The sequence below is a fragment of the Vagococcus allomyrinae genome (assembly GCF_017829975.1).
Lineage (GTDB): Bacteria > Bacillota > Bacilli > Lactobacillales > Vagococcaceae > Vagococcus_D > Vagococcus_D allomyrinae.
In genome coordinates this window covers 48,357-279,042 of the sequence record NZ_JAEEGA010000002.1, presented here as the reverse complement: position 1 = coordinate 279,042, position 230,686 = coordinate 48,357, and the positions used below count along the sequence as shown (strand labels likewise).

The window sequence follows — 230,686 nt, the reverse complement described above, 5'->3', positions numbered from 1 at the left end:
AGGTCAGGAGCAAGTATTAGAAACCGAACTGACTAATTTGACAGATCAAGACTTAATCATTAATGTTAGCATCAACAATGCTACCACAACAGGAGCAGGAGTGATTGATTATGGACCGAGCGAGCATCCCAATACAGAAAATTTGACATACGGATTGACAGATATTCTCAAGGCACCCGCTAGTGTTAAGTTACCTAAAAATGGCAAAACAACCTTAAAGATGTCTCTTAAAATGCCAACTGACTCAATTCAAGGGGTGATTTTAGGTGGGGTACAGTTAGAACAAGAAGTTGATGAAACGAAGACGTTAAACGAGTCGGTTTCCATCAATAATCAATATGCTTATGTTTATTCAGTTTCGATAAGGGAAACTGAAGAGCTTCCCGCCTTTGCATTTGAATCGATGGATACAACAGTAGAGGCCAAAAGTAAGCCTATCGTGAGTTTGAATTTCAGTAACCAAGCGCCACGGATCATTAAAGAGATGACCGTTGAAACATTAGTCACGCCGAAAGACTCAGAGAAGGTTCTCGGAGAACAGCGATTGGAAAAAGTTAAGATGGCCCCTAATTCTGTGATGAGTATTCCGTTAGATGTTGAGTTGGACAGTGGTGAATATCAAACTAAAACCACGGTTAAGGTAGGAGATGAAAGTTGGCAGTGGGTGGAAGATTTTACAATTGAAGCAGAGAAAACTGACAAACCAGCAGTAGAAACTAGTCAAGATGCGACAAAACAAAATAGTAGTTGGTTAATCATTGTGGTTATTGTCGGTCTATTGATTGTTGGGACAGGCGTGTTATATATCGTGATTATCAAAAATTAATAGAGACGGACGGGAAAGGGCAACGTCTAAACAATAGATTTAACCAGAGGTCTAAGTACTCCTAGGTCTATATGGATCATATGTATTTGAGGAAAATTGTTTATGAAAAAAGTATTGGTTAGTGTCAGTTTAATTGTGGGATGGGTGTATTACCTACTAACGTGAAGGGAACGGTTAACATCGTTATACTCATCATTTTCTGTTCATTGGCGATACGTGTTATGGTATTATATTTGGTAATAACACAGAAAAATAAGACTACATTTACATATTAAGATCAAGAATAGTCCTAAATTTAAAAGGGAGATTACAATGAAAAACGATAAAATTGGTTCGCTGCTAACATTTGGTGGCTATGACTGGCGCATTTTAGATCAGCAAGCAGATGCGATATTGCTAATTACAGAAACGATTATAGATCAGCGAGCTTACCATGATGCCTATGAAGACATTACTTGGGCAGATTGCGCTTTGAGAAATTATTTAAATGGCGAGTTTTTACATGCATTCACAAACGAAGATCAAGCGAGAATTATACCAGTAACCAATCAAAATGAAGATAATCACTGGTATAAAACTAATGGTGGCGTTGAGACAGAAGATCGAATCTTTTTATTAAGTCTTCAGGAAGTCGCCTGTCTTTATTTTGGTGATAGCAGTTCAAAACTGAACAACCCAGGGAAAAACCAGCGATATTGGTTTGAACGAAAAGATGAAAATAATCATAAGCGACTAGCGAAACTTCACGGGAAAAACGGATGTTGGTGGTGGTGGCTACGCTCACCTGGTCGTGTGAATCTAAAGGCCGTGTATGTTCATGGAACGGATGGCAATATCGGCATACAAGGGAACAATGTTTTAAAAGGTAATATCAGTGATGGCAAATGTACAGGCGGTGTGCGGCCTGCTTTATGGCTTAAGCTCTAGGTTGCCCTTTAAGCGCTGTTAGAAAAAACGGAAATCGCCAGGGGATCATGTAACTAAATAAAGCTCTACGGATATCTGTTATACCCGATACTCTCAATTTACCTACGGTATTTGTTGTAGCTCTGATTACCCAAATACCAGTAAGCTAAGGCCCGATTCTTAAGTCAAGGCGGTTGCCCAAACGGCTGAGTAATTCATTCGTAATAGACTCCAGTTCAGTCGCTTTTTGCGGGAAATCAGAAATAACTGTTAGCTCGGTTTCAATGGCAATATCACGACTACGAGTTAGATCGACTAGCAACATATCCATGCAGATCTGCCCAACTTGAGGAAGGGGTTGACCTTCATGGCTGAGAGAAAAATCACCAGCTAAGCTTCGTGGAATCCCATCGCCATAGCCGATGCTTACGACGCCAATCATTCGCGTATCGGGAAAAACAGTCTCAATCCCATAACCGATAGGATCGCCAGCGACAATCTTCGCTTTATAGATCAATTGGGCGTTGATGGTAATCACAGGACACAACGCTAAACTAGCAGTCGACAGAGGTCTTTCCTTGCTCAACATCCCATAAAGGATAATTCCTGGACGGACATAGTCATAAGTCAATTTCGGATAATTTAAAATCCCATCACTGCTCTGTAAGTGAGTCAATCCAATCGCTACTCGATGTGCTCGCAGACTAGCAATGAGTTGGTCGTAAGTCCGAATTTGCTTTTCTGTTCGTTGAACAGACAGCTTATCCAGCTGGTCGGCCGAACCTAGATGAGAAAAAATACCTTGAATATCCAAATAAGGCAACTGATAGAGTGCGCGAATCAGCTGGCAATCTGCTTTCACTCCTAAGCGATGCATGCCAGTATCGACTTTTAAATGACAGGCAATCTTGATTTTTTGCTGATTCAACTTACGAGCGTGATCCTCACTGATAATGGCTTGAATCAGGGGATAGTCTGCGATTTCCTTAATTCGTTTTGGAGAGGTGTAACCTAAAATTAATATCTTGTTTTTGATGCCAGCCTTTCGCAAGGAAATTGCCTCATCGAGTGTCGCTACGGCAAAAAAATCGACACCATTTTGTTCCAAGATTTTCCCGTAAAGAAGAGAATCACACCCGTAGGCATTTGTTTTAATGACTGCCATGATCTTGGTGTTTTTGGGGACCAACTGTTGAACCTCACGCAAGTTGTGAAGAATTCCAGCAGTTGAAATGGTTTTAGACGCTCGTGATGATGGCAGCGCGTTTTTAGTAGACCTACTCAGGAGAACTTTTTCTCTTAAGAAAAGTAATCCGACAGTCCCCACAAATGTCAACACTGAGACAAGTAAAAAATTCAGCAAATTATCCTTAAGTAAGTGCCATTTTTTACTAATAAAGTGGGTGATGGCGATCGTATAGGGATGTAGTATATAAAGCCCAAGTGAGAGATCCGTTGCCTTACGACATTTGAGCTTTGGCTGCCACTGATAAATTATGGGGAAAAGGAAAACCATTACCAGCGGTAGCGTCAGGTACATACTGTCATGCCGGACCTGACTAAAACGATGCAGGAGATAACCTTCTAATAAAAGTGCTACTATAGCAAAAAATAGCAGCACTTTTTTTGGTTTAAGCTCGGCTTTTCGTCGATAAAGAAAAGCCCCTAAACATAAGAACAATGGAGCGAAAAATAGCCCATTACGAGTGCCACCGAAAAAATGAAAAAGTCGGGCATAAAAATCGTTTAACAGGGGAACTTGCTTGATGATCCCAAACCAACTATCGCCGCCTAAGCCAATTAGATATAAGCAGATAGCGATGACACTGATCATCGGAAAAGACAGTTTCTTCATCAAAAAAGTAAGCAGGATGACACCCGTGATAATGGCAGGAAAATACCATAGATGATAGAGGAACCCGTCAAAAAGACCGAGTTGTATCAATTTTGAGAAGGGCGTATTTCCCGAGAGTGAACCATTATAGAACGCCAAAGGTAGGAATAATAAATTCACCCCCATATAAAGCCCTAACTGTTTCTTCAAAAAAGAACGAAGTCGAAAACGTGCTGGATATGTATTTTCAAGCGCTGGGCCTAAAACGAAAAAGCCTGTTACCATAAAAAAGAACGGAACGGCTACCCGAAACAAGGTTAAGGTAATTAGTCCATCCATTTCAGGTGATAGCTGTTGAAAAGGTAAGCAATGAATGGCGATAACCATCACAGCGGCAATTAGTCGAAACTGCTGGATTCCTTGGTTTTCCTTAGTCATAGTCAAGTCCTTTCTGTTGCTGAAGGAAGCTGAGATATTCCTCTAGTGTCCAACCTTGATTTTCAATAATCTGACTATGAGGTAATCCGACATAGCGAAAGTGCCAAGGCTCATAACCGATCCCAGTAATCTCTTGTTTTTCTTGAGGGTAGCGCAAAATAAACCCATAATTCATCATCTGTTGTCGAAATTTTGTGACAATCGGGCTCTCTTGAAAGTTTGGGCAGATCAAATCGTGTTGTGCCCCTTTTAAGCCAATATCCAAGGCTAAGCCAGTCTGATGTTCACTGCAACCAGGAAGCGCCACAAATTCTTCCGTATATTCCCTCCCATTTTCCGCTAGAGAAAACTGCCAAAGTTTTTTTTGTTGATAAGCTGTGCGATAACCATCTAAGAGGACAATCTCATTTGCTAACTCTAAATCAACTACCAAGGACTGAAATTGTTTAGCTACTTCTGGCTGAAGGGAAACTTTTTTTTCTGAAAAAGGTGAGGTCACTAACTGATCAGGTTCATTCACCTTTTTCATAGGGTGCTTGCGATTAACTAACTGTAAGAAGATGTTTCTCATAGTGAGCCTCCTCAGCTAAGATTAGTAAGGTTTGGATGATTTGCTGATACGAAAATCCCACAGCAGCGAGCATGGCAGGAAAACGGGAATGGGCTGTAAAACCAGGCATCGTATTAACTTCATTCAGTAGAATCTCACCTTCATCAGTAAAAAAGAAATCAAGCCGGGCCAGTCCTTTGCAACCAAGTGACCGATAAAGTAGTTGAGCACGCTCTTTAATCTGTTGATTGATGACTACTGGTAGTGAAGCCGGCACTAAGATTTTAGCCGTCACTAGTTGATACTTTTCTGTGTAGTCAAAAAAGCCCTCAACCAAAGAAATTTCATCACATTCTCCCACGGTTAATTCTTCGTTTCCTAGAATGCCACAGCCAATCTCAATACCAGAGACGCTTTTTTGTAAAATGACTTCGGTGCAGTACTGAAAGGCATCAGCTAGAGCCGCTTGAAGGCCTGCTGAGTGAGTGACTTGACTAATGCCTTTTGAAGAGCCAGCTTCGTTAGGCTTCACAAAAAGCGGATAGCCCTGTTGCTCAATAAAAGCATCCACTTTAGTGGTGTCTTCATGGGCTGTTAGCATTAACGTCGGCGTGCTTTTGATGCCAATGCTTTCAGCGAATTGATGAAGCAACCATTTGTTCATACATAAGGCAGAGGCCGCAACACCACACCCAACATAAGGCACCCCCATCATTTCTAAAAGACCTTGAAGACACCCGTCTTCACCATACTTGCCATGAAGAACGGGAAACAAACTATCCGGTGTTAGCCATTTTTTTTCTTCCGACAACCAAAAGCCTTGGCCGCTAAAGTCCGGTAAAATTTTCTGACAAGTTTCTTGATTTAGCCAACGATCTTCGCGGATTGCTGTTAGATCACTTTTAACTAAATACCAAGTCCCATTTCGCGAAATGCCAATCTTACTGACATCATAAGCTTGTCCTTCCAAAACCTCTAAGACACTTGCCGCAGATTCTAAAGATACCTCATACTCTGGTGAAGCTCCTCCAAAAATGACACCTACCTGTTTCATAATTAATCGTCCTTTCTTTATCCTTAATGTCACTATAAGCATAACAACTTGCTAGGAGGACTTTTTATGTAATCTCATAGGATTCCCTTAAGTTTTTCACTCAAGTTTCTTACGAAATTATGAAGAGACGATCGGCGTTAGTCTAAATTGAAGACCAGAAAAGAGGGCATGCGTTAACATGTCCCTCATAGGAGTGTTGTTAAAGATGGTAACGAGTGTTACTTATCTGTATGGGCTCTATAATAGCTGTCACCAGTTTAACGTCAAAAATGAGAAAACAAGTTGACTTTCGTAGGCATCATAATCGAACCGTTTCACCTCCAACTCTCTAATTATGATGCGAAAAGAGAGGACAATATATTTTGTCGTGACTATAATGAAGTATATGACGAGCATTGGAGATGATTAAAAATGGACTGGATAGGCAGAATGAATGAGGCAATGCTTCATATAGAACACCATCTGGCAGAGTCGTTGAATACCGAGGACCTTGCTAAAATAGCAGGCTGCTCTACTTATCACCTTCAGAGAATGTTTGCCTATATGACCGGAATACCTTTATCAGAATACATCCGCCGTAGGAAAATGACGTTGGCGGTGACGGATTTGAAAAAAGCTGATCTAAAAATCATAGATGTGGCTTTAAAATATGGCTATAGCTCACCGACGGCATTTAATCGCGCCTTTCAGAGCGTGCATGGAGTGGCACCGTCACTTGTTAAATTAGATGGCGTATCAGTTAAATCTTATTCACCTCTTAACTTTCAGATAGTGATAAAAGGAATGGAGAGTCTGGAATTTAGGATTGAAACAAAAGAAGCCTTTCGTGTTGTAGGTATTTCTGTTCCCCTTTATGGCGATTTTGCAGATATGGCTGAGCCGGTTGAGCGAATTTGGGAAATTGCCGAGAGTAATGGTATCATTCAGAAGCTAAAGAGGTTAACCAGAGAAGACCCATCTAGATTATTAGAAATCATGATACCAGATGAAAATACTGAGAGCTGGCGATACTTGATTTCGGTTGCATCAGATGCGCCTATCGAGGAATCTTTGGAAGCATATCTGGTTGATGCCTACACTTGGGCCATTTTTTCATATGAGGGGAAAACCATTGAAGAAACGCAAGAGTTGGGGAAGCGTGTGATTTGAGAATGGCTACCAACAAGCGGTTACGAATATGACAATGGTCCGGATATTTCAGTCCATGCCATAGATGGCATAGAGAAAGCCATTCTTGAGTACTGGGTACCTATCAAAAAAGCGTGTAAAAGTGAGGATAAAATACGATGATAAATTTTAAAAAAGATCGACATATAGAGCCAACTGACGGAAATTTATGTCTTGTTTTAGGAGAGAGTTTTTCGGCGTATAAAATATTAGTAGAAAAATTATCAGATTTTGATGCTGGTTTGGAATGGCGTTGTTATAGAGATGGCGATTGGCTTGCGAAGGTTACCCGCAAGAAAAAAACGGTATTTTGGGGAAGCCCAGAGGATGGTCATTTCGTGATATATACATCCTGATAAATAATCAAACATATAGTTCCATTGGATAATGCGCATAATCATCCGCCAAGAGTGGTGCTTTCAGCTTTTTTCTGGCTGAAAGTTTAACGGTAAAGGATGATTATTTAATGGGAACTATATAGCAACTCATTTCAATGAAAAAAATAGACAGGGTGTTTTTGATCTTGACATTGCCGATGAATTAAAACAAGATTTTTCAAACACACCGGTCAACGGCAGTCAACAAACCACACTTAAAATCGATGTCTATAACGAAAGCCAATTATCTGATATTTATCAATCGATAGACTATAAGATAAAGGCCAAGTAAGAAAATATAAGCACTCATTCGTGCGATTTCTAGTTTATTCGGCAAGTGAATCATCAGATTCCCGTGATTGCATGATCGCTATCACGGGCATTTGCCTATGAAGTTCGCTGTCTGTGTCTACGAGAGTGGCTTCTTTTTTTGCGTTTACTCGCGAGTGACTGCCTTAACTGTCGATTATATTGCATCACATACCACAGGACAATCATAAAGATAATAAGAACACTGACTAAAATGATGGTTGACCAAGGTATGGCTGGTTTAGCGGCTTGAACGCTTACATCCTGTCTATTAAGTGACTGAGCTTCTTTGTTTTCAATCGTAAAACTAGGACTTCCCATCCATTGAGAATCTCCAGAGGTGATTTTTAGGTTGACGTCATAGGTTCCTCCTTCAAAAGAAGTCCCTGAGAGAGGGATGCGATAGTGAAACTGACTGGTAGGGGCTATCTTCATATTCTCTTTTTTATCTGTCAAAACCTCTTTCCCATCTTGCGTCACTTTTGCTTCAATAGTGACATCGGAAATGTAAGTGGCAGTTGTGTTCTCGACGACTGCTTCAATGACATTTCGCGAGTTTGCTTGTAAGGCCGAGGCACTGAGTATTTTAAGTTCTGGTTTGACAGCGGTTTTATCGGTTCGCACCAACACGGCAATTTCCCGTGATAGTAAGTTTGTCACATTGCCTTTTTGCTCATTTTGAGAGGCGGTTTGCTTAATATAAAGCCCTCCAGCCAATACGCCGCTAAAAGTTTCTTTTGGCATATTGATCTGTAATTGAATAGCTTTGGTCTCTTTAGGTTTTAAGGTAAGCGATGTTTCCTCTAATGTTACCAAATCCTCGATATTCGGAGTATCAGAGGTTGATGTATCTTGCAAATTTCCAGAATATTCTACTACTCCTGAGCCGTTTGTCAGAGCTTTATTAAAGGACAGTTCTAAAGGTATTGGCGTGTCTAAACGATTGGTTAGGCGCAAGTTTAGCGTTTGTTTTTCCTCTGGTTTCATCAACAAATCAAAATAAGTCACGGTTTTATCAAGTTGATTGTCTGGCAGGTCCCCTACAACATCAAAACTATCTAAAGAATCTGCTTGGGCAATGTTTGACAGATAAAAAAAGGAATACGCTGAAATAAGTAGTACTAGTATTCTGATGCTTTTCATGACAATAATCATTCCTTTCTTAAGTCGATTTGTAAGAAAAAGAGTAGAAAGAGAGACTGAAAATAGAGATCAGTCTCTTTTTCCAACTAACATCAAGCAGATTAAGGTGTTTCTGAGATGGTCCAAACGAGAGTAGTTTGATATTTTTCTTTTACTTTTTGATTATTTTTAGCTACATCTAATTGGAATTTTTCTAGATTTAAAGTAGATTCACCATTCCCATTCCCTGCTGAGGCGCTAAAGATGCTTTTTTCTTCATCTATCTCATCAAACACTAAATTTGTCTGAGCAGTCAGGCCAGTCGTTGTATTGAAGCTATTGCTAATAGTTGGATTTGTAGTAATGCTTAACTGAGCACCTGATAACAACTTCGCGCTATCGACACTGGTAAACTGAGTGGCTTGTTTTACTTTAATATTCCAACCAATAGGAGTTGTGTCACCTCGATTGTCTCTTACGCGTACGGCTCCTTTAGTTAATGCAGAAGTTTGATTTCCGTCAACTGTTGCAACTAAGGTTTCATCTTTTTTAGTTTGAATCTGGTGAGACCCAAAATTTAAGTCTGTCGGTAATGACACGCCAACTTCCCCAACTTCAGGATCAGGATCTAAAATGACGCCTCCTGTTTGATAGGTGACTTGACCAGTCGTATCCTTTGCAAAGCTGGTCTGAGCAAGTGCTAAGCTGGCTGTGATAATGACGCCTGTTCCTAAAATTAATGATGATTTTTTCATTGTAGATTCCTCCTAATTTCCTTTTATTTTTGAATTTTTTCGTAGGTCATAAACGGCAATTAAAATCAGTATCATGCCCATTAATGAAAATAAGTAGTTAACCGAGTCACTTGTTTGAAGTAAATTTTGTTTGGTAGGCGGTGTCGGTGTTACCGCGTGTTCATTGTGAGCCGTGGTGCTTGTTTCTGTGGATGATGCTTCCGTGGAACTTTCCTCTCCGTAATAACTGACTTGTCCAGTCGTAACAGCTGAAACTGTCTGAACCGTTATTAAGAATGAAGCTAACAAGCCAATTGTCAGTAACATTTTTTTTAACATGCCCATTACTCCTTTCATTAGGGGCTCTCAGTGACAGTCCAACGAATGATCGTCTGGTAATTTCCTTTGTATTTTGGGGTGTTTTTGGGAATAAATAATTCGAATTTTGATAAATCGAGTGAAACTTGTCCGGTTTCTGTCGTTTGTGCCAAACTTAAAACCTCTTTTTGCTCATTAGCTACCAACTCAACAGCACTTTGATTAATCCCTGTCACTAGTCCGGCAGAAAAGTTACTAGTTAAGGCTCCGCCGTATATCTTGAGCCGCGGAGTATTAAGTTGTTTGCCAGCATTCTGCCATGATTCCTGATTCACTTTGACTTGCCATTTTTTGGTACCTAACCGTGTTTCAGTTAATGAAACAATCCCTTTTGTATCAAAGGTGCCTTCTTTTGCTGTAAAAGTTTCATCTCTATTGGTTTGAATTAGATGGCTGCCAAAGTTTAAAGAATTAGGTAATAGGGACTCTTGAAATGTGAGCCGCTCTCCCGAAAAGTAAATAGACGTTTTACTTGCTGAGCTTGACAGTAGATTAATATCGATTAAAGATGCTTTAATTACTGTTCCGACAAATTGAGCTTGATAGTCATTTGTTAAGGTTGTTGGTCCGCTAACTAATGTGGGCATCTTAATAGTGGTATCGCCTAAAACGGCTGCATCCACCACTTGTTGGACAGTTGCCCCAAGGGGGTTGGCTAATTCCGTTACCAAGGTACTGATAGCTGAAGTTAATGGTGTTACCACCGTTTTTAATGTGGCATTGGCTATGACGTTAACTGGAGGCAAAGCACCAGTGACAGTTAACTCAGAGGCGGCTTTTGACAATGCGGATAGTCGTTTGGATAACTCATTAGCTAGAATTGGGCCTAAGCCTTTATCTAGAGGCATAGTCAGTGAACGACCGCCGTTGGAAAGGGTTAAATCTTCTGGAAAGCTAGCTGTCATAAAGTTTCTTAAATCGTAAACATCTGCCACGGCCTTATTAAATCCTGTTAGATTGACTGACAATAGAGGATTATCTCCGAGGATGGTGTCTACTGTATTAAGTAAGGTAGTGACCAGATTCAGGATATTGACTACGGCCGATATTTTGGTTAAATCCAACAAGACTCTAATATCAGCGGTCCCTTTAACACCAACTTGTGGTACAACACGATTTGCTAACTCAGCTGGAATAACCAAGACTGCTTGTCTTGATCCAACTAAGTTAACAGAGACAGTTGCCAAATTTTTACCAGTTATCGTAAAGGTAACTGGTTGGTTTACTGTTGAAGTGGGCCACCTAACGGTATTAGTAGTACCACTAGTATTGTTAACTGCTAAATTATCCAAAATTTCCACACTTAAAACGGCCCCTTCTGTTGTTAATGGATAAATCCAAGCCAGACTAGGGACAATTAAAACCAAACTAAAAAAAGCTGTTACAATTTTTGCTACAAGTTTCTTTTTTTTCTGTCCTCCTTCAATTCTCATCTGTCATTCGTCCTTTCTAAGTTGCCTTTAACAAACTTTATCAACACCTTCTTTCAAAGATTTATGTAAAAGAGTTAATTACATAAACTTAATTTGTACGTGGATCAAAATTACATGTTTATTATAAAATCAAGCAGTAATAAAATACAAATAAAACCAATTGATGAAATTAGTAATTTGTTTATATTGATTGAAAATAATTAGTTGTTATATTGTTATTTTAACTCTGTTTTAACCTTTATAAATATAACTGTTATCGAATATTCGCAATTAACATTATCTGTGTTATTAAAAGATTGACACAGAAATTGAATCTGTGTTAGTTGGATAGTGTGATAAAACTTTTTATTTAAAGTTCGTTTTAAAATCATGTTGGCCGTAGATAGTGAGAAAAGACTCAAGTGACCGTTTAAAAGTGTTTGTAAAAATTCTTTTAATGGGAGGATTAACTGATAGTAGGTTGAAATCGAAAATAGAAGGTTTGTGAAAAGAGGTGTTTTGACTGATTTTTTATTGAATAGTAAAAAAAATGTTATTTTTTGTTATTCTATTTATGTTTATAACAAAAAAATGATAGTTTGAGGTGTATCGTTATTTTTTAGCGTTCTGTTAAGCGAGTAGTCTGATCGTCATCTCATATATTTACTCAATATTTTACATTAATATTGCTAACAAACTTATGCTATACGTGTACGACGATGCTAGTTTTAGCGATAAAAATAGCAGTAAAAAGTAAGAAAAGGGAATGCAGCAAGCTATAATAAAATAAATTAGAATGATAAACGAGCATAGAAGCGGTCGACAGTCATTCAACTAGTTCTTTTCAGAGGTTTGCGTGGAGTGAACTCATCTAGGTCTAAAAAAAAGAAAGTTGTTCACATGGTGGATATACGAGTTGTAAAAACCTTTTGCTTATCGTTAGGCAATCAAAAGGTTGTTTCTTTACTTACAATCCTTCTTTTAGAAGGGAGCATATTTTTTGTTAAACATTAATTTTTTATTAGATCTAAAACGCATAAAAGTTGATGTTAATAGGTCGTTTTATTGATTTTTGTTCTGATTAAATATACAATATATTAATAGACATACGAGTCGATTTTTGAGTCGCAATGATTTATTATGTTAACTAAAACAACAATGGAATGGAGTTTGATTTTTTTTATGCAATTATTCGAAGTACTCTTATTTTTATTTGTCTGGCTAGTCTTGCTTTTATTCACATTCAAAAAGCTAGAATCACCTAGACAATTGATCCTAGTTTTATCTGGTGTCGTTATTATTACGAGTTTACATAGTATCTTTGAAGGGCTACGTTGGCAAATGCTGATCACCTACTTGATGGCAGTCGTCGTTTCGGAGGTAGCTATTTTTAGACTGATAACACGGCCACGAAAAAAAATATCAAAACGTTGGCTCAAACTGATTTTAAGTGGCTTGATTCTAGTGAGTGGTTGCCTAGCTTTAGCAGTTCCCTGGTTATTTCAACCCATAACATTTGCTGACTTAACAGGCACTTATCATGTAGGGACACTCAGTTATCAGTGGACAGATCCTAATCGCCTAGAAGACGCTCTCCCTGAAACGAAGGAACCAAGGACCATTATGGTTAAGGTCTGGTACCCAACAGATGAAACCGAAGGAGAGACTGCGCCTTATTTTGAAAAAAGCGAACCATTTTCGAAAAGCTTGAAAGAAGTGATGGGAGTGCCATCATTTTTGACAAATGATTTAAAACGAGTGAAAACGAGAAGTTTAGCATCCGTGTCATTGTCTGATGATAAGCAACAGTACCCTGTCTTAGTCTTTTCCCATGGTTTTATGGGATATGAGAATCAAAACACCTTTCAGTTAGAAGAGTTGGCAAGCCAAGGGTATGTCGTTGTTGCTATTAATCATACCTATCAAAGCGTGGCCTCGATTTTTCTGGACGGCAGCGTGCATTATTTTGACCAGCGTTACCAAGCAACGGATGTCACAAAGATGTTTGAAAAGATGGATGCGTTAAACGAAATTTGGTTGGCAGATAGCCGATTTGTCTTAGATAAAATTGAGGAGCTAAATCAACAAGATCCCCGTTTTTCTAACCACTTAGACCTGGCAAACATCGGCATGTTTGGCCATTCTTTTGGCGGCGCCACAACGCTTCAAGCCTTACTTGTTGACGATCGAGTTAAAGCGGGGATTAATATGGATGGGGCGCTATACGGAGAAGAGCGAATTCCTAGTACAGGCTTAACTAAACCATTTCTGCAGATAAGTGCGGATCAAAGTATCAAACCACTTGAGGAATATACAGATCAAGAACTAAAAGCGGCAGGGGCAAGCCGTTCAGAGCAAGCCGCTTTTTTAAACGAATTTCAGGCGCGAAATCAATCTGTTCCTAAAAATGGTAACTATTGGTTGGTGTTAAAAAATAGCAATCATCTGAGCTTTTCTGACTTCTATTTACTATCACCTCAGTTATTTGGCGTTGTCCTCAATAGTGATGTTCGCCAAACCCATCAATTAGTTAATCACTATACATTAGATTTTTTTGATCATTATTTAAAGAACAAACCCTTAACGTACTTAAATCAACCATCTGGAGAGTACGATTTGTATTCATTAAGAACAGAAAAAAAAGCTGGTAATTGATGGTGTTAAATAAGGAAGAACTGGTACATTAGCCGGTGCATCAAGGGTTTCAGGAGGCAAATAACTTCATTATTTTTTTATGACAGTTAAGTTTACAATAACATCTTCACCTTCAATCACATTCATGATGCCCACAACTAAATAGACATTATTTTTGAAGACAATTAATTCATCAATTCTGGGAATTAGCGGCAACTTGATTCTTTGAGCTAAGGATGTGATCATGGGCTGATCATCTTTGTCTGTCTGATTTAATAAAATATTGATCTCTATCATGTTATTTCTCCTCTCGTTAACAGTTAAATTAGGATACGCTCTGATATCAGCATTTACGTGTTGAATAGTTAGGGCGCATTCTAAATGAGCGACCCCTTTATTTGTTAATTTTGAATGATAACAAGTTCATTCTCATTTATGGGTTCTTCAAATCCTGAGTAAAAGCGTTTAAGGATATCTTCAGTAATTGGAAAAGCTGAATTAGCTGTCTGAGTTTGATTGCGAATCTCCAACCGTTTTTCAAGTGTGGCGTAATCGGCCTTCAGGTAAATTACTAGAATATCTACGTCATAGTCTGCTAGTAGTTCACGATAACTGTCTCGATGGCTTTTTGCCCAAAAACTAGAATCAACGATAACATTCTTTCCCTCCTGCACATACTTAACCGTCAGTTCTCTCATCTTTGCTGAGGATAAGGCCGATACTTTTTCATACTCTTCAGGCTTGTAGTCGATACCATAGACACCATAATCTTCCCAGATGAGTTCATCGATGGCTAATCTGATGTATCCTTCCTTTTCTTTTTCTTTCGAAAAAGTCGTCTTACCGGCACCACTAACCCCACACATTAACATGACAGTATTCATAAAGTTTCATCCTCTCTCTATTATCAAATAGTATACCAATAAAGAAAAAGGAAATCTAATGTTACAAAATATCAAACACTCACCATAACCCTTCATTTTAGAGAGCCTTGAGAAAAAGTTGAAAACTGGCAAGCTGTTTGGCTTTTCAGTCTATCTTGGTCTTCCAAGGTTGGCGGAGATTCCAGCATAAAAAGATATACCGCGAAAAATTCCTTTCAAACGATAGCCATGGAACAGAATAATGCAGGAATTTCCATAGGTATTTGCGCCAACAGACATTTCGAAAGGTTTTATCTACATTATTGCATTTTGTGTATCTTTAAAAGTATTTAACGTATCATCCTATTCTCTTTTTTGATATATGTTGGTAAAGTTAATTTATCAAAAGATGAAGGAGGGGTTACATGAATTCGTTTAAAAAAGGGGTGTTTGGGTGGCTACTATGGTGACAGTTGCCGCCACTACAGGAATTGCTTCTGTTGGGCAAGAGTGGATGGGAGCTGAACAAGTTTGCAACGTAGGCTCATAGAAACAACTGGTAAGACTATTTTTATTAGGTAACTTAAAACGTCGTTAAATACAAACTTTAAAGGAGAGATTTTCATGAATTATTTAAAAAAGATATTGATGGGCTTCGCTACTATTATGGTATTTGGTACTGTCACAGGTATCACGCCAATTGGACAAAAACTGATGGGGGCAGAAACTGCCGAAGCAGCTTATTATGCAGGTGTTAACGTAGTCGACATTCAAAGAGCAGTTAATATTTACCACTTGAATCGTACCCACAAACAAATCGGGTTAGATGGCATCAACGGGCGAGACACTAGAGCCGCTATTACAAACTTTCAAATGAGAAACGGATTGAACCCAGACGGTTTATGCGGAAAAACCACTTGGGGTAAACTAAAACTTTATAATGTTATGGGAGCGAATAATTATGGTGTCTATGCCATTCAAGGTGCTCTAAATTATTTTAGAAATTTTCAACCCAACATTGCTTATAGTAAGTATCTTGTTCGAGATGGGATAGCTGGTTATGAGACAACGCGTGCTTTAATATGTTTTCAAAGAGCTAAAGGGTTGCCACAAACTGGTTACCTTGATACCACCACATTTTCTAGATTGAGTCCTTACATACGTTGATAAGTGTTAAATAGATATTTAACTAAAAATAAGCAAAAGTACGTACTCCTAACGTTTGGAGACTGCCGAAAAACATTTTAGTTTCCACGTTTCGGCTAGAATGATAAAACTAATAGGGCCATGATCCGTAACTAACTGATCATGGCCCTATTCTAGTTTTAAAGTAGAATATATAAAGAACTTGATGGTACAATGCTTCAAGCAATACCCTACTTGCTGTTTTGCAAAAAAGCCAAAAATATCGAAAAGAACGAGATAAATCCATGTCCTATCCCTATGTTATAATGATATAGAGGTGAGCATATGAAAATAGACCGGCTAATCGGTATCATAACAATCCTTTTACAAAAGGAAAAAGTAACACTTTCACAACTAGCAGACCGATTTGAAGTTTCGTGTCGGACTATTCAACGCGACATTGATAGCCTATGCAATGCTGGCATTCCGATTGTATCCATGCGCGGTTATGAAGGTGGCCTTTCTATTGTAGAAGGGTATAAAATCGACAAAACAATCCTGACACAAAAAGAAATGAGTGCAATTTTTACGGGACTTAAGGGCCTAGATAGTGTTTCAAAGCAGTCTTATACCCAAAGCCTGAGGGAGAAATTCGCTCATGAAAAAAATACGGTCTTCTCCGATCAAAACAGCATTATTATTGATTTAGCGTCATTTTATCAAGAGAGTCTAACTGAAAAAATAGACTTGATAAAACTGGCTATTAATAATCGAGAACTGATTTTGTTCCAATACTATTCTGAAAAAGGCGAAAGTGAACGTACAATAGAACCCTATTTCATTATATTTAGGTGGTTTGGCTGGTATGTTTACGGATACTGCCATCATAAACAAGCTTATAGACTTTTCAAATTAAATCGTCTAAGCAAATTGCAAAAGCTAAAAATAAGCTATGAAGCAAGAGCTATTCCAGAAAATGAACTTAATTTTGACCAAGATATGTGGCATGATGATATCAAGTTAGTAGCTCTTTTTGACACGAGTGTCAAATATCGATTGATTGATGAATATGGCCCAGAATGTATAACCTTTGATAAACAGTCTGGTAAGTTATCATTTGAAAACGTCTTCACTAATGGTGGTTACTTACTTCAATGGGTACTAAGTTATGGAAATACTGTAAAGGTTTTAGAACCTCCTGAGTTAATCGATGAAATTTGCCTAAATGCCAAAAGTATATTGGCGCAATATAAGTAATACGACATACTGGTGTCGTATTATGTTTGTTACTATGGATAAAAAAGGAGGAATTCATTATGAAAAAGAAAATTGCTGTTTTTGATAGACCAGAGAAACTTGCCGGATATGAGATTGAGCAATACATGGCGTATTGTGGTAATTTATCATGGTATGATTTTGTGACAGGTATGCCATCAGTGGTGTTCGTCGTTACAGGCTGGAAATCGAATGGGAAAGAAAATGCTTGTTTGCACTCTTGGTCTAGCTTTATGGGAAGTGGCATTGACAACTTTATCTGTATCTTGGGGAAAGTCAATAAAGACGGACACATGTATCAATCACTGAAAGAAACAAAGGTCTGCGTTCTGAATTTCCCCTCAAACGATATTTATGACCGATGTGCAAAAACAATTGGTCATAATCAGTTTGAAACAGATGAAATCACCGCTTCTGGTTTAACGGTTGAAAAAGCAGAAAAAGTTAATGCACCCCAAATCAAAGAATGTTTTTTGAATATAGAATGTGACTATTTATGGGAACAAGAGCTTTTCGAAGGCAGCAAAGAAGTGGCGATTGGATTGAGAGCCGTCAATATTTCTATGGATAGTGAACACTACGACCAAACCAAACTGGGCAGATACGGAAAGGACGGTTATTTATTTTATGTAGATCAACCAACCAATCCGGAAACAGGAGAAATAACGCCTTTTGGACCAGGAATATTGGCGCAAGGCAATCCAATTCCTTGGATTACAGAATAGGCCTGAAAGTCGCCTTTGTTTTCAATTCGCCAAATGATGTGAGTGATTAATATTTATTCGGGTTTTTTTCCAAATAAAGCAGCTTTGTCAATCGGGACAGGGTGCTTTTTGGCGTTAAATTAAAGCTAAAATTAGAGTCGCTTAATAATATAGTATATTATACTTGCGTAGCGAAGAGTTAGACTCTGTATAGTTCATGCTTTTCAAAGACAAAAACCTACTGGCTGTGGATGACTTACCCACGACCATGACCAATAAGGATAAAAGACTTATTGACAGAAGCTCAAATAGTTATCATAAACTACGATTATTACAGTAAACAGCTTGATTTCAAACAACCTTAAGCATCTTATTGCATGCGGTTTGCGAAGAAGCTCTGAGCTGCTGCGAGATGAGTCACGACTTTATGGATCAACGGTTTGATTCAGCAGAGTGTTAGTTAAGCTCCTTAGTACCGATATGATCTGTTAAACTGTCATTATCGCATTTGGTTAAAGATTAAATGACTGATAAATTCTGGAAATCATCACTTGTCAGGTAAGTATTGACCATTTTGTCCGTCTTCTAGGGAGCGATAAATTAGAATATTCAGATATCAGATACGCAATACTGATTAAGAAATTTATTAAGAAAATATCGACGTGAATCCCATTTGACACAAGATGAGGTGGTGAGAAAAAAATTTCATTATCGCTTTTTGACTAAGAGTTTTCAATTATTGTTTCATCAATAGAAAAGACAACTTGATTGATATCAAGGGATTGGTATAATAAAGGAACTTCAATTAACAATTTCTGAGAATTAGGTGCTTTCGAACAACACTTATCATCAGTTTAACAGACAAGTGGTATTACAGCATTGTGAATTTTCTGGTGCCATCAACTAAATTGGAGAATTCTTTTAGTACTTTTGTTCATTTTTACCATAGTAAAAAAAGAAGGTGATCTATTTTTTTAAAATATAATCTGAAAGACGACAAGGGATAAAAAAGTTTATGGGTGGGTTTGAACGAAATTTAGAAATAACTGTATAAGATGGGGATGACATCTTAAAAGGGGGATAATTATGACGTTATGGGGAATTGCCATGTTGATTATCATGTTTACGTCGATATGGGGGTCTCAGTATGTGCTAATAATGAGTACAGAAGTGATGACCAGAAAGAAATCAAGTCGAAGGAATAAGCTAATTGGAGCCAGTTTAATGTGGGGGACTTATTTATTAATGGTTGCTGTTCCGTTGAATGGAGGGGTTATGTTTGTCTCTTCATTCTTAATAAATGGGCTAGGAATTGCCATTATTGCCTGGAGTTTTGGGAAGGGGCGTGGAGATAAGCAAGAACGGTTCCAGCTATGGCTTGCATCAAGCCTTAATATGATTGTGTATTATGGCTTAAGCTATCTTGGAGATCTCTTGTTGTTTATCGCTGACAGCGGTCTTGTATTTTATCTTTTTACGAGTTTCATGACATTGGTTTTACAACTAGTTATGTATTATGGGGTTTTAAAGCGGTACAATTTATATAAATTATTGCAAAAGATTGTCACGAATCAAGTAGTCGAAGGCCTGATTGCTATGGTGGTACTAGTTAACTTAGTGTTAATCTCACTCACACAGTACTTGCTAGCAAGTAATATGTTATTTACGAGTGAGGCTAAGTTTTACTCTCTAAAGGAGCAAGTGACCCTCTTTACCGTACTCTTTGTCATTGATGTGTTTGTTTCAGGACTACTTATAAGTATTTCTAGTTACATTCTATTTCAAGTGAAACAACGTCGCCTTCAGGAAAATATTGTGTTGCAACAAAACTATTACATTCAAAATCTGGAGAAGATGCAACGAGATATGCGGGTGATGCGCCATGATTACAAAAATATTTTATCGGGCTTGATTCTACAAGTTCAGGACGGAGACATTTCGGGAATTAAAGACTACCTTGAGAAGACTGTGAACCAGTTTGATAGCCAAATAGGGGAAAGTCTGAAGCAGTCGACCTATTTGAGTAAAATTCAAATAGTAGAATTGAAAGGATTACTGTTGATGAAATTAGTAGAAATGGAGAAGTTAACCATCAATTGTCAACTGGAAGTGGTGACACCAGTTACCGCAATCAATATGGAGACAACTGATTTGTTACGTTGTTTGGGAATACTCTTGGACAATGCGATGGAAGCAATATCTAGTAGCTTGCAGAAAGAGGTGACGGTGGTTATATCTCAAGAAGAGGACAATGTGTCAATCATTGTGAAAAACAAAGTACGGGAGCGGCCAGTGTTGCAGCAAATTTGGCAAGAAGGGTACTCAACAAAAGGAGAAGGACGAGGCCTCGGCTTGTATAGCTACCAACGAACGATAGAAAAGTATTCGAATGTATTAAAAGAGACACACTGTGATGAACACCAATTTACCCAGATTTTGAGAATTAACTCAGTTTAGAAAAGACGGTTCAGGTAGTGTATGAGACTGTTTAGGCTACTAAGACAAGATTCTCTCTGCCTTCTGTTACGCTAATGGTAAATTAGTGAGAAGAAAGGAACATGGTGAAGTAAATGACAGGTCTATTTATAGTTGGAGGTGTCTCAATAGGGTTAATGACAATGAGTTTTTTAGGAAGTCCTTGGAGTCTTTCAAAGGAATTAGCCTTTATTTTGACAATTACGTTGACCATTTGTTGGTTGTTGCTTATCGGAGGTTATTGTTTAATAGCTAGCCATCAGTTAACGAAATGGGGACTCTCGGAATGGTTTCTCAATTTTTCAGGAAGCTCATTTGTATATCATATCAGTTTGATTAGTATTAGTTATGACCATCAACGATCTATTAATCGTCAAATAGAAATGCATCAGAAACAAGCAATAAAAAATTTTTTTGATGAAAGTAGGCAAGAGAAGAAAAGGAAGTAGACTTTTTGCAAAGAAAAAACTAGTGACCATTATTACTATCTGAAAAATATTTTATTGCATAAAAATTTGAAACAGGACGAAAAAATAGCAAAAAAGGCGAGTCTACGCCTTAATGAAATGTGTTTTTTGATTTATGTTGAGTGCGGTTAGTCATTACCCAAATAATTACTAGGACAGCGATAGTTACGATTAGCCAAGTAATCATAAGAACTTTAACAGGTTGAGTAAAGAGACTCTTTTCTTTCATAAAATCACTCCTTTGCTTAATGGGCTAATTATAAGTCTTATTAATTATGAAAAGTGCGTCATCTCCTTAACAGTAAGAAAATTAGCTCAAACGGTAATTTGATGATTTCCTAAAATGGCTACAATATAGAGGCGTTTATTGGTTTTTTCCAAGATGTTAGAACGCATGGAAATAGCGTCAGGAGCTAAGGGATCATCTTAAAAGTTTTGGGGTGTGGGACATGATAAAGGCTCTATTAGCCTTTTTTAGGAACACAATAGGGGAAAACTTGAACTATATTATCTATCCTCTTCCTTTTCCCATAGAACTAAAGTAAACTATGAATACCAAAGTTTTTTTAAGGAGGTTTAAGTTGAGAATGAAACGAATATTGATCATTGAAGATGATGAAAACATTTGTCAGCTTTTAAGAGATTATTTTCAAGATCGCGTCCAGCTCACTATCGTTCACACGGGAACGGAAGGGGCCATATTAGGAAGCAATAGTTCTTATGATTTGATCTTATTAGATCTCATGTTACCAGGTAAAGATGGTGAGTTAGTTTTGAAAGAGATTCGTTCACAATCTCAAACACCTGTGATTATCATGACTGCTATTAGTGAAAAAGAAAGGACAGTGGCCTTGCTAAAAGCTGGTGCCAACGATTATGTTTCTAAACCGTTTAATTTTGATGAACTGGAAGCTCGAATTGAAGTACAGTTTCGTAATCAACCTGTCAATTCAAATGAAAAAAGGATGACTTATAAAAATTTAAGTTTGATTGAAGAGTTTTATGAGATTGAAGTGAACGGGAGAACTTTAGAAACATCTCGTAAAGAATACCAGTTGATTGATCTTTTACTCAGTCATCCCACAAAAATATTTTCAAAGGAAAATCTTTACACAAAGGTATGGGAAGAGCCTTATTTAGGTGGTGAAAACACATTAAATGTTCACCTCAGTAACTTAAGAAAAAAATTGAAGCAGGTCGACCCTGAAAATGAGTATATTGAAACCGTTTGGGGAATGGGGATTCGTTTAGCAAAGGAGAACATATGATACTACTTCTTTTATCATTAGTCTGTCTTCTACTAGGATACCTTGTTTTTTTGCTATTAGATCTCAACCAAATAATTAAGCAATTGCACTATATTAACCATCAGGATACCAATGCTGAGCTGGTGTCTACGTCTAAAAACCGCTTTATAAAGCGTCTCTTAGATTACAATAACCAGCTTATAATAAATAATAAAAAAGCCTATCGTGCCAGCTGGCAAAATGAAAAGCAGTTCCATCAATCTATTAGTAATCTCTCTCATGATTTAAAAACACCTTTAACGATCTCCTCTGGTTATATTCAATTGTTGCTTCGAGAGGCGCAGTCTGAAACAAAAGAAACGTTAAAAAAGATTGATACGAGCTTACTCACGATTGAAAATTATGTCAATTATTTGATGGAGTACAATTTGATCCATGAAAAAAAATTAGAACTTGAATTAGAAATGATTAACTTAACTCAACTTTTTCAAGAAGAAGCTTTTTTATATTATGAAAATTTTCAATCGAAAAAAATGAATTTGACTTTTGATTTGGAAGAGAATCTCCAAATAATTTCGGATGCCACAATTGTTAAGCGAATTTTTCAAAACCTGTTAGGAAATATTTTGAAGCACGGTTCTGGTTCTGCGTCTGTCAAGGGAGAAAAAGTTGGAAATACTATTCAACTACAAATAAAAAATGAAACCGAGCATGAACTACAAGACAAAGACCAACTTTTAAATCGGTTTGTCACCAATGATGCTTCCAGACAGAATAGAAGTACAGGGCTCGGTCTGACTATCATTAAGGAATTGGCGGAACTTCTTAATGGAGAAGTGTCTCTAGATGTAGAAAATCATATTTTTCAAGTTCAGCTCATTTTTCCAATTCGAGCAGAAAAATAAAAAAACAGAACCATTGTTTTGACTTAAAGTCGAACAAGGTTCTGTTTTTTTTTATAACTCTTTATTACGAATAATTAACGTGCTAGCAATCAGTGAGACGATGGTTACCGAAACACCAGTGACTACGTAAGGAATAAGTTGTTCTCCAGACAATTCTTGCCTTCCTAAAAGTTGGACAAAATTCAGAAAATCGAAATACTTTAAAAAATTCCATTTTGTAAGAACAGCAATAATTTGTAAAAGAATAGGGTAGATAACAATAAAAACAGTTGGAATAATAGTACTTCCTGTAGCAACCAATAAAACAGTGGCCATACAGAAAATTACACTGATAATTAATCCAATCGCAACTGCCAAAAGTAATGTTTCCAGTAAGAAGGAGGCCAAGTTATTTTGTGTCCCACCGAATTTGACAATTCCTGTAACCATAGCAGCTGTAAAATAAAGTAAGACAAACGTTGAAAGGTAAATAACTTCGCTAAGATACTTCGATAGAATAAACTGGAATCGGCTGACACCTGCAGTTAACGAATTTTTATAATTTTTTTGAGAAAACTCATACCCAATAATAATAACAAATACACCAATCAATAAATACAAAAGCATGCTACTGGAGAAAACGGCCAGAAAAATGGAATTTTTCAAACTTCCTCCCTGTAGATTAGGAAGAGCTGTGTCGACACCTATTCCTCCACTGGATTCTGTTGCCACAATCATTACAGCAAAGGCGATTACCAAACCGATGGTTGCTAAAAATCCTTTTGTATGCCACACTCGGTAAAAATCTGCTTTCATTAATCGAATCATTTTATTGTCCTCCTGCGTCTTTAATTAAATTTGTAAAGTAATTTTCTAGACTATTTTCTTGTTTTTGAATTTGATTTACCAAAATATCATTTTGTACCAGTAATTTATTAATATCTTTTACTGGAGTATGTTTGTCCAGTATCCGAATTTTATTTTCTCCTATCACTTCGATGTTTTTGAATTGATTTTCTTTTAACACAACGACAGCAGCCTTTGGATTTTCAACATCAACTACAATTGCCTCAGTTACTAATTCATCAAATTCTTCTTTTGAAAGTTCTTGAATCATTTGACCATCGTTGATAAAACCAAAACGATTGGAAACTTGGTACAATTCAGTTAAAATATGACTTGAAATAAAAATAGTTGTATTTCTTTCTCGATTAATTCTTTCCAAAATTTCGCGAAATTCAATAATGGCAATAGGGTCTAAACCATTTATGGGTTCATCTAAAATTAAGAAATCAGGATTATTTACCAATGCCATCGCAATTCCTAAGCGTTGTTTCATTCCTAAGGAAAAATTTTTGAATTTTTTCTTCCCTGTTTGAGCGAGATTAACAAATTCTAGTGTTTCTTCAATAACTGAAAAATTGTGAATCCCTTTTTGAATACAAATGATCTTCATATTTTGATATGCAGTCAATTTGTTAAAAGCAACTGGACTCTCAATTACTGCGCCTGTCCGCTGAAGACTTTTTTGATAACCGCTCGTCCCTTTTGTTGTTCCTAGTAGGCTAATCTCTCCGCCAGATGATTCCTTGGATAGATCCGTTATAAGTTTCATAATGGTTGTTTTCCCTGCACCATTTCGTCCAATAAGTCCATATATATCTCCCTTATGGACCGTTAATGAAATATTTTTTAATGCTTCTTCCTTACCAAATTTTTTTGCAACACTATTCATTACTAATATACTTTCATTCATCAGTTGTTCCTCCTCTTTCGATATACTTACTTTATCAATCAGTTCTTAAGTGTGCTATTAAGTAAATCTTAACTCTTTCTTAACTCAATAAATTATTGTCATGGATAGTTTTTCAAAGGAATCAGTTAATCATGTTTTGTCTGTCTACATCAATAATAGGTCATTTTGATTGATATAAAACAGCGTGTTAACAGCTAAGGTGATATTATTTTGCCTGAAACACTCACTTTTAGTCGTGCAACATATTAAGTTTAAGCAAACAATCTAGTTTTCAGACTATTGCTAATCAGTTTTTAGATGATGTGCAAAATCTGACATCACAATGAGAAGGAAAAATGAAGTAAGGTAATCTCAAAAAGACAATTGGTGGTTTCATCAGTAGGATTTAGCAAGATGAAATATATAGTTAAAGAGGTATTTTATGAACGGTGAATGATATGACTGAATTTTTTTTTCAGAAGCCTAAAATGTAGATGACAGATTGTTTGTTGTGAGAGAACTGGTTATAATAAATTACCTATAGAGAAAAAGGGAGGAGTTTATGAATGGTTCAATTAATAATTTGTGAAGACCAGACAATCTTTCGTCAACGATTAGTCTCAGAAATTGAGAAGTATATCATGATGTCTCAGTACGATATTGAAATAGAGTTAGCCACAGCGTATCCTAGTGAGGTTTTAAGTTTCATTTCGAAGAAACCCGCTCGTCGTATTTATTTTTTAGATATTGACTTACAAGATGATGATTATGATGGGTTTAGTTTGGGAAAGGTAATCAGGCAGTATGATCCACGTGGGTTCATCATTTATGTGACGACTCATGATGAATTGGCCTTTGAAACGTTTAAACATCGAGTTGAGGCTATGGATTACATTGTAAAGGATGAGGCTTTTTACTTTGTAAAGCAGATTAAAGAGTGCCTAGATAGCGTAGTGACTCGATTGTCATCTGAATTAACCGATGACCGTCATTATTATACGGTGGAGATTTTTTCAGCTGTCCACCATGTACCGGTAGACGACATCATTCTCGTTGAAACGGTTCATTCAACTCATCGTGTCTTGCTCCATACACATACTCAATCATTGGAATTTTTTGGTGGCATCGACAAAATTGGAGAAGAGCTAGGAAAGGGGTTCTTTCGCGCTCATCGTTCATATTTACTTCATCTAAAGAAAGTGAAGTCAGTTGATTTCAAGGAGAGACTAGTATTTTTACAGGGAGGGATCATATGCGAAGTAGCTAGGGCTAAAAAGAAAGAATTACGAGCCGCATTAAACAAATTGATGCACCAATCCAAAGAATTAGTAGATTAAAGAAGTATGTATGACACTATAAGAACTTAACGTCTGTTAGATGTAAGCCATATAATGAGCCAAATTGATACCATAAATCGAAATGATTGCTGTACTATTACAAGCTCTTAGACAATATTCGGATCTCGATATTTCATCTAAATAAACTCTCCCTTGTGTCTTTCAAAAATTTAATAATTATTACGAGTCTTGAAGGAGGAGTTTATTTAGACCTAGGCATAAAGAGTTTATCAAGGAACTAGCTAATCATTGATCTTCTTTGATGTGGCTGCTTTTTTGGTATGTTGTATTGTCGTAAGTAATTGTAAATAGTTGGGACCGAGATATTACATTGAATGGCGATTTCTGACACACTGAGCTCACTAGACTGATATAACTCAATGGCTTGTTCCCCTTGCTTTTCCATTGTAGGTCTCCCAAGAGGAGTTCCTTTGTGCCTAGCTGCCTCAAGACCAGCTTTGACTCGTTCCCGAATGATTTCCGTTTCCATTTCTGAAAAAGCTCCCATTACCGTGAAAAAGAAGCGCCCCATGGCGGTGGTAGTATCAATGTTGTTTTGAATGCTGACAAAATGAATCCCTTGCTCGTCAAAATGCTCCATTAAGGTCAGAAGGTGTTTCGTTCCTCGAGCTAAACGATCAAGCTTGAAAATGACAAAGGTATCTCCTGACCTTAAACTGGCTAAAGCTTTGTCTAACTCCCCTCGCTCGGTACTTAATCCGCTAATGTGTTCCTTATAAATGACGTCTACACCGTATTGATGTAGCGCTCGTTCTTGTGAATCAAATTTTTGTTGGGGTGTACTGACCCGCATATACCCAATAATTGCCACTGGTTAACCTCCAAAGTTAGATTATAATCTATTGTCTGTTTAGTGTCCCTTTTAAGAAAACCGTTTAAACAAATACAGTTAATAAAAGAGAAGTACGTATAATTAGGATGTTCATAAAAAGATGTGAAAATTTTTATTGACAACCCACTATCTTTATAATAAACTATAGTTTTTTTAAAACTTAAAAAAGAGAAATTTTAACGAAAATCTAAAAATAGAAACAGCGACATGACGCGATTTAGCGTCATGTCTTTTTTGATAAACACACAAATAGTTGCGTTTATATCTGACTATAGTTTTATTAAAACTTACGTAACGCTTACACGCTAAAGTGGGAGAATGACATTCTGTAAATTGAACTTGTAGTCATAAGGATGACTACAAGAAATGAGACAAGCGTGTCTTTTTTATAGAACAGAGTGACTCTAAGTGAACAGTAGGAAATGGCGCTGATAACATGTTATCAGATGATGAATAGATGATTGGAGGGAGTCAGACGTAGCAAGATCGTTTCTAGCTACATGAGAAGATGAAACCAGATAAAAGAAAACGAAGAACTTCTCATTATGAAAAAATGGCAGCCCGCCCCTATCAACGGGAAGTTCGAGAAACAGCGCATTATCGTGATGGCTCACGCCCCCGAAAGAGAAGGCGATCTGACTCTGCTAGAAGAGTCTCTCCTCCGCCACCAAAGAAATCGGTAGTGTTCACCATTGTAAAAGGAGGATTTAATCTCTTTTATTACATTATAGTGATCACGCTTATTGCAAGTGCGACCCTCTTTGCTCTCAATCGTGACTCAAATAAAAGTTATTTTGGTTATCGCTTTTATACGGTATTAACTGATTCAATGGTAGCCAAGAAAGACTCACCGCCAGGTGGGTTTCGTTCAGGAGACATGATAGTCGTGCAGTCCATCGAAGGCAAGCAAGCTCAAGTTGGTGACATTGTGACATTTTTGGTTGGAGATTCTGGTGACAAATTTTTAACCCATAGAGTGGTTGAGAAGATGAGCGAACTAAATGGTGAAGAAGGTGATTTCCTAGTAACGCGAGGGGATGCCAATAACGCCGATGATCCGCCGATTGCTAGTGAGCGTGTGGTCGGTAAAAAAGTATTTACCATTCCAAATGTAGGATTTATTGCAGACTTTGTGCGGGCCAACTTATGGATTTGCTTAACTTTTGTATTAGGGCTGATTGGTTTCTTATTAGTCTTAAGGTATTACTTGTTTGAGGATCGTTCGAAAGACTATCGTTAGACGGAATTAACTCAATATATACTTTTAATTCCTTGGATTAAAAGTTCATATATAAATAAAAACATAGGAGGTTTTTTTCCATGAAGAAGGTAAAAAACAAAAATAGGAAAAAGATGATGGGGTTAGCAGCCGCTTTTGGGCTGGTCACCTTGTTAGCAGGAACATTTGCATGGGTAACGTATAATGACGAACGGATTAACCGGGTAAAAACAGCTGTTGCGGGTGATACGGTACTGAATGAGAACTGGGATAACCCAGGGGAAATTACACCAGGCATGGTAGCGAAAAAGGAAGTCTCTGTAACCAATACTGGGACGGCCCCTGTTTTTGTGCGGGTATCTTATGAAGAAGTCTTGACACACTTGGTAAGTTTAGGTGTTGAAACAGCTACTGCGGCACCTTGGGCGGCGGCGGATGCGCCTGATGTCCCTGTAGACTTTGTTCCAAGTAAAGTGGCCACTGATATTGGGGTTGGGAAAGACGGTTATACTGCCATTCCAGCCGCACAAGTAACAGGCTTGCCAACAAATGTGACCTTATGGGCAAAAGGGTCAGCTAGAAAAGATCCAGCAACGAATATCGTGAATACGGCTCTTGATTACGCCATTGCTTTTGCTTATGACACAACAGATCCAACCAAATATAAATTCCAAAAAGTTGAGGGCACGGTCGAGGTTACTGGTGGGAATACAGATGGTACCGTTGCTGCAAACTGGACGTATACCGTCACAGCTCCTAAATACTTTGTTTATGTTGGAGGCTATACAACGGTTGGATTTGACTGGGCAGGCACTAATGTCTTGTTAGGGCAAGGACCGATCACGCGTTACGGTGTTGCTGCTGATTACACAGCTTTAGCTGGTACACCAATTACGCCTGCGACAACCACTGATTTGATTCCAGTTGCCAATGGTGATATTAAAGGGATTCAAGCAGATAAAGTGGCGTTAGGGAAAGATGCGCTTAAAATCGAGTATGGCGTGGACATGATTGACATTGCTGGCGCTTTAATTGGAGACAAATGGGTGTATAACTCAGAAGATGGGTTCTTCTACTGGACAAGCACCTTAGTTGGTGGAGCAACCACAGAAGATCTATTGAAAAATTTAAGTTATGGAACTGACGGTGGCGATCCATACAAAAACATCACCTATGATTTGATTGTGGCCATGGAAGCTATTCAAGTAACCAAAGAAGCGCTAACAGATGCAGCCGGTTGGGGCATGAATACAGCAGTGCCAGGTTCTCAAACAACTAAAGTTTATAACCAATTAGTTACAGCCGGTGGTTTATAAGCCAGTGTCAGTTGATTAAAACGAGGCAAACATTTCTAACCTTTAAAGGGCTAGAAATGTTTCCTTTAAACTGTAAAAGAAGGGGAATAACATGAAGAAAGAGAGACTGTTGTACCATCTATTGTTAGGACTCGTCTTAATGGCGGGAACGCTCTTTGTAGGCGTGACGTCCGTCAGCGCAGCAACTTTACCGCCGGGGTTGGTTATTGCCGATGATTCAGGGTTAACAGTATCTAAAGAAGGGGAATACTTTATAGATATGCCGAATGTGTTACCTGGAGACGTGTATACAAAAGAGATTACCATACGAAGCATGGATGAAAAGGACCCTTTTGATATAGGTCTACGGGTAAAGAAAATATCAAGCAACGGGGACATTGATTTTAATCAGCAGGTAACAGTTAAGCTGGAGCTTGAGGGGAAGGAAATTTACCAAGGGCCATTATTAGGGAACGGTTCCTTTGATTGGACGAAGACGTCTTTAGCACTGGGAACGTATCGTTTTGGCACGGATCGTGTGCTAAAAGCGACGTTTAAAGTGGCAAAAGACTTAAAGGCTGATAGTTATGAAAAAGAAAGTGAGCTCAAATACGAATGGCAATTTATTGCTACTAGAGACGACAAGCCCATAGAAAAACCAAAACCAGATAACAAAAAGCCTCCTCTTCTCAGGTTGCCACAAACAGGTGAGGAGTGGCGTAACTTAATTTATAAAGTGTTAGTCGGGTTCCTGTTGATTTTAATTGCTTTATTGTTGTGGAAGCAGAAAAGACGAGAGCAAGGTAGATAGGTGCAATGATAGGGAGGTGAAGAAGCCGTGAAGAAAAAGAGAAGAAGCAACCATAAGAAAGTAAAGAAAAAAACATTTAAAAAAAGTTTTTTGATCCTTACGATTTTTTATGCCTTTGTAGTTGTGATTGGAAGTACTTATGCTTGGATTACAATGGCTGATGAGCGAATTAATCGGGTGAAGACAAATAAAGTAGCCATAAAAGTAGAGGGAGATCAAACAACGACCCTCATTTCTCCTGCGACAGAGGCTGAAAAAAATATCACAGTTCGTAATGTGTCCACTAGCCCTGGCTTTGTCAGAGTTTCACTGGAAGAAGTCTTGCTAACTTTTCAAATAGATACTCGAGATAGAATTGGGAATGGCAATGTAAAAAAATTTAATACTGCAGAGGCTCCTGAAATAAAAAAAGATGAGATCGTGACATGGTTATCTGGAAAAACTTATAAAGTATCTTCAAATGTATTTTATAAGGGGGATATTAAACAGACGAATACATTTTTACTAAGTGATTTAGCAAGAGAAAATATGTTGTTTCAATACATAGAATTAACACAACCTAATGTGACAACTATTGTAGGAGGTGGAACAGGGTATTGGTTATATGAGGATGGTTATTTTTACTATTCGGATATTGTGAAACCAAATGAGAGCACAAGCATTCTAGTGGAGAATATAGTTTCAATACCTGATACTCCCAATTTAATGAAAAATGCATTTTATGGATTAGAAGTGAAAGCGGAGGGGTACTCCATAACAGAGACATCATTAGAATTGATGGGGCTTTCTCCAGCAGATTTGGCTTATCATTTATTTAATGATTACTTGATTTAAGCAGATGGGGAGGAATTTAAGAGTGAAAAAAAAACAACGTGTTCTATTATTATTTCTTTTAACCCTTATTTTGATGATGTCGACAAAGGCTGCTCATAGTTTAATTGCGTCTCCAATGTCAGTGAATCAGGATACATTTATAGAAGAAGTAGGAAATGTTGAAATCATGGTCGAAGATACTGGTGAAAACTTGTCTAATATTGTTACTGATACGGTAAATCCTTATGAAGTAAAAATAAAAAATATCACAACTGAGTCCGTTTTTTTGAGAGCCATGATTCAGCCGACAATTATTACTTCAAGAGGGGTTTATCTTGAGGCAAAGGTTGGTAAGCAATTAGTAGCTGATGGTGATTTGGCAGTTTCTTGGACTGAAGGAGAGGACGGCTATTTTTATCTAACTAACAAGGTGAAAGGTAATGAAACTCAAATTTTGTACAATAGTTGGAGGCTGAATAGTACCGAGATTGATGAAACTTATGAAGATGCCAAGCTTATATTAGTTGTGAAGGTTGAAGCGATTAATACCGTCGCAAATTCATATTTAGATGCATGGTGGCAAGGTATTCAACCAACAAACGCTCAACCAAATTTGCAATCAATTGATGGGATACTCACCTCTTTAATTGATCCATAAAGGAGAAGGGGGAAGAGAATGAAGAAAAAGAGAAAAGTTATTGGAATATTAACGACTAGTCTCATTATAGGACTAATTGGATGTCTGTTAATTCTCGGACAGTCGAAGACAAGTTTGGAAAAATTAGAAGCTAAGCCCGGAAGTGAGGGGGTCGACCCACCTATTGTAATAGATGAAAATGAGTCTTATTCATATTCAGTTCCATTTGATTCTACTAACAAGATAGAATCGCTACCCGCAACTTTTGATAATTATGTACAAAATACGAAACGATTGTTGTATGCTTCAAAATTGAATATTAACGGGTACAGCACAGCTTTTAATGATTCGGGAACAGAGATATTTAATTTGCCGAATAATCGCTATATTGCATTTTACGGAAGTCGAGATAGAGGGGTGGTTGGAGCTTCTTATATTGCGATATTAAATCTGAACGGTGATGTGTTAAAGAAATACGCGACTAATAATGCAACATTGACAACTGAGCTTGTTAGACCAGTTTTAACAAATAAAAATTATCAACAATACTCATTTGACACAATCCAATTGTCAGATACTATGTTCATGCAAGGATACGGATTCGCAATAAAAACAGTTGCTCCCAACTATGAGTATGGGGCACATTTTATTGAAGTAGCAAATGATAATACGGTCAGGATTAATAACAGGGAATTAACTAGTCTTGGTTTAACAGGAAAAGATTATGAAATGAAGAGCGTATTGGGAGATATTTATTCTAACAATCGCTTTACAAGTGGTTCTTCAATCTTAAATCCAACCAATATAACAGATCCTTCTAATCTTGGTCAAACTGTTACTAAAACGACTCGAAATATTACACAACCAACATTAGCTCAATTAGGGCTAGGCGGTAGAGGATGGGACGCTTGGCAAACTTCGACAAGCTATCAACCTGTAATTTTGCAAGAATTTGATGATGGCTCCTTATTGGTAAAGTCTTTATATGTAAATACTAATACGATTCAACCTCACATTGTCTCTACATATTTACTAGATTCAGCAGGTATATTTAAACCTAATTCCGCTATTTATACATGGGCTAACGGAAATGGTGAAGGAAGCATCACCCCATTGAAGTTAATTTCAGATAAGAGCAAGACAAGCGTAATTTCTATTAATAGACCAACAAATAGCCAAAATGAAAACACGCTTATTTATGAGTATAAAAGTGGTCAGGTTGGTGCTCCAACTGTTGTTAAGGAATATCCATACAACACTAGCATGATTATTAGTCAATTCATTGATGCCAGTGTTCCATCTGTTAAATATGTGGCTGCCGGGAACGTATCGACGATTAGTTCGGAATTTAGGCAAAAAGGGATGACCGTCCCTGGTGCTTTTGTGGCCTTTATGGATGATGATTTAAACATCGAAAGTATCGGTTCTATTTCTGATCCTAATGATGGTACCTTGCTATTTAACGATATGGCCATTAAAGGTGGCAAAGTTGGAGTATCTGGGACCTCTTTCTTTAACAGTAGTTTTGTCAGCAATGTTAATGCTGTTGCACCACAAGGGAAATATGCTACCAAAGATCCTTTGCATTTCACATCAGATGCATTTTTCGGAGGTCTAGATACGTATTACGATTATTCACCATTAATAAAAGCACCTGGCTATATTATGGTTGACATTGATGATCCTGGAATAAGCAGTGGTAATAATGCTGTAACTTCAAATTGGTTAATAACTGGGGAAAGAAATGGGAACTTTACACTAAATACAGCAATAAAGGTTCACGATAGCTTCGATTTAGATTTCGATTTGGGTAATAAAACGCAAGGCTGGTTAAACAAACGGATCAATGTTAATCCTTTAGATATAAATTACCCAACTAATACCGATCCAACGACTCCAATTGATTGGAAGGCTTTGGGGTTTGACAAAGAGAAACGTGGGCCACAGTTAGTGACTTATTTTATAACAGATACTAAATCGCAAGCAACTTCTACTTCACGAAATGTCAATAAGATAGATGAACACACAGAAGTTGATCCAGATGCTGCAATTGGTGCAGATAACGTAGTCATTCATATTAACGACGCCCCTGACTTTTGGTATGACCAAACAAAACCACGAAATTGGAAACCTTTTGGAGCTGCAGAAATGTCAGAAATGACTGCTTGGTTGCTTACAGGGTTAGATGAATCTTTAACTACGAAAATAGAGATCGATCAGACTGAATTAGCCGCCATCAATAATACTGATATAGCGAAGCCTTTTCCGCTAACTTATACTTACAAATATGCGAATGGGAAAGAAGTCGTGAAGAAGATTACGGTATTTGTTATCGATGATAAAACCGGTGTGGAGAATAAAATGGTTCTCTACGGGCAGGATTATCGTTTGAAAATCCCAAGTGAATCAACAGCTGAAGATAAAGGAAGAGTTATCAATCATTCAGATGTTGTTGTTTACAATCAGAAGAAAAATAGTCAAAATACTGGTGTCCCAGAATTGATTGCTGACAAGAACTCGCCATTAATCGATTACACTGTTAATGCTGGCAACTTATTAGCCATTAATAATGGAGAGTATCCACAAGTATTACCTCAGGGAATTACTTATACAAATTCAGCTGGAAAATCAGTTACTGGTCGGGTAGATGTGACCTTGTATTTGGACATTGTGTTAAATATTCGCCAAGTCGTATTGGAACCTAACGATGGCTTAGTTGTTCCAATCGAAGGGTTTACTACGATCACGTATGATTATACAGCGGAAAACTTACTAACCGAGTATAAAAATATTAATGCCAATGTTATTTCAACAGAAGATATCCCTACTCAAACATATACTACTGTTAAGTTGGAAGGATTCGAGGGATTTAATTACAATTCAGGTTCACTGATTGTTGACTATAAAATACCTGAGTATTATCAATACGACGGTTATATTTCAACCGCTAACTTAGTTTCTCATAATAGTCAGTCAAGTCAATTTATTTCAGAAACGGTTACGAAAGAAATAAAAATAGATTTTACTGAGAAAGTAAATGAGTTTTGGGTATCTATTTATATTAAGCCAACTAAAAACATGAAGGAAGAACTTCGACCATATAGTTGGAGTTACCAAGTAAATGAGTATGATGAGATAATTAATAATTAGTTAAGCATTGATCAAATTATTATTAGGAGGTTAACCATGTTAACTGTACAAGATATTACCTTCACTGATGACATGATTTTGAATGGTGGGAAATTCATTTTAGTGAAGTTAGTTCCTACGTATCAAGTAGATGATAATGAGACTGAACAACGGGTCGGTACCACTGCCACTGTGGCTTTAACAGGTCACCAACTAGAAAAGATTGACGTCTTGATTGACGAACAGCTCTCTTGCGCCTCCTTTAATGAATTGGAGTTACCAGAAGTTTACTTTATTGCGTTTAAAGGAGGCTTCTCCTTTGAAGAAGGAGAGCACGTCTTTCATGCCACTGCGGATCACCTACAGGTGATTACTTAGAACTAACAATGGTCCCCAAGGTGATTAATCTCTTGGGGGCATAATAAGAATGAGGAGAAAAGAGGAATAGAAATGGCGATCGTTGGATATACCACTCTAGTAGACGATGAGGCGGAAGTCAGTCGACTAACTCAAGCAGGCTGTCATGAGGTGAAGATTCTCCAAGATGACGAAGATAATTTTGATGTCTTTGAAGCCTTTGTTATGGCTCATCAGAAGGATGAGATCATCGTAGTCAGTTTGGAAAGTATTGGCTTACAAGTAACACAGCTTGCCACGGTATTAGGTTTCATTCAAGAGGAAGGTGTTCATGTTCACGTTATTGACAAACCGATGATGTCAGATGAAGCCTATCTCTCTTTATTGTTGGAAGTGGCACAGGGAGAGATTCGAATTATCAGTCGACGAACCCTTAAAGGGCTACGATTAGCTCATGCTAGAGGATCGGTGAGTGGTCGACCGAGTATTACCCCAGAAGTGGTCGATCGGATTCAACAGTTGCACCAAACCGAAAAACGAACACTAAGAGAAATAGCGGAGATATGCAATGTGTCGTTAGGCACTGTTCATAAATACATTAAATTAATGACAGGGAGTTAACAGATGGAAGTAGCGACTCAAGACGAAAGGATAACGAGGCGAGGGAGGATGAAAAAACAAACGATTACGTATGAGGAGTATGACCGTTTAAAGCAATGGGTGAATGAATTGCCTTGGGTTTGGCAAGAGTACCAACGGAAAGCCCCTGATGGTTGGTATGAGTTTAAGTATCAAGGCATCCTCCGTCAGTTTATCAGTGAAGAGGGTGGGGATCAGCTCTTTTCACAAGCACGCCGCCTTCGGTGGGGCAAACGAGTACGCCTACCTAAGTCGGTTTATCAGGACATGAAAGAGCTGGCAGACATATGTCTGGAGCTACAGGATGTTTTGGCTTACCCTCCATTTGGTTCTTTTTCATTGACGGATACTGAGAAACCACGTAAGGAGGGGACGCTATGAGAATAGGATACGGTCAACTCACTCAGCGTCAAGGAACAGATAGAACAGAACGAGACAGGTTGTTAGACGCTTCTTGCGACGATGTTTTTATCGAGCCTTACCAACACCGCAAGAAAGACTGGCAATCGAAAAAGGAACTCTTGTCCTTGTTGGATTATTCTCATCCTGGGGACACGGTGGTGGTGTTAGGCCTCAATCATGTCAGTCCCCATTATCAGGTGTGGTTGGAGCTGGTGGCAGAGTTGAAACGGTTAAGGTTGGAACTAGAAGTCTTGGACTACCCTCAGTTGCACCTTTCCGATTGGCGTCAGTTATTTCAGTGGATGCATCAACAAGAGAGTCAATCGAATGGCATACGCGTCACGAAGTTTACTAAAGAACGAAGCGCTGAAAAAAAACAATACAGCCCTCTGTCTCGTGATCCTTATTTCAGACGGGCGTATTGGGACTTGTTTCGCCAAGTCATGGCCAAACGTTCCCTGCGGCAGATCACTAAAGACAGTCAAGTGCCTTTGTCAACGGTGGTCCGCATCCGTAAGGAATACGTCAAGCTCAAACAGACCCTATTGTTAATCGGGACCTTCCTGTTGACGGTCATTAGTTTGAAACTGGCTCAAAGCTACTCTGCCAACGTCTTTTTACAGGTGTTGATTTGTGGGGTAATGACGGTGTTGATTATTTATTTCACGTATTCTGATACCTTATCAGACTAATAGATAGAAAGGAGCGGTAAGAATGGCAATTTATGGTTATGTACGAAAAGGATTCCCAATGAACGAATCGACTCAATTGGCTCATATCTTGACCTACAACTGTGATGAATTGTTTATTGAGGGAGCGCTGATTCAGGAGGAGACCGAATGGTCTCTCTTGGTAGACAAATTAGTAGAAGAAGACACGTTAGTCGTCATGAGTCTTAAAGCGTTTGGTAAAAATCTTGCCCAATTATCTGAAGTGGTGGCTCAGCTGAGGGAATTACGGATTCGCTTAATCAGCATTGAGGATCAGTTGGATACTCATGTAGACACGTCTTTTTATGAGACCCTTGGGCTAGTCGCCACAACGGTTTCGGAGTGCAAAAGTGTTCGCATTCGCCAACAAATTCGATTGGCACGAGAGATTGGGAAAAATATTGGTCGACCGACCTTGGATGAGGAGACGATCAAACAAATTGGCAGCTTGTATCACGATCAAAAGTGGTCCATGAGACGCATTGCCACAGAATGTGACGTCTCATTGGGGAGTGTTTACAAATACATTCATCAGTTTGATCCAGAAACCGTGTCTGTGTAAGGGGGAAGAAACATGGCCATCTATGGATATGTTCGGCGTCGGCAACCACTACCAACCAATGATCAATTGAAAATTGTCTCAGATTATCACTGTGAGGAGCTGTTTATTGAATCGGCAAACCTGAAGAAGCACGATGCGTTTGATCAGCTTCTGACCAAATTACAGCCGAAAGACAGGGTGATTATTGCCAGTCTTCAGGTGTTTGGGAACGATGCCGTGAGTACCTCAAGAGCACTCGCGCAATTGCGACAGAAAGAAGTACAAGTAATCAGTTGGAGCACACAATTACACTTGAATTATTACAAACGAACAGCCGGATTGCTTTAAGGGTAAGGGATGATAGCCAAAAGGGGAAAGCATAATCAGGAGGGAACACATGACAACAATGACATGGAAACTAATGGGAATTAGCCACTATTACCCCAAAGAGGAGACAGGGGCTCGTTTGACTGCCCTGGACCGTGTGACCTTTTCACAACCTTATGGCAAGATCGTGGGAATTATTGGAGGGAAAGGGGCAGGCAAAACCACCTTAGCTAAACTCTTATTAAACGAGCTGACACCAAGTGAAGGGCTGGTGTTAGGGCAGACGGAGCACCCTGGTCAATTTGAATTACCTCCCCGTAAAGCCAATGAGCGAACGGGAGAGGCCTATGTGAAACAGCAGCTAGTGCAATGGGGAATCGCTAAGAAAAAACTCCCAGAGTTGTTGGCAACGATTCAGTTGTTTTCTGAACTGGGGGATCGTTTTCAACAAAAACTGTCTCACTATAGTCAAGAAGAGAAGGCCCAGTTAGCCATCAGTCTCTTGTTGCATGTGGCCCCTTCAGTGATCTATTTGAATGAACCCTTATTGACTGTGAAAGAAGATTTCCACATCAAGGTTTTCTTGCGCCTGGAGCTGTTGAAAAACTTGGGCTCTAGTATTTGGATTGAAACGGACACCATTAAGCGAATTGATCGGTACTGTGACCAAGTGGTATGGTTGGAATTTGGCCAATTACAGAAACATGGAGATATCACCGAGGTCTTAATGTCATATTATGATTATTACTTTCAGATTCAGCGTTTGTCGATGCCTCAGCAACACCAATTTTGGCAAGAGGGGTATGAGACACAGGTAGAAGACATGGACGAGTCAGACGAGCTTGTCCAAGGAGAGGAATCAGTAATAAGTGAGATAGAACCGGCAACCTTATTGGTAAAGGAAGAGATACCAGAGGTGTCTGGCTCAGCCGACAGACCTGAGGAATCCGAAACTGTAAGTCGCCGACATCGTCAGGCAAGGCCCCTAACTTCTTCCTCCCCTTATTGGTTATTGGGAGTAGGAGGCGCGATCCTTGGGAGTCTTCTAATTTTAACGGTTATCTGGGGAGCGCTAAATGCAAAGGCTAGAACCCCTTTGCCACTCACAGGAGCTGCTTCAAGTGTTCAGCCGAAAGAGAGTCAGACGGTCTCATTTTCTTCGGCGGCACCGATGATGATCAGCCAGCCAGCTCATGAGGCGTCGGTGAGTGCTATTCCGCTCCCAGACGTGGCCAAGTCTGATCTAACCCATGTGGTGACGAGTGGAGAGACCCTCGAGCAGATCGCATCCGTTTATGGTGTGTCAGTGTCGGACTTACAAGCCGTGAATCAATCAACCGATCCCACTATTTACGCAGGTGAAACACTGGCATTGCCTCAGGGGGCACAGAAGCTAGTGAGCTCATCAGAGAGTGTGTCTGATGTCGCCCTCCCTAGTACCTCGGAAGTACCAGAAAATCAGCACATTGTCACCCAAGGTGACACCTTATACAGTATTGCCAGACGATACGGGGTGGACGTGATGGCGATTCAACAAGCCAATGCCCTTCAAACAGAGCAATTAACCATCGGGCAAACCTTAAGACTACCCTAAATAAAGGAAGACAAGAAATGAGAAATGAGAAGAATCAAAGCACAACGTTAGACATTGCCGAACAACTAGAAAACTTAAGATGTGAGGCAAGAGAGGCGATTGAGAAAGAAACGGATGCCACTTTAAAGCGAGTTAAACGATTATTGAGTCAAGATGCCCCTTCGTCTCCTTATAAGGAGGCCAAATGAATTCAGAAGAGATTGAGGTGAATGACTGGTATGTATGCCGCTCGGAATTATTTGAGTACGAATTTATTGGGCAGGCTAGCCAGAAGCTAGTAAACGCCTGTATAGTAGAAATCACCCATTGTGAACAAATAGATCAAGCGCAATCAGAAGAATATTTAAACCGAGTCGTGGTCAGTTACCGTCATATGAGTAATTAAAAGGAGGGGGATCAGTGAAAGAAGAGGTATTAGCAGAGATCACCCCTTTATTGTTGAGTGAGTTTCAAAAAGTGCGCCAGTTGAGCCAGCAAATACTCTTAGAAACAGCCAGTTCAGAAGAGATTCAGCAAATGCACCAACAATTTCTCGACAGTCTTACTCTTAGTGCTCTCCTAGAAGAAGCACTCCAAAGGTCTCGACCGGTGACGGATTTAATAGGCCTTTATTTATTGGCAGCCAAAGCAGAAGCAGATAGAATTAAAGAAAAGGCGGCGCGTGATTACCCAAGTGTTGAGGAAGAAGAGAACGAACTTCTGACAGTTGTCATTCCGGCAAGCAATCTTCCGGACCGACAGCTTAACTCTCGCCTGACCCAACTGACAGAGGCGTTAGACGTCCAGTACGCAGAGGCGATTGACTTAATTAATCGTGGTATGGATGCCAAAAAACATCGAAAAGAAACAGGAAAGGACTGAATAAAATGGAAGATGATCATCTTACCACAAGGGATATTTTATCAATCTTTAAAAATGATTTAAGGGAATCAGAACGCCTTCAAAATGAAGGCAAGAATGAGCAAGCCTACCAAGTGTTAGCTCAAGGAGCTACTTTCTTATTGACCAACTTGACTATCGATATGACAGAAAAAATGTGAGAAACCCTATCACATTTTTTTGTCAATTTACTTTATTTATCGTCTCAACTAAAAAGAGCTGTCAAGTCATATTGAAAGATGATCTAATGATAGCTACTGCATACCTCCTAATGAGAACAACCGGCTGCAAGATGGCTGAGGATTAGGTTTAAGTGGCCTATCAATTTTGTGGATTAAGCAAAATGAACTATATCAGAGGGGAACTGTATACTACAGGCGACATTTGATCAGTACAGGCCATCTCACTATCTTTTTGTTTAGTTCCCTAGCTGTTTAATTTATAGTGTATATAATGTTAGCGTTCTCTTATGTTGCGTAAAATGGTCTCAATCTTAATGAGATCTTCTGTCAAAAGATGACCAGAAAGAAAATAAATAAAATCGGCTTTAATTTCTTTCATAGGAACTAGCGACGTCGTCAAAACCAAATCAGCATGTTGTTGACTTAATTCTGTGCACTTTTTTACAATTTTTAATTTGAAGTAATGATGAAAACAATCATAAAAAATTTGAATTAAGTGGTTTTCAAGTATTTCAGGATAGTCAGTCTCAACATAAACTACAATAGTTTTTTCAAAAGAGCTGATATCGAGCAGCAAAGAGCAAAATAATGCATATCTTGGAATCAAAAAATCTCTATTTTCAAAAAGAGGATAATGGGTCTCCGCGGTTAATTTCTCTAGTAGATCAACTAATTTATTAGCGAGCACAGGAAATTGATTTGAGACTCCATAACTAGTTGAAAAGCCGCTCATTCCTATTGAAAAATGAGGGAAAATAAAACTAAAAAGATGGTTAGCGAAAATATAGGTATAGTGTTTTTCCTGATCTTCTTTGGATAATGTGACGATGTATTCTGAAAAGTAATGAAAAAAGAGTTCCGTTGCTTTAAATACATCACTGTTCGTGGTTTCATGAAAGCTAAGAACAGCTTTTTTGAATAACGAAAGAGACAAAACTTTTTCTTGGGTTTGCGTCAGCAAAAAAAAGAAGAGAATTTCTTTTTCAGGCAATTGAAATAGATTAAGCCAGGGCCTAGCCTCAGCTAAATAGTCCTGAGAAAAATATAGTTTTAGTTGATCATCTGTCCAGTTTAATTCAAAGCCTCTACGATAACGAGTGAGATTAATGGCTAATACGTACCATATTTGATGATTGTTAGTATCATTACGTTTATTGGAAACTTGATCTAATAAGTAGTTCGAAATTGCCGCTATTTTTTGTTCATTTATGACGGTGAAGGGCCATTTACAACCTTTATAGAGTTTCCAAAAAAAATTGTATGCGAATACTCTTATTTGATGTTCTTCACCTTGAAGGAAGAAAAAACCGTGATGACTTGATAAAGTTAATTCATATTCTATTAATGCCGCTTTTAGCGGGAGCAACCGTCGTTTAAACGTAGATTCGCTTACAAAATAGTGATTGACTGAATCGGTCAGAGAGACGGTTTCTCCAAGGAGTAATTTTCGAAGAACAGAAATCGCGATGCTGTTTTCGCAAATAGTCAATCGAAACAAATAGAAGGAGCGATAGTCTGTCCAGTTAAGAGTTATTTGATTATTTGTTCTAATAAGTGTCACCCCATCATAGTCGCCAGATGTCCAGTCTTTCCATAATAAATCCAGATATCTTTGTACCGTCTCTCGCCCCCAATTATTAAAATCAGCCAGTGTTTGAATGGAGACAGAGCCTTCAGCCTCTTTTATTTGTTCTAAAAGTGTTAGCTTCTTTTGAGTAATAGGATCTATCATTTTCCACAGCTCTAATTTGCGTTCCATCGTTTTTCCCTCCTAATACCTTAAGTATAGGGATAAGTGACAGAGAAATAAAGAAAAAAATGAAGATGGTTGTCTAAGGTCAAAAACAGATAAAAGAAAGCTTATTTTTGAATCGAGTGAAGGCGATAAGCTTGTTAAAATAAAAGAAGAAGTTAGAATGATGACTGTCGGTAAAGAGATCAGGATTTCTAAGAATAACAATCAGTTTATTCATGTCGCAAGCTATCTTCAGTTAAAAAACAGGACGAAAATATAACAAGGGAATGATTCATTATTACTCGCTACGGCTATTTACGCAAACAATTTCCAATGACCACAACAGAACAACTCAAACTTTTATTGCCTTATGATTGTGAAGCTATTTACATAGATAATCATGATTTATCTTGTGATAAAGAACTCTTTGTATTGTTAGAGACACTCAAATCAGGAGATATGTTGATCGCAATCTCCTTAAGCTCTTTTGGCAAACAATATAAATCCATGGCAAAGCTGTTAGAACAACTGGAAGAAAAAAAAGTGTCTCTCATCACTGTTTTAGAGAAAATTGACTCTAGAAAGCTTCCGTATTTTTATTCGATCTCGAAGTCAATATTAGATACGAGCCTCTGTTGTCATAAAGAAAAAACTCGCCAGTCTTTGACGCGTTTAAAAGACGAGGGGGCATTACTAGGACGTCCCAAAATTGATGAAGATACCATCAGAAAAATGCAGTTTTTATCTAATCAAAAATACACCTTAAGAGAAATAGCAGAAATGTGTCAGGTATCCCTTGGCAGTGTTCATAAGTATACAACACATTTTTTTAAAGGTTGAACAGAAATCGATAAATGAATATGCATATAAGTATATTTAAAGAGGTTTTCTTTAATTGATTATCCCTTAAAAATGATTTACGCTTAAAAAATGAACGGAAATGTAGGATCGGTATTAAAAGCTCTTCACTCGTTTATCATGTCGAGCTTTTGAGTGCCTGTTAGCTGTTCAATTATAGATACTTATAAAAAAGCGTGCGATATGTATATTAAAAGCAAAAGGAGACTATTAATTGATTTATTTTTGGGTGTTTATCTACTTTATTATGATGATTGTTTTAGCCTTGTTACTATCTGCTAGTGGGGGTGAAAAGGATGTTCTTAGTGAGAGGAGAACAGATGATTCAAAAATAACTTTCAAGCGGACCTTGTGGCATCGTGTAACACTATGCTCTTGTGTATTTTCTTTATTGGGGGTGCTGATCTATCATTATTACTCGCTTCAAACTATTTTATTTTGGACCATCCCCTTTGTGGTGATAGCTTTTTGTTGGAATTTATTCTTAACCCTATCATCTTATTTTAATCCAGTCTATGTCTTACCAGAAGGTCGAAGTGTTAAAGAGCTTAAGACAGCAGTGGTGATTCCTGTTTATAACGAAGATAAAGTTATTTTTGAAAAGGTACTGGCCAGTTTATCAGCCCAAACAGTTTTACCAGACTATGTTTACATCGTTGAGGATGGATCTTTAGAAGAAAATAAGTGCGAAGTTCTCTTTAAAAAATGGAGAGGAGCTTTTAAGAATGAGGCATTCTATTTTTATAAAAAAAATGAAGGTAAACGCGAAGCTCAAGCAATTGCTTTTCATGAATTAAGAACGAAAGTTGATATTTTCATCACGATAGACAGTGACACTATTTTAAATGAGGATGCAGTGGAACAAGGCCTATTGCCATTCTTTGATGAGAGGATCATGTCTGTTGGCGGAGCCTTATTAGACTATAATCATCAGGATAATTTGTTAACAAGAGCTGTAGGGATTTCGTTTGTCTCAGCTTTTTCAAATGGTCGCTCGGCCTATTCTCGATGGAAGGCCGTTGGAGTGAATCACGGCTGTTTAGCCTTCTATCGTGCTAGCGTGATAGAAGGTTACATTGATCATTATTTATCTCAAATCGTCTTTTCTCAAAAAGCTAAATTCGGAGATGATCGGATGCTAACGCAATATGCCTCGATAATGGGAGCGACTGTTTATCAAGAAACCTCCATTGGCTATACGCTAAATCCAGTCAAATTAAGTCACTTATTAAGACAACGAAGTCGCTGGTGGCGTAGTTTTTGGTGGGGAGGGGTATGGTTTTTAAAGTATCAAAGTCCTAAAAAAGCTTCTTGGTGGATTCAGTTAAGTCACTATATCTCATTTGGCGCTTATACACCGATTTTTATGGCAATTTATTTCTATTACCCCATAATCAATTGGCGTTTACCGCTGGCTGTCATTGCCTACATGATTTTTTTAGGCTACGTACGGAATCTCCGAACGTTGACTTTTGAACGACATGATATGACAAAAGGCTATCAGATCGTATCATATTTGTTGTTTTCACCTTTATCCACCTTACTGAATCTGTTGATATGTAGTTTGTTACAAATTTATGGACTGTTTACTGTTTGGAAAGTAGCCGATTGGGGAACAAGAAAAGAAGTGGAAGTTGGTATTGAAAAAGGTGATTGATGTTTAGATGTGCTGCCTGTGGTGATGAAAAAGCATCACAGAAGCAACGAGCATTGGTCATCGAACTGATTTTGGGAAAGGGTTATCCAATTTAGAAAAGAAGGTAGAAGCTGATGAAAAAAGTGTTGAATCAAAAATGGGTCAATGTAGTGGCGGTAGTATGTTTGTTACTCCCCATTTTCTTAAGTGTTTTAACGGTGTATGCACAAGAGGAGCCTCTCACATCAACTCAAGAAATTGAACAAACATCTGGGCCCCAGCCTGAAGGTACGAGTCAGACCGAGGGTAAGACAACTGAATCATTTAACAGTGATGATAACGGATATCCGTCATTGTCAACCAGTCAAACTACGAGTGAAATGGTTTCTTCTGAAACAATTCCTGTTGAAACAAGTAGTTCTAATGAAGTCACGACAAATCTTTCAATGTACTGGTTGAAAAATCAAGAGAAGTTTGAATCTCTTTCAGAGGAAGTTACCGAAGGAGATTGGCAAGGTACTTTAGTGGTTGAAGGAGTATTAGCTGATTCAGCTGCCAGTGTTATCTATGAGTTAAACATGGGGACAACCTTTTCAGGTGTGATCAAAAGCGATGATGATCTGATTGATGTGACTGATAAAGGTGAGGGGATATGGCAGGTGACGCAGTTATTTGAAGAGGAGAGTTCAAATAAAATTTCTGCCAGTTTAGTGGTGACAATTCCTGCAAAAGAACAAGTGGGTCTAGCAAAAGGCGAAAAATTTCAACTCAAAATCGATAATAATCACAGTGAGTCAGTCGCGGTGTCGTTATTCTTTAAGGCTCCTACAACTAAAAAAGAAGTAATACCAACGCCGTTACCTCGGCCATTATCGAATGTGGCTAATCTCTCTTTATCTGAAGTGTATTCCAACAGCAATCCACTTTCAGGTGAATACTTTGATATGACAGTCCGGGTCAATAGTGGAAGTGTTGGAGAATCTGAAGAAGCCATTAAGGGGTTGGAAGTAGCTGTGACACTTCCAGATGTTGTCGACATCATCTCACTACCATCCAGTAATAAATTTAATGTCACCACTAAACAAGAAGGAAAAGAGCTAAAGGTTGTCGTTCAAGTGCTGACAGATGTGGTACCTGGTCGAATGCTCTCCTTACCATTTGGTCTCAGCTTTAAGAAAGGGGTTAGTTTGCCTACTACTATCTTAGCTGGGAATATCACAGCTACCGCTCGTAATGCCAAATCTGCAGAAAAGCAGCTGGATGGGATTCATGCTAAAAATGTCGAGCCAGGCTCTAAATTATCTTTAAGATCAGATGAAGAAGCAGAACCAACGGAAGCCCACAGTTCTTTCTTAAAGATTACACCGGAGTCAGAAGTTGGAGGACTCAACATGACTGACGGAGAATTGACTATTGATTTTCCTGGAGCAATCGACTTGTTTAGTGTGGTTTATAAAGGACGTAACTATCCGGTTAAGTGTCTTCCAGATGCCTATACGGTGACCATTCCAGTCGGTGACTTAATCGTGACGAAAGGATCAACTGAAGTAGAAATGACCTATGAGTACCCATTCTCTACAACAGGCCAGCCAATTGACTATCACATTGAGGGCACTCTTAAGGGCAATCGCTTAGATGGAACAAAAGTTAATGAAACAGCGACCCTTACAGAAACGGTGCCACCAATAGAGGATATGGGAAATTACCCAGGGACTCGTTTTTTTACTAAAACGGCTCCTAAAAAAGTGTTGAGAAGTAATGGACAGTCTCTGAATTACACGCTCACATTTACACCAAGACTTGATATGCGAGATGTCTATTTAGTTGATGATCCAATTCGTGGATCCAGCGAAGTTGATTTTTTTGCCGGTTATCGATATACAAGTGTATCGTGGTCGGCTCAGCAAAGTAAAAATCCACAAATAACAGGCCTTGTGGCCACAGAAATTTTGTATCAGACAAATCTGACAAATAGTTGGCGTTCTATGGGAGGGGCCACAGTTTCAGGGATGATTGATGTGTCGCATTTAGAGTTATCGGAGAACGAATATCCGACCAATTTAAAGTATCAATTTTCTTTTGAAGGAAAGACAGAAATACCTCGAAATGCCGGCATGGTGTCAATTACAGCTTTTGGGAAAACTACCGAAGAAGTTCAAAATCCAGCGCTATCTCTAAGTGATGGTCTTACAAACACACTGCACATATATGGTGATCGCAAGTTTTCTGAACAGGCAGAAGGGGATTATGTCCCATTTATTGAAGGTGGATACGAAGAAAACAAGGATGATGGGACAAACACGCGGACAGCCACAACTCAATTTACCGGTTCAGGTGCTTATCCAGGTTATAATGGGTGGGAAAATCCATTTTCTCCTCAAACCAATGATATTGATAGTCCCTTTACCTACACAATAGGCGTAAACAATGTGGCAGGATCTGGCCCTCTCAAAGAGCCCGTACTTTATATCACAGTACCAAAATCTATTGAGATTGAGTCCGTCGCGTTAATGAACCCTCAAAATGACCCTGATGCACAAATTGAGATCCGTCAATTGGATCAAGAGTTACAATTAGTCGTCATTCGTTACAATAGTGATTGGCCAAATTATGAGTGGTGGAACTATAATCATGGAGTTAAAATTGTTGCAAAGGGGACTGACTCTGTCAAAGGTGAGGAGTACTTTAATAATTACCTAGTGTCGGCCGATTCAGAACAAAAGTATGAAAATGGTGTAGGGAATGATTATGTTCCAGGTGTAGGCTGGGTGACAGGGGCGATGTCTAAGTGGCGGGCAGTAAAATTTAATCGTTCAGTAGGACTAGATAGTCAGAAAGAAATTTCCTTAGATGGAACAACTTATTCTCGATTTGCCACTATTGATAACACCGCGACAGGTACAGATGTTTCTTTTCGTTTGACGGTTCCTAACAATGGGGAGGTTAAGCTCAATGAGCTTCATGTCCTTGATCAGCTACCTAATGCGAACGACACAATGGCCATTTCAGGTGAAGGACGTCATTCAACTATTCATGGTACGGTGACCAGTCTAACATTGGCAGATGGTTCTCCTTTAGGAAATAATTATCAGCTTTTTTATGCCACAAATGCAACGGCTGAAAGTAATTTAGCAGAGCTAAAGAGCTTGAGCAATGATCAAGCTGATTGGCAGGCTTGGGGTGGACAAACGGCTCTGGGTGATGATATCGTGGCCATAAAACTGATTAAAACAGATGGGTTAAATCCTAAGGAGACTGTCAGTTTCGATCTTAAGTATCACTTGCCAGAAGTATCAAGCCAAGTCGATACGGTTTGGAATAGCTTTGCAGTAGGTGGCAGTTATACGGATGGAGCCACGGAAGCCCATCTGGAAGTTGGTGAACCAATCAAATCAGGAGCCTATATTTCACAGGAAAAAGCTGATAAAAAACTAGCAGGCACGATTTGGCACGATCAAAATGGCAATGGCCTTCGAGAAAGTACCGAAGAGCGATTTTCAAATGTGGCTGTTAGTTTATACGACTGGCATAATGATATAATTGCCACCACCAAAACAGATAGTCAAGGCCATTATGAGTTTAATCAATTATTTAGTCAAAATTATCGAGTGACAGTTAAGCGTCCATCTACCTCATTCTTTTTGACCAATTACCACTCTGGAAGTGACCGACAAATTGACAATGATTTTTTCGATACAGCCGATGAAGCAATAGGTGAGGCGGAAGTTGATTTGGCTTCAGAAGAAGCGCCATTATTTATTGACGCTGGCTATGTAGAATCAGCGGCTATTGACGGCTATATCTGGCAAGATGATAATCACGATGGCAAGCAAACAACTGGCGAATTACCAGTAGCGAATAACTCTGTTACTTTATATAAGGTGTCGGATAAAGGCGAATTGAATTATGTCATGTCGACACAAACTCAAAGCAATGGGAGGTATTATTTTAATGACAACAAGATTCGACCAGGAAAATTTGTACTAAAAGCCACTATTCCATCGGGGTATCTTGTAACGGTTCTAGGTGATCTACAGGCAGAGGACACCTCTAAATTTGATGAAAAGGGTGAAACGGCTCCTTTTGTTGTAACGGGCGGACGAAATTCGCATTGGGATATGGGATTAATTCAAGATATTCCCAGCTATTTTTCAATAAAAGGTAAAAAAATCTGGAAAGACAACCAGGATGAAAATAAAAAAAGACCGACTCAAATATCTGTTCAGTTGTATAGAGATGGCACTCCTTATCGAGAACCTTTGGTAGTTTTGACAAATCAAACAGATCAATGGCCAATTGTCTTCGAAAACCTAATTAAATATCGCCCTCAAACAAATGAACAATATGATTACACTATTCAAGAAATAGGTACGCCTTCAGATTATGAAGTAACCGTTGATAATCAGCGATATCAAATTACTAATTCTTATATTGGTGATGTACCACCAACGACTGATACGAGCAGTACGAGCAGTACGAGCAGTACGAGCAGTACGAGCAGTACGAGCAGTACGAGCAGTACGAGCAGTACGAGCAGTACGAGCAGTACGAGCAGTACCAGTAGTACGAGCAGTACGAGCAGTACCAGTAGTACGAGCAGTACGAGCAGTACCAGTAGTACGAGCAGTACGAGCAGTACCAGTAGTACGAGCAGTACCAGTAGTACCAATAGTACGAATGACACAGGGATTAGCAAGAAAACCTCTCCATCAAGTAAAAAGAAATTACCTAGAACTAGTGAAAAGCTTCAAAGAAGTTTGAATGTCTATGTGGGGGTTCTACTTATCTTTTTGGGTATGTTAATTCTGTCTAGATCAATAAAGAAGAAGGAAAATTAAGGAGATAGAGGAATCAATCTATCTCAAGATGTAACTAATGCCGTTACGGTAAAAAAGAACTACTCATCAACATTTGGTGAGTAGCTTTTTGTATTCAATCGTCATACCTTTTTTAGCTGGTAATGATCGGGTGGCAGATGCGGATTATTTTAAGTACTATGCAAGATAATTTAATTGAGAAACCAGTATTTCTTGTTAGTTAAAAATTAGAGGAGGAGACTGTGTCTGGATGGTTGCCTTTAATCAACCATATTATAGTAGAAACAGCCAGAATAAGTTTAATTATCTTAGTAGAGTCAAAATGACTTGATCTAGATAAAAGTAAAACTAGGATTAAGTTATATGTTAATTATTATTTGTTAAGAGTTTAAATTGATGATTTAGTGAAGAATAGCCGATATTGAGAAATAATTATCTGAATAAATAGAATATAGAGATATTTAAATATCTAGTTAAAATTTGGATAGTAAAACGAAATAGTGAATCAGCAAAAGCTGATTGATAATTTAAAATTCAAGAGACATGAATGAAATTGAAATGTTTATATCTTAAACGTTAATAACTGGATAAATAGCAGCAAGTAGTCAAATTTATGCCCTTACTTCTTGTGTCATAGTGACGTACAATGGGTGTATATAAAGAGAGGAGACTGAACTCATGTCAATTACTGAAGAAAAAGCAAGAGTCTCTTTTAGAACGGACCAAAAGCTAAAAGATGATGCAATAAAAGTACTTTCAGACATGCAACTAGATTTAACAACAGCGTTCAATTTATTTTTAGATCAAGTGGTAAAGCAAAATAAATTACCATTCGAAGTGACCAATGAAACTGCTGAAGACAAAGAACTGAGAGAAATAAAAAAGCGAGTCACGCAAGGTGTTTTGGATGCTGAATTGAGTAAGGGGATGATTGCTGATGAGTATTTAAGACAACTTAAAAGTAAGAAAGCAGCATTGTAAAATGAGTAAATACCAAGTTTTTATTACAAATCAAGCTCAAAAAGATTTATCAGATATTTCTTTCTATATTACTGAAATCTTAAAGAGCCCTCTGGCGGCGATGGGCTTAGAAATAGAGCTATGCTATCATTAGGAAATAAGCCTCACAGAGTTCTTGGATCTAACGAAAGCATTTTATCGGGGATTATCTAATTCTTTTTTTATAGATGAAGAGCAGAGTGTGGTAAATATTGTAACAGTGTATAATCGGTTAATGGAGAACTAATTATCAACAACTTCGTCGTTAGTGGTGAAGTTGTTTTTTGTATGAGATAAAAGCAATTAAGAATGTGGTGTTCTAGGAACTAAATTCTTGATCTTAACCTTTTATTTCATCAGTTTTATTGGTATTTTCTGTGGTATCTCTGTTTCATATAACGTATAATAAAAACTATAAAAATTGGGAGAATGGCTTAAGTCAGCTGAGAAATGCCGTCAGGACCCACAAACGATGACCGAAGCACTCCAAATGTTGACGCAAGAACAAGAAATTAGTTGTCGTAATTGGGATAGGATAGAAATTGTCGAATAAATGGACCGAGATAGTACTGTACAAATCAGCAGCTAGCAGCAGAAAAAGGAGTTATTTGTCTTTTTTAGCGAAATCAAGGAGGTGAACACATGAGTAAAGTAGCATCTAACCTAGGCACAGCAACAAGTGCTATTTCTGGTATTAGTGGCGTCTCAGTTAACCAAGGACAACAAGTGTCTTTAGGTCAAAGTAATATTGATAGTATGACAAAAGGGACCGAGATTAATAATCAATTACTGTCGAATTTGTCGGAACTAGTGGCTTGTGTTCAGGTACAAAGTCAGAAATTCCCTAAAATAGCGGAGATCATGGCAATTGAAGACAATAAGATGAAGTTTTAGGGAGAAGGTTATGGGAAATAAAAATGAGCAAGAACGTTCAAGAAACAATCGTTTAATTTCTGAAAAAGAAAGAAATATAGACGAATTAAGTGACGACCGCAGAAAGCTGGAAGATAGTTTGCTTTTTTTGAATGATCATCTTCAGCGTGGCTATCGTAGCTTAACTAGTATAAATGAGGAAGACCTTCGAGATGGTGACCATGAAACGTTGCGACTTCAGCGAATGAATGAAGAACAAGAGCAGTTATTTCATCGTCACCTGCAAGAAACTGAAGAAGAGGTATTGGAAAGTTATCGGAGTCAGCGAAAAGTATTGGATGGTGAAATCGAAAAGTTGCATAAAAAAAGGAGTGAGATTCCTTGGGATTGATTTATGTTAGTGGCGAATCAAACAGTTTAATTAGTGCCCTAAAAGCCAATATAAATAGTGGAAAAGCAACATCAGAACAGTTAAAATCCGGAAGTCAGCAAATTATCTCGGCAGTAGATGGACAAGCATTGGCAGGGGCAGCATATACGGCGGCTAAAGGACTATTTAGCGAGTTGATCATTCCGACAGTTGGTAGAGTAACATCGGCGATTGAAGATCTGGAGACCGAATTGCAGTTATATATTAGCGCACATGATATGGTTTCAGGTGAAGGCAAACTGGATGAGGATAAATTAAATCAACAAATAAACACAAAAAAGGCCATGAAACTGGCGGTTGATAGAGCGATCGAGGTGACAAAGTCACTCGCTAAAAGTAATTCCGCTGTTAATGTGTTAGACTCATTATTGAATGTTCAATTTAGACTAGGGAGTATGTCTAATGAGTATGCAGAAAATATTAAGGAACTAGAAGAAAAGCTAGAGAAGTTGCACCAATTCTCTTCTTCAACAAGTGGGCTATTTAATGAGAGTTTAACTGCTATGAAAATTGCGATGCAAAGTGTGATAGTATTAAATAAGACTCTAGTCAAAAGTGACGGAAGTTATGTCTTACCAGTGGGAATCGATCGGAGTTGGTTTACAGAAACTAGAGAGGTCTCCAACACTGAGTTTGAAAAATTGAAAAAGAAAATAGCAGACGATGATTTACCAGCAACTAAGGCAGAAATATTAAGGGATTATTATTGGTCAACCAACAGCAATCAATACGTCAGTAGGAAAACAGGCAAGCCCTCAGTGGAAGTGACCGCCTTGTATAACAAACTTGTTATGGCGGAGCATCAACCGCAAAAAAATCCGGAACTTGAATTTTATAATGAAATGTTGAGAACAGGGAAACACCCAATCACGGGTGAGGATATATCTGATGCGGAGAGAGTGAACGCTAAGATAATGATGTATGGATTAGCGTTACAACCGTTTGTAGGCGCGTGGGCAATATCGCAAGTACCTAAGTCTTATGAAACAGGTGCTGAGAGGAAAGTTAGTGGGGCGAAACCTCCTAAAACAGATTTTGGGGCAGAAAACCCTGTAACTGGACAAGATTGGAATAATTATTTTAAAGAGAAATATGGTGCTGGAAATGTTCAATGGAAACCTAATTCTTTTGATGATATTATCTCTAGTCCGAGAAGACTATATGGAAGTACTAAAAATGAAATAAAATTAATATTAGGTGAAGGTTGGACAGAGGCAACATACGGGTCATCTGGTAATGGTTGGAAATTTACTAATGAAGGAGATGGGATGGTATTTTTCCATCCTGGAGACGGAATACATGGGGGCTCCTATTATGGATTTTCAACAGGTGATACTGGTAAAGTGAAAATTGTTGGGGAAGGTTATATAGACTTCTCAAATGATAAAGCAACAATTATAGAATGGGATGGTGAATAATAGTTGAAAAAACTAACTTTAGGTGGAAAGTTTGACTGGTTCATAGATACTTTAGAGAAAAGTGGGACGTTTATTTTGGAATTATCTGATGAAGAAATAGAAACATTCATTTTTGAAGATTTTATCGTCGGTGTTACTTCTTTTTTCAGTAAAAATAATTTAATTGAATTGAAAGAGAATGGACTAATTGATGAAGATATTGAAAAAGCCGCTTGTCTTATTAGAAAAAAAGTGTTAGATATAGATAATACAAGTTTATGGAGTATTGATAGCGTGAGACAAAGTTCTGAGTGGCTAGATATACTTAGTTTATCTGATGAGTTGAAGAATAGGCTTCATGAAAGATGGTCTAATGAAGAAATAGAATATTTGAAAACAATATAAAAAGACACTTTATCACAAGACTGGTGATCAAACAATAAAGCTTTAACTAATTCAGTTACCAAGGGTTGAACAAAATGACTATATTCATTGTATAGAATGTTGATACTAAAAAAGAAGCGATTTATCTTTATAGCTTCCTTTTTATGTATTTGACAATATTTATTTTCTGACTCGAGAAAATTATTGAGCTACAGATGCGGTCTGGGAAGATATTATAGGGACACAACCTCCAAGAGAAGGAACCACAAATCTTAAATCGTTTGAATCAAATCTTAACGGTGGGAAAATCAAATGGAGCCAAGCATCTGATGGAATAGTCAACTCGAAAGCTATCTCATGGATAAAAATTACTGAACAACAATTATTAAGGAGTTTTCAAGGCAGGCTAACTTTGCAGAAATAAAATTTGATACTAAAATAATGGTAAATAATTGAGACAAATTATGCTGGTTTAGCAGAAGTCACAGATTTAGGTAAAACTAAATTATATCAAATTAAGGGAAGTCAAAATGGTGTTATGGGGCGTTTTGATTGAATAATTCAGGACGGAAAAGTTACGCACAGAATGTTTGTTAGAAATCCAGAATTGAATGGAGTGCCTATAAAATAATGAAATATATAGATGGGTTTAAAAAGAATAATATTCCTTTTTCGTGGAATGAGCTTAAAATCGGTAGATTTGGTTATTCAGACAACGAATTTTATCTACAAGGTATACTTGATGATGAATTTGTAATGAAATATACCTTAGATTATCTGTCTAAAAATGAAAATGAAGTAAATTCGTATGTATGGGAGCTTGGAAGTCTATTTTCACCATATGATGAAAATGAAATATATAAGCTTCTAGATTTGATTGAGGATTCTAATGAAAAAAATTTGATGTCTTATCATAGATGGAGATGGATTTTAGTTAATAATCTATTGAAGAAAATCGTAGATAAAGACTATGTAAATGCTTTGTTAGAAATTAGCGAATTCTGGCTTGATTTGAAGTCTCCATTTGATATGCCTCATCAATATCAAGGTGTGGAAAATCAATTAACTCCACAAGAATTTTACACTGAGGAACACTTATCTAAAGTTATTTCTAACCATAAAAAATGGTTGGAAGATGAAAAAGAGAAATTAAATTAATAGTTATCAAAATAAAAAAGGCACTTTACAATTGATGTGGAGAGATTACCGCATTTCATGTTGAAAGTGGTAAAATTTTTTGGAAAAAGATGAATGACGGAAAGAGCATCTCAGTTATTAATCCAATTGAATAGAGATTAAATAATGAATAATACAGTTAAAGTAAGAAAAAATGATCCTCTTGTTGAAGAAGAGGTAGAGCTTTTAGTTAAAAAGAAAAAAATTGTTGCTTTTAATGTATCACCTCAGGAATTAGAGATCGGAAAAGAGTACGAGGGGGAAATAGATATATTCATTAATGATTTTTTAGAAATTGAAAAACAGGAAAATGAACAAGTAAAAAGAATTAGACATCTCCACAAGTTTAACTACAAGTTGTGGGGACAACTGTTAGAAGATAATGTTTTAGATGTGGGTTTTTTCATTACAAGTGACTTGTTCGAAGATTATGGATATTTAGTAGGACAATATATTTCTTTAGAAGTGGACAGACTTCAATTATATTGCGAATAAGACAATATAGTTGTAATCGTGATGATTAAGAGTTGAAAAGGTTTAAAAGAGCAAATTAAACTGTTAAGGCAGACGGTGGGCATGTTATGCTAAAAACGCTCGAGGAACCAGGCAAGCTAGTTCATGATTTTCTCGATTACTGAAAAAAGGTATGTCAATGAATAGCCTCACTAATCAAGTTTCCCATAGTTAGCAAAAACTAGCTGAATATATTATTGAAAAAGGAACGATTTAGTTTTGTCGTTTCTTTTTGTAGTGCTATAGTTAATCTCCCACCTTGAGAAAGTTAAGGGGGGGCTAAACCTCCTAAAATAGATTTTGGGGCAGAAAATCCAGTAACTGGGCAAGATTGGAGTAATTATTTAAAAGAGAAATATGGTGCTGGAAATGTTCAATGGAAGTCTAATTCTTTTGATGATATAATAGCTAATCCGCAAAGGTTATATGGCTACACGCCTAATGAAATTAAATTAATGTTAGGAGATAGTTGGTCAGTTAAATCTTATGGTTCAAATGGCTTGGGTTGGGAATTTTATAGTTCTGAAGGAAGATTTTTTATCATATAGGTGGAGGTATACCTGAAAGGTCATATTGCGGATATGCAAAAGCTCCTATAGGAAGAGTCAAAATAGTCGATGATAGGTATATATGCACACCAGATGACAAAGCAACTATCGTACCAAGAGACAAATGAGGTGAGATAAATGAAGAAATTGACAACAGAACAGTCTTTTGACTACTACCTTTCTTCTCTAAATAGGTTAGGTATGAATACAATTAATTTAGAAGATAAAGAAATTAAATATGAAATATTTGAAGAGTTAGCGATTAATTATCCAGCTTCTTTGAGTTCGTATACACGAGAAGTATTAGAAGATAATGACATAATTGATAGAAATATTTCTCTTCTAAGTAAACAGTTACAAACAAAGCTTTTAGAACTCGAAAGAGGAGAAGCTTTATGGAATGTAAAAGCAGTAAAAACGACATTAGAGTGGCAGGAAGTTTTACAATTATCTGATGAAATAAAGGAATTGATACATCAAAAATGGACAGACGAGGAGATAAATTTTTTATTAGGTAAATAATCCCCTTAACAATGAACGATCTTTTAATTACAATATTAAGTACTATTCAGCACTCTTTAAAAATTAGACAAAGAGGCACGTTACTATTTGATTGGCTCGATTAGTAAGATTTATAGTGTAGATAATAGTAGTGGTTACTTTAAACTGATTTTATTTTCTTTGAAGGGGAGGGAAGTCATTGATGTAAGTGCTAATACAAATGGTTGGTATGTTAGTCTAAATATATTTAAGGAACAAGCCAAGGTGCTAGCCATTTCGTGAGTTCCTCAGGCATTGACAACGGGTATGCCAACAAATAAAGTCAATAGTGATGTTAGGAGAGTCTAGCAGTCTATTGGCTTTATTTGTAGTGCGTAATGAACGAAAAGAGTCGTCGTTCTCATGTACTTTTGCATTTTTTAGAAATTGTTTTATGATAATTATGTTCACATCGTCCCTTTTGCCATCCGTCATAATTTAGTACCACTCAGTATTCTTGAAATATGATTCACATTAGTAAAGGCTTGACTAGAATGATGAGAACCCAAGAAGTAAGATGTAGAAGAAATGAAACGATACCCAATTCGAAAAATAAAGAGAATATCCATGGTCATATTTGATCTTTATGGAGCTTAGCACTGTGATGTCCCTGATAATGAATACGTATATCCTAATCAATCTGTCTTAAAAAATAAGTTCAACATCAAAGATTCTGAGAAATTAACTGAGGGATAGTATCAATTAATGAAAAGGGTTTTATTACTGAATTCTTGACGATTATCTAGTATAATAGATGTAATCTAGAGTCTAAAAAAAGGATGTGTAGCTAATGTCATTAGATATCGATAAAACAAAACAAACAATTATGGGAGTGAAATTCGACTCTCAAAAGGATTTTAAAGGTGTTTGGTATGCATTAAGCACAAATATGATTGAAGGATGGGAACCTAAGAAGCAAGATGTGGAAGAAATGAAACAATACATAATTAAAAAAAATAAAGAGAATACTCATGGTTAGATCTGAACTTTATGGAGCTTATCACTATGATGATCCTGATAATGAATATACTTATTCTAATTCATCAGTCTTAAGAAATAAGTTCAATATCAAGGATTCTGAGAAACTAACTGAGCGAGAGTACCAATTAGTGAAAATGAAATCATTGGATCTTTTTGTTTCACCCATTAAGGTATTTTCGATGTAAGATGTACCACCGATGATTGTAAAACTCAGTAAAAACGCGATAAATCAACAAAAATTCAGGAGAATAAGCCACCGTTTTTACTGCCAGTTTCCCAAAATTCTACCAAAAGCGACGAAAATGTTGCTTTTTTGGTGTTTTCTACCAGAGAATTCTACCAGAGATTTTTGGATGGAAAGCTTGATGTATGTAGGGGTGAGCACATACATTTTTTTAAGAGAAAAATCCTCATTTAAAAAGTATTATTTAAAATTACTTTTTTTAGCTAAGAAGGGGAGATAGAAACATCTACTGGAAAAAGACTGATTGTAACCTAGAGTTTATTCTATGATTAATTAGAATTATTTAATTCAAGTTTATAGATAAAATGTATAGATTGACTTTATGTTCTATGGAGAATACAATTAAAATAAGGCTTATTATAAGTACGAAGCGTGGGAGGTGTTTTTATGGCTACTGCAGCCCAAATAAAAAGTTTAATAAAAGCTCATCTAGATGGAAATGATGAAAAATTTAAAACGGTTGTATTACAAATAGCTGCATATGAAGCAAAGAAAAACCATGTGAATCTTGCTCAAGACCTAAAAAAGTTAATTGATAAACCACGTATTTCTAGAGCTAGTATTATACCAATAACTCAAAGTAATCCCATGTTACAAATGTCCTTGCCAAATCAAAAGCTACATGACTTAATTGTTTCTGATGAAATTCATGAAAGAATCCTGAGAATTCTATCTGAGTATAAAAATAGTAATAAGTTAAAGCAATTCGGAATGGACAATCGTAGAAAAATATTAATTGAGGGTCCTCCTGGAACAGGTAAGACATTCACTGCTTCCGTTATTGCATCTGAATTAAATCTTCCGTTATACTCTGTTCAAATTGATAAATTAGTTACAAAGTTCATGGGTGAAACGAGTACTAAATTACGCCAGATATTTGAATCGGTTGAGAATAATATTGGAGTTTATTTCTTTGACGAATTTGATGCAATTGGATCGGATAGAAGCCTTGATAATGAAGTTGGCGAAATGAGGAGAATATTGAACTCTTTTTTACAATTTATTGAACAAGATTCTTCTGACAGCATTATTATTGCTGCAACAAATAATCATCATTTATTAGACCAAGCCTTATTTAGAAGATTTGATGATGTGCTACATTATAAAACTCCTTCTGAAAGTGAAATAAGGAAAATATATGAGTATAAATTATCTGTTTTTCAAAAAGGATTTAAACCATCAGATGAATTGATAACTAAGTCTCTTTCATTAAGTCAAGCAGAATTAATCCGTGTTTGTGAAGATGCTATTAAAAGTTCCATTTTAAACGATAATATAATCACTCAATCTGATTTACTCAATTTAATTAAAGAACGCATGATTATCTATTCTGACAAGGAGGCGTAATTTTTGACTGTTGATAAACAAAATATTTTTTTACGTAATACTGAAACTTCTTTAGGCTATTCTGGACGTTCTATGCCAATCAAGCCTAACTATCCAGTAAGAAGAGATGTTAACGCACATGCAAACTTTATCCAAAGTAAGCTAAATGATAGTTATGAACGATCAAAAAATCAGAAGCAAGCTGCTGCAATAAGATATAAAAATGGCGTATATCTGGAATTTTCAGGTTCTCTTGGTCATGAAATGTCCGTAAAGAGTCTTGAAGATCGAAGACAAGGTATACGTCTTTTAAACGTGAAAGAAAATATGGGAACAAAACAAGTTAAAGCAACCGTTTATATACCTGATGGAAAAGAAGCACATTTTTTAAATAAAGTTAAGGCATATGCCACTGAAGTATCTAAGGAGAGTGGAAATCCAAAAAACAATGATTTAATAAGCAGTATTGAAGATATTTCTTTAGCCATGCTTGAATCATTTTGGACTGGAAAAATAGATGATATGCCTGGTGACGAATCAAGATGGTGTGAAGTGTGGATTAGATATGATGTTAAAAAGTCGAAAAAATCTCAAATAACGTCAAATGAAAATCAAGCGATGAACAGTTTGATTCAATGCTGTGAGACATTAAAAATTGGAGTTAATGAGCAAAGTTTAACTTTCCCAGAACGAATTGTGAAACTGATTTTTGCTAACAAATCACAATTAACGAATTTAATTAATATTTGCGAATATATAGCAGAATTTCGTAGAGCTCCTGAACAAACAAGTTTTTTTGATGATTTATCAGGGTCAGATCAACAAGAGTGGGTTGATGAATTATTAGCACGAACAGATTTTACAGATCAAAACATAACAGTTTGCTTACTGGACACAGGTCTAAATTCAGAGCATCCACTTTTATTTCCGGCAATTGTCGATCCTGCTTCAATTCAGGCTGTCAATAGTGCTTGGAACTCTGATGACCACGATGGCCATGGAACAGAAATGGCTGGAGTCGCTTTGTATTATAATCTTAAGGAAAAAATGAGTGGTAGTCATCAAGTTACAATTAATCATAAAATAGAATCAGTAAAAATTTTACCTCCTAGAGGAGAAAATTCTCCAGAATTATATGGTGCTATTACTGAACAGGCTGTTTTTCTTTCGGAAATCACAAATCCTAAGGCAATCAGAACATTATGCATGGCCGTGACAGCACCCAACTATAATACTGATGATGGTAGCCCTACGTCTTGGTCAGCTGCTATTGATAGTATAACATCTGGAGTGAATGGAGATGGAGAGAAACGTTTATTCTTCATTAGTGGTGGAAATGTACATCCGATAGAATTAAATAGCTCGTCATATCCAGATGTCAACATTCTTCATAGCATAGAAAATCCAGGTCAATCATGGAATGCTATCACTGTAGGTGCATATTCTAATGACGCTATAATATCTTCTTCTGACTATAATGGCTGTAAAGCAATTGCAGATGTGGGAGAATTATCCCCATACAGTTCTACATCTAAATTATGGAATGATAAATGGCCAATCAAACCAGAGATATTATTAGACGGTGGAAATATGGTAACTAATGGTGCTGATTTTTCAGAGTGTGAAGATTTATCACTTTTGACGACTAGTAAAGATTTTCTGACTAAACCGTTAACTACTACTTGGGGGACAAGTTCAGCTACTGCACAAGCTTCATGGATGGCAAGTCAAATTCATAATGAGTATCCTGATATTTGGCCAGAAACTACTCGGGCCTTACTAGTACATTCTGCAAATTGGACTAATAAAATGATTAATCAATTCCGAACTGATGATAAAAAGACAGTTGGAATAAAGCAGTTATTACGTACATGTGGGTATGGAATTCCTAATTTAGAAAAAGCAATTGAATGTGCTAATAATTCAGTAAATCTTGTCATTCAATCTGAACTACAGCCGTTTAAGTCTAGAAAAATGAATGATATGCATATTCATAAAATCCCTTGGCCTAAAGATGTTCTTCAATCATTAGGCGAAATCGATGCTAAGCTTAAAGTGACATTATCATATTTTATCGAACCTGGACCAGGTGAGATCGGCTGGAAAGATAAATATCGTTATCCATCTTGTGGATTAAGATTTGATGTTATTAATAGTGATGAAACATTAGAAGATTTCAAAAAAAGAGTGAATGTTAAAATGCGTGGAGATGATAGAAAAGATAGTGGTGATGGTACTAAAAGAAATTGGTATTTGGGACCTGGAAATAGAGATGTCGGATCAATTCATTCAGATTTTTGTGAAGATGTGGCGATAAATTTTTGTGATACTAATTATGTGGCTGTATATCCTGTAATTGGATGGTGGAGAGAGCGTGGCTATTTAGGAAAGTCCAATGAAAAAATAAGGTATTCACTTATAGTCTCAATAGAGACACCTGAGGTAGATACTGATCTTTATACACCAATCGTAACCCAAATAGAAATTGAACAATCTGTTGAAGTATCTATTGAGATTTAATTTATATAGATACAATCACTGGTGTTGCGTAGATGATGTCAGAATATTCTGATTTATTAGCTTTCTAAAAATTTGAAAAACGGTCAATGCTTACGCAGAGGATGACTATTTCCAGAAAATTTTTAGTCATTTAGTTTTAAAACAAAGGCGCCAGCGACTGTTTAAACGATTATGTCGGAATAAATGGGTTCAACCAGAGCTCTGCCGCATCAAACCGTTGATAATGAAAGGCTCGTTTGAGTTGAAACAGAGTCGCGCTCGTCCCTAAATCTAATTTAATCAGATACGTCAAGAGGGTTGCAATTAGTGTAAGAATGACTTGATTCATCGCCCCTTTCTCATCTTGTGAGTAACGTTTTTTGATCGTCAGATTTTGTTTCAAGTGTTTAAAAAACAACTCAATCTGCCACCTTGCTTGGTACGTATTCGCGATTTCCTGTACACTGACGTCTATACGATTCGTTACGAGACGCAGCAGTTTCTGCCCTTTTGTTAAAATGGTTACCAATCGAAAACGTGACGTGAGGTAGTTCTTTCCACCTCCTAAAGCAACATGCTGGTCACTAATAACTTGCCCGTCAGTTGTCTGATAGTCGTCGATTTCCATCTGATCAAGGACACTAACAAGTGTATTTTTCTTGATACGAGTCACGAAAAAGTAACCATCGTGATGCATCTTGTCCAGTAACATATAGTCGAAATAACCTCGATCTACGATATAAGTCGCTTCGGGTTTATTAACTAACACCTCAATTTGCGTCCGATCGTGGACTTTTGCGTTAGTAATCGTAAAGTCTTCCGGATACTGATTATTTTCGTCCATATAACACAGGTTAAGATGAAGTTTAATTCCCGACTTGGTGGAACGAAACTTCGCCCATGGAAACAAATGCCGATTCAAAGGAATGGTCGTAGAGTCAATTAATCGAAGGCTATTCCGTTTGGTTGTTTTTGTTGAATTTCCCCAACAAGGTTCCGGAAAATTTCCATAAGGACAGTGGAATCCATCTCAATCAAGCGACGAGATAAATTGCTGTGGTTAATCGAATCAATGCCAATTTCTCGGCAAAGTCGCTGATCAAGAAAAGCTCGACTCATCTCACGGTAGCTCGGGTATTCTTCGTAAACCACGTGAAATAAGATGTTTAGGGTTGTTTTGAAATCAAGTTTTTACTGTAATAATCGTAGGTTGTAATAACGGTTTGAGCATCTGTCGATAAGTCTTTTAACTTTATTGACGATACCCATTCCTGAAATGATGTTTTTGAGTTATACTTATCCATGTTTAGATCCTTTTTATTGGTCTTGGGTAAGTCATCCAAGGCCAGTATAAAGGATTTTTTTGTCTTTGAAAAGCGTGAATTCAAGGATAATCAAGTTTTAAATTCTTCGCAACACTAGTGGAATATTTTTAACAAAATTATTGGTACTTAGAAATATATTAGGTATTTAGATAGTTAGTTGCTATAATGAATTATAAGAAATTATCGGGAGGGGTCTCATGAAACTAGAAGAAATTAAACCGCTATTATCAGATATGAGAAAAAATAATGTTACAAAAGACAAGTTTACGTTTACTTATAATCAAGTAAATTTTGAAGTGATTGTATTAATTGATTGCAAACCTTTTGAGCTTCTTTTTGGTGTAGTTGGACATAACTTTAGTTTCATCCTAAATCTATATCCTGGTTTTCAACTTCAGAACCTTCCTGATTATGTATTTTTTAAGCTCTGTGAAATATTAAATCTAAAACCTGGAAAGGATACATTTACTTCCTTTGCATTTCTTAAATATATGGCTTCCAAGATTCCAAATCAATACAGCCGAGTTAATATTCAACCTCACGAAATTATTCCTTATAAAGTTAAGGATATTCCAGACGCGGAAAAGAAATACTTTTGTGGTTGGAAAATGTACAGAGAAGACAGTCCTTATAGTGCAAAGAATTTTGAAAAGACTAGGGAAATTTTGGGTGAATCAACTTTTATTTTTTGTAAAGAACATAATATCAGTTCTTGTTGGACAAACGAAGTAGAAAAAAGAAAAGATTATACCCCTCCTGAAATCATATAAAAAATATAGTCTCAACCATAAGTATACAAAATACTTATGGTTTTTCTTTTTTTCAAAGAAAGGAATGATGTAAGTGGAAATGAAAATTCATATTGCCAATCTTGGCAAATATAATGAGGGTGAGTTGGTCGGTGATTGGTTCACTCCTCCTATTGATTTTGACACCGTTAAAGAACGAATTGGATTAAATGATGAGTACACACTGATATCGGAAATTAATCGAAAATAAAAATGATATCATTTGTTATCCAGATTGTGATGATATGGAAGATGTGGCTCGCTACTATGTTGAAGAAACTGGAAGTTTTGGAGAAATACCTAATCATTTACAGAATTATATTGATTATCAATCGTTAGGAAGAGATATGGAAATTGAAGGTAATTTCTTGATTACCTCTCATGGGGTATTTGAATATCTACAATAAGGTTTAATCTGAAATCATTTTACAAACTACAATTTGTGTCTGATAATGAGTCTATACAATTGAAATTTATTTTAAGTACACTAATCTAAGGAATTAAGGAGGTATTTAATGACAATTAAATTGATGGATTATATTTTTGAGGAGAATGAAACGTTATATTTTGATCTTGTAGCATTGAAAGTTTATGAAGATATTGTGACTCAAATAGCAGAGGACAATAATGAAGTCGATTTTCAAGCAAAAAGAAAAGCACTTTATGAAGAGTTGGAGAAGCGATTTGATTCTTCAGAAGATGATTTTGTAAAACTTGTAATTGCTTATTCTTTAATATCGGGGACCTACTTTATGATAAATGGTTTAAATACAAGTGGAAAACTAGATAGGTATAGTGGAAAAAGGTATACAGAATTTGTTAATACAATTACTAATAATGCTATAGATATTGCTCAAACACTCGTAAAAAGTGAAATCCAATATAGGTTTGCAACTGATTTGATAGGTATTGCGTTAAAAGTAGTGAATAAACAAACTAAGAATGATATAGCAAATAAAGTTAATGAATTTGTAAAACAAACAATTCTTTCTAAAGACGAGGCTGAATTATCTGTAAAGAAAGTTCAATTTTTGATACCAGCTATAAATTTACTGTTAGAGTATAAGGGATTTAGAAATACAAGTTTATTACTTAAAATTGATGAGATACTTGATTTTGCAATCGAACAAGGAGATACTGCTGCATCTGAGCACTCAAAATTTAATGCTATGGGGTTTGATTGTCTTTTTCCAGGAGTGTTTGAACTCAAAATACAGTGCTGTCAAAAATCAAATAATACAGATAAAGAGAAAATAAATGAAGTAGTAAGATCATTTGCTGACACTTATTTAAACTTAGCTGAATCAAGAAGAGATTTGGGAGATGTTAACTTACAAATGGCAATACAACATTATGAAAATGCAGTTTCGCTTTATGTTAAATATGGCTTCAATGAAGATTTAAAAATAGTAAAGAGGCTTCTTGATGAAACCAAACAAGAATTGGAAAATTGGAATAATCCGCTTAGTATTTCCAGAAAACACAATTTAATGGATGATCTTACTATTACGCAATACGAGCAGTTAAATAAATGGTTGAAAGAACTTAAACAATTGGATATTAATGATAAAGTAAAAATGTTACTATTTGATGAGCAGATTGTGCCAAGTATAAGTAAAAAAGATATTTCGAAATTTAGGAATGAAAAAAAAAGTAATCAATTTTCAGAAATTTTTGCGGTAGATATTGTGAATGAAAAAGGCCATACCATATTCTATAGTGATACTGAGGAGAGTAAAGAAAGTTATGCTTTGTATAACTATATTCAAAAAATAGGTGCTGAATCCTGGAGTCATTTTCTAATTAATATTTTTGAGCAACATGGATATCTTGACTTTTCCAACCTGTTTAAATTTGATGAAATCCTATCTAAGCGCTCGTATCTATTTAGTAAAGCGTATGAGTTATTCTTTTCAGGTGACATTTATTCTGCGTTCTATATTTTAGTTCCTCAAATAGAATGGTGGTTTAGAGAAATTGCATATCAAGAAGGGGAACAAATTTCCAACTTGAACTACTTTCCAACAGAGCAAGCGAAAACTCTTACTCCTATTTTTGATACTGTTTCACTAAAAAAATGCTTAGGCGAAGATCAACACTGGTTATTTGAACAGTTAATGACTAAAGAACCAATGAACATCAGAAATAAGATTGCTCATGGAATTGACTTAAATGATAATGGTTTTTGTTCATATTTTGCTTTGTGCGTTCTTAAATTAGTTATTAAAAAGGGAGGATTTAATCGTGATGATATCTAATTACAATGATTTTGGTAATGAATTCATTGAAAGTATATCTGGAAATTGGTATAGCGATGGATTGCATGTAGAGGATTTAGTATGCGAAAATAGTAGTATTGAATTTTCTCTTAAATTTAATGGTGAGGAAATGCTAGAAACATTCAAAATTGCTTCATATGGTTATGTTACAAATTCAAAAGATCAAAAACATGATTACATTTTACCTTTTACAGAGTACAATCATTTTGGATTTAGTTGGTTAAGAATTAATCCACACTATAAAAATAAAGGAATATGTTCGTATGTAATGTTGAGAATAATTTCTGTTGTTATTTCTAAGTATCTAAACAGGAATTTTTTGTTTGATTTGAAAAATACATCTAAAGAAATTGAAGATCCCTTACGTTTATATTCATCAATACTAACTAATAGCAAAGCTGGTTTTCAATATCGTTACTTTGAAATAAAGGATAGAGAAGCTGATATTGAAAAAATAACAAAACAATTTATTGATAAAGAATCTAAGATTACTATGTTGCTATCAGAAGGTTTATAATTATATATATTGAAAAGAGTGTCCATTTTTTTGAATACTCTTTTTTCATTTTTAGGGATGTAATACTCTGAAAAAAATTAGAAGTTATACCAGCATCTGGAATGTTGAGAAAGTTATATACGCTATCAATGACTTACAGCTCCCATTTCCTATTACATTTACACAAATGACATGGTTTGTGGTATCTATTCTTTTTGTCATTCTATTTAGTCATATCCCACCTCTGAATACTGCGGACGAAATGGTTCTTCCGCAAATATAAGGGGAAAACCTTTTAAAAATGACAATAGAAGCGTACAATAAATGGAGATAAAAAAATGAGCGTGAGGGTGTGAGAGTGAATGAATAAGCAAACAAGACTACAGTTAAACCATTTTTTCCCAGAGACACTAGGCATTACAAGTATTGAAGAGACTGACAATCAGTTGACCATTCAAATGAAGTCGTTGACGAAAACTAGCCAATGTCCGAAGTGTTATGAGGTTTGCCACACTCACCACAATGCTTATGTCAGGAAAGCGCAAGATCTGCCTATTTTAGGTAAAACAGTTTTTCTGGAAATCACACTACCTACTCTTATGACTGACCTAATCCAGCTTGTCATGTTAAAACCGTCACAGAGAACTATACTCATTTTTTGAGCGCGTACAGTCGTATGACGGAACGCTGTATGGCTTTTATTTGTTTGCTAGCCTTAGAGACTAGTTGTGAAAGTTGTGCGAAAGTCTGTCGAAAAATTGGGATTCAGACAAGTGGGGATACAGTCATTCGTCTGCTTACAAAAAAATTCGAATAAACGTTAAATTAACTGAATAGGAAGCGAAAAAAATTGGAAAATATTATTGAAGATTTTAAAAAACAATCAGAAGTTGAAGATAGAATGATAAAAAAATATCAAAATAAAGTTCCTAAAGAAATTATTGAATTCTGGAAGGAATATGGTTTTGGGACTTTTTTGGGTGGTTATCTAAAATCTGTCAATCCAGAAAGTTTTGAAGAGACATTGAAATTAGGAAGTCAACGTTTTCATGATGGCATTGTGCTATTTGCCACAGGGATGGGTGATTTAATTATTTGGTCAGATAATTATGTTAGGATTTTAAATTTTAGACATGGAATCATCGATACTATAATGTCAGGATTTACTTTTTTCTTTGATGATATATTTGATATTGACTTTAGAGTGGAAGAGCTGAAATGGCTACCATATCCACAAGCTACAGAATTATTAGGATTTCCTGAATATGACGAATGTTTTGGATATGTTCCTATACTGGGGATTGGAGACGGGGAAGAGGTTGAGAACCTTGAAAAGGTTAAGCTAATGGAATATTTACAGATTATTATTGAATTTATGGGACCCATAGCTTAAAGAGTCTATTCCTGTTATAAATAATAAAATTTAGAAATAAAATTAAATAGTAAAGCCTCGACTACTAAGTGTGAATCCACTAATTAAGTTACCAATAGCTAAAAAAAAGCTAGCTGTATTTTTTATACTTCTCGCAGTCGGTCTCCGGCCCCGAGAAAGCGAGTGAGGCTAAATTTTCTAATATAGATTTTGGGGCAGAGAAACCAGTAACTGGACAAGATTGGAATAATTATTTTAAAAATAAAGATGGTGCTGGAAATGTTCAGTGTTATTTTGCAGGAGATCTTACTTATTTTATCAGTTGAATATCTAAGTTGTTGCGTGATTAGATGTTGTTTAGTAATATGGATTTAAGGAGGTGATACTATGCTTGTTACAAAATCTAGATTACAAGGTAGTTCTGTAGTTATTACTTTACCTTCAGATGATGGGAGAAAACCTCCAGAAAATCAAGAATACATAGTAGTTTATTCTGATAATGGGACTATTACGTTAGTTCCTAAGATTGAAGACCCTTTTGAAGGTGGAGAAGAAGCTGAGTACTATGAAAAGAATGAATGGGGAGATTTCTCTTTTGAAGGAAGAGAAATTTTGTAATGACTGAAGAGATGACTATCAACGGATTCTATAGCAGTGTAATTTTATACATCTTTTTCAGCTTCGATTAAACATGTTTTATTCTGGTTTAAATGTGGCTAGTGTTAATAATAAGGAGATATCCTGACTAAATAGCGAGAACTAAAATGGACTAAAACTGCTAGAATGTATATGTTATGTAGTTGAGGAAGAGTTATATATAAGACACCCTACCTAACAACCCGAACTAAAGGATGCGACTATTTTTTAGCATAGACAAAAAGAGCACGTTGCTAGCCAGTTCAGTCCGTAGCAAAGTACTCTTATTTCATGTTATTTTAGAAAAAACTATTGACACCGCTTACCAATCCCTATACAATGGCGGTGAAGTCACAACAACGACAATTAACTAAACTTTATGGCACTCCGCCTTGCGACTCGACATCACAAAACGGAGCCTCGATTAAACAGCTGAGAACTGTCAAATCAAGTTGGCCAATAGCTAGCAGTAAATCACTAGCTTTGTTTATTGTACCTAATTTAAGCGCTTTTTTCTAGAGCTTTTTCGGATTTTTTAGAAGGAGCTACGGCTTATTTGCGTATCAATAAAAGAAGTGAGACTGCTAGAGAGTTTTTAACTCTAACAACTATTGTAAAACGGCATTGGACAGTGAGTCTGATGCCGTTTTTGATTTGCCAATAGTTGGTTAGAGAGTCGTAGAAGGACTTCCAGATAGGGGGACTGAAAGGGAATGGCGGCATTAGTTACTTTTCGCGAAAGTAGCTGATGACCTTTCAATTCCCCACTATCTGACGGATAAGGCCTTTTCCTTGTTGATGCTGTCGGTAAGTAATTTAGCTTTAAATTCGCTAGCAACTAGTTGAACACAGGAGAAATTCTAGACTTGTTTGAATCATTTTTAGAAGAGGAGTGCATCTTGTGGAAAAAAAGAAGTTACAACTGGGTTTAATCATCTTGATCTTTGTGGCAAATATCGCCACTGGAATTACACCAGCATTGGCTAAAATCGGCAATGCCTTCCCAGAAGTCGGCCGATCTCAGCTACAATTGATTATTTCGATTGCGGCCTTGTTGAGTTTTTTAGCCTCACTTGCGGCAGGGAAATTACAATCTTTAGTCAGCCAAAAGACCGTCGTCTTAACCGGGGCCGCCTTTCTAGGGTTAGGCTGTTTGCCGTTAATTGTTCAGTCAAATTTTACCTTTTTGTTAATAGTTTCTGTCTTTCTTGGTGGTGGAAGTGGTTTGATGACCGCCACGATTCCCGCCTTAATTGCTCGTTATTTTGAGGGAGAAGCTCGGACCTCCATGTTAGGGAAGAAGACCGGCTATCAAGGGTTGGGTACGATGTTAATGACCTTTATCGGCGGTGTTTTAGCTGTTTATGGCTGGCAATACAACTACGCGATTTTTGTGATAGCGATTATTGCGTTTGTCTTAGGGTTGTTTTTACTGCCTAATGACCCCGTGTTGAAAACAGCCAAAGAAGGAGAGCGGACGGCTGTCGAGTCGGATGAGCAAAAATTTGCCGTGGGAAGTCTGACCGTGATCTTATTATTGACCTTAGCTGTCACGTTGACCATGTTGACGTCTGTCTTGTCCAATAATATGGCCTTACATGCCGATATTAATGACATTGGCGATTCCTCTGTCTCTGGTTTGGCTTTATCGGTCAATAGCCTAGGTACTATTTTAGCAGGCTTTGTGGCAAGCCAAGTAGTCAAAGTCTTAAAATCGAATACTCTTTGGATCAGTTATCTCTTGATGGCGGGGGGCTTGTTGATCATCGGCGTCCTTCATGCAAAAGTCGGCTTAGTCGGAGGTTCTTTCATTTTTGGCTTGGGCTATGGCACGGTCATGACCCGCTTGTTGTATTTGATCACGTCATTGCTGAAATCCACCTCAGTCCCGATGGGCATGAGTTTGTTTTCCGCCTTGACCAGTCTCGGCTTTGCTTTTGCGCCGATGCTGATGAATGGGATAGCAGGCTTGTTTTCAGACAATCTGGCAACGGCCTCTTTTATGGTGGCCTTAAGTTTTGCTTTGGGAATTGCGACGTTAATTTTAGTGACCGATGGTGAGAAAAAATTAGTTGGCAAGATCGTTTAGAAAGGAGTAACAAAATGACGTATAATGGTGAGTATTTTGATCAAGTAATTGATCGCAGAGGGACGATTGCTGGGAAATGGGACGGCTTGGAGTTTTTATATGGTGACAGTGACTTAATTCCGATGTGGGTGGCCGACACGGATTTTAGACCGCCAAGAGAAGTAGTAGACGCAGTGATTGAGCGGGCCAAACACGGTATTTTTGGCTACGGGTTTTATGGTTTTCCCTATAAAGACGCGGTCATTGACTGGCATCAACGGCGTAACAAGATCACCTATCAGAAGGACAGCGTCTTTTTCACCCCAAATGTCCTGGTCTCGTTAAACAATGTGGTGCGAGCCTTAACAGAGGAGGGGGATCAAGTCCTGTTGTTTAACCCGACCTATGGCCCGTTGGAAAAAGAACCTCTCTTTGCGAAGAGAGAAATTGTTCGGGCCAGACTGTTGAAGGAACAAGGGCATTATGAGATTGATTTTAGTGCTTTTGAACAATTGATTAAAGACAATCAGATCAAGCTTTTTATTCTCTGCAATCCACACAACCCAACAGGGCGAGTCTGGACCGAAGAAGAACTTGTTAAACTAGTCACGATTTGTCAGCGATACGGTATTCCAATCGTGTCAGATGAAATCCATTCTGATTTGATCATGCCGGGGCAAATCTTTACTCCGTTGATGAAAGTGACGCGAGCTCTAGCATATGATCAGGTGGTAATGTTGAGCGCACCGACTAAAACCTTTAACATGGCGGGCTTACAAGCTTCTTACTATATCACCGACAATCAGGACTTTGTTAAGAAAATTGACCAAGTCAAAGCCTACAGTCACACAGGTGATTTGTTAAACAGTTTTGCTTATCTGGCCTTAGCCAAGGCTTATGAACATGGTGAAGACTATGTGGACACCTTAAACGAGTATCTTTTTAGTAATTATGAATATTTGGTAGAAGAACTGGAGCCCTTTAGCTTTGTGGCAGTGACAAAACTAGAAGCGACCTACCTTGCGTGGATTGAGTTGTCATCTATAAACTTGACCGGGAAAGAACTACGAGCCAAGATGGTGGAAAGTGGTGTAGCGATTCAGTCAGGAGACGACTTTTTCGAGGAAGAGGGCTTATTCTTTAGAGTCAATATCGGTTGCCCTCGGGAGACCTTAAAAGCAGGGGTGAAGGCGATTATCACTTGTTTGAGTGAGCTGGCAAGGGCTGAAGGCATTGAGTAAGGTTTAAGTGGAAATAACTGGATAGTGTCTAGCAAAGGAGGGCTTGGTCCTTTTAAGGGGAGCGCCAGAAAAAGGTCAACTCTTAAACTGCTCCTTGGCTAGTTCTATAACAGACCAACTCTTGTTTAGTGAAGAGTTGGTTTGTTTGCATATGGGGATAATGAGTTTGGAAGGTTAGAGGAAGTGATAAGTGGTAGAGTGTTATTTTTAAAACTATCGATTTGTGGATCAAATCCGGAATTAGTTGGCGTTGATTCGGTGGTCTGGAAATCGTAATAATCGTTAGTGTGATCGTGTTTTCAGTTGTTTTTATTAGCTGTTTCTGAAGCTTGAAGAGTGTAAACTGTTGCCATACATTTTTTGAAAAAGTATAGTTGAATTGTTATATCGAGAAATAGAATATTGAACTAGAGTGGTTTGAATCAATATTATTCGTTAACTAATGGGATCACTGTTATTTTATAAAGAGTCAAATTGCGGATCAAATCCGTAATCAGTTGACGTTGGTTCGTCAGTCTGGAAATCGCTATAATCGTTAACATAATCGTGTTTTTAATTACTTTTACTGGCTGCTTTAGAAGTTTGAAATGTGTCAACTGTAGCAAAACAAAATGTTGGAAAAATCTAATTGAGCTGTTATATCGAACGTTTGAGTGATTGAACTAGAAGATCTTGAATCAATCTATTCGTTAACAAAAGAGTTTGTCGTTATTTTTTAATAGGTCAAATTGCAGATCAAATCCGTAATCAGTTGACGTTGATTCGTCCGTTTGAAAATCGCTATAACCGTTAATATAATCGTGTTTTTAATTGCTTTTACTGGCTGCTTTAGAAGTTTGAAAAGTGTCAACTGTAGCAATACAAAATGTTGGAAAAGTCTAATTGAGCTGTTATATTAAGCGTTTGAGTGATTGAACTAGAAGATCTTGAATCAATCTATTTGTTAACAAAAGAGTTTGTTGTTATTTTTTAATAGGTCAAATTGCAGATCAAATCCGTAATCAGTTGACATTGATTCGTCCGTTTGAAAATCGCTATGATCGTTAACATAATCATATTTTTGAGTATTTTTACTGGCCGTTTTAGACGTTTGAAAAGTGTCAACTGTAGCAATACAAAATGTTGGAAAAGTTTAACTGAACTGTTATATCAACAATTGAGTGAATGAACTAGTGTGTTTTGAATGAATTTATTTGTTAATAAATCCGATTGTTGTTATTTCCCAAAGAGTCAAATTGCGGATCAAATCCGTAATCAGTTGACGTTAGTTTGTCAGTCTGTAAATCGTGCTAACCGTTAGTATGATCGTGTTTCTCATTGTTTCTATTAGCTTCTTTAGAAGGTTGAAAAGTGTCAACTGTTGCCATACAAATTTTTAGAAAAGTTTAGTTGAACTGTTATATCGAGAAACAGATGATTGGACTAGAATACCTTGAATTAATTTATTAGTTAACTAATGAGATCACTGTTATTTTCCAAAGAGTCAAATTGCGGATTAAATCCGTAATCAGTTGACGTTGGTTCGTCGGTCTGCAAATCGTGCTAACCGTTAGTATGATCGTGTTTCTCATTGTTTTTGTTAGTTGCTTTAGAAAGTTGAAAAGTGTCAACCGTTGCCATACATTTTTCTTGAAAAGTTTATCTGGGCTGTTATATCGAGAATTAGAAGGTTGAACTAGAGTACCTTGAACTAATTTATTCGTTACCTTATGGAATCACTGTTATTTTCCAAAGAGTCAAATTGCGGATCAAATCCGGAATCAGTTGACGTTGGTTTGCCGGTCTGCAAATCGCGCTAATCTTTAGAATGATCATGTTTCTAGCTGTATTTATTAGCTGTTCTGAAGGTTGGAAAGTGTCAACTGTTGAGCTACATTTTTTTCGATAAACATTCATGAGTTGTTTTTTTAGAGAAAAGGAAGCAAGTTATTTTGATGCCTTCTAAATGGCTGTTTGTCTGATAGTTATCCCTTCTTTTCACGAATGTTTTCTATTAACTTTGTTTTAGTTGTTGTCACGTAACTGGCTTTGGCACAGTATCCAGCGCTTAGCTCTTTTGAGGTCAGTTGAGAATGTTGGAAATTTACCATTGGTATATCACTTAACTCCTCAAAAAAGGCTACTGGGTCAAGACCACTAACGAAACGAGAGACACTGGTTTTGAAATGGTGTCCGTGTTGATTTCTAAAAGTTAGGACTATTTTTTTACTATTCGTCATGGTGAAGACCTTCTTTCCATTTTACTATCTGCCAGAATAATCGACGTTTGGAGGGGGGAAGTAAGTCGATGTCCACCGGCCGGAGCACATGTTCATAATAGAGTGGCAGCAGATCGGTGAAAATCTGCATGGCATAGATGAACTGTTTCGGGCAGATGATAAGAGGGACTATTCCCGCCTGTTCGAACTTGTTTGTCATCAATGGGTTGGTTGGGTTCGCTAATCCTTTGGCTGCTAACTGAGGTTTCGCCCCAAAAATCTGGGATACTTGAATTGACCAAAATTCATGGGTATCTGTCCATAAGGTTTGGCGAACGCTCTTAATCCCTTTTGGCAGTTCGAAAGAACCGCCAAAGAAAAAGTCAATAATCGTATGACTGGTTTCAAAGCCCTCAACCTTTGAGGAATGATACTTGACGATTGCGCTAAGATTTACCCATGTGGTATCCGTCACTCGCGAAAAGCAAACATCTGGTGTTACATAAGCGGCATGTTTTGGCGATTTTCGGAAAAAGAAATTAAGTGATTGACGCCATTTTTCCTGGTCAAATCCCTGATGGATTAATAAAAATTGATCGAGTAACTGAAGAGGTGTTTGGGTTGATTTACCAAGACACCCAGAGCGATCAAATAGTAAGGTTTCCTCCTTTCCCGATGGGCCAATGCCCGTCATCATCGCGATCGTCTCTTTTGTCACTTGCTCATCTTTCATCACATCAACCACGTCTAAATAATCTTCCACACACTCTTCTCTAACAACACCAAGCTGCCAACTCAACTTATCGATTAACCATCGATCTTTCCATCGATCTTTCATTTTAGTTCCTCCTTCGTTTAATTCAAAGAAGGCATCAAAATATAGGTATATGTTATTTTTAACATATTTTTATTTTTTTGTAAAAGGGCCTAACTGACCCTTTTTGCTCATGTAAATTCTCAGAAAAATTACGTATAGACGCTATTTTCGCGAGATAACAACGTTCTTAAATTGAAATTAGACGCACTTACTCCAAAATAGCGGGAAAAACGGGTCAGTTAGCCCCTTTGAAAAATAAAAAATAATCCTTTATGCTAGTGGCAAGATCAGATCTGGTTCTTATTGGTAAGTCGCAAAAGTCAACTGTCGCTGGAAATAGGAGCAGAAAGGGGTGAACAATATGGCACAAACCGCATTTTTGAGTCATGCTGCAGAAATTGGGTATACCTCAATTGGTAAAAAAAGCAAACAGCAGCTGCCTAATCTGAAGGAAACAGTCGAGTCAGATACGATGGTGGCACTGGGGAATCTATTTGTAAAACTGATTCCTAAAGATGACGTCAAGTTGGAAGAAGTGGTCACGGTTAAACGCACACGCCATCAAATGGCGTAGAAAGGGTGAAAGCCTTATGGAAGAAGTGTTATCAAGACGTCTCCAATTAGCTTATTATAATGCTGATGGCAGTCAAAGTACTTTGAGTCCTAAGTATTTTGATGAAGGCTTTATTGGTGATAAGGAGAAGTTACGGGAATGGATGGCGGATTTTAGCAAGCTTGAGTTGTTTTATAATCAGGAAAAAGACATCCAGTTGTATACCGAAACAAAAGGTGCTCAGCTAATTGAAACCAAAAGAATTGACCTATTAGCTTAGAGCGTATTTTAGTTTGATCTATAGGGTGGTTACCACCCTATAGATTGATTAAGAAAGGAATGATTCACATGAGATTTTTAGGCATGACGCTTCCAGAGTTGGCAGCTCTTTTTGGGATGATCTCCCTAGTGGTTGGCGCTATGATGAAGTTTTATCACATGGTTCGTTTTCAGATTACAGCGCCTTTGATTGAAGCTTTGGATAAATTACGCATTGAGATTAGTCAGCTTGAAGAGTATTTAATCGGAGAGTATCGACAGTTAAAGGACAAGACGGAGCAATTGGAAAAGAGTATGAGCGTGTATGATCATCTGAAAGCAAAGGAGGGGTATCATGATTGTCCAGTGGCTGACAGAAGTTAATAATAGCTATTTAGTGGCCTTAGCAGTATTGATTGCATTGGTTGTCGAAGGCGTTAAGCTGGGGGAATGGATTGACAGAAAGTGGCTACCATTAGTTGCTAGCGTTATCGGCTTAGTTTTAGGATTAGTGATTGCCTTGATTTATCAAGAAGCCATCATCTTAACTTGTTTGAATGGTGTAATTGCAGGCTTAATGGCAGCCGGTGGTTTTGATGTGATGAAAGCTGTGTGGCAAGTGCCAGAGGAACTTTTATGACTCGACCAAGGCCAGTCATTTTGGATATAAGTGAACATCAACTGCCAAGTCAGCTGAACTACCCTCAGTTAGCTCAAGCGATTGATTGGGTGATCATTCGGGTCCAATATGGTAGTTTGTATCAGGATAAGCACTTTCAAACTCATCTGACATCATTTAAAAATTTAAATGTGCCGGTTAATGTTTATGCTTGGGTACGAGGGATTAATGGGGCGGATATGGAAAAAGAGGCTGAGGATTTTTATCGACGGGCTGTTGGTTTTCAACCAAGTTTTTGGTGGTTGGATATTGAGGAAGGCTCAATGGGGAATATGGTAAAAGGCTGTGAGCTATTCAGACGGCGTTTAAAGGAATTAGGGGCAAAAAAAGTTGGGGCTTATATTGCCAATCATCGCTATCGTGAGTTTGGCTTTACTTCAGAAAGTGTTCAGGCTTATGACGCCCTCTGGTTACCTACCTACGGGCAAAACGATGGAAGCTATCGTGGGGTTACTCCCACAGCAACAGCTAACTATGATTTACACCAATATACCAGTAATGGTCGTTTACCAGGCTATCCTGGTCCTTTGGATTTATCACGTCTAGTCCGAAAAACTTCGGCATTTTTTACGGAGACGGAGTCACTATCTTCATCAGGTTATCAAATAGGAGACCAAGTGACGATTAATGGAATCTTTGTTAGCTCAACTTCTACGGTTCAATTAAGACCTCTTAGAACTCAAGGAACCATTACCCGTGTTGTTAAGAATGCAGCTAATCCTTATTTACTTGATGACGGGATGGGATGGGTTAACGGGCGAGTCATCGTAAAAAAGGAACTTCGCCAATATCAGGTAAGCCAAGGAGAGACCTTATCAGGAATTGCTCAGAAGTTAGGCGTTAGCTGGCAGGAAATGGCTAGGCTTAATCAACTGGCTAACCCTCATTTAATTTACCCAGGACAATTATTGCGATATTAAAGTCAGAACCATACGAAAGGATTAGAGAGTATGAATGAGAAAATGGTTGTATCAAAATTGATAAAAAGTGAACCCCTCCACTTAAAGGTGGCTCAATTGATCAAGGAATTACGTCACTATAAAAATGTAACCCAAGAAGAGGTGTGTCAGCACGCCAAGATAACCCGGCAGTATTTATCGGAAATAGAAAATGGCCATCGCAAACAGTTGAATCTAGTCAAGATTCAAGAAATTGTTCAAGGCTGTGGTGAGCGGTTATATGTGACTACTAGCTATGATAATCCTTTGCAAATTTCAGACCAAACAGAAAAGGAAGACAAGGTGTTGAATTCTTTTGCTGAGGGACAGATCCAAGAAGCCGAGCGTTTATTAAGTGAAATTCGTCAATGGCGTTACCCAACGGAACACATTATGGCTAAGTGTAAACGTAAAACGGCTGTGGCTCTAAGTTATCATTTTCGCCAAATGCCACGTGAAAGTGAAGCGGCTCTCAATCGCTTAGTTATGGGATTAGCAATGATTGATTGTCGGGAGGAAGCTGATTATTTTATGGAAATGTATTATCGGATTATGAAGCTAGGCGAAAAAGAAGTGATGAAGCGTCGCCGTGTTCTACGTAAAGAGCAGAAAGGAGCATTATCATGATTATTTGGGAAGGAACCGATGTGGTCTGTTGTTACAATGTAGCAGGTGAAAGTAAGCTTAAGCGACTACGCTTCGTTCATTTGGCTAAAAATGTGGAGTCGGAAAAAGTATTGGCGTTTGCCGATTTATTATTAGAGGTCTTGCCGACCAGTTATTCCAAGGATTCGGCACAAATTCTGACGCGAACTAGGTATCTATAGGAGGGAAAAAGATGGCTAAAAAGTTGTATTTGTATTTTACCAATGAAGATGAGCAACCGACGACGATTATTGTCCAGCATCCTAACCAAAACTTGGATGGTGTGGCTGTCCGTAGCTTTATGGAAAAGGTAATGGCCTTAGAATTGTTTGAGCACAAGGGGCAACTAAAGTACGCCAATATTAAAGGGGCGAAGTACATGGATAAGAAGACTGATGTGTTGTTTTAGCCGAGAAAAGTGATGGAAATCAGAAAATTTGGCAATTTGAGCGGTGGCGGTAGTCAGAGTGATGAAGGAACAGGTCTTGTTTTTAAGGAGAAGCCGATTTTGTCAGTACTTGAGACGATTAATTTAATGTTAGGCTTTGGTATGTTTACCATTGCCTTAGTTAAATTGGTTGTGGAATTGCTAAAAAAGACAAAAAAATAACCAGTCATTAACTTTTGGCCAAGTTAACTGGTTATTTTTTTACTTGATAACAAAGCCACCATCTTAAATGGTGCTAGCTTTTTCCTAAAAGGGGAGTTGTTTGCGCAACTCCTCTTTTCTACTCTATTATACCAAAAGCCGGTATGAATTACCACAAATAGAGAGTTTGAGTTTACCCGAAATATCTTTAAAATCTGTGGAGAAAAATAGCCCCAAGTTATGTTAAAGTAAAGTCGCCTAAAACAAATACTTAATAACAAGAGCTGACTACATTTTATCATGAAATGGACAGAAATATACCAAGCCAAACAGGCTATTTACACAATTAGTCACCAGTTAACTGAAAATTTACCAAAACCACAACAAAAATTTGTTCATGACGTATTATTTGGCATTGGAAAACCCAAGTCGAATAGACAATAAGCATATGCTGTCAAAGAAACCCTCAGGCAAACTCGCCTGAGGGTTTCTTGTTTTGCCTTATATAGAAGAAAGTGTTACTTGCTCTGCCGCCATTTTAGTTAAAGTATCATAATAGTAATCATGTAGCATGGTCATTTCTTCTGCGCAGATATCAAAGGGAATACAGAAACAATCTGTTTCAATCTCAATATCGTTAATTTCGGTGATAACTAAATCATAAGAGTCATTCAACTCTTCTGGTGTATCTTCGAAAATACTGTCCACTAAGGTCACATCGAATTGATGTTCAAAGGCTGTTTTAAGAATATTAAAATTGTTGATGGTGATGAGATGATTGTAGTGACCATAAAGGGCTACTTTTAGTTTGGGCTGTGACGTACGAGCAATGGTATAAAAATCCTCAGTGGAACTTAAGGTATAATAGAGAAGAGACGCATAGCTAATCTGACAGATATCAGAAAATTCTTTTACTATCTTAGAAACAATCAGATAGACATATGGAATCGATTGTTTAATTTGGTTCAATAAAAACTTATTGTGATTTTCAATCATTGGCAGATTGTAGGCTTCTGTCAGGGAAATATTATACAATCTGAAGATAGCATCTTCTTTTGACGTGAAGTTAATGTTTAGCTCTTTTTCAATGCGATTCATCAGTTGACGGTAATTATCAAGATCCTGCTTTAAACGAGGTGAGGTTTCTGCCAGAGACAAAAGTTCTTCCAGTGAAAAGCAGAGAAAATGTTCTTCACTTGGCCGATAGATATCTGAGAAAAAATCGTAAGACTCTGATAACTCCGCAAGGGCGGAAAGCTTCCTATTAAATTCAAGGGCTGCAGGTTGGTCAGACAACTCTGAATGGTCATAGCGATTAGCATTATCTTGTTTTAATCGGTGTACTCGTACAGTTGAATATAGACTTAATATATTCCGATTCATCGGAGGGACAAAAGCGTCCAATGCTTTGTACATCTGTACCGATGCGCTATTAACGTTTCTAATTAATTCTTTATCAAGTGGCAAATTGTTCTCATATTTAGCTCGGAGGTAACTGATATAGAATATTGTGATATTTTTTTCATCACCGACTAGCTTAATTGGTGAAAGAGCAATCTGGAAATTCAGTTTTTTGATCACTTGATTAATGTGCTTGATCGCTTTGTTAACTACATGGGAACTAGAGTACAATTCATCAGCTAGTTCTTCACTAGAATCATAGGTATTAAAAAAAATTGCTTCCAAAATGGTAAACTCTATGCTTTCCGACATTAACATGGAATAAATATATTTTAAAGAATATTTAACAGGAATAAGTAAGCGAATACCTGTTTTTTTTGATGATTCAATGCAAATTGGCGCTAGATGAACGTTCAAATATTTAATATCTTCTCTTAGGGTGCGTTCGTTATAGTGGGTTGCTTTGCTTAGTTCTTGCAAGGTGACCCAGTCTTTATGGTAAAGATAGGTAATCATGTCAAGCATTCGTAACCCTCTTCTTCCTAATAGTTTTTTCATATTTTCCCCCATATGTTCATTTTTAGTTCGTTATTAACAATAATTGTGCATTGACATCATTAATTGCTGTCATAATCGTCGAATTAGCTACAATAAACAATCTTAAAGGCTGTAGTCAACAGGATAATACTAGTTTATTAAGCAAAATATCCTACATTATAGTCGATAAAATAACAACCTGTTAGTTATCTTTGATAATGTCATTATATACTATTTTTAGTTTAAGGGAAGTCAATTATTGAAGGTATATTCACTAAAAAATGACACGATTTAGCCTGGATTATTTGAAAAAAAGTTTATATAAAATAGAATTAAGCCATATCTGACAAGGTCTCAGAGCTAGTTCTTCCGATTGAACGGAAAAAACAATAATGATTCGAATTGTGAAACCCTGTAGTATGTGTGGTAGATCAGTTGAAGGGCATTTACATGAACCCCATCCGATAATTAAGTTATCTGATGGGTATCTTAAAGTTTATCTGTTCATTTATTTTTAGTTAATGGACGATGTGAACTGACTTATTTCAGAAATACAAGGTTGAAAGGAGGCGTAATGAAAGATGATTGGTTATTCCTATTATTTATCTTTGACAGACAAACGAAAATTAGAAGCGGCTGGCTGTGAGTTAATTGTTTCTGGAAAAAAAGAACTAACAGAATTTGAATCTTTCAAACATTTTTTGGCTGAGTACGGTCATGAAAATATTGTGTTGGTTAGTTTAGAGAGTATCGGAAAAAAATACACACTCCTCCAATTAGGCACAGTGATTACTGAGATTGTAGAAAGAGACATTTCTGTTCAATTTATCGATTTATGTTTATGGGACGAAACAGAAATTAATCATTATTACTCAGTCATTTTAGCTCTGGTTGAACGAGAACGGGCAGCTAGTAGACAGCGGGTGATAGATGGGTTGGATCGTGTTCGTAAGAAAGGCGTTCAGCAAGGTCGTCCACCAGTCGATCAAGGGATTATTACTTCTATTCGGCAATGCTATGAAAAAGAACGAATGTCCATGAGAGCCATTGCTGATAAATTTAATGTTTCGGTTGGGACTGTTCATAAGTATAGCAAGGAACTGTAAGTGAACAGAAGCCAACTCATTAGCATAAAGCTTCGAAGTAATAAAGAATAAAGGAGGTTAGAGATGGGAAGACGATAGAGATAGCGATAAATTGAGCCGCCTTCTAAAAAAGGACGGTAAAATAATGTGAAGTTGTTCGTTATTAGGTAGCTTATACACTAAATGCTGAGCAGTAGTGTTCGAGTGAATGCATGAACAACATGTCATTTGTGGCTATCAAAAATTCTTCCTATAAGATAAGTAAACCGTTAAAGAAGGAGGGAAGCAATGACTTATTTGAAAAAAATCTCACTCTCATTGGGAGTCGTCCTACTACTGTTAATTGGAGGTGGGACAAGCAGTTTGGCGTCAGATGTGACAGTTAAGGCAGGGATTGAATTTACTGAACTACCAACAGACAGTTCTGAGCCGGCGCCAAGTTCGACAGGTGCCACCAGCGAACCGCCTGCAAAAGTGTTATCCAAATTACCTCAAACAGGCAGCACCGTTTCCCGAGGGAGTATCGGCATAGGGGCAATCTTGTTGGTCGCCTGTTTGCTATTGGGACGTTATAAATGGTCAAGGAGGTCGCTATGAAAAAGATATTATTACTACTATCTCTTGTTTCTGTCTGGCCGCTAACTGGCCATGCCCAAGATGTCGACGGTAAAGCCGAGACGGAATTTCAAGCAAATGATGGCACAGTCTCACCGGTTGACCCAGACGAAGGTAATGAAGTGATCCCGATTTATCCGCCAACCAATGGTCCACTTAGTCTGAGTTATGCCGCAGATTTAGAATTTGGTAGTCATAAGTTTAATGGCAAAGAGACCACCTTTTTGGCTGAAAACTATACGGTCACCCAAGTGGCGACTAACAAGGCCAAACAATACCCACCCTTTGTGCAAATTAATGATTTAAGAGGGAGCGGGGCTGGTTGGACGTTAGCCGTCAAACAAAATAGCCCACTGGCAAAAGAGAACGGCGTGGAGATTGCTAACAGTCAGTTTAAGATTTCGGCAATTAGCGCTGACTCACCTCATGGTATGACCCAGAAACCAAGTACCTTGTATAGTAAAAACGTCTTAAATAATGGTGAAACAGTACCGATTATCACTGCAAAAGATGGGGAAGGCATGGGAACTTGGACGATCTTTTTAGGGGATATGGCCAGTAAGAACCCAGAACTATCAGTGCCACTGAAATCAGTGAAAGAAACAGGGCGCTACCAAACGTCGTTAACATGGATTTTGCAGGATGTTTTATAACATCCTATAAAAATAAATCAAAAAAAAAGGGGAAAACACTCATGATTAAATTAAGTAAATTAGCCTTAATCTCAGCCATTGTGCTTGGTGGGCTATATAGTACGACAGTTTCTGTGTCGGCAAACACGGTTGATGGAAAAGCTGATGTGGAGTTTCTGCCAGCAGACCCAACCAAACCAGTTGATCCGACGGATCCAGAAGATCCAGATCCAAAACCAGTGAAACCAGTGGATCCAGAAGATCCAAATCCACCGGTATACCCAGGTGGAGCCTTGCGTTTAAACCATATCCCAACCTTCCAGTTTGGTAAAAATAACATTGTCTCAGGTGATGGTAACTTTAAAGCTTACTTTGAAACGGTGATTGACGATGAAACCAATGTCAAAACCAAAAAAGCCAGCTATGTGGAAGTCGCAGACGAAACGGGGTCTTCAAAAGGCTGGACAGTGACGGTTAACAGTGACGGTGTTTTTAAATCAGCTAAAGGCAATATCAATGCTGGCATTACCTTAACGAATGCAAGCGTTCGTGGGATTTTGGGCATGGAAACCAAACCGGAAGTAGCACCAACCACACAAGAAACCATTCAAATTGGCTATGAATCACTTGGGAATGCGGAAGTCATGAAAGCAGACGCAGGCAAAGGCTATAATAAATGGCAAGTCCGTTGGGGCCACTCTGATACGGCGATTAAAGGGGACGGGGAAGAAAACCGTAATCCTGCTGTTTCATTGTTTGTACCAAAAGGGCAACAAGTCATGGCTGATGCTAAATACACGGCTAAAGTCGTGTGGACGTTACAACAAGGGTTATAAAAAGGGAAAAGGGGCTTATTACGATGAAAAAAAGGTTATTATTAGCAGGTTTGTCAATTTGTGCTGCAACTGTTTTAGGGGTGACTCAAGCAGACGCAACCAGTACTGAAGGGGTTATTAACTTTAAAACCAGTACTGACCAAACAGGGGAATTGATCAAGCCAGATACGGAAGACGAAGTGATTACGTCAGAGGACGGTAATTTTTCAACAGGTCTATTACGTTTACAATTTGTACCTAACTTTAACTTCTTGGAGCAAGAAATTAAAGTCGGACCAGCAACTTACAATCCGAAGATGACGACTTATCAATACGCGGATGTGGCGAAACCTGGCGATCAAGCGATCCCACAATTTGTACAAGTAACCGATAGCCGTGGGTTAAACGAAGGCTGGACATTAGACGTTCATGCCACAGAGTTTGCCTCTGCCACAAATTCATTGGAGTTTGCGCAAATCGAGTTTACTCAAAGCAAATTGTTTAACACGGTTTACGATAATGTTAACAGCCGCGTCTCAGCTTTTGATGGGGAAGCTACAGCTAAAGTATCATTGGATTCAGCTGCTAAAACGCGCGTATTAGCAACCAATGACAACACAAGTGCGTCAACAACAAACGGCTCACAAACGTCTCTAGTCTTTAATAATGACTATGACAAAGAGCAAACCTACGGTTTAACTGATACTAATCCAGGCGTTAAATTTATTAAAACAAACAAAGACACACCAGTTGCTGGGGAACAGTACAAGTCAACGATTACGTGGACATTAACAGCTGGTATCTAAAAACGAAAAAGGGGAAATTATGATGAAAAACAAACTATCAACATTACTAACATTAACGATCTGTGCAAGTATTTTAGGAGCGGCGACACCGGCTTTTGCTGGCGAAGTAGGCTCAGAAACAACAACGGGGAAAGTTGAATTTACAACAGATGATGATGAAACAGGAACAATTGTTAAGCCCGATGAAGAAGGTGAAGACGATGAAGTGATTACCATCCCAGAAGAAGAGGGAACAACTGGTTCTGGCCCGTTGCGTATTCAATTTGTGCCAGCCTTTAGTTTTGTAGCACCTGCAGGAATTTCAACCGAACTTAAAACCTATGATGCTAAGTTAACTAAGTATAATGCCGATGGAAAAATGCCAGCTTTCGTTCAGGTAACGAATAATTCTGGTGAAAACCCAACGTGGAATTTAAAAGCAAAAGCCTCTGTCTTTAAGAATGGAGATCATGAGTTAACGGGAGCTTCAATTAATTTTAATGGCTCAACTTTGACAACAACTGGGTTTAATACAGCAAATGCCAACACTAAGCTTAACAAGCAAAGTGCGACAACTTTAGTAGCAGGTGATGAAGATTCAACTGTCTCTGTTTTGTCTGCCAAAGCTGGAGCTGATACAAATGGTCAGCAATTATCCAATGTCTTCCAAGATGACTATAAAATTGCCGATGACTATGATGGTCAAACAACGACAACGGGTGTTCAACTGATTAAGCCAGCCGGGATTGCACCTAAAAAAGGGACTTACACGTCTACCATTACGTGGACATTAGAGGACGGCATTTAATCAGAGTTAACTGACTTAACGTTAAGTTAAGCGAATATTCCAGCGATACTTAGGTGGAAAATGGTTCAATAACAACTGTTTTCGAACTCTGTTTTTTCACCTAATGTCGATGGTCAGAGAAAACTAACATAAAAAAATAATTTATAAGGGGAAACATCACATGAAAAAATCAATTTTAGCAGCAGGAATTTGCGCCTTAGTCTTAGCAGGAGGTTACACTGCTAACGCTGCAGAAGAAACTACCTCACTTAATACCGAAGGTAAAGTTCAATTTAGCCCAGAAGGCGATGACTCAACTGGTGAAGTTCACACACCAAATGAAGATGGCGAAGAAGGGGAAGACCCAGAAGTGATTGAATTGCCTGGTCAAGGAAATGGTGGCACTGGAGCTCTTAGAATTCAGTTTGTCCCTAACTTATTCTTTAAAACCGAAGAATCAAAAGCAGCTCGCAGCGTGTCAAACGTTAACGTTTTGAAATACAACCTTAAAGGTGAAGCCGCTGAAAGTGATATCGCCCCATTTGTCCAAGTATCAGATGGTCGCGGGTTAACGGGGGAAGCTGCGAAATGGGATTTAACGGTTAAAGCAACACCGTTTACCGCAACAGGAGCTGATTTACCAGGTGGTACGCATGTTTTAACAAACAGCACAATCGTCTTTGGTGGGTCGACTTTAACGTCAGATTATATGACGTCTGCTAAAGCAGCCGAAAGAATTACGGGTCAAGAAGACTTAGCCAAAACAGGCTTAGCAACTAATGGCACAGCATCCGTTTCAGTAATGAAAACTCAAGCCGGTAAAGATACCAATGGTTATCAGGTATCAAACGTCTTCCATGATGGGTATGAAAAAGGTGCCACAACTTATGCAGACGGCAACACTGCCGGTGTTCAGTTTGTGAAACCTGCTGGAATCGCGCCATACACAGGTGTTGATTATACATCTACCTTAACTTGGACCTTAACGTCTGGGATTTAATAAAAAAGAAAAGAGGAGATCAATTATGAAAAAATTAGTGACAGGAATGTTGTTAACAACTGCTATATTAGGGGCTGCCTTTGAAGCCAGTGCCGCAACTGTCGAAACACAAGGTGATGTGATTTTTAAAACACAAGGGGATACGTCAACAGGAGAGGTTACCAAACCTGAAACAGAAGACGAGATCATTGTGCCAGAGATACCTAATGGTTCAAAAGGAACCCTAAGAGTCAATCACATTTCCGATTATCACTTTGGTGAAATCGAAATTAAATCTGATAGCTATACGGTTGACGCCTTGATGGATCGTTATGTTGATAAAGATGACGCAACCAATACAAAAAAAGACATCTCTCACTACATTCAAGTGGAAGACGTTCGTGGCGAACAAAAAGGCTGGACACTAAGTGTTAAAGCTAACCCGTTTACCCCAGAAGGTGGCGGTAAAGCTTTGGAGCAAACCTATATCGAGTTAACTCAAGCCAAGTTGTCCAACACACGAATGAGTGGAACGGATATTGCTGGTGCGGTTAACGTCTTTGACGGCGCAGCGTCTAAAAACCTGACACTAGGACAATCAGTTGAAATCATGAGCACAAAAGCCGGTAAAAATACCGACAGTTCTAAAACGTCATTGGTATTCAATGAGTCTTATACAGAAGCTAATCCAGCAGCTGGTGCCACTTCTCGTGAAGGTGAAACAGGTCAATATAACCCAGGAGTTAAATTACATGCTATTGGGACAGATGAAAAATTAGTAGGCAAAACCTATGTAGCAAAATTAGAGTGGACATTGGCTGACGGGATTTAATACTTTTAGTATAAGAGGGATGAAAGGTGAATGAAGCAACGGGATTCGGTTTGACTTTCCACTAAATCTTTTTGCCAAAAAATAGGTTAATTAGACTCAATTATTGAGTCAATTGGGTTGGTAATTGAGGGTATACTTATTTTATCAACTAAACAATATAAGAGGATGTGGAAGTGGAATGATGAGAAAAATGAAGTTAACGTTTCGATTAGTCGTCGTAATGATCGCGGTGATGGTGGTTGGGATGATGCCAAAAGTTGCCAAGGCAGATTCGTCGCCAATTGCCGTTAAGGCGATTTTACCCGAGAATCAGTTTAAAAAAGATGTGTCGTTTTATTACTTGAAGATGTCTCCAGGGGCGAAACAGGAAATTGAATTACAACTCTTTAACTCTTCTGATCAAGAAGTAACAGCAGAGGTAGGCTTATCTTCTGCTACGACGAACGATAATGGGTTAATTGACTATAATCTCATGGAGAAAGAGATCGATAAAAGTTTGCTGTTCCCTTTTCCTTCGATCGCGTCAACACCAAAAGAAGTAAAAGTGCCAGCTCAATCGGATGTTAAAACAAAAATCCAGATTGAGATGCCAGCAGAAGAATACGACGGTATGATTTTAGGCGGCGTTAATGTTAAAACAAAGAAAACTGAAGATAAACAAACCGAAGACAAAAGTTCTCAAGGTGGTATGAAAATTGAGAATGAAATGACTTACTCAATTGGCGTTGTTTTAATTGAAAACGAAGAATTTGTCAAAACGGATATGAAGTTAAACAAAGTCTTTGCCAGTCAGATTATGGGGAATAATACGACGAAAGCAACCTTACAAAATCCGACATCAGCTGTCATGGAAGATGTCTCAATTGAAGCCAAAGTCATGAAAAAAGGCAGTAGCGATGTCTTGTATGAAGTAAAAAGCGATGGCTACCGGATGGCGCCGAATTCAGCTTTTGACTTTGGGATTCCAATTGGAAAAGAACGTTACCGAGCTGGGGAATATACGTTGAAGTTAGTAGCGGTTTCTGATCCAAAGGATGAAAAAGATGGCGAACGCCAGGAATGGACCTTCGAAGAAGACTTTGTGATTAAACGTGAAGAAGCGGATAAATTGAATGCCAAAGCCGTTGATTTACCGACTGATTATACGAAGTGGTACATTATTGGTGGTGTAGCATTGCTTGCCTTGATTCTGATTATTATCATGATTGTGGTAATTGTGAAGAAGAAAAAGCAGGAGCAAAAAAGAAAAGTCAGCAAAAATAAAAGTAAAAGCAAAAGCAAGAAGCGTAAAAAATAAACTAGGGCATAAGTGTTGAATCTGGAGTTTCCAGATTCACCTTGTGCTATAAGCGTAGTGAGAGGTATCATGTTAACTTCTCATAGCTGCTGATAGTTAATAAACAGACTTACTTGAACATAAGGGAATAAATATGCAAGAAAGGAGAACTGATAAAATGAAGAAAACAACTAAGAAGTGGTTGTTTTTAACTTTAGCTTCCTCTGTCTTTTTGGCTTCTAGTCAACTAGTTAAGGCAGAAAATCTGGATGAGGTGGGGGTTTTACAAACTCAAAACTCAGAAAATCAAAGCGACAATTCATCACTAATGTCTGATCCGCTAGAAGAGTTGAAGCAAAGGAATACAAGAAATGTCAATAATGTACCTGAGTTGGGCTTGAGTATCACGGATCTTTTTTACCCAGCTATTTCTCATGCTAACTCAGGGATTGCTTATCTTGACGAAGGAAGAACCCTTCAAATCACTAGTACTAACGGAAGCGAGTCTGGGGCGATTTGGAGTAAAAACCGGGTTAGTATGAAGTATGATTTTGATTTGAAGTCATATTTATATTTAGGTAATAGTCAAAAAAACGCTGGAGATGGTATGACTTTTACCTTACAAAATGATCCAAGAATGTCAGTGATTGAAACTTCTGATGATCCAGCAGATAAAGTGATTGGTCATATCGGACAAGGATTAGGAATTTATTCAGGTGATGGAGTGAGTCACAATAAATATGGCTCTCGTTATGTTCAAAACGCCTTTAGTATGGAGTTCGATCTATTTTTAAATGCGCGACCTACTTATCAGGAACATATGGATATGGATATGTCCAAGCTGTCATATGATCAACCAGGGAACGATGCATATAATAAATACAGAGGTCATATGGGATTTGTTCGACCACAGGCCTACCCAGGTAATAATCAACCGACCGTTGGTCAAGTATATCCTGCGCATCATCTTAGTCCGCAATTGGCAACAGCTTTTTTAAGTAACGGTTATTGGAAAGAGTATGAAATGACCTGGGATGCGGCAACCTTTACGCTTTCTTATACAGTCAGAGATGTGTTAAAAAATGCTGCTGGAACAATTGTGCCGCAAGCAACGAATGTCTACAAAAATTCCTATAAATTTAACAGTATGGAAGATGTTGCTCAAACTTTTGGTTATTCTGCTGAGGATGTGCTGGATGAAGAAGAGTTACTTAAAGTTCATTGGGGCTTTTCAGGAAGTACTGGTGGCTCTGTTGCGCAACAGGCCTTATCTATGTCACGGATGCCGGGATTGGAAAATGTATCGGTGAAATACGTGGATACTAAAGGTAATGAGTTAGCTGAAAGCCAAGAAAATATTGGTGAATTAGGCGAAGACTATACAATCACGCCAGACACTGAAACAGTTAATGAGATTCAAAGTAATGGTTATACCTTACTTGGGGTAGATGGTCAGTTGACTGGTAAGTATAAATATCAGGAAGATAGTGTTGTTACGCTAGTATTTGCGGAAAGCAAAGACCTTTTTACAGCGGAGCAAACGGTTAAAAATACTGCTGATGTTTCCATTGATAACGGTGAAATTAGCCAAGGTAAAAAAGCTAGCTATCTGTTGGATTTAAAACCAAATGCGATTTTCACTAATTATACAGGTGTGTCGACCAAGTATAAATCATTTACGATTGAGGAAGCTATTGATGCCAATTTAGAGAACGTAACAGAGCTCAAATTGACTGATGCTTTAGAGAATGAAGTTGGTACTGCGACGGTTGATGGCACGACAATTAAAGGTGAATTAGCTGATTCGGCTACTCCACTGGCTTTAGGGAATTTACGTTTAAGTTACAAAGCAGTGGTGAAGAAAAGCGCAGCTATTGGTTCTTTTGTGAGAGCAAAAGGAACGGCAGCGATCAACCTTCAGTCAACCATAGATCAATCGACGGTGGATCCCTATGTTTCTAGCTCGTCTGTTGCTTCCAATGAAGTTTCGACTAAAGTTATCGCAGGCACTGGTGAAGTTGAGGTTCAATATGTGGATCAAACCAACCAACCAATTAAAGATCCTGCTACACTAGATGGTGATATTGGTAGTGGTTATGATGCTACGAGTGAACTAGTGGCGATTGCCGATTATACCTATGTAGGAGATTCAGGCAATGTCACTGGTACTTATACTGAGGAAATCCAAACCGTTTACTTTAAGTATGTGGCGAATGCGGATGTTTATGGATTAACTCAGAAAGTATTTAATAGTAAGAAAGAGTCAATTGACGGTGGCAGTGTCAAGCAAGGAGAATCAGTTAGCTATGAATTAACCCTTTCTCTTGCAGAGAGTGTCAGTGGCTTGGCTTATAACTATCAGTCAGCTGTCTTTAGCCAAGTGATTGATGATAATTTAATGGATATCAAAAATATCAAATTAACAGATACTTCAGGAACGATTAGTGAAGTTGGTAGTCAAGTAGGCAATACTATTTCAGTTAGTTTACCTGAAAATACGGATCTAGCTGTTGCCAATAACTTAGTGTTGAGCTTTGAGGCAACCGTTAAGGAAACAACACCAGTTGATGAAAAGATTTATGAAGAAGGTACGGCTGATGTGCTGATTGCCATAGATGGTTTGACATCAACAACTGAGCTAACGTCCAATAAAGTAGTTACAACTGTTAAAGCTGGTCGTTTGGAATTTATTTCAGCACCAGCAAGTGTGACGATGGCGGAGAAGTTGAACTTGTCAACTCGAGAAAAAATCTATGACTTTGGCCTCAATGGTGAGAGCCCATTAGTCGTTCAAGATTTTCGTGATGCAGGGTCTCAGTGGCGAATGGAAGCAAGTGTCGTTAAAGACATGACTCATAAGACGGACACTAGTTCTGTCTTAACAGGTGGACTGATGTATGGTGATCAGGAGCTAACGACTCAGTCTAAAACGATTAAAAGCATGACAACTGAAGATAACGATGCTGTTAAAATTTCAGATGAGTGGCAACAAGGGAAAGGCCTTAGATTGAAGGTTAAACCAGGTGCTGCTAAATCAGGTGTCTATGAAGGAACAATCAGATGGACATTGATTGATGCCATTTAAAAAAACTGATCTCTTTTAGCAATTAAGGTTAAGAGGGAATGGGGAAAAGGTGAGTTCAGTCTAACTGAGTCTCACCTTTTTTTCTGTTATTAAGCTAGGCATTTATTTAGAAAATCACCTAAATCATTTGATACTTAAGGTTCTTTCATTATTATAATTGAAAAAAATCCAGCTATGTGAAGGTCAGCCATTTGCCGACGATCTGTTGACGATTCTTGAATAGGATTTATTCATTAAAGTTAAAGGGTTCTGCTTCTCTAGGATTTAAAACTTTGTAATTATCATAGTTACTGATCTAAAGGTATTACATTTTTTTGTAACTATATACATCATGTTAAATAATCAAACATATTGTTCCGCTTAATAATTCGCATAATCATCCGCCAAGAGTGGTACTTTCAGCTTTTTTCTGGCTGAAAGTTTAACGGTAAAGGATGATTATTTAATGGGAACTATATAATTGCGTATTAAGACTATTAGATACCTTTTTGTTTGTGTAGCGCTTGTTTTTATTGTTAAAGTGGTATACCAATTATTCTAAACAATTTAACGGTTCTTGCCTTGTTAAGTGATAATAAAAATAATGTACCTTAGTCGTAAATAGAATGACGATCATTTTGGAAAGTATCTAATTGACTCCCCACTGTTCAAAATGACAGGAAAGAAGAAGCCGATTTTGTCAGCACTTGAGACAATTAATTTAATTTTAGGCTTTGGTATGTTTACCATCGCCTTAGTTAAATTGGTTGTGGAACTGCTAAAAAAAGACAAAAAATAACCAGTCTATAACTTTGGCTAGTTAACTGGTTATTTTTTACCATTTTACGAAGCTACCATCTTAAATGGTGCTAGTTTTTTCCTCAAGAGGAGTTGTTTACGCAACTCCTCTTTACTATTCCATTATAGCAAAATTTAGGGCGAAATACCATAAATAACGCGTACTGAATGAAAATTCCATAGCCAAGAGGAAGAAAAAAATCAAAAAGTACCATTAGAAAAGTAGTTTAGCTATTAGACACACTTTGAGAGGAAGCTTTTTCAGTTTTGCTATCGTAAGACATTTCTTCTGAGCGGCGTAAGTAGCCAGAGCGAGGAAGGAATAAGTCTTGTTTTTTAATGAAAAAAACACTGATATAACAGCGCTTACACGGTGTGATAGCGAGAGGGAATTGACTAGTAAAGTTTGTGACGGTGGCTTATCCAGATAGGAGTTGATGCGTATGAGAATACACTCAAAATCTAGGAAAGGAGAGGCCAATTTTGTCAGCACTTGAGACGATTAATTTAATGTTAGGCTTTGGTATGTTTACCATTGCCTTAGTTAAATTGGTTGTGGAATTGCTAAAAAAAGACAAAAAAAATAACCAGTCCATAACTTTGGCTAGTTAACTGGTTATTTTTTACTAATTAATAAAGCCACCATCTTAAATGGTGCTAGCTTTTCCTCAAGAGGAGTTGTTTGCGCAACTCCTCTTCACTATTCCATTATAGCAAAATTTAGCACGAAATACCATAAATAACGCGTGCTGAATGAAAATTCCATAGCCAAGAGGAAGAAAAAAATCAAAAAGTACCATTAGAAAAGTAGTTTAGCTATTAGACACACTTTGAGAGGGAGCTTTTTCAGTTTTGCTATCGTAAGACATTTCTTCTGAGCGGCGTAAGTAGCCAGAGCGATGAAGGAATAAGTCTTGTTTTTTTATGGAGAAACACTGATATAACAGCGTTCACATGGTATAATAGTGAGAGGGAATTGACTAGTAAAGTTTGTGACGGTGGCTTATCCAGATAGGAGTTGATGCGTATGAGAATACACTCAAAATCTAGGAAAGGAGAAGCCGATTTTGTCAGCACTTGAGACAATTAATTTAATTTTAGGCTTTGGTATGTTTACCATTGCCTTAGTTAAATTGGTTGTGGAATTGCTAAAAAAAGACAAAAAAAAATAACCAGTCCATAACTTTAGCGGTTAACTGGTTATTTTTTCCACTTAACAAAGCCACCATCTTAAATGGTGCTAGCTTTTCCTCAAGAGGAGTTGTTTGCGCAACTCCTCTTTGCTATTCTATTATAACAAAAATCAGCATGAATTACCATAAATACAGATGTGCTAGTTTTAACTTTTGGTTTATTAATTTGGTTGCCATTTTATTTGTTGCTAGTGCTTGTTTTATCGTTGAATGACAGTGTCAGACTGGCTTCATCATTCAATTTGATTGAAGCATTACCAGTTGCGTTAAAATGCCTAGTTCAAATAGGAGTAGTTGTTGTGTAATGGTTATAGGGAATCTCTCCCTGTGAGTACGTGTCTGTTAAGGGCCTAAATGTAACACATGGGGGACTCCTTTTTATATGGTTAGAAAACTCCTGTTGCATCAGTTAGCTGTAGTTATGAAATTAGTTCGTTTACACGTACTTCACATTGGAAAAATGAACGTTTACTTTTTTGATTTTTTAGGGGCATCTTTTGCGTGAGCATTGACATTATTATTAATTTTCTAGGAGAAGTAAAAACCAGCTGTTCTGAGAAAATTGAGAAAAGTAATGAATACTAAACAAATTGATCAAAGGATTATTATACGAGGGACTATATATATTAATAATATCTATTGTCTTGATAAAAGGGTTCACGCCAAAGTGCGTTTATAAAAAAACTCTGAACTCAATTAAGAAAGACCTTGCTTCGTTTCTTTGTATAAAAATAATGATTTTCATATAGGAAAATCTACACTAGTTGATCGTTTTGTATGCTATATTGAACTTGCTATCAATCACAACCTATTAAAAGTACACTCTATAATTGCATCTCCATAATTTGTTGGTAGCAAACAGGCAGGCGCTCCTCATGCTAGTCTGTTTGTTTCGTTTTTCGTTTAACGCCCTTTATTGTTTCGTGATGACTATTATAACTAACTGTCTTAAAGCTAGATACAGTAATCAACCAAATTCAATTGGAATCATGGTTGTTTACTAATCTCTTTATTTCAGAGTGAAACTGATTTTTCGGCAAAATAATCAGTAAGAGAATGATTTAAGGGGAGAAGGTTTGGTGAAAAAGGTGCGATATCTTAAGCTATTTCTAAGAAGCAGTCTTCCAGTGGAAAAAGCTCTTTTTTCGTTTTGAAAAACTATACTTAGATGATGAATAATGGAAAACAAGATTAGCCTAACGTGGAACTCTTTACAAAGACAATCAAATGAGTCTGGTGCTATAATATAACTGTGCTAATTAATACAAGGATACGACTAAAATGATAGGAGGAGCTGTAATGAAACACATAAAAAAAGAGTTTATGCTTAACTGCAAGCCAGATAAGGCTTGGCAACTGATTATTGATCGAAGTAAATACGATCAATGGGCGGCCGCCTTTCAAGAGGGTTCAACTTATACTGGTGAAATGGGATTGAATGAAACTGTTTCATTTGTCGACAAAACAGGGAACGGTTTGGTTTCTAAAGTCGTTGTTTTTGAACCAGAAAAAGAGATCAAGTTTTCATTCTTAGGTGAAATGACTGATGGTAAATACAGCGAAGTTCCTGAATTTACTAATTGGCTTGAACATTATCTATTTGAGCCAGTGGGCAATCAAACTAAGATGCTTGTGGATGTTGTCATGGATGATCAGTATTATGATATGATGAATAATTTGTGGGATATTGCAGGAATTGAACTTGTAAAAATAAGTAATTAATGTAAGTTAAAACAAAGATTAAACCATGAGTTTGACAAAAAATTAAATGTAAAGATTCCCGATTATCCAGCCCGTTTTTTGCGGACAATCGGGTGTTTTTGTCGTAAGGTTGTAGAGGGACTGTCGCTAGTCTCTTTTTTTTACCCACATACCAGTCATTAGCTAATAGTTAATTAACAAAAAGACATCATATAAAGGTAGGATGGATAAAATCGCCAGTAACGTTCTGCCCCACCTCTGTGAAGAATTTGATTCTTTTGCGGAGATGGGGCATTTAGAATTCGAAATGAGCAAACTAAACTTTTCTGTATCGTTTCAACCTAATAATATTCAAATTACAATTTCTATCATTCTAACTTGACAAAAGAGCCCATTTTTATGGTCATCTTAAACAAACGATGGTACTATTTTCCATTTGAGCTTCGCACCAAAATAATTTATCCTGATGTCAATTTTTAGTGAGCAGGCTAATTTGATTCTAAGAGTTTAGAGATAGAAAGTTCTTCAATTATGTTCTTAAGAGCACCGATGTCTCGATTACTTGGAGGATAATTTAAGACATATCTTTTTAGGGAGTTCGAGTAATTCGAAGCCAAATAATCCAAATCGGATATTATTAAATCATAGTGAGTTTTATGATCATAGTTTATTTTGCTAGTCTCAACGAATATTTTTTGCGGAAATATACTTTGTAACTCTCTAGAAAGTAATTCTTCTGCTAAATAACCAACTTCTAGGACAATTTTAACACTGATAGATGATTCAAAATATTTTAAATCTAGGTATTGACTAAAGATAGAATAAATAAAATAAAAGACATGACTAGGATTAATTAAAGGAAACGTGACACTTTCAGTAATGGCGGAAATAGCATCCCAAAGTATTTTTGTAAATTTAGGCTGATCAAGTGATGAAAATGATAATGTCCTAAGTCGTCGATCCCAACGGTCATTTAGAGCCAGTTCGACATATAAATGAGGAAATAACAAGCCATAATTTGCCACAGATATCAATTTATATAAAAACTCATTTGAAGTAAATAATGACTTTTCTTTCATTTCAGGGTAAGCGGTTTCTATGTGTTGGAGTAAAGTCGAAACTAAATAATAAGCATCGGAATTATTGTGTTTGTGCCAATTAACTATTGCTCTAATTTGGGAGGGATCCTCAAAAATTTCAGTACTTGGATAAGTGACATAAAGATAGGTTAGGTACTTTTTTTCCATCTCTTGATGCTTTGCTGGGATCCGAGCTAGCAAGTTCTTATCTACATTTGAAAAACCTTCTTTAATATTATCTGCTACATAAATATCAATAGGGAATTCTTGAACAAATCTTTGTTGTTGGTAACGAATAGTGTTGATAGCTGATCTGTAAATTAGCTGAAGTTTTTCAGTACTGGTTAGTTCTAGTTTAGACTCTAGTTGAAATGTCCCCAATCCATTTTTAAGGACTGACGAGCTGATAGTTTTAAAAGGCCAGATATTAGGATCAACAAGTGAGAAGTAAAAGACATAAAAGAATTCTCGAATAGCTGTTTCGTCGCCTTCAATTGTTAGGGTAGTCTTAGAGAGTGTGAGCTTGTTTTTAAGGAGTACCTGCTCAATTATCTCCAATTTTCTATATATGGTGCTTCTTGAGAGAAATAATTCTTCTTGTAATTGGTCGATGGTAACATTAGGAGATTGAAATATTTTGTCTAGCAATTGATAAGATGCGGTAGTTCTAACAAATAGAATTTTTAATAGATGTATCTCTGCGTAAGAGTCTGTTTGTAGATAAACGCCGCCTTTATCTTCTAAAAAAATGGAACAAGTAAGATTGTTTTCCTCAACTAAATTATTCAGTATGGAAATAGATTGACTAACGCTTTTTATTGAACAATGAATGGCAGATGCTATTTCTGGTAGAAACCATGTTTTATTTTCTGAGTACAGGTATTCGAGAATATCTAGGGTTCTTTTTTCTGACGTACTAAAGAATGAGTTCATAGTTAATCCACACCTTTCATATTTATGTCTCTAATTATTATCAGTATATCAGTAAACAATTTGAAATTGAAAGGAAACGCGTTGCCTACATCACACAAGGAGGCAGATTGTCAAAGAAGGTTGGACTTAGAAATAAATAAAATTAGTGACATTTTATAAGGTGTCAAACTAAAACCGACCCCTCAAAAGTCAGATGTTTAGTCTAGCTTTTGAGAGGTCGGTTCAATTCAAGTTGGAAGTATTATTTCATCTTCTCTATGGGCGGCATGTTTGGTTTAATGGGGGACTGTAACACTGATAACATTAACTAAAACTAATATAAGTCGCAAATTCAAGGAGACATTTACAATCTGCTGTGTTGCTAGTTGACTGTCACTTGGATAGTCAAAGTAGTCATATTATTATCAGAATCTGTCACAGTGTAAGTTACTGGGTAAACGCCATTTCTGTCAGCATTTACCAAACTGTCGTCGATAACAAGGACAGACATTAAGTCACCATCTTCAAAATCGTAAGCCTTAACGCCTTCAATTGGGTCAAACTGCTCCCCTTTTGAATGAACTCGATCCGATGCTTCAATAACTGGAAGATAACCAACTATTTGTGGACCAGCAACACCATTAATTTCATTGGCGGATGAAATGCGATCATCATACTGTGAATTACTTAACTGCAAGACAACTGAGCCTATATTACAAGTAGACAGATAGCCTGACATGTAGTCATTATTCATAATGAACTGTTTTAATGATGGAGAATGAGCCACTGAAATGGAACCAGCGCAACTTCCCCCAGTAAACGTTGAATCTTGCACAATAAAGCTCTCTAGTGCTTTATTGCTACTTAAAGAAACGTTGGCTGATGAGTGAGATAATTCTGAACCATGAATTTCAAAGGCTTTTAATGTTTGGCTACAAGCCACTTTAATGCTGCGGGTTCTACTGTTAACTATTTGCAGCTTTTCAAGTCTTAAGTATTTTTGTTGAAAAGCAAGGGGTGTTTGGATATCAACATTTCTGAAGTATAACTCTTTAACCCCATTTAAAACATGAGTTTGGCCATTACTCAATCTAATGGTCACACTATCTTTTACGTCTTTAACGGTTGTGATAGCCGTATAAGCTGGAATATCAACCGTGTTTACCACATTATCTGCCCCAGTGTATAAAATTTTTCCTGGAGTTGCTGCATTAAACCTGGAAGCACCAATAGCCGTGTTATCAGGGTTCATAAAGAAGATATCATCGGCACTTCTACCGCCTGAAGAAATGTCTCTTAAACATTTCGTTGGATCAAAACGAGTGTTAACAAAATTTGTCCGATAGCCTTTTTTATTACTAAATTGTTTGGCATCGCTTTTTAGGACAGAGTTTGAGACGGTTGCTTCAGTTAATGATTTATTTGAATAAATTCTCAAGTCATCTTTTAGGGTGGAATTATCAATCAATAATGTGTTTAATACAGGAGCCGAATAGACTGCAATGGAATACCCACATCCTCCAAATGTTGAGTTCTTTACAATCAGGCTCTGAAGGCTCTTCAAGCCGGAAAATTTAACGCCTCCTTGAAAATTTACACCATCCAATGTGATCTTTTTGACGGTATTTGCAGAAAAACACACAAGTTTTGAAACGTTAATTTTTTTAAAGGTTATTTCTTGAACGTTTTTCAAATTGTGTGTTTGACCGTTAGCCCTAATTGAAACAGTGGACGATGAAGCGCTTAGTGTGACGGCAGCCGATGAAGGGATGGTGATTTCTTTCACTTGTCCAGCCGCATCGATATATGAGACGCCTGACTCTAACCTAACCTGATCGTTTAATATTTGGCTGATTTCTGAACTTAGTTCTGTTGCTTGAGCGAATGTAGGATTAGCTAGAGACAGTGCCGTGTTTGCCATCAAGGCTAGCAACAAGAATCCTTTCAATTTTTTACTTTTCATTATTTAGTTACCTCCAATTGTTAGAATACTTAAATTATAGCAGAAACTGTTCATAAAACAAGTGTTTAATGGCTGTTAACTGAACGATATGAGTTGATGATTTTGTTATAATGAAAATTGTATATATTTATGAACGAACTTATAATTTTTGTATGAAGTGAATTAAATAACAAGTCAACCGTTGTTTTGTTCAATTGGTTTATTAAGAGAGGACTCTGTCATTGATCAGCAAGTTGGATTGCATTTATCTGGAGAATCGGTCCTGTTTTTCAGCAGTATTTATGAAAATTTTCAACATAGCGTCAGTTAAATTTAAGATGAAAACGATTGATAAAAAAAGTTGACTGTCGGTCAGTCAACCTGTAAACTAGAAAGTGGATAGGTCGAAAAAGGAGGTGAAATATGCGAATATCGAAGAACCCTCAAGTGAGAAAAGAGGAAATTATTAAGATTGCTGAAGAGCTGTTTTTAGCTCAGGGGATTGAAAAAACCTCCATTGCGCAAATTGCTCGCTCAGTAGGGGTAGCAAAAGGATTGGTTTATTATTATTTTAATACAAAGGAAGAAGTTCTAGAAGGTGTCATTAAGGACATTGCCATGCAACAGGTGGTTTTTTTAAAGGACCACTTAGCTTTAGAGAGTACGACTTTTTTTGAAAGATTGCTGATTCTGATTGATGCCTATTACAATATTTATCCTTGTAAAATTGCCGGGATTTCCAATATTTTTCAGTTGGAGCACCAATTAGTCTCCTTATTCCATCGACAGTTTGTGGAAGAGTGTGGTGAAATCTATGCAGAGATCATTCTGGAAGGACGGAAGTTGGGCTATTTAATGGGGGTGTATCCAGAAGAAACATTAATAATGACCTTAGAGGGGGTTTTTGGCTTGTCCAATTTACGTCAAGTAAGCAAAGAACAAATCGCCTTACTTGTCGAACAAGCATTAGATTTACCTGACAACAGTTTAGTTGCTATTAGCAACCGCTTACTAAATGAGGACTAAACCGAAAGGAGACTCGTTTTGGAAAAAGAAAAACAAAAAATTATCGACGTGACCAGCTTTCTTGCCACAAGTAGACAACAACTGGAGCAGCAGGAAAGCAATTTGTTAAAAAAAGCCAAGAACCAAGGGAATCAAAAGGTTCATGAACTTAATCTGGCTTTTGACCGTGAACAACAGGAGTGGGAGGCTCAGTCAAGAGAAAAAATGACCGCCTATGAACAACAATTCCAACAACAAGTTGAACAAGAGATGCTTGTGTTAATGAGGCGCTATGAAGAACGTAAAGAGGCCGCCTTTCAACAATTTGTAGAGGAGATCTTTGATTATGGCGATCGTTAAAATGAGTGAATTTAATTTATTGGTGATGAATGAACATGTCGATCAGCTGTTAAAGGAGCTACAATTGTATAAAAATGTTACCTTTAAAGACCTCAGTCAGGAAGCTGATCAATTTTATGGAACTTATGACAATGGTTATGATTTTGAGCGTAACCGCTTTATTCAAAGTCGTTTACAGGACGTCTTAAATTCGGTCACCGAATTTGAAAAGAAGCATCGAAAAAAGGGGAAACCGCTGGAAAAACTCAATGTGATGTCTCTTTCTTTTGAGGAACTGACAGAGCGCTGCCAACATATTGACATTGAGCGATTGCTTGATACCTATGATAAGTATTATGATGTGGCGAAGAAAGTCGTTGACGGTTTTACTTTGTATCGCCCTTGGGACCATCAAAAAATGAATCGTGAAGCTTTGCTCAAACTCAGCAAAGAAAAAGCGATCATTGGGACTGTTGAACAAAAGCATGTGAAGACACTTGAAAAAGAGTTACAAAAGATTGCCACAGTCTTTTTTATGCATCGTCCTCAAAATGACGAGCAAGAATTGTTTGTGCTGATTCCGCAAGAAGGCACTAGTACACAAATTGAGATCATCTTAGATAAACATCATTTCCAATTGCGAAGTGCTAGCTCTCTGGGAATTGATGGGGATGTTCAGGTCATGAAAGAGCAAGTGACACACTTGATCGAAAAGCATCAAAACATCGAAAAACGACTGAGTACCATTGGCAATTATCGTGAAGAATTGCAACTGTATTATGAGTATTTACAAAATGAAGAACTCCGTTACCGCACAAAACTTTCGTTTCTAAATTCAGAGCAAGTCACTCAGATGGCGGGCTGGATTTTTACCGAAGACATCAAACGCTTCAATCACCTTCTAGAACAAACAACACATGACACTTATTTCGTGGAAATCACTGATGTTCCACTTGAAGCAACCGACGTGCCGATCAAACTGAAGAACAATAAACTGGTTCGGGCATTTGAAGGGATTACCAATATGTATTCCCTACCTCGCTACAATGAATTAGATCCAACAGCTTTGTTTACGCCCTTTTATGCGATCTTTTTTGGCATGATGCTGGGAGATGTGGGCTACGGCTTGCTGATGGGAATTGGCACCTTTGCTTTGATTAAGCTGGGAAATTTAAAAGAGTCAACGGAAAATTTCTTACAGTTTTTACTGTTTTTAAGTTTACCAACGATTATCTGTGGCTGGATTTACGGCTCCTTTTTCGGTGGCTTGATACCGATTAACGGCTTGATCGACATTAACAAAGACTTTATGTTTGTTTTGGTTTTTGCCATTTGTTTTGGGATCTTCCACTTGTTTGTCGGTTTGGGAATCAAGGCCTACTTGTTTATTCGCATGGGGAAACCCCTTTATGCTTTATTCGATGTTGGTTTCTGGTATTTAACGTTATCAGGGGCGATCATCTTGATTTCGCAAATGTTTACACCGCTTTTGGCACCCTATACGACAATTGGTTGGGTGATCATGATCATCGGCATGGTCGGCATCGTGCTGACAAATGGCCGTGACGCCAAAACGATCTTTGGGAAATTTGCCAGTGGCCTGTACAGTTTATACGGTCTGAGTAATTATATTGGCGATGTGCTCTCTTATTCTCGTTTGATGGCTTTAGGCTTAGCAGGTGCTTCAATTGGTGTCGCCTTTAACATGATTGTCGAGATGTTAAGTGGCTTTGGCGTCTTTGGGATTATTGCTGGTTTTATCGTGTTTATTATTGGTCACACCTTTAATCTGGGAATCAGTGGTTTAAGTGCCTATGTCCATTCTGCCCGTCTGACTTATGTGGAATTTTTTGGTAAGTTCTACACTGGTGGCGGTAAACGGTTTGAAGAATTTCGCAGTAAAAACACCTACATTAACATTAATCAGGAGGACAACTAATGACTTTTACAGAATTTTTTATGAATAATGGTGGCTTAATTTTTGCTGCTTTAGGTATGGGGTTAGCGATTTTACTGCCAGGAATTGGCAGTGCCAAAGGGGTTGGGATGGTCGGTGAAGCGGCTTCTGGCTTAATGGCAGAGGAACCGGAAAAATTTGGTCAGACCTTAATCGTGCAACTTTTACCTGCGTCTCAAGGGTTATATGGGTTCGTTATTGCCATTATGACTTTGACTCGCTTAACACCAGCTATGACCTTGCAGGAAGGCTTGTTTATTTTAGTCGCCTGCCTGCCAATGGCGATTGTCGGTTATCCAAGTGCTATTGCCCAAGCGCGTATTTCAGTTAATGGGATTGCTTTAATTGCCAAAGATTCAGAGCAAATGACAAAGACGATCATCTATACGGTAATGGTGGAAACATACGCCTTACTGGCCTTTGTTAGCTCGTTGATTATTTTGAATGCGGTGAGCTTTTAATGAAATACGGCAACCTGGAAAAAATGATGTTGGTTCTGGAAGAACGGGAACAAGATCAACAGGATCAACAGCTGGCTAAAGCAAAGGCAGAGGCAAAAAAGGTGTCAGATAAGATCATTGCCGAGGGCACTGCCAGATTAGAACAGCGGAAAGCCCGTGTTAGAAAAGAGCTTGAAATTCGTGAAGAACAGGAAAAAACCCGAATTAAAATGCGGGAAAATCAAAAGGTTAATTTATTAAAGCAAGACTTAATTCAGCGGGAACTGGATCGCTGTAAAGAGCATTACAGCAATCTACCGACGGAGCAGTATTTGTCATTTTTGGCAGAAAGGTTACAGGCCACGGAACAAGATAGCAAGGTCTTAAAAATTTTGGTCGGAGTAAAGTCGTTCGAGGCGGTTGATCAGGTCTTTTCAGATCGTTACGTAGTCGAAGTCGATGAAAGGCTCCAATCGGGCTTTATCTTATCTTGTGAAAACTACAATATCAATCATGAAGTGGCGGAACTTTTTCAGTTTAGAAAACAAGAATTGAGTCGCACAATGATGACCTATTTGTTTGAGGATGAGTGAGATGAAAACACGTAAAACCTATGATCAACATTATATGGCAAATATTCAAGTTGTCTTGCAGCAAAAAAAAATATGGAAACAGGCACAGTTTGATCACTTAATGAGCTTGTCGTCGTGGACTGACAGTCAGCAATACTTAAAGAACCACGGCTATCTCTTAAATGGTGCACCGGTTTTAGTGGCGGATATTGATGCTCTGTATCGTCAGGGGCAAGCAGATCTGCGACAAATTATTACCGAGTTAGCCTTACCAACGAGCCTTTTTGATGTCTTGTTTGTTCAAGAGGACCTGGTTCAAGGGGCCTTCAAGATCGGCACTGCTGATGAGGAAATCTTAAAAAAATATCTGGCTTTTATTGAAGAGGCGCGTTATCCTCTGATGGTCGAGTACGCTAAAATGAGCTTGGATTGTTATTTTTTAACTCAAGCTTTTAGACATAAAAAGCAACCGGTTAAGTACCTTGACTATGCAAAGGGCTATTTAAGTGGTGAAACGATCAAAAAGGTCAAAGAGCTGGATAATTCCGCGGCTTGTAAGCTGTTAAAAAAGGGCCACTATTATCAGTTGTTTGATCAGCAGGTTGAATCGTCGCAACTGCTTCAGCTTTTTGATCAGGCGATCATCGCCAAGCTAAGGCCTTATCATCATCAGGTTATTGGCATTGAGGGGATTTTTGCCTATATTGTTGAAAAGCAAATGGAATTGTTTAATTTGCGCTTGATTTTAAAAGGCAAGCTTTACCATCTGCCATTAAATGACATCGAAGAAAGGATGCGGCTGACGTATGTCTAAAGTCATCTATTTAAGTTATCAACAAGAAGGGGTTATGACAAGTCTGGGAATGGAAGTTCGATTAGTGGAACGAGAGACTGATTTGTTAACCTTGTTTAGACAGTTAAAAAGGCAACACATTTCCTTGGTTTATGTCAGTGAACAGGTCTATCAGGAACATGTTGAGGTCATTCGTGGGTTTAACAAAGACTTTGACCTCACCATCAGTTTATTACCAAATCAACTGCACCATAAAAAATCAGGCGAAAAACGCCTTAATCAAATAATTGAAGAAGCCATTGGCTTAAAAGTCGGTTAGGAGGAATATTTTGAGAGAAGGAAAAATAGTAAAAGTATCAGGCCCCTTAGTTGTGGCTCAAGGAGTCGCCAATGCGAGACTGTATGATACAGTTTTAGTGTCTGACCGAGAACTTTTAGGTGAAATTATTGAAATGGACGGCGATCTTTCCTCCATTCAAGTCTATGAAGAAACCTCTGGCATTCGTCTTAATGAAAAAGTTGTCTCTAATCAACGACCCTTAAGCGTAGAGCTAGGGCCAGGGCTATTGTCCAGCATGTTGGACGGCATTGGCCGCGATCTCAAAGAGTTTGCTCGCACTCAAGGCTATTATCTAAATCGTGGGGCCAAGATTGCCACCTTGTCGAAAACTGCCGAATGGTATTTTTATCCAGAGGTTAAGGCTGGTCAACAGGTGGTGCCAGGGGATCGGATTGGTTATGTCTTAGAACAAACTTTTAAACATTATATTTTAGTGCCTCAAGGCGTAAGCGGTACGGTGGTGTCGATTCGCGAAGGGGCTTATACGATTGAAGAAACCGTGGCGGTAGTGGAAGACGAAAAAGACGATGAACGGCCGATTTGCATGTTAAGCCATTGGCCGATTCGTCAGCAGCGACCTTATACGGCAAAAGAACTGCCGACTACGCCTTTAGTAACAGGGCAACGGGTGATTGATACCTTTTTCCCAGTGGCTAAAGGTGGTACGGCCTGTATTCCTGGTCCCTTTGGTTCTGGGAAGACAGTAGTCCAACATCAGTTGGCTAAATGGTCTGACTGCGACGTGGTGGTTTATATTGGCTGCGGTGAGCGGGGCAATGAAATGACCGATGTGTTGCAGGAATTTCCTGAAATTGTCGATCCTAAAACCAAGTCGCCGTTAATGGATAAGACGGTTTTAATTGCCAATACCTCGAACATGCCAGTGGCCGCTCGGGAAGCTTCAATCTATACAGGAATTACGATTGCTGAGTATTTTAGAGACATGGGCTATGATGTGTCGCTAATGGCCGATTCCACCTCTCGTTGGGCGGAAGCTTTGCGTGAGATGAGTGGCCGTTTAGAAGAAATGCCGGGAGATGAAGGTTATCCAGCCTATCTGGCTTCCCGTCTGGCTCAAGTCTACGAGCGAGCGGGGATTGTCCGCTGTTTAGGACAATCTGAAAAAAGGGGCTCAGTGACGATGATTGGCGCTGTCTCACCAGCTGGTGGGGACTTGTCAGAACCGGTCACTCAAGCGACCTTACGAGTAGCGAAAGTCTTTTGGGCACTGGATGCCAATTTGGCTTATGCCCGTCATTTCCCAGCGATCAATTGGTTAAACAGTTATTCGCTGTATCAGGATGAGATGGATAAATACATGCGCAAAAACAGCCATCGTCAGTATTCTAAATATCGCAAGCGGGCCATGGGCTTGCTAAAGGAAGAGCAAAAACTTCAGGAAATTGTCCAGTTGATCGGGAAAGACAGTTTGTCAGACTTGGATTTATTGAAATTGGAAATTGCCCGAATGTTGCGGGAAGACTTTTTGCAACAAAATGCCTTTGTGGAAGAAGATACCTTTACCTCCCATAAAAAGCAAACCTTGATGTTAATTGCCATCATGGAATTTTTCGATGAAGCAAGAGATGTGCTGATGCATGACCATGTCTTTATTGCCGATATTTTAAATACACCGGGAATTAATGAAATTGCTCAGATGAAATACACGGCTGAAGATAATTTGGAGTCAATCAATCAGTTGATTGAAAAAAATCGGACGGATTTTGAGACCTTAAGTCAAAGTCTAAAGGAGGGGCTGACCATTGAAGGAATTTAAAAAGATCAAAAAAATCGCCGGCCCATTGATTATTGTGGAAGGCGTTAGCGGAGTCTCTTACGATGAAGAAGTTGAAATTTATCAAAGTGAAGACGATATTCGCGTCGGCAAAGTTCTGGAAATTGAAGGTGATCGGGCAGTGATTCAGATCTATGATTCCAATCAGGGATTAACGACGGATAATATTCGCCTGCGTTTTCAAAACCGCCCAGTGAGTTTAAATGCTTCTAGCGAAATGGTCGGTCGCATCTTTGATGGCCAGGGGCGCATTATCGATGACGGCTCTGAATTATTATCCTACGAGAAGATGGATATTAATGGCAGTGTCATGAACCCGGTTCTCCGTCAGTACCCTGATCAGTTTATCCAAACAGGTGTCAGTGCCATTGATGGCTTAAACACCTTAGTCGTTGGCCAAAAATTGCCAATCTTTTCTGGATCGGGTTTACCACATAATGAACTGGCGGCTCAAATAGCTCGTCAGGCAAAAGTGTTGGATGATTCCATCGAGTTTGCAGTGGTCTTTTGCGCCATGGGCATTACTTTTGAAGAGTCTCGTTTTTTTATCGATGAATTTCGACGGACCGGGGCGATTGAGCATTCGGTGATGTTTATTAATTTAGCTGATGACCCTGCGATTGAGCGGATTTCCACCCCGCGGATGGCGTTGACAGCGGCCGAGTATTTGGCCTTTGAGTTAGACATGCACGTCATGGTGATTATGACCGATATGTCCAATTACTGTGAAGCCTTAAGGGAAGTCTCGGCTTCTCGTCGGGAAGTTCCTTCAAGACGAGGGTACCCAGGTTATATGTATACCGATTTAGCTAGTCTTTATGAACGAGCTGGCAGGCTTCAAGGGAAACCCGGATCGATTACCTTAATGCCGATTCTGTCCATGCCAGAAGATGATAAGACCCATCCGATTCCCGATTTAACTGGCTATATTACTGAGGGCCAGATTATTTTATCTCATGATCTTAATAAGATGGAATACCGACCACCGATCAATGTCTTGCCTAGTTTATCGCGATTGAAAGACAAAGGTATCGGCGAAGGGAAAACCCGGGAGGATCATGCCGATACGATGAACCAATTGTTTGCGGCTTACGCTCAAGGCAAGGAAATTATCGAGCTGGCTACCATTTTGGGAGACAGTGCCTTATCAGAACTGGATCACCAATACGCCGCCTTTGCTCGGGCTTTTGAACGGGATTATATTGACCAAGGGTTTTATGAAAACCGCAGCATCGAGCAAACCTTGGATTTAGGCTGGAAATTATTGCGGATGTTGCCTAAAAATTCCTTAAAACGAATTCGCCAGAAACATCTTGAAACGTATTATTAAAGGAGGGAACAAAGATGGCTATATTGAACGTTAATCCAACTCGGATGGAACAAAAACGACTGTCCGAGCGTTTACAAGTTGCCACTCGTGGTCACACTCTTTTAAAAGAAAAACAGGATTCGTTGATTCGAAAATTTATGAGCTTGATCGATCAAGCCAAAAACAAGCGACGTGGGGTTGAAGATCGCATGGGGAAGCTGTTTGTCAGTTATCAAGAGGCCAGTATTATCAGCGATGATCAGGTGTTGCAACAGTCTTTAAATGCCACAGAGCAACGGATGGAAGTGGCGATTAAACTAACTTCGATCTTAGGGATTAAAGTACCAAAGATGAGTTTAGTGGAGAAAGCTGCAACGGAAGAGGCTCAAAGTTATTTTTTAACGCCTGGTGAATTAGACATTATTCAGGAAATGAGCAAAGAGGTCAGTCAAGAAGTGATTGAGCTGGCAGCGATTGAAAAGCAGTGTTTTCTCTTAGGTGAAGAAATCATTGCCACCAGGCGGCGGGTTAATTCGTTAGAGTTTAAGACGATTCCTGATTTAGAGGAAACGATTCACTATATTAAGATGAAAATCGAAGACACTGAAAGAAGTCAAATTGCTAAGATGATTAAATTGAAATAAGGAAGAAGCGGTTGAAGCTGGAAATTTTGCGGCTCAACCGCTTTTTAGTTTTCTACTTTGTGATTGGTAATGTAGGTGAGAAAAATATTCATGAGGAGATGTGTTTGAAAGTGAATGATGAAATTGATTTGTTACCATTCATCCCAAGAATTAATGGCAGATGACCGCTATTCATATAATTAACTTTCATATAAGTTGAACCCAGTTTTCTCACTGGTGTTTCAAAACAACTCCATACGATAGATTGCTTTTTGGAATTGTTTTTTTTAAGTAGCCAAGAATTTTTCTGATTTACCCATTCAAGGTGTGCTTTAAATAGACAATGCTAAACAGTTGATATTGTTGAATTTCACATGTATGTTTGAAGTGTTTGATAAGGCCAAGGTATGCTATAATCATAGGAGTAGAAAAGTTAAGTGACGGTGGCGGGATTCAATCGAAAGTGAGGTGGTGCGCATGAGTGTACAACCAAAATCTGGAGAAAGGAGCTAGCCTTTTGTTTGAGACTATTCTAGCAGTTACGGTGGCAATTGTAGGTTTAATTACCGCAGTTGTTAAACTTGTGACAGCTATTGTAGAAGCTAAAAAAGAGCAAAAAAAATAACCGTCAGCTTTTGCGAGTTTGCACGGTTATTTCTTAACTAAGTAAAATCTCGTTACCGTCTTTAACGGTACTACATTTGGGACATGTTAGCGCATGTCCTTTTATTATTCTCATTATAACATGGCCGTTCTAATATTCCAAACAAAACAAAAATTAGCAACAATCTAGTACCTCGATAATGCAAAATATCCTCTCTTGGAAACGTCATTCACTCATTATGCTATCTAACTTTTTCGTTTCCTTGGGAGTTGACTCATTACTCACCTTTTCTTCTAAAAAAAGAAAATTTGATAGATAATTGAAATTCGCCCTTAATTTCAAATTTTCAGTCAGCGATTAAAATGAATAAAACTCAACACATGAATATCAACTATTCTGTGAACAATTAAAACGAAGAATAAGAAGTTAAAAGGGGAACCTCTTCAACGGGAGGTTGTTTAGCCTTGCAACTAATATTTTAGACAGTTAACGGCATACGCATTATGTTAATTGTTTATCCAACCCTTTTCCATGCGTAGTGGCATTTACAAGATCCTCAATCAATGTATTTTAACATAGAACGAGCAAAATAATCGAAGAACCTCGTAAGTTGAAGAGGGTTCTTCGATTTTTTTGACGTCAGCCGAGCTTAGTTTAAGGTGATAATGTCAATCTGGCTGTTTTCAAATTTAGTTAACAAGGCGTCGTTTGTCGAATCAGTGACCAAGTAACTAATCCGGTCAATCGGGCAAGAGACATAGTGACTGACGGTCCCGATTTTTTCTTTTGTGGCAATTGCAATCACCTGTTCAGAATGCTCCGCCATTTTTAATTTTGTAAAAGATTCTTGTTGGGTGTTGACGGTTGCGCCGATCGTGGCATCTAAATTGTGAATGCCCATCAAGTAATAATCCGCTCTAATCGTGTCAATTTCTTTAATGGTCGTCTCCCCTAAGTAAACGGCTGACCGTTTAGCGAAATTGCCACCTAAACTGATGGTGACTAATTCTTTCTTTTGAATGGCGGCAATGGCGATATAAGGGCTGTTAGTAATCATCGTTCCTTTAAAGTTTGTTGGCAACGCTTCGACAAATTTTAAGTTAGTGGTGCTTCCATCAACAAAAAAAACGGAATGCTCCTCTAAAAGTGGCAATGCTAATTTGACCAATTTTTCTTTTTCTTCGTTTTTGATATTGCTGCGATATTCAAAATTTGTCACAGAAGGGCCGAGAATCGTTGCGCCGCTGTGAACTTTTTTTAATAAATCATTTTTAGCTAATTGATTGAGGTCTCTGCGAATCGTATCTTCAGACACGTTTAAGCGCTTACTCAGCTCGCTTGAAATAACTCGACCTTCAGAATTCAAAATATCTAAAATAATGGTTTGACGTTCTTTTTTAAGCATAGTCTTTCCTTTCAGCTTTAATTTATACCCTTATTATAACACTTTTTTTCTTACTTTGACATTCAAAAACGCAAAAAAATAATCAAAAACGCATAAAGGCGCAAAAAAAAAGCTTGTTTTTAATCGAGTAAGCGGTTAATATATAAGTTATAAAGCAGAAAGGTGTGAAGTAATGTGGAAAAATGGTTAGATTTAGCAGGTAAAGTGACAATTGTTACCGGTGGAAGTATGGGGTTAGGAGAAAAAATGTGTGCCAATCTTAGAGGGAATGGGGCGACGGTCATTTCATTAGATGTCGTCGAACCGGCACCTGAAAATGAGACGATTTTTATGAAGTGCGATATTTCCAATAAGGAAGATGTGGTAAGTTGTGTCAAGACGATCAAGGAGCAATACGGAAAAATCGACGCTTTGATCAATAATGCTGGCGTTAGTAGACCACGGATGTTAGTGGATCATCAAGGAGAACATCCTGAGTATGAATTAAGTGAAGCAGATTTTGATTTTATGGTTAATGTTAATCAAAAGGGCGTCTTTCTCTGCTCGCAAGCGGTTGCCAGAGAAATGATTAAACAGGAATTTGGCGTGATTATCAATATGTCATCTGATGCCGGGCTTCAAGGTTCAGAAGGTCAAAGTTGTTATTCGGCCAATAAAGCCGCCGTTCATGCGTTCACCATGTCATGGGCAAAAGAGTTAGGCCAGTTTAATATTCGGGTTGTGGGGGTGGCGCCAAGTATCAATGAGCGGACGCCGATGAACAACGAAGCAAACTTTAAGGCCTTGGCCTATGCAAGAGGAACCGATCCTTCAAAGGTTCACAGCGATTATAAGGGCATTATTCCTTTGGGACGACCGGGTAAAATGACGGAAATTGCCGATTTGATTTCCTACTTGGTGTCAGATAAATCGTCCTATATTTCAGGGACAACGATTAATATTTCGGGAGCTAAATCAACTAGATAGGGGGATTAACTAATGGAATCAGTCACTAGCAAAAAAAGTTCTTCTGGAAACGTTTTGTCAAAAATTCGTAAGTTTGGTGGGTACATGAGCGGCATGGTCATGCCGAATTTAGGGGCCTTTGTTGGTTGGGGATTAATGGCAGCGCTCTTTATTCCTAATGGGTGGTTGCCGAATGAAAATTTGGCCCAAATGGTCGGACCGATCTTAAATTATTTATTTCCTTTGTTAATAGGTTATACAGCTGGCTATAATATTCACGGCCAAAGAGGTGGTGTGATTGGGGCTTTTGCCACAATGGGCGTGATTGTTGGAGCGGACATTACGATGATTAGTGGGGCGATGATTATGGGGCCCTTGTCAGCTTGGGTCTTAAAGAAATTTGACACGTTAACTGAAGATAAAATTAAACCGGGATTTGAAATGTTTGTCAATAACTTTAGTTTGGGGATTTTGGGTGCCTTCTTTGCTATTTTTGCTTTTCTAACGATCGGTCCCTCTATTAGAGCGTTGATTGCGATCTTAACAGCTGGCGTTCAATGGGCGACGGATAATAATTTAATACCGGCCTTATCAATTTTTATGGCCCCTGCTCAGGTGTTGTTTTTAAACAATGTGGTTAACCATGGTATTTTAGCGCCGATTGGTTACGCACAGGCGGCAGAATTGGGCAAATCGATTATGTTTTTAGTGGATACCAATAACGGCCCATTACTGGGGACGCTGTTTTCAATTTGGCTATTTGGCAAAGGCAAGGCCAAATCAACGGCGCCGATGGCGATGTTTATTGCGGGAATTGCGGGTATTGGGGAAGTTTATTTTCCCTTTGTCTTAGCTAATCCGATTTTAGTTTTTGCCACAATGGGTGGTTTAGCTGTTTCCTTATTCCTCCAAGTTTTATTAGGCGGTGGCTTAATTGGGGTGGCGTCGCCAGGAAGTTTGATTAACATCGCTTTGATGACGCCTAAAGATGCGATATTTGCTAATTTTGTTTCGATTTTGGCTGGCTTTATCGTCTCAACTTTACTGGGCATGATCTTATTAAAATTCTTTGGGTCAGGGGAAGATGATGAGTTAGTTCAGGACTTTAATGTGGGCGGTCGAAAAGTTAAGACTGTGGACAGCTTTGCTGCTAAAAAGGTGAGTGCTAAGTCGGTTGATGAATTAGAAACATTGGCAGCGCCAGTCAAAAAGATCCAAGTGGCCTGTGATTCTGGCATGGGGTCAAGTGCCATGGGCGCCACTGTTTTGAAAAAGCGCTTAAAAAAACAAGGACTGGCTCATATTGAAGTGAAGAATTCTTCCGCTAATAAAATCGATATGGATACGGACATTGTGGTTACCTTGGATTCTTTAATCGAGCGGGCGCGAATCAGTGGCAAAAATCCAAATACGGCCTATATCCCGATTAATAATTTTTTGAAGGACGAAGACTACGATGAGGTGCTGCATTTTATTGAACACAGAGAACAATCCCTAGAAGACTCCTCAGTTTTATCCAAGGAGTTATTGAATGAAGCTAATATTATACTTGGGGCGGAATTTGCTAATGAGGAAGAAGCGATTAGAGCTTCAGGTAGAATTTTGGTGGAACAAGGCTATGTGACAGAAAAATATATTGCCGATATGATCGAAAGAAATCAGCATATCTCTGTCTATATTGGCAATCATGTGGCAATACCTCATGGATTAGAGGATTCACAAAAAAAAATCATTAAAACCGGCATTTCGATTATTCAAGTGCCAAAGGGTGTTGCTTTTGGGGATGGTAATGTGGCTAACATTATTGTCGGGATTGCTGGGAAAAATGATGATCATTTAGCGATTATCAGTCGTTTAGCAGAATTGTTTATTGATGAAAACAACGTGGAAAAGATTAGAAAAGCCACGACTAAAGAAGAAATATTAACCTTGATTTATCAAAACTAGAAGAGGACGTGGGCAGATGAAAAATGTCATGGTTATCGGAGCAGGCAGACTGGGAAAAGGCTTTGTTGGTGAAACCTTTTATAATGCGGGGTGGCAGATCTCGTTTTTAGATAAAGATCCTCAGGTGATTGCTGCATTAAAAAAAACAGGGAGCTACAACGTTAAGGTTCATACGACTGATCAGGTGTTTACCAATAAAATCACTGGTTATCAAGCGTTTGAGACCATTATCACGCCGGAATTAACTAGCTCATTCTTGGAAGCGGACTTATTGATGTGTCCCTTGTATCCGGAAGATTTTGCCGAAGCGGCGGCATTTTTAGGGCCTCTGTTTGAAAGACAGGCTCAAGAAAAACCGGAATCTAAAAAAACGATCATCTGCTTGACCAATAAAAATCATATTATTCCGGAAATCAGGGCTCATTTTAGAGCTAACTTGGCAACTGATGAAGTGAGAGCGTGGTTTGATCAGCAAGTCGTCATTCGTGATTCTATCGTTCGGCGATCGACAGATGCAGCGAGTAACGATGCGACAAGTTTAGTGACGACAGCCGTGGCCTCTTTGATTATTCAAGGGCCTGTCAATGTTGATTTTTCTGATGTTGATTGGTTGGACGTACGGGAAAACGTTGAAATGTTAAAAGACATTAAAGTCTTTACCATTAATGGCCCTCACGCTGCGACAGCCTACATGGGGTACTTAAAAAAATACGATGACATTCCTACTGCTCAAGCAGATCCAGAGGTGGCCGCATTAATCAAAGCGGTTCACGATGCCACCGTTCAAGCAGTTTTGTATGAATACCCTGTGACCAGAGAAGAGATTAAAGAACTGGAGTATTTACCAAAAGCCAAAAATGAAATGCCTGATGCGATTTTTAGGGTAGGCTTTGATCCGATTAGAAAAGTAGGGCCTCATGATCGTTTTATGGGTGTGATTGCCTTGTGCGAAAAATACGATATTAATTATGACGGAATTGCTCAGGCCTTGGCATGTGCCTTTCATTATTCAGAAGAAAGTGATCCAGCGGCTGTTCAGTTAACTAAAGAAATTAAGGCACATGGCTTGAGACCAACGGTGGCCAAATACATTGAGCGCCCAGTTGATGATGTGGTGGTTGATAAAATTGTCAAGGCCAGTGAAAAATTACAGCAAATGGGGTTAATCTAAATGCCAACAGGGATTATTTTTGACATGGATGGTGTGATCGTTGACACAGAGCCGCTGCAACTTGCAAGGCAAAGGGCTTTTTTAGAACACTTGAAGGTGACGATTCCTGAGGAACAGTTATTGAGCTTTGTGGGGGCTGATAAGCGGATGACTTGGAAAATTATTTCCAATTATGTCGATGCTAACGAATTCCCCACTCACGCTTCGTATTTGTTGGCTTTAAATGAGTTTCATCAAGCCCATGAGCTTGATTATTCCTTATTGTTAAATCAGGGAGTCGTGGACTTGTTACACTGGTTAAAAGCTGACACGACGTTGAAAGTGGGCTTGGCCTCATCGGGAAGTCGCGAAAAAATCGCTACCGTCTTGGAGCAGTGTGGTATTTCAGCGTATTTTGATGTGTCAATTAGTGGCGATATGTTTGAAAAATCTAAACCTGATCCTGAAATATATCTTAAAACTGCTGAAAAGTTGCAGGTGCTGCCTAAAGACTGTCTGGTGATTGAAGATTCTCATTACGGGATTCAAGCTGGCAAGGGGGCGGGGATGTTTGTGATTGCCAAATCAGAAAGGCGCTTTAATTTTTCTCAGGCGTTAGCTGATTTAGTCGTCGATGATATTTGCGAGATTCGCCCCATTATTCAACCGCTATTGGCTGATAAGTAATTGTAATAAAGCTTAATGTAAGTGGATAAAGGTCAGAGATAGGTTACTTTGACAGTATTTGTACAAAAATCAAAAGAGGTGAGACTATGGAAAGGATCAGTCTGTCGCCGTCGATTATGTGCGGTGACTTAGTTAACTTAGAAAAAAGTATGAACGAAATTGAAGGGGCTGGCTTTAAATGCTTGCACATCGATCTCATTGATGGCAGTTTTAGTCCCAGTATGCCTTTGGGATTAGAAACCATCAAGCGGATGAGAGAGGTAACGGATTTGGCTTTTGACCTGCATATTATGGCCAGAGATAATGAGTTTTTTATTAATGAAGTACTAAAGATGGGGGTTCAAAGTGTTACTTTTCATTATGAGACGGCCCTTCATCTTGATCGCTATGTTAATCTGATCAAAAAAGCTGGCGCTAAGTGCGGGATCGCCTTAAACCCAGCAACCGATTTTAAGACCTTAAAGTGGCTACTGCCTCAACTAGATTTAGTTTGTTTAATGTTAATTAATCCTGGCTTTGCCACCGATCAAAACGAAATGGCCATTTCTTATGGCTTGGAAAAGGTGAAAGCTTTGCAGTTGTTTATTAAGGAAAGGGGGGCTGGTTCTGACATTCAAGTAGACGGTAGAGTGTCCTTGGATTGGCTGCCTCAACTTGTGGCGGCGGGTGCCAATAATTTAGTGCTAGGCAGTAAAAGTTTATTTAGACCAGGCTTCGAGATTGGTGAAAGTAAAGAGGAGATTTTGGCTTGTCTTAAGGGGAGTGAGGGTGTTTACGATGTATCATAAGGTAACTAAGGAGATATTAGCAGAATTAACGGATGTCCTAAATCAAGTTGACCCAAGGGCAATTGAGTCAGTGATTAAGGAAATTGACCGAGCCAAAAAAGTCTATGTTGTCGGGGTTGGGCGGGTGCTTTTATCATTAGAAGCCATGGCCAAAAGATTGGCTCATTTAGGCTATGAAGTTTATGTGGTTGGCCAAATTACCGAACCGGCCATCACAGAGTCTGATCTCTTAATCGTCGGCTCAGGAAGTGGCGAAAGTTTATTTCCTTTAATGATCGCTCAAAAAGCTCATTCTTTTGGCGCGAAGGTGATTCATTTTGGGGCAAATCCTAATAGTTCGATGAATGACTATACTGACTTATTTGTCCGGATTCCTGTCCAAACCAAATTGTCATTGGCGAATGAAATCAACTCAATTCAACCGATGACCAGCTTGTTTGAACAAAGTCTACTGCTACTTGGAGACATCATCTGTCTGATGATTATCAAACAAAAAGAGCTCGTGTTAGCCGATTTATGGCAGTACCATGCTAATTTGGAGTGATAAAAAGCTATGAAGGAAAGAGCTGTCTAGGGAACTAGATGGCTCTTTTTGCTAAAAGGGCTAGGATTATCAGCTCAATAAGAGAACACAAGGTTAGTCGTTTGACTCTTCAATGATGGGGGAAGGGGCCGACCATGATGAGTCATGGTCCACTTCATCAGGGATTTCAATGGCACTTCTGGTTCCCCAACCGGTTTTTTTGCAGGTAAGTATGGAATATAGTTTGACTATTCGCAAGACGATAACACTCCAGATGGTTGCCAAAGGGGTCATTAACCATATAGCGACATATTGCCACAGGCTTAAGTCTGTGCGCTTGACCAAAAAGTACCGCAAAGACTGAATATAACCCATGACGATTGGGATTAGAAAGAACTCCAGAGGGGGAATTGTCCAACTTAGTAGATAATGGATCATCAGTTGTGTCAAAATACAAGTTACGACAAAAAATGTATACCAGCCAATCACCTGACGCCAAAAAATAGCAGATCGGATAGGCGCGTAACGAATGCGCCAAAAACCACGGATAAAGGAGCCCCGGGCCCAACGAACTTGTTGCCGAAGATGGTGATTCAAATTAGTTGGCATATCAGCAAAAACAACCGAGGTCGGTTGAAAGACGGTTTTTCCTTTAAAGGCAGCAAAAAGGGTTAAAAAAGAATCGTCTGAGAACTTTACTTCAGCCTTGCCAAAGGTTTCCTGATTATACCCATGAGTAATACTGGAAGCCAATACATCGTAGCGGTAGAAGGCAAGTCCACCGCTGTTTACTGGCACACTACCGAAAAGCGACATGGAGGCTCTGTCAACCAATTGTTGATAGGCCACAAAAATTAGTTCTGTCAAACGAGATAATAGATTTTTTTTGATGTTGCGGGAGACGACGAGTCCGGCGACGGATTGAACTTCTGGATCATTAAAGGGTTTTAGACCTTCTGCCAGGGCGTTATCAGCCAAAATACCATCGGAATCAACGGTGATGATGATGCTGTCTAATGGTTCTTTGATAAGCTGGAAACCAGTGGTTTGAGCCGCGCGTTTACCAGCATTTGCCTGAGTTGTCCAAGTGGTATAAATCCCTGTTTCTTTTCCCTTTGCCAAGAGAGATGACTCTACATCGGTGTAGTCAATATCTGCATTGGAGCCATCGTTTACCACATGAATCTCAGTCGGTAAGACGGTTTGTGAAAAGAACGAGTGAATTCCTTGTTGTAAGGTATGGGGACTTTCGTTATAAACCGGGACCAATATGATCGGTTTAAGTGGTTCTTGATGGACTGCGCGATAAGGAACGGCGTAGATGGAAAAGACATATTGACCACAGGAGAAGGCGCCGATTAGAATGAAGAAATAACGGAACTCTTTTAAGCCGCCATTCTCGGTGGCATAAATCGACCATGCTACCCAAATTAACGCCACGAAAAGGCTGATCAGAAAAAACAGCGTAAAAGAATTTCGATAGGTTATGCCCAAAGAGACGGTGGTGTCTTCATTATTTTTTAAAGCAATTTTTTGGTTATTTCTGGCTTTTTTTATATGCGTTTTTTCACCGCGCTTAAGTGTTTCATAAGGGGGTGAGGGTGCCTTTTTGTGAAAAAAACCTCTTATTTGAATGACTGCCAAAAGTACCAGAATACTGACAACCGTAGGGTAAAACCATGAAAGTGTGTTAAACATTGCTCGTCTCCTTTAATTTTCATTGTAAATGTCTCGTGAGTAGACTTTTTCTTGATAGGGGATTAGTTGATCTTCTAGTCGATTGCTGACAATTATGGCCGACTGAGAGACAAAGTCAGCAAAGTTTGTGACAGCATCTGGCCCCTGATAGTTTTTATCAAAAATATAAACCGTCTTATTGCGTTTTTTTAGCATGAGGTACAATTTGTAGGAGGCTGACTCTCGGTAATTGTCTGAGTCTTTTTTCATTGCCAATTTGAAGATACCAATTGTTTGGTGAGTTGCTAATTGATCAGCAATAAATGCTAGCCGGGCCTGATTCGAGTGGGAGAGACTCTGAATCAATGGTGCTTGTATGCCTTTTTTGAGAAATAAACTGCTTAATTCTTTGGTATCCTTAGGTAGACAATAACCACCGTAACCAAAAGAGGGGTTATTATAATGAGAGCCAATCCGATCATCTAAAGAAAGGGCGTCAATCACGGCTTTTGCTGACAGATCAGCATTTTCGCAAAAGCTGTCCAGTTCATTAAAAAAAGCCACTCGCATTGCCAAATAATTATTGGCAAATAATTTGACCGCTTCAGCTTCTTTATTGTTCATTAGTTGAAATTGTGGGGTGTTTTTAACCACGCCTTTGTAAAGAGCTTGGACCCGATCTCCAACAGATTGAGTGTCGCCAATCACCACTCGACTTGGGTAATAATTGTCATGGAGGGCTTGGCCTTCCCGCAAAAATTCCGGTACAAAAACCAATGAATGGTTTAAACCAATGGCTAATTCATCACAATATCCTAAGGGAATGGTAGATTTAATGATAAAAACTGCCTTTTCTTGAATCAGTTGATCGTAGTGACGAAGGCTTTCGGATAAAGCTTGAGTATTGAATTGATTGGTAGCCTCATCGTAATCTGTTGGTAAGCAAAAGAGGACAAACTTACTATCTCTGGCCGTTTGGGGCAGTTCTGAAGTAAAGATCAAGTTTTCTTGTGTCCCAAGAGAGCAAAGTGTTTCCTCGATTAAGGCTTCCTTTAAAGGGCTTTTTTGTTGCTGCAATAAGTCGATTCGTTTTTTATCTGTGTCAATGCCGTAAACTATGTGGTCGTCAGCGAATAACAAGGCGCTGGAAAGACCGACATAGCCTAAACCGATAATGGTAATCAATCATGTTCCTCCTATTAAGTATTTATGATGTGCTTGTGGCTACTTCGTAAGGAATAGCCTCGTTGACTTAAATGTTTGTAGAGCGTTGGAGCCGTGATGTCACATTTGGCAAGAATCGTCATGACATTTGCTTCAGTGTTTAAGTAGAGGTGAATGGCTTGATCGATTTGTTTATGAGGGCTAGGTCTTCCAAGTTTGACTCCTTTTTCTCTGGCAGCTTTTAATCCGGCAGTCACTCGTTCTCTAATTAAGGTGGCTTCCATTTCAGCGAAAGCGCCCATAATGGTAAACAGTAATTTACCTGTCGGGGTGGTGGTATCGATGTTATTTTGCAAACTGACGAATTGGATGTCATTTTTGGCAAAGCCATCGACAAGTTGTAGTAAGTGCTGAGTACTGCGAGCCAGACGATCCAGTTTGAAAATAACAAAGGTGTCACCTGGTTGGAGAAGAGTCAGGACATGATTGAGAACAGGTCGTTCTTCTTTTAGCCCACTTTCTTTTTCTGTATAAATTTTATCAACGCCATACTGTTCTAACTCCCCAATTTGAGAGTCTAATTTTTGGACGGTGGTGCTGACTCGTGCATAACCAATAACTGCCATTTGTGTTACCTCCTATTTTTTTGCAAACCCGCTGAACATTTATAAAAAGTGTTAATGTGTATTATCTGTTCATTTTCGTTTGTTATCCCCTGTTTATTTAATTATCAGTATTAAAGCTAAACTTTGCCAATGTCCAGAAACTAGCCGCTTTTAAGTCGTGGGTTTAGGGAGAAAAGTTCATCAATGAACATGTTCAATTATAAAGTTAAAAAAACAAAAATCGTAAAAAGATGACCGATGTTTTGTTTGATTTGCATATATGCGATGTTTTTATCGTATAGAGAAATATTGAAACATTTCTCTTGTATCGACCCCAAAAACGTAGTACGATGAGACCGAATAAGCTTTCAATCGATGAAAGAAGGGGATTGTATGAAACCAATCGGGGAGACTTTAAAAATAATTCGGACGGGGAAAAAGGTGACTCAGGCAGCATTGTCGAAAGATATTATGTCTGTCAGTTTTTACAATCGGGTGGAAAACGGCAAAAGCTCTGTGACGATTGAGCTTTTTATGGCCTTATTGGATCGATTAAATGTCACTTTTTTTGAATTTATTTTTATTAATAACGGGTACGCTGATGCGCCAGATGATTATATTTGGGATAATATCTACAATGCGTCGACCAAAAATAAAGTGGGAGAACTTCAGGCGATTATTGCTGAACTGGATCAAGAGCTTGAAAAAAAAGAGAATACACGATTTTTAGCTTATAAATTGATTGCCTCATTCTCTTATGCGAATTTGACACAGACGGCTCCGGCTGAGGAGGACCGAGAACAGCTTCACCAGATGCTATTTTCTGTTGATTCTTGGACCAAGTTTGAAGTGAGTATCTTTATTTCCACCATGGAGTTTATCAATTTGGATTTAGTGTTGCTCTATGCCAAAAAGCTGCTGGAATATACTTCGCTGTACAGTAATAGTAGTCTTTATGGTAATGTGGCTAGCAATGCCTTGATTAACTTGATTTTAATTTTGTTTAAAAACAATCGGACTAATGATGCTTTTTACTATTTATCCGTATTGAACTCACAAAAAATTAACCCGAAGTTTCTTTATCAACGAAACATGATCAAATTTCTAAATGGCTTGCAGCTAATTGAAATTGGCAATATTTCAAAAGGGATGGAGGAGACTACTAACGCCTTGAATATATACGAATCCTTTGATCTTCAAGCCACGGCTGATGAGTTAAAAACTTATCGGGCTCACAGCTTGGAAAAACAACAGAAGGGAAATTAAGTTAAAATTGAAGAGCAACCTCCTAAACGTAAAGCTCGTTAAAGACTGTTCACTGTGCTCAGTGGAACAGTCTTTTTTTGTGTAGTGAATCCCGTAGATAGCTAGTTCAAGTTACTTATTGGCAACTTGTTTGATCTTTTTAAGGTGCCCTCGTTGATTTCGTGGAATATTTTCCTGAGCCAAGTAATTATAGAGGGTAGGTACTGAAATCCGGCATTTTTTGGCAATCGCTGCCACTGTTAGATCAGTAGTCAAATAGAGCTGGACGGCTTTGGTTGCGGCTTTTTCTCGAGTAGGTCTGCCTAGTGTTTTGCCGTTTTCGCGAGCGGCATCAAGCCCTGATTTGACCCTTTCACGGATGATTTCCGCCTCCATCTCTGCAAAAGCGCCCATGACTGTAAAGAAAAATTTACCCATTGGGGTAGTTGTATCAATGTGATTTTGTATGCTGACAAAGTTAATTCCCCTCTTTTCAAATTCATCCATCAAGCTAAGGAGATGTTTGGTTCCTCTGGCCAGTCGATCTAATTTAAAAATGACAAAGGTATCGCCGGTCTTTAATAGAGCAAGTGCTTTATTTAGTTCTTTCCGATTTGAATTGGTTCCACTGACATGTTCCTGATAGATGATGTCTACCCCGTATTTTTGTAAAGCTCGTTCTTGCGAATCAAATTTTTGTTGCGGCGTACTAACGCGCATATAGCCAATAACTGTCATCTTATTGTCCTCCTAAACTCTCAGATAAATAATGTTCACTTTTTTTCATCCTTTAAAAAAGTTTTATTTATAAATTCCTTTAGGTATCGAGCTAATGACGATTATCTTGATCGTTCATAAAAAGATATTTAAAAACTTATTGACATCGGAATACCTTTATATTAAACTATAGATTTTTTTAAAGAGCCTTTTTGTCCAAAAAGCTCAAATTGTCATTTTTAAAAGCCCGTTCTATCAACGTTTGTAAATTCGACTTCTTGAACCAAGGCATAAATGTTGTGTTTATACTTGACTATAGTTTTCTTAAAAGATTTTTTGGGTCAAAAAAATAACAGGGAGGCGGCAGCATGGCGCTGTATGGCTACATTCGTAAAAATTATCCGACAAAAACAATCGATCAATTAAAGGTGATGACTTCCTATGCTTGTACTGAAATTTTTATCGAGGATGAGGCCTTTAGAGCTGACGAACAATTGATCAATCTGCTTGATACGATTCAAGTTGAGGATCAGGTGGTGATATACAGCTTAGAATCATTCGCCAAGCGGTTAAAGGATTTGGGAAAAATTTTGTCGATGATGAAGCAGAAGAACATCAGATTAATCAGTCTTAAGGAAAAAATTGACACGTTACACTCAGCTGATTTTTACACACACGCCTTGCTTTTAATTGATTTCCAAGCGGAGTATACAGGAGATCTCATTAAAAGAGGGCTACAGCAATCTAAACTTGATGGAAAAACATTTGGTCGTCCGACAATTAATGAGAATGTCGTTGATAAAATTCAAGTATTGCTTAATTCCAAAAAGATGACCATGAGAGAAGTGGCTGAAGCCTGTCAGGTTTCTCTTGGGACTGTTCATAAATATTCGCAAATGAAAGACTCTGATACTCAGAGAGGTGGTGGTGGAGACAAGCAAGTATGACTATGACAATTGAGGTGAGTAAAGGTGAATAAGTTTGGAATAGGTAAACAAGGGAGTGGAGTGGCTATTTTAGTTTGGGTGATAGCACTTAGTTTTATTCAATTAACGGCCGTTCCTGCTGTGTCAGCCGAAGGGATTGGCGGCCAGGCGACAGTTGATGGGACGATTTCATTTAAAGAAGAAACGGCCAGTTCAAGTGAACTCCCTAAAAAGGAAGAGCCTCCTAAAAAGAGTCCTGTACCGAAAGAGGGGCCGGGGGGCGGTCTCTTGCCACAAACAGGTGAGGCTGTTCAGCAATACAGTGCCTTGGGTGCTGGGTTTATCGTATCTGCCGGCCTTGTTTTTTACTTAGGGAAAACAAGGAGGAAGAGCTGATGATAAAAAAAGGTGTGCTTTCATTGCTGTTAATGGGTTTGTCTTGTTTCCTATCGCTTGAGGTTTTGGCAGCGGCAAATTCTTTAGAAGGTGATGGTTCGGTTAAGGTTACTGGCAGTGAGCGGACGGATCCTGTTGATCCGGAAAAACCTGGTGAGCCCGTGGATCCTGGTGAAGGGCCTTCAACAGAAGGTCCCTTGCGAATGGATTTTATTTCCTCATTGCGTTTTGGTGAGGCTACGATTACTAAGAGTGATCGCCAGTATTACGCATTAGCTCAGCAATTTTATGATGAGACAGAGCCACGTGGCAGTTATGTTCAAATTACGGATCAACGAGGGGATGTATCAGGCTGGTCGTTACAAGTCAAGCAAACTCATCAGTTTACTAATCCGGTAATTCAAAATGTGGCAGAACAAGACTTGAAGGGTGCCGTTTTGTCATTGGATAAAGGCTGGGCCAATACCAATGGAACAAGCCAGGCCCCTGTGGTTTCGCGGGAGACGATTAAGTTAAATGAAATTGACGCTGCTTACGATGTAGCAAAAGCTGCTACAGGTAGTGGCAAGGGAATTTGGACGATTGCCTTCGGTGCATCAGGCACCAATGAGGACAATCAGGAAAACACCTTGGCCCCAGTATTAGATGATCGGGGCAAAAGCGTGAGTGATGAGCTTTACAAAAAGCCAGCCTATAGCAATTCCGCTATTTCGCTGTCGGTACCGGATTCTACAAAGATTTACCCGGTACAATACCAAACGGAGTTAACTTGGATATTAGCTGAGTTACCTTAATAAATATTAACCAATGGAGGAATTAGGATGAAATTAAGAAGTTTATGTGCATTAACATTAGTAACAGTTTTGGGTACATCTTTAGTAGGAAGCGTGACAGCTTCAGCCGCTGCTGATACATTAGGTTCTGCTGGAAAAGTCAAAGTAGAAGAAGGAACGATCAAGCCAACGGATCCAACGATTGACCCGGAAGATAAGGATAAAGTCTTACCAGATCAACCATTAATCAATGTTAACCCAGATGCGGGTTCATTAGTTGTTTCAAGAACTACTGACTTGGACTTTGGTAGTATTGCGTCTTCTGTTAGTGACGTTGTACAACCAGCAATTCCTGTGCCCCTTAAAGATGGTGAAGGCAAAGATGTGACTCGTGGTGCCTTAGTGCAGTTTGGTGACATTCGTTCAGGCGGTTTATACGGTTATACCGTAACAGCAGAATTAACGCAACAATTTACTTACGGAACTAATGTGTTAACTGGTTCTGAAATCTCTTACTCTAATGGGATTTTGGTGACACCGTCTGCTAATACTAACACGGTTCCTGGCACTTTCCAAACAGGTTTTAAACTTGCTAAAGACAGCGCAACTGGTAATGGAGCTCAAGACATCGTCACAGCAGACAAAACGTTAAAAGAAGGTAAAGGACAATACACCATTGAATTTGGTCAAAGTGATCAATACGATCCGGCTCAAGGTACAGGTGGTACGAAAGATACTGCGAAGGACGCCATCAAGTTAACAGTTCCAGCGTCTACTGCATCAAGTATGGCAGAAACATCAGGTACAGACACTTATAATGCTGAAATCACGTGGAAAATTGTTGCAGCTAAATAGACAACATCGCTAACTGGAAATAGGGTAGACTTGCTAAAGTTAGTCTACCCTATTTTCGCTAGTATTGAGGTAAACATTGATTAAGGAAAGGGATTTAGTTATGAGGATTAAAAAGACAACAGCCAGAAAAGGACTATATTTTTTCGTTTTACTGGTAGTTTTGCTTGTAAATAGCAACGTGACAAAGGTGGAGGCTGATGATTTAGGCATTGGGTTTACTTATAAAGTTAACTTTCCTGATAATCAAATCAGTAAAGATGCCGGTTATTTTGATTTAAGACTCGCACCTGGCCAGGAACAAAAAATAACGGTGAGTTTAACTAATCCTAATGACGTGCCTATCACCATTAAGACGACCGTTCATGCGGCAAAAACCAATCAAAATGGTGTGATTGAAAGTGGACTCAATAGTATTGAGGACGACGATTCCTTAAAATTTAAGTTTACTGAGGTGGTCTCAGGGCCAGAGGCGGTTTTGGTGGAAGCGGGAGCGACAAAAGAAGCTGAGTTTACGATTAATATGCCTGAAACTAGCTTTGATGGCTATCTTTCTGGGGGAATTCAGATGGAGAGGGAGACCTCTGATGAAAAGCCAGATGGCAAAACCATGGTGAAAAATAAATATGCTTATGTATTGGGTGTTATTTTAAGCGAGACAGACAATTTTCCTCAACCAGAATTAGCTTTAAATAAAGTGTATGCTGATCAAAGTAACTATCGAAATGCCATTGTTGTCAACTTTTCCAATGTGGTGGCTAATTATCTGGAGGACATGACCATTGAAGTTCAGATCACCAAAAAAGGGGATGATACGGTTCTCTATGAACGGAAGCAAAATGCGGCACGAATGGCGCCAAATACCTTTTTTAATTATGCTATTTCCATGAATGGTGAGCAGATGGTGGCCGGTGATTATCAGGCGAAGATTTTGATTACGTCTGGGGAGCAATCTTGGAACTGGGATGAAGCTTTTAAAATTACGAGAGAAGAAGCGGATAAGTTTAATGAACGCGATGTGAGTTTGACTCAGGAAAAAGGTCTCGATTGGCTGCTGATAGCTAAAATTGTCGGTGGGGCTAGCTTGGCTGTCGGGCTGATGATCCTCATTGGGATGTCTCTTAAGAAAAAGAGTCCTCCTGCTAAAAAGAGCAAAACGAGAACTAAACGAGTGAAGAAAGAATAGGAGTAAACGAGTATGACCATTTTTGAATGGGCGTTGATTGGAACCATAGCTGGCGGGATTTTTTCATTAATTGTCGCTTTGTACAGTCTAGTTGGTTTTGGGATAAAAAAGCGTCAGTTAAGCAACCTTTCGATCAAACAAACGAAAAGCAAACGGAAACGCAAGGCTCTTGAAAGGGCTCAATTAAGTCTGAAAAAGGGGAAAAAAAGTAAGTTAATCGCGTTTAGTTGTTTCTTTCTTTTAGCCATCGCTCTGATCAGTGGTGGCGCGTATATCTCCTACTATCAGTCAATGAACCTGTCCAAAAATGACGCAGAATCGGTGTCAAAATCCTATTTTTTACTCAGAGACTTTGAAAGTCAATTGGTGTTAGCTAAAGATCAAGGGGATGAGGAAGAAAAACTCAAAAAAAATATTCGCTATTTAGCAACCGGCATGGCCAGTTATGGTGTCCAAAAGGCAAGTCCTTTGAATACGAAGGAAGGGCAGACAACCTTAAATCGTTATTATACGTCGCTGTCACAACTAGGCATGAATGCTAGTACGCAAATTAATAAGTTTTATGGCAACGAGGCGTTGGTAGACGATTTTTTAGCCGATATCAAACGGGCTAAAACTTATGAAAAAGGGGCTTTCCAGTATTATAAAGTCAATGAAGCGTTATTGGAAGAGAATGATTAACGATTAGGTTGTGTGTCATGAAAATGCAAGTGCCCGCCTCACATCAGTCAAAAAAAAGGAAAAAACAACGGAACTCTGTTAACTTGTCGCGAACTAGGCGTCGCTCTAACAGAAAAAGAATAACTCGTCGTAGAGCTCATAAAATTACTCCAATGATCCATTGGCGAGAATTACTCGTCTCAATGCTCCTAGCCATTGGAGGAACGGTCATCTTGTTTCTTTTTTTCTATCGGGCATCTGGTGTTAAAGGCTACAGCATGTCACCAACACTGATGAATGGCGATCTGTTAATCGTTAAAAAGCAGGCGGAAATCGAACGGTTTAATTTGGTTCAATTAACACTACCATCTGGTAAGCAGCAAATTCGTCGAGTGATTGGCTTGCCTGGCGAGACGATTATTTACAAAGAGGATGTTTTGTATGTCAATCATCAGCCGGTGGATGAAAAATTTATCATCGCGGAAATCAATGATCGAAAAGAAAGTGGTGTGACTTTTACTGAGGATTATTCAACAGAAAGTCTTAAAACGGGGCCGATCATTCCGGAGGGCTGTTATTTTGTATTAGGAGATAATCGTCCTTACACGACAGATAGTCGCCAAAATGGTTTAGTGACTGCCAAGGAAATTAGAGGGGTTGTTCAACTCCGCTTATTTCCTTTTGATGAGATAGCCGCTTTTTAAGGACGATCAGCGATTGCTAGAGTGAAAATGAACATGAAAAAAAGTATTTGTTGAGGAGGTAGAACATGAAAAAAAGGTTTATAAAGATTGCCGGAGTCGTGCTTGTCATGGCATCTGTTAGTCTGGCATTGGCAGCTAATGCCAAACAGTCCGTGGTTTTACAGGCTACTTCGCCTAAAAAAGAGGCTAAAGCGGCCGTCGCTGTGACCTTTCAGACATCAGCTGATTATCCTTTTGAAGATGGCTCTGTTACAAAAACAGTGACGGTCACAAAGGAAGCACTCGAGACGCAAATGTTGCCGAGGTTTAAGTATCATCAAGGATTAAGCCTAGGGAATTGGACGAGAGAAGATGGCACGAGCTATTCAACGGCTGATTTATTACGAACAGCTTTTTATAGTGGGACTGCAACCTTCACCGCTAATCCAGTTGTTCAAGGAAGCGGAACTGATTTATATGAGGTAAAAGATAATATTTCAGAAAGAACGCCTTCAATCGGCAATCAGAATTTGGCAGCAGGGATTATTTATACTAGTCCCTCACCTAAAACAGGCAGTGGGACGGCGACTTATGCCGTTGATGCCAATGGTTTCCAGGAAGCGCTCTACGATTTGTATCAATTTGGCTCTGCCACTACTGATTACGTGATTTATCTCGGAGGCAATGTGACAGGCTTAAATTCGTCAGCTACCTTGGGGGCAAAAGGCACGGCGCCTGGTTCTGCAAGTGCGGTTTCTTTTTATTCCTTAAGTGGCAAAATTAAGAGCTTGACCTTAACAGGTAGCTCAGCGGATCCTGTGACCAATACACCGGCCTTAACAGCACCAGCTGGGGTGGGCCAAATTGCTTTACCGGCAGTGGTCAATTTTGGGACGGATATTGAGTTGCGAAACCTGAGTTATTCAGGTGCTGGCACTCTAGCTGCTAATGGTTATTCACTGACGTTAGGTGGTGGGTCATATGCAACAACGGCTTCAGCTGTCTACGGTGGGAGTGCTGACGGGGCCAACGTGACGCGGCAGACAAAACGAATGTCCAATATAAGTATTGCGTCAACGGGTGCTGGGACAACTTGGAAAGTTTTTGGTGGCAGTTCAAATGGCACCTATACGGGAGATACGAGTGTCTCGCTTATCGATGGTGGTAATGCCACCTTTAATTCGGTAACAGGTGGTAATGCTGCTGGAACCGTTAATGGCGATGCCAGTGTGGCGGTTTATAAAGCAAATACCCTTTCAAACTACTATGGCGGTTCGATCGATGCTAATGTGACCGGTAGTGTCTCGAATTATATCAATAGCAGTGATCCTAAGTTTAGTTTTACTGGCTCTGGTGGTGTTTTTTATGGAGGCGCGAAGTCAGGGAGTATCGCTGGTAACATCGATACCTTTTTTGCGGGGGTAGGTAGTTTGCCTGGTGGTTCGGCAGCTCCTGTGGCCACAAGTTACTATTGGTATGGAGCCAGTTCAACTGGTAATGTGGGAACTGAAAAGGGTGGAAATACTGTTGAGACCATCATGGACGTAAGCTTATTTAGCAGTGGTACCGTGCGATTTGTTGGCGGTAACGAGACGAGCGGGATTGTTAATGCAAAGTTGATTAACACGATACGTTCTGCTAATACTCGGGCTTCTGGTGCCCATTTCCACAGTGTTAATGGTGGCGGTGGTCGACAAGGGAATGCGGTAACGATTAGTGCGAGTGACATGGATAATGCGCCTAATACAGTGGAACCAGGGCAGACAGCAAATGACAGACGGGTGCAACTGGCTAAAAGTAAAGCGTCTCTGCAATTTATTGGTGGCGGAGATACCCAGATGTTAGGTGGCGTCATGGGAACTGAAGGTAATGAAGCTAGTTATGCTCATGCCACGGGAAATGTTGGCTATTATGAAGGGGATTATGTCATTCGTGCCGGGATTGAAAACAGTGACACAACTCGCTCTGGTGGTTATAACTATGTCTATAATAACAAAGAGGCAGAAGTCACTGATTTGCAATACCGCGTTAGTCCAGGTTTTAATTCGGCCTCAGCTAACCGGACGGAAAATTCAGATTGGGACATTTTTGGTGGAACTGGCGGCAATGGCACAGCTTCTTATGGCGGTTTCACCTTTGGGAATACCAGTATTGAACTGAACAATGTTCTTGCCCGTTGGACTTATGGGGGCGGGTATTCTGGGGTAATTGTGGGAAATACGACTCATACTTTAAATGCTGGTTTAGTTGATACGTTAGAAGGTGGCGGCTACAACACTCAGCGGATTTATGGGGATTGTTTTGCCATCATGCACAATGGCGAAGTGAACTTTTTCTTTGCCGGTGGTGGTTGGAATGATGAACGTGTCGAAGGGAATGTTAGTGCGCTTTGTACTGGCGGCTTTGTGAATGCGCCGATTGGTGGCACATATGGTCTCAGCGGACAAGTCATCACTGGGAATTCAGACGTGACTATTACTGGTGGTAATTTAGAAGGAACTAAATACCCCAGTCATGCCAATAATTTTGGTATTTCTGGAGGACCTACTTATTATGGACAGATTTTGGGAAATGTTAGCCTAACTCTGGATTTACGAGAAGCCAAGAATTTTCAATTGCCAAAGGGGTTGTCGATTACCGGTGGTAGACGAGATGGGTCGCCAGCCAATATTGGGAAAATTGGAACGGCTGGCAATGACAATACTGTCACGCTAAACATCTATACGAGTAAAGACAATGATGTTTTAAATGGCGCGATTATCTACGGCGATGGTGGTGCTCGAGCGAACGAGTCAAATATTTCAAAAATCATTATGAACATTGACACACCAGGAGCCTCGATCGGCAGTTTATATGCCACTCAATATTCAAATTTAAGCAAAACGACAAACGGCGTTTTATTGCGCGATGTTGAGCTGAATATTAAAAATGGCGGTGCTATCGGTGGTGTTTCTGGTGGTAATAAAACAGATAATATTACCAATAGTGTGGCGACTGCATCGGCCCTTGAGAAAAAACAGGTAGCGGTCAAGATCGGTTCAACAGAAATTTTACCGACTGAGCCATTAGTAGATGAAGATGTCTCTTTTACTGGCGTAGGGTTAATTAACTTTACTAGTTTAGATATTCTAAATGGCATTACCGCTATTGCTGATGGTGGGGACATTAAAAATGGTGCAGGGGCAACAGCTGCCAATCACAGCAGTCAATACAATGAGTTTGGCCATGTGACGGTTGATCCGAAGTCAGGTTTTGGGGTTAAAACGGAAACCAATCTTCTTTCATTAGGTCAGCTGACGGTTAATGGGGAAGCCAGTGTCTATTCACCACCGGGAACCGGTAAAATTAATTTATCTGGTGTGACGATTCCTGACGATGCGCGTTTAACTTGGCATAAAACAGGGACCAATTCGACATTAAAAGATTCGACCGGGAATTACTTTGGTAGCGCCAAAGCTTATCAGGTCTTAACCTTCAACCCGACAATTAAAGAAGCGGAAAAACTGACCCCATTTAACTTTATGGGGAAAGAAGACAGTACGGGCAAAACCTTTGTTGGCGATAGTGATACCTCACCAACTACCAGCACAGTTAATGGCTACGGTATTATGATTCCAGGGACAGTGATTGACTACAAGGTGGAGACACCAATTGCCAACGGTAAGGGAGCCATTTCACATAATGTGACAATTGGGTTAAATCCTGTTTATGAAGTGATTGGAACAGAAGGGCCAAATACTCCTGTTCAAAGCGGTCGAATGATTATTCCTAATACGACAGCCAATCAAGGGAAGTCGCTGGAATTTTATTTTAAACCGGAGCAGAGTAATCAGTCATGGATTTATGACTTGTCTGTTACTTCTACCAAGGTGGATAAAAGTTTAGATGTTCATTACGGAGAACAACCGACGGCTGATCCTCTTAAGTGGCAAGTCGCAGATTTGGAATACAGCTATACGGTGGCTGTGAGCTTCTCAAATAAGGCGGAAGTGGAAGCCATCAATGCGATTATTAGTGAGGCAGAAGCGGCTTTAGCAGACCCTACTACCATTACAACTTATCAAAAAGCGGTTGGACGTCCTTTTCTTACCTCAAGTTTAGAGGGCGATACGGCTATGATGGCGGCAATTAGAGCAGGGGTTCCAACAGGACAGGTCAGTCAAAAATACATCATCACTTACCGGGCAGATGATAAAAATATGACCACACCTAATGCTAAAGAAATCAGTGTTAATCTGGTGGTTATGAAAGAGGGGGCCGAAATTGCTAAGTCTCGTCAACATGGAATCTATGCCAAGGATGGGACGATTATTTTAGGACAGGCTAAAGTGTTAACATTAGCTGAGCTTAATCAGTTAACGGAAGCGACCACTGTTTATGCTGATGGCCGGGCTAATCAAATCCCAGCCTTACCAGCAGATACGATCACGACGATTAATGGCACAACCTCTGCTACAGTGAAACAACTTGACTATGTCAATCTTTTAAATAGTGAGACGGTGACGAAGTCGGTAAATCTGGCTATTACAGGTGATATTTCGCTTTCTCAAAGGCCTGAGGTCATTGATTTTGGTACGTTGGTCACAAATGGTGAGGAGCAGACCTTATGGGGAAAGAAGGATCAAGATGTCGTAGTGAGTGATTCTCGTGGCGATGGCCTTGACTGGATGTTGACAGTGGCCGAAAGCACACCTTTAAAATCGAGTGAGGGCCATGATTTAGCTGGTTTGCTTTATTATGAAGATGGTCTTGGGACTAAAACGAAAATAAGCACGGCCGGTGTGCCAGTTGTGACAGCCAATAATGGCTTGTATGGCACGACCTATCACAAAGATTACAATGCAACTAACGACTGGGTGACACAAACAAAAGGGATTCAGTTAACAGTGCCAGCTGACAAACAGTTTGAAGGCACCTATGCAGGTGAGTTGACTTGGACAGTTACCTACTCTCCTTAATCAACTAAACTGGTATAAGAGATAAGTAAACTGGTGCTAAGCACTGGTTTGCTTATTTTGATAGTGAAAAGAGTTTTTGCAAAGGAGACAAGATGACAAGGAATTTAAAAGGGATGTTTCTCTCTATTTTAACGGCAATTGGGCTATTGGCAGTCTGTAGCTTAAACGTTAAGGCAGATTCTGTCAGTCAAACTGGCTTTACCTTTAATATTATTTATCCTGATAATCAGCAGAGTCAAAAGGGGTACTTTGATTTAAAAATGAAACCAGGAGCTAAGCAAACCGTTGAACTAGAAGTTTACAATCCTGACAAAAAGGAAATAACGGTCTTAATCTCTTTAAACAGTGCCAAAACCAATGCTAATGGTATGATTGACTATTTGGATAATTCTATTAAGGAAGATAAATCAGTGGTTCACCACTTTGAAAAAATTGTGACAGGGCCGAAAAAGGTCAAGGTGAAAGGCAAGAAGACAGCTAAAGTTAAGCTGACAATTAGTATGCCGAAAGAAAGTTATGATGGGGTGATCCTTGGGGGGATTATTTTGGAAAAGGAAGAGACCTCAAAAAAGGAGCGACAGGTGGAAACAACCCAGGTTAGCAATCGTTTTAATTACGCCGTTGCAATGGTCTTAAAAGAAACAGATGTGACTTTGGAGCCGGAACTGAGTTTTAATCACATTAGTGTTGAAAATAAGGTCAATACAAGCAGGATTGACATTAATTTTTCTAATACTGTCGCTGATTTCTTGAATGAGATGACGGTGGAAGTTCAGATTTCTAAGAAGGGATCTGGAGGAGTTCTTTATGAAACTAAAAAAGCTCATTTGAGGATGGCCCCGAATACGCTGATTGATTTTCCTTTTGAAGTCAACGAAGCTTTAACCTATGAGGCTTATGAGGCGCATATTCTAGTAACAGCAGAAAATAAGGCCTGGGAGTGGACGGAAGAATTTAAGGTGACGCCGCAGAAACAGAAGAGTGTCAATGAAGGATTAGGAGATAAAAAAGGGCTGAGTTGGGCGATTATTGTCTATATTTGTTTGTTTATCATATTTTTGACACTGGGGATTTATTTAGGCATAAGACAACTCAGCAAAAGGTCTCGTCGTAAAAAGAAGCGACGGAGCCGATAGAATGAGAATAAAAGGAGATGGCGAGTATGATGATCGGTTTGACAAGTAATCCAGGTAAGTGGGAAGACTCTCTTTTGAGAGAGTGCCATGAGATTATTTATTTAAATCCTGAAGAGGTGTCAACTGCCTATTTTTTAGCCATTGTGAAAGAAAATAGTGAGCATGAGATAGTGGTTCCCAATATTCAGGAGTTAAGGTTGCAACTGGTTCAATTATTGCCTAGTTTTAAGTATTTAGTCCAAGGGCATTCATTTATAACCTTTATGCAGCGAGATGAGAACCAGCAGCTTTCGGCTGAAGCTTATTTTAATGAGCTGTATCGACTGGCTTTATTGGAGGAGCAAATTATTAAACAGCGAACCAAGGATGCCATCAGCAGAGCCAAGAGTGAAGGGGTAGTCGTTGGTCGGCCGAAAATGCCAGCAGAAACCATTTTGATGATTCAAAATATGTATCAGCACGAGAAAAAAACCATTCGAGAAATAGCGACAATTTGTGATGTCTCGATTGGAACGGCCTTTAAGTATGCCAAAGTTACGAACTAATACTGGAATGATTAAACTAATCGAGTCCTCATTCCAAAAGGGAATGGGAAATATGACCACTAGGCATTTCACCCATTGAAGACTGAGTGGTTCAACAAGCTACAAAGTTGATAAAGGAATCTATATTTGCAGCAGCCTTATTGTTGAAGATTGCCGGTGTGTCGGGAAAGGATATCCTTAAAGATTATTTGCTAACCAATCGGTTTCGCAAAGAAGCCAATCAAAAAATTATCGCTACTTATGGAAAGGAGCTAAGCTCTCAAGAGATTCTTCAGTTGGAAACCTTCCTTTGTGTTGATGCGTCCTATTTAGAGGGCGCTAAGCAGGCTATCATTGAACAGTTTGGGACCTTTGAAAATTATTTAGTTTCAGGGTTAAAACTGGCCTCGACTTATTCTGAGGCCTTTAGGCGGAAGTTTGTGGTGTCGTAATAGAGGGATAAGAGTGAAAACCGCAGAAAAAAGACCTCTGATTAAGAGGTTTTTTTCTGCGGTGAAGTTAGTGATCACCTGACTGTTTTATGACGACAATCTGCTTAAAATATGTGTCAAAATTCAGGGGATTTACGGCACCTGTTTGACTTTCTAAGGCATTTAGCATCCCGAGAGTCATGGCCGTTTTTAAGGTTTCGTCAATCTCTGCACCTCGAGCTAAAGCGATGGCTAATCCAGCGACGGTCGAGTCGCCACTTCCGACTGGATTGACCACTTTTATCTTAGGTATCTTGACTCGGTAAAAGGCTTCGTTAAATTTCACAAAAGCCCCCTCGTTTCCTAATGAAACCAGGATTAAGGGGATCCCTTCAAAAAGGGGCTGACTTAAGGTTTTGATTAGTTGAAGGTCATCAAGCAGGCTCTTTTTTCCTGTTAACTCCGTCAGTTCGTCTAAATTAGGTTTGATGGCATAGGGTTTGATGTTACCTACCAACACGGCTTTTAAACTTTCTCCTGAGGTGTCAAGGATTACTTTGGCTGAGGTGTCCTTTAAATCTGTCAAGAGCTGAGCATAATAAGTGTGAGGTGCTCCCTTAGGTAAGCTCCCGGACAATGTGACGACAGCTGCTTGTTTTGCCTCAGTCGTCACAATTTTTTCAAATTCTGCCAGTTCTGCTGGCGTAATCATTGGGCCTGTTTCTAAAATTTCAGTTTGTTGGCCATTATCGTGTAAAATCGCAATGCAATTCCGTGTCTCGTCTTGAATAGTAGCAAAATGCTGGTTAATTTGTTGGTTTGCTAGTTGTTCTTTAATAAAGATACCAAGGGGACCGCCTAAAAAACCTGTTGCGGTAACGGGTACAGCCATTTGCTGGATCACTCGAGTGACATTTAGCCCCTTCCCACCAGCGGTTTTTTTGGCGAAAGGGCATCGGTTAACTTGATTAATAGTTAACGAGTCAAGAGGATAAGCAATATCCACAGAGGGATTTAGTGTAACAGTTAAGATCAATAGGAGCACTCACCTTTTTAGATAAAATTTTGATGCCAAGTTGTAGCGGTATCAGCTAAGGCTTGATTTAAATCAGCCATGTTTTGTTTCCCCGTTGTGCGCAACCACGCTCGAGTCGCGGCTTCACCTTCTTTAACAAATACGCTGACAGCCGCTTTCCAAGTGGCGCGACCACAGAGCACACCGTTGAATGTTGATCCGGCTTCTTTGGCAAAATACAAGGTATCTTGAAATAATTTAGCACTGACACCGGCACTTAAGAAGATAAAGGGCAACTCAGTTTGATCGCTTTGCTCTTTAAAATAAGCCAATGCTTCTGAGCGGGTGTAAACCACATCTTCTTTAGCTTGGGCGAAACCTTCTACGTAATTCATATTAACGGGTACTTCTACTTTTAAAACGTCGACGTGGTAGCGTTCTTTTGAAAATTCAACCATCATGGAGTTGACCTTATGAGGTTTTAATTTAGCAAATTCTTTGCTGCCATTATCTGAATGAGTTGCATCATATGACAATAGTTCTAGATAGAAAGGAATATCTTCCGCCAGACATTCGGACCCAATGCGCTCAACAAAGGCGTGTTTGCGTTCGTTAATTTCTGACGGTTCGTCTACGTCATAATAGAGGAGAAATTTCACGGCGTCTGCGCCGTCTTCTTTTAAGCGTAAGGCTGAGCAGGTTTGAATCAAATCAGGAAAACGCCCGGCTGCCGTTGCGTCGTATCCCGTTTGCTCATAAGCGAGTAACAGACCGGCGTCGCTGGCCTTAACTTTAGCAGCTGGCAACCCGTATTCTGGATCCAATAAGATCGAGGATGAATAGGGGGTCAGTTCTTCTGAAACTAGTTGCTTAAATGTTACAACGGCTTGTTCAGTATCACCGGTAAACCCATCGGCAACTAGCATTTTTCTTAAGGCGCCTCGTTGATCGATGGCCAAGGCAGCGATGATGCCAGTGGTGGTTGATAATTGTTCCATATGGCGACGTTTGTTATTGGTAAGACTGGGTTTTAATGACATGTTTTTCTCCTTAGTTGTGGTATAAGCTAGCGTCCCATTTTTCGAAAAATTCGTCAAAAAAATGGGGCTCTGCTTGTGATGTATCAGCTTTTTTATCTAGTTGACTGATTTTTTGAATCAAGTCTTTGTTTTCAGGGGTTGCTACATAGTTTTCCTTAAGAAATGCCTCAATAATATCGCAAATTAGAAAGGTTCCGGTTACTTTGCCACCAAAGCCTAAGACATTGGCATTTAATTCCCTTTTGGCGTATAAAGCCGTGGTCATATCTCTAACTAAGGCGGCTCTGACACCAGGCACTTTATTGACCGCATTGGTAATGCCGACCCCTGTGCCACAAATGACAATCCCTTGATCGACGAGACCGTTGGCGACGAGTTCGCCGACTTTTTTTCCATAAATCGGATAGTGGGTTCTCGTATAGCCGTATGTGCCAACATCGATGACTTCATGGCCCTTTCCTCTCAGAAAATCGGCAACCTCAATTTTAATTCCTGTGACGATATGATCGCATCCAATGGCTATTTTCATCTTTTTCCTCCTCCTTACAGCATTTTATTTAACATATCGACCCTAATTTGATGGCGGCCACCTTCATAATCGGCTTTTAAAAATTCCAAGGCGATGTTTTTGGCTAATTCTTCTCCGACAATTTCTTGACCTAAGGTAATGATGCGAGAATTGTTATGCTCTCTTGTCATATAAGCTGAACGCTCCTCAGATATTTCAGCTGCGATCATGTCTTTGTGTTTGGTTGCGGCGATAAAGCTACCAGCGCCGTAACCGTCAAAGGCGATCCCCAAAGCTTTTTGATCGCGAGTCAAAGCCTCTACTAGGACTTCTGCTGAGTCCATAAAATCTTGCTGGGGCTGCTCGCTAAGATCGTGAACTGAATGATGAGCGATTAAGGCTGTTTTTACCGCTTCTTTAAGTCTGAATCCTGCTTGATCAGCAGAAAGATACACGTTTACCATAAGTCACCTCTAATTTTTCTTTAGTTTAATTTCGTAAAAACAAATTCTAATGCTTTTGCTGGTTCTCTTGTTAAACTGACATATTCAATCCCGGTGGTTGACACGGCTTTGGTTTTAAGCCCGTCGGTTTCACTTTCAAGTTCTGATAACATGGAGGCCATTTGGGGTGCTAAAATAATCAAATCGAAATCAGCGATGATCTCTTTGTGTTGACCATAGGCCATGGCTGTCGAATCAAGGGCGATATTCTGTTCTTTGGCGCCTTTTTTAATGGCGTTGGCTAACATGGAACTGGTGGCTCCGTTGGCGCAAAGGACCAAGACGTTTTTGCCTTTAATGGAATCGTCGGCTGTCACAACGACCCCTGTACTTTCTTGGACAGCAGGTTCATTGCTGTGGCCAGCGGCTTCTTTGGCTAACATCTCGCCGTCGTAAACTTTAAAGAATGGGAAGTAAATCAGGAAGTCTACTACTAATAAAATGCCAACTAAGACAATTGATAATAGAGCAAAGCCCGTTCCCATAACTAAACCTAATGGTCCTGGAGTTGTCCAAGGCAAGTTGTAAATAAAACCATTCATGCCGACGACATCAACAAAAAACTTAAACAACCAAACATTGACAATCGGAGTCACGATAAAGGGAATAAAGAAAATCGGGTTTAGCACTAAAGGCGCTCCGAAGAGAATCGGTTCATTTACGCCAAATAAAACGGGCACGGCTGAGGCTTTCCCCATGGTTTTTAATTGTTTTGATTTTGCTAAAAAGGCAAACATCAAGGTGATGACTAAGGTTGCCCCTGTTCCACCTAGTGTGGCGACGAAGTATTGAGTGCCTTGAGATAAAATTTTATCCGCGTGAGCCCCTTCTTGATACAGTTGCAAATTCATGGTGACATTTGAGAGATAGATGGCAGAGACTGCTGGCTCGACAATTGAAGGACCGTGAATCCCGACAAACCAGAAGAAGGCCATTGCCCCAAAAATCAAGGCTAACCCAAAATAGCCATCAGCAGCTGTAAAGATTGGTTGAAAGACTTCCAGCACTTTTTCAGAGAAACCGACTTTAAACAAATTTCTAAATCCTAAGTCAAACAACCAAAAAATAGTTGTTGATGCGGTAATCGGAATTAAGTCTTTAAAGGTTTGGGAAATATTTCCTGGAACTTCTTCAGGCATTTTAACTGTAATGTTATTTTTAATGCAAAAACGATAGACGTTCGGAACGACAAAGCCGACGACAAAGGCTGTTAGCAATCCTTTTGTTCCCATAAAGCCTAAGGCTAAATTGCCGTCTACAAAGTCAACGCCAATCAAAACAAATCCAATAAGAGCGGCTAACATCGTTGAGGTGTTATTAATTTGATTGGTTTTAGGCAGTTTATTGTTAAAATTATCTGTTAAACTCTTGGCGACGGTGGTAGACATCATTAACCCTAAAATTCCCATTGAAGCATTGTAAGCTTTCATTAAAGTTGCTTCAACACCAGAACTCCAATAGAAATTAAAAATATTAGGCACATATGCGACTAGTAAAAAAACGCTTGAGAACAGAATGATTGGAATTAGACTGATAAATCCATCACGAATTGCACGTAAATAAGGATTGTTGGAAATTTTTTCAAAGACTGGTTTCATTTTTTCAATTCGATTAATTAAAACATTCATTTTTTTTCTCCTTTTGGCTATTTTTTGTAGATATTAATCAAGTGTTTCATCGTGTCTTTTAATAACATGGTCGTCATTAAGTGATCTTGGGCATGAACCATAATAAAGCCGATTTCGACGTTTTCGCCACTTGCTTCCAATGCTAATAGTTTTGTTTGAGACTTATGAGCTTCAATTAAACTGGCGTGCGCCTCTTCGATCAAGTCATCCGTTCTGGTAAAGTCTTGAGCCTCTGCGGCATTCAGCGCCTCCATCAATTTTGATCTGGCTTCACCTGCAAATGCCACAACTTCAAATCCAATCATCGCTACTTCTTCTTTGTTCATAGTCATTGCTCTCCTTTGATTAATAGTTAAAATAATATCGGTTACAAAAACATGATATACCGGTTACATGTTCTTTGTCAACAACTTTTTGTTCGTTTTTAGTTTTATTTTGTTTATTATTGTTTGTTTAGTGTTCGTTGACAAATGGTAATTTATATAATAAACTTGAATTGAACATTAATTAACATTGAAAAGGTGAGCTTTTTTATGAAAATAAATAGACAGGAAAAAATCATGGAGTTGTTACAAGAAAAGAAGCGCTTAAAGGTAGCGTTTATTGCTGAGCAGTTACAGGTGACGGAAATGACCGTTAGACGAGATTTAAAAGAAATGGAACAAGCAGGGGTATTGACGAGGATTCACGGTGGTGCCAAATTAAATGAGAAGAAGGAGTTATCTTTTTCTGAACTGACTCATTTAGAGAAAAAAAATATCCATTTACAAGAGAAAAAGGAAATCGCCCAATCCATTTCTAAATTAATCGCTAATGGGGAAACTATTTTTTTAGGGTCTGGTACAACTATTGAATTTGTCTATGATTATCTAAGGGTCGATGAGGCAAGAATTGTGACAAACTCCATTCATGTTTTCGATAAATTTAAACATGATAGTCGCTTTGATTTGATTCTGATTGGTGGCACTTATCGCGGGAAAACCGGCTCTTTTGTGGGAACGATTACCAATGATTTTATTGAAACGATCTACGTTGATAAAGTTTTTATTGGGGTCAATGCGATTTCTGAGAATTATGTGTTTAATTCAAATGAAGAAGAAGGACTATGTCAAAAGTTAATATTGGACAGTGCTAAAGAAAAGTACATCGTGGCTGACTACAGTAAATTTAATAAGCAGGACTTTTACCGTTTTTATAGTTTGGATGATATTGATTATTTGATTACGGATAGTCAACTGGATTCAGAGACACTAGCAGCGTATCAGCAAATTGTGACGGTCATCAATTAACTAGGAGGATTATGTTGTGAATCAATTTGAAGAAGGTTTTATCTTTGGTGCAGCGACAGCTGCTTATCAGGCAGAAGGGGCAGTAACAGTGGGTGGAAAAGGAAAGACCTATTGGGATGATTATTTAGAGGCTCAAGGAGTGTTTGATCCCAGTACTGCCAGTGATTTTTACCATAAGTACCCAGAGGATTTGTCGTTATGTCAGCAATTTGGGATTAATGGGATTCGCATCTCAATTGCCTGGTCGCGGATTTTTCCAGAAGGGACGGGGGAGCCTAATCAGCAAGGGGTTGAGTTCTACCACGGGTTAATTGATGAGTGTTTAAAAAATAAGGTGGAGCCTTTTGTGACACTCCATCATTTTGATACACCGGAAGCGCTGTACCAAAAAGGGGATTGGCTGTCAAAAGAAATGGTGGAGGCCTATGTGGCCTTTGCTAGTTTCTGTTTTAAGGAATATGCCAGTAAAGTCAGCTATTGGATCACGATCAATGAACCTTGGTCAGTTGTCGCTGGCCAGTATATCATTGGACATTTTCCACCTAATATTAAGTATGATATTACCAAGGCGATTCAGTCGATGCATAATATGTTAGTGGGACACGCTCGTGTGGTGAAGGTCTTTAAGGAACATAAGTATCCTGGTGAAATTGGTATCGTTCATATTTTAGAATCAAAGTATCCGATTGACGATCAACTTTCCAGTGCTCAGGCGGCTAAAAATGAACACATTGTGGCGAATCAATTTTTGCTAGATGGCACCTTTAAGGGGAGCTATCAAGCGGATACTATGGCGATCATTAACGATGTTCTTAAAAAAAATAATGGGACGTTAGAGACGACGCCAGAAGAATTTGAGGTGTTGGCTTTGGCAGCTGAAGAGCTTGATTTTCTGGGAATTAATTATTATGCCAGTCATTTCCTTGCAGCTTATGATGGCGAGTCTCATATTCATCACAATGGCAGTGGTGAAAAAGGCAGTAGTATCTTCGCTCTTAAAGGAATTGGTGAACGTGTTAATAATCCGACGATCCCTGCGACGGATTGGGACTGGCCGATTTACCCTCAAGGGTTACTGGATATGTTAGTTGAGATAAGTCAACGCTACCCTAACTATCACAAGATGTATGTGACCGAAAATGGGATGGGGGATAAGGATGTTCTGGAAAACGGCACAGTAAGCGATGATAACCGCATTGATTATGTTTTTCTGCATTTGGAAGCCATTCAACAAGCGATTTCTCAAGGGGTTAATGTTCAAGGGTACTTTATGTGGTCTTTAATGGATGTCTTTTCATGGACAAATGGTTACAATAAACGATATGGCCTGTTTTACATTGATTTTGCGACTCAGACACGTTATCCTAAAAAATCAGCTCATTGGTTTAATTCAGTCAGTCGTTCTCAAAAATTAATCTCATTAGAGGCGTTTAATAAATAGGGTGTAGTTAAATTAAGGCAGTCAGAAAGCCAAAGAGCTTATTAGCTTTTTGGCTTTTTTGGGACATGGTGAACCCTTAGATGGCTAGTTTTTTAGAGTGAATTGAGCAGTTATCTAAATAATAATAAATGGATGTGTGAGTTTCCTTTATTCTTTACCCTTGTTTATTCCTGTGATAAGGTTATAGTAAAGATACCTTGGGAAATCTGCCATTTTGTCGGTTATTGCTAGTGAGAAAGGAGTTGGCGGTTGAGCGAAAGGGGCGGTCGTGGATAATGTCTGTGACAATTTCGTGTTGTCGCAAGCTTGGGAAACAAAATATGTAGTGGTTGTAAATTGATGAAGGTAATCCACAGAGATTTGCTATTTATCGTGGGAAAATCAAGTAAACAAGTGTTCGTTTATCATTCCTATATAGTGAGATGGTGATTTCAGAGAATGAGAGACGTCAGTCTATGGAACAAATTAATGGAGGGTAGGAGACAACGGAAAAAAGAGGTTAAGATGGAAAAACAATATAAGAACATATTAGTCGCAGTCGATGGCTCAGCTCGTTCAGAAAAAGCCTTTGAGGAAGCGCTTAATGTGTCGAAAGCACATAATTCACAGCTGTTTATTGTGTATATTGAGAGTGAAATAGTCCCCTATCGAGAGGGATTGGATGAAACCGCTCGATTGAGAAAACAGATTGCTGGCCCTTTGTTAGACAAAGTCGAAAGAGCTCGTACGTTTGGGGTGGAAAAGGTGGAAACGTTGGTTGAATCGGGAAATCCGAAAACCTATTTAGCTAAGATCTTACCTGAGGAACTTCAGATTGATGTTATCTTTATGGGGGCTAGTCAATCAGGCATTTTGTCGAAAGGCTTAATTGGGTCAACGGTAAGCTATGTGTTAAAGCATGCTCCTTGTTTGGTTCAGGTGATAAAATGAATGAAATAAGTCAGGTGTTTACTTAATTATATAGGTAGTATTTGATGAAGAGAATTTGATTGCCCCAGCTGATGACGAGCTGGGGTTTTTCTTCATTCTCAAAAAAAGTAGTTATATAACCGAAAAAACGGGACAACTAAGTGGCTTGAACTTGTTATGATAGGGTCATAGAAAAAAGAGAAGAGAGGTTGTCTAATAATGAAAAAAGCAATGAAATTTTTTATGTTAGTTACATTTGTTTTCGTCTGTGGTCTGTTAGCTACTGAAACGGGAATTGCTTCGGAGTTGAGTTTTTCTGTTCAGACGGAATTACCAGATAATCAAGTGGATGCCAAGAAGAGCTATTTTGATTTATTGATGACCCCTAATCAACAGCAAACACTTTATATCAATTTAACGAATGATACGGAACGGGATATTACGATTGAAGCCGAGATTAATAGCGCCACGACTAATAGTGGTGGTGTGGTGGAATATGGAAAAAGTCAAAGCAAACCTGATGCCACCTTGCTTTATGATTTAGCTGAGATTGTCGACGTAGTAGAGAGCGTCGAGTTAAAGGCCAAGAGTAGTTTGCGATTGCCGTTAACGATTCAAATGCCTGAAGAAAAAATCAGCGGTATTTTAGTCGGAGGCATTACGCTGAAAGAAAAACAAGAAGAACAGAAAAATGATCAGGAATCAGAGGCGTTGGAAATTGAAAATCTATACAGTTATGCTGTGGCAATCGTCTTGCAAGAAGATCAAGAGACGGTAGAACCAGAGCTTCAGCTAAATGAGGTTGCCCCTGGTCAAAAGAATCGTCGCAATGTGATTACTGCAAATCTACAAAATGTCACGCCAACTTTTGTTAATAAATTGGCTGTTAGTACTAAAATCTACAAAAAGGGTCAGACTGAAGTTCTTTATCAAGAAGCTAAATCAGAGATGCAACTGGCACCTAATTCTAACTTTGACTTTCCCGTGTCATTAAAAGGAGAAAAACTGGCAGCTGGTACTTATACGATGAAGATCAGCGCAACATCTAAAGAGTATGAGTGGGAGTGGGAACGTGATTTTACGATTAAGGCTGAGGAAGCAAAAGCCTTAAATGCCAAAGACGTCACGATTAAACCAGATTACAGCTGGTTGTTGTATGTCGTCTTAGCGGTTATGGCTATCTTAGTTATCGTGTTATTAATCCTATTGCTTAAGAAAAAACAGCGGGAAGAAACAATTGAAAAATAAAAGGAAATCTATGATTAGTGTCTGTTGATTCCACAGTGAAGGGAGCTCAATCATGAGAAACTATCGACCATTACTACTAATTGTTCTATTGATCAGTCAGCTATGTTTTCCGATTTTTGCCTTGGCTTATGAAGAGCCTTCATACTCTGCCTTGAGGTTACAGGGGAATCAAGAGGGGGCGCTAGGTCAGGAAATGAGGTTACAAGCGCTAATTAATGACGGAACGGCGCCTGTTTATATGAGTGTGCCAGAAGGGATTGATTTTGTCCAAGCAGAGACTTTGCAACCAGAGCTAGTCCAAATCGAGTGGGATAAAGGGTCCCGCTTACTAACAATTGTTCCTCAGGTGGAGAGGGAAACTGAGCTAGTATTAGCTGAACCAGAGCTGTTTTCGGCTCAAATTACCTTGTCTTTGATTCCTCAACAAAGTGGTACTTTTTCATTCCAACTGACAAGTGAGGGGAAACAATCTGAGGTGTTTGTGTTGGTGATTCCTGAAGAAGAAGTTGTGGAAGAAACGGAAGAGACAGAGTTCCTGGAGGAAACGCTGGAATCAGAGGAAATGGTGACTGAAATGTCAGAACAACCACTTGAGTTAGAGCAGCCTCAGGAGCCAAAGGTAGCAGAGGTGGAGAAAACAGTTAGAGCAACTGGCGAGGCCGATGCTGCTAATTGGGCTGATTTTGCTAAGGCGATTATGGACACGTCAGTTAATAAAATCAACTTGACGGCCAGTTTTAGCAATCCGCGAACGGCTGGTGAGGGAGATCCTAATAATGTGGCCACTTATTTGCTGAAACGCAGCTTGGAGATTAACGGCAATGGCCATCGAGTGGATTTTCAAGGAAGTTCGATTAATTTAGGTGATCCAGGTAGTGATCGACCGACCTTTCATCTCCACGATGTGATTTTGGCTCAACGTTATGCTGGTGGTTATTCGGAAGATATTGTTGGTTCTCGCTTAGCGGCACATAGTGGCAAATGGCATTACCGCTTTGGCAATATCACGACTGAACCAAGTGTTCAGCGCTTAGCGCGCGCTCAGTATGCTGGGATTACTTTATACGGTCAGATGACAATCGATACGCGAGCTGAAAATTTTTATGTCGGAAGTTTGCAGATGGAAGAGGGGACGGTTTATCGAGGAAATGTTAATTATTACGACTTTTCCATTTTCTACTATAATTTAGCAGCCCGAACGACTGACACAGGTTATACTCAAGAATTTACTGTAGGAGCTGATAGTGATGTTTTCTTGTCCCAGTCTCAAAAAGGGGGAACCACTTACCCAGCGGTTTTCTATCATTATAAGACGATTACCATTGGTGAAGGGGCCACTTATAATGTCAATATGCCGGGCAATGCGGTGCGTTTTAATTTTAATACTTCTGAGATGGTGGTGAAAGCAAATGCGACGGTTAATTTACGAAATGGCTCCACCACGACATCGGTGATTAATTTTGCAGTCAGCGACACCCGCTTTGTGTCAGAAGCCGGTGCCAGTATTACGATTATTGGGAAGGGGTCCACGGAAAGTGCCGTTAATTTAAGCAATGCCAATGGCCCGACTAATACGACCTTTCGTTTAACTGCGCCAAGGTATTTTGATATTAGAAACTTAGGTGGGCAAACGACCTCGCGGGCAATTAGTTTGGGCACAACGAACCGGGCGACAAATACCTTTGAAGTCACAGATGGTGATCTTTCATTATGGTACACAGCCAGCGATATTCAAGGTCCGCCAACTTATTCTTATGAGGGGGTGGCGCAACTGTTGGTCACAGGGAGTGGCAGTATGCAAAAGGTTGTATCAGACAATTCCCAGCTACAAACCAAGTTCATTTCATCGTCGATTAGCCGGATAACGTCAGTTAAGCATCAACCGACTGTTGAGTTTGAGGAAGTAACTGATGCTCATTTAACCATTAAAGCTCGTGTGAAATTAGGTGAAATTCCTGATGATCATGGGGCGAATGGGGAAGGTGAGGTGACGACGACGCCGATTTATGCTAGTGAAGGTCAGTTTCAGGGGTATATCGAAGATACGTATGGCATTCAACACGATGATCTGTGGACGGATAGTCAAGGGTATTTTAGTTATCGGGACACCCGCTTTAATTTAGCGGATAAAGCAATTACGGTGGGGCTGGTTATCGATGCTTCGAAAACTTTAACCTTTGAGACCCTTATTAAAGATGTCACACCGCCAGAACCAGCCTATGAGCTTCAGGGCGCTGCACCAGAGAGTCAGGAACTTACTGGAAAAGCGGCTGAAATCGGAGCCCAAGTGACGTACCAGCTCAATGAGAAATTAGTGACGGCTCAAAATGGTGAGCCGATCAGTGGGGAGGTACAGGAAGACGGTAGTTGGCGTGTTGCGGTTAAAGACCTTGTGTTAGGAGATGTCATTCAAGTTTTCCTGACAGATAAGGCCGGCAATACCAATCCATTGGCCGATACGCCATTTATTGACGCCTTGTTTAAACAAGGCACGACGATTGTGGTCAAAGGTGGAGAGCTGATGTTTATCAGTGCTCCCAGCTCCTTTTCCTTTGGGCAGGAGCTGGCGATTGGCAGTCAAGCGATGAACTATCCGCTGCAACAATTAGTGGGAAGTTTAGTGGTTCAAGATACTAGAAGTGAGAAACAACCCTTTAGCTTAAGTGCTAAAATGGGGCAGCGGCTTAAAAGCGCTAGTGGGGCGGAGTTGATCGATGCGATTGTCTATCGCTCTCAAGGTAAAGAAACCGTGATCGACCAAGAAAGTGTGGAGCTTTACCATCAAACGGCTCAAGATGATCAACCGATCGACTTATCAACTGACTGGTTAGGGCAACAAGCGGGTCTCAATTTAAAGACCCAACCTGGCAAAGTCAATGCGGAAACCTATCAGGGAACCATCGAGTGGACCTTGCGCGATGTCCCTGGAAATGATTAATGTGTGTTAATTCCGCTAAAGGTCCTTTCTGAAACAGTGAGAGGTCTTTAGCGGGTAAAATAAAACCTAAAAAATGGAGGAAATTTTATTATGAAATCAACAAAAATGTTTATCTCAGCTTTAGTTTTAACGAGTTTAGTCGGTGGTGCCGTGGCATCTGCTGCTGAAGTCGGTGTTTATACGTCAAATGGTGTCGTTGGCTTTGTTGAGAATGATGATCCGACAAACCCGGTGGATCCCGAAAACCCAGAGAATGAAGTTGAGCCAATTGATCCGACTAATCCTGGCGGTGATCCTAACCCAGGTACCGGTGGTTCATTAAGTATCGACTTTGTTTCAAGTTTAGTTTTTGGTGAAAATAAAATTAGCAGCAATGATGAAACGTATTTCGCCAATGCCCAAGAGTTAAAAGATGGGACTTTCCGTGGGAACTATGCTCAGGTAACTGATAAACGGGGAACAAACGTTGGTTGGTCCTTAAAAGTCAAACAAGATGGTCAATTTAGAAACGAAGACACGTTAAATGAAGAGTTAGCAGGGGCGGAAATTACCTTTAGCAATCCTGCTCTTAGCAGTAATACTCAGGGTGTGACTGCGCCAACGGCAACTGGCTTTGCCTTAGATCCAATGGGTGAAGAAGCCCTTGTGATGTCGGCTGCAGAAGGTGCCGGTGCCGGAACGTGGTTAAACATGTTTGGAACTGTGGAAGAAATGGAAGGCGTTCAAAAGAATAAGGCAGTAGCCTTAAGTGTGCCGGGAAGTATTGCCAAAGATGCGGTTTCTTATAAAACGCGTTTAATGTGGGTTCTTTCAGATGCGCCAGGTAATGAGTAAGACAATAACACAATAATTTGTCTCAGTTGTTTTGAGAAAGAGCTAGGAAATCTTGTTTAGGCGAGAGTTTCTAGCTCTTTTTTGTAGAAGAGTGGTGACTGGATTAGTCAAAGGTCGAAACAAGTTCGGCCAAATGATCGATAAACTCCTTTGCTGAGGTGACATGGAGCATTTGTTTGGCTAAGTTATTATCAGAAAAGACTTCAATGATGCTGTTGTAGATTTTTTGAAAACTGTTGGCTTCTTCCCGGTTGATCGACAACATAATAATCCATTGGACGGTGTGCTTGCCCCAAGGTATCGGTGTATCGTTAGCGATTAAGGCAAAAGCGGTTTTAAAAGCGTTCATGTTTAAAGCGTGAGGAATGGCCACGATATTATTCATGGCAGTTGGCGACAGGCTTTCTCGTTCCATGACGGAGTGGACAAACTGCTTGTCCACATAGCCTTCCTCGTAAAGTTGTTGCGCTAAATAGTGAATATAGGCTGCTTGGGATTCCAAATAAACATTGCGATTAAAACAGGTGGAGGTAAGGTACTCACTCATGTAGGTTTTCATCTGTCGTTTATTCCGGCGGTTTTCCAATTGTTTGATTTTTTTGGTGAGACTTTCCTTGTCGTCTAAGGTTAAAAAATGACTGATCGTAATGGCTTCCGTTTGCAGCACCTCTTGTGGATAAGTGGAAATAATAAGGTCAAATTCCTTTTCATTCAGAGAAGCGGTTTCGGTAGTTAAGACTTGAATGATTTCAAGGTGATCGCCAAATAATTGTTTTAACTTTTCCGCCAATGCTAAGTGGTTTCCTTGATAGTTATCACAGACTAACAATGTTTTAAACTTGTTGGCTAATTTTTTTTCTTGCTCAATAAAGGAACCGATATGAAAGGCTAAATAAGTAATCTCACACTCGGGAATGCTGTAGCCAGTTTGTTCCTGCAAGGAATTTGTCAGGACAATGGCCAGTTCGTAGATAAAGGTGTGGGAGGACTTAATGGTATCGGTTAAAGGATTTTTGGAAAAGTTATGGTATTTTGCCCGCAGCATTAAGTTTCTAACATGGAGAGCTAGCTTGACGATAAATTCGTCTTGTTGAAAATTAATTAAAAAGAGCTCTTCAACAGCGGCCACCGCAGTTTGTGTCAGTTTCAGCGAGTATGGATCGATAAATTCACTGATTTTATGTGGGTCGTTTTCCGTTGCCATCAATTTGGTTGATTTGCTGACTAGCAGCAAGGTCAAGTAGTAGAGTTCATTTTGATCCAAGACGGCTGAAAAATTGGTTTCCACTTCTGTTTTTAGTTCTTTCGCCACGAGAAATTCTTTTGTTTGTTCTAGGGCAGTTAAATCCGTGTCTCGGGGCAGTTCAATTTGATTGTGATTTAAAATGCGCTCGGACGAAATCAGGATGTGCAATAAAATGCTGTTAATCGTAAAGTCATTAACGAAAAGTTGATGGGCTGCTAAAATTTGATTGATTTTGGCGCGGAATGAGATTAAGTCATAGTTGCCAAAAGCTTGCTGCAGCTCTTCAATCATAATAAAAGAGTCGTCATTTTTTTTATAAAATATCCAACTTTGTAAGGCGCGGCGATGTTTTTCATCGCCGACTAACTGGAAATAGTTGCCTCTTTTTTGCAGACTTAAATGATGTTCTTGAATTTTTTTGCTAATCTGTCTCATGTCGCTCATTAAAGTGCTGTCGCTAATAAAAAGATAATCCAAGGCTTCAGTAAGGTTGAGGCCTTTTTCATTTGTCAGCAGTTGTTCCATTTGATAAAGCTGGCGCTCGTTAGGGGTTTCGGGCACATTTTCAGTTCGCTGTTCCAAGACATATTTGGGATAGACTAGGCGGTTCACCTTATAGCGGGTACGCTCCTTTAAGATCAAGCCGTCAAAGTCATGATTAATGTTAGCAATATAATTACGAACGGTGCGATCGGTAATGTTAAAGTGCTCGGCTAATTGTTTGGTCGTTAGCCAATCGTTTCGTTCGTATAAATAGAGTAAAAGATAATGGTATCTCTTTTTCATCTTACCCATCCCCTGTGTCATGATAGTTTTAGTATAGCTTAAATTAAGAGCCACTTAAATAATACTGTGGCTTTTTTGAACTTTGTTTGTTTCCGTTTTTTGGGAAAGAAACCTGACTGGAATTTCTTAACTATTCAATGGATGATGGAGTTATTAAAGAAAGGGTGGTTAAGATGACGGATCTGAATATTCTACTGGTGTGCAGCGCTGGAGCGTCCAGCGGGTTTTTAGCCCAGAACATTCGCAAAGCAGCGCGGAAAAAAGGCTTGGAGGTGACCATTGAAGCGAAGAGTGATGCCTTTTTGGAAAGTTTAATCGGTTCGAAAGATATGGTGCTGGTGGCGCCCCATTTGCAGTTTGAAGAGGAGATGATTAAAAAATTGTCAGAGGATGCCAAGGTTCCTTATGCGTTTTTACCGAGGCAGGTTTATGGTTCTTTAGATGGGGCGAGTGCTTTGGCCTTAGCCCTGGAAGCGATTAAAGACTTTAAGGAGGGATAAGGATGAACAAGTTTGTGGGGTTTATGACTGAAAAAGTGACGCCTAAGTTGAACAAAATCACTAAAAATGATTGGATTAGTGCCATTCAAGATGGCATCATGGTGGTTTTACCTTTTATTTTAGTTGGCTCGCTGATTAGTGTGGTCAGTATTTTACGGAATCTCATCCCGGCCATGCCAGATCTCTCACCGATTAACTCCTATTCCTTTGGCTTGATCGGGATTTTCTTGGCTTTTTTAGTGCCTTACAATGTCTTGGAGAAGAAAAAAATCGAGAAGACCAAGCTGATTGGTGGCTTGGCTGGTTTTGGTACCTATTTGATGGTCTGTGGGTTGGTGGCCAATGAGGAGGGTTTAATGACTTTTGATTTTGCTCGTCTGGGAGCTGGCGGGATGTTTACCGCAATTTTAATTGGCCTGTTTGTTTCCTTTATTATGGTGACTTTCGATAAGTTTACCTTCTTTAAAAATAATGAAACCTTGCCTGAATTTATTGTCACTTGGTTTGATTCGATGTTGCCTTTGGCGATTATTTTAACGATTACCTGGTTGTTTGTTTTCCAAATTGATCTGGATATTTTCGAGACGATTACGGGGCTCTTTAAGCCGTTAATTGTTGGCGGAAATTCGATTGTTGGTTATACGATTATCGTCTTTCTGTTTTCATTTGTCTATTCCTTTGGGGTGAGCCCTTGGGTGATTTGGCCAGTGGTGGCACCGATCTTGTATTCCAATACGGCAACGAATGTGGCTTTGGTGGAAGCTGGTAAAACGGCCACTCAAATAGCTTCTTATGAAACACTTTTTGCTGGCTGGGGTGCCATTGGGGGTCTGGGGTGTACGTTGCCTATTGCCGTGATGATGTGCTTTTCCAAGTCTAAACGGATTAAAACTTTTGGTCGGGCCACAATTTTGCCGTCGATTTTTAATATTAATGAGCCGCTGGTTTTTGGCTTGCCGATTGCCTTTAATCCCATTATGATGATTCCCATGTGGATCAATGGGTTGGTCTTACCGCTCATTACTTATACGGTCTTAAATATGGGCTTAGTAGCCGTTCCCGATCGGGTTTTTCAACTGAATTTTTTGCCAAGTGGGATTACGACTTATTTGATTAATGAAGATTTTCGCGGTGTGATTCTCTGGCTGGTATTGATCGTCGTCGCTTCGCTGATTTGGTACCCATTCTTTAAGGCATTTGAAAAACAGGAAGTAACCTTGGAATTACAAGACAATTAGGAAGAAGGACAGATAATGGCAAATGAAAGTGTGTTAGTAAAAGCCGCCATGGCGATTATTTTGGATGCGGGAGACGCTAGAAATTACATTCAAGGGGCCGTCAAGGCTTATGTTAGGGGGGATGTGACGGAGATGGAAGCTAATTTTGCAAGGGCGGAAGCTGCCATTCGGCAAGCTCATCAGTCTCAGACAGAGGTGGTTCAAGCGGAAGCGGCAGGGGAGCAGTTTGACTATTCTCTGTTGATGACGCATGCCATGGATACGTTAATGACGATTATGAGTGAATTGCACCAAACGAAAAACATGATCATGATTGATCGAAAGGAAGGATAAGGATGACAAAGAGTCAATTTCCAAAAGATTTTTTATGGGGTGGGGCAACAGCTGCCAATCAGATTGAAGGCGCTTTTGATCTTGATGGCAGGGGGCTAGCCACGTCAGATATGACGATTTTTGATGAAGGGGATGGGAGTGATTTTACTTTTGACGTGGGTCAAGAAGCGTTAACAGAGTATTTAGCTCATCCTGAAAGGTATAATTTTCCTAAACGGCGAGGGATTGATTTTTATCATCGTTATCAGGAAGATATCGCTTTATTTGCAGAAATGGGGTTTAAAGTCTATCGGATGTCGATTTCTTGGTCGCGGATTTTTCCAACGGGGGAAGAGTTGGAGCCTAATGAGAAGGGCTTGGCTTTTTACGATAAGGTCTTTGATGAATTATTGGCTCACGATATTCAACCTTTGGTCACCTTGTCACATTTTGATATGCCTCTTCATTTGGTGCAGACATATAATGGGTTTGAAAGCCGTGAGGTGATTGCTCATTTTGTGCGCTATGCGGAGGTTTTGTTTAAACGTTATCAGCACAAGGTCAAATTGTGGATGACTTTTAATGAGATCAACATGGTTTTGACCAGTCCTTATACTTGTAGTGGGGTGATTTCGGAAAACTCTGAGTTAAGTGATTACCAGTTGAAGTATCAAGCGACTCACCATCAGTTTATCGCCAGTGCCTTGGCGGTTAAAAAATGTCATGAGATCATTCCTGATAGTCGGATTGGTTCGATGATGTGTCGTCTGGAAAATTATGCCGAGTCAACCAAACCGGCCGATGTCTTGCAAACGCTTCATGAAGATCACTTTAACTATTTTTACAGCGATGTTCAAGTTAAAGGGGAATACCCTTATTACATGACGCGCTTCTTTCAGGACTATAACATTGAGATTAAGATGGAAGCGGATGATTTGGCGATTTTGAAAGATGGAGTGGTGGACTATCTTTCCCTTAGCTACTATATGACCTATGTGATGCGGGATCGGGGAGAGGAGAAACCACAGCCGAATGGTTCGCTGATTGCGACGATTAAAAACCAGCATTTAGCAAGTTCAGAGTGGGGTTGGCCGATTGATCCGGTGGGCTTTAGAATTACTCTTAATCGCTTATACGATCGTTATGGGGTGCCTTTGTTTATTGCTGAAAATGGCTTAGGCGCCAAAGATGTGGTAGCGGCAGATGGCAGTGTCAACGATGACTATCGGATCGATTATTTAAGTCAACACATCGAGCAAATGAGGGAAGCTGTAGCTGATGGCGTAGATGTCTTTGGCTATACCACTTGGGGCCCGATTGATTTGATTAGTTCATCTAAGTCCGAAATGAGCAAGCGTTATGGTTTTATCTATGTGGATCAGGATGACTATGGCAATGGCACATTGGCTCGTTCACGGAAGAAATCCTTTGATTGGTACAAGCAAGTGATTGCCTCAAATGGCGATCAGTTATAGGGTAAGGAGGTAATCATGAAAAAAGTCAGGAGACTTTTAGGCTTATTGGCAGTGGTCGCGGTGCTTGTCGGGTGTCAGCAATCGGCCACTGATCAAGCAGAACCCGAGAAAAGCGAAACAATGATTTATTTGGTGCGCCATGGCAAAACGTGGTTTAATACGACGGGACAAGTTCAGGGCTGGTCTGATTCTTATTTGACGGAGGAAGGCATTGAACTAACGGAAAAGTTAGGCGAAAGTTTGCAGGATATTCCTTTTGAGCGGGCCTATTCCAGTGATTTGGGACGTCAGCGCAACACAGCTAAGATTATTCTAGCCAAGAATAAGGGGAAGGTACCGGAAATCGTCGAATTAGATGGCTTTAAGGAAACCAATTTTGGCAGTTTTGAAGGCAAGACAAATGAAGACTTATGGACGCCGGTTTTAACGAAGTATGGCTTAACCTTCGATGATCAGTTTGGTTATATCACGGAATTAAACGAGAAACTGGCTGAAGCCGGGGTGTCGATTACTGATGCCTTGGCGGAAGGAGATCCGTTAAAGGTGGCGGAAACTCACGATGATTTGGTGAAGCGAGGGACAGCGGCGATTGATCAGGTATTAAAAGAATCGGCGGCTGGGGGCAATGTTTTGATCGTGTCATCTGGAGGGATGATTCCGGAATTGTTGGATATTATGGCGCCGGGGCAATATGGTGGCGAAAAGATCGAGAACTGCAGTGTGACTACCATCAAAGTAAGCGATGGCCAAGCGGAAATTGTGAAAATAGCGGATATTTCATATCAAGATGACAACTAAGCAATTAATTAAAAGCCTGCTCTCAAATTCTCGTCGCTGTTAGTGACGAGAACCGAGAGTAGGCTTAGTGTTGCGAGTCGCTGATTACAGGGGCGTTAGATCGGCTTGCCCATTTTCAAGAATAAAGTGGAAGGTCCCTTCATGGGTAAAGGGTCTCCGTCCGCCACGATAGGTTGGATCGGTGAATGTCATAAAACTTTTAACAAACTGATTGGCCGTGTCAATCGTGTAAGAGACGCACAGCCCTGACGCCTCAACCCAGTCAACGGAGAAAATACCACCAGGGTATTCCTCGATGTGAATCGTTTCAAGATCTGTGGCGCCAGCATCTTCTTTGCGCGTTGATGTCCAGCGCAGTTGCTGGTCTTCTAAAAAATCAATCCGAAATTGTAACCCTGAATCAAACTGGATGTTAGCTATTTTACCTTCTAATGGATGTTTTTTCATATGTGCACCTACCTCCGTTAATGGCTGAATCTACGTTTATCTTTATCATACAGGGAGTTGACTCATAAGAGAAGGACTTTTTAGTTAACCCCATCATAATGGCGCTATTTTGCACCTTATGATGGGGTCATTTTTCTTATTAGCTAGGCTAGTTGACAGTGACGACAATCGTGTTGCTGACTGAACCGGTGGCGGCTGTGACTAAAACAACCCCCTTGCTATTAGCTGTAATTTTTCCTTTTGAATCGATTGAGGCAATGGTCTCGTTCGTTGATGACCAAGTTACGTCTGTTAATAGGGCATTAGTTGGTTCAACTTTGGCATACAATTGAGCGCTGTAGCCTGCTTTGATTTTCATACTACCAGGGTTGATGATAATTTTAGTTGCAGGTACGCTTGGATTAGGTAGTGTGCCACCTTTAAGGACTGTTACGTCACAGTAATCGTAGACTCTTGAGCCGTCAGATGCTTCGGCAATAATTGAGGCTTTGCCTTCTTTTAATGAGGTAATTTGTCCAGTTTGAGTGACTCTGACAATACTAGGGTCAGTTGATATCCAAGTTAGTTTGCTATTAGCCGCGTTGCTTGGTTCAACAGCTGCCGTAAATTGATGAGTTTGGCCAACTGCAGTAGTCAACGTGTTTTGAGATAATTGGATATTGGTAATGACCGTTGGTAGAGAGCCGGTGACGTTAATCGTGGCTGTTCCAACAATTCCGCCATCATGAGTTTTAGCTGTGATGATGGTAGTTCCAGCCGTTTTTCCGTAGACAACGCCATTGGTGACTTCAGCAACTTCAGCATCTGAACTTGACCATTCGACGGTTTTGAATGCAGCATTACTTGGTGTGACGGTTGCTTTTAGTTCATATTTGTCGCCCGCTTTAATGGTGCGACTGCTAGGTGAGATGACAACTTTCGTTGGATGAATCACCCCTTTTTTGATGGTTACTTGACAGTAATCGTAGATTCTTGAGCCATCTGAGGCTTCAGCAATAATCGCGACAGAACCTTCTTTGACAGGAGTCACCAGGCCGGTTTGCGAGACTTTAGCAATGGTCGTGTCACCTGATTTCCAAGTGATTTTTGAGTTGGCTGCGTTGCTTGGTGTGACAGTGGCACTTAGTTGGTAAGTGTTGCCTAATTCTGCTGCTAAGGTCTTCTCAGAAATTTGAATGCCAGATACCAAAGTTGGTAATGAGCCAGTGACGTTAATCGTGGCTGTCCCGACAATACCATTATAAGATTTGGCTGTAATGGTGGTGGTTCCAGCCGTTTTTCCGTAAACAATGCCGTTGGTTACGTCAGCAACGTCTGGGTCTGAACTTGACCATTCTACGGTTTTAATTGAGACCGTACTTGGTGTGACGGTCGCTTTAAGCTCATATTTGTCACCTGCTTTAATAGTGCGACTGCTAGGTGAGATAGCGACTTTAGTCGGGTGAATAAGCCCTTTTTTGATGGTTACTTGACAGTAATCGTAGATTTTTGATCCGTCAGAAGCTTCAGCAATAATCGCGACAGAGCCTTCTTTGACAGGAGTCACAAGACCAGTTTGCGAGACTTTAGCAATGGAAGTGTCACCTGATTTCCAAGTGATTTTTGAGTTTGTGGCATCACTTGGTGTAACAGTGGCACTTAGTTGATAGGTATTACCTAGTTCGGCTGCCAAGGTTTTCTCAGATATTTGAATGTCTGAGACGAAAGTTGGCAAGGTTCCAGTGACGTTAATCGTGGCTGTTCCAATAATGCCACCATCATAAGTTTCAGCTGTGATGGTGGTAGTTCCAGCGGATTTTCCGTAAACCAGACCGTTTGTTACTTCGGCGATATCATCGTCAGAACTTGTCCATTTCACTAGCTTGTTAGCGGCATTAGTTGGTGTCACGGTGGCCTTCAGTTGATAGGTGTCACCAGCCTTAACTGTCCGAGTGGAAGGTGAGATGGCAACTTTAGTTGGATGAATCACTCCTTTGATGACTGTCACCTGACAAAAATCATAAATGAATGACCCGTCTGAGGATTCTGCCACAATTGTCACGGAGCCAGCTTTGACGGGTGTGACGACACCTGTTTGGGATACCTTGGCAATTTTGGTATCAGTTGAGGACCATACTAATTTGGTGTTAGCGGCATTAGTTGGTGATACGGTTGCATCTAATTGATAGGTATTACCTAATTCTGCCGTTAAGTCTTGCTGTGATAGTTCGACATCAGTGACGAGTGTCGAGCGTGATGTTGCAGTTAATTTTACTGATGATGAAGCTGCATCGGCAGTTGGTGCAGTTAGCGCAATGGCCGATAGTGTGACGACGGTACTTAAGATTAGTAATTGTTTTTTCATGTAAACCACCCTTATATTTTTAAAATAGGTAATCAGTGAAATTCGTTTTTTTATCGCATGATTTATGAACGAAAAAGATCGTTAATAGGATAAAAAAACGTTATTTTATCTCCCTTCATTTCACAAAAATACCTTTATTTTAATTGTATCTTGATATCTTATTGTTTTCAATAATTAATTAAACGAAAATGTTGTTCTTATTGATAAACGTTGCTATTATTGATGTTATTCGTTCATTCGTTGCTGAAAATGGTGATTTGGAAAAGAATTACCAAAAAGAAAAAAATTGACATTTTTTTTGTGGATAGTTCGAAAAAAATAATTTTCGAACGGTTTTTTATTAATTAAAATGAAATATGAGGATTTTAGCTTATAGAGTGGTGACGTGAATGCCCTTCTCTCCTTTTTTGTTTTATGCGGTCGAGGTAAAAGGAGAGAGGGGGTGTATTATGTAAGGGGAAAGGAAAAATCATAAAAATGATCGTTTAACAGGCGTATAAATTGAGTAGCTTCCTCACTCAATTGCCCTTTTGATTTGCAAATCCAACCAATTTTTATTCTCATGTCACAATTTTTTATAGGAATCGTTTTAATGCCTAAGGGAGTAAAGTCCTTTTCGCAACAACTTGGACAAAATTGAAAAGCGTTAGTTGTCTTGATAAAGTTAATAATTGCACCACTATTATTAAGAAAAACAGCTTTTTTGAAATCTGTTAATGGGACATTATCAATCATCACATTGTTTGTCGTAATGGTGGATAAGTAGTCATCTTGGGGGCGAACAATGGCATAAGGAAGTAACTCCCGCATGTCAACCAGTGACTGTTTAGCGAGAGGATGATGCTCATTGACATTAACAAACCAGGTATCCTGAGTAATGAACTGGATGTCGATTTTTTTACGTTTTGCCAGATGGGTGATTTCGTTTTTTTGGGTTTCATTGACTTGAATAATGCCAATTTCTGATTTCATTTCTGAGACATCGGTGAATATTTCCTCGATGCGAGCTTCTTTCAACCGAATATTGATATCCTCCTCGTACAAATTGTAGAAGTCGCCAACAAGGCGGGAACTGGTAATGAAGGGATAGGAGGAGATGGACAACCCTTGATTGACATCAACTGTAGCAATTTTTCTGATATAGCCGATGTTTTCAACAATGGGCTTACAGTACTTTAATAATTGGTAGCCTTGTTTAGTTAAAGAAACACCTTTGTTGGAGCGAGTGATGACGACAATTCCTAGTTCTTCTTCAAGGTTGATAATTGATTGACTTAAATTTGATTGAGTTGTGTGTAATTCAATGGCGGCTTTATTTATACTTTTGTGTTTGGACAGTTCATGGAAAAACAGTAGTTGTTGCAACAACATTAACAAACCCTCCTTATTGAATTGATGCTTCTATTATATACTAGCTTATACGGATTTGTTATCTCTTCTAACGATAACTGAGTTATCTTTTTAAACCGCTTACACGTCGTGGTGGCAGGATGATATGATTGTTTTGTTAACTTGAACAATTTCGGAATTGTAAAAAAATGATGAGGAGAAATTGCCATGAAAAAATACGTACCAGAACCTTTTAGAATTAAGATGGTTGAAACGATTAAGATGACCACTTCAGAAGAAAGAGACGTTGCCATTAAAAAGGCTCATTACAACTTGTTTAATCTAGCGTCAGAAGATTGCTACATTGATTTATTAACGGATTCTGGGACTAATGCCATGAGTCATAATCAATGGGCAGGGATTATGCGAGGGGACGAAGCTTATGGTGGCTCAAGTAGCTTCTACAAATTAGTCAACACAGCCAAAAACATGTTTAACTATGATTATATTCAGCCAGTTCATCAAGGTCGGGCAGCAGAGAAAGTGTTATTTCCACTGTTGCTGGAAAAAGGAAAAGTCGCGATTTCCAATATGTTTTTTGATACGACTAGAGCTCATGTTGAACTAGCTGGTGCCCGAGCCATCGACTGTGTCGTTGAAGAAGCAAAGGACCCAAGTGATCGTAAGAAATTTAAAGGCAATATGGACGTGAAAAAATTAGAAGAAGCGATCTTGGAACATGGACCAGAAAAAGTTGGACTAGTTGTAATGACTGTCACAAATAACTCTGCTGGTGGACAACCTGTTTCAATAGAAAACATGCAGGCGGTGGCTGCAATTTGCCGAAAATATCACATTCATTTAAACATTGATGCTGCTCGTCAGGCTGAAAACGCCTATTTCATTAAACGAGATGAAGAAGCTTATAAAGATCATTCGATCAAAGAGATCGTTCGTTTGATGTTTGAAACGGGTGATACCTTTACAATGTCAGCTAAAAAAGATGGGATTGTTAACATGGGTGGCTTACTTGGTGTGAAGGATGAAGAAAAATTTAGTGAGTTAATTTTTAAAATCAAGGCCAATACCATTAGTTTTGAAGGGTTTATTTCATACGGTGGCTTGTCAGGTCGGGACATGGAGAGTCTGGCGATTGGTTTAGAGGAAGCTTTGGAGGAAGATTATCTGGATTATCGAGTGGGGCAAATGGAGTATTTGGCTTCTCTGTTGGATGACGTTGGTATTAAGTATCAGTCACCAGTTGGCGGTCACGGCGTTTTTATCGATGCGAAAGCCATGTTCCCTCATATTCCTTATAATGAGTTTCCTGGGCAGGTCTTGGCTATTGAATTGTATAAAGAAGCTGGTATCAGAACTTGCGATATCGGTTCTTACATGTTAGGCAATGATCCCGATACAAAAGAGCAGTTAGAAGCAGACTTTGAGTTTACTCGCTTAGCTATTCCGAGACGGGTTTATACGCAAGCACATTTGGACATTATGGCTGAAGCCCTAATCGCCATTCAAAAACGTGCGGCAACCATTAAACAAGGATATAAAATCACCTGGGAACCGCCTATTTTACGTCATTTCCAAGCACATTTAGAACCACTATAAAAAAATCAGGAACAGGTTTTGCTAAAGTATAAAACCTGTTCTAAAAAAGGAAGGTCTTTCATGAAAAAAACAAAAATTGTCGATTTAGTCGAAAGTGTTGATCCCTATGTTCGGGAAACTAGAGGCTATTTGCATCAATACCCGGAAATCTCAGCAGAAGAGTTTCAGACAGCTGAGTGGTTAAAAAAAGAAATCAGTCAGTATGGTTTAGTTGTGGAACAAGCGTCTAAAACAGGGTTTATCGCTACCCTTGATACTGGAAAACCTGGGAAAACAGTTGGGTTGCGAGCCGATATTGATGCTTTGCCTGTTAATGAAAGCGAAATCAATATGGTAGGACCTAAGAAATGGTTATCCAAAAATCCTGGTGCTGCTCATATGTGCGGGCATGACGGGCATATGGCGATTCTCTTAGGCAGCATGAGGGTGTTGGATCGTCTAAAGGATCAGCTAACAGGGAAAATCATCTTTATTTTTGAAGAAGGGGAAGAAATTAGTTCCGGCATTGATGAGATGGTTAGCCTGTTACAGACTAAGCAATTAGATGCTGTGTACGGCACCCATGTTACGTCCTTTATGCCGACTGGTAAAGTTTCAGTTGATCCCGGTCCTGTGATGGCTGGCGGTATTCTAGTGGAGTTTGATGTATTCGGTAAAAGTGGTCACGGCTCACGTCCTGATTTATCGATTAATCCTTTGTTTGCGACGGCTCAAGCTTTAGCTGGGTTAACGAGTGCTTGGAGCAATCAAATCGATGTCAGCAAGACCGTTACATTAGGACTTACTCAAATACATGGTGGCAATGTGAATAATATTATTCCTGATTCTGTCTTTGTGGGCGGTTCAGTTCGTTGCTTTGACGCGGCCGAAGGTGAAAAAGCGGTTAACGTGATTAAAGAGGTCGTCACTCATACTGCTCGGGCTCATCTCTGCGAAGCGAAGTTTAGAGAAACAACGCGAATTGTCTCTGAACCTGTGATTAACGATGCTGAACTATCAAATTTAGCTAAAAAAGCGATTGCTTCTAGCATGCCTGACAGCTTAATCGAAGATCAACAATGGTACGCTTCAGAGTCATTTACGAAATATGCTCAAGTTGCTCCCATCTTGTTTGCTTTTTGTGGTGTAGGAAATGAAGGATTAGGCACAACTGCTGAACATCACAATGAACACTTTGATTTAGATGAAGATGGCTTAAAAGCAGGTGTTAACGCAACCGTTAATTTTGCAGTTGATTTTTTATTAAATGAGGAGTGATAACGTGGAAAAAATTCCTAAAGCTATTGGGCCATACAGTGCTTTTCGTCGAGAAGGTCCGCTACTACTAACATCAGGTCAGTTACCTATTAATCCTGTCACAAGTCAAATTGACAGCGAGAATATTAAGGCGCAGGTGAAACAAGCCTTAGAAAATCTTAAAGCGATTATCCACTTAAATGGCGGCTCACTTGAGAATCTTTTAAAAGTCACCGTTCTGCTAGTTGACCTCAATGATTTTAACGCTGTTAATCAGGTGTTTGAAGAATTTTTTTCAATACCTTATCCTGCAAGAACTGCTTATGAAGTCTCAAAATTGCCAATGGGTGCTAAAGTTGAAATTGAAGGCATCGTGTATCTTGATGAAGAAATAAGATTATCGGCTAATTAAAATATAAGGAGAACAAATTATGCAATGGAACGTTGTTATCTCATTTGCTGTCGTTAGTGGTATTATGTTTATCGGTGATTTTTTATCGAATAAGTCAAAAGGAAAAATTCCTCAAATGTTAGTTGTTGCCATTATCTTCTTAGTTGGGTACTGGACGATTTTGCCTGAAGATATTATTCAAGTTTCAGGAATATCGGTCATGAATGAGATTGTCTTATCATTTATTTTAATTCATGTTGGCACGATGTTTGATTTTAAAAGCATGCTCAAGGAGTGGCGTGTGGTTGTGACAACTTTGGCCGCTAGTGCTGGGATTATTTTGTTCACATTAGTTGCTGGCTGGTTAATTTTTGATAAGTTAACGGCTTTAGTCGCCATGTCTCCGATGACAGGTGGCGGAATGGCAGCGATTATTATGAACACCGCTGCTCAAGAAATTGGTCGAGCAGACTTAGGGATGTTGGCAATGTTGATTTTTATTATGCATGGCTTTATCGGTTTTCCTTTAGCCGCTCATTTTATTAAAAAAGAATGCATGCAACTAGTGACGGATTTCCGTGGTGGCAAACTTCAAGCCTTGGAAGAAGCGGAAGTCAAAGGGGATCAAAAAGTCACCTTGATTCAGCGCATTCCTGAAAAGTATCGTACAACTACTTTCTATCTCGCACAACTTGCTCTATTAGGTGCTATTTGTGGCGAAATTTCACGGGTTACCTCGATAAACTTCGCGATTGTCCAAATTGTCGTCGGAATTATCTGTACCCAAGTGGGAATTTTGGAAGCTAATCCGGTCAATAAGACCGACTCTTATGGCATTTTGAGCATGGCCCTATTCGCTAACTTTATGGCGTCCTTCACCCTAGCAACCTTTGATGTAGTGGCTAATTTATTCGTCAAAATCATTGTGTTAATGGTAATCGCGACAATCGGCTTAGTCTTGTTTAGTGTACCTGTAGGCAAGAAAATGGGTTACTCTAAAAATATGTCCATAGCTATTGGCATCAATTGTTTTTTAGGTTTCCCGTTTAACTTTGCCATTACTAATGAAGCGATTAAAACTGTTGCTGACAATGAGGAAGAAGCTGTCGTTCTTAATCAGCAAATGATGTCGAAAATGATCATTGCAGGTATCGTGGCTGTTTCTTTTGTTTCAGCAATTTTGGCGGGCATTGTAGCAAGTGTGGCTTTTTAGAAACATTGGTAATAGAAAAGGGTTACTTGTGATATGACTGATGAAGCTCCTGAGATCGCTAGTATTAGGATAATGGGAGCTTGTTTAAATTTTCTAATGATTATGGCTACGAGGAAGATTGTTTTAGAATAAAATTTTTGCGAACGAGAAGTCATAAGGATTTTTTGAAAAATGATTTTTAGCATGATCAGTGTTCAGATATCCCAAAAACTTTTTCGTTAAATATACGCATTTAGGTTATAATTATTGTTATTTATCCATTTAATAATCATTTTTATGTAAAGTGGTTATTAGAAATAGCTTGCAATTAAGTTGCTACTATGGTTAAATTTTTATGTGCTGTTCAAAAAAACATCCACTGATAATAATACTTGTTATTAGTAAAAGGAGGAGGAAAAAATGTTTGTAGTGCTTATTCCAATTATTGGAATAATCGGGATGTTTGGTTATACTTGGTATCAGCGAAAACAACTCGCAGTCTATTTTAAGGATAAGGATGGTCAAAAAGAAGAGGAAGATCGGCGTTTGTTGAAACTCGTTTTAAGTATCATTCATCGCACAGAAGAAGCAATTCAAGATAAGATCGTTGTTAATGGCCATTTCATTACTCAAACAGTTCTTGTGAGAAAAACAACTACTTATTATTCTTATGTTATTTTATATGATAGCATACTCGAAGAAGCTGAATTAATTAGCTATAACCCCGATTCAAAAGAATCATCTTCTCTCGGAGTATTTAGAAAAGATGCGATTGAGGCAATTGATTTAGGTGGACAGACCAATTATCTTTTTCATGAGGCTACTACTGAAAAATTGTTGTACTCTGTTCAAACGATTGCTCATGATGTCAGTCGTCAGGGAGAATATGAAATTCGTTACTCGCAAGTTAAAGCTTATAATGATTTGCGGCAACACTGGAAGCTACCCCCTATTTCAGAGAAACTAACTATTGGAGGAAAAAATTAAATGACACCACAATTATTGACTTATTTACTAGCAGTTATTCCATTAGCTCTTTTGGGAATAGAGTTTTACACTTATAACAAAAATAAAAAGAATGGTCATGGCTTTGTTCTTAAACCTTTTAAGTTAGCGGCTTATGCGTTTGTTCTAGTACTAGCAGTTTATGCTATTGTAACGGGTCAAACATATGAAGATATTGTGACGAGGATTGAAGGGATGGTTTAAGTCCATAACATTGGCTAGAACTTGATATATGATTCAGCTAATATTTATGAAAGGTATAGAGATGCTAGTGTTGTCGCAAAATTATGCGTTTTTGCGTGGGTAAGACAAAATAAATTAGTAAGTTTATGTTTTTTTTCAGAGTGTGGAGATCTATTTTCCTTAAAATACCCGCCGCTATATTTGATTCTAGGTTGCTTTTTGGAAAGATTGAAATTTTTGTTCATTTAAAGGTTGTTTTTGACAACTTTGCTTAATTAGACTGAATTTATTCTTTAAATCAATGTATTGTAAGAGTTAATCATAAATAGAAACAATCATTTTGTTGGCGAAAAAAATTACAGTCGCTTTAAAATAGAGGAATTTAACAAAGTGACGAGGAAGGATGATGAGGTGAAAAAGCAATTATATCAAGAAGAATTTGTTAAACTGGGAGGAATTGAGCAGTATCTTCTCCACTATCCCCAACCATCAAATGGACCGGTTATCTTATTTTTGAATGGTGGACCTGGTAGCGCAGAGTCTAATTTTGGTTATTATTTTAATCAGTATTGGCCAGATGTTTATCAAGTTGTTTATTGGGACCAGCGAGGGGCAGGCAAAACTTTGAATCGTCATCCTGATGCTAATGATTTTCCAACAATCGAGAGCTTGCTTAATGACTTGGATGAATTAGTTGATTACTTGAAGATTTATTATCAAAAGGATAAAATTGTGTTATTGGGGGATTCGTGGGGTACCGTTTTAGGAAGTCAATATGCGATAAAAAAGCCTGAAAATGTTTTGATGTATATAGGTGTTGGTCAAGTAGTTGACACTCAAAGGAATGAACAAATAGGTTTGAGTAAAGTGATTGAAGAGGCCGATAAAGCAGGAAATGTTAAAGACAAACGAGCTCTTATGGCTATTGAGAGGTTTCCACCAAAAATGGATGAGGCAGGAATGAAGCTCTTTGTTAAAGTACGTAAGTATCAAATGAAATACAATTTAGCTGCAAAGTTGACGTTTGCTTTGGTTAAAACCTTTGTCTGCAGTCCCGTTTTTAAATGTGCTGATGTTATTGCTATTAAAAAAGCCGGGAAAGCAAATCATCATTTAATTGATTATTTATTCTCTTTTAATCTAAATGAAGCTCCCTTAACTTATGATATGCCCATGTGTTTGATTCAGGGGGAAAATGATTATCAAGTTCAGACGTCATTGGCTGTTGACTATTTTAAGCGAATTGAAACTAGTCAGAAGCAGATTCACGTTATTCCTAAGGCAGGTCATATGGCCATGTGCGATCAACCGGAATTGTTTGCTAAAGCTCTCAATCATGCTTACCGCATGATTCAGTTATAAGAAAGGATGTCAGAAAGAGTAGAAAAGCATTGGTGATTATTGCCAGTTTTCTACTCTACTTTTTTGTGTTGGTTTATGAAACTGATTCTCTAGTAGAGGTGATCTTATCAATTGTTTGAAAGATATTTTGCCAATCCCTTTCTGTTGGCGGGAAATCCCAGATATAGTAATTGGTTGCTTTTTGGGACAAATGACTGGGAAGGTAGATATCTGAGAGCAATAGATCGAATTGCCGGTCTTTCGTTTCCTCTGAGGTACTGGTGTTAACGACAAGATGGTGGGAGGATTGTTTGATCAGCCTTTGTTTTAAATATTCTTCGCTAAGTGGTTCAATGTGACAGATTAGTTTGATATGGATCTGTGATTTTAGGTGATTAATGTCAATCGAAGTACTGAGGATTAACAGTATGTGATAGAGTAAATAATTTTGAATGTGCGGGTTGGCTTCCTTGGGGAAAAGATACCATAAATCGTCCATCATTTGTTTGATTCGATTAAAAAAATTGGGGTTTTCCAGTTCAAACTTTTCCATAAAATCTTGACTGTTTGAATGGGTTAGCTGTAAATCGGCAAAAATAATCAGGGACAAATAGACACATAACAATTTATATAGTATCTTTTCTTGATGTTGCTTAGTGACTGCTGGATATAAGGTTAAAAAGGTATGGAGAATCTTTTTAGAAAAGCTATAGGGCAAGGTCTGCTTTTCTTTGTGCCAGCTGATCTTCATTTGATAATCCCCATGTTGTTCTTCAAAAACAGGATTAGAGACAAGGACGAGGGCTAAAAAGCTCCATTCATTTTCGAGAAATTCACTTGGGGTTGTAACAGGGATAAACAGCTTCATGTCTGTGCTGTAGCGTTGGAAATGAGGATCTAAAATCTGTTTATCCGGCGGTTCTGTAAAAAAGTGTTGCTCGTGATGGCGAATTTGATTAATTGCCAAGCGATAAAGAAATTGAATTTGTTCGATTTCTGATAATTTAAGGGCCATCATAGGTTCTTTTTGTTTGAACATTTCGGAAACGGTGATGAAGGTCGGGATTTTGAAGGGCCATTTGGTACTTTTGATCACTGACCAGTAAAAGCGGTAATAAAACTCGCGAATTAAGTGTTCTGGGCCGGCTACCAGCAATGAATTGAGGTCAAACTTTAAGCCGTTTTTCGAAAAAAAGTGGCGGATCTGTTTCAACTTTCGATAGACAGTACTTGGTGAGAGGTAGAGCTTTTCTGTTAGTAACTGGGTGGTTAAGCCTTTTTGTTGGAAAATCAAATCGATTAGCTGATAAGACACGGAGTCTTTGAGAAAATCGGCTTCAATTTCTCCGATTGAATGAAACGAGCTGGTTTTTAAAAAGATGCCTTTATTTTTTTTTGTAATAATGATAAATTTACTGTCCAACTTAAGGGAAAAGGCTTTTAAGTGATTGATTGTTCGATAGGTCGTATTAGCTGAACAATTGCCGATAGTGGACAATTCTTTTTCGGTCCACCAACGTTCTTCTGTATACAGGGCATATAAAAATGCCAATGCTCGTTTTTCTAATGGGTCAAGCAATACCTTCATCTTAGCGTTCCTCCTTTTCTGAACAGTTAAACAAGGTGTTTATTCTTGCTTATTATATATCAGTAACCTTGGGAGTAGAAACCAACATTAGGCGGAATAAACATCAATTATTGGTTTTGTTCGTCGGTCACACCGGAGTAGTCACCAAAATCAAATATGGCAGTTTATTCTGATTATTTAAGAAATGGTTTTATCAGATGTTTTATGATATTCTCGAGGTGATTCCACTCCTTTTATTTAATGAATAGTAAATGAGCGCTTCTTAGCTTGTTTAACGTGTGGAAAGACTGCTGATAAATGGGACAAAGGGGGAAAAAGATGAAAGTCGGGTATTCTGTGATGAGTGAAGACATTTCGCTATTTAAGGAGAACGGAATTGAACATCATGTGATAGTGACTGATGATGATCAATCTCTTTTGACGTTTAAGAAATTTTTAGAACTGAATAAACATAATCAAATTTTTTTGATGAACATTCACAGTATTGGTACTTACGTTACGTTGGTGCAATTGCATGACGTTTTTGCTCAACTAATTAATGAAGAGTATTCAGTGACTATTTTGGAACAAGGGGTCAGGGCCTCTATTGTTAATGCTGACTATTTAAGGATGGTTTGGCATCTGATTGAAAGTGAAAAAAGTGCTGTCAGAAATCGTGCAAAGAAGGCGATTGCTATCGCAGTGGCGCGCGGGAAGGTCGTTGGGAGACCGCCGATTAGCCAAGAAGTGGTTAAACAAATGACGAGTTTATACGTGAAAGAGAAGCGGAGTATTCGGGAGATTGCGGCAATCGTAGGCGTTTCTAGTGGAACGGTTCATAAATATATCAGACTGGCGTATGAGTAGTTTTTGTGTAGCCCATAAGCGTGACTAGGGGAAAATAACTGGGTTACCTTTTTTAATGGAGACTTAAGAGGGATTATGTCTATAACGAGGCATCCTTTTAAGTCTTTTTATGGTGGTTAGGGCCTGTTTGACTACGATCTGAAAGGGTATGATTAGACAATTTTGACGTTAACGAGTGGCATTGGTTATGGTATGATAAAATAACTAACCATAATTATTTGTTTGACTAAGAAAGAGGTTAACCTATGAGCTTATTGACAGCAATTCATTTAACTAAAGAAAAGGATCAACAGACGATTCTTAAAAATATTGATTTAACTATTCAGTGCAATCAGCGGATTGGCATTAAGATGACACACACTGAGACGATCATGCTTTTTAATCTGTTTGAAGGGCGAGAGTCACCTTCCAGTGGTAGTTTGAAAAGGGAACGAGCGGTTATTTTATCGATTCGCAAAGAGGATCAGCTTTACCAAAAGGTCTCAATTCGCAAATACTTGGCAACGTTTATGAAAATCTCTGGCAATCAACTTGAGATGACGAATTTAGCTGAAGACTTTTCACTAATTGATCTGCTGGATACGCCGATCAAAAAATTATCCGTGGATCAGCGGCAGCGTGTCCATTTGGCGCGCGTTTTTCTTTTTAATCCCCAGATTTTGTTAATCGAGAGCCCTTTGACAGATTTGACGGATGAGGGAATCGAGCTTTATTTAAAAGCGTTAAAAATTTTTGAGCCACTGCAAACGGCGCTATTATTTGCGGCTAGCTACACGGAGGAACTTTTATTGTTAGGGGACGAAATTTATCACTACAATAAGCAAATTGGTTTGGAGAAAACGGATGTGACACTAGCAGAAGAGATGTCAGTTAATGACGAGGAGTCACTTTATGTGCCGTCGATTTTTAAAATCGCGTGTAAAGTTGCAGACAAAACGATCTTTTTTGATCCGATTGAGGTGGATTTTGTGGAGAGCATTAACAGTGTCAGCCATATTAGTGTCAGCGGCGAACAGTTTCCGACGACCTTGACGATGACCGAGTTGGAGACGAAATTAATGGCTTTTGGTTTTTTCCGATCTCATCGTTCTTATTTGGTCAATTTACAGCGAGTGGCTGAGTTGATTAGTTATTCTAAAAACAGTTTTACATTAAATTTGAAAGGGAATGAGGGGGCAAAAATTCCCTTATCTCGTTCACGCTTAGATGAGTTTAAGGAAATAATGAACTTTTAAGTCACCATTCAGCGCTTTTTTGCCACATTTCAGTTTGAATTTGGTACATTTCACCCTTTTTTTAGTTCTTTTCAGGGGATTTTGACGACATTTTGACAAAATGCTTCTAAACTTGAGTTAGCAAGAAAAAATGTTACGGAGCTTTCAGCGATTAAATGATTTCTATATTATGTTATTTAATTGGTGGGAGTTATCGATGGAAAAGGAGCTATTAAGATGACGCAAGACTTGTCAATCAAGGTGAAGGAACTGAAAAAAAGCTTTAAGGGTACGACGGCTATTAAGGACATTAGTTTTACTGTCGGGAAAGGAGAAATCTTCGGTTTTCTCGGTCCGTCTGGTGCTGGAAAAACAACGACGATTAAAATATTAACAGGCCAGCTCAAACAGACCTCTGGCCACGTTGAAATTCTCGGTCAAAATATTACCAATTTTTCCGCTAATCTCTATGAACGAATTGGCATCATGACAGATAATAGTGGGCTATATGAGCGGATGACAGTTTATCAAAATTTGGCGTTTTTTGCTCGCTTATTGCAGGTGCCGACATCACGCGTTGATGAGCTACTTCAGCGAGTGGGGTTAGCCGAGCATCAAAAGAAACTGGCCAGCAAATTATCTAAAGGAATGACCCAGCGCTTGATTTTAGCCAGAGCGGTGTTGCATCAACCGGAGTTATTGTTTCTTGATGAGCCAACTAGCGGCTTAGATCCTTCGACGGCTTCAGCGATTCACGAGTTGTTGTTGGAATTAAGAGATAATGGGACGGCGATTTTATTAACGACTCATAATATGGAAGAAGCGACGTTTTTGTGTGACAATATTGCTCTTTTAAATGATGGGTTTATCGTCGAGAGAGGTACCCCAGAGGAATTAAAAATCAAATTTAATCAGGAGAAGCGTTATCGGATTACGAAGACAAGCGGTCAACAGGTGGTGTTAGCAGACAACCATGAAACTGTTGAAACGATTCAATCTTGGTTTCAAACAGGGCAAATCGAGACAATTCATTCATGTGAACCGACGTTGGGTGACATTTTTATTCAAGTAACAGGGAGGAAGTTAGTATGAGCTTTTCAATGCAAAAATTTATCGCAGTCTTTCAAATGAAATTTTCGGCAATTATTAAGAATCGTAACATTATCGTGGCACCTTTAATGGCCATAGGGTTTGTTTTATTGATGGGACTCTTAATGCCTGACGAGGCAATGGATCATGAAATGGGCTTAAATAAAGCGGGTTTCCTATTGAGTTTTGGTTTGTCTTTCAATATTATAATGGGAGGCATTATGATGGCTTCCTATCCTTTAGCTGAGGAAAAAGAGAAAAAGACCTTACGTGTGTTGATGACCTCTTCTGTCTCAAGTTTAGAATTCTTTTTGGCTAGCATTTTGCCCTCGCTGTTAATCATGACTATTGTGAATGTGGCGCTGATTCCAGCTGCCAACGTGTCATTTTCAGCTATTCCTGTTGTAACGTATCTACTTGTTACGACGATCTGCGGTGCTATAAGCTTAATGATAGGTCTGGTGATTGGTATTTCTGCTAAAGATCAAATGCAAGCGGGGATTGCGGGAATGCCGATTATGTTGATCTTAACTTTATTGCCGATGTTTTCAATTTTTAATGAAACCTTAGGAACGATTGGCAGTTTTACCTATCCTGGGGTTTTGAATAATTTTGTTCAAGCAACGTTGTTTGGTACAGGTTTCCAATGGGGCTTTAAGGAGCTGTTTGTGCTCTTGGCTTGGGTGATTATTAGTGCTGGTGTCTTTATGTATGCTTATCGAAAAAATGGCTTGGATGAGTAGTAAAAAGCAGCGACCTGTCAAATCGACAGCTTGCTGCTTTTTTGAAAGGGGAGGGGCTTGTTTTAAGTGGGAGCTCTTTTTTGAGGAGGGAAGACTTGCTGGTAGCTTAGGTAAGTCTCACCAAACCGCTTTTGGCTGGTTGTGCAGGTGAAATTTAACTCATTCATGATGGCGATTGCGTCGTGATGTTCAGGGGAAATCAGCCCGATTAATTGATCTAACTGAAGTATGTTTTTACTAAATTCCACAACGGCTGTGATGGCTTCTTTGGCATATCCTTGTTGCCATCCTTCAGGGAAGAACGCGAACAGTAACTCATAAGCCTGAAGTTCTGGGGTGTAATCAACTCCACAATAACCAACATATTGATTTTGACGGAAATCAGTGACGGAAAAGTCATGATTACCTGATTTTTGGAATAAGAGGCATTTTTGCTGATACTTTTTTTCAGCTTCCTCATAAGTTAACGTGGTGCCACCGTTTGTCCGTTTAGCGATTGGCACACCTGTTAACAAGCGCCAATAATCTGGAAACTCCGCTATTTTTGGCCCCTCAATGATTAATCTTGATGTTTTCATTTCAAACATTTGGCGGCTCCTTTAATAACGCTGCTTTTTTTATGGTACAATAAAAGAACTTAGTTCATGGAAGAAAGGAGTGACGGGAAATGCTTCAGATTGCGATCTGTGATGCTGATCACCACGCTCGCCGTGATTTACGGCAATTAATTGATCTGACTCTTCAACTAAAAGGAGTTCCTTATATAATCAGGGAAGAAAGCAGTGGCGAGTCACTACTTCAGACTGCGACTAGTCTTCATTTTGACATCATCTTTCTTGATATTAAGATGCGGGCCTTGAATGGGATTGAAACGGCTAAAATCATTCGCAAGAAATCACAGATGTCCTTAATTATTTTTGTCACTTCTCACGCTGAGTATGTGTTTCAAGCGTTTGATGTTAAGGCGTTTAATTTTATTGTAAAGCCTTATGCCGATGGCAAAATGATTCATGTTCTTAATGAGGCATTACGTGAGCTAAAGATACCTCAAAATCACTATTTGCCGATTAAACGAAAGCAAGGCATCTACCGTTTGTCATTAGCAGATATCTCTTATTTTTACAGCCATCAGCGTCAAGTGACGGCTGTTACCGCAGAAGGGGAGACTTGCTTTTATGATAAACTTGACCAGGTGGAAAAGCAGTTACCTGATTTTTTTATCCGCTGTCACAATCGATATATTGTCAATTTAAACATGGTAACTAATGTAAGCGCAGTCTCGCTAGATTGTAATGGTGAGACATTGCCAATCAGTCGCAAGTATAAACACCATGTGGCCCTCATTATGTCTCAAAAGGGTGTTAACTGAGTGTTCGTTGAGAAGAGGATTGGTCAAATCAATAGGAAGTTTATTTGGAATTTGTTTTGATGATGCACATGCCGTATTGATAAATCTCTCTCGTCATCGGGTATTCCACCGCTTCGTCTTTGAGTTTGTCTGGGAATTCTTTGTCCAGTGCTGCGTATTTTTTTTGAGTTTGTTTGAGTCGTTCGTCTTTTTCTTCGAAATTATACTGGGTCATGTTCTTTCTCTCTTTCATCGTGATACTCTTATTTTATCCTAGATATTTTGCTTATATTAGTCATGAAAATGTCATTTTTAACTAGTTTAATGTCATTTTTGGTAAAAATAGGCAGAGAGTTTGTTTGGAATTAATGCAAGCGTGTCAGTCGATAGTCATCCCGTAAAATAATCTGAACAGATAGTTCAACTGAATGATCAACATATTGTTCATCATTATTTAATAAGAGCTATGATAGTAAAAACAATCATTCGAGAAGGTGAATGATTGTTTTTTGCCGTCCAGTAGAAACGGCGAATTAATATTATGGCAACACTTCTTAAGTCATTTATAAACAAATGGCAGCTATTATAAGGGTATCACTTAAAGAAAAAGGATGTGTTTTGGATGGTTAAGAACAATTGGGTGAACTGTCAGCGTCAAAATGAACGGCTTCACGGGGCGCTTAAACGGCTGGATCGTCAAATTGAATGGCCAGCTAAATTCACAGCTGGCTTTGTAGCTGGTAGTGGCTCCTTATTGATCGTTTTTGGGGTAGCCATGACAGGGTCGATGGGGCTGGTAGCGATGGTTTTAGGAGTGGTTATTGCGATACTGGCTATTCCACTCTATTCGATGATACTAACTCAGCAAATGCGGCGTTATGCTAAGAAATTGACCAGATTAACAGGCGGTAGCTTATTCTATGATTAGTGAGGAATCAGTTTAATTGATTTAATAAGAGAAAGCAGGGAAAACAGATGAAAAAAGAGGTTTATTTAGTAACAGGTGCCGCTGGCTTTTTAGGAAGTAATGTTGTTCAACAACTGGTAAAGAGTGGCAAACAAGTCAAAGCACTGGTTTTAAAAGATGATCCAGCTGCCAGTTATTTGCCTCCTGAAGCGGTGGTTGTTCCAGGCGATATTACCGACTTAGCTAGTTTGAATGAGTTTTTTATCGAACCAGAAGATGTGGAAATTATGGTGATTCACTGTGCTAGTTTGGTGACCACCTCTCCAGAGAAAAATGAAAAAGTCTATCAGGTCAATGTGATTGGCACCAAAAATATCGTGGATTTGTGTGTTCAGCACCAAGTTAAAAAATTAGTCTATGTCAGTTCGACTGGGGCGATTTTAGAAGCCCCCCATGGGGAACAAATCGTGGAGCCAACGGCCTTTTATCCAAAGGAAGTCACAGGCTATTATGCTGAAACAAAAGCGCTGGCCACTCAATATGTTCTGGATAAGGTCCAAGCGGAGGGCTTAAATGGAACGGTGATCTATCCTTCGGGAATTGCCGGACCAAATGATCATGCTTACGGTCCTTTTGTCAGCTTCGTTAGACGTTATTGTCGAGGTGAAATGCCTGTTGGGGTAGCGGGGACCTTTAATGCAGTGGATGTTCGTGATTTAGCCAGCGTCACCATTGAGGCCGTTACGAAAGGACGAGCAGGTCAAGGGTATATTATCAGCAATGAGCTAGTGGACATGAGAAAGATGTTTGACTTGATCAGTGAAAAAAGTGGTGTTGCCAAGGTTGAACGAATCCTTTCACCAACTGACATGTTAGCCTTATCGTCAGAGAGTCTGGCAACTAATCAAGGCGCAAGTAAAGAGGCTTTAAAATTTGAGCTTTACAATTTAACCCGTAATAACTGGTTTTCTTGTGAAAAAGGGCAAGCGGAATTAGGATTTAAACCAAGACCCTTTGAAGAAACCATCGGTGACACGGTTAAATGGTTGCAAGGGGCAAGTGAGATATAGAGCATGGTGAGCCGTAATTGGGTATTTTGGTAGATTCCCCGAAATAGGGAAATAGGAAAAACTCAACCTGACATTCTAATTCGTCAAGTTGAGATTTAAGTTTTTCAATTGGTTTAAATCCTTAATAATTTTGTTTGCATATAGCTCCTATTAAATAATCATCCTTTCCCGTTAAACTTTCAGCCAGAAAAAAGCTGAAAGTACCACTCTTGGCGGATGATTATGCGAATTATCCAATGGAACTATCTGTTTGATTATTTAACAGGATGTATATAGTCTTAAATTGACTCAGCTGTTTTCTTAGCAATATGAAAAATCTAGGGTCTTAGCATTTCTCCTTCTGTCCATGAAACAATCAGCCGCTTCAGCCTTCTTAACCTAGTTTCTTCTTTTTTAGCACTTATGACCCACCAAACGGAATCTCTTTTATAAGAAGGCGGAAGCTGATTAAAAAATTCCCAAGAACTTGGATTTTTTCTGATTTCATCTTCATATTTTTTCGGAAGAGTACCGTTCCTACTTGCGGAAGAATAACCTGTTTGATCTTTTTTTTGATTGAAAACGGCCAATCCCTCAGACCTCATTTGATTGAGTTCTATCAGTTTATGTACCTTCTGTACATTAACTTTACTCCAGAGTCTATTAGGCTTACGTGGCGTGAAACGAATTTTATAGCGATCTTCGTCAACTGTTTTTCGTATCCCATCAACCCAACCAAATGCTAGTGCACAATCCACTGACTCGGACCACGTGAAACTTGCCTTATTGGTCTTTTTCTTAAAAAAAACGACCCAAATTTCACTAGCTGTTTGGTGATGACTATCCAACCAATCAATAAATTCTATTTGGTTACTAAAAAATTGGGTTCCCCTCATTTTTTCAGCCATTCTAAAATCAGTTGATTAAGCTCTTTAGGTCTTTCTTCTTGAATCCAATGACCTGTGTCTAAACTCTTAACGTCGATATTAGGTACAAAATCCTTGATATTTGGAAGTGGTGGAATAATATCTTTCTTAACGTATACCATTAAGGTAGGCTGTTGAAGAATAGGAGATACTTTACCTAATAAATCCCAATTACGATTTAGATTTCTATACCAATTGATGCTTGGAGTGAAACCTGTCTTTTTAAAACCTGAGATATAAACAGAAAGATCCTCATCGTTCATAACTGGTTCACCTAATGGCTGGGTTGCTTTAGCTAGATTAATCATTTCCATTCCTTCACCAGGACCTTGTGCTGGCGCATTTTTGCGATATAAGTTTTGCAGAAATTGTGCTGTATTCTCATCCAATATAGCATCCGCAACACCTGGTTGTTTGTTAAAGTGAACGAAATAATAATCATCGCCCAAAAATTCCTCCATAAAATCAATCCAAGGTTTCTCGCCACGAATTTGGTAAGGCAAGCATAAGTTAATCATTTTACTCACACGTTCTGGATGTAGCAAAGCCATACTCCAAACAACACTTGCGCCCCAATCATGCCCCACAAAAATGGCATCTTTGTATTGGTAATGATCTAAAAGTGCCACAAGATCACCTGTTAAATGCTCAATATCATATTTGGTGACTTCTTTTGGACAAGAAGATGCTCCGTAACCCCGTTGATTCGGAATAATAACGTGATAACCTGCTTCTAAAAGAGGCGTCACTTGATGTCTCCAAGAATAAGCATGCTCTGGCCATCCGTGGCAAAGAACGATAGGATGCCCCCCATTTTGTTGCCCTGCTTCAAAAACCTCTAGCTCTACACCATTAACTGAGATAAGTGTTGGTGTTGGAAATGTATTACTGTTTGTCATTTTATATCCTCCTAAGTTTAAAAGCGGAATGGGCTCGTTTAGCTTTGTCTGAATCGGTTTTTATCTTTTTCCGAGAAGCTAGCCCATGCAACCAAATAATTAAACTAAATATGTCTTACAACAACCATATTATCATGGAGGTTTGACAACAGTCTGTCAGCTTTGAGATGTGAAACGGATTTAACGATATTTCTCAGTCATTAGTTCGAGTTTGGAAGTAATGGTTTGACGCAATTCTTTTGGCGCTAAGACTTCAATATGTTCTCCAAAACTAAATATGAGAGAGAACAGCCATTCTTTTTCGGGGAATGAAGCTTCAATAAGGAGTTCACCTGTTTCTAAGATCGTAATATCTTCTTTATTAAAAACATCCTCTACACGTGATTTCATTTTAGGGGAAATTTTCAAGACTATTGTTGTCATTGCTGTTTGTTCATTCAATGAGGCCGTGATTTCGTGATAGGATTTTTCTCGACGCTCAAATGAGTGATTTTCAATGTGGAAATCACTTATGCGAGAAACTCTAAATGTTCTGAAATCTTCTTTTAACAGGCAATAAGCAAATAAGTACCAAGTATAATTTTTAAATACGAGCGACATTGGCTCAACTTGTCTGCTACTGACGATATTATCATAATTTCTGTAATCAATCGTTAATAAATTAGTCTGTGTAATTGCTTTCCTTAGTGCCTTAACTAATGCTTTTTGATCTGGGGTGTTGCCATAAGGATGTAAATCAATGATGATTTGTTCCATATGTAGCTTTAGATGATCTGATTTATTTTTAGGAACAATATTCTCTAGTTTTTCTATAGATGATTCTAACTCAATGTCATCAACTGTTGCGTTAATATCCTTGAGAGTAGAAAGAAGAGAGGACATGTTATTCAGAGTTAGTACTTGATGATTTAACTTATAGCTCTCATAAATGCTGAATCCACCATTATTTCCAGAATGGGAAATGATGGGAATACCAGCTAAATTGATTGTTTCAATATCTCGGTAAATAGTCCGAACCGATACTTCAAATTTTTCACTCAATTCATGTGCTGTTACACGATTTCTATTAAGCAACATCACAATAATAGTCAACATACGTTCTATTTTCATCTTGTTCTCCTTAAAAGTATATTTCTTTGTTATGCGGTAAATTCACTTAATTAAATACGTCATCTTGGGTATTATTGACTTTTCCTCCGTAAAGGAGCATTAAGGAAAAAGTTAGAACAATTTTTCATTCTCTCTTCAAGTTCATTCTATCGGAAATGATCCTATGTTTCTATTTTTTGGCACTAAAGTAGGTGTGGATGATTTTTCTCATTCACACCATAACTTATACAGCCTAAGTAAAAAAGAGAGGCATCGCTGATATCAGCGCGCCTCTCTTTTGTTACTTACATTGTCATGGTTTGTTTGGTGCTACCAACGACTAGGCCGGTTTTTTCTTCCCACCATTGATTGACTTCTGTGACATATTGAGTGGGAAAAGGTGCTAAGATATCGCTAAAGTTGACGTTTTGTAAATGAGCGTACGGAAAGGACATCATCAGGTTGTGTTTAAGTTCAGCTAATAGATTGTAATACTGAAAAATGCCAAAATAGGTTTCTTCAGTATCGTCATCCAATAAAATTCCTGGTACTCGTTCAAAAATAAAGCCGAAACTTCGCATCATGAAGGTAAAAGCATCCATTTGCTCTGGTTCAATGTGCTCCACGTTTCGTAGTAATTGAGTGTGAGCACTTAGGGCAGCACTCAATTCTTTTTTTAATAGTCGTTGATCAACGGGGTATGTCATGTAAATTCCTCCTTTTATTTATAGGTCCGGTATCCGCTATCACTGCGCTTTGCTTCGATCTCATCAATCTCTAGAGGTTAAAACCTCAAGAATTGAAGGGCTAAATGCTGCCGTCATTCTTAGGGCTTCAGCCCTTAGAGACGAGGGACAACGTAGTAAAGCATTAAGCATAGAGGTCCTCCTTTTACTTATAGAACTAGTTGCTGTGGCTGGTCTTAAACTCGTTTGAATAGTTGACTTAGCCAACTAGTTTTTTTAGCTGGTTCAACAGGTGTTGTGGCAATTTGTTTGGCTTCTGGTTGTGTTCGTTTGCCATATTTTTCTGTGACGCTGATGGGGTCGATGTTGACGGCCTCTTCGCCAGCGTACACCAACCCAATGGCTTCAGGTTGAGCTTGGTTTTCAGTGTCGACAATTTTAAACGAGCAGTTGGCTTTTTGAGCGGCCACCATATAGGTCTTTTGTAGATGGGAGGCCAGAGCTGCGTTAATGAGGACTTGATGGTTGGGATTATGGGCCAATTCTTCCTTAAAATAGGCAAGATTGCTCGTGTTTGACATTTCTGCCAAGGTCATGGATAAGTAGATCCGTTCTCTAAAGGTACCAAGGTATTTGCGTTTTTCGTCAGGCTTAATTTGTGGTGTCCCGTACATCCCTTTTTCTAAGTAATCTTGAACATCTTTGCTCATAAACATCCCCTTCCATTAAATGGTTTTCATGACTCAATTATAGCACATCTCCTACCTCAGTAGGTCGCTCAAGCTAGTTGATGATAGCGGTCATTTTTATGGTAACCTGATAGAGCAATTAATAAGCTGTCACAAAAATTAAGCTTGATTCGTTATATAGAGTAAGAGGCAAAGGAGGATCGGAATGAAAAAGGCAGATCGACGACAATTAGAGAGCTTATACGACCGTTATGAACAACTGATTTATCGAGTGGCCTACGGTGTACTCAAAAGTGTGGAACAAGCTGAAGATGTTACCCAAGAAACGTTTATCCAACTGTACCACAACTTACCGACATTAAAAAAATTGAATGAGAGTGACACAAAGCGTTATATTTTGAAAATTGCTAAAAATAAGGCCATTGATTATTATCGAAAAAATCAAAAACAGCATGATTTTTTATCTCAGTATCAGCATTCTCAGGGGATTGCTGAGGATAATGTGGCGTCTAAAGTTAATGAGTTGATTTCTGAAGAGCAAATGGTAAAGTTGTTGAAAATTTTACCAACTTCTTATCAGAACGTGTTTATGTATCGACTGTATTATGGTTTGTCGACGAGAGAAGTGGCCGAGTTGACGGCCTTAAGTGAAGCCAATGTCCGCAAACAGTACGAACGAGCTAAAAAGAAAATTATTTCGACGATAGGAGGAGCCGAAGATGACAACATCAGAGAAACACTGGCAGGCATTAGCTGAGGCGGCAGAAAAAATGGCATTAGCTAGTTCTGAGCAGGGGGAAGAAAGCCACGCATTTTCTGAGGACTACCAGCAACGAAAAGCCGCGTTTTTAAGGGACGAGGCAGAAGAGAAACGCCTTAAAAAATATCGAAAACGATTGATCGCGATCGTAGCAGGTCTTTTAATCGGGATTCCCACTACGGTCTTTGCAGCGAAGCAGTTATATGACTTTGTGGTGGAAAAGGAAAACTATGAAGTCAAGGTGTCGGTAAAACAACATTCCGCAGATACGTCGATTTCACAGGAAGAAGAGGTGTTTTACAAGCTCTCTTTAGGTTATGTTCCTGACGGGATGTCTGATTTTAATGAACAGGGCATGAAGTATTGGTATGAAGATAATTATGGCATGGGTGGGTTCTCTTTCTTGTTGTGGAAGGTCAATGAACAGGCTGATTTTTCCGAGTTATTTGTGGCTAGTTATCAAGAGGTCAATTTTGGAGAACACCAAGGGGTGATTACGACGACGGTCGAAAATGAGTCTGATATGAGTCGCCATGCTTATGTGTTGTTTGCTGAGGAGGGCTTTATGTTGGAGGTCTATGTTGGGAATGATGTGCCAGAGATGGAGTTAACGAAAGTCTTAAGCAACGTCCGGCTGGAAGCAACGACTGCAGAACAAGGGACAGTTTATCAGGATTATGATGACCTTAAGACGATGGACCAGCAACGGGAAATAACGGTGAAGCCATTAGTTAAAACGAATCCACAGCTCCTTGGTGTTGGCGAGAAGGTCGCTCTTGGTAATGTTAATTTTACGATTGAGACAGTGGAAGTTCGTCAGTCGATCGCTGGTTTGGAGCTTGCAAATTTTTACAGTAGCATGCTGGAGCGTTTGTATGAGCGGGAAATGATCGATGAAGCTGGGAACTTGATCCCTTATGAACGTTTGTCTTATCAACGAGGGGATGGTAAAAATACCATAGATCAAGTAATCGATCGCAAGTGGAGTCAGCCTAAACTGGTCTATCTGACCGCTACCTTGGAGAGTTTATCCAATCATCCGATTGAGGATTTATTTATGCAAAATAGATTGACCCTTTTAGCGGAAACCAAAGGGGGATGGACCTATGCTTCAGAAGACATGGCAAGTGATCCTGGGATTTTATCAAGTGAAATCGATTATTTGGATAGTCATGGTGAGGGAAAGGGCTATTATCGTTTGCCGACGATAGCGCCCAAGGAAAAGCGAGTGATTCATTTTGGTTATTTTATTGATGAAGCACAATTGTCACAGATGTTTCTTGATAGTTTCTCATATGGCGGCGTGACCGATTATATCGATGATTTAAATGCGAGCGATCGCTGGTGGATTGATATCCGTCAATAGTTGACTAAGAAAAAAGCTTAAGACCGCGGTCTTAGGCTTTTTCTTTAAATGATTATTGTCAGACCGTTACTCTGCCAGCTCAGCAGGTTCTGTGGCAAGGGAGCTGACGTAGAGTTTCCAAAATGGTAGGTAAATTACGAGCCCTATGATGAATGATAAAACAGGGATTAAAATGGTTTTCCAATCACCGGTTCCAAGTGGACCTAATAAAAAAGGTGGGGTAGCCCAAGGGACCAGTGCGTAAAATTTCCCCATAAAGGGGGTGGACATGATCAGGTAGCTGATCCCCGTAGAAATGGTACCACTGGCGATAAAAGGAATCATTAAGTAGGGATTTAAGGCAATCGGTAAACCGTAAATCACCGGTTCGACAATGGTGAAAATGCCTGGAGCGAAGGTTGTCCAACCAAGGGTTTTGAGAAATTTGTTTTTTGAAATAACCATTAAAAAGATCAGTGGCCAGACGGCAGCCGTCCAGATGCTGAGACGAAGTAAGCCGGTTTGGCCTAAGCCAGCTAAAATATTTGGCAATTGATTTGCTGGGGTGCCATTGCTTAAGGCTGCTGTGTTTTGGTCCAGCCACATTAAGCCAAAGGGGGTGAACAGGGATAGCAGCATATTATCGCCATGAAGTCCGACACTCCAAAAGAGAAGAACAAGGAAAGCTAAAATCAGGGCAGTCCAAAGTGAATCAGAACCTGAAATAATCGGTTCTAAAACGGAATTTAAAAAAGCGACAAAATCAAACGATAGAACGGAGCGGATTAACCAAGCCATCGTAAAGGAAATAGCGTAAGGGATTAAGGAGGCAAAGGCCATGCCGACATTGGGTGGAACGGATGCGGGCATCTTAATCGTAATATTGTGTGTGATACAAAAGCTGAGAATGGTCACTGACACGATACTGGTAATGATACAGGCGAAGAGTCCGCTGGCACTAAAGGAGCTTATTTGAATTCCGCCAGAACTATCCAATCCATCAATTGTGAATAAAATAAAGGTGGTTAACCCCATTAATGAGGCACTCTTGGTGCTGATTTTTTTTCGTTCGGCGTAGGAGTAGGGAATGGCGACGGAGCAATAGAGGGCCATCATTCCTAAAGTGGCGTTATTTAGCCAGACGAATTTAGCGTTCCAAGGCGATAAAAATGGCAATAAGGCTTTTCCACTGGTTCCCACATCGGGAGAACCTAAGACATAGAAAATTAAGAAAATTGAGCCAATCATAATAATCGGCATAACAGCTGTCAGCCCTGAAACAATTGAAAAAATAATATCTGTGTTAGCGAATCGGCCTAGCGGTTCAGAGAGTTTTAAAGCAAAATCGGTAAATCGTTCCATTATCGGTTTCTTTTTCATCATTATCACTTCTTTCTTTTATTGTAGGAGAAATCGTTCAATTAGCTATCCTTTCATCATTAGTTAAGAGCTCTTTTATTGGTGAAGTGCTGCCAGATGTCTGCCTCACTCTATGATTAAAGATAACCAATGAGGGGGTGTTTTGTAACCGCTTTTTGTTAAGTTGGTTGTTGTTTTCGTATTTGATGTGGATTTATGCAATTCGATTTCATAACTGGAAATAAACAGTGAAAGGTTGTACCAATTCGTTGTGAAGCGCCACACGAGGTTAATGAAGCTTGCTATACTTTTTTTGTAATAACAAATAAAATGACGGAGGGCTTATTATGTTAACCATAGCTTATATTGGGTTTGGCAACAGTGTGACACATTATCATCTTCCTTATGTTGAGAAAAAATCAGAGTTGAAGGTCAAGTATATTTATCGGAGAGAGGAGGATCGGTTAGGTGATACGGAACGTGAAGCTTGGTATCCACATTATATCTTCACTTCAGATATCGAAAAAGTTATGACTGATCCGGAAGTTAATTTGATTGTGGTTAACACACCAGATGCTTTTCATGTGGCTTATTCCATGATGGCTCTTGAGCACGGTAAACACGTATTGTGTGAAAAACCATTTGCCATGACGGTTGCTGAAGCTAAGAAGGTATTTTCTTTAGCAAAGGAAAAAGGCTTAATCGCAACGGCTAATCAAAATAGACGGTTCGACGCTGACTTTCGTACAGTCAAAAAAGTGATTGATTCTGGTGTCCTAGGAGAGTTAGTGGAGATTGAATCACATTATGATTATTATCGTCCAAGTATTAAGGAAAATAAGCGGTTTGGTTTTCTTTACGGTTTGGCAGTTCATCCGCTAGATCAGATCATCAGCCAATTCGGTATTCCGAAGTCAACCACGTTGGATTGCCGAAGCATTGATAATCCAGGGATTTCAGATGATTATTATGACATGGATCTCTTTTATGAAAATGGTCTTAAAGCGATTGTCAAAACGAGTTGTTATGTCAAGTTGGACTATCCTCGCTTTATTGTTCACGGCAAGAAAGGGAGCTTTTTGATGCCGAGTTTAGGTCATAATTCCAATAAAGAGTATCAACCTGGCCCAATTGTTTTAGCGGAAGAAAATTATTCTGAAGAATTTTGGGGGACTTTGGCCTATGTTGATGAGGCCGGAGAAACGATTGAAATGAAAGTTCCGGTGGAATCCACAGAGTATGGGCGGATCTATGATAATTTAATCGGAGCGATTGAACACAATCAAGAAAAAATTGTTAAGGATCAAGAAGTCATGGCGGTTTTAGAGATTATTGAAGCTGGTTTAAAGCGTGCAAAGGAGGCTAAATAAGATGAAGTTAGGCATTTTAGGAGCTGGGATGATTGTTCGAGATTTCTTGACATTCGCTCATAAGGTTGAAAACTTAGAATTAGTGGGAATTTGTGCCACGCCAGAGGAAGCCGAAGTGGTTAACGGATTGGCTCAGCAAAATGATATCGCCTTTTCTTATACGGATTTTAATGAGATGCTGATTAATCCTGAGATAGACACGATCTATGTTGCAGTGCCTAATCATCTTCATTATCAATTTACGAAAAAGGCGTTGGAAGTAGGGAAGCATGTGATTTGCGAAAAGCCCTTTACTTCCAATCTTGAAGAGGCCAGAGAACTAGCGGCCATGGCTCGGGAAAAACAGCTGTTTTTATTTGAGGCAGTCAGCACGCGTTTCTTGCCAAATGTCTTAAAAATGAAAGAATTGTTACCTAAACTTGGCAAGATCAAGATCTTTTCTGCCAATTATTCTCAGTACTCCTCTCGTTATGATGCGTTTAAAAAGGGGGAGACATTACCAGCCTTTGATCCTCAAAAAGCTGGTGGTGCGTTAATGGATTTAAATATTTATAATATTAATTTAGTGGTGACCTTATTTGGTAGTCCGCAAAAAGTTGATTATCAAGCTAATATAGAACGAGGAATTGATACCTCTGGTGTGTTAATTTTGGATTACGGGACTTTTAAATTTGTGGGAATTGCGGCAAAGGATTGTAAAGCGCCGATCGTGACGAATATTCAAGGCGATCAGGGATGTCTGGTGATTGACTCTTCGGCGAACATCGTCGATCGTTTTACCTTGTTGATGAATCAAGCAACCGCTGGCCAAGTAAGTGGCAGTGGTTTAGGTGAGACCTATGATGAGAATTGTGGTAAGCATCGAATGCAGCACGAATTTGAAGCTTTTATCAAGATAGTCGCTAGTGGAGATGATGTCAGGGCGGATGAGCTGTTAGAGATAACGCTGATGACGATGGATGTTCAAACGAAGGCGAGACAAGCGGCGGGGATCGTTTTTTCAAGGGATGTTGGTTAAAGGTTTATCGGTTAGCTGTGAGGTTGTGTGAGCGTTCTGCATTCCTTGATTATTCCTTGTTAAGAAAGTAAAATGAACAGACAAGCTAGTAATTGGAGGGGTCTGAAATGATTTTGCAGCAATTAATGGAGACGACTAACTTTACCTATCAAGAGCAGGCGATTGTTGATTATATTGTCAAGCATCCGAGACTGATTTTGGAATCGACTGCCAAAGATTTAGCTGCAAAAACGTATACGAGTTCAGCGACGATTGTTCGCTTTTGTAAAAAATTAGGGTTTAAGGGCTACCCTGATTTTCAATTAAACTTTGTGAAAGAGACAGCTCATCTGAGGGATGACACGATTACCGCACTTTCGAAAGATTTATCAAATACAGAGGTTTCCACGTATGTGGAGAACTTGTATTTGGACACTGTGCAACAGACCAAAGAATTGCTTAATAAGGACACGTTTAATCGCGTTATCAACTTGTTGATTCACATTAAAAAAATTGATTTTTATGCAAGTGATATTAATTTTTCAAGGGTTCAATCGACATGTATTAAGTTGACTAATGTGGGCATTCATGCGCAAGTCTTTAATGCTTTAAATGAATTTTACGTATCCAACTTAAATCCCCAGGACAGTGTGTCGATTATTGTCAGTCATACAGGGAAAAACCCAACCATGATTGATGCTGCTTATCAGCTGAGAAAAAGACAGGTCAAAACCATTGGGATTACGAATAAAATCAACAAGGATTTGGAATTGATTTGCAATGAGAGTTTATATGTGTTTTTTTCAAATAATGGCTCCATGAGTGCCTTACAATATGGCTTGTCTTTAGAGTATCTTTTAGATACGATCTACGCTTGTTTGGTTGTGAAAAAGGGCGGACTTTAGGAGGAGACTCGTTATTATTGGTAGGGAACGATGCTAGATTATTTTATTTCAGGCTCTTGACTTTTTTTTAAGACCCTGATATAGTAAACCCGAAATGGAAAACTTCATAGGATTTGTTAGGTGAGGCTCCTATACAAACACAGGCTACTGCCCAAAAATGTCGAGAGACGCCAATGGGTAGAACAGGGATTGTCGATCTAAGGCTTTTCATAAAGTAGCTAAAAGCGAAGTGCTTTTTACGTTGTATAGTGCCAAAACTCAACGATGAGATCGCTAAGCGCTTATTTGGTATACCCACAAATTAACAGCTTATTAACCTTACGTTGAGACTAACGTAAGGTTTTTTTGTGGCTTTCTATTATCTTAAAAAGATTGAGGTGGTAATCAATGGATGACCATTTACCCAGTTGGCGGAACAGTAAAAATCGAAGAGAGCAAAGTGATTATGGACCATTATTGAGCCACGTCATCGTTGAGACTTAATGTCATTATTTATATCAAGTACATAATCCAGTTAATCTCTCATTTTTTCTGTTCTAAAGAATAGTCGTGTTTTATAGGAGGCCGTAAGATGTCCACACTACTGCAAATTTTAGGTTTTGGCGGAATAGGTACTCTTTTATGGTACGTTTGGTTTGGAAGAAAGATGAGGAGAGAAAAATGGCGAAAAGATTAGCAGCTGTTGGTCATGAAGGAGATAATGTTTATAAATTTTCAGCTTCCAACAGCTTTAAGCGTGTAATGAAACAATTTGGCACCTCAGATAAGGGGCTAAATCAAGAGGAAGTCACGGCTTCACGACAAAATAATGGCGCTAATGTCATTACAACGGAAAAACAAGAGAGCTTTTTTGTTAAGGTAGTGAAAGCTTATATTACCTCATTTACGATGATTTTAATTATTTTGGCAGTGATTTCTTTTGTCACGGATTATTTAATTGTCCCGGCAGATGAAAAAGATATTACGGCGGTTATTATTATCAGTGTGATGGTAATTCTTAGTGGAACGTTGACATTGGTTCAATCTGTCAGGTCTACTAATGCTGCGGAAAAGCTGACCAAATTGGTTCGTGTAACGGCAACTGTCACCCGTAAGGAACGTGAAAAAGTCGAACTGCCGATTGAAGAAATCGTCTGTGGCGACATTGTTAATCTATCTGCAGGAGACATGATCCCAGCAGATATTAGGTTATTTCAAGCAAAAGACTTATTTGTCAGTCAATCAGCTATGACGGGTGAAAGTCAACCAGTGGAAAAAATAATTGATGTGGACACTGATACTGATAAGGCCATGACGGATTTTCTAAACATGGCATACATGGGAAGCAATGTGATTAGTGGCAGTGCCAAGGGGGTTGTCGTTCGAGTGGGAGACGACACGTTATTTGGGAATATTGCCCAAGATCTTACAAAGAAAAAAGGCGTTACTAGCTTTGAATTAGGGATTAGCTCTGTGTCTTGGGTGTTAATTCGCTTTATGTTTGTCATGGCACCGACTGTGTTATTGATTAATGGTTTCACCAAAGGGGATTGGTTGGAAGCATTTCTTTTCGGTCTGTCTGTGGCTGTCGGTTTGACACCTGAAATGTTGCCGATGATTGTCACGACGAATTTAGTAAAAGGTGCCACGGGGATGGCAAGTAAGGGAACCATTATTAAGAACATCAACTCCATTCAAAATTTTGGGGCAATTGATGTGTTATGTACGGATAAGACAGGAACCTTAACCCAAGACCGCATTGTACTGGAGTACCACCTAGATGCGGACGGGAAAGAAGATGACCGCGTTTTACGGCATGCATTTTTTAACAGTTACTACCAAACTGGGTTGAAAAACTTGTTAGATGTGGCGATTATCGAAGCGACTGAACAGGAATTGGATATTGAGAAAGAGGATTACGAAAAAGTCGATGAAATTCCTTTTGATTTTGAGAGACGGCGGATGAGTGTGGTCATTCGTGATGCGTTGGGGAAAACTCAGATGATTACCAAAGGAGCCATTGAAGAAATGTTGGTTGTTTCTCATTTTGTGGAACAAAATGGCGCAGCTGTGCCTTTAACGGATGAGTTACGGAACAAAATTTTGCGGACTGTAGATGATTTAAATGGGGATGGGTTGCGGGTTCTTGGTGTGGCTCAAAAGACGAATCCGCGAGTTCAAGGAGAGTTTTCTGTTTCTGATGAGACGGAGATGGTTTTAATTGGCTACCTAGCCTTTTTGGATCCACCAAAAGAAACGACTCAACCGGCTTTAGAAGCCTTGAAAAAGCATCAAGTGCAAGTCAAGGTGTTAACTGGGGACAATGCCTTAGTTACACGGACCGTTTGTAACCAAGTGGGCTTGCAAAATGAAAAGATGCTTTCAGGGACTGATATCGAAATGATGTCTGATGAAGTTCTCAAGATGAAATTGGAAGACACTAATATTTTTGTTAAATTGTCACCGAAACAAAAGACGCGGATTGTCAAAGTACTGCGCGAGTCAGGTAGTACGGTGGGCTTTTTAGGTGATGGGATCAATGATGCCCCTGCGATGAAAGAAGCGGATGTGGGAATTTCCGTTGATACGGCAGTGGATATTGCCAAAGAATCTGCGGATGTTATTTTATTGGAAAAAGATTTGATGGTCTTAGAGCGTGGTATCACCTCTGGTCGGGAAACTTTTGGGAATATTATCAAATACATTAAGATGACGGCCAGTTCTAATTTCGGCAATATGTTTTCTGTGGTCGTTGCCAGTTTGTTCTTACCATTCTTGCCGATGTTACCAATTCAACTACTCTTTTTGAATTTGATTTACGATATTTCTTGTGTGTCTTTGCCATGGGATAATGTGGATGAGGAATATTTGGAAACACCTAAAAAATGGGATGCTTCATCTATCGGCTCCTTTATGAGATGGATTGGACCAACCAGTTCTGTCTTTGATATTACGACGTACATCTTGCTTTATTTTCTTATTTGTCCAGCTGTAGTTGGCGGTCCTTTTACCAGCTTAGGTGCGCAAGATCAAGCGCTCTTTATCGCCTTGTTCCACGCTGGCTGGTTTGTGGAATCTCTATGGTCTCAAACCTTGGTCATCCACGCTTTACGGACACCCAAAATTCCCTTTATTCAAAGTCGTGCGTCCTTTATTGTGACGACGATTACCTTTATCGGGATCGGCGTCGGGACAATTCTGCCTTCAACGGCTCTTGGGGCTCAATTAGGGATGGTTGCTTTGCCAACACAATTTTTCTTCTGGTTGGCCTTAACGATTGTTGCCTACTTAGCCTTAGCCACCCTTTTGAAGAAAATTTACATTCGTCGGTTTGGCGAATTGTTGTAGGATAAATGGCTGAATTAGTTCGCTACACGGCGATATTAATCATTAGTATTTTGGCGGGGTCGTTAATCGGCGTTGAGCGTCAATGGCGCCAAAAGTTGGCTGGAATTCGGACGACAGCTTTGGTTTGTTTCGGCTCGACTCTCTTTGTTAAGTTGGCGATGTTCATTCAAGATGACTCCAGTCCGACACGAATTGCGGCTCAGGTAGTCAGTGGGATTGGCTTTTTAACAGGCGGCGTAATTATTCGGGATGGTTTTACTGTGACGGGCATTAACACGGCTGCCACCTTATGGTGTTCAGCTGCTGTAGGAACGTTAATCGGCAGTGATTTTATCTACGAAGGGTTAATCGGTGCGGTCTTGATTATGATTGTCAACACGCTGTTGAGAGATATTTCTCGCAGGATGGATTCTTTCTCTGATAAACAAATAAAAGAACGGCTCTATTATGTGTCAATCACCTGTGATCGAGAATCAGAGGTGATGATTCGAACGAGAATGATTCAATTGATGAATCAGCTCCAGCTAAATTTTACTAAGTTGTCTTTTCTTGATGTTTCTAAAAGGGAAACTGAAGTTAGTTTGATTGTAGAAGGTGTCGGTGTCGAGCAAGCCTTGGTTCAGCTGTTTATTGAGAAATTGTCTTATGAAGAAGGCATTTTAGCAGTTGAGTTGCTGCAAGACGAACAATTTAAAGCGTAAGGACATCATTATTCTGAAAAAAGGTGAGAGAATCTACAAGATTCTCTTGCTTTTTTTTGTGAAATTAACTACACTTATCATTGAGAGTGAAAATCATTCTCAATTACAAAGGAGGCAGTAAGGTTGAAAAAAGGCATACTTTTTATTTGTTTGATCATAGCTGCTGTTTGTTCCTTATTTATCGGTGTTCAAAGTATCTCGATTGGGGATATTTTTCATTTAGATGAGACGCAAAAATTAGTCTTGTGGAGCACACGTGTGCCGCGAACGGTCAGCTTGATAATTGCCGGGGCGACAAGCAGTGTTTGTGGCTTGATCATGCAACATTTGACTCAAAATAAATTTGTCTCTCCAACAACGGCTGGAACGATGGACAGTGCGCGGTTGGGAATCTTGGTAGCGATGGTCTTTTTTCCGAATGGTTCGACATTGAGCAGGTCGCTTGTGGCTTTTCTTTTTGCTTTTATGGGCACGATGTTGTTCGTTCAATTGATTCAACGTTTATCTCATAAGGATCAGGTGATGGTCCCTTTAGTTGGGTTGATGTTTGGCAATATTATTGGGTCAGTGGTGACGTTTTTTGCTTATCAGTTGCAGCTGATTCAAAACATGTCGTCATGGCTTCAGGGGAACTTTGCGACGGTCACACGCGGTGGTTATGAGCTGATTTATGTGACGGTTCCTTTGTTAATTTTGGCTTATCTTTATGCCTATCACTTTACGATTGCTGGCATGGGGAAAGATTTGGCAACGGGGATTGGCTTGAATTATCAAGTGGTGCAACTTTTTGGTTTGGCCATTGTCTCGTTGGCCAGCAGTATTATTTTAGTGACGATTGGTGGCCTGCCTTTTTTAGGGGTAATCGTGCCGAATATTGTCTCCCTCTATTATGGCGATCAGATGAAAACAACTCTTTGGCTGGCAGCTGGCGCAGGGAGTCTCTTTTTAATCCTCTGTGACATCCTCGCCCGAGCGGTGATTCAGCCTTATGAAGTGCCAGTTAGTTTAGTCGTCGGGGTGATTGGCAGTATTATTTTTATCCTGCTCTTGCTAAAGGGGGCGAAGAAATGACTAAGTTATGGCAACAGCCCTGGTTAAAGCTTGCCGCATTGGCAATTGGTGTGTTGGTGTTTACCTGGTTATTTTTAACCTATAACACTTATGGTAATTGGGAATTTGCTCTGCGATTACGTGGGAAAAAGGTTTTGGCTTTCGTCTTTGTAGGGATTGCTACTAGCTTTTCCACGATTACCTTTCAAACGGTGACTCATAATCATTTTTTAACTCCGAGTATTTTAGGCTTTGATTCCCTTTATATTTTAGTGCAAACCTTGCTGTTTTTCTTTATGGGACACCAAACAGGTAGCTTGTTTCAAAGTCACTTTGCCATGTTTGGGATTAATGTGATCTTAATGGTCGGTTTAAGCACGTTGCTTTTTTTCTTCCTATTAAAGAAGGGCGATCAGAATTTATATTTATTGTTGATGATTGGCATGGTCTTGGGAACGTTCTTTGGCAGTGCCAGCACCTTTTTGCAAGTGCTACTGGATCCTAATGAGTATGACAAGTTGCAAGGCAAGCTCTTTGCTAGTTTTGCCAATGTGGATGTCTCTTTGTTGCAAGTGGCGGGCTTGTTAATGCTACTGGTCATCGTTTATCTGTGGTTGTCGGCTCATCGTTTAGATGTGTTGCATCTGGGGAAAGAAAAGGCCATGAATTTAGGGATTGATGTTGGCAAGTTTCAAATTCGGCTGTTATTGGCCATTAGTTTATTAGTGGCGTTGTCAACGGCTTTAGTGGGGCCGGTGACTTTCTTAGGCTTTATTGTGGCCAACTTAACTTATCAGCTAATGGGGACCTTTAGGCATCGGACTTTATTTATTGCTAGTAGTTTGTTAAGCATTTTATTATTGCTTGTCGGTCAATTTTTTGTGGAGCAGGTCTTTAGATGGAATACGACCATGAGTGTGGTCATTGAATTTATCGGTGGTGTTTATTTTGTCGGAAAAATCTTGTATGAAAGGAAGCATGAGTGATGATGGAAATAGAGAAAGTCTCCAAACATTATGGGAAAAAGCCCGTGGTTGTGGAAGTGGATTTGCCGATTACAGAAGGCAAAATGACGGCGTTTATCGGGCCTAATGGGGCTGGAAAAAGTACCTTACTGTCAATGATGAGCCGCTTAATTGATAAGGATGCAGGTGAGATCTATTTAGATGGTGGTGAGGTGAAAAGCTGGCAACAAAATGAACTGGCAAAAAAATTATCGATCTTAAAACAGGCCAATTCAGTCAGTTTGAAAATTACCGTTCGTGAGCTGGTGGCATTCGGTCGCTTTCCTTATAGTAAAGGACGATTGGGGCCGGAAGATCACAGTAAGATTGACGAAGCCTTAAGTTATTTAGGGTTGGTGGAGTTACAAGATGAATTAATCGACACCTTGTCAGGGGGGCAGCTTCAGCGAGCTTATATCGCCATGGTCTTCGCTCAAGATACAGATTATATTCTCTTAGATGAACCGCTAAATAATCTGGATATGAACTATGCGGTTCAGATGATGAAAACCTTAAAACGGTTGGTTGAGGAGCATGGCAAGACTGTGGTGATTGTGCTGCATGATATTAATTTTGCGGCTAGTTATGCTGATGAAATTGTCGCCATGAAAGATGGCAAAATTTTCCGTCGGGGACTAACCGACGAGGTCATTCAAAAGGAAGTCTTGGACTCTCTTTATGACATGAATATTCGCGTGTGTGAAATGGAAGGCAAACGGTTTTGTTTGTACTTCAATGAATAGTGGCATTAAATTTTAAAAAAAGAAAGAAGGAAATAGGCATGAAAAAAAGGATCAAGGTCTTAGGTGTTTTAGCTTTAGGTCTGCTTGTATTGGCAGGTTGTGGTAAGGGGGACGATCAAGAGAAGGCAACGGCTTCGTCCACATCTAGCCAGTCAGAAACAACGGTAATTACCGTAAAGGATTCAGAGGGTGAAGTAGAAGTACCGGTTAACCCGGAAAAAGTCGTGGTCTTTGACATGGGATCATTGGATACGATTAACAGTTTGGGCAAAGGTGAGACTGTCATTGGGACGGCAACCGATAATTTGCCAGCCTACTTGGATCAATTTGCAGACGTTGAATCAGCTGGTGGTATTAAAGAGCCTGATTTGGAAAAAATCAATGAATTACAACCAGACTTAATTATTATCTCTGGTCGTCAAAGTGAGTTCAAAAAAGATTTGTCAGCGATTGCTCCTACTTTATATTTAGCGGTAGATAATGCTGATACGTGGAATTCGACTAAAACCAATATTGAGACGTTAGCTAGCATCTTCAATGAAGAAGACTTGGCAAAAGAAAAAATTGCTGATTTAGAAACGCAAATTGCCGAGACAAAAGAAAAAGCCCAAGCCAGCAAATTAACAACCTTGGTAACCTTAGTTAATGAAGGGCAATTATCAGCTTATGGCGAAGGCTCACGTTTTGGAATTATTCATGATACTTTCGGATTTATTCCGGCAGACACAGAGATCGAAGTGTCAACTCATGGTCAATCAGCTTCATTTGAATATGTTTTGGAAAAAAATCCAGATGTGATTTTTGTGATTGACCGAACAAAAGCTATTGGTGGAGACGACGAAAATAACGATGTATCGAAAAATGAGTTAGTTGCTCAAACCAATGCCGGTAAAAATGATAAAATTATTTCCTTACAAGCCGATGTCTGGTATTTATCTGGCGGCGGAATTGAATGTACAGAATTGATGTTAAAAGACGTAGAGGCCGCACTTAAATAACTGAGAGAAGGAGCTGGGGTGTTGCCAGCTCCTTTTTTACGTGTTTCTAGCCCTTGAATTGTGCTATGATAGAAAGAACTAATTTGCAAGGTGGGAGAGAGATGAAAAGTTATCAATTGATTTTAGCAGAACATCAGATTTTAGAAACAGAACGACTCGTGCTACGCCCAGTAACATTAGAGGATGCAGCAGACATGTATGAGTACGCCTCAGATGAAGAGACGACAACGTATGTTTTTGATAAACATAAGACTATTGAAGACACGCGCGAAAATTTGGCGACGTATTTTTTAAGTAAACCTTTAGGTACTTATGGTATTATTTTAAAAGATCAGCAAAAAATGATCGGTACAATCGATATACGGATCGATGAGGCAAATCGTAAAGCTGAACTTGGTTATACTCTCAATCGCGCTTTTTGGGGGCAAGGATTAACAACTGAAGCTGGTCAAAAAATGCTGTGGTTAGCTTTTGATAAGTTGTGCTTAAACCGTGTCGAAGCGAAACACGATGAGCGTAATCCTGCTTCTGGTCGGGTGATGGCAAAATTGGGGATGGTGAAGGAAGCAGTTTTGAGAAATGATGCCATCTTAAAAGGTGAAGTGACAACAACGGTGATTTGTGGCATCACTAAAGAAGATTATTTCAACAGTCAGGAGCAATAAAATGGTCAAGATGTTTCGAAAAAAAGAGTTTGATGTATTTAAAGTGGAAGGTTTAGAGGAACGGATGGCAGCAGTTCGCCAGTTGATTCAGCCGATTTTTCAGGAGCTGAATGAGTATTTTGTTAATGAACTGAGACCTCTGGTGGGAGAAGAACTGATTATTCATATTGCCCAACACCGTCGTCGGACGGCTAATGCTCCAGATTTTACTTGGAGCGCTATGGGAGGGGATAAACGGGGATATAAAAAATACCCTCATTTCACCTTAGGTATCAACGAAAACTACATAGTTATGTGGCTATCGTTTATTGATAACCCACAAAATGAAAAACGAATGGCTCAGGCTTTGTTGGATAATATGGCTCAGTTTGATTCTTTAGAGGGCTATGTAGTGAATGGGGACCATACAGTCAATAATTATCAACCCATACATGAGGCAGATTTAGAGGCTGTGCTGACTCGTTGGCGAGATGTCAAAAAAGGGGAATTTCAGATTGGGCGAGTGTTAGTCAAGGGGGATCCGATGCTGAAATCGGCGAAGCAAGCCCGAGATTATATGTTGACTACTTATCAACAATTAGTTCCGCTATACAATTTGACCCGTCAATTGAGTTGAGATTTTTTGGAGGTAAAAGATGAGTTTAGAAAAAGTGATCATTGTCATTATCGTCATGCGTTTGCTTGATGTGATTATTCTCTTTTTTAGTCGTAAATTAAAGAAGAGGGGAGCTCTTGTGCGCGGAGTGTTGCTGACTTTAGTGACAGTTGTGGCGATGACAGTCTTAGTGATGGATATGCGTCCACTAACTAATGGAGAAGCTCAAGGGGCGACGAAAGTTGTAGAAAGCCTAACTGGCGAAGGTCAAAAAGTAGTCAATGAGCAGCTTGAAGCAGTAGAATTAGCTAAACGCCCATATTTGGAAGGCAAAAAAGTGGCGGTCATCGGTGATTCGATTACTGAATTAGATGGCAAAACCGTTAAGAATGTTGGCTCAATAATTGGTTATCAAGAGGTTTTCCGTCAGCAGGGAGCAACGGTCGTGACTTACGGCTACAGTGGGGCGACTTATGCGCTGTATGACAAGAAAATTTCTGCCGGCGAACACCGTTCGATTTATGACATGATCGTTAAAGCCAAAGTCGATTTTAAAGATGTTGATCTGGTGACCTTGTTTGGTGGTACGAATGATGTGGGGGGAGGTTATCCCTTAGGGACGGTTACCGACAAGACAGCGGCCACAACCCTTGGAGGATTACGAGGGATTATCGATTATATCAAGTCGAACAATCCCAAGTGCGAAATAGTTGTTTTTACCCCGATTCAACGAACAGATCGTGATAATCTTCAAGAGAAGATGGACGCAATGGCTCTCGGCATCATGGAGGTGGCTAAGAGTTATGAACTAGCGACGGATAATCTAATGGAAAATTCAGGGATTACCAATGAAAGTGGTAATCAAGCCAAGTATACGTATGATAAGCTCCACCCTAATAGTGAGGGGATGGCCCTTGTTGGCCAGCGGATGGCTGAGGTAATTGAGGAAACAATGGAATAGCGTTAACGAAAGTCGAGCGGAGTCTTGGCTTTTTTGTGTTGTGGACGGTTAGGCAAAAAAACAATTTTGTATGTCTGGTTTATCAGGCAAGGAGTCTTGAGAGGGGCTAAACTGGTGTTTTGTTAGGAAATCGGAAAAGTGTGGCCTAGTTAGTGGGTTTGTTGAGCTAGAAGAATGGTTCTTTAAGGGGGAGAATGCTATACTTTTTTTGGTTGGACGGCTGTAATTAGTCTTCTAAGGGTGTTGTGTGAAAGGGGTAGAAATTGTATGAAAGATGCAACATATTGGGCGACAGAAATCCGTGAGAAAAGATTATCGCCCCATGAGTTAATAACTGAAACCGAACGTCGGGTCTTAGAGCTTAATCCAGAATTGAATGCGGTGGTGGAATTAGATAAAGCTAGTGCTTTGAAGGAGCTAGCCTCTCGTGTTGATCAAGAAGAGGCGCCTTTTTATGGTGTGCCAATTGCGCTCAAGATGTTGGGGCAACATAAGGCTGGAATGGGGGATACCTCTTCTTCCCGTTTATTTGTGGGCCAGCGAGCCAAGGAGACGGATCATTTTGTTAAGGGGATTGAGCGGCTAGGATTAATTCCTTTTGGCAAAACCAATGCCCCGGAGTTTGGCTTTAAAAATATTACGGATCCGCAATTATATGGGGTAACGAAAAATGCTTGGAACATCGATTATCACGCTGGTGGGTCTAGTGGTGGCGCAGCGTCAGCCCTTGCTAGTGGCATGTTTCCGATTGTCGGCGCTAGTGACGGCGGTGGTTCAATTCGGATTCCTGCCAGTTTTTCTGGTCTGATTGGCTTAAAGCCGACTCGAGGCAGTATGCCGACAGGCCCTCATGGCTGGCGTGGTTGGCAAGGAGCCTCGATTGACTTTGCCTTAACGGTGTCGATGAGAGACACGATCCAGTTGTTTGACGGTTTGCGAGGGAACCATAAGGCGGCACCTTATCAAGCGCCAGCTTATGGGGGCGTTAGGCAAAATCGGCCTTTGCGGATCGCCTATTGTGTTGATTCGCCAATTAAGGGGCATGTAACAGAAGCGGCACGTCAGGCCTTTGAAAAAGCGGCTAGTTTTTTGGCGCGAGGGGGTCACGAGTTGGTAGAAGTGGCCTATCCGGTTGATGGGCCTGCCTTGATTGACAGTTATTATGCGATGAATGGGGCTGAGACGGTGGCCATGATGGATGAGATTGAAGCAGGAATTGGTCGCCCCATCACCAAAGAGGATGTGGAGCCGATGACTTGGGCTATTTATCAGTACGGAAAACAAATTAGTGCTGGGGAGTATGTACATTCTTTGCAGTTGTGGGATCAGGCAGCCTATGTCATGGAGACGCTGTTTGAAACTTACGATGCCTTTTTATCACCAACGGCAACTGATACGGCACCGAAAGTCAGCGCTGAGTTACAAAGTCCGGCAATTCGTGAAAAATTAGCCCTTGCAGAAGAGTTAAGTCAAGGGGAGCTAAAGGACTTGGTGTATGAGATGTTTGCTAAAAGTTTGGCAGTGACGCCGTATACCCAATTGGCAAATTTAACCGGCCAACCGGCCATTAGTTTGCCGGTGTATGTTGCTAAAAACGGCCTACCATTAGGGATTCAGTTGATGGCATCGAAAAGTCGTGAAGATATTTTGTTCCGTTTAGGCCGTGAATTGGAAGAGGGGCAACAATTAATTGTCCCAACATTTTATAGAGAGTAGGATTATGGGGAAATGAAAAAAACAGTTATAGGATTCATCAGTGTGGTAATGATTGGTTTGATATTAGCGGCATGTGGGAAGCCTGCCGCTAAGGAAGAGGTTCAGGATAACAGTTGGCAAGCAATAGAGAAAACGGGGAAATTGGTCGTGGCGACTTCGGGCACGCTCTTTCCGGCCTCATACTATAATGATCAGAACGAGTTAACGGGGTATTCAGTGGAAGTCAGTCGGGAAGTGGCCAAGCGTTTGGGACTGGAGGTTGAGTTTAAGGAATATAATATTGATGGCACGATTGCCTCGTTAAAAAATGGGACGACCCATCTTATTGCCAATGATTTATCTCTATCGGAGGCCCGAGCGAAAAATTTTGCCTTATCATTGCCTTTAAAGTATTCATTTGACAGCATGATTGTCAGAAAAAGTGATGATTCTGGGATTGCGTCACTGGAGGATCTAAAAGGGAAAAAAGCGGCTGGCGAGGCGACCACTGGCTATATGAAGATCGCGGAGAAGTTTGGCGCAGAGCTAGTCAGCTACGACAATGCGACCAATGATCAGTACTTAACGGATGTGGCAAACGGTCGAACGGATGTTATTTTGAATGATTATTATCTACAAAAGATGTCCGTGGGAGCTTTGCCTGATATTCCGGTGAAAATTTTAGAAGATGTGTACTTTAACGCCTCTACTTCAGGTTTGTTATACAATAAAAAAGACGTCGCCTTGCGTGAAAAAATTGATGAAGTGATTGTGGAGATGCAAAAAGATGGCCAGTTAAAGGCCTTAGCCGAGACTTTTTTCGGTACGGATGTGTCAGTGGAGCCAGCGGTTAAGGTCGATCGGACTGTGAGTGCTGACTGATGAACGCCACTACTTATATCCCTCAATTGGATGTGACATTAATGTGGGAGTCGATCCCCTTTATTTTACAGGGGTTGCCTTATACACTAGGGTTAAGTCTCCTTAGTTTTCTTTTGGGCAATCTCCTAGGGGTTGTATTGACCATATTGGGGATGTTGCCGATTAAGCCGTTACAGTGGTTGTTGCGATTTTATATTTCATTTTTACGTGGTGTGCCAGCGTTGGTGTTGCTTTTTATTTTGTACTTTGGTCTACCGTATCAGTTAAGTGCTACTTCAGCCGTGGTGATTTGTTTTACGTTGACGAGCAGTGCTTTTTTGGCAGAAATCTATCGGGGGGCTATCAGTGGTGTTGACAGCGGTCAATGGGATGCCGCGCGGGCGTTAGGTTTTCCTTTTGTTAAAATTATGACGAAGATTATTTTGCCTCAAGCCTTTCGAATTGCGATTCCTTCTCTGGGAAATGTGGCCATGGATTTGGTAAAAGGGACGGCTTTGGCCGCGACGATCACTGTTCCTGAAATTTTTCAAAAGGCGAAGATTGTTGGCGGTCGCGAATTTGATTACATGAGTTTGTATGTGTTAGTGGCCCTTATCTATTGGCTGTTGTGTTTGGCGATTGGTCAAGTACAACACTATTTGGAAAACAAGTATCAACAGTACACTTAGTGGTGGGATAACTTAAACTGACATAAGAAGCTGAGGGACCACTCTCAGCTTCTTTAAATGGCTAAAAAACAACAAAAAATAAGTGTTTCAATTTCTGTGAAATATTTCCCTAACATTTTTTCAAGTAAACTTGATGAAAAGAGCCAAAACTCTTGAATATGAGACCTTTTTTCGTTAGAATGAAAGAGGTACGCAAATTGTTATATTTAAGAGAGAAAAGAAGTGACAGAATGCCTCAAAATAAAATCGAAACAGGCTTTCAATTGCTTGAAACGTCGATTAAATTCATTCAATCAGCTCTGGAAATTCCCTTTATTGACGCCTATATTGAAAATGGTGAAAATATGAACGATGGCTATCAAGTGCGAGTACTTGATCATCAGCCAGATGAGGAAACAAAAGGATTGATTGAAACTAATTATCAAGCGTTTCAACAACTGGAGTTAACGAGCGAAGAAAAGCGCAAAGTTAGTCAGCTTCTTTTATTAAAAGGAACGATGGCCGAACCTTTGCAGCCCAATCATCAATTAACACCTGATGCGTTAGGATTTTTGTTTGTTTATCTGGTTGAAGAGCTTGTTGGGAAAACTCATCAATCAGTGGCTATCAACGATTTAACGGTCGGAATGGGAAATCTGATTCAGACAGTGATGTTGAGCTTGCAGGAAGCAGGGTACGCTGTGAATGGGACGGGGGTTGATGTGGATGATGCTTTGTTGGCTGTTGCCGCAGTCAATGCCCAGTGGTTTGAGACACCTTTACAGTTATTTCATCAGGACAGTTTGCAGCACTTATTAGTTGAACCGGCTGATGTAACGGTGGCGGACTTGCCAGTTGGCTTTTACCCCAATGATGAACAGGCTCGTAAATTCGTAACAGGTGCTAAGGAGGGACATTCCTATGCCCACCACTTGTTAATGGAACAGAGCATGACTTACGTCAAAGAAGATGGTTTTGGCCTATTCTTAGTTCCTCGAGACTTTCTAGAGACTGAACAAGCGTCAGAACTGAAACAGTGGCTGACTGAAAAAGTTTATCTACAGGGCATTTTACAGTTGCCGGATAGCTTATTTAAAGCCAAGCATTCTCAGAAGTCAATCATCATTATCCAAAATCATGGCGAAACGAGTCGTCAAGCCAAAGAAGTATTGTTAGCAAGTGTGCCGTCACTTAAAAACGGCGAACAGCTACAACGATTTTTCAAACAGTTTAGCACGTGGAAAGCCCAAAATATAAGTTAACTAAAAGGAGTTCTATCAAATTATGTCAAAAACAATTGCAATCAACGCAGGTAGTTCAAGTCTAAAATGGCAGTTATTCGAAATGCCACAAGAAGAGGTTATCGCTTCAGGAATCGTGGAACGAATTGGCTTAAATGATTCGATTTTTACGATTAAATACGGTGAAGGCCAAAAATACAACGAAGTCTTAGATATTAATGACCATGAATTTGCCATCAACATGTTATTGGCAAAAATGACAGAGTTAAACATCATCGCGTCATTTGAAGAAATTACGGGAGCGGGTCACCGTGTGGTTGCCGGTGGTGAGCACTTTAAAGAGTCTGCTTTAATCGACGATGCCGCGTTGAAATTAATTGATGATTTAGCTGAATTTGCGCCATTGCACAATCCTGCTGAAGCAGCGGTTATTCGTGTGATTCAAAAATTATTACCGAATACAATCAATGTGGCTGTTTTTGATACGTCATTCCACACAACGATGCCAGAAGTTAATTACTTGTATAGCATTCCAATGGAATATTATGAAAAATATCAAGCCCGTAAATACGGTGCTCATGGTACTAGTCATCGTTATGTCTCTGAACAAGCGGCTGAAATGTTAGGCAAACCAATTGAAGAGTTAAAAATCATCACGTGTCATTTAGGTAATGGTGCATCAATCACAGCGGTGGATGGTGGTAAATCTGTTGATACGTCTATGGGCTTCACGCCTCTTGCTGGTGTGACTATGGGAACTCGCTCAGGTGATATTGATCCGTCTTTATTGCCATACTTAATGGGTAAATTAGGGTTGACAGATATTAAAGATATGATTGATATTTTAAATCAAAAATCAGGTTTAACAGGTCTTTCCGGCATTTCAAGTGACATGCGTGATTTAGAGCATTCTGATAAACCAGAAGCTCAATTAGCGCTACAAATTTTTGCTGACCGTGTCCGCAAGTATATTGGTAGTTATGTTACTGTTATGAACGGTGTTGATGCGATTGTCTTCACAGCTGGTATCGGTGAAAATGATGCTAATATGCGTAAATCAATCATCAATGGCATGACTTGGTTTGGTTGTGAAATCGACGATGAGAAAAACAATGTTCGTGGTGAACAACGCGTGATTTCAACAGAGGATTCTAAAGTTAAAGTGCTGTTGATTCCAACTGATGAAGAAGTCATGATTGCCCGTGATGTTGAAGCATTAAAATAACCCTTAAAAAAACTCGTTTCAGCCTTAGACTGAAACGAGTTTTTTTTTAAGGTTTTGCGCGAGTGATGTCATTTTTCTTTAAGGTAAAGGCTTGTTTATCATGATATTCCTTGCCGCTTTCATCCGTATACTGAATGTTAAGGTAGATGACATCGTTGTGTCTAAGCGTGACCTTGGGAATCATGATTTCTGTTGTAAAGGGAGCAGAATTGTTCCAATATGTTTGGGTACCGTCTTCTTCGAAAAAGAGGGGCGTCGATTGACTGTAGAACAACGTCTCTTGAGCATCGAGAAGCTGGAGATTAATGGCTGAAATAGTGCGTAAACTGGTTGAAAAGTAGTAGCTGTCAGTTAAATAAACGTCATTCCCTGAACTGATAAGCTTGAGGTTTTTGACGGAAACTTCCCCATTGGCAAATGATTTGTTGATATCGTAGACTTCGAGAGAGGTTGGTTTTTTGAAGAACCAAAAGAGACTAAGGAACAGGATCAAGGCCACACCAGCGAATGCCCAGTTCTTGAATTTCATGACAGACACCTCCTTTTTTTTATTATAACATGTTTTATGAAAGGGGTGTCATGAGTTCGGACAAAAAAAGTAGAAAGCCTTTGTGACTTTCTACTTGCCATATGTTATTGGGGACGCTTGTTAGCTAAATCGGTTCTGACAACTAAGACGTCACAATGAGCATGACGGATGATGTACTCGGAGACGGAGCCAATCAGTAACCGCTCGACAGCGTTTAAACCAGTCGCACCAACCATGATTAAGTCGATGTCGTATTCATCCGGCAATTGGCGGGCAATCAGCCCTTTAGGGGCACCGTATTCCACGATTTCAACGACGTTTTCCACCCCGTTACGCTTGGCTTTCTCAGCTAGTTCGGCCAGTGTTTGTTTGGCCATTTCAGTGGCTTGGCTGGCGAGTTCATCATCAAAAGAAGAGACGGATTGAAAGGCTCTAGTGTCGATGATGTGAACTAAAAATAATTTGGCTTGATTTCGTTTAGCGACATTAACGGCTTTGGTAAAGGCTAGTTCAGATTCGTCAGAACCGTCAACTGCTACTAAAATATGTTTGTATTGTTGGATCATGAGAAGCACCTCATTTCAAAATTTAATCGCTTAGGAAATTAATTTAGATAATTTTATACTAAAGATAGCTGAAGCGATCATCACGACAGCGATATAGGTTAAGGCCAGTGTTTTATGTCCTAAAATGAAAAAGACTAAACCGATGGCTCCTAAGATCAAGCAAGTTTTGGCGAACTGTTTAAAGATGGCTTGAATGGGTTCTTGAGGGGTGTCGCCGGCTAATACTTTACTAAAGGACTGGTTGTTTTTTTGTAAGTAATAAGCTACGAAAAATAGCACAAGCATAATAATAATCAATAAAATTCTAATAATCATTGTAAACTCCTTTTGACTGTCAGTCAGTTTGGTCTGACCAGAGACCTAAATCACCATAGAATAAAAAGCAACTTGCTAGCGCAAATTGCTTTAGTTTAACATAAAATGGGCAGTATCCGTAGATGCCGTTGATCACGCCGGAGTATTGATCCCGCAGTAAGCAGGTGGGGTTCGCTGTCCAACTGTCAAACTACCAAGTGAAAAGGCTTGTTTTCTTTTTGAACTCGTTGAATCCCGAAGTAATACTAAAAATGTTCGGTCAACACAGATTGGAGTGATTCGAACATCACAGATATCCCACCTTTATAATAGCATACTGCAATAAAATGAGCAATTCATACCGCTTTCTTCGTAAAAAAATGTCTCATGTTGTTTTGTTTTTGTTGATGCGTTCGTATTGTTGGGCGAGAGCTTGTTCGTACTTGCCGGTATTTTTCGGTTCGTAGTAACGGGCTCGTTTGATTTTATTAGGCAGATACTGTTGATCCACCCAAGAGCCTGGTGCGTCATGTGGGTATTGATAACCTATTCCTCGATTTAGCTCTTCAGCTCCTTTATAGTGACTGTCCCGTAAGTGATCGGGGATCTCACCAGATTTTCCTGCTCGAATATCGGCAATGGCAGCGTCTAAGGCCATGTAACCTGAATTGGATTTCGGTGATAAGGCTAAATCAATGACGGCGTTGGCTAAAGGAATGCGCGCTTCAGGAAATCCTAATTTTTCAGCAGCTTGAACGGCACTAACGGTGCGAGCAGCAGCGGGAGGGTTGCCTAAGCCAACATCTTCGTAAGCGATCACCATTAAACGCCGGCAAATAATCAATAAGTCGCCAGCTTCGACTAGACGTCCCAGATAATGTAAGGCGGCATTGACATCACTGCCGCGGATTGATTTTTGAAAGGCTGAAATAACATCGTAATGGGCATCGCCTTTTTTATCGTGGGTCAGTGCTTTTCGTTGGACACATTCTTCAATAATCGCAAGGGTTAAATGGATGTTACCAGCATCTGGAGGAGTTGATTTAACGGCTAATTCAAGGCCGTTGAGAGCGCTGCGTAAATCGCCATTAGTGGCCCGCGTCAAATGAAGCATGGCCTCATCGTCAAGGATGACGGTTTCTTCGCCTAAGCCTCGTTCTTTATCAGCTAAAGCTTGGTTGATGGCTACTTCAATATCTTCTTCACTTAGTGGTTTTACTTCAAAAATTTGTGTTCGGCTGCGAATGGCCGGGTTGATACTGATATAGGGATTTTCAGTTGTCGCGCCAATCAAAATAATGCGGCCATTCTCTAAATGTGGCAGTAGAAAATCCTGTTTGGTTTTATCTAGGCGATGAACCTCATCTAGCAAGAGGATGACGGTTCCGCTCATACGGGCTTCTTCGGCTACGATTTGCAAGTCTTTTTTTGTGTCTGTGGCGGCATTTAACATGCGAAAAGCGTACTTAGTTGAGCCGGCAATGGCGCTGGCTATACTGGTTTTACCTGTTCCAGGGGGACCGTATAAAATCATCGAAGACAGCATTTTGGCTTCGACCATTCGACGAATGATTTTGCCTTCCCCTACGAGGTGTCGTTGGCCGACCACCTCATCCAAATTGCGAGGCCTCATGCGATAAGCTAAAGGTTTATTCATAGTCAACCTCCTTTATTAATAACTCAATTATACCACAGACCAGAGAGGAGGTGCCCTCTTTATAAATGGTATAGGAGCCTGATGACATAGACGGCAATCAAGCCATCCAGAATACCGATTGCCATTCCCCAAAGGACATCACTAGGGTAATGCACCATTAGATAGAGACGGGAGAGGGCGACAATTAGTGAAAGGATCAAGGCGATCCAACCGACGAGAGGATTCATGAAAAAAAGAATGGTTGTACTGGCGAAGGAAATCGTCGCGTGGCCAGAGGGAAAGGAAGAACTACTAGGGGTCTTGATTTCCAATTGAATCTCTGGGTTATTTTGAAAGGGTCGCTTTCGGACGACGATTTTTTTGATGAACTGGTGGCAGACGAGAAAATAGAACGCATCAGCAAAGATAATCATATAGCCAAAGGGTTGCTGACCGCGAGCGATTAAAAAAACGGCTAAACAAACCCACATAATGCCACCATTGCCAATCGAGTTGATGATTCTGGCAAGTCGGGTCGGTATCTGGCTTCGAGGGACTTTCTGTTGGATGAAGTTAATAAGCTGTTGATCCCAGCTTTGAATGGTTGTAAACATAAGCAACTCCTTTGGGATAATAGGTTTGAAAGATGTCGAGCTGTAGGCAAAGTATACGGGTTTTTTGCTGAAATATCAATGAAAAGACGGGCTTAAATAGACAAGTTAGCAAAGGATTTGATAGTAGCATTTTAAGGCAGTCTCTTGTATGATAAAATAGCAGAAGAATGTGCCAAAGAAAGGACAACAACCGATGAAAAAAGAACATATGTTGACATTTTTAGAAAAACAATTGGAAAAAAATTTAGGAGACTACGATTTCGCCATTGATTGGGACACTAAAGGCCACACAGTTGAAGTGATGGTTGTGTTATATGCGCAAAACCAAGGGAAGGGGGCAATTGCTGATTTAGAAGGGGTTGAGTCTGAAGAAGAAGTGATTGAGTTTGAAGATAGTGTGTTGTTATATGACCCTGCTAAAGGGGCAGTTGCAGATGCGGAAGACTACTTGGCGCTGATTCCTTATGAGGGAAAGAAAGGCATTCAAAAGAAGGTTTTAATGGTATTAGCTAAGTATCTAAGCCAGATCTTGACAGAAGGCGAAAGTGATTTAATGGACTTTTTGGCTAATGAAGATGCCGAAGTATTTGAATTACAGTGGGATCAGGCGGAGTTTGACAAGCAATTAGCGGAAGCAACAGGACCGACAGAGTACGTTCCTTATCCGAAATACTAGAAGGAGCAAAGAGAGATGAAATGGACCGAAGTAAAAGTCACCACAGCCAGTGAAGCAGTTGAGGCAATCGCCAATATTATGATGGAAGCTGGTGCTAGTGGGGTTGCGATTGAAGATGCCTTGGATGTGACGAATTTTGTCAGTGATAAGTTTGGTGAAATCCTTGATGACGAGGATTTTGATCATATTAAAGAAGGGGCGATCGTGATGGCTTATTTTCCGGAAACAACCTTTTTGCCGGAAATATTGCCGACCATTAAACAAAAGGTCAATCAATTGCCAGAGTTTGGTTTAGCTATTGGGGCTAATCTGGTTGAGATTCATGAGGTGGCTGAGACCGATTGGGCGACTGCTTGGAAAAAATATTATCATCCTGTTTCCATCAGTCGTTATTTAACGATTGTGCCAAATTGGGTGGATTATCAAGCTAAAAATGAGGATGAAAAGATTTTAAAACTTGATCCAGGCATGGCGTTTGGAACAGGGACTCATCCGACGACGATGGTCAGCCTCCACGCGTTAGAAATCGTCTTACGGGGCGGTGAAACAGTTTTAGATGTAGGTACGGGCTCTGGTGTTCTGAGCATTGCCAGTAAGCATTTAGGGGCCAAGGAGGTCTATGCTTACGATCTGGATGATGTGGCAGTGACAGCGGCTCAAGAAAATGTGGACTTAAACCCAATTGCTGGGGATGTTCAGGTAAGTGCCAATGATTTATTGACAGGTGTTGAGATTCAAGCGGATGTGATTGTGGCTAATATCTTGGCGGAAATCATCTTGCGTTTGATTCCTGATGCGTGGCGTTTAGTTAAACCTGGCGGGAAATTGATTGTCTCAGGGATTATTGAAGATAAAAAAGCGGAAGTCCTTGAAGCGCTAGTCGCTATCGGGTTTGAAATTACGGAAATTTTGCAGCAGGCTGATTGGTTCGGCATTATTTTAACGAAACCAGCCAGTGATCAAAAGTAAAAATAAGTCGAATTGTCAGGGAGAGTTGTGAATGCAACGGTATTTTGTGGAACAGGCCTATACTGAGATGGTAGCAGAGGGCTTTTCTCTTGAGGGAGAGGATTATCATCATGCCATTAATGTGATGCGCATGAAAGAAGGCGACCAATGCTATCTGGTTTTTCAAGATGAAGTGGCTATTAAAGCGGAAGTCACACAGATCTTAACGGAGAAAGTCCTGTTAAGGGAAGTGGCGCGTGAAGAACAGACGAAGGAGCTACCGATTCATGTGACCATCGCCTGTGGCTATCCTAAAGGGGATAAGCTTGAGCTGGTGGTACAAAAGGGAACGGAACTTGGGGCTCACAACTTTATTGGGTTTCCCAGTCAAACATCTGTGGTTAAATGGGACGGCAAAAAATTAGGCAAACGACAAGATCGTTTAAGTAAGATTGCCAAAGAAGCAGCGGAACAATCTCATCGTCAGGTTCAACCGACCGTCACCATGTTCGAGCAGTCAGCTCTTTTTTTTGAGAGTTTTAGTGGTTACGATCAAATTCTTGTGGCTTATGAAGAAGCGGCAAAAATTGGCGAGAAAGCCCAGTTAGTTCGCACCATTCAAGAAATGAAACGCGGGCAAAAGTTGCTGGTACTCGTTGGACCAGAAGGTGGTTTTTCAGCAAAAGAAGTCAGCTATTTTGAATCTTTGGGAGCTCATGTTTGTGGGTTGGGACCACGTATTTTAAGAGCGGAAACAGCCCCTCTTTATCTATTGAGCGCCATTAGTTATCAGTTTGACCTATTGCAAGTCTAACAAGTGTCCTTTTATGACTCGTTAATGAGTAAGTCTCTGATAATACTTTTTAAACAACAGTGCTAAAGTTGGAACCATTCATGTCTGAGTGGTTCTTTTTGGTGTTTTTGGGGATTGAGAGATTTGAGTAAGCTTTTTGTCCCAGTGGCTGTTTTCAAAGGTGGGAAAGATCTTATAAACAAGGGGCAAGCTGATGTATGGTATACTAATGAGACAACAAACAGAGAGGATTTCACTCATGAAGGAATCGGAAATAAAGGAAATTATTCAGGCACAACGGCTGTTTTACCGAAGCCAACAAACCAAGCCTTTAGGGTTTCGTTTAAGTCAGCTTAAGCAGTTAGAGACGCTGTTAAGAGATCATGAAGAAGTCTTGTGTGAGGCTTTAGAAAAGGACTTAGGCAAGCACTCAAGTGAGTCTTATATGACGGAAATTGGCTTACTTTACCACAATTTGAGAGCGGCTCAGCGGTCTTTAAAGCGGTGGAGTCGACCAAAAAAAGTGGCAACACCACTCTTTTTAATGCCAGCCAGAAGCTATATCACATCGAGCCCTTATGGTTGTACCTTGATTTTGAGTGCTTATAATTATCCGTTATTATTGTCTTTAGACCCGTTGATCGGGGCGATTGCAGGTGGCAATGTGGCGCTCGTTGGACTGTCGGAATACACTCCCCATGTTAATCAAGTACTCTTTGAGGCTAGCCCTAAGTATTTTTCTCGTGACTATTTACATTTTTTTGAAAGTAATAAAGAACACAATACAAGGATGTTACAGGAGCGGTTTGATAAACTGTTCTTTACTGGGAGTACGACTGTTGGCCAGATTGTTTTGGAAGCGGCCAGTCAGTATTTAACTCCTGTGACGTTGGAATTAGGTGGGAAAAGCCCGGCCCTTGTTACCGCTCAGGCTGATTTAAACTTAGCGGCAGAGCGGATTATTTGGGGCAAGCTATTGAATATGGGACAAACTTGTATTGCCCCGGATTATTGTTTAGTGGACGAGTCAATTAGAGATGAGTTTATCTCTTTATTAATCGCGAAAATAGTGTCATTGTACGGTGAAAACAGTCAAGCGTCTGCCGATTATGGGCGAATTGTTAACCAGCGTCATCTGGGCCGCTTGCAGGCGATCCTTGAAAAAGATGCTGATCAGATTATCTTTGGTGGTACCGTTGATCAGAAGGACTTGTTTATTGAGCCAACTCTTATTCAAGGGACGCTGACGTCTGATTTAGGGGCTATGAAGGAAGAAATATTTGGGCCACTATTACCAGTTTTAAGTTATCACCATTTAGAAGATGCTCTGGGATACATTGAGGAGCAGGAAGCCCCCTTAGCTTTCTACCCTTTTTCAAAAAGTAAACCTGAGATTCAGCAAATTATCGACCGATTACAATTTGGTGGGGCAACAATTAATGATACGATTCTCCATCTCAGCAATTCACGCCTTCCCTTTGGCGGTGTCGGACATTCAGGCATGGGGCATTATCATGGTCGCTACAGTTTTGAAGCCTTTACTCATCAACGATCTGTTTTAGAACGAACCAATTATTTCCCGTTGAAATTAATGTATGCCCCGTATACCCATGTTAAAGACAAGTGGATTCGTCGATTCTTAAAATAGCCATGTATCCTTTATTGAAAAGATGGCGTAAAATTTGTATAATACAGACATCCCTTAAAAAAGTACCAGACAAATAACCAAAAATTGAAAATCAAAATACGACCAATCAAGGGATGCCACTATCTGTTGATTAATAAAAATAACCTATATAAAATAAAAAAGTCGTCGCGCCAAAAGATCAGAGTTTAAAGAAGAGCCGTCATTCTTAAGGCTTTAGCCTATAGAGATGAGGGACATCGAAGAGCTGTCATTCTTAAGGCTTTAGCCTATAGAGATGAGGGACATCGAAGAGCCGTCATTTTTAAGGCTTTAGCCTATAGAGATGAGGGACATCGAAGAGCCGTCATTCTTAAGGCTTCAGCCTATAGAGATGAGGGACATCGACAACCAAGTTTAGAGGAGAGCCTTAACTCTAGCATTTTAATGCGTAGAAGTTTAGGACACTACACTGCGTTTCGATCACATCAATCTCTAAGTGCTAAAGCACTAAGAATTGAAGGACGGACCATTAAGTAAGAGGAGAGCCTTAACTCTAGCATTTTAATGCGTAGAAGTTTAGGACAACGGACCATTAAGTAAGAGGAGTGAAACACATGCCGAAAGATGAAGTATTAACAGGACCAACGGTGATTAAAATTGTGTCAAATTATATGAGCCCGGAGCATGTTGCCTTTGTTAAAAAAGCATGTGACTTTGCAACGGAGGCTCATGCGCTTCAAACGCGTCAGTCGGGGGAACCTTATATTGTTCACCCGATTCAAGTGGCGGGGATTTTGGCGGAACTGCATATGGATCCACATACTGTTGCTACTGGGTTTCTGCACGATGTTGTGGAAGATACAGAGGTGACGTTGGATGATTTAAAGGCTGAGTTTGGCCCAGATGTTGCGATGTTGGTTGATGGGGTTACTAAATTAGGTAAAATCAAGTATAAATCTCATGCGGAACAGTTGGCGGAAAATCACCGCAAAATGTTATTAGCGATGGCGGAAGATCTGCGGGTTATCATGGTTAAATTGGCGGATAGACTGCATAATATGCGGACGCTACGTCATTTACGGGAAGATAAGCAGCGTCGGATTGCGCAAGAAACCATTGAAATTTACGCTCCCCTTGCTCATCGGTTGGGGATTAGCCGGATTAAGTGGGAGTTGGAAGATACTGCGTTGCGTTATCTAAATCCTAATCAATATTATCGAATTGTTAATTTAATGGATTCTAAGCGAGATGAGCGGGAAGCCTATATTGAAGAGACTGTGGAACAGATTCGTCTTTCGACAGAAGAACTGGATATTTTTGCTGAAATCTACGGTCGACCGAAACACATCTACTCGATCTATCAGAAGATGAAAGATCAGAAAAAAGAGTTTGAAGAAATTTATGACTTATTGGCGATTCGTGTCGTGGTGGATACGATTAAGGATTGTTACGCTGTTTTAGGTGCGATTCACACGAAATGGAAGCCGATGCCAGGGCGCTTTAAAGACTATATCGCTATGCCGAAGGCCAATATGTATCAGTCTTTGCATACGACGGTAATTGGACCGAAGGGAAACCCTGTGGAGGTTCAAATTAGAACTCATGAAATGCATGAAATTGCTGAGTTTGGGGTTGCGGCTCACTGGGCCTATAAGGAAGGCAAGACAGAAAAAACGCAAGACGATGGCACTGGCAAGCAGTTGAGCTGGTTCCATGAAATTATTGAATTGCAAGATGAGAGTTATGACGCTTCCGAGTTTATGGAAAGTGTGAAAGGTGATATTTTCAGTGATAAAGTCTATGTCTTTACACCGAAAGGCGACGTGACGGAACTACCAAAAGGTTCTGGACCTTTGGATTTTGCTTACAATATTCACACGGAAATTGGCAATAAGACGACGGGGGCCAAGGTTAATGGCAAGATGGTCCCCTTGGATTATAAGATGAAAAATGGCGATATTATTGAAGTGCTGACCTCAGCTAATTCATTTGGGCCAAGTCGTGACTGGGTCAATATGGTAGCCACATCAAAAGCCCGCAATAAGATCAAGCGATTCTTTAAAGTCCAAGACCGTGAGATGAACATTAATAAAGGGAAAGACGCTGTTGAAAAACAACTTCTAAGTCAAGATTTTAAACCAAAGGATTTTCTCAATAAAACGGCTTTAGCCGATACGCTGGATCGTTTTAATTTCCAAAGTGAAGACGACATGTATGCCGCCGTTGGTTTTGGTGAAGTGACGGCTCAAATTGTGGTCAATCGCTTGACGGAAAAAGCTCGTCGTGAAATGGAGAAGGAGCGGCAAAAGCAAGAAGCAGAAGAGCTGATGAAACAGCCGGTTAAAAAGGAACCGGAAAAGATGAAGGTTCGCCATGAGGGCGGTATTGTTATTCAAGGGGTCGATAATCTGCTTGTGCGCATCAGTCGTTGCTGTAACCCTGTTCCTGGTGATGAGATCGTCGGGTATATTACCAAAGGTCGGGGTGTTTCGATTCACCGAGCGGATTGTCCGAACATCGTCAGCAATGAAGAGGTTCAACAGCGGTTAATTGATGTGGAGTGGGAGGACACGGCAGCTGAAAGCGGCAAAGAATACAATGCCGATCTGGAGGTTTACGGGTATAATCGCTCAGGCTTACTCAATGATATTTTGATCGTGGTGAATTCTGCGACGAAAAATCTGATTGGAGTGGAAGCAAAGCCGACTAAAAATAAGATGGCTGTGATCTTATTGACCGTTTCTATTCAAAACTTAGCTCATTTAGAACGAATTGTTGATAAAATTAAGAGTGTCCCCGATGTTCATAGTGTTCGTCGGACAAATGGCTAACAACTCAGGAAGGGACAGATAGTGATGAAGGTAGTCTTACAGAAAGTCTCTCAGGCTTCGGTTAGTGTTGATCAACAAGTGATTTCAGCGATTGATTTGGGATTGATGTTACTAGTGGGCGTGAAGGAAGGCGACACGGAAAAAGAGGCGGAGTATTTAGCGAATAAAGTCAGTAAGATGCGAATTTTTGAGGACAGTGACGATAAGCTGAATCTCTCGGTTCACGATGTGAAGGGAGAGATTCTGTCCATTTCTCAATTCACTTTACTGGCCAATACTAAAAAAGGTAATCGACCGAGCTTTACTGAGGCGGCAAAGCCAGCGGAAGCGACAGCTCTCTATCAGTATTTTAATGAGAAGCTTAGAGAGACGGGGTTATCAGTTTCAGAGGGTGAATTTGGTGCTCATATGGCTGTTAGTTTAGTCAATGATGGCCCTGTGACGATCGTCCTTGATACCGACTATAAGTAAAAAAGAAGTATTCTCGGTAATTTCGGGAATACTTCTTTTAATTTAGGATAAACCTATTCGGTAAAAAGCGTCAAACAAGGACTTCCTTTGCTTATTGACAAGTGTTGTAGTAATAGCCAGAAGACGATTTTTAAGCCAATTGATTTTCAGGCTTGATCTGAGATAACCACCTAGTGACGAAAATAAGTCACTAGGTGGTTATGATGATTATTTACTAAAGTATTCATCTAAAGCATTGGTGACAGCTGTGGCTACTTGTCTTTGGAATTTTTTGGTCTTAAAGGTATGAGCATCATTGTCATTGTTCATATAACCTAATTCCAGCAAGATAGCCGGCCGTTCGTTTTCACGAATGACTTGATAATCGCCTTTTTCAACGCCACGATTAGGTAGTGGCAGTTCTTTTTCCAAGTGTTTATTAAGGGTCTCAGCTAAAGTTTTATCACCGTCATCATAGAAGTATGTAGTAAACCCAGAGGCTTCATTGCTGATTTCGGTTGAGTCATAGTGGAAGCTGATAAAAGCATCCGCTCGTTTACGATTGCTGATAAGGGCAATGTCTCCCAGCTCGACCAGGGAATCATCATCGCGGGTGAGAATCACATTAGCGCCTAATTCTTTTAGTGCTGCTTCGACATAATGAGCAGTCGCTAGGGTAATAATTTTTTCTGAGATGGTCTCGTCATTGCTTTGGGCGCCAACGTCACTGCCCCCATGTCCAGGATCAAGGACGATGGTCGTTTCAGCAAGTGAACTGGCTTTTTTGGTGTTTTTGCCCGGTTCTTCAAAGCTGACTACCCAGTTGGCTACATAACCGGATTGGCCGTCTTCGGTCTCGACCTGATACCATTGACCATCTCGCTGTTTGAAGTTTAATTTGGCGTCAGCTTTTAGCGTTGCAATGACTGCTCCATCAATAGAAGGTGTTGAACGTACTTTGGTCCCTTCTTCTCGAGCGAAAAGTTGGTCAGCGTCAATGATGTCTTTATCATTTTTTGATGGGGCGCCAAGGGTCAGGAGCTCAGAGAAAATCCAACCATGTTTTTTCCCGACTGTCACATTCGACCAGCCGTTTTGTTCGGAGGTGATGGTGACTACTTTGCCTTTTTTTAAGCTTTGAATTTCTTCTCCTTCAGTATTAGGATCTTTTCTCAGCTTGGTGTCGGCAGTATTGACGGTTGCCACTTGGTTGGTGGCAGGGCTATCTTGACTATCATCAAAGAGCCAGCTGGCGACCCAACCAGTTCGGCGGCTTGCCAAACGAACTTGGTACCATTGTTTTTCTTCTTTTAACACAACTAGCTGATCGCCACGTTGCACTTGGGTAGAGATTTCATTTTCAATGCCAGGGCCAGTTCGCACATTCATGGCAATGGCTGAAACGGTTATGACTTTATTTTTACCAAAGCTCATAAAAGCAATGATGACGATGATAATAATCGCCACGTTAACAATAATGAGCTGATATTTTTTTAATAGTGTTACATATTTATTCAATATAATGTCCTCGCTTAACTTATCTTCAGAAGGCTGATTCTTTTGTCACATTTAAATTCTTTATCCATTATAACAAAAATTAAGGCAGATATAATAGCTTAAAGCGAATCGTCACTAAAACAACATCAAGTTGTAACAAATTGAAGGGAACAGGAAAGTGTTTCAAACTGACTGATTTTTGTGAAATGTCTAATTTCTGTTACCGGTAACAAGTTGTTTAACTATATCGCCTTATGTATAATCGTGGTAACGCTTTAAAAAGGAGAGGTGTCATTGGTGAAAAAAAGGTTAAGGCAACTTCGTTGGGGAATAATGTTATTGTTGGTCGGTTTGATTGGTTGGAATGTGAGTGTTAGTGGCGAAGAAATCTCGGTGGAGGAAACAACCATTGTGGTTCATTATCGTTCATCTGAGGAACGACAATGGGCTTTATGGGTTTGGCCGGAAGAAGGGGAAGGACAGGAGCTTGCGTTCACCTCGACTGATAAGTTTGGCCAGGTGGCAGTCTTGAAAGTACCTGGGGCTCATCAAAAAGTCGGGATTATTGTGAAGCAGAAAGGCTCTTGGGAAGCTCAGGATGGCGGTGACCGTTTTATTGATACAAGCACTGGCATGGGTGAAGTTTGGATTAACGGTGGCAGTCCAGAAACCTTCACAAGCCCACCTGCCGGATTCGCAGATGACCGATTGAGTGCGGCGGTTAGGGTTCATTATTTTCGACCAGACAGCTATGATGGCTGGGAGTTATGGACATGGGTGAATCAAGAAGATGGGCTGGTTCATGCCTTTGATCAGAGTGATAACTACGGCAAAGTCACCCGTTTGGAGGCTGTAAGTGAAGAGCCCATTAGTCATGTCAATTTTATCGTTAAAAAATCAGTGGGTGACAATCCATGGGCTGAAAAAGATGGTGAGGAGGATCGCAAAATAAGAGTCTTACCTGAAAAAGAGGTGACCGATGTCTGGTTAATAGCTGGGGATGAGAAGGTTTATTACAACCCCTATTTTGCGAATAAAGAGATGAGTATTAAAAAAGCAACGATTGAAGAGACGAATAAAGTGAAAGTGACCATGAGTCATCCCGTGGACTTGGAGTGGCTTAAAGGAAAGCTGTCATTGACAGAGATCGGAACTAATTTTGAGGTTAGCTTAGATGAGGAAGATGAGCGAACTTTTTGGCTAACGACGGCAACGTCACTGAATCTAGGCGAAAACTACCTGCTAAATATTGAAGGGCTGCCAAGTCTGCCTGTGACCATTGGAGGGATTGTGAGAACAGCGGCTTTTGATGAGACCTATGCCTATTCAGGTGAACTAGGTGCTCTTTACGAGGCGCAAGAAACAACTTTCCGTTTATGGGCGCCAACGGCTCAAAAGGTCGAGTTAGTGGAATATGTCGACAGTCAGCCAGATAGTCAAGAAAAACAAGTCAGGCTGATGCTGCCAAAAGAAAAGGGGACCCATGAACTGAGGTTGTCCGGTAATCAGGCAGGGTTAAGCTACGCCTATCGGTTAACCTTTGGGGATGGGACAACGACAGTTACTAGCGATCCTTATGCAAAAGCCGTTATTGCTAATGGGGAGCGCTCGGTGGTGGTTGATCCGCAAACCGTAAGGGCTCAGGAACTTAAGAGAATGCCCCCTAGTCAACCAGCGGATGCGGTTATTTATGAGCTCCACGTTCGTGATTTTTCTATTCAGGAAGACAGTGGTATTCAGCATAAAGGAAAATTTTTAGGCGTGGTTGAAGAGGGGACTAAAAATGGACAGGGGCAAGTCACGGGTTTAGACTACCTCAAACAACTAGGCGTGACCCACGTTCAGTTGCTGCCGATGTATGATTATGCTTCTGTGGATGAAACCAATCCGAGCCCTCAGTATAATTGGGGCTATGATCCGAAAAATTATAACGTGCCAGAGGGTTCCTACAGCACGGATCCTTACAACCCGTTGACTCGTATTTTAGAGATGAAGGAAATGATCCAAGGGCTGCATGATAATAACATACGGGTTATTATGGATGTGGTATACAACCATGTTTATGCGGTTAATCAACAAGCTTTACAGAAAACAGTACCGGGCTATTATTTCCGTTATACAGCAGATGGCAAATTGGCCAATGGGACAGGTGTTGGCAATGACACGGCGTCAGAACGGGCGATGATGCGCCGTTATATCGTTGACAGTGTCAGCTATTGGGCGGAAAATTATCAATTAGACGGGTTCCGTTTTGATTTGATGGGCATTCATGATGTGGAGACGATGAATGCGGTTCGTCAAGCTTTGGATAAGATTGATCCATCGATTATTATTCTAGGAGAAGGTTGGGACTTGAATACTCCGTTGGCACCAGAATTAAAAGCCACTCAAAAAAATGCCTTTAAAATGCCAGGCATCGCCCACTTTAATGACTCACTACGTGATGGTGTTAAGGGAAGTGTTTTTGATGGGATTGAACCGGGATTTGTCAATGGCAAGCCAGATCAGGAAGCGTTGCTTATGACGAATATTCTAGGTGGGCAAGGTTTGGACGCCAGTGTGGGCAAATATAGTGGTCCTCAACAGGTTATACAATATGTGGAAGCTCACGACAATTTAACCTTATTTGATAAGTTAAGTGAAACCAATCCAAATGACAGTCCAGAATTGCGCTCGAAACGTCATACCCTAGCGACGAGCATTCCCTTGCTTTCTCAAGGTGTGCCATTTATTCATGCTGGCCAAGAATTTATGCGAACGAAAGGCGGCAATGAAAATAGCTATAATTCGCCTGATAGTGTCAATCAGTTCGATTGGCATTTAGCTTATGAGAATCAGGCAAGTGTGTCTTTTGTCAAACAGCTAATTGCTTTAAGAAAAAGCGAGCCCTTATTCAGAATGACGAGCTATGATCAGATCGAAAGACATACCAAAGTATTAAAACAACAGGATCAGGTTGTGGCATATGAATTAGGAGATGCTAAAAATCGTTATGTGGTGGTTTTAAATGCGCAAGAGAATGAGCTTGATGTGTCGGCATTTGACGTGCTGAAAATGATAAAGGTTCTGTCTAATGAAGGCGCTCAGCCAGACGAAGGCCAGAGGACAGTAGGACCTGTTTCAGTGACTGTCTACCATGAAACATTAGAAGAGCCAACGAGCACGACGGATTCAACTAGTCAAAGTACTAGTGAGTCGCTGGCAACCATTGAATCGACAACAGATTCAACTGATGTCCCCCAAGGAAAAGCAGCCCCTAAAGATACGTTACCTAAAACAGGCGGAAAATTAGTGGCAGGAATCAGCTTTATCGGTGGAATCGTGGCAATTTGGGCAGGGGGTATGTGGTTAAAACGCAACCAAAATCATTATATCGAATAATTCCTTGACTTTTCTCCAGCTTTCTAGTAAGTTAGTTAGTAATACATAAGAAATCAATGATAGAGACAGTAGCTTTTTCTTTTTAACTCAGAGAGACTTATCGTGGCTGAAAATAAGTCTAAAAAGAGAACAGTGAAGGACACTCTGGAGATGAATAGTGCAAAGCTATTCCGTTACGAGCGTTAATCGTTAAAGTGGAAAGAGCAATCTTTCAATCTAGGTGGTACCACGTGTGAAGACATTCGTCCTTGTTTATTAAATATAAACAGGGGCTTTTTTTCGGTTTAGTTATAAAGCGAGGCCCGTAGATGTAGCAGTAATTGAATTAACTCATTAATCAAAAAGAGAGGGGACTTATCAATGGCTTATCAAAAACCAAAAGGCACGGCCGATATTTTACCAGGAGAATCAGAAAAGTGGCAGTTCGTTGAAGAAACAGCTCGCTTACTTTTTAAGGATTACGAATTTCATGAAATTCGCACACCTATTTTTGAGCATTACGAAGTAATTTCTCGTAGTGTCGGCGATACAACAGATATTGTGTCCAAAGAAATGTATGACTTTTATGATAAGGGGGACCGTCACATCACCTTAAGACCAGAAGGCACGGCACCGGTTGTGCGGTCATTTGTGGAAAATAAGTTGTTTGGACCAGAGTTCCAAAAGCCTTATAAGACTTATTATATGGGGCCGATGTTTCGCTATGAGCGTCCGCAAGCAGGCCGTTTTCGTCAATTTCACCAAATTGGCGTAGAGGTTTTTGGTAGTACTAATCCTGCTACAGATGTGGAAACGATGATGATGGCCATGGATTATTACCAACAGTTAGGGGTTAATCATATTCGTTTGGTTATTAATTCATTGGGTTCGCGTGAAGATCGTCAGGTTTATCGCCAAGCCCTCATCGATTATTTGGAACCACACTTTGATGAATTGAGTAAGGATTCTCAAACGCGTCTTCACAATAATCCTCTAAGGGTATTGGATAGTAAAGATCAAAAGGACAAAGTGATTGTCGAAAATGCCCCATCTATTTTGGATTATCTAGGGGAGGAGTCAGCGGCCTTCTTCAATCAAGTAAAAGACATGCTGACGGCTCTTGAGGTGGACTTTGAGATTGATCACCGAATGGTTCGTGGGTTGGATTATTATAATCACACGATCTTTGAAATCATGAGTGAAGCACCTGGGTTTGGTGGTGCCATCACGACGATTTGTGCAGGTGGCCGTTACGATGGTTTGGTTGCCGATTTAGGTGGTCCAGAAACAGCTGGTTTTGGGTTTGCTTTAGGGATTGAGCGAGCGATTATTACCATCGAAGCTGAAGGTGCAGCGATTCCTATGTTGAATCAAATTGACGCTTATGTTGTGGGATTAGGCGAAACCACGAATATCGAAGCCTTAAAGTTAGTTCAAAGCATTCGTCAGGCAGGGTTTTCTGCAGAACGGGATTTCTTAAATCGCAAGGCGAAAGCGCAGTTCAAGTCCGCCAATAAACTAAATGCCAGATTGGTGTTAACTATTGGTGAAACGGAACTGGCTGAGGGGACGGTCAACGTTAAGCAGATGGAAACAAGGAAAGAAAAAACGGTTCTCTTAGAGGACATCTATACGCGATTTGCAGAAATTTACGATGAATTAACTGAAGTCTAAACCAGAAATTGTTGAATGAAGGGAAGAAATACAATGGCAAAAAGAACAAAGTATTGTGGTGAAATCTCCAAAGAAGACTTGGGTCAGGTCGTCACTCTTAAAGGCTGGGTCCGCAAGCGCCGTGACCACGGTGGCGTGATTTTTATTGATCTACGAGATCGTGAAGGGTTTGCTCAAGTGGTGTTTAACCCGGAAAAATCACGTTCTGCTTGGGAAATAGCGGATAAATGTCGGACGGAGTATGTCATCGAAATTACGGGTGAAGTCATCAACCGTGATCCAGAAGCCATTAATCCTAAAATGAAAACCGGCGAATTTGAAATCATGGCCACTGAGATTAACATTTTGAATAGCTCTAAAACCGTGCCATTTGGCATAGAAGACGGTACACCGAGTAATGAAGAGTTGCGTTTGAAGTATCGCTATTTAGATTTACGTCGTCCAGAAATGCTGGCTAACATGCGTTTGCGTCATGATGTGACGAAGACGGTGCGTCATTTCTTAGATGATCATGATTTTATCGATGTGGAGACCCCTTACTTAAATAAATCGACACCTGAAGGGGCCCGGGATTATTTGGTTCCATCACGTATTCAAGGGGGGCATTTTTATGCGTTACCTCAATCACCACAAATCACTAAACAATTGTTGATGGCGGCTGGTTTTGACCGTTATTACCAAATTGTTCGTTGCTTCCGTGATGAGGATTTACGTGGTGATCGTCAACCAGAATTTACTCAAATTGATATTGAAACGTCATTCTTATCACCAGCAGAGATTCAAGCTTATACGGAAAAAATGTTGGTTAAGGTGATGAAGGAAGTCAAAGGAATTGAGATTCCGACACCATTTCCACAAATTACTTACGATGAGTCTATGGCGCGTTTTGGGAATGATAAACCTGATACTCGTTTTGGGATGGAATTAATTGATTTAGCTGATGTAGTCAAAGATGTTGAGTTTAAAGTGTTCCAAATGGCTTTACAAGCGGGCGGTCAAGTTAAAGCGATTGTGGCAAAAGGGGCTGCTGATAAGTATTCGCGTAAAGACATGGATAACTTGGGAACCTTTGTTGGTCAGTATGGGGCTAAAGGGTTGGCTTGGTTAAAAGTGGAAACAGATGGTCTAAAAGGGCCAATCGCTAAATTTTTAACGGAAATTGAAGCAGACTTAGTGGCTAAAGTTGGGGCAGAAGTTGGCGATATCATCATGTTTGCTGCAGATAAAGCAGAAGTTGTGGCGGCTTCATTAGGAGCTTTGCGCAATCGTTTGGGCAAAGAGTTGCAATTGATCGATGAGTCTAAATATAACTTCTTGTGGGTCGTTGACTGGCCCTTACTGGAATACGATGAGGAAGCGAAACGTTATACCTCTGCTCACCATCCGTTCACGATGCCGAAAGAAAGCGACTTGCCATTAATGGATACGGCGCCAGAGAAAGTCTATGCAGAAGCCTATGACATTGTCTTAAATGGGTATGAACTAGGCGGTGGTTCAACGAGAATTCACAAGCGGGAAATTCAAGAAAAAATGTTTGAAGTTCTTGGCTTTACAAAAGAAGCGGCAGTGGAACAATTTGGTTTCCTATTAGATGCTTTGGAGTACGGATTCCCACCTCATGGCGGAATCGCTTTGGGCTTGGATCGTCTGGCAATGTTGTTAGCTGAAGAGGAGAACATTCGTGAAGTTATTGCCTTCCCTAAGAACAATCGTGCTATTGATCCGATGAATGAGGCACCAGGGAAAGTGTCACCTGCTCAGCTGTTTGAATTGAGTTTAAACGTGACAATTGAAGATTAAGAGGCGCTAGAGGAGAGGACAGTGATGTCCCTCCTTTTTAATTTTCATAAATATAGAGTTTAAGAATCTGAGTAGATTTTTATTCTAAGATCTGTTCTTCTCTTAAATATTCATTACTCTGTGCATAAAACTGGGTTAAAACGAAATTATTGTTGACAGTGCTTTCATTTGATGATAATATAGTCCTTGAATAAGAGATATATCAGACGGATTGTCACTGACTCGATCAGGCATTACCTGTTTTGATTGCATAACTGGACAACAGCTTCTTTTAGGGAGGTCTTGTTTGGTGCAATTAAAAGAGGGATTTTTTGTGTTAAGGAGCATCCAGTTAAGGGGAAGGGGAAACGTAGCGTGGAGTTCATTAAAAAAATTAATAACAATGTGGCGTTTACCCGTGACGATAAAGGCGTTGATTATGTGGTTATTGGCAAAGGGATTGGCTTTCAATCAGAGCCTGGTGCTTTAGTTGACGAGAGCTTGATTGATCGCATGTTCAAAGCCGAAGATGGTGGCGAAAGTGCTGGTTCCTTGGCAATTTTAACTCAGATGAATTCGAATATTGTCGATATTACAACGAAGGTCAGTCAGTACGCAGAAGCAAGGTTGGGAATTCAATTTGATAATACCCATTACTTAATTTTGGCGGATCATTTAGCTTATGGCATCAAACGACAACAAGAAGGCATCGATTATGCTCCGTTGAATCAGTGGGAACTCAAAAAATTGTTTCCCAAAGAGTATGAGGTAGCCATTGAAAGTTTGGCTCTGATCAAAGAAGAGTTCGGCATTGAACTGGACAGTGCGGAAATCAGTTTTATTACGAATCATTTTGTTAATGCCAACACGGAATATAGCAGCTTGCGGGATACATTAAAAATGACTAAACTGATTAAAAAGATCATCACGTTGGTTGAGTATCAGTTTCAGGTGAATTTAGATGAAGATTCGTTTAACTACAGCAAATTTATTAGCCATTTACGTTATTTTATTTTACGCAAAATGAATAATCATATGTTTGCCGAGAATTCAATCGACCAAGAGCTAATTGACATGTTTCAAATGAAATACCCAGAGGCCTATCGCATGGCGGATAAAATTGAAGAGTTTCTTTATCTCAAAGAGGGCTGGCAGTTAACCTCAGACGAGAAACTTTATTTAACCGTCCATGTGCGACGCTTAACCTCTGAAGACAACTAAATACACTCAATTCACGATTTGGATTGTCACTGATTCGATCAGGCATTACTGAATAATGAAGATAAGGCACTAACACTTACAGCAGTTAGTCGGCTTATTTTTGTTATTCATTTTTTTATACATAAAATTAAGGATAAGGAGATTAAAAGATGTCAAATTACAAAGAAACCGCCCAGCAAGTCATCGACAATATTGGGGGGAAAGGAAATGTCAACAATGCTTGGCATTGTGTCACACGTTTGCGTTTTAACTTAAATGATAAAAATAAAGCCAATCTTGACGCTATTAAAAAAATCCCAGGAGTTATGGGTGCACAGTTCTCAGGGGATCAATTTCAAGTGATTATTGGCAACACCGTTGGCGATGTCTTTGAAGAGGTCGAAGGGATTGTTGGGGGTGGCAGTGGCAATGGCCCGCAAAATTCAGATGAAGGAATCGTCTCGAAAATTTTTGATGTGATTTCAGGTATTTTTACCCCAGTCGTCCCTGCGCTGGCTGGTACAGGACTATTAAAAGGTTTTTTAGCGTTAGCAGTTATTTTAGGGGTTTCGGCTGAAAGCCCGACATATTTGTTATTATATGGTTTATCCGACGCTGTTCTTTATTTTTTCCCGTTTCTATTAGCTGTTTCAGCGGCCGAGAAATTTAAGACGAGCAAGTATCTCGCCATGGCAATAGCCGGTGGCATGATGTACCCAACCTATCATGCTGCAGCTCAAGCAGCATTTGCGGCAAAATTAGGTGGGGAAGCAGCGCCAACTGTTTGGAAAATCTTTGGTGCCGTTCCTGTTCCCTTAGTGACTTACTCTAGTTCGGTTATTCCCATTATTTTTGCCGTATTATTGTTGAAGTATGTTAACAACTGGGTGAAAAAATGGATGCCGAAAAGCTTGAATTTAATGTTTACTCCGATGGTTGCCTTATTGATCGTTTTTCCAATTGCGATGGTCATTATTGGACCTGCTGGGACGTATGCTGGTAATTTCGTTGGCGATGGTATTGCTTGGTTGTTTAAAGTGGCAGGACCGTTGGCCGGTGTTGTGCTTGGTGCCACCTTCCCGTTGTTGGTTATCACGGGGATGCATTACTCATTACTGCCAATTGCTTTAACAAACTTGGCTAAAAATGGCTATGAAAACATGATTGGTCCTGTTAACGCTGTAACCAATGTGGCCCAATCAGGTGCAGCTTTTGCTGTGGCACTACGCTCTAAAAATGCTAACATGAAACAAATTGCGCTGTCTTCAGGAATTTCAGCGTCAATTGGGATTACTGAGCCAGCCATGTATGGTGTTAACTTAAAATTAAGACGACCTTTCTACGCGGCTTTAGCTGGTGGTGGGATTGCCGGTGGTTTCGCTATCTTTATGAATACTCGTTCGTTTGGTGGCGGGGGGATGCCTGGTTTCTTATCAATTCCAGCCTATATCAACGCTGATGACCGTATGAACGTCATTTGGTTTATCGTTGCGTTGTTGATTAGCTGGGTATTGTCATTTATCTTTACTTTGATTTTAGGTTTTGAAGATGAAGTTGATCAACCGGTAACAGCTCCTGCTGAAGCCTCTGAGCCAGTTGAAGCCGGGGAGAAACATCGGATTTTTTCACCGATGAACGGTCAGTTAGTTGAGTTGAAAACAGTGCCAGATGAGACTTTTGCTAGTGAATTGGTCGGCAAAGGTGTGGCGATTCAAGCCAGTGATGAAAATGTGTATTCGCCGGTTAGCGGCACGGTAATGATGTTTCCAGAATCGAAACATGCCATTGGATTTTTAGGCGATAATGGGGTGGAAGTTTTGGTTCATATTGGGATTGATACTGTTGAGTTAGGTGGCGAAGGTTTTGATTTGGACTTGACTCAAGGCCAACGGGTTGAGAAAGGTCAATTGCTTGGTAAAGTCGATTACAATTTGATAAAAGAGAAAGGGTTGTCGACGGTGACCATGGTAATTGTCACTAATACCCCTAATTATTTTGATGTGTCTCCTGCTCAACAGGACGGCGTGATTTTTAAAGAAGAAGAAATTATCCATATTATTTAAGAAGGAGACGATAAAAGATGACTGACAACACACACCATTTTCCAGACGGGTTTTTATGGGGAGGAGCAACGGCTGCCAACCAATTTGAAGGGGCTTATGACCAAGGCGGCAAAGGTTTGACGATCGCTGATGTATCACCAGGAGGGAAAGATCGCATAAAAACTTTATTTTCAGCAGATTACCCTTTAGAAATTGACCGAGCTAACTACACCTATCCCAATCATCAAGGGATTGATTTTTACCACTGTTACAAGGAAGACATTGCCTTGTTTGCTGAAATGGGCTTTAAGACCTTTCGTATGTCGATTTCATGGGCGCGAATTTTTCCAAATGGGGATGACTTAACCCCAAATGAAGAAGGGCTACAGTTTTATGAAAATGTGATTGACGAGTTGTTGAAATACGGAATTGAGCCAACGATTACCATGTCTCACTATGAAACGCCTCTTAACTTAGTTAAGCAGTATGGTGGCTGGAAAAACCGTCAGCTAGTCGCATTTTTTGAAACCTATGCCAGAACGATTTTGGAGCGATTCCACAAGAAAGTGACTTATTGGATGACATTTAATGAAATCAATACGGGAATTGGCGGTTCATTCTTCAGTGTGGCCATGCGAAACGAGGGGCCACAAGCGAATTTTCAAGCTCTTCATCACCAGTTTGTCGCCAGCTCTCTTGCGACGAAGATTGCCCATGAATTAAACCCGGAGCTAAAAGTTGGCTGCATGAGTATTTATGCGACGATGTACGCGTATGACAGCAATCCTGAAACTGTGGTTGCAATGAAAGATCGCAATCGGATGTTTAACTATTTTTGTAATGACATTCAAGTGCGCGGTGAGTATCCAAGCTATGCCTTGCGCTATTTTGAGAATAATGATATTGAGTTAGCTATTGAAGCAGATGATTTGGCGTTGATCAAAGAGCATCCCGTGGATTACTTGTCATTTAGTTACTATATGTCAACCACAATTTCGACCAATCCAGAACACGCTAGCGCTGAAGGAAACTTTTTTGGTGGGACCAAAAACCCTTATTTGAAAGCGAGTGAATGGGGCTGGGAAATCGACCCTATTGGTTTACGAGTAGCTTTAGGTGATTTGTACGAGCGTTATGGTGTGCCGCTGTATATCTCTGAAAATGGTTTAGGGGCGATCGATAAGCCTGATGGTGACTTTAATATTGACGATGATTACCGAATAGCTTACTTGCGTCAGCATATTAGTGAAATGGAAAAAGCCATCAATTTAGATGGTGTGGACTTATTTGCTTACACACCTTGGGGCTGTATCGATTTAGTTAGTGCGTCGACTGGGGAGATGAGCAAGCGATATGGCTTTATCTATGTTGATTTAGATGATCAAGGTCAAGGAACGTTGGCACGCTATAAGAAAAAATCCTTTAACTGGTACCAAGCTTTGATTGCGAGTAATGGCCGTAGTTTAACTGAATAAATGAGTGAAATCCGTGGGAGCCGTAAAGGTCCACGGATTTTTTTGGGTTTTTGGAAGTGCGTCCTAGGGGAGGTCTATGGTATGATAAAAAAAAGGTGATTAAAAACGTACTGAGTTTATTTAGAGGGCGCCTGAGAGTGAAAGAATAGAGACAGGGGTAGCTCATGAACAAGTTGGCGGTGTCTCGCTATTGCGGTCTTTTTGTGTCGACGTAATGACAAACAAAGTGCTGATCACCTCTGAAAAAGATGCTAATAGAGGACGTAGAAGTCATTTGTTAGGAGAGGTAGAGTTAAAAGAGTGGGGCTGATGACAGATGAAAATCACTTTAGTTTTTTTGGAACAATTAATGGCTGGAATGATAAAACGATAAGGAGTTATTATGAACAAAAGATTGACAGCAACACAACAGTTGCAACGTAAAGTGTCAGAAAAAATCAAGTATCGGTTGGTTCTAGCATACAGTTTGATGTTAATTGGGATGGGGTGTTTATTCGATCCCCTAAGCACTATTTTTCGTGGGTTATGGACGATTTCCCTGTCGTCCAATGTGCTGATTACCGACTATATTGAAATTGCTGGCTTAGGTGCCGCCTTTGTCAACAGTGGTCTTTTGACACTTTTGAGCGTTTTAGTGGCGCGAGGCAATAAGGTTAAAATGAGCGGTCCGCTGATTGCGGCCTTATATACGATGAGTGGTTTTTCTTTTTTTGGAAAAAATTTGTTGAATTCGTTGACGATTACTTTGGGGGTCTATCTCTATGCTAAATGTCAAAAGAAACCATTTTCTAATTATTTGATTGTCAGTTTATTTGGAACAGCATTAGCGCCAGCTGTGAGTTTAGTTGCGTTTGGTTCTGGATTACCGTTGGTCCCAGGGATATTGTTGGGATTTTTAACTGGGGTGACCATTGGTTTTGTGCTGCCACCCTTAGCGACGCAATTTCTCAGCTTTCATCAGGGGTTTAGTTTGTATAACGTTGGATTTACTGCTGGGATTATTGGAATGGTGTTTACCGCGATTATGCGGATGTTTAAGTACGATATTTCCAATGTTTATTTTGTTTCATCAGGAAATAATCTTTTGCTCAGCATCGTTCTCTACGTCTCATTTACTGGTCTATTTGTCATTGGTTGGTGGTTAAATGAGCGCAGTTTTAGTGGGTTAAGCCGGATTTTTCACTCATCTGGAAAACTGGTCAGTGATTTTGCCACTTTGGAAGGTTATGGGGTTACCTTGATTAATATGGGGATGATGGGAATGGCGGCTACCAGTTATGTTTTGCTAATCGGTGGTCAATTAAGTGGGGCAGTCATCGGGGGGATTTATACGGTTGTTGGCTTTAGTGCTTACGGCTGCCATTTACGCAATAGCATTCCGATTGTTTTAGGTGTGTATTTAATGGCACTCCTAACAGGTGGTGACCCCAGTGATGTCTCTGTCTTGTTGACGGCGCTTTTCGGTACGACATTGGCCCCGGTAGCCGGTTATTATGGTCCTGTGGCCGGTTTATTAGCTGGCGGATTACACATGGCCTTAGTCAGTAACGTAGGTTTTTTACATGGGGGTGTTAATTTATATAATAATGGCTTTTCTGGAGGCTTTATCGCAGCTTTTTTAGTGCCAATCCTAGATAGTTTTGCTAAAATGAAAGAAGCGAGAGAAAGTCAACATTAGGAGGAGCAGGATGTTAGAAGAACGTCGCAAAGCGGAAATGATTTCTCATGAATTATTGCGCTACTTTTTTACTCAGCGTACGAAGGGGATTCAAATGAGCATTGTATTTGAAGACAACCAGTTTGTGGTCACTGTTCAGGGGGAAATGGCGAATTCACCCCAAGATTTGGAAGACTTTACCTGGCTTTTGAGTGTGGAACGGGACCCGGACTTAGACGAGTATGCAGAGGGCTTAGTCGGGACTCACCATGAAGCGGAAGACTTTGCTTTACTGGGAATTATGACCGATAAGGCTGAGGTGGATTTTACCGAAGGAAAGTTGACAGTTAAGTTGTATCGTGCCTTTTTGTTTCAGAAATAAAGTGGCAGAGGTGTGGCTGTTGCCCAATTACCTTTTTACAGCATTCTCCCGAATAAATTCGTTAAAAGTTACAAATCCATTAATATCCTCTCATATTAAGGACTTCTCCTTTAATTGTCGGTACTAACGTTCTATAATGAAGTCAATAAGAAACGGGAGTGACTAAAGGAAAAATGGACGACCTTAGAGAAAAATTGACGAGTAATGAATACACAACAAAATTAACGGTGGCACTGCTTTATGCTTTATTCGCATCAGTGGCGTTGAATGTTTTCTGGCGACCGGGAAATATTTATGCCAGTGGCGTGACAGGCTTAGCACAAATCATCACCACCTTAATTAGCAGTGGAACTGGTAAAGAAGCGCCTGTTTCTGTTATTTATTATTTGTTAAATGTTCCTCTGTTTGTTTTGGCATGGCAGCGAATTAGTAAAAAGTTTACTATTTTTACGGTCATTACAGTCACCTTTTCTTCTTTGGCGATTCAATTAATGCCGGTGACACCATTATCGACTGATCCGATTATTTGCGCCATCTTTGGTGGAGCTGTTAATGGTTTTGCCGTTGGGTTTGCTTTGAAAAATGGCATTTCTTCTGGTGGTTTGGACATCTTGAGTATTACGATTCGCAAAGCTACGGGAAAGAGTGTCGGATCGATCGCCATCATTTTTAATGGCATGATTGCTCTTACGGCAGGTTATCTATTTGGTTGGCCGTTTGCATTTTACAGTGTTTTGTCGATTTTTGTCAGTGGTAAAGTGACGGATGCGGTCTATACAAAACAGAAAAAAATGCAAGTGATGATTATTACCAAAAAGCCCGATCAGGTTATTCATTGTGTTCAAGAGCGTTTGCGTCGCGGGATTACGATCATCAATGGCGCAGAAGGGGCTTTTGATCATCATAAGAAAGCTGTCTTAATGACGGTTATCACCCGTTACGAAATGCATTCTCTGGAAAAGGCCATGAAAGAAGCGGATCCTAAAGCTTTCGTTAGTATTGCAGATAATGTGACCATTCTGGGCAACTTTTATGATCCTGGGATGTAATTAATAGCAGTCATTTACCTCTTAAAAGGGCAACTTTTTGAGAGGTTTTTTTGGTTTGTTTATCGATTACAGGTTTAAAAGACGGGGCAAGTTAGTGGAAATAATTGAATTGGTTAATTGAAAGCACTTATGTATAATGAACTATCATTAAAAAGATAAACCCAGTGATGGACAAAAATTAACGGAAATGAGGACAAACATTGTGGTGTAAAGCGTTTCCATTTGGTGTGTCCGTCCTCTACAATAAGATTATGAGGTGGTCAACATGTATCTAGATGCAAGAAGTTTAGCTATCTTTAAAGAAATTATTCATTATCCCCAACAGAAAAGTAAGGAGTTAGAAAAGAAGTTTGATTTATCTAGGCGACAAGTGAATTACTCAATTGAGAAAGTTAACCTGTGGTTATCCGAGTTTAAGTTTCAAAAGATTCAACGACTAAGCAATGGTCATTTTTCTGTGGATAAAGCCGTTATCAATTATTTTTCAGAAACAATGGCCAGCCAAAAGCAGACTGATACTTATATTTTTGATGAGTTGGAACGACAGCAAATTTTATTATTAAGTTTGATTGGAAAAAATAGCGATCTCTCTTTAGATGATCTATCAGAATTGCTGGCAGTTAGCCGTAATACCACCTCGAAAGATTTAAAGGCTGCTGAGCATATGTTACGTGATTTTCAGCTGACCATTCAATATTCGCGAATTGATGGGTTTAAGCTAGCAGGAGAAGAAATGGCTATTCGCCGGCTGATCAACTATTTAGTACCGAAAATGATGACCATCGCCAATTTTTCTGATTTTTTTGCTCAAATCATGAAAGTGGACAAGCAGTGGTTTTTGAAAAAAATCCAGGCAATCGAGGAACAGCTAGGAATTCATTACACGGATATTAGTTTTCATGAGTTACCTTTTATTTTAATTTTGAACCTTCATCGTTGGGAACAGCACCATCCCTTGGCTATAAGCGAACCTTTTAGTACGACCGTTGATCCGATTAATGAAACCGCTGAATACCGGGTGATTGTAAGCGTATTATCTTCGGTGATGCCAGCAGCAGTTATTGAGAAGGAATGGCTGGTCTTGCAGATGTTAACCGCTAATATGAGAAGTGCTCATCTAAGTGGTCAGTTGAAACAGGGGTTGGAGCAAGCGATTCAAACTTTTCTTCAACGGTTTGAAGAAAAATCGGTCCTCCTCATATTAGATAAGGCTAATTTGATTCAAAAGTTACTGGTCCACATGTATCCAGCTTATTATCGCATTAAGTATGGGGTAAACACGAATTATATTTTATTGGATAAAATTACCACTGATTATGTTGAGTTATTTGAACTTGTGAAACAATCAGTAGGCCCAATCGAACTGGCAATTGGCAAACAATTACCAGATGGCGAAATTGCTTACTTAACAATTTTTTTAGGAGGCGAATTATTAAAACAAGGTCTGAATATTGAGACTAAAAAGCGAGCCGTCGTTGTTTGTACAAATGGGATTTCAATCTCCAAATTATTGAAGTACACCTTAAGTAAGTTATTTCCAGAATTTATTTTTAGAGAGAGTTTATCCATCCGTCAATTCGATCATTATGAGCAGCCTTACGATGTTGTCTTTTCCATGGTGCCATTAAAAAGCGATAAACCAGTTTTTATTGTCAACCCTCTAATGACCAAGGAAGAACAACAGCTGCTCAAGTACCACGTTTTAACAGAGTTAAAAGAGCATACGACTGATTTTTTAGTCAGAGATATCTTAGGAATAGTTAAAAAGTATGCGGAAGTGACTTATGAACAAAAACTAGTTGATGAATTAGAAACGTTTATGAAGGCACCAACTATTCAAGGGCCAGTGGTTGATTTAACTAACGAGTTACCTGATCTGACAACCTTTTTAAAAAGTCAGCGGGTCTTGATAAAAGATCGGGTAAAAGACTGGCAAGCAGGGATTCGCTTAGCCTGTCAGCCTTTGTTGGAGGAGCAACTGATTTCGGAGGTGTATGTGGAATCGTTGCTTGTTGAACACAATCGCCATGAGCTCTACTGCTTTTTAGGTAATTATCTGGCAATCCCTCATACATTGCCAGAAAATGGGGTTCAAGGAGATGGTTTCTCCATGCTGATTTTAAAGGAGCCAGTCTTATTCGCAAACGGCCGCCCTATTTCGGTCATTGTGCCATTGGCCATCTTATCTCAAACCAGTCATTTAAGGGCGATAGTTCAGTTGGCGGAACTATCAGAAAATAATCAGGATATGTTGGCATTAATGGCAGCAACGAATCAACAAAGTGCGTATGAAGTTATTGAAAAATATAAGTAAAAGAGGTGTTGGCGGTGTTTTTTGACAAGGAAGTGTTCTTTTTTCAATTAGATGTATCAACTAAAGAAGAAGTTTTTGAAAAAATGGCAGCTGCGTTATTAGCAAAAGAGTTGGTAACAGTTGATTATTTAGAGGGTGTTAAGGAAAGAGAAGTGGTATTCCCTACAGGATTGCCCACCCTCCCTTACGGTGTCGCCATTCCTCATACCGATGGTGAGCGCGTGCTTGAGCCGCAAATTGGCTTTGCCTCACTAAAGCAGCCTGTTAACTTTAGAGTGATGGGCTCAGAAACCGAAACAATTGACGTTAAAATTGTGTTTATGTTGGCATTAAAAAAAGCTGATGATCAGTTAGAAATTTTACAGAAATTAATTGATTTAGTACAAGCAGAAGAAAGTGTGAAGCGCTTAGGGGAGTGTCATAGCAGCGCGGAATTTAAGCAGATAATTCATGAAATTGGCTTAGGGTAAGAACGATCAAAGAGGTCCGTGGAACCAAGAGCACTGCTTTTCTGACATAGAAAAACAGCAATGCCAGAGATCAAAATGAAAAGTAGTGAAGGTCGGACCACCATATTTAAAGGAGGGCCCCTATGCTTAATGCTTCAGCATTTAGCGATAGTGGACACCGGACCACCATATTTAAAGGAGGGCCCCTATGCTTAATGCTTCACTTCGTTGTCCCTCATCTCTAAGGGCTAAAGCCCCAAGAATGACGGCAGCATTTAGCGATAGTGGACACCGGACCATCATATTTAAAGGAGGAAAAAAGATGGCAATTTTACAATGGTTTGTTGATTTAGGTGCGAGTGTGATGTTACCAATTTTGTTATTTATTTTTGGAATGATTTTAGGTGCTAAACCTGCTAAAGCCTTTAAGGCAGGGATTACTGTTGGGATTGGGTTTATTGGCTTAAATTTAGTGATTGGGCTTTTATCGGATAGCTTAGGTCCTGCTGCTCAAGCGATGGTGGAGAATTTTGGTTTCTCGTTAAAAACAATTGATGTTGGTTGGCCTGCAGCTGCAGCTATTTCTTATGGAACAGCTTTGGGAAGTTTGGCAATTCCGATTGGGGTCGGGTTGAATGTCTTATTACTGGTGTTAGGTTTGACCAAGACATTAGACGTGGATATTTGGGATTATTGGCATTGCGCCTTTACTGGTTCTTTAGTTTATGCGATGACGGGCAATTTTGCTTTAGGTTTGTATACGATTGCTGTTCATTGCGTGGTTATTTTCTTCTTAGGTGATTTAATTGCGCCGACGATTTCTGAATTTTATGGCTTTCCT

Annotated in this window: 214 protein-coding genes, 1 other RNA gene, 3 pseudogenes, 1 riboswitch and 1 other annotated feature (1 of these 220 running past the window's edge); of the genes and pseudogenes, 168 read left to right on the top strand and 50 right to left on the bottom strand. The window is 39.5% G+C overall.

Features of this window, described 5'->3' with window-relative positions:
* Together I6N95_RS03965 and I6N95_RS03960 are read left to right on the top strand one after the other, a co-directional pair.
* On the top strand, positions 1-826 hold the 3' portion of the coding sequence (locus I6N95_RS03965) for a WxLIP family cell surface protein (RefSeq protein ID WP_209525055.1). The gene continues 182 nt to the left of window position 1, outside the view; the window shows 826 of its 1,008 coding nt (coding positions 183-1,008); the start codon falls outside the window, past its left edge; it ends in the stop codon at positions 824-826.
* Positions 827-1,138: 312 nt separating this feature from the next.
* On the top strand, positions 1,139-1,753 hold the full coding sequence (locus I6N95_RS03960; RefSeq protein WP_209525054.1) for a DUF6273 domain-containing protein: 615 nt from the start codon (positions 1,139-1,141) through the stop codon (positions 1,751-1,753).
* Positions 1,754-1,898: 145 nt separating this feature from the next.
* Here I6N95_RS03960 and vanT read toward each other — a convergent pair whose 3' ends face one another.
* Genes vanT through vanC form a run of 3 tightly spaced genes read right to left on the bottom strand, consistent with a single transcriptional unit; the run spans position 1,899 to position 5,608 of the window.
* Positions 1,899-4,004: a membrane-bound serine racemase VanT gene (vanT, locus tag I6N95_RS03955; RefSeq protein ID WP_209525053.1), complete on the bottom strand. Its 2,106-nt coding sequence runs from the start codon at positions 4,002-4,004 to the stop codon at positions 1,899-1,901.
* Entirely contained in the window at positions 3,997-4,575 is a 579-nt protein-coding gene (gene vanXY, locus I6N95_RS03950; protein ID WP_209525052.1) for a D,D-carboxypeptidase/D,D-dipeptidase VanXY, read from the bottom strand. Before vanXY ends, vanT begins: the two co-directional genes overlap by 8 nt.
* Positions 4,547-5,608: a D-alanine--D-serine ligase gene (gene vanC, locus I6N95_RS03945; RefSeq protein ID WP_209525051.1), complete on the bottom strand. Its 1,062-nt coding sequence runs from the start codon at positions 5,606-5,608 to the stop codon at positions 4,547-4,549. The genes vanXY and vanC overlap by 29 nt, the downstream gene beginning before the upstream one ends.
* Before the next feature lie 441 nt (positions 5,609-6,049).
* Between vanC and I6N95_RS03940 the strand changes: the two genes are divergently transcribed.
* Together I6N95_RS03940 and I6N95_RS03935 are read left to right on the top strand one after the other, a co-directional pair.
* Positions 6,050-6,757 (top strand): AraC family transcriptional regulator, encoded by a 708-nt coding sequence (locus I6N95_RS03940; RefSeq protein WP_245249242.1) that lies wholly within the window; start codon positions 6,050-6,052, stop codon positions 6,755-6,757.
* 137 nt (positions 6,758-6,894) lie between these two features.
* Complete coding sequence (locus tag I6N95_RS03935) at positions 6,895-7,131, top strand: DUF3788 family protein (RefSeq protein WP_209525049.1); 237 nt, start codon at positions 6,895-6,897, stop codon at positions 7,129-7,131.
* Positions 7,132-7,539: 408 nt separating this feature from the next.
* Here I6N95_RS03935 and I6N95_RS03930 read toward each other — a convergent pair whose 3' ends face one another.
* The 4 genes from I6N95_RS03930 to I6N95_RS03915 form a co-directional block, all read right to left on the bottom strand.
* Positions 7,540-8,604, bottom strand: coding sequence for a WxLIP family cell surface protein (locus I6N95_RS03930; protein WP_209525048.1), 1,065 nt, complete (start codon positions 8,602-8,604; stop codon positions 7,540-7,542).
* Between the two features lie 101 nt (positions 8,605-8,705).
* On the bottom strand, positions 8,706-9,338 hold the full coding sequence (locus tag I6N95_RS03925) for a WxL domain-containing protein (RefSeq protein WP_209525047.1): 633 nt from the start codon (positions 9,336-9,338) through the stop codon (positions 8,706-8,708).
* 12 nt (positions 9,339-9,350) lie between these two features.
* On the bottom strand, positions 9,351-9,656 hold the full coding sequence (locus I6N95_RS03920) for a hypothetical protein (protein ID WP_209525046.1): 306 nt from the start codon (positions 9,654-9,656) through the stop codon (positions 9,351-9,353).
* A 17-nt stretch (positions 9,657-9,673) separates the two neighbouring features.
* Positions 9,674-11,128, bottom strand: a complete 1,455-nt coding sequence (locus I6N95_RS03915) for an adhesive domain-containing protein (RefSeq protein ID WP_209525045.1) — start codon at positions 11,126-11,128, stop codon at positions 9,674-9,676.
* A gap of 1,161 nt (positions 11,129-12,289) precedes the next feature.
* Between I6N95_RS03915 and I6N95_RS03910 the strand changes: the two genes are divergently transcribed.
* The gene (locus I6N95_RS03910; protein WP_209525044.1) at positions 12,290-13,762 is read left to right on the top strand and encodes an alpha/beta hydrolase family protein; all 1,473 of its coding nucleotides are present in this window, start codon (positions 12,290-12,292) and stop codon (positions 13,760-13,762) included.
* A 69-nt stretch (positions 13,763-13,831) separates the two neighbouring features.
* Here I6N95_RS03910 and I6N95_RS03905 read toward each other — a convergent pair whose 3' ends face one another.
* A complete protein-coding gene (locus tag I6N95_RS03905) occupies positions 13,832-14,038 on the bottom strand; it encodes a hypothetical protein (RefSeq protein ID WP_209525043.1) in 207 nt (68 codons plus the stop codon).
* A 104-nt stretch (positions 14,039-14,142) separates the two neighbouring features.
* Positions 14,143-14,625 carry a P-loop nucleotide/nucleoside kinase family protein gene (locus I6N95_RS03900; protein WP_209525042.1) on the bottom strand — a complete coding sequence of 161 codons (483 nt, stop codon included), beginning with the start codon at positions 14,623-14,625 and terminating at the stop codon, positions 14,143-14,145.
* Positions 14,626-15,228: 603 nt separating this feature from the next.
* Between I6N95_RS03900 and I6N95_RS03895 the strand changes: the two genes are divergently transcribed.
* The 6 genes from I6N95_RS03895 (at position 15,229) to I6N95_RS03870 (ending at position 22,802) form a co-directional block, all read left to right on the top strand.
* Positions 15,229-15,771 carry a peptidoglycan-binding domain-containing protein gene (locus tag I6N95_RS03895; RefSeq protein WP_209525041.1) on the top strand — a complete coding sequence of 181 codons (543 nt, stop codon included), beginning with the start codon at positions 15,229-15,231 and terminating at the stop codon, positions 15,769-15,771.
* A 303-nt stretch (positions 15,772-16,074) separates the two neighbouring features.
* Positions 16,075-16,986: a helix-turn-helix transcriptional regulator gene (locus I6N95_RS03890; RefSeq protein WP_209525040.1), complete on the top strand. Its 912-nt coding sequence runs from the start codon at positions 16,075-16,077 to the stop codon at positions 16,984-16,986.
* 59 nt (positions 16,987-17,045) lie between these two features.
* The gene (locus tag I6N95_RS03885; RefSeq protein ID WP_209525039.1) at positions 17,046-17,729 is read left to right on the top strand and encodes a flavin reductase family protein; all 684 of its coding nucleotides are present in this window, start codon (positions 17,046-17,048) and stop codon (positions 17,727-17,729) included.
* 1,065 nt (positions 17,730-18,794) lie between these two features.
* The gene (locus I6N95_RS03880; protein ID WP_209525038.1) at positions 18,795-20,165 is read left to right on the top strand and encodes a sensor histidine kinase; all 1,371 of its coding nucleotides are present in this window, start codon (positions 18,795-18,797) and stop codon (positions 20,163-20,165) included.
* Between the two features lie 1,072 nt (positions 20,166-21,237).
* On the top strand, positions 21,238-21,918 hold the full coding sequence (locus I6N95_RS03875) for a response regulator transcription factor (protein WP_209525037.1): 681 nt from the start codon (positions 21,238-21,240) through the stop codon (positions 21,916-21,918).
* Positions 21,915-22,802: a sensor histidine kinase gene (locus tag I6N95_RS03870; protein WP_209525036.1), complete on the top strand. Its 888-nt coding sequence runs from the start codon at positions 21,915-21,917 to the stop codon at positions 22,800-22,802. The genes I6N95_RS03875 and I6N95_RS03870 overlap by 4 nt, the downstream gene beginning before the upstream one ends.
* Before the next feature lie 51 nt (positions 22,803-22,853).
* Here the strand turns inward: I6N95_RS03870 and I6N95_RS03865 are convergent, their stop codons facing one another.
* A complete protein-coding gene (locus I6N95_RS03865; RefSeq protein WP_209525035.1) occupies positions 22,854-23,609 on the bottom strand; it encodes a DUF2705 family protein in 756 nt (251 codons plus the stop codon).
* 1 nt (position 23,610) lies between these two features.
* The gene (locus tag I6N95_RS03860; protein WP_209525034.1) at positions 23,611-24,537 is read right to left on the bottom strand and encodes an ATP-binding cassette domain-containing protein; all 927 of its coding nucleotides are present in this window, start codon (positions 24,535-24,537) and stop codon (positions 23,611-23,613) included.
* A gap of 545 nt (positions 24,538-25,082) precedes the next feature.
* On the opposite strand from I6N95_RS03860, the gene I6N95_RS03855 reads away from it, so the two are divergent.
* Complete coding sequence (locus I6N95_RS03855) at positions 25,083-25,853, top strand: LytR/AlgR family response regulator transcription factor (protein ID WP_209525033.1); 771 nt, start codon at positions 25,083-25,085, stop codon at positions 25,851-25,853.
* A gap of 238 nt (positions 25,854-26,091) precedes the next feature.
* On the opposite strand, the gene I6N95_RS03850 is transcribed toward I6N95_RS03855, so the two are convergent.
* The gene (locus I6N95_RS03850; protein ID WP_209525032.1) at positions 26,092-26,685 is read right to left on the bottom strand and encodes a recombinase family protein; all 594 of its coding nucleotides are present in this window, start codon (positions 26,683-26,685) and stop codon (positions 26,092-26,094) included.
* Between the two features lie 703 nt (positions 26,686-27,388).
* Here I6N95_RS03850 and I6N95_RS03845 point away from each other — a divergent pair.
* The 17 genes from I6N95_RS03845 (at position 27,389) to I6N95_RS03765 (ending at position 40,220) form a co-directional block, all read left to right on the top strand.
* Positions 27,389-27,946 (top strand): signal peptidase I, encoded by a 558-nt coding sequence (locus I6N95_RS03845; RefSeq protein ID WP_209525031.1) that lies wholly within the window; start codon positions 27,389-27,391, stop codon positions 27,944-27,946.
* An 80-nt stretch (positions 27,947-28,026) separates the two neighbouring features.
* Positions 28,027-29,241, top strand: coding sequence for a hypothetical protein (locus I6N95_RS03840; RefSeq protein WP_209525030.1), 1,215 nt, complete (start codon positions 28,027-28,029; stop codon positions 29,239-29,241).
* Between the two features lie 91 nt (positions 29,242-29,332).
* Positions 29,333-30,031 carry a cell wall protein gene (locus I6N95_RS03835; RefSeq protein WP_245249241.1) on the top strand — a complete coding sequence of 233 codons (699 nt, stop codon included), beginning with the start codon at positions 29,333-29,335 and terminating at the stop codon, positions 30,029-30,031.
* 27 nt (positions 30,032-30,058) lie between these two features.
* A complete protein-coding gene (locus tag I6N95_RS03830; protein WP_209525029.1) occupies positions 30,059-30,865 on the top strand; it encodes a hypothetical protein in 807 nt (268 codons plus the stop codon).
* A 22-nt stretch (positions 30,866-30,887) separates the two neighbouring features.
* Positions 30,888-31,502 carry a hypothetical protein gene (locus I6N95_RS03825; protein WP_209525028.1) on the top strand — a complete coding sequence of 205 codons (615 nt, stop codon included), beginning with the start codon at positions 30,888-30,890 and terminating at the stop codon, positions 31,500-31,502.
* A gap of 18 nt (positions 31,503-31,520) precedes the next feature.
* Entirely contained in the window at positions 31,521-34,631 is a 3,111-nt protein-coding gene (locus I6N95_RS03820; protein ID WP_209525027.1) for a hypothetical protein, read from the top strand.
* Positions 34,632-34,667: 36 nt separating this feature from the next.
* A complete protein-coding gene (locus I6N95_RS03815) occupies positions 34,668-34,988 on the top strand; it encodes a hypothetical protein (RefSeq protein ID WP_209525026.1) in 321 nt (106 codons plus the stop codon).
* 72 nt (positions 34,989-35,060) lie between these two features.
* A complete protein-coding gene (locus tag I6N95_RS03810) occupies positions 35,061-35,588 on the top strand; it encodes a recombinase family protein (protein ID WP_209525025.1) in 528 nt (175 codons plus the stop codon).
* Positions 35,589-35,636: 48 nt separating this feature from the next.
* On the top strand, positions 35,637-35,987 hold the full coding sequence (locus tag I6N95_RS03805; RefSeq protein ID WP_209525024.1) for a hypothetical protein: 351 nt from the start codon (positions 35,637-35,639) through the stop codon (positions 35,985-35,987).
* A complete protein-coding gene (locus tag I6N95_RS03800; protein ID WP_209525023.1) occupies positions 35,984-36,700 on the top strand; it encodes a hypothetical protein in 717 nt (238 codons plus the stop codon). The genes I6N95_RS03805 and I6N95_RS03800 overlap by 4 nt, the downstream gene beginning before the upstream one ends.
* A 22-nt stretch (positions 36,701-36,722) precedes the next feature.
* The gene (locus I6N95_RS03795; protein ID WP_209525022.1) at positions 36,723-37,280 is read left to right on the top strand and encodes a recombinase family protein; all 558 of its coding nucleotides are present in this window, start codon (positions 36,723-36,725) and stop codon (positions 37,278-37,280) included.
* Positions 37,281-37,292: 12 nt separating this feature from the next.
* A complete protein-coding gene (locus tag I6N95_RS03790; protein ID WP_209525021.1) occupies positions 37,293-37,607 on the top strand; it encodes a recombinase family protein in 315 nt (104 codons plus the stop codon).
* 49 nt (positions 37,608-37,656) lie between these two features.
* Positions 37,657-39,180, top strand: coding sequence for a LysM peptidoglycan-binding domain-containing protein (locus I6N95_RS03785; RefSeq protein ID WP_209525020.1), 1,524 nt, complete (start codon positions 37,657-37,659; stop codon positions 39,178-39,180).
* 17 nt (positions 39,181-39,197) lie between these two features.
* Entirely contained in the window at positions 39,198-39,368 is a 171-nt protein-coding gene (locus tag I6N95_RS03780; protein ID WP_209525019.1) for a hypothetical protein, read from the top strand.
* Positions 39,365-39,565 carry a hypothetical protein gene (locus tag I6N95_RS03775; protein WP_209525018.1) on the top strand — a complete coding sequence of 67 codons (201 nt, stop codon included), beginning with the start codon at positions 39,365-39,367 and terminating at the stop codon, positions 39,563-39,565. Before I6N95_RS03780 ends, I6N95_RS03775 begins: the two co-directional genes overlap by 4 nt.
* Before the next feature lie 14 nt (positions 39,566-39,579).
* On the top strand, positions 39,580-40,041 hold the full coding sequence (locus I6N95_RS03770; RefSeq protein ID WP_209525017.1) for a P-loop NTPase family protein: 462 nt from the start codon (positions 39,580-39,582) through the stop codon (positions 40,039-40,041).
* Positions 40,042-40,046: 5 nt separating this feature from the next.
* Positions 40,047-40,220 (top strand): hypothetical protein, encoded by a 174-nt coding sequence (locus I6N95_RS03765; protein WP_209525016.1) that lies wholly within the window; start codon positions 40,047-40,049, stop codon positions 40,218-40,220.
* 295 nt (positions 40,221-40,515) lie between these two features.
* On the opposite strand, the gene I6N95_RS03760 is transcribed toward I6N95_RS03765, so the two are convergent.
* Complete coding sequence (locus I6N95_RS03760) at positions 40,516-42,000, bottom strand: AcpB/EbpR/MafR family transcriptional regulator (protein ID WP_209525015.1); 1,485 nt, start codon at positions 41,998-42,000, stop codon at positions 40,516-40,518.
* A gap of 309 nt (positions 42,001-42,309) precedes the next feature.
* Between I6N95_RS03760 and I6N95_RS03755 the strand changes: the two genes are divergently transcribed.
* From I6N95_RS03755 to I6N95_RS03685, 15 genes are all read left to right on the top strand, one after another.
* Positions 42,310-42,816, top strand: a complete 507-nt coding sequence (locus I6N95_RS03755; RefSeq protein WP_209525014.1) for a recombinase family protein — start codon at positions 42,310-42,312, stop codon at positions 42,814-42,816.
* Between the two features lie 232 nt (positions 42,817-43,048).
* On the top strand, positions 43,049-44,491 hold the full coding sequence (locus I6N95_RS03750) for a glycosyltransferase (protein WP_209525013.1): 1,443 nt from the start codon (positions 43,049-43,051) through the stop codon (positions 44,489-44,491).
* A gap of 113 nt (positions 44,492-44,604) precedes the next feature.
* Positions 44,605-49,308 carry an SdrD B-like domain-containing protein gene (locus I6N95_RS03745; RefSeq protein WP_209525012.1) on the top strand — a complete coding sequence of 1,568 codons (4,704 nt, stop codon included), beginning with the start codon at positions 44,605-44,607 and terminating at the stop codon, positions 49,306-49,308.
* A gap of 657 nt (positions 49,309-49,965) precedes the next feature.
* Positions 49,966-50,268, top strand: a complete 303-nt coding sequence (locus I6N95_RS03740; RefSeq protein WP_209525011.1) for a type II toxin-antitoxin system RelB/DinJ family antitoxin — start codon at positions 49,966-49,968, stop codon at positions 50,266-50,268.
* 660 nt (positions 50,269-50,928) lie between these two features.
* Positions 50,929-51,180: a hypothetical protein gene (locus tag I6N95_RS03735; RefSeq protein ID WP_209525010.1), complete on the top strand. Its 252-nt coding sequence runs from the start codon at positions 50,929-50,931 to the stop codon at positions 51,178-51,180.
* 10 nt (positions 51,181-51,190) lie between these two features.
* On the top strand, positions 51,191-51,550 hold the full coding sequence (locus tag I6N95_RS03730) for a hypothetical protein (protein WP_209525009.1): 360 nt from the start codon (positions 51,191-51,193) through the stop codon (positions 51,548-51,550).
* A complete protein-coding gene (locus tag I6N95_RS03725) occupies positions 51,541-53,007 on the top strand; it encodes a T7SS effector LXG polymorphic toxin (protein ID WP_209525008.1) in 1,467 nt (488 codons plus the stop codon). The genes I6N95_RS03730 and I6N95_RS03725 overlap by 10 nt, the downstream gene beginning before the upstream one ends.
* A gap of 3 nt (positions 53,008-53,010) precedes the next feature.
* Positions 53,011-53,391 carry a hypothetical protein gene (locus I6N95_RS03720; RefSeq protein WP_209525007.1) on the top strand — a complete coding sequence of 127 codons (381 nt, stop codon included), beginning with the start codon at positions 53,011-53,013 and terminating at the stop codon, positions 53,389-53,391.
* Between the two features lie 609 nt (positions 53,392-54,000).
* A complete protein-coding gene (locus I6N95_RS03715; protein WP_209525006.1) occupies positions 54,001-54,528 on the top strand; it encodes a DUF2247 family protein in 528 nt (175 codons plus the stop codon).
* 144 nt (positions 54,529-54,672) lie between these two features.
* Positions 54,673-55,041: a hypothetical protein gene (locus tag I6N95_RS03710; protein ID WP_209525005.1), complete on the top strand. Its 369-nt coding sequence runs from the start codon at positions 54,673-54,675 to the stop codon at positions 55,039-55,041.
* A gap of 704 nt (positions 55,042-55,745) precedes the next feature.
* The gene (locus I6N95_RS03705) at positions 55,746-56,129 is read left to right on the top strand and encodes a hypothetical protein (RefSeq protein WP_209525004.1); all 384 of its coding nucleotides are present in this window, start codon (positions 55,746-55,748) and stop codon (positions 56,127-56,129) included.
* An 808-nt stretch (positions 56,130-56,937) separates the two neighbouring features.
* Positions 56,938-57,126 (top strand): hypothetical protein, encoded by a 189-nt coding sequence (locus I6N95_RS03700; protein WP_209525003.1) that lies wholly within the window; start codon positions 56,938-56,940, stop codon positions 57,124-57,126.
* Positions 57,119-57,313: a hypothetical protein gene (locus I6N95_RS03695; RefSeq protein ID WP_209525002.1), complete on the top strand. Its 195-nt coding sequence runs from the start codon at positions 57,119-57,121 to the stop codon at positions 57,311-57,313. Before I6N95_RS03700 ends, I6N95_RS03695 begins: the two co-directional genes overlap by 8 nt.
* A gap of 446 nt (positions 57,314-57,759) precedes the next feature.
* On the top strand, positions 57,760-58,719 hold the full coding sequence (locus tag I6N95_RS03690) for an AAA family ATPase (protein ID WP_209525001.1): 960 nt from the start codon (positions 57,760-57,762) through the stop codon (positions 58,717-58,719).
* A 3-nt stretch (positions 58,720-58,722) separates the two neighbouring features.
* The gene (locus I6N95_RS03685) at positions 58,723-61,218 is read left to right on the top strand and encodes a S8 family peptidase (RefSeq protein ID WP_245249240.1); all 2,496 of its coding nucleotides are present in this window, start codon (positions 58,723-58,725) and stop codon (positions 61,216-61,218) included.
* 169 nt (positions 61,219-61,387) lie between these two features.
* Here I6N95_RS03685 and I6N95_RS03680 read toward each other — a convergent pair.
* Positions 61,388-62,501 (bottom strand): annotated as a pseudogene (locus tag I6N95_RS03680) (IS4 family transposase).
* 218 nt (positions 62,502-62,719) lie between these two features.
* Here I6N95_RS03680 and I6N95_RS03675 point away from each other — a divergent pair.
* The 9 genes and pseudogenes from I6N95_RS03675 (at position 62,720) to I6N95_RS03635 (ending at position 71,402) form a co-directional block, all read left to right on the top strand.
* Positions 62,720-63,292 carry a DUF6037 family protein gene (locus I6N95_RS03675; protein WP_209525000.1) on the top strand — a complete coding sequence of 191 codons (573 nt, stop codon included), beginning with the start codon at positions 62,720-62,722 and terminating at the stop codon, positions 63,290-63,292.
* Between the two features lie 79 nt (positions 63,293-63,371).
* A pseudogene (locus tag I6N95_RS03670) lies at positions 63,372-63,717 on the top strand (antirestriction protein ArdA).
* A 108-nt stretch (positions 63,718-63,825) separates the two neighbouring features.
* Positions 63,826-65,568, top strand: coding sequence for a DUF4209 domain-containing protein (locus I6N95_RS03665; protein ID WP_209524999.1), 1,743 nt, complete (start codon positions 63,826-63,828; stop codon positions 65,566-65,568).
* Entirely contained in the window at positions 65,555-66,106 is a 552-nt protein-coding gene (locus I6N95_RS03660) for a hypothetical protein (RefSeq protein WP_209524998.1), read from the top strand. Before I6N95_RS03665 ends, I6N95_RS03660 begins: the two co-directional genes overlap by 14 nt.
* Positions 66,107-66,173: 67 nt before the next feature.
* Positions 66,174-66,356, top strand: a pseudogene (locus tag I6N95_RS03655) (TcpE family conjugal transfer membrane protein); the annotation flags it as partial.
* A gap of 579 nt (positions 66,357-66,935) precedes the next feature.
* Positions 66,936-67,478, top strand: coding sequence for a T6SS immunity protein Tdi1 domain-containing protein (locus I6N95_RS03650; RefSeq protein WP_209524997.1), 543 nt, complete (start codon positions 66,936-66,938; stop codon positions 67,476-67,478).
* Positions 67,479-67,844: 366 nt separating this feature from the next.
* On the top strand, positions 67,845-68,075 hold the full coding sequence (gene mazE, locus I6N95_RS03645) for a type II toxin-antitoxin system PemI/MazE family antitoxin (protein WP_209524996.1): 231 nt from the start codon (positions 67,845-67,847) through the stop codon (positions 68,073-68,075).
* A gap of 919 nt (positions 68,076-68,994) precedes the next feature.
* Entirely contained in the window at positions 68,995-70,182 is a 1,188-nt protein-coding gene (locus I6N95_RS03640) for an MFS transporter (protein WP_209524995.1), read from the top strand.
* 14 nt (positions 70,183-70,196) lie between these two features.
* Positions 70,197-71,402, top strand: coding sequence for a MalY/PatB family protein (locus I6N95_RS03635; protein WP_209524994.1), 1,206 nt, complete (start codon positions 70,197-70,199; stop codon positions 71,400-71,402).
* 1,964 nt (positions 71,403-73,366) lie between these two features.
* Here I6N95_RS03635 and I6N95_RS03630 read toward each other — a convergent pair.
* Entirely contained in the window at positions 73,367-73,621 is a 255-nt protein-coding gene (locus I6N95_RS03630; RefSeq protein ID WP_209524993.1) for a hypothetical protein, read from the bottom strand.
* Entirely contained in the window at positions 73,611-74,438 is an 828-nt protein-coding gene (locus I6N95_RS03625) for a hypothetical protein (RefSeq protein WP_209524992.1), read from the bottom strand. The genes I6N95_RS03630 and I6N95_RS03625 overlap by 11 nt, the downstream gene beginning before the upstream one ends.
* A 340-nt stretch (positions 74,439-74,778) precedes the next feature.
* Here I6N95_RS03625 and I6N95_RS03620 point away from each other — a divergent pair, with 340 nt between their 5' ends.
* From I6N95_RS03620 to I6N95_RS26910, 9 genes are all read left to right on the top strand, one after another.
* Positions 74,779-74,991 carry a hypothetical protein gene (locus I6N95_RS03620; protein WP_209524991.1) on the top strand — a complete coding sequence of 71 codons (213 nt, stop codon included), beginning with the start codon at positions 74,779-74,781 and terminating at the stop codon, positions 74,989-74,991.
* Between the two features lie 16 nt (positions 74,992-75,007).
* Complete coding sequence (locus tag I6N95_RS03615) at positions 75,008-75,250, top strand: DUF2922 family protein (protein WP_209524990.1); 243 nt, start codon at positions 75,008-75,010, stop codon at positions 75,248-75,250.
* A 68-nt stretch (positions 75,251-75,318) separates the two neighbouring features.
* Complete coding sequence (locus I6N95_RS03610) at positions 75,319-75,612, top strand: hypothetical protein (RefSeq protein WP_209524989.1); 294 nt, start codon at positions 75,319-75,321, stop codon at positions 75,610-75,612.
* A complete protein-coding gene (locus I6N95_RS03605) occupies positions 75,584-75,868 on the top strand; it encodes a holin (protein WP_209524988.1) in 285 nt (94 codons plus the stop codon). The genes I6N95_RS03610 and I6N95_RS03605 overlap by 29 nt, the downstream gene beginning before the upstream one ends.
* The gene (locus I6N95_RS03600; RefSeq protein ID WP_209524987.1) at positions 75,865-76,827 is read left to right on the top strand and encodes a GH25 family lysozyme; all 963 of its coding nucleotides are present in this window, start codon (positions 75,865-75,867) and stop codon (positions 76,825-76,827) included. Before I6N95_RS03605 ends, I6N95_RS03600 begins: the two co-directional genes overlap by 4 nt.
* A 30-nt stretch (positions 76,828-76,857) precedes the next feature.
* The gene (locus I6N95_RS03595; RefSeq protein WP_209524986.1) at positions 76,858-77,472 is read left to right on the top strand and encodes a helix-turn-helix domain-containing protein; all 615 of its coding nucleotides are present in this window, start codon (positions 76,858-76,860) and stop codon (positions 77,470-77,472) included.
* On the top strand, positions 77,469-77,672 hold the full coding sequence (locus I6N95_RS03590) for a hypothetical protein (RefSeq protein ID WP_209524985.1): 204 nt from the start codon (positions 77,469-77,471) through the stop codon (positions 77,670-77,672). The genes I6N95_RS03595 and I6N95_RS03590 overlap by 4 nt, the downstream gene beginning before the upstream one ends.
* A gap of 11 nt (positions 77,673-77,683) precedes the next feature.
* On the top strand, positions 77,684-77,899 hold the full coding sequence (locus I6N95_RS03585) for a DUF2922 domain-containing protein (protein ID WP_209524984.1): 216 nt from the start codon (positions 77,684-77,686) through the stop codon (positions 77,897-77,899).
* 96 nt (positions 77,900-77,995) lie between these two features.
* Positions 77,996-78,100 carry a putative holin-like toxin gene (locus tag I6N95_RS26910; protein WP_347340529.1) on the top strand — a complete coding sequence of 35 codons (105 nt, stop codon included), beginning with the start codon at positions 77,996-77,998 and terminating at the stop codon, positions 78,098-78,100.
* 480 nt (positions 78,101-78,580) lie between these two features.
* Here I6N95_RS26910 and I6N95_RS03575 read toward each other — a convergent pair whose 3' ends face one another.
* Complete coding sequence (locus I6N95_RS03575) at positions 78,581-80,038, bottom strand: AcpB/EbpR/MafR family transcriptional regulator (protein WP_209524982.1); 1,458 nt, start codon at positions 80,036-80,038, stop codon at positions 78,581-78,583.
* Between the two features lie 560 nt (positions 80,039-80,598).
* Between I6N95_RS03575 and I6N95_RS03570 the strand changes: the two genes are divergently transcribed.
* The 14 genes from I6N95_RS03570 (at position 80,599) to I6N95_RS03505 (ending at position 94,600) form a co-directional block, all read left to right on the top strand.
* Positions 80,599-81,123, top strand: a complete 525-nt coding sequence (locus I6N95_RS03570; RefSeq protein WP_209524981.1) for a serine integrase family protein — start codon at positions 80,599-80,601, stop codon at positions 81,121-81,123.
* A gap of 267 nt (positions 81,124-81,390) precedes the next feature.
* Positions 81,391-81,699 (top strand): EF2685/EF0750 family sortase-dependent surface protein, encoded by a 309-nt coding sequence (locus I6N95_RS03565; RefSeq protein ID WP_209524980.1) that lies wholly within the window; start codon positions 81,391-81,393, stop codon positions 81,697-81,699.
* The gene (locus I6N95_RS03560; RefSeq protein ID WP_209524979.1) at positions 81,696-82,370 is read left to right on the top strand and encodes a WxL domain-containing protein; all 675 of its coding nucleotides are present in this window, start codon (positions 81,696-81,698) and stop codon (positions 82,368-82,370) included. Before I6N95_RS03565 ends, I6N95_RS03560 begins: the two co-directional genes overlap by 4 nt.
* 41 nt (positions 82,371-82,411) lie before the next feature.
* Positions 82,412-83,185, top strand: a complete 774-nt coding sequence (locus I6N95_RS03555; protein ID WP_209524978.1) for a WxL domain-containing protein — start codon at positions 82,412-82,414, stop codon at positions 83,183-83,185.
* Between the two features lie 23 nt (positions 83,186-83,208).
* Positions 83,209-83,970 carry a WxL domain-containing protein gene (locus tag I6N95_RS03550; protein WP_209524977.1) on the top strand — a complete coding sequence of 254 codons (762 nt, stop codon included), beginning with the start codon at positions 83,209-83,211 and terminating at the stop codon, positions 83,968-83,970.
* Positions 83,971-83,992: 22 nt separating this feature from the next.
* Positions 83,993-84,757: a WxL domain-containing protein gene (locus I6N95_RS03545; protein ID WP_209524976.1), complete on the top strand. Its 765-nt coding sequence runs from the start codon at positions 83,993-83,995 to the stop codon at positions 84,755-84,757.
* A gap of 160 nt (positions 84,758-84,917) precedes the next feature.
* On the top strand, positions 84,918-85,736 hold the full coding sequence (locus I6N95_RS03540) for a WxL domain-containing protein (protein WP_209524975.1): 819 nt from the start codon (positions 84,918-84,920) through the stop codon (positions 85,734-85,736).
* A gap of 25 nt (positions 85,737-85,761) precedes the next feature.
* Positions 85,762-86,547, top strand: a complete 786-nt coding sequence (locus I6N95_RS03535; RefSeq protein WP_209524974.1) for a WxL domain-containing protein — start codon at positions 85,762-85,764, stop codon at positions 86,545-86,547.
* Positions 86,548-86,728: 181 nt separating this feature from the next.
* Positions 86,729-87,844, top strand: coding sequence for a WxLIP family cell surface protein (locus tag I6N95_RS03530; protein WP_209524973.1), 1,116 nt, complete (start codon positions 86,729-86,731; stop codon positions 87,842-87,844).
* A gap of 157 nt (positions 87,845-88,001) precedes the next feature.
* On the top strand, positions 88,002-90,908 hold the full coding sequence (locus I6N95_RS03525) for a lectin-like domain-containing protein (RefSeq protein WP_209524972.1): 2,907 nt from the start codon (positions 88,002-88,004) through the stop codon (positions 90,906-90,908).
* 652 nt (positions 90,909-91,560) lie between these two features.
* The gene (locus I6N95_RS03520) at positions 91,561-91,686 is read left to right on the top strand and encodes a putative holin-like toxin (RefSeq protein ID WP_209524971.1); all 126 of its coding nucleotides are present in this window, start codon (positions 91,561-91,563) and stop codon (positions 91,684-91,686) included.
* Positions 91,687-92,165: 479 nt separating this feature from the next.
* A complete protein-coding gene (locus I6N95_RS03515) occupies positions 92,166-92,297 on the top strand; it encodes a putative holin-like toxin (RefSeq protein ID WP_209525425.1) in 132 nt (43 codons plus the stop codon).
* 452 nt (positions 92,298-92,749) lie between these two features.
* Positions 92,750-92,857, top strand: a complete 108-nt coding sequence (locus tag I6N95_RS03510; RefSeq protein ID WP_209525423.1) for a putative holin-like toxin — start codon at positions 92,750-92,752, stop codon at positions 92,855-92,857.
* A 1,320-nt stretch (positions 92,858-94,177) separates the two neighbouring features.
* The gene (locus tag I6N95_RS03505; protein WP_209524970.1) at positions 94,178-94,600 is read left to right on the top strand and encodes an SRPBCC family protein; all 423 of its coding nucleotides are present in this window, start codon (positions 94,178-94,180) and stop codon (positions 94,598-94,600) included.
* A gap of 467 nt (positions 94,601-95,067) precedes the next feature.
* Here the strand turns inward: I6N95_RS03505 and I6N95_RS03500 are convergent, their stop codons facing one another.
* Together I6N95_RS03500 and I6N95_RS03495 are read right to left on the bottom strand one after the other, a co-directional pair.
* Positions 95,068-96,591 carry an AcpB/EbpR/MafR family transcriptional regulator gene (locus tag I6N95_RS03500; protein ID WP_209524969.1) on the bottom strand — a complete coding sequence of 508 codons (1,524 nt, stop codon included), beginning with the start codon at positions 96,589-96,591 and terminating at the stop codon, positions 95,068-95,070.
* Positions 96,592-96,952: 361 nt separating this feature from the next.
* Positions 96,953-98,533: an immunoglobulin-like domain-containing protein gene (locus I6N95_RS03495; protein WP_209524968.1), complete on the bottom strand. Its 1,581-nt coding sequence runs from the start codon at positions 98,531-98,533 to the stop codon at positions 96,953-96,955.
* Positions 98,534-98,935: 402 nt separating this feature from the next.
* On the opposite strand from I6N95_RS03495, the gene I6N95_RS03490 reads away from it, so the two are divergent.
* From I6N95_RS03490 to I6N95_RS03435, 12 genes are all read left to right on the top strand, one after another.
* Complete coding sequence (locus tag I6N95_RS03490) at positions 98,936-99,538, top strand: TetR/AcrR family transcriptional regulator (RefSeq protein WP_209524967.1); 603 nt, start codon at positions 98,936-98,938, stop codon at positions 99,536-99,538.
* 18 nt (positions 99,539-99,556) lie between these two features.
* Positions 99,557-99,877 carry a hypothetical protein gene (locus tag I6N95_RS03485; RefSeq protein ID WP_209524966.1) on the top strand — a complete coding sequence of 107 codons (321 nt, stop codon included), beginning with the start codon at positions 99,557-99,559 and terminating at the stop codon, positions 99,875-99,877.
* Complete coding sequence (locus I6N95_RS03480) at positions 99,864-101,795, top strand: V-type ATP synthase subunit I (RefSeq protein WP_209524965.1); 1,932 nt, start codon at positions 99,864-99,866, stop codon at positions 101,793-101,795. Before I6N95_RS03485 ends, I6N95_RS03480 begins: the two co-directional genes overlap by 14 nt.
* The gene (locus tag I6N95_RS03475; RefSeq protein WP_209524964.1) at positions 101,795-102,274 is read left to right on the top strand and encodes a V-type ATP synthase subunit K; all 480 of its coding nucleotides are present in this window, start codon (positions 101,795-101,797) and stop codon (positions 102,272-102,274) included. The genes I6N95_RS03480 and I6N95_RS03475 overlap by 1 nt, the downstream gene beginning before the upstream one ends.
* Positions 102,274-102,846 carry a hypothetical protein gene (locus I6N95_RS03470; RefSeq protein WP_209524963.1) on the top strand — a complete coding sequence of 191 codons (573 nt, stop codon included), beginning with the start codon at positions 102,274-102,276 and terminating at the stop codon, positions 102,844-102,846. Before I6N95_RS03475 ends, I6N95_RS03470 begins: the two co-directional genes overlap by 1 nt.
* A 1-nt stretch (position 102,847) precedes the next feature.
* The gene (locus I6N95_RS03465) at positions 102,848-103,639 is read left to right on the top strand and encodes a V-type ATPase subunit (protein WP_209524962.1); all 792 of its coding nucleotides are present in this window, start codon (positions 102,848-102,850) and stop codon (positions 103,637-103,639) included.
* The gene (locus I6N95_RS03460) at positions 103,632-103,937 is read left to right on the top strand and encodes a hypothetical protein (protein WP_209524961.1); all 306 of its coding nucleotides are present in this window, start codon (positions 103,632-103,634) and stop codon (positions 103,935-103,937) included. The genes I6N95_RS03465 and I6N95_RS03460 overlap by 8 nt, the downstream gene beginning before the upstream one ends.
* A 10-nt stretch (positions 103,938-103,947) precedes the next feature.
* Positions 103,948-105,735, top strand: a complete 1,788-nt coding sequence (locus I6N95_RS03455; protein WP_209524960.1) for a V-type ATP synthase subunit A — start codon at positions 103,948-103,950, stop codon at positions 105,733-105,735.
* On the top strand, positions 105,722-107,083 hold the full coding sequence (locus I6N95_RS03450) for a V-type ATP synthase subunit B (protein WP_209524959.1): 1,362 nt from the start codon (positions 105,722-105,724) through the stop codon (positions 107,081-107,083). The genes I6N95_RS03455 and I6N95_RS03450 overlap by 14 nt, the downstream gene beginning before the upstream one ends.
* Before the next feature lie 14 nt (positions 107,084-107,097).
* Positions 107,098-107,706 (top strand): V-type ATP synthase subunit D, encoded by a 609-nt coding sequence (locus tag I6N95_RS03445; protein WP_209524958.1) that lies wholly within the window; start codon positions 107,098-107,100, stop codon positions 107,704-107,706.
* A gap of 11 nt (positions 107,707-107,717) precedes the next feature.
* Positions 107,718-107,870 carry a hypothetical protein gene (locus I6N95_RS03440; protein WP_209524957.1) on the top strand — a complete coding sequence of 51 codons (153 nt, stop codon included), beginning with the start codon at positions 107,718-107,720 and terminating at the stop codon, positions 107,868-107,870.
* A 296-nt stretch (positions 107,871-108,166) separates the two neighbouring features.
* Positions 108,167-108,310: a hypothetical protein gene (locus I6N95_RS03435; protein ID WP_209524956.1), complete on the top strand. Its 144-nt coding sequence runs from the start codon at positions 108,167-108,169 to the stop codon at positions 108,308-108,310.
* A gap of 628 nt (positions 108,311-108,938) precedes the next feature.
* On the opposite strand, the gene I6N95_RS03430 is transcribed toward I6N95_RS03435, so the two are convergent.
* On the bottom strand, positions 108,939-109,694 hold the full coding sequence (locus tag I6N95_RS03430; RefSeq protein WP_209524955.1) for a DeoR/GlpR family DNA-binding transcription regulator: 756 nt from the start codon (positions 109,692-109,694) through the stop codon (positions 108,939-108,941).
* A 228-nt stretch (positions 109,695-109,922) separates the two neighbouring features.
* Here I6N95_RS03430 and I6N95_RS03425 point away from each other — a divergent pair, with 228 nt between their 5' ends.
* The 6 genes from I6N95_RS03425 (at position 109,923) to hxlB (ending at position 115,755) form a co-directional block, all read left to right on the top strand.
* Positions 109,923-110,660: a sorbitol-6-phosphate dehydrogenase subunit gene (locus tag I6N95_RS03425; RefSeq protein WP_245249254.1), complete on the top strand. Its 738-nt coding sequence runs from the start codon at positions 109,923-109,925 to the stop codon at positions 110,658-110,660.
* A gap of 12 nt (positions 110,661-110,672) precedes the next feature.
* Positions 110,673-112,586, top strand: coding sequence for a PTS mannitol transporter subunit IICBA (locus I6N95_RS03420; protein ID WP_209524953.1), 1,914 nt, complete (start codon positions 110,673-110,675; stop codon positions 112,584-112,586).
* A 16-nt stretch (positions 112,587-112,602) separates the two neighbouring features.
* Positions 112,603-113,757, top strand: a complete 1,155-nt coding sequence (locus tag I6N95_RS03415; protein WP_209524952.1) for a mannitol dehydrogenase family protein — start codon at positions 112,603-112,605, stop codon at positions 113,755-113,757.
* Positions 113,758-114,423, top strand: coding sequence for an HAD family hydrolase (locus I6N95_RS03410; RefSeq protein WP_209524951.1), 666 nt, complete (start codon positions 113,758-113,760; stop codon positions 114,421-114,423). It begins immediately after the preceding gene.
* Between the two features lie 86 nt (positions 114,424-114,509).
* Positions 114,510-115,211 (top strand): ribulose-phosphate 3-epimerase, encoded by a 702-nt coding sequence (locus I6N95_RS03405; protein WP_209524950.1) that lies wholly within the window; start codon positions 114,510-114,512, stop codon positions 115,209-115,211.
* Entirely contained in the window at positions 115,201-115,755 is a 555-nt protein-coding gene (hxlB, locus tag I6N95_RS03400; RefSeq protein WP_209524949.1) for a 6-phospho-3-hexuloisomerase, read from the top strand. Before I6N95_RS03405 ends, hxlB begins: the two co-directional genes overlap by 11 nt.
* 93 nt (positions 115,756-115,848) lie before the next feature.
* Here the strand turns inward: hxlB and I6N95_RS03395 are convergent, their stop codons facing one another.
* The 3 genes from I6N95_RS03395 to I6N95_RS03385 are packed head-to-tail and all read right to left on the bottom strand — an operon-like array spanning position 115,849 to position 119,201.
* Positions 115,849-117,432 (bottom strand): glycosyltransferase, encoded by a 1,584-nt coding sequence (locus I6N95_RS03395; protein WP_209524948.1) that lies wholly within the window; start codon positions 117,430-117,432, stop codon positions 115,849-115,851.
* Between the two features lie 12 nt (positions 117,433-117,444).
* Positions 117,445-118,596, bottom strand: a complete 1,152-nt coding sequence (locus I6N95_RS03390; protein WP_209524947.1) for a nucleotide sugar dehydrogenase — start codon at positions 118,594-118,596, stop codon at positions 117,445-117,447.
* Between the two features lie 14 nt (positions 118,597-118,610).
* Positions 118,611-119,201 carry a recombinase family protein gene (locus I6N95_RS03385; RefSeq protein ID WP_209524946.1) on the bottom strand — a complete coding sequence of 197 codons (591 nt, stop codon included), beginning with the start codon at positions 119,199-119,201 and terminating at the stop codon, positions 118,611-118,613.
* Positions 119,202-119,573: 372 nt separating this feature from the next.
* On the opposite strand from I6N95_RS03385, the gene I6N95_RS03380 reads away from it, so the two are divergent.
* Complete coding sequence (locus I6N95_RS03380; RefSeq protein ID WP_209524945.1) at positions 119,574-120,446, top strand: helix-turn-helix domain-containing protein; 873 nt, start codon at positions 119,574-119,576, stop codon at positions 120,444-120,446.
* Positions 120,447-120,557: 111 nt separating this feature from the next.
* On the opposite strand, the gene I6N95_RS03375 is transcribed toward I6N95_RS03380, so the two are convergent.
* Positions 120,558-121,163, bottom strand: a complete 606-nt coding sequence (locus tag I6N95_RS03375; RefSeq protein WP_209524944.1) for a recombinase family protein — start codon at positions 121,161-121,163, stop codon at positions 120,558-120,560.
* Between the two features lie 347 nt (positions 121,164-121,510).
* Between I6N95_RS03375 and I6N95_RS03370 the strand changes: the two genes are divergently transcribed.
* From I6N95_RS03370 to I6N95_RS03320, 11 genes are all read left to right on the top strand, one after another.
* Entirely contained in the window at positions 121,511-122,089 is a 579-nt protein-coding gene (locus I6N95_RS03370; protein WP_209524943.1) for a recombinase family protein, read from the top strand.
* A 24-nt stretch (positions 122,090-122,113) separates the two neighbouring features.
* A complete protein-coding gene (locus I6N95_RS27635) occupies positions 122,114-122,464 on the top strand; it encodes an EF2685/EF0750 family sortase-dependent surface protein (protein WP_209524942.1) in 351 nt (116 codons plus the stop codon).
* The gene (locus tag I6N95_RS03360) at positions 122,464-123,258 is read left to right on the top strand and encodes a WxL domain-containing protein (RefSeq protein WP_209524941.1); all 795 of its coding nucleotides are present in this window, start codon (positions 122,464-122,466) and stop codon (positions 123,256-123,258) included. The genes I6N95_RS27635 and I6N95_RS03360 overlap by 1 nt, the downstream gene beginning before the upstream one ends.
* 27 nt (positions 123,259-123,285) lie before the next feature.
* Complete coding sequence (locus I6N95_RS03355) at positions 123,286-124,092, top strand: WxL domain-containing protein (RefSeq protein WP_209524940.1); 807 nt, start codon at positions 123,286-123,288, stop codon at positions 124,090-124,092.
* Between the two features lie 100 nt (positions 124,093-124,192).
* On the top strand, positions 124,193-125,275 hold the full coding sequence (locus I6N95_RS03350; RefSeq protein WP_209524939.1) for a WxLIP family cell surface protein: 1,083 nt from the start codon (positions 124,193-124,195) through the stop codon (positions 125,273-125,275).
* A gap of 12 nt (positions 125,276-125,287) precedes the next feature.
* Positions 125,288-125,956 (top strand): hypothetical protein, encoded by a 669-nt coding sequence (locus I6N95_RS03345; RefSeq protein ID WP_209524938.1) that lies wholly within the window; start codon positions 125,288-125,290, stop codon positions 125,954-125,956.
* Between the two features lie 17 nt (positions 125,957-125,973).
* A complete protein-coding gene (gene lepB / locus I6N95_RS03340; protein ID WP_245249234.1) occupies positions 125,974-126,639 on the top strand; it encodes a signal peptidase I in 666 nt (221 codons plus the stop codon).
* A 65-nt stretch (positions 126,640-126,704) separates the two neighbouring features.
* Positions 126,705-131,576, top strand: a complete 4,872-nt coding sequence (locus I6N95_RS03335) for a beta strand repeat-containing protein (protein ID WP_209524937.1) — start codon at positions 126,705-126,707, stop codon at positions 131,574-131,576.
* Between the two features lie 92 nt (positions 131,577-131,668).
* Entirely contained in the window at positions 131,669-132,712 is a 1,044-nt protein-coding gene (locus I6N95_RS03330; protein WP_209524936.1) for a WxLIP family cell surface protein, read from the top strand.
* Between the two features lie 26 nt (positions 132,713-132,738).
* Positions 132,739-133,257, top strand: a complete 519-nt coding sequence (locus tag I6N95_RS03325) for a hypothetical protein (RefSeq protein WP_209524935.1) — start codon at positions 132,739-132,741, stop codon at positions 133,255-133,257.
* 107 nt (positions 133,258-133,364) lie between these two features.
* Complete coding sequence (locus I6N95_RS03320) at positions 133,365-133,688, top strand: tyrosine-protein phosphatase (protein WP_209524934.1); 324 nt, start codon at positions 133,365-133,367, stop codon at positions 133,686-133,688.
* A 67-nt stretch (positions 133,689-133,755) separates the two neighbouring features.
* On the opposite strand, the gene I6N95_RS03315 is transcribed toward I6N95_RS03320, so the two are convergent.
* The 6 genes from I6N95_RS03315 to I6N95_RS03290 are packed head-to-tail and all read right to left on the bottom strand — an operon-like array spanning position 133,756 to position 138,687.
* Positions 133,756-134,703 (bottom strand): hexose kinase, encoded by a 948-nt coding sequence (locus I6N95_RS03315; RefSeq protein ID WP_209524933.1) that lies wholly within the window; start codon positions 134,701-134,703, stop codon positions 133,756-133,758.
* A 17-nt stretch (positions 134,704-134,720) separates the two neighbouring features.
* On the bottom strand, positions 134,721-135,722 hold the full coding sequence (gene lacD / locus I6N95_RS03310; protein ID WP_209524932.1) for a tagatose-bisphosphate aldolase: 1,002 nt from the start codon (positions 135,720-135,722) through the stop codon (positions 134,721-134,723).
* Positions 135,723-135,732: 10 nt separating this feature from the next.
* Complete coding sequence (gene lacB / locus I6N95_RS03305; protein WP_209524931.1) at positions 135,733-136,251, bottom strand: galactose-6-phosphate isomerase subunit LacB; 519 nt, start codon at positions 136,249-136,251, stop codon at positions 135,733-135,735.
* Between the two features lie 14 nt (positions 136,252-136,265).
* Positions 136,266-136,694 (bottom strand): galactose-6-phosphate isomerase subunit LacA, encoded by a 429-nt coding sequence (lacA, locus tag I6N95_RS03300; RefSeq protein WP_209524930.1) that lies wholly within the window; start codon positions 136,692-136,694, stop codon positions 136,266-136,268.
* 20 nt (positions 136,695-136,714) lie between these two features.
* Positions 136,715-138,361, bottom strand: a complete 1,647-nt coding sequence (locus I6N95_RS03295; RefSeq protein ID WP_209524929.1) for a lactose-specific PTS transporter subunit EIIC — start codon at positions 138,359-138,361, stop codon at positions 136,715-136,717.
* Positions 138,362-138,378: 17 nt separating this feature from the next.
* Positions 138,379-138,687 carry a PTS lactose/cellobiose transporter subunit IIA gene (locus I6N95_RS03290; protein ID WP_209524928.1) on the bottom strand — a complete coding sequence of 103 codons (309 nt, stop codon included), beginning with the start codon at positions 138,685-138,687 and terminating at the stop codon, positions 138,379-138,381.
* Positions 138,688-138,894: 207 nt separating this feature from the next.
* On the opposite strand from I6N95_RS03290, the gene I6N95_RS03285 reads away from it, so the two are divergent.
* The 6 genes from I6N95_RS03285 (at position 138,895) to I6N95_RS03260 (ending at position 147,020) form a co-directional block, all read left to right on the top strand.
* Entirely contained in the window at positions 138,895-139,650 is a 756-nt protein-coding gene (locus I6N95_RS03285; protein WP_209524927.1) for a DeoR/GlpR family DNA-binding transcription regulator, read from the top strand.
* Between the two features lie 16 nt (positions 139,651-139,666).
* Positions 139,667-141,091 carry a 6-phospho-beta-galactosidase gene (gene lacG, locus I6N95_RS03280; RefSeq protein ID WP_209524926.1) on the top strand — a complete coding sequence of 475 codons (1,425 nt, stop codon included), beginning with the start codon at positions 139,667-139,669 and terminating at the stop codon, positions 141,089-141,091.
* Positions 141,092-141,595: 504 nt separating this feature from the next.
* Positions 141,596-142,021: a universal stress protein gene (locus tag I6N95_RS03275; RefSeq protein ID WP_209524925.1), complete on the top strand. Its 426-nt coding sequence runs from the start codon at positions 141,596-141,598 to the stop codon at positions 142,019-142,021.
* A gap of 198 nt (positions 142,022-142,219) precedes the next feature.
* Positions 142,220-143,248 (top strand): WxLIP family cell surface protein, encoded by a 1,029-nt coding sequence (locus I6N95_RS03270; RefSeq protein ID WP_209524924.1) that lies wholly within the window; start codon positions 142,220-142,222, stop codon positions 143,246-143,248.
* Between the two features lie 52 nt (positions 143,249-143,300).
* Positions 143,301-146,186 carry a pectate lyase-like adhesive domain-containing protein gene (locus tag I6N95_RS03265; protein ID WP_209524923.1) on the top strand — a complete coding sequence of 962 codons (2,886 nt, stop codon included), beginning with the start codon at positions 143,301-143,303 and terminating at the stop codon, positions 146,184-146,186.
* Positions 146,187-146,276: 90 nt separating this feature from the next.
* A complete protein-coding gene (locus I6N95_RS03260; protein WP_209524922.1) occupies positions 146,277-147,020 on the top strand; it encodes a WxL domain-containing protein in 744 nt (247 codons plus the stop codon).
* Between the two features lie 103 nt (positions 147,021-147,123).
* Here the strand turns inward: I6N95_RS03260 and I6N95_RS03255 are convergent, their stop codons facing one another.
* Complete coding sequence (locus I6N95_RS03255) at positions 147,124-149,052, bottom strand: BglG family transcription antiterminator (protein WP_209524921.1); 1,929 nt, start codon at positions 149,050-149,052, stop codon at positions 147,124-147,126.
* 173 nt (positions 149,053-149,225) lie between these two features.
* On the opposite strand from I6N95_RS03255, the gene I6N95_RS03250 reads away from it, so the two are divergent.
* From I6N95_RS03250 to I6N95_RS03230, 5 genes are read left to right on the top strand one after another with little or no spacing between them, the layout of a single operon-like run.
* Positions 149,226-149,552, top strand: a complete 327-nt coding sequence (locus tag I6N95_RS03250) for a PTS sugar transporter subunit IIB (RefSeq protein ID WP_209524920.1) — start codon at positions 149,226-149,228, stop codon at positions 149,550-149,552.
* A 2-nt stretch (positions 149,553-149,554) separates the two neighbouring features.
* Positions 149,555-150,790: a PTS sugar transporter subunit IIC gene (locus I6N95_RS03245; RefSeq protein WP_209524919.1), complete on the top strand. Its 1,236-nt coding sequence runs from the start codon at positions 149,555-149,557 to the stop codon at positions 150,788-150,790.
* Positions 150,791-150,805: 15 nt separating this feature from the next.
* The gene (locus I6N95_RS03240) at positions 150,806-151,123 is read left to right on the top strand and encodes a PTS sugar transporter subunit IIA (RefSeq protein WP_209524918.1); all 318 of its coding nucleotides are present in this window, start codon (positions 150,806-150,808) and stop codon (positions 151,121-151,123) included.
* Between the two features lie 2 nt (positions 151,124-151,125).
* Positions 151,126-152,577 carry a glycoside hydrolase family 1 protein gene (locus I6N95_RS03235; RefSeq protein ID WP_209524917.1) on the top strand — a complete coding sequence of 484 codons (1,452 nt, stop codon included), beginning with the start codon at positions 151,126-151,128 and terminating at the stop codon, positions 152,575-152,577.
* A 15-nt stretch (positions 152,578-152,592) separates the two neighbouring features.
* A complete protein-coding gene (locus I6N95_RS03230; RefSeq protein ID WP_209524916.1) occupies positions 152,593-153,375 on the top strand; it encodes a histidine phosphatase family protein in 783 nt (260 codons plus the stop codon).
* Positions 153,376-153,459: 84 nt separating this feature from the next.
* On the opposite strand, the gene I6N95_RS03225 is transcribed toward I6N95_RS03230, so the two are convergent.
* From I6N95_RS03225 to I6N95_RS03215, 3 genes are all read right to left on the bottom strand, one after another.
* The gene (locus tag I6N95_RS03225) at positions 153,460-153,822 is read right to left on the bottom strand and encodes a MoaF-related domain-containing protein (protein ID WP_209524915.1); all 363 of its coding nucleotides are present in this window, start codon (positions 153,820-153,822) and stop codon (positions 153,460-153,462) included.
* A 148-nt stretch (positions 153,823-153,970) separates the two neighbouring features.
* Positions 153,971-156,166 carry an Ig-like domain-containing protein gene (locus I6N95_RS03220; RefSeq protein ID WP_209524914.1) on the bottom strand — a complete coding sequence of 732 codons (2,196 nt, stop codon included), beginning with the start codon at positions 156,164-156,166 and terminating at the stop codon, positions 153,971-153,973.
* A gap of 447 nt (positions 156,167-156,613) precedes the next feature.
* A complete protein-coding gene (locus I6N95_RS03215; RefSeq protein ID WP_209524913.1) occupies positions 156,614-157,537 on the bottom strand; it encodes a LysR family transcriptional regulator in 924 nt (307 codons plus the stop codon).
* A 186-nt stretch (positions 157,538-157,723) separates the two neighbouring features.
* Between I6N95_RS03215 and I6N95_RS03210 the strand changes: the two genes are divergently transcribed.
* The 7 genes from I6N95_RS03210 (at position 157,724) to I6N95_RS03180 (ending at position 164,481) form a co-directional block, all read left to right on the top strand.
* Positions 157,724-159,112, top strand: coding sequence for a tryptophanase (locus I6N95_RS03210; RefSeq protein WP_245249233.1), 1,389 nt, complete (start codon positions 157,724-157,726; stop codon positions 159,110-159,112).
* Positions 159,113-159,172: 60 nt separating this feature from the next.
* Positions 159,173-160,369, top strand: a complete 1,197-nt coding sequence (locus I6N95_RS03205) for an amidohydrolase (protein WP_209524912.1) — start codon at positions 159,173-159,175, stop codon at positions 160,367-160,369.
* 4 nt (positions 160,370-160,373) lie between these two features.
* Complete coding sequence (locus I6N95_RS03200; RefSeq protein WP_347340528.1) at positions 160,374-160,760, top strand: RidA family protein; 387 nt, start codon at positions 160,374-160,376, stop codon at positions 160,758-160,760.
* Positions 160,761-160,779: 19 nt separating this feature from the next.
* Entirely contained in the window at positions 160,780-161,952 is a 1,173-nt protein-coding gene (locus I6N95_RS03195) for a hypothetical protein (RefSeq protein ID WP_209524910.1), read from the top strand.
* A 399-nt stretch (positions 161,953-162,351) separates the two neighbouring features.
* Positions 162,352-162,918 carry a hypothetical protein gene (locus tag I6N95_RS03190; RefSeq protein WP_209524909.1) on the top strand — a complete coding sequence of 189 codons (567 nt, stop codon included), beginning with the start codon at positions 162,352-162,354 and terminating at the stop codon, positions 162,916-162,918.
* The gene (locus I6N95_RS03185) at positions 162,919-163,140 is read left to right on the top strand and encodes a hypothetical protein (protein ID WP_209524908.1); all 222 of its coding nucleotides are present in this window, start codon (positions 162,919-162,921) and stop codon (positions 163,138-163,140) included.
* Positions 163,141-163,530: 390 nt separating this feature from the next.
* Positions 163,531-164,481 carry an alpha/beta fold hydrolase gene (locus tag I6N95_RS03180; protein WP_209524907.1) on the top strand — a complete coding sequence of 317 codons (951 nt, stop codon included), beginning with the start codon at positions 163,531-163,533 and terminating at the stop codon, positions 164,479-164,481.
* A 73-nt stretch (positions 164,482-164,554) separates the two neighbouring features.
* Here I6N95_RS03180 and I6N95_RS03175 read toward each other — a convergent pair whose 3' ends face one another.
* Positions 164,555-166,048 (bottom strand): AcpB/EbpR/MafR family transcriptional regulator, encoded by a 1,494-nt coding sequence (locus I6N95_RS03175; protein ID WP_209524906.1) that lies wholly within the window; start codon positions 166,046-166,048, stop codon positions 164,555-164,557.
* 318 nt (positions 166,049-166,366) lie between these two features.
* Here I6N95_RS03175 and I6N95_RS03170 point away from each other — a divergent pair, with 318 nt between their 5' ends.
* The 4 genes from I6N95_RS03170 (at position 166,367) to I6N95_RS03155 (ending at position 169,940) form a co-directional block, all read left to right on the top strand.
* The gene (locus I6N95_RS03170; RefSeq protein WP_209524905.1) at positions 166,367-166,894 is read left to right on the top strand and encodes a cyclin family protein; all 528 of its coding nucleotides are present in this window, start codon (positions 166,367-166,369) and stop codon (positions 166,892-166,894) included.
* Positions 166,895-167,139: 245 nt separating this feature from the next.
* Positions 167,140-168,129, top strand: coding sequence for a LytTR family transcriptional regulator DNA-binding domain-containing protein (locus tag I6N95_RS03165; RefSeq protein ID WP_209524904.1), 990 nt, complete (start codon positions 167,140-167,142; stop codon positions 168,127-168,129).
* Positions 168,130-168,345: 216 nt separating this feature from the next.
* Positions 168,346-169,200 carry an ABC transporter ATP-binding protein gene (locus tag I6N95_RS03160; RefSeq protein ID WP_209524903.1) on the top strand — a complete coding sequence of 285 codons (855 nt, stop codon included), beginning with the start codon at positions 168,346-168,348 and terminating at the stop codon, positions 169,198-169,200.
* The gene (locus tag I6N95_RS03155; protein ID WP_209524902.1) at positions 169,197-169,940 is read left to right on the top strand and encodes an ABC transporter permease; all 744 of its coding nucleotides are present in this window, start codon (positions 169,197-169,199) and stop codon (positions 169,938-169,940) included. Before I6N95_RS03160 ends, I6N95_RS03155 begins: the two co-directional genes overlap by 4 nt.
* Before the next feature lie 62 nt (positions 169,941-170,002).
* Here I6N95_RS03155 and I6N95_RS03150 read toward each other — a convergent pair whose 3' ends face one another.
* On the bottom strand, positions 170,003-170,527 hold the full coding sequence (locus I6N95_RS03150; RefSeq protein ID WP_209524901.1) for a GNAT family N-acetyltransferase: 525 nt from the start codon (positions 170,525-170,527) through the stop codon (positions 170,003-170,005).
* A gap of 80 nt (positions 170,528-170,607) precedes the next feature.
* Here I6N95_RS03150 and I6N95_RS03145 point away from each other — a divergent pair, with 80 nt between their 5' ends.
* Positions 170,608-171,309 carry a LytR/AlgR family response regulator transcription factor gene (locus I6N95_RS03145; protein ID WP_209524900.1) on the top strand — a complete coding sequence of 234 codons (702 nt, stop codon included), beginning with the start codon at positions 170,608-170,610 and terminating at the stop codon, positions 171,307-171,309.
* A gap of 40 nt (positions 171,310-171,349) precedes the next feature.
* Here I6N95_RS03145 and I6N95_RS03140 read toward each other — a convergent pair whose 3' ends face one another.
* Positions 171,350-171,541 carry a hypothetical protein gene (locus tag I6N95_RS03140; RefSeq protein ID WP_209524899.1) on the bottom strand — a complete coding sequence of 64 codons (192 nt, stop codon included), beginning with the start codon at positions 171,539-171,541 and terminating at the stop codon, positions 171,350-171,352.
* A gap of 369 nt (positions 171,542-171,910) precedes the next feature.
* Here I6N95_RS03140 and I6N95_RS03135 point away from each other — a divergent pair, with 369 nt between their 5' ends.
* Positions 171,911-172,216, top strand: coding sequence for a hypothetical protein (locus I6N95_RS03135; RefSeq protein ID WP_209524898.1), 306 nt, complete (start codon positions 171,911-171,913; stop codon positions 172,214-172,216).
* Positions 172,217-172,263: 47 nt separating this feature from the next.
* Complete coding sequence (locus I6N95_RS03130; protein WP_209524897.1) at positions 172,264-173,265, top strand: NAD-dependent epimerase/dehydratase family protein; 1,002 nt, start codon at positions 172,264-172,266, stop codon at positions 173,263-173,265.
* Positions 173,266-173,582: 317 nt separating this feature from the next.
* Here I6N95_RS03130 and I6N95_RS03125 read toward each other — a convergent pair whose 3' ends face one another.
* From I6N95_RS03125 to I6N95_RS03105, 5 genes are all read right to left on the bottom strand, one after another.
* A complete protein-coding gene (locus tag I6N95_RS03125) occupies positions 173,583-174,152 on the bottom strand; it encodes a YdeI/OmpD-associated family protein (protein ID WP_245249232.1) in 570 nt (189 codons plus the stop codon).
* Positions 174,137-175,069 carry an alpha/beta fold hydrolase gene (locus tag I6N95_RS03120; protein ID WP_209524896.1) on the bottom strand — a complete coding sequence of 311 codons (933 nt, stop codon included), beginning with the start codon at positions 175,067-175,069 and terminating at the stop codon, positions 174,137-174,139. Before I6N95_RS03120 ends, I6N95_RS03125 begins: the two co-directional genes overlap by 16 nt.
* A 180-nt stretch (positions 175,070-175,249) precedes the next feature.
* Entirely contained in the window at positions 175,250-176,179 is a 930-nt protein-coding gene (locus I6N95_RS03115; protein WP_209524895.1) for a helix-turn-helix transcriptional regulator, read from the bottom strand.
* A gap of 284 nt (positions 176,180-176,463) precedes the next feature.
* The gene (locus I6N95_RS03110; protein ID WP_209524894.1) at positions 176,464-176,865 is read right to left on the bottom strand and encodes a hypothetical protein; all 402 of its coding nucleotides are present in this window, start codon (positions 176,863-176,865) and stop codon (positions 176,464-176,466) included.
* Between the two features lie 215 nt (positions 176,866-177,080).
* Positions 177,081-177,554, bottom strand: coding sequence for a YueI family protein (locus tag I6N95_RS03105; RefSeq protein ID WP_209524893.1), 474 nt, complete (start codon positions 177,552-177,554; stop codon positions 177,081-177,083).
* Between the two features lie 184 nt (positions 177,555-177,738).
* Between I6N95_RS03105 and I6N95_RS03100 the strand changes: the two genes are divergently transcribed.
* Positions 177,739-178,290 carry a sigma-70 family RNA polymerase sigma factor gene (locus I6N95_RS03100; RefSeq protein ID WP_209524892.1) on the top strand — a complete coding sequence of 184 codons (552 nt, stop codon included), beginning with the start codon at positions 177,739-177,741 and terminating at the stop codon, positions 178,288-178,290.
* On the top strand, positions 178,253-179,659 hold the full coding sequence (locus I6N95_RS03095; protein ID WP_209524891.1) for a hypothetical protein: 1,407 nt from the start codon (positions 178,253-178,255) through the stop codon (positions 179,657-179,659). Before I6N95_RS03100 ends, I6N95_RS03095 begins: the two co-directional genes overlap by 38 nt.
* Positions 179,660-179,725: 66 nt before the next feature.
* On the opposite strand, the gene I6N95_RS03090 is transcribed toward I6N95_RS03095, so the two are convergent.
* The gene (locus tag I6N95_RS03090) at positions 179,726-181,018 is read right to left on the bottom strand and encodes a PTS sugar transporter subunit IIC (protein WP_209524890.1); all 1,293 of its coding nucleotides are present in this window, start codon (positions 181,016-181,018) and stop codon (positions 179,726-179,728) included.
* Between the two features lie 326 nt (positions 181,019-181,344).
* Between I6N95_RS03090 and I6N95_RS03085 the strand changes: the two genes are divergently transcribed.
* From I6N95_RS03085 to I6N95_RS03005, 17 genes are all read left to right on the top strand, one after another.
* Positions 181,345-182,367 (top strand): Gfo/Idh/MocA family oxidoreductase, encoded by a 1,023-nt coding sequence (locus tag I6N95_RS03085; protein ID WP_209524889.1) that lies wholly within the window; start codon positions 181,345-181,347, stop codon positions 182,365-182,367.
* Between the two features lies 1 nt (position 182,368).
* Positions 182,369-183,385, top strand: coding sequence for a Gfo/Idh/MocA family protein (locus tag I6N95_RS03080; RefSeq protein ID WP_209524888.1), 1,017 nt, complete (start codon positions 182,369-182,371; stop codon positions 183,383-183,385).
* A 107-nt stretch (positions 183,386-183,492) separates the two neighbouring features.
* Positions 183,493-184,269, top strand: coding sequence for a MurR/RpiR family transcriptional regulator (locus I6N95_RS03075; RefSeq protein WP_209524887.1), 777 nt, complete (start codon positions 183,493-183,495; stop codon positions 184,267-184,269).
* Between the two features lie 105 nt (positions 184,270-184,374).
* Positions 184,375-184,546: riboswitch (M-box (ykoK) riboswitch) on the top strand.
* Between the two features lie 383 nt (positions 184,547-184,929).
* Complete coding sequence (mgtA, locus tag I6N95_RS03070) at positions 184,930-187,596, top strand: magnesium-translocating P-type ATPase (protein WP_209524886.1); 2,667 nt, start codon at positions 184,930-184,932, stop codon at positions 187,594-187,596.
* A 5-nt stretch (positions 187,597-187,601) separates the two neighbouring features.
* Positions 187,602-188,297 (top strand): MgtC/SapB family protein, encoded by a 696-nt coding sequence (locus I6N95_RS03065; protein ID WP_209524885.1) that lies wholly within the window; start codon positions 187,602-187,604, stop codon positions 188,295-188,297.
* 123 nt (positions 188,298-188,420) lie between these two features.
* Positions 188,421-189,368, top strand: a complete 948-nt coding sequence (locus I6N95_RS03060) for an ABC transporter permease (protein WP_209524884.1) — start codon at positions 188,421-188,423, stop codon at positions 189,366-189,368.
* Positions 189,365-190,333: an iron chelate uptake ABC transporter family permease subunit FitB gene (fitB, locus tag I6N95_RS03055; protein ID WP_209524883.1), complete on the top strand. Its 969-nt coding sequence runs from the start codon at positions 189,365-189,367 to the stop codon at positions 190,331-190,333. Before I6N95_RS03060 ends, fitB begins: the two co-directional genes overlap by 4 nt.
* Entirely contained in the window at positions 190,333-191,094 is a 762-nt protein-coding gene (locus I6N95_RS03050; RefSeq protein WP_209524882.1) for an iron ABC transporter ATP-binding protein, read from the top strand. The genes fitB and I6N95_RS03050 overlap by 1 nt, the downstream gene beginning before the upstream one ends.
* A 38-nt stretch (positions 191,095-191,132) precedes the next feature.
* Positions 191,133-192,092, top strand: coding sequence for a siderophore ABC transporter substrate-binding protein (locus tag I6N95_RS03045; protein ID WP_209524881.1), 960 nt, complete (start codon positions 191,133-191,135; stop codon positions 192,090-192,092).
* A 101-nt stretch (positions 192,093-192,193) separates the two neighbouring features.
* On the top strand, positions 192,194-192,757 hold the full coding sequence (locus tag I6N95_RS03040; RefSeq protein ID WP_209524880.1) for a GNAT family N-acetyltransferase: 564 nt from the start codon (positions 192,194-192,196) through the stop codon (positions 192,755-192,757).
* A 10-nt stretch (positions 192,758-192,767) separates the two neighbouring features.
* Positions 192,768-193,373, top strand: coding sequence for a DUF1054 family protein (locus I6N95_RS03035; RefSeq protein ID WP_209525405.1), 606 nt, complete (start codon positions 192,768-192,770; stop codon positions 193,371-193,373).
* A 19-nt stretch (positions 193,374-193,392) separates the two neighbouring features.
* A complete protein-coding gene (locus tag I6N95_RS03030) occupies positions 193,393-194,313 on the top strand; it encodes an SGNH/GDSL hydrolase family protein (protein ID WP_209524879.1) in 921 nt (306 codons plus the stop codon).
* A 267-nt stretch (positions 194,314-194,580) separates the two neighbouring features.
* The gene (locus tag I6N95_RS03025; protein ID WP_209524878.1) at positions 194,581-196,029 is read left to right on the top strand and encodes an amidase; all 1,449 of its coding nucleotides are present in this window, start codon (positions 194,581-194,583) and stop codon (positions 196,027-196,029) included.
* 12 nt (positions 196,030-196,041) lie between these two features.
* The gene (locus I6N95_RS03020) at positions 196,042-196,890 is read left to right on the top strand and encodes a transporter substrate-binding domain-containing protein (protein ID WP_209524877.1); all 849 of its coding nucleotides are present in this window, start codon (positions 196,042-196,044) and stop codon (positions 196,888-196,890) included.
* On the top strand, positions 196,890-197,558 hold the full coding sequence (locus I6N95_RS03015) for an amino acid ABC transporter permease (RefSeq protein ID WP_209524876.1): 669 nt from the start codon (positions 196,890-196,892) through the stop codon (positions 197,556-197,558). The genes I6N95_RS03020 and I6N95_RS03015 overlap by 1 nt, the downstream gene beginning before the upstream one ends.
* A 230-nt stretch (positions 197,559-197,788) precedes the next feature.
* Complete coding sequence (locus I6N95_RS03010; RefSeq protein WP_209524875.1) at positions 197,789-198,799, top strand: class I SAM-dependent methyltransferase; 1,011 nt, start codon at positions 197,789-197,791, stop codon at positions 198,797-198,799.
* 22 nt (positions 198,800-198,821) lie between these two features.
* A complete protein-coding gene (locus I6N95_RS03005; protein ID WP_209524874.1) occupies positions 198,822-200,003 on the top strand; it encodes an acetate/propionate family kinase in 1,182 nt (393 codons plus the stop codon).
* A 46-nt stretch (positions 200,004-200,049) separates the two neighbouring features.
* On the opposite strand, the gene I6N95_RS03000 is transcribed toward I6N95_RS03005, so the two are convergent.
* The 6 genes from I6N95_RS03000 to I6N95_RS02975 all read right to left on the bottom strand — a co-directional run bounded on the left by I6N95_RS03000 (position 200,050) and on the right by I6N95_RS02975 (position 203,642).
* Positions 200,050-200,532, bottom strand: coding sequence for a hypothetical protein (locus tag I6N95_RS03000; protein WP_209524873.1), 483 nt, complete (start codon positions 200,530-200,532; stop codon positions 200,050-200,052).
* A 104-nt stretch (positions 200,533-200,636) separates the two neighbouring features.
* Positions 200,637-201,098, bottom strand: coding sequence for a universal stress protein (locus I6N95_RS02995; RefSeq protein ID WP_209524872.1), 462 nt, complete (start codon positions 201,096-201,098; stop codon positions 200,637-200,639).
* A 30-nt stretch (positions 201,099-201,128) separates the two neighbouring features.
* On the bottom strand, positions 201,129-201,413 hold the full coding sequence (locus I6N95_RS02990) for a hypothetical protein (RefSeq protein ID WP_209524871.1): 285 nt from the start codon (positions 201,411-201,413) through the stop codon (positions 201,129-201,131).
* 109 nt (positions 201,414-201,522) lie between these two features.
* A non-coding RNA gene (gene ssrS, locus I6N95_RS02985) (6S RNA) lies at positions 201,523-201,711 on the bottom strand.
* A gap of 66 nt (positions 201,712-201,777) precedes the next feature.
* Entirely contained in the window at positions 201,778-203,049 is a 1,272-nt protein-coding gene (locus I6N95_RS02980) for a replication-associated recombination protein A (protein ID WP_209524870.1), read from the bottom strand.
* Positions 203,050-203,108: 59 nt separating this feature from the next.
* The gene (locus I6N95_RS02975) at positions 203,109-203,642 is read right to left on the bottom strand and encodes a phosphatase PAP2 family protein (RefSeq protein WP_209524869.1); all 534 of its coding nucleotides are present in this window, start codon (positions 203,640-203,642) and stop codon (positions 203,109-203,111) included.
* A 193-nt stretch (positions 203,643-203,835) separates the two neighbouring features.
* On the opposite strand from I6N95_RS02975, the gene I6N95_RS02970 reads away from it, so the two are divergent.
* From I6N95_RS02970 to dtd, 6 genes are all read left to right on the top strand, one after another.
* Entirely contained in the window at positions 203,836-204,318 is a 483-nt protein-coding gene (locus I6N95_RS02970; protein ID WP_209524868.1) for a DUF3013 family protein, read from the top strand.
* Positions 204,319-204,333: 15 nt separating this feature from the next.
* A complete protein-coding gene (gene prmA, locus I6N95_RS02965) occupies positions 204,334-205,287 on the top strand; it encodes a 50S ribosomal protein L11 methyltransferase (protein WP_209524867.1) in 954 nt (317 codons plus the stop codon).
* A 31-nt stretch (positions 205,288-205,318) separates the two neighbouring features.
* Positions 205,319-206,080, top strand: a complete 762-nt coding sequence (locus I6N95_RS02960; RefSeq protein WP_209524866.1) for a 16S rRNA (uracil(1498)-N(3))-methyltransferase — start codon at positions 205,319-205,321, stop codon at positions 206,078-206,080.
* 193 nt (positions 206,081-206,273) lie between these two features.
* On the top strand, positions 206,274-207,707 hold the full coding sequence (locus I6N95_RS02955; RefSeq protein WP_209524865.1) for an aldehyde dehydrogenase family protein: 1,434 nt from the start codon (positions 206,274-206,276) through the stop codon (positions 207,705-207,707).
* A gap of 593 nt (positions 207,708-208,300) precedes the next feature.
* The gene (locus tag I6N95_RS02950; RefSeq protein WP_209524864.1) at positions 208,301-210,517 is read left to right on the top strand and encodes a RelA/SpoT family protein; all 2,217 of its coding nucleotides are present in this window, start codon (positions 208,301-208,303) and stop codon (positions 210,515-210,517) included.
* A 24-nt stretch (positions 210,518-210,541) separates the two neighbouring features.
* The gene (gene dtd / locus I6N95_RS02945; RefSeq protein ID WP_209525403.1) at positions 210,542-210,988 is read left to right on the top strand and encodes a D-aminoacyl-tRNA deacylase; all 447 of its coding nucleotides are present in this window, start codon (positions 210,542-210,544) and stop codon (positions 210,986-210,988) included.
* A 207-nt stretch (positions 210,989-211,195) separates the two neighbouring features.
* Here dtd and I6N95_RS02940 read toward each other — a convergent pair whose 3' ends face one another.
* Entirely contained in the window at positions 211,196-212,485 is a 1,290-nt protein-coding gene (locus I6N95_RS02940) for an N-acetylmuramoyl-L-alanine amidase family protein (RefSeq protein ID WP_209524863.1), read from the bottom strand.
* Positions 212,486-212,761: 276 nt separating this feature from the next.
* Here I6N95_RS02940 and pulA point away from each other — a divergent pair, with 276 nt between their 5' ends.
* From pulA to I6N95_RS02880, 12 genes are all read left to right on the top strand, one after another.
* Complete coding sequence (pulA, locus tag I6N95_RS02935) at positions 212,762-215,845, top strand: type I pullulanase (protein WP_209524862.1); 3,084 nt, start codon at positions 212,762-212,764, stop codon at positions 215,843-215,845.
* Between the two features lie 47 nt (positions 215,846-215,892).
* Positions 215,893-216,098: a binding site (T-box leader), on the top strand.
* Between the two features lie 107 nt (positions 216,099-216,205).
* A complete protein-coding gene (gene hisS / locus I6N95_RS02930) occupies positions 216,206-217,498 on the top strand; it encodes a histidine--tRNA ligase (protein WP_209524861.1) in 1,293 nt (430 codons plus the stop codon).
* A gap of 33 nt (positions 217,499-217,531) precedes the next feature.
* On the top strand, positions 217,532-219,298 hold the full coding sequence (aspS, locus tag I6N95_RS02925; RefSeq protein WP_209524860.1) for an aspartate--tRNA ligase: 1,767 nt from the start codon (positions 217,532-217,534) through the stop codon (positions 219,296-219,298).
* A 354-nt stretch (positions 219,299-219,652) separates the two neighbouring features.
* Positions 219,653-220,498, top strand: coding sequence for a PRD domain-containing protein (locus I6N95_RS02920; protein WP_209524859.1), 846 nt, complete (start codon positions 219,653-219,655; stop codon positions 220,496-220,498).
* A gap of 149 nt (positions 220,499-220,647) precedes the next feature.
* Positions 220,648-222,540: a beta-glucoside-specific PTS transporter subunit IIABC gene (locus I6N95_RS02915; protein WP_209524858.1), complete on the top strand. Its 1,893-nt coding sequence runs from the start codon at positions 220,648-220,650 to the stop codon at positions 222,538-222,540.
* Between the two features lie 17 nt (positions 222,541-222,557).
* The gene (locus tag I6N95_RS02910; protein ID WP_209524857.1) at positions 222,558-223,994 is read left to right on the top strand and encodes a glycoside hydrolase family 1 protein; all 1,437 of its coding nucleotides are present in this window, start codon (positions 222,558-222,560) and stop codon (positions 223,992-223,994) included.
* A gap of 382 nt (positions 223,995-224,376) precedes the next feature.
* Positions 224,377-225,672 (top strand): DUF1576 domain-containing protein, encoded by a 1,296-nt coding sequence (locus I6N95_RS02905; protein ID WP_209524856.1) that lies wholly within the window; start codon positions 224,377-224,379, stop codon positions 225,670-225,672.
* Positions 225,673-225,682: 10 nt separating this feature from the next.
* Positions 225,683-226,033: a hypothetical protein gene (locus I6N95_RS02900; protein WP_209524855.1), complete on the top strand. Its 351-nt coding sequence runs from the start codon at positions 225,683-225,685 to the stop codon at positions 226,031-226,033.
* A 173-nt stretch (positions 226,034-226,206) separates the two neighbouring features.
* Complete coding sequence (locus I6N95_RS02895) at positions 226,207-227,082, top strand: YitT family protein (protein ID WP_209525401.1); 876 nt, start codon at positions 226,207-226,209, stop codon at positions 227,080-227,082.
* A 265-nt stretch (positions 227,083-227,347) separates the two neighbouring features.
* Entirely contained in the window at positions 227,348-229,396 is a 2,049-nt protein-coding gene (locus I6N95_RS02890) for a BglG family transcription antiterminator (protein ID WP_209524854.1), read from the top strand.
* 14 nt (positions 229,397-229,410) lie between these two features.
* Positions 229,411-229,866: a PTS sugar transporter subunit IIA gene (locus I6N95_RS02885; protein ID WP_209524853.1), complete on the top strand. Its 456-nt coding sequence runs from the start codon at positions 229,411-229,413 to the stop codon at positions 229,864-229,866.
* A 301-nt stretch (positions 229,867-230,167) separates the two neighbouring features.
* A partial coding sequence (locus I6N95_RS02880) for a PTS transporter subunit IIC (protein WP_283808907.1) occupies positions 230,168-230,686 on the top strand: 519 nt, incomplete at its 3' end.

What these genes read in the sequence shown, in the direction of transcription:
- I6N95_RS03960 (WP_209525054.1), top strand. Translation starts at nt 1,139, where the DNA reads ATGAAAAACGATAAAATTGGTTCGCTGCTAACATTTGGTGGCTATGAC.
- vanT (WP_209525053.1), bottom strand. Translation starts at nt 4,004, where the DNA reads ATGACTAAGGAAAACCAAGGAATCCAGCAGTTTCGACTAATTGCCGCT.
- vanXY (WP_209525052.1), bottom strand. Translation starts at nt 4,575, where the DNA reads ATGAGAAACATCTTCTTACAGTTAGTTAATCGCAAGCACCCTATGAAA.
- vanC (WP_209525051.1), bottom strand. Translation starts at nt 5,608, where the DNA reads ATGAAACAGGTAGGTGTCATTTTTGGAGGAGCTTCACCAGAGTATGAG.
- I6N95_RS03940 (WP_245249242.1), top strand. Translation starts at nt 6,050, where the DNA reads ATGCTTCATATAGAACACCATCTGGCAGAGTCGTTGAATACCGAGGAC.
- I6N95_RS03935 (WP_209525049.1), top strand. Translation starts at nt 6,895, where the DNA reads ATGATAAATTTTAAAAAAGATCGACATATAGAGCCAACTGACGGAAAT.
- I6N95_RS03930 (WP_209525048.1), bottom strand. Translation starts at nt 8,604, where the DNA reads ATGAAAAGCATCAGAATACTAGTACTACTTATTTCAGCGTATTCCTTT.
- I6N95_RS03925 (WP_209525047.1), bottom strand. Translation starts at nt 9,338, where the DNA reads ATGAAAAAATCATCATTAATTTTAGGAACAGGCGTCATTATCACAGCC.
- I6N95_RS03920 (WP_209525046.1), bottom strand. Translation starts at nt 9,656, where the DNA reads ATGTTAAAAAAAATGTTACTGACAATTGGCTTGTTAGCTTCATTCTTA.
- I6N95_RS03915 (WP_209525045.1), bottom strand. Translation starts at nt 11,128, where the DNA reads ATGAGAATTGAAGGAGGACAGAAAAAAAAGAAACTTGTAGCAAAAATT.
- I6N95_RS03910 (WP_209525044.1), top strand. Translation starts at nt 12,290, where the DNA reads ATGCAATTATTCGAAGTACTCTTATTTTTATTTGTCTGGCTAGTCTTG.
- I6N95_RS03905 (WP_209525043.1), bottom strand. Translation starts at nt 14,038, where the DNA reads ATGATAGAGATCAATATTTTATTAAATCAGACAGACAAAGATGATCAG.
- I6N95_RS03900 (WP_209525042.1), bottom strand. Translation starts at nt 14,625, where the DNA reads ATGAATACTGTCATGTTAATGTGTGGGGTTAGTGGTGCCGGTAAGACG.
- I6N95_RS03895 (WP_209525041.1), top strand. Translation starts at nt 15,229, where the DNA reads ATGAATTATTTAAAAAAGATATTGATGGGCTTCGCTACTATTATGGTA.
- I6N95_RS03890 (WP_209525040.1), top strand. Translation starts at nt 16,075, where the DNA reads ATGAAAATAGACCGGCTAATCGGTATCATAACAATCCTTTTACAAAAG.
- I6N95_RS03885 (WP_209525039.1), top strand. Translation starts at nt 17,046, where the DNA reads ATGAAAAAGAAAATTGCTGTTTTTGATAGACCAGAGAAACTTGCCGGA.
- I6N95_RS03880 (WP_209525038.1), top strand. Translation starts at nt 18,795, where the DNA reads ATGACGTTATGGGGAATTGCCATGTTGATTATCATGTTTACGTCGATA.
- I6N95_RS03875 (WP_209525037.1), top strand. Translation starts at nt 21,238, where the DNA reads ATGAAACGAATATTGATCATTGAAGATGATGAAAACATTTGTCAGCTT.
- I6N95_RS03870 (WP_209525036.1), top strand. Translation starts at nt 21,915, where the DNA reads ATGATACTACTTCTTTTATCATTAGTCTGTCTTCTACTAGGATACCTT.
- I6N95_RS03865 (WP_209525035.1), bottom strand. Translation starts at nt 23,609, where the DNA reads ATGATTCGATTAATGAAAGCAGATTTTTACCGAGTGTGGCATACAAAA.
- I6N95_RS03860 (WP_209525034.1), bottom strand. Translation starts at nt 24,537, where the DNA reads ATGAATGAAAGTATATTAGTAATGAATAGTGTTGCAAAAAAATTTGGT.
- I6N95_RS03855 (WP_209525033.1), top strand. Translation starts at nt 25,083, where the DNA reads ATGGTTCAATTAATAATTTGTGAAGACCAGACAATCTTTCGTCAACGA.
- I6N95_RS03840 (WP_209525030.1), top strand. Translation starts at nt 28,027, where the DNA reads ATGAAGAAGGTAAAAAACAAAAATAGGAAAAAGATGATGGGGTTAGCA.
- I6N95_RS03835 (WP_245249241.1), top strand. Translation starts at nt 29,333, where the DNA reads ATGAAGAAAGAGAGACTGTTGTACCATCTATTGTTAGGACTCGTCTTA.
- I6N95_RS03820 (WP_209525027.1), top strand. Translation starts at nt 31,521, where the DNA reads ATGAAGAAAAAGAGAAAAGTTATTGGAATATTAACGACTAGTCTCATT.
- I6N95_RS03815 (WP_209525026.1), top strand. Translation starts at nt 34,668, where the DNA reads ATGTTAACTGTACAAGATATTACCTTCACTGATGACATGATTTTGAAT.
- I6N95_RS03810 (WP_209525025.1), top strand. Translation starts at nt 35,061, where the DNA reads ATGGCGATCGTTGGATATACCACTCTAGTAGACGATGAGGCGGAAGTC.
- I6N95_RS03805 (WP_209525024.1), top strand. Translation starts at nt 35,637, where the DNA reads ATGAAAAAACAAACGATTACGTATGAGGAGTATGACCGTTTAAAGCAA.
- I6N95_RS03800 (WP_209525023.1), top strand. Translation starts at nt 35,984, where the DNA reads ATGAGAATAGGATACGGTCAACTCACTCAGCGTCAAGGAACAGATAGA.
- I6N95_RS03795 (WP_209525022.1), top strand. Translation starts at nt 36,723, where the DNA reads ATGGCAATTTATGGTTATGTACGAAAAGGATTCCCAATGAACGAATCG.
- I6N95_RS03790 (WP_209525021.1), top strand. Translation starts at nt 37,293, where the DNA reads ATGGCCATCTATGGATATGTTCGGCGTCGGCAACCACTACCAACCAAT.
- I6N95_RS03785 (WP_209525020.1), top strand. Translation starts at nt 37,657, where the DNA reads ATGACAACAATGACATGGAAACTAATGGGAATTAGCCACTATTACCCC.
- I6N95_RS03780 (WP_209525019.1), top strand. Translation starts at nt 39,198, where the DNA reads ATGAGAAATGAGAAGAATCAAAGCACAACGTTAGACATTGCCGAACAA.
- I6N95_RS03775 (WP_209525018.1), top strand. Translation starts at nt 39,365, where the DNA reads ATGAATTCAGAAGAGATTGAGGTGAATGACTGGTATGTATGCCGCTCG.
- I6N95_RS03765 (WP_209525016.1), top strand. Translation starts at nt 40,047, where the DNA reads ATGGAAGATGATCATCTTACCACAAGGGATATTTTATCAATCTTTAAA.
- I6N95_RS03760 (WP_209525015.1), bottom strand. Translation starts at nt 42,000, where the DNA reads ATGGAACGCAAATTAGAGCTGTGGAAAATGATAGATCCTATTACTCAA.
- I6N95_RS03755 (WP_209525014.1), top strand. Translation starts at nt 42,310, where the DNA reads ATGACCACAACAGAACAACTCAAACTTTTATTGCCTTATGATTGTGAA.
- I6N95_RS03745 (WP_209525012.1), top strand. Translation starts at nt 44,605, where the DNA reads ATGAAAAAAGTGTTGAATCAAAAATGGGTCAATGTAGTGGCGGTAGTA.
- I6N95_RS03740 (WP_209525011.1), top strand. Translation starts at nt 49,966, where the DNA reads ATGTCAATTACTGAAGAAAAAGCAAGAGTCTCTTTTAGAACGGACCAA.
- I6N95_RS03735 (WP_209525010.1), top strand. Translation starts at nt 50,929, where the DNA reads ATGAGTAAAGTAGCATCTAACCTAGGCACAGCAACAAGTGCTATTTCT.
- I6N95_RS03730 (WP_209525009.1), top strand. Translation starts at nt 51,191, where the DNA reads ATGGGAAATAAAAATGAGCAAGAACGTTCAAGAAACAATCGTTTAATT.
- I6N95_RS03715 (WP_209525006.1), top strand. Translation starts at nt 54,001, where the DNA reads ATGAAATATATAGATGGGTTTAAAAAGAATAATATTCCTTTTTCGTGG.
- I6N95_RS03710 (WP_209525005.1), top strand. Translation starts at nt 54,673, where the DNA reads ATGAATAATACAGTTAAAGTAAGAAAAAATGATCCTCTTGTTGAAGAA.
- I6N95_RS03705 (WP_209525004.1), top strand. Translation starts at nt 55,746, where the DNA reads ATGAAGAAATTGACAACAGAACAGTCTTTTGACTACTACCTTTCTTCT.
- I6N95_RS03700 (WP_209525003.1), top strand. Translation starts at nt 56,938, where the DNA reads ATGTCATTAGATATCGATAAAACAAAACAAACAATTATGGGAGTGAAA.
- I6N95_RS03695 (WP_209525002.1), top strand. Translation starts at nt 57,119, where the DNA reads ATGGTTAGATCTGAACTTTATGGAGCTTATCACTATGATGATCCTGAT.
- I6N95_RS03690 (WP_209525001.1), top strand. Translation starts at nt 57,760, where the DNA reads ATGGCTACTGCAGCCCAAATAAAAAGTTTAATAAAAGCTCATCTAGAT.
- I6N95_RS03675 (WP_209525000.1), top strand. Translation starts at nt 62,720, where the DNA reads ATGAAACTAGAAGAAATTAAACCGCTATTATCAGATATGAGAAAAAAT.
- I6N95_RS03665 (WP_209524999.1), top strand. Translation starts at nt 63,826, where the DNA reads ATGACAATTAAATTGATGGATTATATTTTTGAGGAGAATGAAACGTTA.
- mazE (WP_209524996.1), top strand. Translation starts at nt 67,845, where the DNA reads ATGCTTGTTACAAAATCTAGATTACAAGGTAGTTCTGTAGTTATTACT.
- I6N95_RS03635 (WP_209524994.1), top strand. Translation starts at nt 70,197, where the DNA reads ATGACGTATAATGGTGAGTATTTTGATCAAGTAATTGATCGCAGAGGG.
- I6N95_RS03630 (WP_209524993.1), bottom strand. Translation starts at nt 73,621, where the DNA reads ATGACGAATAGTAAAAAAATAGTCCTAACTTTTAGAAATCAACACGGA.
- I6N95_RS03625 (WP_209524992.1), bottom strand. Translation starts at nt 74,438, where the DNA reads ATGAAAGATCGATGGAAAGATCGATGGTTAATCGATAAGTTGAGTTGG.
- I6N95_RS03620 (WP_209524991.1), top strand. Translation starts at nt 74,779, where the DNA reads ATGGCACAAACCGCATTTTTGAGTCATGCTGCAGAAATTGGGTATACC.
- I6N95_RS03615 (WP_209524990.1), top strand. Translation starts at nt 75,008, where the DNA reads ATGGAAGAAGTGTTATCAAGACGTCTCCAATTAGCTTATTATAATGCT.
- I6N95_RS03610 (WP_209524989.1), top strand. Translation starts at nt 75,319, where the DNA reads ATGAGATTTTTAGGCATGACGCTTCCAGAGTTGGCAGCTCTTTTTGGG.
- I6N95_RS03605 (WP_209524988.1), top strand. Translation starts at nt 75,584, where the DNA reads ATGATTGTCCAGTGGCTGACAGAAGTTAATAATAGCTATTTAGTGGCC.
- I6N95_RS03600 (WP_209524987.1), top strand. Translation starts at nt 75,865, where the DNA reads ATGACTCGACCAAGGCCAGTCATTTTGGATATAAGTGAACATCAACTG.
- I6N95_RS03595 (WP_209524986.1), top strand. Translation starts at nt 76,858, where the DNA reads ATGAATGAGAAAATGGTTGTATCAAAATTGATAAAAAGTGAACCCCTC.
- I6N95_RS03590 (WP_209524985.1), top strand. Translation starts at nt 77,469, where the DNA reads ATGATTATTTGGGAAGGAACCGATGTGGTCTGTTGTTACAATGTAGCA.
- I6N95_RS03585 (WP_209524984.1), top strand. Translation starts at nt 77,684, where the DNA reads ATGGCTAAAAAGTTGTATTTGTATTTTACCAATGAAGATGAGCAACCG.
- I6N95_RS03575 (WP_209524982.1), bottom strand. Translation starts at nt 80,038, where the DNA reads ATGAAAAAACTATTAGGAAGAAGAGGGTTACGAATGCTTGACATGATT.
- I6N95_RS03570 (WP_209524981.1), top strand. Translation starts at nt 80,599, where the DNA reads ATGATTGGTTATTCCTATTATTTATCTTTGACAGACAAACGAAAATTA.
- I6N95_RS03565 (WP_209524980.1), top strand. Translation starts at nt 81,391, where the DNA reads ATGACTTATTTGAAAAAAATCTCACTCTCATTGGGAGTCGTCCTACTA.
- I6N95_RS03560 (WP_209524979.1), top strand. Translation starts at nt 81,696, where the DNA reads ATGAAAAAGATATTATTACTACTATCTCTTGTTTCTGTCTGGCCGCTA.
- I6N95_RS03555 (WP_209524978.1), top strand. Translation starts at nt 82,412, where the DNA reads ATGATTAAATTAAGTAAATTAGCCTTAATCTCAGCCATTGTGCTTGGT.
- I6N95_RS03550 (WP_209524977.1), top strand. Translation starts at nt 83,209, where the DNA reads ATGAAAAAAAGGTTATTATTAGCAGGTTTGTCAATTTGTGCTGCAACT.
- I6N95_RS03545 (WP_209524976.1), top strand. Translation starts at nt 83,993, where the DNA reads ATGAAAAACAAACTATCAACATTACTAACATTAACGATCTGTGCAAGT.
- I6N95_RS03540 (WP_209524975.1), top strand. Translation starts at nt 84,918, where the DNA reads ATGAAAAAATCAATTTTAGCAGCAGGAATTTGCGCCTTAGTCTTAGCA.
- I6N95_RS03535 (WP_209524974.1), top strand. Translation starts at nt 85,762, where the DNA reads ATGAAAAAATTAGTGACAGGAATGTTGTTAACAACTGCTATATTAGGG.
- I6N95_RS03530 (WP_209524973.1), top strand. Translation starts at nt 86,729, where the DNA reads ATGAGAAAAATGAAGTTAACGTTTCGATTAGTCGTCGTAATGATCGCG.
- I6N95_RS03525 (WP_209524972.1), top strand. Translation starts at nt 88,002, where the DNA reads ATGAAGAAAACAACTAAGAAGTGGTTGTTTTTAACTTTAGCTTCCTCT.
- I6N95_RS03520 (WP_209524971.1), top strand. Translation starts at nt 91,561, where the DNA reads ATGACAGGAAAGAAGAAGCCGATTTTGTCAGCACTTGAGACAATTAAT.
- I6N95_RS03505 (WP_209524970.1), top strand. Translation starts at nt 94,178, where the DNA reads ATGAAACACATAAAAAAAGAGTTTATGCTTAACTGCAAGCCAGATAAG.
- I6N95_RS03500 (WP_209524969.1), bottom strand. Translation starts at nt 96,591, where the DNA reads ATGAACTCATTCTTTAGTACGTCAGAAAAAAGAACCCTAGATATTCTC.
- I6N95_RS03495 (WP_209524968.1), bottom strand. Translation starts at nt 98,533, where the DNA reads ATGAAAAGTAAAAAATTGAAAGGATTCTTGTTGCTAGCCTTGATGGCA.
- I6N95_RS03490 (WP_209524967.1), top strand. Translation starts at nt 98,936, where the DNA reads ATGCGAATATCGAAGAACCCTCAAGTGAGAAAAGAGGAAATTATTAAG.
- I6N95_RS03480 (WP_209524965.1), top strand. Translation starts at nt 99,864, where the DNA reads ATGGCGATCGTTAAAATGAGTGAATTTAATTTATTGGTGATGAATGAA.
- I6N95_RS03475 (WP_209524964.1), top strand. Translation starts at nt 101,795, where the DNA reads ATGACTTTTACAGAATTTTTTATGAATAATGGTGGCTTAATTTTTGCT.
- I6N95_RS03470 (WP_209524963.1), top strand. Translation starts at nt 102,274, where the DNA reads ATGAAATACGGCAACCTGGAAAAAATGATGTTGGTTCTGGAAGAACGG.
- I6N95_RS03465 (WP_209524962.1), top strand. Translation starts at nt 102,848, where the DNA reads ATGAAAACACGTAAAACCTATGATCAACATTATATGGCAAATATTCAA.
- I6N95_RS03460 (WP_209524961.1), top strand. Translation starts at nt 103,632, where the DNA reads ATGTCTAAAGTCATCTATTTAAGTTATCAACAAGAAGGGGTTATGACA.
- I6N95_RS03445 (WP_209524958.1), top strand. Translation starts at nt 107,098, where the DNA reads ATGGCTATATTGAACGTTAATCCAACTCGGATGGAACAAAAACGACTG.
- I6N95_RS03430 (WP_209524955.1), bottom strand. Translation starts at nt 109,694, where the DNA reads ATGCTTAAAAAAGAACGTCAAACCATTATTTTAGATATTTTGAATTCT.
- I6N95_RS03425 (WP_245249254.1), top strand. Translation starts at nt 109,923, where the DNA reads ATGGGGTTAGGAGAAAAAATGTGTGCCAATCTTAGAGGGAATGGGGCG.
- I6N95_RS03420 (WP_209524953.1), top strand. Translation starts at nt 110,673, where the DNA reads ATGGAATCAGTCACTAGCAAAAAAAGTTCTTCTGGAAACGTTTTGTCA.
- I6N95_RS03415 (WP_209524952.1), top strand. Translation starts at nt 112,603, where the DNA reads ATGAAAAATGTCATGGTTATCGGAGCAGGCAGACTGGGAAAAGGCTTT.
- I6N95_RS03410 (WP_209524951.1), top strand. Translation starts at nt 113,758, where the DNA reads ATGCCAACAGGGATTATTTTTGACATGGATGGTGTGATCGTTGACACA.
- I6N95_RS03405 (WP_209524950.1), top strand. Translation starts at nt 114,510, where the DNA reads ATGGAAAGGATCAGTCTGTCGCCGTCGATTATGTGCGGTGACTTAGTT.
- hxlB (WP_209524949.1), top strand. Translation starts at nt 115,201, where the DNA reads ATGTATCATAAGGTAACTAAGGAGATATTAGCAGAATTAACGGATGTC.
- I6N95_RS03395 (WP_209524948.1), bottom strand. Translation starts at nt 117,432, where the DNA reads ATGTTTAACACACTTTCATGGTTTTACCCTACGGTTGTCAGTATTCTG.
- I6N95_RS03385 (WP_209524946.1), bottom strand. Translation starts at nt 119,201, where the DNA reads ATGGCAGTTATTGGTTATGCACGAGTCAGCACCACCGTCCAAAAATTA.
- I6N95_RS03380 (WP_209524945.1), top strand. Translation starts at nt 119,574, where the DNA reads ATGAAACCAATCGGGGAGACTTTAAAAATAATTCGGACGGGGAAAAAG.
- I6N95_RS03375 (WP_209524944.1), bottom strand. Translation starts at nt 121,163, where the DNA reads ATGACAGTTATTGGCTATATGCGCGTTAGTACGCCGCAACAAAAATTT.
- I6N95_RS03370 (WP_209524943.1), top strand. Translation starts at nt 121,511, where the DNA reads ATGGCGCTGTATGGCTACATTCGTAAAAATTATCCGACAAAAACAATC.
- I6N95_RS03360 (WP_209524941.1), top strand. Translation starts at nt 122,464, where the DNA reads ATGATAAAAAAAGGTGTGCTTTCATTGCTGTTAATGGGTTTGTCTTGT.
- I6N95_RS03355 (WP_209524940.1), top strand. Translation starts at nt 123,286, where the DNA reads ATGAAATTAAGAAGTTTATGTGCATTAACATTAGTAACAGTTTTGGGT.
- I6N95_RS03350 (WP_209524939.1), top strand. Translation starts at nt 124,193, where the DNA reads ATGAGGATTAAAAAGACAACAGCCAGAAAAGGACTATATTTTTTCGTT.
- I6N95_RS03345 (WP_209524938.1), top strand. Translation starts at nt 125,288, where the DNA reads ATGACCATTTTTGAATGGGCGTTGATTGGAACCATAGCTGGCGGGATT.
- lepB (WP_245249234.1), top strand. Translation starts at nt 125,974, where the DNA reads ATGAAAATGCAAGTGCCCGCCTCACATCAGTCAAAAAAAAGGAAAAAA.
- I6N95_RS03335 (WP_209524937.1), top strand. Translation starts at nt 126,705, where the DNA reads ATGAAAAAAAGGTTTATAAAGATTGCCGGAGTCGTGCTTGTCATGGCA.
- I6N95_RS03330 (WP_209524936.1), top strand. Translation starts at nt 131,669, where the DNA reads ATGACAAGGAATTTAAAAGGGATGTTTCTCTCTATTTTAACGGCAATT.
- I6N95_RS03325 (WP_209524935.1), top strand. Translation starts at nt 132,739, where the DNA reads ATGATGATCGGTTTGACAAGTAATCCAGGTAAGTGGGAAGACTCTCTT.
- lacD (WP_209524932.1), bottom strand. Translation starts at nt 135,722, where the DNA reads ATGTCATTAAAACCCAGTCTTACCAATAACAAACGTCGCCATATGGAA.
- lacB (WP_209524931.1), bottom strand. Translation starts at nt 136,251, where the DNA reads ATGAAAATAGCCATTGGATGCGATCATATCGTCACAGGAATTAAAATT.
- lacA (WP_209524930.1), bottom strand. Translation starts at nt 136,694, where the DNA reads ATGGTAAACGTGTATCTTTCTGCTGATCAAGCAGGATTCAGACTTAAA.
- I6N95_RS03295 (WP_209524929.1), bottom strand. Translation starts at nt 138,361, where the DNA reads ATGAATGTTTTAATTAATCGAATTGAAAAAATGAAACCAGTCTTTGAA.
- I6N95_RS03290 (WP_209524928.1), bottom strand. Translation starts at nt 138,687, where the DNA reads ATGAACAAAGAAGAAGTAGCGATGATTGGATTTGAAGTTGTGGCATTT.
- I6N95_RS03285 (WP_209524927.1), top strand. Translation starts at nt 138,895, where the DNA reads ATGAAAATAAATAGACAGGAAAAAATCATGGAGTTGTTACAAGAAAAG.
- I6N95_RS03275 (WP_209524925.1), top strand. Translation starts at nt 141,596, where the DNA reads ATGGAAAAACAATATAAGAACATATTAGTCGCAGTCGATGGCTCAGCT.
- I6N95_RS03270 (WP_209524924.1), top strand. Translation starts at nt 142,220, where the DNA reads ATGAAAAAAGCAATGAAATTTTTTATGTTAGTTACATTTGTTTTCGTC.
- I6N95_RS03265 (WP_209524923.1), top strand. Translation starts at nt 143,301, where the DNA reads ATGAGAAACTATCGACCATTACTACTAATTGTTCTATTGATCAGTCAG.
- I6N95_RS03260 (WP_209524922.1), top strand. Translation starts at nt 146,277, where the DNA reads ATGAAATCAACAAAAATGTTTATCTCAGCTTTAGTTTTAACGAGTTTA.
- I6N95_RS03255 (WP_209524921.1), bottom strand. Translation starts at nt 149,052, where the DNA reads ATGAAAAAGAGATACCATTATCTTTTACTCTATTTATACGAACGAAAC.
- I6N95_RS03250 (WP_209524920.1), top strand. Translation starts at nt 149,226, where the DNA reads ATGACGGATCTGAATATTCTACTGGTGTGCAGCGCTGGAGCGTCCAGC.
- I6N95_RS03245 (WP_209524919.1), top strand. Translation starts at nt 149,555, where the DNA reads ATGAACAAGTTTGTGGGGTTTATGACTGAAAAAGTGACGCCTAAGTTG.
- I6N95_RS03240 (WP_209524918.1), top strand. Translation starts at nt 150,806, where the DNA reads ATGGCAAATGAAAGTGTGTTAGTAAAAGCCGCCATGGCGATTATTTTG.
- I6N95_RS03235 (WP_209524917.1), top strand. Translation starts at nt 151,126, where the DNA reads ATGACAAAGAGTCAATTTCCAAAAGATTTTTTATGGGGTGGGGCAACA.
- I6N95_RS03230 (WP_209524916.1), top strand. Translation starts at nt 152,593, where the DNA reads ATGAAAAAAGTCAGGAGACTTTTAGGCTTATTGGCAGTGGTCGCGGTG.
- I6N95_RS03225 (WP_209524915.1), bottom strand. Translation starts at nt 153,822, where the DNA reads ATGAAAAAACATCCATTAGAAGGTAAAATAGCTAACATCCAGTTTGAT.
- I6N95_RS03220 (WP_209524914.1), bottom strand. Translation starts at nt 156,166, where the DNA reads ATGAAAAAACAATTACTAATCTTAAGTACCGTCGTCACACTATCGGCC.
- I6N95_RS03215 (WP_209524913.1), bottom strand. Translation starts at nt 157,537, where the DNA reads ATGTTGTTGCAACAACTACTGTTTTTCCATGAACTGTCCAAACACAAA.
- I6N95_RS03210 (WP_245249233.1), top strand. Translation starts at nt 157,724, where the DNA reads ATGAAAAAATACGTACCAGAACCTTTTAGAATTAAGATGGTTGAAACG.
- I6N95_RS03205 (WP_209524912.1), top strand. Translation starts at nt 159,173, where the DNA reads ATGAAAAAAACAAAAATTGTCGATTTAGTCGAAAGTGTTGATCCCTAT.
- I6N95_RS03195 (WP_209524910.1), top strand. Translation starts at nt 160,780, where the DNA reads ATGCAATGGAACGTTGTTATCTCATTTGCTGTCGTTAGTGGTATTATG.
- I6N95_RS03190 (WP_209524909.1), top strand. Translation starts at nt 162,352, where the DNA reads ATGTTTGTAGTGCTTATTCCAATTATTGGAATAATCGGGATGTTTGGT.
- I6N95_RS03185 (WP_209524908.1), top strand. Translation starts at nt 162,919, where the DNA reads ATGACACCACAATTATTGACTTATTTACTAGCAGTTATTCCATTAGCT.
- I6N95_RS03175 (WP_209524906.1), bottom strand. Translation starts at nt 166,048, where the DNA reads ATGAAGGTATTGCTTGACCCATTAGAAAAACGAGCATTGGCATTTTTA.
- I6N95_RS03170 (WP_209524905.1), top strand. Translation starts at nt 166,367, where the DNA reads ATGAAAGTCGGGTATTCTGTGATGAGTGAAGACATTTCGCTATTTAAG.
- I6N95_RS03165 (WP_209524904.1), top strand. Translation starts at nt 167,140, where the DNA reads ATGAGCTTATTGACAGCAATTCATTTAACTAAAGAAAAGGATCAACAG.
- I6N95_RS03160 (WP_209524903.1), top strand. Translation starts at nt 168,346, where the DNA reads ATGACGCAAGACTTGTCAATCAAGGTGAAGGAACTGAAAAAAAGCTTT.
- I6N95_RS03155 (WP_209524902.1), top strand. Translation starts at nt 169,197, where the DNA reads ATGAGCTTTTCAATGCAAAAATTTATCGCAGTCTTTCAAATGAAATTT.
- I6N95_RS03150 (WP_209524901.1), bottom strand. Translation starts at nt 170,527, where the DNA reads ATGTTTGAAATGAAAACATCAAGATTAATCATTGAGGGGCCAAAAATA.
- I6N95_RS03145 (WP_209524900.1), top strand. Translation starts at nt 170,608, where the DNA reads ATGCTTCAGATTGCGATCTGTGATGCTGATCACCACGCTCGCCGTGAT.
- I6N95_RS03140 (WP_209524899.1), bottom strand. Translation starts at nt 171,541, where the DNA reads ATGAAAGAGAGAAAGAACATGACCCAGTATAATTTCGAAGAAAAAGAC.
- I6N95_RS03135 (WP_209524898.1), top strand. Translation starts at nt 171,911, where the DNA reads ATGGTTAAGAACAATTGGGTGAACTGTCAGCGTCAAAATGAACGGCTT.
- I6N95_RS03130 (WP_209524897.1), top strand. Translation starts at nt 172,264, where the DNA reads ATGAAAAAAGAGGTTTATTTAGTAACAGGTGCCGCTGGCTTTTTAGGA.
- I6N95_RS03125 (WP_245249232.1), bottom strand. Translation starts at nt 174,152, where the DNA reads ATGGCTGAAAAAATGAGGGGAACCCAATTTTTTAGTAACCAAATAGAA.
- I6N95_RS03120 (WP_209524896.1), bottom strand. Translation starts at nt 175,069, where the DNA reads ATGACAAACAGTAATACATTTCCAACACCAACACTTATCTCAGTTAAT.
- I6N95_RS03115 (WP_209524895.1), bottom strand. Translation starts at nt 176,179, where the DNA reads ATGAAAATAGAACGTATGTTGACTATTATTGTGATGTTGCTTAATAGA.
- I6N95_RS03110 (WP_209524894.1), bottom strand. Translation starts at nt 176,865, where the DNA reads ATGACATACCCCGTTGATCAACGACTATTAAAAAAAGAATTGAGTGCT.
- I6N95_RS03105 (WP_209524893.1), bottom strand. Translation starts at nt 177,554, where the DNA reads ATGAGCAAAGATGTTCAAGATTACTTAGAAAAAGGGATGTACGGGACA.
- I6N95_RS03100 (WP_209524892.1), top strand. Translation starts at nt 177,739, where the DNA reads ATGAAAAAGGCAGATCGACGACAATTAGAGAGCTTATACGACCGTTAT.
- I6N95_RS03095 (WP_209524891.1), top strand. Translation starts at nt 178,253, where the DNA reads ATGACAACATCAGAGAAACACTGGCAGGCATTAGCTGAGGCGGCAGAA.
- I6N95_RS03090 (WP_209524890.1), bottom strand. Translation starts at nt 181,018, where the DNA reads ATGAAAAAGAAACCGATAATGGAACGATTTACCGATTTTGCTTTAAAA.
- I6N95_RS03085 (WP_209524889.1), top strand. Translation starts at nt 181,345, where the DNA reads ATGTTAACCATAGCTTATATTGGGTTTGGCAACAGTGTGACACATTAT.
- I6N95_RS03080 (WP_209524888.1), top strand. Translation starts at nt 182,369, where the DNA reads ATGAAGTTAGGCATTTTAGGAGCTGGGATGATTGTTCGAGATTTCTTG.
- I6N95_RS03075 (WP_209524887.1), top strand. Translation starts at nt 183,493, where the DNA reads ATGATTTTGCAGCAATTAATGGAGACGACTAACTTTACCTATCAAGAG.
- mgtA (WP_209524886.1), top strand. Translation starts at nt 184,930, where the DNA reads ATGGCGAAAAGATTAGCAGCTGTTGGTCATGAAGGAGATAATGTTTAT.
- I6N95_RS03065 (WP_209524885.1), top strand. Translation starts at nt 187,602, where the DNA reads ATGGCTGAATTAGTTCGCTACACGGCGATATTAATCATTAGTATTTTG.
- fitB (WP_209524883.1), top strand. Translation starts at nt 189,365, where the DNA reads ATGACTAAGTTATGGCAACAGCCCTGGTTAAAGCTTGCCGCATTGGCA.
- I6N95_RS03050 (WP_209524882.1), top strand. Translation starts at nt 190,333, where the DNA reads ATGATGGAAATAGAGAAAGTCTCCAAACATTATGGGAAAAAGCCCGTG.
- I6N95_RS03045 (WP_209524881.1), top strand. Translation starts at nt 191,133, where the DNA reads ATGAAAAAAAGGATCAAGGTCTTAGGTGTTTTAGCTTTAGGTCTGCTT.
- I6N95_RS03040 (WP_209524880.1), top strand. Translation starts at nt 192,194, where the DNA reads ATGAAAAGTTATCAATTGATTTTAGCAGAACATCAGATTTTAGAAACA.
- I6N95_RS03035 (WP_209525405.1), top strand. Translation starts at nt 192,768, where the DNA reads ATGTTTCGAAAAAAAGAGTTTGATGTATTTAAAGTGGAAGGTTTAGAG.
- I6N95_RS03030 (WP_209524879.1), top strand. Translation starts at nt 193,393, where the DNA reads ATGAGTTTAGAAAAAGTGATCATTGTCATTATCGTCATGCGTTTGCTT.
- I6N95_RS03025 (WP_209524878.1), top strand. Translation starts at nt 194,581, where the DNA reads ATGAAAGATGCAACATATTGGGCGACAGAAATCCGTGAGAAAAGATTA.
- I6N95_RS03020 (WP_209524877.1), top strand. Translation starts at nt 196,042, where the DNA reads ATGAAAAAAACAGTTATAGGATTCATCAGTGTGGTAATGATTGGTTTG.
- I6N95_RS03015 (WP_209524876.1), top strand. Translation starts at nt 196,890, where the DNA reads ATGAACGCCACTACTTATATCCCTCAATTGGATGTGACATTAATGTGG.
- I6N95_RS03010 (WP_209524875.1), top strand. Translation starts at nt 197,789, where the DNA reads ATGCCTCAAAATAAAATCGAAACAGGCTTTCAATTGCTTGAAACGTCG.
- I6N95_RS03005 (WP_209524874.1), top strand. Translation starts at nt 198,822, where the DNA reads ATGTCAAAAACAATTGCAATCAACGCAGGTAGTTCAAGTCTAAAATGG.
- I6N95_RS03000 (WP_209524873.1), bottom strand. Translation starts at nt 200,532, where the DNA reads ATGAAATTCAAGAACTGGGCATTCGCTGGTGTGGCCTTGATCCTGTTC.
- I6N95_RS02995 (WP_209524872.1), bottom strand. Translation starts at nt 201,098, where the DNA reads ATGATCCAACAATACAAACATATTTTAGTAGCAGTTGACGGTTCTGAC.
- I6N95_RS02990 (WP_209524871.1), bottom strand. Translation starts at nt 201,413, where the DNA reads ATGATTATTAGAATTTTATTGATTATTATTATGCTTGTGCTATTTTTC.
- I6N95_RS02980 (WP_209524870.1), bottom strand. Translation starts at nt 203,049, where the DNA reads ATGAATAAACCTTTAGCTTATCGCATGAGGCCTCGCAATTTGGATGAG.
- I6N95_RS02975 (WP_209524869.1), bottom strand. Translation starts at nt 203,642, where the DNA reads ATGTTTACAACCATTCAAAGCTGGGATCAACAGCTTATTAACTTCATC.
- I6N95_RS02970 (WP_209524868.1), top strand. Translation starts at nt 203,836, where the DNA reads ATGAAAAAAGAACATATGTTGACATTTTTAGAAAAACAATTGGAAAAA.
- prmA (WP_209524867.1), top strand. Translation starts at nt 204,334, where the DNA reads ATGAAATGGACCGAAGTAAAAGTCACCACAGCCAGTGAAGCAGTTGAG.
- I6N95_RS02960 (WP_209524866.1), top strand. Translation starts at nt 205,319, where the DNA reads ATGCAACGGTATTTTGTGGAACAGGCCTATACTGAGATGGTAGCAGAG.
- I6N95_RS02955 (WP_209524865.1), top strand. Translation starts at nt 206,274, where the DNA reads ATGTATGGTATACTAATGAGACAACAAACAGAGAGGATTTCACTCATG.
- I6N95_RS02950 (WP_209524864.1), top strand. Translation starts at nt 208,301, where the DNA reads ATGCCGAAAGATGAAGTATTAACAGGACCAACGGTGATTAAAATTGTG.
- dtd (WP_209525403.1), top strand. Translation starts at nt 210,542, where the DNA reads ATGAAGGTAGTCTTACAGAAAGTCTCTCAGGCTTCGGTTAGTGTTGAT.
- hisS (WP_209524861.1), top strand. Translation starts at nt 216,206, where the DNA reads ATGGCTTATCAAAAACCAAAAGGCACGGCCGATATTTTACCAGGAGAA.
- aspS (WP_209524860.1), top strand. Translation starts at nt 217,532, where the DNA reads ATGGCAAAAAGAACAAAGTATTGTGGTGAAATCTCCAAAGAAGACTTG.
- I6N95_RS02915 (WP_209524858.1), top strand. Translation starts at nt 220,648, where the DNA reads ATGTCAAATTACAAAGAAACCGCCCAGCAAGTCATCGACAATATTGGG.
- I6N95_RS02910 (WP_209524857.1), top strand. Translation starts at nt 222,558, where the DNA reads ATGACTGACAACACACACCATTTTCCAGACGGGTTTTTATGGGGAGGA.
- I6N95_RS02905 (WP_209524856.1), top strand. Translation starts at nt 224,377, where the DNA reads ATGAACAAAAGATTGACAGCAACACAACAGTTGCAACGTAAAGTGTCA.
- I6N95_RS02900 (WP_209524855.1), top strand. Translation starts at nt 225,683, where the DNA reads ATGTTAGAAGAACGTCGCAAAGCGGAAATGATTTCTCATGAATTATTG.
- I6N95_RS02895 (WP_209525401.1), top strand. Translation starts at nt 226,207, where the DNA reads ATGGACGACCTTAGAGAAAAATTGACGAGTAATGAATACACAACAAAA.
- I6N95_RS02890 (WP_209524854.1), top strand. Translation starts at nt 227,348, where the DNA reads ATGTATCTAGATGCAAGAAGTTTAGCTATCTTTAAAGAAATTATTCAT.